The sequence below is a fragment of the Paraburkholderia phenazinium genome (assembly GCF_900100735.1).
Taxonomy (GTDB): Bacteria; Pseudomonadota; Gammaproteobacteria; order Burkholderiales; family Burkholderiaceae; genus Paraburkholderia; species Paraburkholderia phenazinia.
On sequence record NZ_FNCJ01000001.1, the window covers coordinates 402,945 to 633,630 of the forward strand.

Consider the following 230,686-nt stretch of genomic DNA (forward strand, 5'->3'; position numbering starts at 1 on the left):
GGCATGACGGTCGAGGACGACGCGATTGCGGCGCGCTTTCCCGCTGGCGTGCCGGTGCTGCGAGTGTTGAACAAGACCGATCTGACTGACATCGCGCCGGCTGTGCAGACGCTGGATGAGACCGCAGGTGTCGATTTGCGGGAAGTGCGTTTGTCCGCGAAGAAGGGCGACGGGATTGCGTTGTTGCGCGCAGAACTGCTAAGGATCGCGGGATGGCAAGCTGGTGCGGAAAGCGTCTACCTGGCGCGCGAGCGGCACCTGATTGCGTTGCGTGCGGCGCAGGAGCATCTGGCGACCGCAGCGGCACACGCGGACCAGAATGCTCAAGCGCTGGATCTGTTCGCCGAGGAGTTGCGACTGGCGCAGGAGCAGCTCAATTCGATCACCGGTGAGTTCACCTCGGATGATCTTCTGGGAGTGATTTTTAGCCGGTTCTGTATCGGCAAATAGGCAGTCGCCAAGCGATGCCCGACTTTCGCAAGCCGAAGCTCGGCGTTGGCAGCCACCCTGTCCAAGACCATTTCGTTGAAATCAGCAAAATGGTCGCCCTTGGGTCGGGAGCAAAGCGAGAGATCGCTGGGTGAATTTTGCTAGGTTATATATCAAAAGGTAAGCAGCCGCCGCCAATCCGTTACGAAAATCCAGAACACCCCGTATTTTACGGAATGGATTGGTCGTATGTCGCTATACTTCCAAGCTTGTCCAAACCTCATTGGTTGGTACACAGAGCCGTATTTTCGCAATTTCAAATGCTCTGTGTACCAACAATCCAGGCATGCCCAAACGAGTCCCGCCTCTCACCGAAACCCAGATCCGCGCCATGGAACCCCGCGCCACCCGCTACTGCGTCGCGGACGGCAACGGACTGATCCTGGAGGTCATGCCGACCGGCAACAAGGTGTGGCGGTTTCGCTATACGCTCGAAGGCAAGCGGCAACCGCTCACAACCATTGGGGACTACAAACGAATTTCGCTGCGAGTCGCGCGTGAGCGTGCGCGTAAATACGCCGAGATGGTCACGACGGGCGTATCGCCGGCGGCGACCGCACGACGCGATCGCGGCGCGGAAAAACGCGTCGACCTGTTGCGCGACGCGGCCGAGCTGTATATGACGGCGGCGATGACGAGCAAGTCCGACGAATACCAGCGCACGACGCGGCGCGCGCTCGACAAGGACGTGCTGCGGGCGATCGGCAACAAGCCGATCGGCGCGGTAACGTCCGACGATATCCTCGCCATTTGCGAACGGATCAAGTCACGCGGCTCGCCCAAGATGGCGCTGCATACACGCAATGTGGCCAAGCGGCTCTACGAATTCCTGATCGCGCGGCAACTCGCCAGCCACAATCCGGCGGCCGTCGTCCCGGCACGTTTCATCGCCACGCCGGACAGCCGCACCCGCGTGCTCACCGCAGAGGAGCTCGGCACCACGCTGCGCGCGATCGACGCCTCGCGTATCCGCCGGCCACTAAAGCTCGCTTTGCACCTCCTCGTCCTGACCATGGTCCGCAAGTCCGAACTGATCGAAGCGACCTGGACCGAATTCGACCTCAAGGCGGCCCTGTGGAAAATCCCCGCCGCACGCATGAAAAACGGCCGCGAGCATGAAGTGTATTTACCGCGCCAGGCGGTAGCGATGCTGCGCGAGTTACGCGAGACCAAAAGCAGCCGGACTTTCGTGTTTCCGACGGTCCGAGGCGAGGATCGTCCCATCGCAAAGAGCACGCTGAATCAGGCCGTCAAAGCGCTCGGACTCGAGGTGGAGCACTTTGTTTTGCACGACTTCAGACGGACGGCGCAGGCGCATTTACAGACGATGGGCCAACCGGCTGACGCCATCGAGATGGCTCTGGCTCGCATGCCCAAAGAGAGCGCAACGGAGATGGCAGATCTGAGCGCTGTGCAGCGGAGCGTGTTGCAGCACTGGGCGGATTTTGTCGAAGCGCAGATCGCACCCGTCGGCGTTGATTGAAGCCTGTTTTTGGTACACAGGTTTATATCGACGCCCGTGCAATTCCTAACAGACAATAAAGAGAAGTATTTTTGCAAGGTTACGTAGCACAGATGTATCTGCGGCGAACCCCTCCAACCCTCAGGCATTCCCATTTGGCTGGCTGACCCGCAGCGGTCGACCACAACGACCGCCCTAACCCACGCCAACCGTCCCCACACGCAAGCCGCGGGAAAAAGCGCCCAGGCAGAAGCGCTGGGCTAATCCACCGGACCGTCGAGTCCGTTGGAGGAGGTATCGATTCATACAAAACCGGCCCGCGCGTAAGCGGGCCGGCTCCGTCAATACAGGTCGCGCGCAGTCACTACGCGCTCAGCGTTCGATGCCCTGACGCGGGACGCTCTTCACATCCCGCTCGGACACGGCAGCACGCCTCAAGGATGGCTATACATCGCGTTCCAGTCGGCGGCCGACACCCGACCACGCCCCGACTCCGACTCGCCGCTCACCACGCCACCGTAACCGCTTGCCGCGCCGTTCTGCGCGGCAATGCGCGCTTCCGCAGCCTGCACGGCCACAGGGTAATGGGTGTCGTCGTCGCCCGTACGATAGCCGGCCTTTTCGAGCTGGACGAGTTCGGCACGGACCTGCGCACGGGTAACCGGCGCATTCGATTGGGCAAACGACAAGGCGGGAGCAGCCAACGCAGCGGCAACGACAACAGCTTGGATCAGCGATTTCATGATGACTTACCTCGAGAATCTGTTCTTGTCCTGCTACGAACACCCTTGTTCGTAATCAGTGACGACAGTCTAGGTAAGTAGGCACTTAAGATTAAGCACCTCGCCTGGAAGGGATTGTTATCAAATTAGGTGTAAACCCTAGTGAAACGATTCGCGGCACCCATGTTCATCGCGCGACCGTTAGCCATCCAGAACAATTCATCTCACGCCAGATTGCTTGGCGCAGACGACGCAATTAACAACCAATGCAGTCTGATTCCGACAAATCACAGAATGCTGCGGCGCTCGGGGCGCATCCTCATTGGCGATGGCTTAGAGTCAGTCCCGTGCGTGATCCCCCGCGCATGTAGTACCGTTTTCGGGCCGCCGATTTGGCGGCCTTTTTGTTTCCGTCCTTCGCGGCCTATGCCCAGCGTCGTTTCCGCCGAGGATTCCCGCGTGTTTTGCCACAAGCCACGTCACCGGCAAATTCAACCGTCGTACTTTGCCTGCCCTCTTTCTGGCCGCCTAAACTTCAAGCAAGGTTGCATGCTTGAGGGAGGCAGCCATGACCGAGTCAATGCTAGCGATTTCGATGGCCGCCATCCTGATCGTGTTCGGCACCGCCATACGGGCGACCCATATCAACCGGGATCGGCTGATCAAATGGTTCGAGAAGCACAACATCCGCTGATCGCGCTCAGTGCCTCGGACGGGTGAAATCGTACAGGCGATGCCCGTGCATGGCGCGAATCATCCGCTGTCGCAAATGCTCGCGCCGGTAGTGTCCGATCACGAAAAGCGCCGCAATCAGCAGCACCGAGAAGCCCATCGCGACACCCACTGTCATCTCGTCCATGGCGGCCCCTTGTCGGTTAGCCCGTGAGATTCATCTTAGATTGCCGCTGACGCTTTTAACAGGCGAATGTCCAATTACCAGGACATTGACGAAAACAGCGGTCCAGCCCCCTCGGAAGTCGACGCACCCGATCCTTGCGCACGCAAAAGAAAGCCCGCACGTGGCGGGCCAAGGAATACTGCGGACTTCTCACACGTGCTATCCGGGGACCGGCGTAGCGCAGACGCATCGTCGCCTGGTCCGGCGCACGCGAATGTGCGAAAGCAGACCAAGATTCCGCTGAAGTTTGGCGATTTTATGCTGGCCGGCAGGCGCGAACCGGTGTCAGTTAAAACCCTGCTTTCGCGCGGCAATCGCCTAAAATAAAACGGTAAACGGTGCGGCGCTCGCGAGCTCGACGGAGGGTCTCATGAATGAATCGGTAATGGCTTATTTGCTGGGTCCACTCGTCATGGTGGTGGTGGGAGCCGCGTTATGGGCCGTTTCACATTACCGTCGCGATGGCGATCACAGCGACCAGAGCGGGCATCGAGAACGCTGGCTCGATACGCATCACGTGGACTGGATGCGGCACCGGCACTGAGGCACGGCGCGCAGGCGGGCAGACCCAACTCGCGTTGGGCAAGCGGCCTGAGGTCTGAAAAGCCTACGATCTATCGGCTGGCGAGGATGCGCATGACATCGCGCGCAAAATCCTCGTCCGCAGTCTCCCAATCGGGTGAGCCGACTGCGTAATCGACCGGATTTCTCTTTCCCTGAGCCTTGCGGATGGCTGCGATGCTCAGCGCGAGTGCTCGCGCTTCGAGATACTGCGAATCCTCGGGCCCGAAAGGGATAAATCGTTCGTTGTTCATTGCCAGGATGACGGCCTGTTGTGCGCAAACTTTAGTGCCCAGGCGCGACGCGCGGGCCAAACCAATAGAGTAAACGTACTACGAGGCGTCTGCCGCATCCACTCGGCACCGCTCACGCCTCATGTACGTCACATCCCTTACCAGCCCGGCGGCGGAGGCGGGGCATATCCATACGGCCCCGCCGGGGCCGGTGCGCAGGCGACGTATGCCCCTCGGTACTGGTCATAGCAGTATCCCGGCGGCGGCCCGGCGTACACTGGCGCCGGTTGGTACACCGGTGCCTGATAAACGACCGGCGCCTGATACACGGGCGCATAAGCTGGCGCCTGCTGATACACGACAGCCGGCGCGGGGCTCAGCGCCGAGCTGACGACTGCCCCGAGCACCGCTCCGCCGATCAGCGCGCCAACCACGTCCGCCCCGTTGTGAGCCGAGGCTTGACCGGCGACGGCCAGGCCACCGACCATCAATACCGCTGCCGCTATCTTTCGCATTTTTATTCCGCCATGGGGCTATGTAAGCACATGCAGCGGATTGTGAGCGCGAAAGACAGATACAGATGATGCAAGTGGTAACTGGACGTTACCGGCGTAAGCCGCGGCAAGCACCGCCGCGTGGCCGGCCGGCGCCTGTGCCGCACCGCCCGCTTGCGGCCGGCAAGCACTCGCATCATGATCCTGCTTTGAAAAATCCGCTGTGTGCCGATGCAAAGACTGCATGGTCATGAGCGACCGCGGTGACGCCACCCGTCACACAACTACACGCAACTAGACGCAACTGCACGCACGACGAACCGCCCAACTCGAGGAGCGCCATGAAATACGACAAGAGCAACCCATTCGCGAGAATTTTGCGCGGTGAACTACCGTGCATCAAGGTCGCAGAAACGGATGACACGCTGGCCTTCATGGACCTGATGCCACAGGCGGACGGGCATGTGCTGGTGGTGCCGAAAGAAGCCGCCGCCGAAATTTTCGACCTCTCCGACGCAGCGACCGTGGCATGCATGCGCACGACGCAGCGAATCGCCCTCGCGTTGCGCGAGGCGCTGCAACCGGATGGCATGTTTATCGGGCAGTTCAACGGTGCGGCGGCGGGACAAACCGTGGCGCACGTGCATTTTCACGTCATCCCGCGCTGGGACGGCGTGCCGTTGCGCATGCATGGGCGAGAAATGGCTGAGCAAGCAACGCTCGAAGGATTCGCGCAGCGCATCCGTGCCCAGCTCGGCGACGCAGCGCGTTAAAGACGCGCAACGTGCCATCAGGCGCGTTCAATGGCGATGCAAAAGACTGCGCAAAGGATGATGCCAGTCGATATGCCGCGGGTGGTCTTTCTGAGCGCGCAGGCGATGCTCCTGCCATAGCTCATCGGAGAAGAGGAATGCGACGATCAGCAGCGGCACGACCAGAAACGCGCCCAGTATCAGGTGCTCCATCACAGCATCCTCCTATCGCCTAAACCTTGATTGCATTGTAGCCGCACTCCGCGTGCCCGGAGTGTGTCCGCGCGCTCACAAGAATCCGGGGCCGATGTGCGACAACGCGCCGCCCTGCCTCTGGAAATCCCTTGCCACGCCTTGTTGCGCGAGCACTGCAGCACGGCGACACGGAACCCCTGGCGCGAACTCCTGAGCCCGGCACCGGACTAACCCTAACTCGCTGGATATCGCTGCGGCGCAGACATGCCAGGCATGTCGCATCGCTGTGACGAGTCCGGCGCAATCTAAAACCAATAATTCTCGAGGGGAATCCTATGACAATTGAACGCGATACCAGGCTGACCCTAAGGCCGCTGGAGCGCCACGATCTGCGCTTCGTCCATGAAGTGAACAACAACGCGAAGATCATGCGTTACTGGTTCGAAGAACCGTATGAAACCTTCTCCGAGCTGTCACAACTCTACGACCAGCACGTGCACGATCAGCGCGAACGCCGTTTCGTCGCCATCGACAATGAGGGTGAGACCGTCGGCCTCGTTGAGCTGATCGAACTCGACTACATCCACCGGCGCGGCGAATTCCAGATCATCATTGCGCCGCAGAGACAGGGCCGCGGCTACGCGGGCGTCGCCACCCGGCTCGCGATCGATTACGCATTTTCAGTGCTGAACCTGCGCAAGATCTATTTGATCGTCGACAAGACGAACGCTGCCGCGATTCACGTCTACGAGAAATGCGGCTTCAGGCATGAAGCCGAACTGATCGAAGAGTTTTTCGGCAATGGCAAGTACCACAATGCTTTGCGCATGTGCCTGTTCCAGCAGGAGTTCTTTGCCGCGAACCCGCGCAAAGACTAAGACACGTCGCCCGCCGCAACGGGCAAGCGCGTCGCCGTCCAAACGCATGTTGAGTGCCAGCAGACCTGGCACTCTTTTTATTCTGCATTTAACCCCTTATCCGCATCTTTTTGAATTATATGTGGAATGACTTTGTGTGCGCCGCATCAAGTCTGAGAATCTTCGTATTAAGTCGCTTAATTAGGGGTGCTGGTTTACTCGTATGCACCGCGCAGAGCGTTGTCAGTTAAAGCAGCGCGCACTATCCGACTTTAAGGAATCCGTCACAACGTGGCCTGTTAGCGCCATTTACATCCTCCAAATACCTCGCGACATCGGGTGCGACAATTCGCCACTGTTGCGAGCGCACACAAGATGTGCTTGTCGCCGGCCTGGTTTCTTCTAAAGTGCAAGATGCGGGTGTGATTTAGAAGTTAAATACATAGCTAACCTGAGCAATTACCCGCACGGAGGCACATATGAAAGCACAAGTCGCTATTCTTTTCGCCGTTGCGGGATTGGTAGCCGCGTCCGCGGTACAAGCCCAGGACAGCGTGATCAAGCCGCAGCAAACAATCCAGTTCAAGCCGAATGCATATGGCTGCCTGTCGAAGGATAAGCTCGACGCCGCCGATCAGCATGCGCAGGCCGGCGAGCAGCAGCAGATGCAGGAATTCTTCTCCGGCTATCAGTGCATTTCGACTCCCGAGAATTCGAGTTTCCGCGTCGTGCGCGTAGTCGGACATGATGTCGAATTCGTCAATGCGGGCAATAGCGACACCGAAGGCCTCTGGGCTAACGATCGATTCATCAAGCAATAAGCGCGCTACGATCGGGTTTTAAGCCCGGCTTGTGCGAGTGTCACGCTAAGGCCGTCAATCAGGCCCGGAGATGAATCTTTTGCGGGTAAAGGGTTTACGTTGGTGATCGAAGCCAATGAAAGCGGCTGGGCAAACGCCCGGCCGTTTCCTTTTCCGGGCTCTGCTTGCCGAACAAACTAATGCGGACTGCTATGCATTAGCATCGAGCCTCCCGTTGGGAAACCCGGGTGCCATTCACTGAGACCTCAGCCTCGGCGTGACCGAACTGTCCGCCTCCAACCAACAGGCTTGCCGCAACCTGTTGGAAAAACCGACACGCCCATTCCGTCATCACGTCGGCATCCTGACACTGCTCATCACCGTCCAATGATGCAGAATTGAGACGTTCCGTCCATCACGCACGCATCGACCCAAGCCGCCAATCGCGCCGTCAATCGCGGGAAAGCTTGCGCACAGCGGCCGCACGCGTGTAAGGTGCGGCCTTCGACTTCGCGATGGCACGTTAAATGCTCCGGATTGGCTGTAGATAGCAGCCAGGGCAGGCGACCATCGTGCATAACCGACCTCGCCATCTCACGGCTGCAGCCCGGCCGGCGCCGTTTCGCTGTCATCTTCATCTGGCAACGTTGCACCGGCCCCCGCAGCCCTGTGGAGGAGCGAGCGATGTACAAACAACACGGTAAGCGGCAACGAGCCGCCGATGATTCCTTTTCTGTTCGGTCCGCTGGTGCGGGCCCTTGGTGTGGCATGGCTATCAAATCGACGATTTACAAGGCGGAACTGCAGATTGCGGACATGGATCGGCACTATTACGCCGATCATGCACTGACGATCGCGCGCCATCCGTCGGAAACCGACGAACGCATGATGGTGCGCGTCGCGGCGTTCGCGCTGTTCGCCCAGGAGCGGCTGGAGTTCTGCAAAGGCCTGTCGGACGCCGACGAGCCCGACCTGTGGCAGAAGGACCTGACCGGTGCGATCGAAACATGGATCGAGGTCGGCCAGCCCGACGAGCGCCGCATCGCCAAAGCGAGCGGCCGCTCCAACGAGGTCGTGGTGATCGCCTACGGCGGCCGGACCTCCGAGATCTGGTGGCAGGGGATTCGCAACAAGGTGGACCGGCTGCGTAACGTCACGGTCTGGACGCTCGGCGAAGACGTCGGCGCCGCGCTCGGCAAGCTGGCCGAGCGGACCATGCGGCTGCAGTGCACGGTGCAGGACGGCGCGGCCTGGCTCGGCAGCGCCAATTCGGATCCGGTGCCGATCGAATGGACCGTGCTGAAGGCGCCGGCTAACGCGTGACACGGCCTGAAACGGCCTGACAGGGCGGGGCGGCGCGTGGCCCGCGCCTGCGTCAGCCCCTCACGCCACCCGTCAAGTCCCTACAGCGACGTTACCCGCGCCGCTTCCGGCGGCCCCTTCAGTTCGACCATATTGCCCTCCGGGTCGAACAGATACAGCGACGGCCCGAACCCATCCGCGCCATAGCGCACGCCCAGCTCGCCGGTCCGCACACCACGCTCGTGCAAATGCGCCTTGAGCGCCTCGCCGTCGAAGCCTTCGACTCGCAGGCACAGGTGATCCATATTGCGCCCCTCGCCAGGCGTGCCGCTGTCCGGCCGGTCAATCTTTGCGCCCACCTTCAATAAATCGATCAGCGAGCGTCCGGCGCGCAACTGGACGAGGCCGATCTCACGCTGCTCTTTTTCGACGCTGCAGCCGAGCACGTCGCAATAGAAACGAGTAATACCGTCGAGATCCGCCACCCGGATGACCACATGGTCAATCTCGCGAATATGGATTTTCATGAAAAGCGCCCCTTGGCCAGTTGTCGGTGCGATGACTGGGAATCACTGAAAGTGTAAGGGAAAGGTGTGACCGCTGTGGGATTGGGAAGCGAGGAGGGCGGAGGACGAAGGATAGAGACGCGGCCATTAAGAGCTCGACCAGCGCATGACCCGCAAAGACGGCACACCAATGAGCAAAAACGACGGGCAAAAAAAAGCCCGCTCTATGGGAGCAGGCTGAATCCATATCAGGAGGAGACATGGAGGAGACAGGAACTACTATACACACGGGGTTGGTGCGACGCAATAACTTTTTAAGGGAAAACCCGATAAGGTGGCGTTTTGTCGCATCCTTGTGGGAACCGACCCCGAAACCCCCGTCGCCACAAGGGCCGGGCAATGACAGAGCAAGAACCGGAGCGTAGTGTGTGGGCTTGCAAACTACATTGGTGACCATCGAAACCGTCTTTTCGAGGACATCATGAACCGCATCGTGACACCTGCCTGGTCTACCGACGCCGAACGCTGGGCCGCCGTGACCCAACGCGACCGGCACGCCGACGGCGCCTTTTTCTATGGCGTCAAAACCACCGGCGTGTTCTGCCGGCCATCGTGCGCCTCGCGTCAGCCGCGCCGCGAAAACGTCGATTTCTTCGCTACGCCGGACGCGGCCCGCAGCGCCGGCTACCGCGATTGCAAGCGCTGCCAGCCGGGCGGCCTGCCACGCGAGCTCGAAATCGTCAGGCGCGCCTGTGCCGCGTTAGACGCCGACCCGCAGCAACGCCTCACGCTCGCCCAATTGAGCGACGCCGTGCATGTGAGCCCGTTCCACCTGCAACGGCTCTTCAAGCGCGTGGTGGGGGTGTCGCCGCGCCAATATCAGGCCGCCCAGCGCGGCGCGGCGCTACGCGACGCACTCCAGCGCGGCACCGACGTGACGCGCGCCACCGTCGACGCCGGTTTCGGTTCGCCGTCGCGCATGTACGAATCCGCGCCGACCGAACTGGGCATGGCGCCGTCGGCCTACCGTCGCAAAGGCGCGGGCCTGACGGTCTATTACGCCAGCGCGCCGACCTCGCTTGGCTTCGTGCTGGTGGCCGCGACCGCCAAGGGCATCTGCAAGATCGGCTTCGGCGACGATGCCACCGCACTCGCAAGCGAATTGCACGGCGAGTTCGCCAATGCCGAACTGGTTGAGGACGCTGGCCGGCTCGCGCCGTTCATCGCCCAGGTCGACGCGTACCTGCACGGCACGCGTCAGCGCTTCGACCTGCCGCTCGATATCGCCACGACCGCGTTCCGTCAACGCGTCTGGGACGCCCTGCGGCGCATTCCATACGGCGAGACGCGCACCTATTCGGAGATCGCCGAGGCAGTCGGCTCGCCGCGCGCGGTGAGGGCCGTGGGGAGCGCCTGCGCGTCGAACCCGGTCGCGCTGGCGATCCCGTGTCATCGCGTCGTGCAAAAGAGCGGGTCGCTCGCCGGCTACCGCTGGGGCCTGCCGCGCAAAGCCGCGCTGCTCGAGGTCGAAGCACAACCCGCCGTCGCAACCACTCCTGATCTGGATCACGCCGCGTGAGCACCGCCACCGACCTCGCCATCCTTGAGCTGCCGTTCAAAGCACCGTTCGACTGGCCGCGCATCCTGCGGTTTTTTGCTGGCCGCGCCACGCCCGGCGTCGAAGCGGTGGAGGGCGGCGCCTACCGCCGCGCCATCGACTGGGCCGGCGACAGCGGCACCCTGACGGTGCGGCCGCACGCTCGCAAGCGCTGCCTCGTCGCCACCGTCGAAGGCCCGGCTGGGCAGCACGCCGAGGCGCTAAGCGCGCCGATTGCGCAAATGTTCGATCTCCACGCCGACCCGAAAGCGATCGGCGCGCACTTCGCCTCCGACCCGTGGCTCGCGCCGCTCGTCGAAGCCGCGCCGGGCCTGCGTGTGCCGGGCGCATGGTCGGCCTTCGAACTGGTGGTGCGGGCCATCGTCGGGCAGCAGGTCAGCGTGAAGGCCGCGACCACCATCATCGGCCGGTTGGTGCAGCGCGCCGGCCAGCGAATCGAAGATTATCCGCACGAGGGCACCGCCTGGCGCTTCCCAACACCCGCTGCGCTGGCGGCGGCGGACATGGCGCAGATCGGCATGCCGGGCAAGCGCGTCGCCGCCCTGCAAGGCGTTGCCGCGGCGGTGGCTAGCGGCGCGGTACCGCTCGACGCCCATACCGCCCGCACTGGCCGTACCGCCGGGACGGTAGACACCGACGCCTTGCGCGCCGCGCTGCTGGCTTTGCCCGGCATCGGCCCGTGGACTGTCGAATACGTGGCGATGCGCGCCTGGCGCGACGCCGACGCATGGCCCGCGTGGGACCTGGTGCTGATGCAGTCGATCGCATCGCGCGATCCCTCGCTGCAGCGGCCCACCCAGCAGCGCGTACGCACCGACGCATGGCGTCCGTGGCGTGCCTACGCGGCGATGCATCTGTGGAATGAAGTGGCGGACCGCGCAGGCGGCGCGCGCGGCGGATAGCTCGCCAGCGCCCGGCGCGGCATCTCCCGGCATCTCTCAAAAAGGCCGTCCGGCCGCGCCCGAGCAGGCCTCAAGCAGGGCTTCTGGCGAGATGTTAAAGTGCCCGCTACTGAAAATTCCGCCGGATGTTGTCGACCGCCCATCGCCTGACGTGAGCGGCACATGGCGGCCGACAACGTCCGACTCGCATCAATGCCAAACACAACCACTTCTCGCACGACCGACCTGCTTTCGCACCGCCTGTCCGTGCTGGCCTCCGGTGCGCAGCGCCATGCGCTGCTGACCGGCCTGCGCGGCATCGAAAGGGAAAGCCTGCGCGTCACGCCCGACGGCCAGCTCGCGCTCACGCCGCATCCGCGCGCGCTCGGATCGGCGCTCACGCATCCGTCGCTGACCACTGACTACTCGGAAGCGCTGATCGAACTGATCACGCCGGCTGAGCACGACGCCGCGATCACGCTCGAGAAACTCGATGAGTTGCACCGTTTCGTTTACGCAAAGCTCGGCGACGAGATCCTGTGGAACAACTCGATGCCGGGCCTGCTGCCCGCCACCGACGACGGCATTCCGATCGCGCAGTACGGTTCGTCGAACATCGGCAAGCTGAAGTACGTGTATCGCGTCGGCCTCGCGCTGCGCTATGGCCGCACGATGCAAACCATCGCCGGCATCCACTACAACTATTCGCTCAACGAAGAAGTGTGGCGCGTGCTGCATGCGGACCAGCAATCCACGGCGAGCGCGGTGGATTTCCAGTCCGAGCGCTATCTTGCGTTGATCCGCAATTTCCGCCGCACCAACTGGCTGCTGATGTATCTGTTTGGCGCCTCGCCGGCGCTCGACCGGCGTTTTCTGCGCGATCGCAAGCACACGCTCGAAACCTTCGATGCGGACACGCTGTATCGTCCGTATGCGACCAGCCTGCGCATGAGCGATCTCGGCTATTCGAACACCACCGCACAAGCGGCGCTGCACGCTGACTACGACACGCTGCCGGGCTACCTCGACGCGCTGGCCAAGGCCGTGAGCCAGCCCTATCCGCCGTACGAGGCAATCGGCACGCAACGCGACGGCGAGTGGGTGCAGATCAACACCAACGTGCTGCAGATCGAAAACGAGTTCTATTCGACGATCCGCCCGAAGCGCGTCACCTATCCGGGCGAGCGTCCGCTGCACGCGCTTGCCTCGCGTGGCGTGCAGTACGTCGAAGTGCGCTGCATGGATATCGACCCGTTCGAGCCGACCGGCATTGCGCTCGAAACCACTCGCTTTCTCGACGCCTACCTGCTGGTCTGCGCGTTCGAAGACAGCGCGCCGCTGCCGCCCGCCGCCTACTGCGAAGCCAATCAAAACTTCGGTCGCGTGACGATGGAAGGGCGCAAGCCCGGCCTCGAGCTGACGCGCGACGGCAAGCCGGTTGCAATGCATGACTGGGCCGAGGAGCTGTTCGCGAAGATCGAGATTGCAGCGAAAACGCTGGACACGCTGCATGGCAATGATATGCACATGCGCGCACTCGCCGCACAACGCGCGAAGCTCGCCGATGTTTCGCTGACGCCGTCGGCACGCGTGCTGCAAACGATGCGCGACAAGCAGCAGAGTTTCCTCGCCTTCGGTCTCGAACAGAGCGAAGCCCATGCAGCATATTTCCGCGCGCGGCCGCTCGACGCCGCCACCGAGCAGACCTTCACGGAGCTCGCTGCGCAATCGCTCGACGAACAGGAGCGGCTCGAGCGCGAAGAGGTCGGGTCTTTCGACGCCTTCGTTGCAGCGTATCGCGCCTACACGCTGAACCGCTTTAGCGTCTGAGGAAGGGGCGGCATGAAACGCCGCCCGCTCAAGCGTGTCCAACCCTTACACTGAATGACCGTCCGCGTGCAGGCCGCGCGCATCCGGTCGTCTCAACACAGGGAGGAAGCAAGGCGATGAAGAAAGCTCTATTGGCAACATTGTGTGTTCTCGCCGCCGCGGGCTGTTCGACGCAAGGGCAGGTGAATCCCGACGTCATGCAGATCGCCACCACGCCGCTGACGTGTGCGAATGCGAACGAATGCAGTCTCTGGTGGCAACGCGCCCAAACGTGGGTCGCGAACCATTCCAGCTATAAGATCGAGGCCGCCAACGATTCGCTGATCCAGACCGCTGGGCCGGATGGCGGCAAACGCGCGCTGGCTTATCAGATCACCAAAGCGCCGAACAGCGACGGCACCACGACCATCGGCTTCGCCGCGCATTGCGACAGCTCGCTCGGCTGCAAACCGAATCCATGGGAAGCCGGCGCTGATTTCAAGCAATTCGTGCGCAGCGGGGCGGCAAGTAGCGTCCCGCCGCAAGGCAATGAAGGAACTGCACCGACGACTCCGTCTCTGGAGGCCGCGCCGGCGCAGTCGATAGGCGCGCCTAGCGGAGTGCCGGTCACACAATAGCGGGTCTTGCGTAGCACGCAACATGCGCCGCGAGGCGGCGCTGCGGCTGCGGCACAGGGCGCGTGCCGCCGCTCAATGGCCCAGCGACGGTCCCGCCCCCTTGCGCGGCTTGGTGATCCACACCAGCCCGGCCAGCACGATAAAGCTGACGCACGAAATCCGGAAGAAGTCGTTGGTCGCCATCATGTACGCCTGTTGCGTCACGATCTGGTTCAGTTGCGCCGTCAGGCTTTGGCCAGCGAAGCCGAGGCTCGCCAACGAGTCGCTATAAGCGGTCGTGTTCGGCGCATAGGTGCTGACGGATTCCGTCAACACCGCGTGATGGTAGATCGTGTCGTTTTCCCAGTAGGTCGTGCTGATCGCCGTGCCGATTGCGCCCGAGAGCGTCCGGAAGAAGTTCGACAGACCCGACGCGCTCGCGAGACGCTCGTCGGACACGCTGGACAGCGTGATCGTGGTCATCGGCACGAAGAAGCAGGCCACGCCGATCCCCTGCACGATACGCGGCCAGATCACGTGATTGAACGGCACATCGAGCGTGAAGGTCGAGTTCCAGAACGACACGAACGCAAACACGATAAACGCGAAGCTCGCCACCATCCGCAGATTGAGGCGGTGCATGTTGCGGCCGATCATCGGCGAGAGCACCAGCGCCAGCAAGCCGACCGGCGCCGTCGCCAGACCCGCAAGGCCGGCCGTGTAGCCCATCACCGTCTGCAGCCACAGCGGGAAGATCACTACCGAGCCGAAGAACGCCATAAAGCCGAACGAGATGATCAGCACACCGAGCGCGAAGTTGCGGTCCTTGAAGAGCGACAGATCCACAACTGGCTCCTTCTCGGTCATCTCCCAGACCAGCATGAAGGCGATCGAAATCACCGCGATGATCGCCAGCGCGACGATGAACTTCGAGTTGAACCAGTCGCGGTCCTTGCCGAGGTCGAGCATCATCTGCAGGCACGACACGCCGCTCACCAGCAGCGCGAGGCCGATCGCGTCGATCCGTTGCTTGGTGGTCTTGGTCTCACGGCCGCGCAGCAGCACAAACGCACACGCCGCCGAAAACAGGCCGATCGGCACGTTAATGTAGAAGATCCACGGCCACGTGTAGTTGTCGGTGATCCAGCCGCCCATCACGGGCCCGAAGATCGGCGCGACGATCACCGTCATCGCCCATAGGCCGAGCGCGAGGCCACGCTTCTCCGGTGGATACGAGCGCATCAGGATGGTCTGCGAGAGCGGCACCATCGGTCCTGACACCAGCCCCTGAATCAGCCGGAAGGCGATCAGCGACTCGAAGTTCTGCGCAAAGCCGCACATCGCCGAAGCGATCGTGAAGAGCAGCACTGACAGCGTGAAGAGGCGCACCTCACCAACCCGGCGTGCGAGCCAGCCGGTCAGCGGCACGGCAATCGCGGAGGCGACCGAATACGACGAGATCACCCAGGTGCCCTGGCTAGTGGCGACGCCGAGGCTGCCCGAGATGGTGGGCACGGCGACGTTGGCGATCGACGTATCGAGCACTTCCATGAACGTGCCGAGCGCGAGGCCAATGGTGAGCAACGCGAGCGTGCCGCCGGCTAGCGGGGCAGGTTCGGCGGCGGGTGCGGCAACTGCGGGAGCCGTAGCGGCCATGATTTAATCTCCGATCCCATGTAACGCTGCCAGCAAAAGCTTGCCCGTGCATGCATATTTCACCATCAAACCGCATGGCTTACATGTTCCGGCACCTTCTGCCCAGACAGATATTTCCTTAAACATCGACGCTGGAATGACGCGTCTCGGGGGTTACGCCTCGCCGTCTTGCGGCGCCGGGGACTGCTCTGCTGCCGCACTGCTCGCGCAAGCTGTTAACTCGCATGATTCGCCACTGCCCGAGCCGTTCGCAATCAGGCGGCCAAGCAGGTTCGTCAGGGTCGCGACGTCCTCAGCGGTAAAACCTTGCAACTGCTCGTTCAGCACCGCCGAGCCCACGCGCGGCAATTGCTGGGCGACTTCTCGTCCGTGCGGCGTCAATTCGAGCTTGACCATACGGCGGTCGGCATCGCTACGCGTGCGGACAATAAAGCCTTTCTTTTCAAGACGATCGAGCATGCGCGTCATCGAACCGCTGTCGTACGACATGGCGCGCGACAGTTCGTACGGCGTATGTGCCCGCTCGCACGACAGCATCAGGATCACGCCAATCTGCTGCGTGGTCAGCCCCAAGGGCTTGACCGCGCGATCCATCCGCTCGACCAGCACATTGCGCGCTTTCGACAGGTAATAGCCAAGACTCGATTCGAGATGAATCTCGTCGGCGTTGTAGGGACCGTCTGTCATCGAAATTCGCTTTGATACTTCAGTTGACGCCTGAGTTGCCACAACAGGAAGCAGACCGAATTTTAGCTGCCTAAGCAGACAAGTCAATCTCGGGCTCCGCAGCCTGAACTGTCACGCTGTCGAAAAAACAACAAGGCAGGCTGCCATGGAGCGAAGTATCTTGAAATTTAATTGCATAGTCAATATTATTACAGGCAACGAGTTACGCGCCGCTGGCGCCACCCGAGACCATGTTCTGACCGCTTTGCCGCGCACCCTACCGGGAGGTGCGTAGAGGACCCCCCGTCATGCTGTACCTGAAAAACACCCTCGGCGGCCTGAGCCGCTCACTTCACGATTCCGCCGTCCAGTCCTTCCAAGGGCCCAACCGCTGGTGGAAACTGGCGCTGTACGTCGTCATGTTCGTGATACCGGGGGGATCGCTCGGGGTGTTGTTGCTGGCATGGATCGAGCACCGTCGTAATGGCCGCAAGGCCAAGCGGGGTTCGGTGGCAAGCGCTGTACCAGTGGTGGCGCTGCTCGCTAACACCGGCGCGGGAAAGATCCTGGCGCCCGGGGCGGCAACCGCACCGGGTTTGCCCACGGCCTGCCATGCCCGCGCTGACGCGCCGGCCTGCCGCGCCGCGGCCGGCAAGCAGGCTCGCCAGGCTAGCGCCGATTTGCGCGCCTAAGTTACCCGCCCAACTTACCCACCTACGTAACGGCACGTAACCGTCGCCGCCGCGCCAGTTACACACCCGCGGCGCGCGGCGCATTACCCTTTCAGTTTTCCGCGCCGTCGGCGCCGCGTACGCTACCATTCCGGATCGTCGCGACCTCCGCCTCGCATTGCCACCTGGCCATCAGGGCGGCCGCCCGCCGATCTTCACAAGACCCGTGGATCTCTGAGCCTGGGATCTTGCGTCGGCCGAATCGACAGGAATTCATTGCATGCAGTTTGACCGAAGCTCGCGCGCGCGAACCCTTGCACCGCGCGCCCTGACCCTTGCCGTCGCCGCGACGCTCGCCACCGTGCTGGCCGGTTGCGCGGTCGGCCCCGACTACAAGCAGCCCGCCACCGAGGTGCCGGCCGCCTATAAGGAAGCCGCGCCGGGCTGGAAGGTCGCGCAACCCGCGGATCAGCACGACCGCGGCGCGTGGTGGACGATCTACGACGACCCGCAGTTGAACGCGCTCGAAGACAAGCTGAACACCTCGAACCAGACCATCGCGCAATATGCGGCTGCGTACCGCCAGGCCCGCGCACTGGTCGGCGAAGCGCGCGCGGCGTATTTCCCGGTGATCAGCGGCTCGGCCGGGCTGACCCGCTCGGGCAACGGCTCGTCGGCGAGCCTCGCGAGCACCTCGGGGGGCACGCGCTCCAGCGTCAACAACAGCTACAACCTGCAACTCGACGCCAGTTGGGAGCCGGACCTGTGGGGCAAGGTGAGCCGCACGGTCAGCGCGCAGGAAGCGAGCCAGCAGGGCGCGGCCGCGACGCTCGCCAACGCGCGGCTATCGGCGCAGGGCACGCTCGCCCAGACCTATTTCTCGTTGCGCTCGCTCGACGCGATGCAGAAGTTGCTCGACGACACCGTCGTGGCCTACGAAAAGTCGCTGAAGCTCACGCAGAATCAGTACGCGCAAGGTGTGGCGGCTCGCTCCGACGTGATCCAGGCGCAAGCGCAGTTGCAATCGGCCCAGGCCGCCGCGATCGACAACGGCATCGCGCGCGCCCAGGACGAGCATGCGATCGCCGTGCTGGTTGGCGAACCGGCCTCCACGTTCTCGATTCCGGCGGCGCCGCTGACCGCCACGCCGCCCGCCGTTCCCGCCCAGATGCCGTCTGCGCTGCTCGAACGCCGGCCCGATATCGCAGCGGCCGAGCGCGCCGCCAAGGCCGCCAACGAGCAGATCGGCGTCGCGATCGCGGCGTTCTTCCCGTCGTTGACGCTGTCGGCCACCGGTGGCTTCCAGAGCTCGGTGCTGTCGCAACTGCTTACCGCACCGGCGCGCTTCTGGACGCTCGGGCCGCAACTCGCCGGCACGATCTTCGACGGCGGACTGCGCGAAGCGCAGACCAATGCGGCCCGCGCCGCCTACGACGAGGACGTGGCGGTCTACCGGCAAACCGTGCTGGCCGCGTTTCAGGACGTGGAGGACAACCTCGCCTCGCAACGAATTCTCGAACAGGAAATCGTCGTGCAGCAGCAGGCTGTCGCTTCCGCGCAGCAGGCGCTCGATATCGTCACGAATCAGTACAAGTCGGGCACCGTGGCTTACTTGAGCGTGCTGACGGCGCAAACCACGGCGTTCACCGCCGAGCAAAAACTTGCGAGTCTGGCGGGGCAGCGGATGGTGTCGTCGGTGGGCCTCGTGAAGGCGCTCGGCGGTGGCTGGGATGTCTCGCAGATGGCGCGGGAGACGGGCAGCGTGGCGGCGCCGGCGGCAGCAAGCGCAGGGGCGGGAGCAGGGGCGGTTCGTGCGACGACCTCCACACCAGCCGCCTCTAGCGGAGCGGGTTCAGCGGCCTTACCAGGTGCAGAAAAGGCCGCGGCGATCGAGCCGTCGCACCCACAGGGCAACGACTGAGCGTTTCGTTAGGCACCCGAAGCTCGCGGGCAAACAGCAGGCTGGCCTGCACGATATCTACAGACCCGCAAACGACAAAAGGGGCATCGCCGCGCTGCGGCCATGCCCCTTTTTCATGCCTTTTGCCGAGCGTTTGCCGCCCGAATCGCCAACCTCAACCGTGACGCCAGCCTCGCCTGCGTCGCCCCTATCACCCTCAATGAGCGAAGGTGAGCGTCACCGTATCCGGGCCGCTCGGCCGCCCAAGTAGATTCAGCAGGCCGGCGAGGTTATCGCGCTGTTCCGGAGCCGCGCTCGCCGTGCCGTTGAACGACGTAGCCGCACCGCCCAGCACACCGTGGCCATTCAACGTCAAAGGGCCTTTTAGCGTCGAGAGATCGATCGTCGAACTGTCGCCTTCCGCCTGCACCACCACCCGGTACGAACCCAGCGGCTTGACAAGCGAAACGCGCGAACTTGCATCGGTGAGCGTAACCGTCAGTTGCCCGAAGGACTGCTTGCCGAAACTACGCCAGTCGCTCCACGCGAGCCGCACGTCGCCTTGCAGGTCCAGTGTGTTGAACGGCGCCCCGAGACCGCTGAGCAACGACGCCGGCACGGCAATGGTCCCCTGCGACACCGTGGAACCGCGCCCGGTCGCATCGACCGTGATCGGGTCGGGCATCGCCTCGCTTTGCAGCATCGTCATCCGCACGCGGCCGGTGAAAAGCGGCCAGAACGCGGTATGCCATTCGATCCGGCCCGGCAGCAACGTCGCGGCGCTGGTATCCGAACCGGCGGCCAGCATCAGCGTGGCCGAGCCGTGCCACAGCGAGCCAGCCGGGTCGACCAGATTGACGTGACCGCCACTCGCCTTCGTGAAAACCGGCGTGATCCACGCCGCGGGTAACAGCACCAGCAATACGGTACCGCTCGATAACACCGCGACCAGCAGCCACGGCAGGGCAGCGCGTAAGCGCCGCATCCAGAAATTCATGCGAGGAGATCCTGTAACTGCAGCGTCATTTCGTGGTCGACGGCTGCAGCGATGCTGTCAGGTCGACCTGTCCGTCGTCTTTGAGCGCGGTGATGTGCGCCTCGGCGACCTGTACCTTGAACTGGCGCCGCACGTCATCGACCCAGGCCGTCCAGACAGGAAATGAAGCGTTCTTCAACTGGACCTGAACCGCATTGCCGATCAGCTCTACCTGCAGCGGCGTAAGGCCGTGGTCGGTGAGCGAAGCGGTGAGGGCGTCCTTGAGCGCGCCGCCGGTCGGCGCCACGCCTTGAGCCGCACCCGACAGACGGCGCGCTTCCTCGGCCTGGGCGGTCATCTGCGCGAGCTGACGCTGCATCGCCGGCAAGGTGTCACGCAAATGCGCGCGCCCGTCCTGGGCCGGAGCCCACAGGATCGACCACGCAATCACCACGCCCAAGGCCGCGCCGCCCCATGTCAGCAGGTTCTTCTCGCGCTCGGTGCGCCCGTCCCAGAATCCGGCCCATGTTTGAGCAAGTTCAGTTTTCATTGTCCGCTCCTGATGGTCCACTTGCCGGTATTGCTGTCGATCGCGCCGGCAAGGCCGTTACCTGACAGCCGCTGTGTGAGGCCGGCGTCGACCTTGATTTCGGGCTTGAAGGTCACATCGAGACGGTGATCGTGATAATCGAGCGCCGCGATCCCGTTGACCGGCACCGGCCCGAGCGAACGCGCGAGTCCGGCTGCGAGCGCGAGGAAATCGTCCGGCGAGAGCTCACCGGCCGCCACGCGCAACTGCTGCATCTGGCGCGACATCTGGTCAGGCGCGTCGAGCACGACGGTGGTTTTCGGGAAGGTGTTGAGCAACAACTCGGTCATCTGCGTGTTGATCGCGTCGCGTTGGCGCGCAAGCATCATCCATTGGACATTGGCGCCGATGATCGCGACCACCAGCGCGCCCGCGGCGAGCAGCACCGGCAGGCGCAGACGGCGCAGGCTGGCGCGGTCGAGACGCCACGGTTGCGCAGCGAACTCGAACTGGCAGAGGTCGAAACGGCATTCGAGCGCACGGCGAGCGAGCTTTTCGAACGGCAGCGGCTGCGCGCCCGCAATCTGGGCAGCGAGCTTCGCTTGCGCAGTCGAACCCATGCCGGGTTCGTTGCCCGGTACTTCGGAGAGCAGATAAAGCGTGACCGGCGCGGCGCCGGAGAGCGCCTCGAGGGTCGAATTGACGGCCGTCGCGGGCACGGCAAGCCCTTCACCCTGAACGCCGCGCGCAATCGCCAGTTCCACACGCGTGGTACTGGACTCCGGCGCCATCTCGAGCAGCAGGGCAGGTGCAGTGGAGATCACCGTACCGAGCACGGCTGCAACGACTGGCGCCGGCGGCTCGATCGGCAAACCGGCTGCGAGTTTGGCGGCCACGGCGGGCTTCAGCACGGCGGACGGTGTGTCTGCCTCGGCTTGCGCGAGCGCAGCGGCAGCGACTGACGGCGGTGGTAAACAACGCGTGACCGGCACGGCGCGGATGCTGCGATGACCGGCGGCGGTGAAGGCTTCGCAGATGAAGCGGAACCAGCCGCGATCGACGATGGCGAGCAGATGCCGGCCGTTGCCGAGCGGCTGCGGATCGAGTGCGATATGACAGGTCTGCGGATCCTGGATCAGTTGATCCTCGACGACATTCGGCAAGGCCTGGCGCAGCCGCGGTCCCTTCAGAGGGGGCAGGGTAGCGGGCATCATCAGGAGGTCGCGCGCGGCGACCATCAGGACCGTCGACGACGCGCGCGGCAGCAACGCGAGCGCGGAACGACCGGCGCGTTGCGTGCGGCCCGACTTGTCGAGCAACAGGAACGGCAATTCCGGCAGTTGCCATTCCTGCGATGGCACCGCCGGGTCACGCGGCGGCAAAAGGACGATCAGCGTGCTCAAAGGCCACTCTCTCCGGGAAAAGCGTTATTCATAGTTGATCTTGTACGCGCACGATGCGGGTGGTGTGCGTCAGCGCATCGCGATAGACGAGGGTCGTGCGATCCACTTCCGCGCGTTCGTGATCGACACGGCCATGGATGAAAAAGTAACTGGTATTGACGTCGAAGATACTCGGATCGATCACCGCTGACTGAATACCGACTGCGGTCAAAGCCAACTGTACGTCGCCGACGTTACGAAAGAACACGGTCTGGCGACGCGCGACGAGCGCTTGAGCGGAGGACAGATTCATCTCCGGCACGATGGCGGCGATCACTTCGGCTGGCGCGGTGTTCATGTTGACTGCCGTGGTGGTGGGCAGATAGGTCACGAACGGACGCAGCCGGGCGATCATTTCGGGCGTGAAGCCCGGTACGTCTAGCAATGAATCGACGCTGGTCATTTGCAGCGGGGCGATGTCGGGGTTGCTGTCGCTGTCGTCGATACCCGGTTTGTCGGTGAACGTGTTGCCGCCGATTGCGCCGCCCATGACGGGGGCGGTGGTACTGCTCGTTGTCCCGGTTTGTGTCTGGAAACGCGTGGCGGATTGGGCAAGGCTATCGCGGATCTGGACGGCGGCGGTTTTTGCCAACTGGCTGTTGAGGCTTAGCAGCATGAGCAGGCGCTGGAAGGCCTGGACTTGCTCCACGTTGACTTGCAGTACGCCTGGGGCCGGGCTTGAGACCAGGTTTCGTAGGTTGAATTTGCTTTGGGCGTCTTCGATCGAGCCCGATAAGTACGTGGCTGCGCCTTCGGAGGCGCGGACTTCGCCTATTTGGCCCAGGAAGTCGGATAGGCGGGTTTTGGCTATGGGGACGCCCCATACGCCCCCCAGGTATGTTATCCCGGCTGAGGTGTCGCCTTCTGATCTTAAGATTAGTCTTGTCCAGTCCAGGGCGCCTCTGGAGATCCATTGAGCCTGAGATAGCAGCCGCTGGTTTTCTATCCTTCGGATTTGCACCTGCTGGCGCCATAAGATGCCCGATACCAGGATCGCTGATAGGGCTACCACTAGCAGTGCGCTAATTATGGCTACGCCGGATTCGGTTTTGGCTTTTGGGTTTGATTTGCCTACGGCGTTTGGCGGTGTGCCTACGGCGTTGGCCTTTCCTTGCTTTCTTAGCGGTCTATTAGCTTCGCCCCTGTGCGGGGCGGCACTTACTTTCTTTGCCGCCGCAAAGAAAGTAAGCAAAGAAAGCGGGCTCACACCGCTAGCGAGTAGTGAGCCATCTTTGCCCTTGATCCGGAAACGGCCCAAGACAAGACCTGCCCTCGCATTTCCCTCGTTCGTGACACAGCGCTCATCCATCCCGCCCACGCACTCCGTGCGCGTCGGTTCGGCATAACCACTGGTGGTTTGCGAGGCGCGTTGTTTGTGCGCAGAGACGTGGGACTGCTCAGGCACGGAATGCGCTGTTGCTTCCCCCGCCTCTGACACACGAACAAAACCCACTGTGGGTTGTGTGGGGTGTTGTGCCTGACGGCGGGGCGCGAAGCGCGACGCTGGAGCGGATGACTGCTGTGTCACTGAGGCGAGTGGTGCGAGGGATGATCTTGTCTTCGGACCACTACCGGTAACGAACAGGGGTGGACACCTAAAAGTTAGCGGTGTGAGCGGCTTTCTTTTGCCTACTTTTCTTTGCCGCTGCAAAGAAAAGTAGGTGCCGCCCCGCACAGGGGCAACGCTAATAAACCAAAAGCAAAACAAGGAAAGGCCAAAGCAAAAGGCAAACAGACCCCCACCCTGCGCAGCAAGAAAGAAAGCAAACCCCGGCGGTAGCCAATCAAACAACACCCATCACTCTCCGACGAGAAAAACCCTGGTAACAGGCTGCGCGAGCGAAGTAGCCCCAACAATGACCTCAAGCCCCGTAACAGACCGCGGCAGCGGAGCACTCCCCAACTGGGGAACCTTGAGATTGTTGTCACTCTCAGTAATCGCGTCCTGCACATCCTTCATCTGCGTCGTCCACCCCACCTTCGGCACAAACAGCCGCGCAGTGATCGACCCAACACCCCCCATCAAAGGCACCGCACTCCAGCCCTCTCCCTCGCCGCCCCGCAGGGCCCCCCGCAACTCCCCAACATTGCCAAGCGGTGGCGATGCATACCGGATCACCCGGCCGTCAGCCACCCGATACCGCACCACCTGCAACCGCGGCGCCGTCTCCGGCAAATCCAGCTCGCGCACAATCTGCAGCACGTTGCCACTCACCGACACCGCCGCTTGCCCCGACTCGTCATCCGTCGCGGCATGTCGCACATCGATCCGCATCTGGTCGAACAACTGCGCAAACACGCGCTCGTCTTCCATCGCGTTCGTAATCGTCTGCCGTCCGCGGATGATCTGATCCAGGCCGCGCCACGACAACACCGCAATCACCGCCAGAATCGCTATCGCAACCAGTAGCTCGATCAGCGTAAAGCCACGCGTCGGCCGACGGCCGCGGCGCTCAGAGCGAACGGTTCGTTTCATTCGCCACCACCGTCACCATCTGCGCAAGATTGCCGGCGCGGCCCGGTGTCGTCACCAACACCTCAACCCGACGGAACACCGGATTCGGCGTCGCCGTCACCCGTTCCGTACAAAGCAACTGCAAATTCCCCTGCGAACAGTCGAAGCTGCTCGACCCCACATCCGGCCAGCTATGCGATAGCTTCAACTGCGCCAGCATGTTGTCCGCACTCCAGCCCGCTAACAGCCGCTGATGCAATTCGACTTCGCTGCTCGCCAGATTGCCCACCGCCCGCAACGATGCCGCCAATGCCACCGCAATAATCGCCAGCGCCACCAGCACTTCGATCATCGTGAAGCCGCGCTGCGTCCTGCCGCTCAGCCGGGCGCGCGCCATACACTCGGTCGGGCCGCTCATCTCAACGTACCTCATAGCGGCCATTGCCCGTACCCACGATGGTCGCCTGTCCCGCGGCGGAAAACAGCGTGACCTGCACCGGTGCGTCGATGCTCTCCGTGCCGAACACCACCCGCGACGGATGCACGTCCGAACCCGGATAGTCGATCGTCACGCTCGTCACGCCACCTTCCCAGCGGCGTGCTCCAAGCAGGTCGTCACGCAGCGGTCGCCAGCCGTCATCGGTATGCATATCGAAACGAAAGCCGCCGTCGTACGGCTGCCACGCGATAGGGCGCGCGCGTACCTGCGCTTCATCGCCAGCCGACTCGAACAGCAACGCCAGGCGTTGGGCTTCTTCATTCAGATCCGTGCGTGGGTTGCGCGTCATTGCCATCGAAGCCAGCGATACCAGCAGCCCGGCAATCACCAGCACCACCATCATCTCCAGCAACGTAAAGCCCATCTGACGCGCCGCGCGCCGGCTGCCGTTGTGCGTGGCCACCATGGGTTCGCGATGCGCGTCGCATGCCGACGCGTGCGGCGTCCTCGCCGCACGCGCTGTGGCAACACGAGACTGGCAATCGGGCAGGGACATGGTGCGGGTGCCGAGCGAGAGGGCGCGCAGAAGGCTCAAGCGTTTATTCCCACGAGCCTATGTCGGCGTCGTTGCCTTCGCCGCCGGGTTTGCCGTCGGCTCCGTAGCTGAAGACGTCGATTTCACCGTGTACGCCCGGGTTCAGGTACTGATACGGATTGCCCCACGGATCATTCGGCAGGCGCTCGAGGTAGCCGCCGTCCTTCCAGTTGTTCGGCACCGGATCGGTGGTCGGTTTTTCGATCAGCGCGCGCAGCCCCTGGTCCTGGGTCGGATAGCGGCCGTTGTCGAGACGGTACAGCTTCATGGCCTGCATGATCGTGCCGATGTCCTGCTTCGCAGCAACGCGACGCGCCTCATCCGGACGGCTCATGATCTTCGGTACGATCAGCGCGGCCAGAATCCCGAGAATCGCAATCACCACCATGATTTCGATCAGCGTAAAGCCGCGTTGGCGGCGGTTGCGCAGACCCGCGATTTCGGTGCGGCGAGTGGTCCACATTTGCATAGCTTGCTACCTCTTTTCAGGAAGATTTTCGTGTCAGGCGAGTGTCGCGCAAAACGGCATCCGTGCGCGATTTAACACTCCCGTTCAGTCATTTTAATGTCATGCAGTTGAAGGGTTGCGAGAAAACGCCGGGCCGCCCCAAGTTTCCGCCCAGCAGGAAGTCCTCTTGGGGGATCGCGTCCCCTCGGGGAACCTGGCGCTTCGCGCCTGGTTGGGGGTACTTTCCCCCAACGCAAAATTCACATTAGTCCGTACAATGATGTGCATGAACGCCATCCAAATCCGCCTTCTTTCGCTCGCGCTCTTCGCCGTGTTCTGCGCGACGCTCACCTATTGGCTCGTCACGCTCACCGCCCTGCGCGGTGGTCCGTTGCCTGCCGCCGCCGTGCATGCGCCGATCTCGGTCGAACAGGCAGCCACGCTGTTCGGCGGGCAACTGCAGCGCAGCGCCAACCAGGACGTGCGCCTGTTCGGCATACTGTCGCTTCAGGAAGGTGGCGCTGCCATCATCAGCGCGGGCGGCGAACCGCCGCGGGCCGTCTCGCTCGGCAGCGCCATCATGCAGGGCGCCAAGCTCTACGAAGTGCGCCCCCGTTCGATCATCATCGACCGCAACGGCGTCCATTCCGAAGTGTTCCTGCCCACCCAGCCGGCCGGTCCCACCATCTACGTGCGCTGAGTTAAGCGGCCGCCATCGCGGCCGCAGCGGTTACGTTATGCAGTTGCGCTAACCAGTTGTCCGTCGCGCTTACCCTTTCCGGTAGCCATCTGCATTCGCAGCGCATCACCACCGTAGCCGCTACCGTCACAGCGCGCGCCAACCATCGCCGCGAGCTGCACCGCCTCACTGCACCAGGTTGTTCAGCTCGATGATCGGCATCATCACCGCCAGCACGATCACCAGCACCACGCCCCCCATCGCCAGAATCAGCAACGGTTCGAGCAGGCTCGTCAGGAACATCGTGCGCCGTTCCAGTTCGCCCGCTTCGCCTTCCGCCGCACGGTCGAGCATCGTCGTCACATCGCCGGTCGCTTCACCTGAGCGAATCAGGTGCACCAGCACGGGCGGAAACGTCTTCGTATTGCCCAGCGCACGCGACAGCGACGTGCCTTCGCGCACCCGCACGATCGCGTCGTCGATGTTGTCGCGCATCGCCCGGTTGCTGAGCGTTTCGCTCGCCGCCTGCAGTGCGCGCAGGATCGGCACGCCGGCCGCCGTCAGGATGCCCAGCGTGCTGGCAAAGCGCACCGTGTTATAGCCGCGCACCAGCTTGCCGAGCAGCGGGGCGGTCAGGAGCCACCGGTCGAAGGCGAGACGCGGGCCCGGCTGCTTCAATATCGATCGCACGATATACGCCACCAGCGCGACTGCGATCAGCACGGCCCACCACCATTTCCGCACGAAGCCGGAGAGCGCCATCATCATGATGGTGAGAAACGGCAACTGCTGCTTGGTGCTGGCGAACACGTTGACGACCTGCGGCACCACATAGCTCAGCAGGAACGTGACGATGCCGAAGGCAATGATCGTGACGATGGTCGGATACGTGAAGGCCAGCACGATCTTCTGCTTGAGCGCGTTGCGCTGCTCGATATAGTCGGCGAGGCGCGATAGCACCAGACCAAGCTTGCCGGTGTGTTCGCCGGCCGCCACCAGCGCGCGGTAAATCTCCGGAAAGTCTTTCGGATGCTGCTGCAGCGCATTGGCGAGCGAATGGCCGCCGAGCACTTCCGCGCGAATCGACGCCATCAGTTCGCGGATGTAGTCGCGCTCCGATTGTTCGGTCAGCACGGAGAGGGCTTCGTCGAGCGGCAAACCGGCGATCAGCAGACTCGCCAGCTGGCGCGTGAGAATGGCCTGCTCGCGTTGCGACAAACGCCGCCCAAGCGAGAGCCGCTGGTTGCGCTCGCCGCGCGTGCGGCTCGCGGCCGGCTCGACCAAGAGCGGTGTCAGCCCCTGGCCGCGCAGACTGGTACGGGCGCCACGCGCGCTGTCCGCGTCGAGCACGCCTTTTTGTGCCTTGCCCGTCGCATCGATCGCTTCGAAACGAAATGCCGGCATGGCGTTAGGCTCCGCCCGTCACGCGGATCACTTCCTCGAGCGAGGTCAGGCCCGAGGCGAGCCAGCGGTCCGCGTCTTCGCGCAGCGTGTGCATACCCTGGCTGCGACCTGCGGTGAGGATCTCCGAATCGGCCGCGTTACGGTGGATCAGCGTACGGATCGTGTCGTCGATCAGCAGCAGTTCATACACGCCGCGCCGTCCTGCGTAGCCGGATTGCCCACACTTGTCGCAACCCACCGGATGCCATTGCACGCGGCCGTCTTCGTCTGTGCGCTCTTCGCGACATACCGGACAGAGCCGGCGCACGAGGCGCTGCGCCAGCACGCCGAGCAGCGACGAAGCCAGCAGATACGGCTCCACGCCCATGTCGGTCAAGCGGGTCACGGCAGAAGCCGCGTCGTTGGTGTGTAGCGTCGCCAGCACCAGGTGACCGGTGAGCGAGGCCTGCACCGCGATCTGCGCGGTTTCCAGATCGCGGATTTCACCGATCATGATGATGTCCGGGTCCTGCCGCAAAATCGAACGCAGCGCCCGCGCGAAGGTCATGCCGATCCGCTCGTTGACCTGGGTCTGGCCGATGCCCGACAGATCGTATTCGATCGGATCTTCGACAGTCATGATATTGGCGGTCGCCGTCTCGAGCCGCGACATCGATGCGTACAGCGTCGTCGTCTTGCCCGAACCAGTCGGCCCGGTCACCAGCACGATGCCGTGCGGGCGGCCGATCAGCTTGTCGAACTTCACGAGCGTGTCCGCACCCATGCCAAGCGCTTCGAGATTCAGGCGCGAGGCATCCTTTTCCAACAGACGCAGCACCGCGCGTTCGCCGTGCCCGGTCGGCAGGGTCGACACCCGCACGTCGACCGGCCGGCCGCCCACGCGCAGCGTGATCCGGCCGTCCTGCGGCAAACGTTTCTCCGCGATATCGAGCTGCGCCATGATCTTGATCCGCGAGATCAGCGCGCCGTGCAGCGCCTTCTTCGGCCGCACGACGTCGCGCAGCGTGCCGTCGACGCGAAAGCGCACCACCGAGGCATTCTCGAACGGCTCGATATGAATATCCGAAGCCTGTTCGCGAGCCGCCTGGGTGAGCAGGGCGTTGATCATACGGATGATCGGCGCATCGTCTTCCGATTCCAGCAGGTCTTCGACCTCGGGAATCTCCTGCATCAGGCGCGACAGATCGACTTCGCCTTCCACCTCGCCGACCACTTGCGCTGCGCTGCCATCCTGGCGCGCATACGCCTGGTTGATCGCCAGCGAGAGCTCGTCCGCGGCCAGGCGCACGACCGTCAGCGCGCCGAAATTGCGCGCCACTTCGGCAAGTGCGGCATCGCTCGTGCGTTCGCTGATCCAGACTTCCAGGCCGTCGGCGTGCTGATGCGCGACGAGTATCTGGCCACTGCGCGCAAAGCCGTAGGGCACGAGCCGCGCGGCGACCGCCGACGGCGCGATGCGCTCGGCATGCTGCGCGACACCAGCGGACGGATTCGGCGCGGCACCGGCCCGCGCCGCTGCGGATGACGCAGAAGCTGACGGCGGCGTGGACGGCGTGCTCACGGCTGCGCTCCCGGCGACGCCGTGGAAGGTGCGACTGGCACAGGGTTAGCCTGCACAGCACCGTTTGCAGCCGGTGCGGAAGCCGCCGCAGGAGCAGGCCTCGGCGCCATTTGCTGACGACGCATGTCGTCGAGATTGAACAGGTTCATCTCGGGTGCTCCGCCCTGGCTCGGGCCGATCGGCATCGGCGGAACCACCGGATCGTCGTTGTCCTTGATCAGGTTATTGTCCGACTTGTAGGCACCCTGCACGCCCTGGATATAGTCATAGCGGTTCGACGTCACCGCCTGCGCGGTACTGCGATCGGCAATGATCACCGGGCGCAGAAACACCATCAGGTTGGTCTTGTTGCGGCTCTTCTGCTCCGAGCGGAACAACTGGCCGATCCACGGGATATCGCCCAGCAGCGGCACCTTGCTGTTGCTGACCTGGTAGTTGTCCTGCATCAGGCCGCCCAGCACGATGATCTCGCCGTTGTCAGCAAGCACCGTCGAGCTGATCGAACGCTTGGTGAACTCGGGGCCGGCCGGGAAGGCCGTCGCATTGGTCGTGCCGTTCACGATTGCCGAGTCTTCCGTGTAAAGCTGCAGCTTGAGAATGCCGCCGTCCGTGATCTGCGGTTTGATGTGCAGCGTCAGGCCGACATCGACGCGGTCGTAAGTATTGAATGCGCTACTCGCGGTGCTGCTTGTGAGGTTCGAATACGAACCCGTCTGGATCGGGACGTTCGTGCCGACGACGATCTTGGCTTCCTCGTTGTCGAGCGTAATCAGGTTAGGCGTCGACAGCACGTTCGCGTCACCGGTCTGCGACAGTGCCTGCAGCAACGCGCCGAGTCCCTGCACACCGAAAATATTGTGCACCCAGCCGACGTTGAGGCCCTGCTGGACAGGATTGGTGGCACTGCCGAGCGCCGCAGGGAGACCGCCGACGGCCGCCGCCGCCGTCAGGTTGATAATGCTGTTGCCCGCGCCGGTCGCGAGGTTGGTGCCGGCAAACAGCGCACCGTTCGCAACCTGCCACTGAATGCCGAGATTGGCGTTGGTGTTCGAGTTCAGCTCGACAATCAGCGCCTCGATATAGACCTGGGCGCGCCGCGCGTCGAGCTGGTCGATCACCGACCGCAGGTTGCGGTATACAGGTTCGGGCGCCGTGATGATCAATGAGTTGGTCGCCGTATCGGCCTGGATCATGCCGCCTGGCTGATTGTCTTCGTTCTTGTTCTTGTCGCTGCCGACCTGGTCTTCGGAGCCGGAACCGCTGCCCGAGCCCGATCCGCTGCCGCCGAGCGGCGACGAGCCCGAGCTGCCGAGTCCGCCCGAGGGCAGCGGCGGGGTACCCGAGGTGCCCGTCGAATTGCTGCCGAACGAGCCGCCGCTACCGCCGCCATTCTGGTTGAACGAATTCGCATTGTTCGAGCCGGCCGACGAGCCGGAATCGCCGCCTTTGCCGAGCATCCCGCGCAAGGTCTTGGCAAGCGTCGCCGCGTCCGCATTGCGCAGCGGCACGACGTGCATGTTGCCGGGCACGGCGCTCGGCGCGTCGAGCTGTTTCGCCAGTTCCTTCGCCGCCGCGAGCCGCGAGCCGTTCGAGGCGCGAATCAGCAGCGAGTTGGTACGCGGGTCAGCCGTGATCGAAACCTTGAGCGTCGCATCGGTCGCGCCGATTGCGCCCGGATCGAGCATCTTGGACAGTTGCGGGGCGATGTCGAGCGCGTTGGCATTCTTTAGCGGCACCACCTGGACCTGGGTGCCGGCAGCCGTATCGATACCCGCGATGATCTGCGCGATGCGCCGCACATTGTCGGCGTAATCGGTCACGACGATCGTGTTGTTGGACGGGTAGGCCGCCACGGTATTGTTCGGCGAGATCAGCGGACGCAGCACCGGCAGCACGTTATTGGCCGATTCGTTCCTGAGCTGGAACACCTGCGTAATGACCTGATCGCCTCGCGCCACCGGCGTATTGCCGATATAGGTCGGCACACCCTGCAGCTTCGCATCGGCCTCCGGCACCACCTTCAGCACGCCGTGATCCTGCACCAGCGCAAAGCCCTGCATCCGCAAGGCGGACTGCAAGGTCTTGAGCGCCTGGTCCTCGGGCACCGGGTTTTCGGAGACGAGATTTAACTGACCCTTGACGCGCGGGTCGACGATGATCGTTTTGCCGGTTGCGGCGCCAATCGCCTTAGCCACCTGATCGATGTCGGCGTTGACAAAGTTGAGTGTCACCTGTGCTTGTGCGATCTGCGCAGTGATCAACCCAGCCACCAGCAGCGCCGTTGCGACGCGACGCAATGCCATACGATTTCTTCTCATGGAGTGTGATGTCGATGCCGACCGCCGAAGCGATCGACTGTCATGCGCAACGAACATAGGTGCGGACCAGGAGCCCCCTCGGTCTGCTCACGCCCCTTCGGGCGCAGGCTCCCCCGACTACCTTCCAACCTATGTCCAAAAAAAATGAACAGTAACAGCTTTTCATGTCGGATTTGTCACAAAACAACGGCTCCGGTGCGATTACTCTAATCAGCTACGCACACTGTCAAAGTTTTGAAAGCTCTGGTAAGACCCGCTCATGCGCTTTGCCGTCTTCGTTTTTCGCGAGCTTATGTCGGGTAGCTAACTTGACGCTCGACTAACTGCCAGTATCATACGGGCCGATGACCCTGCTGAACGCTGCTTGCCTACACGGGTTTTCCCCGATGTCCGGCGCAGGCTCAGTGTTGGCGAGTTTGCAGGCGGTTGCGAGCGCATGCTACCGCATGAAGGATGCCTTACCCAATCTTACTTTTGTGAATTGTTTAGTCATCTTGACCGATGAAACTGGCCCTTCTCACTGTTGGCGCGGTACTCGGTACGCTGCTCGCAGCGGGGCCGGCACACGCCGATTGCTTCGATGAAGCGGCCCGCTATCAGAAGGTCAACCCATTGATCTTACGAGCGATTGCCTGGCAGGAATCGCACAACCGCCCCGAGGCGCTGCATAAGAACGCCAATGGCTCGACCGACTACGGTCTGATGCAGATCAACTCGATTCATCTGCCCACGCTCGCCCAGTACGGCATCTCCACCAACACCCTGATGGAGCCGTGCAAGAACGTCTATATTGCCGCCTGGCATCTGCGTCAGCAGATGAACAAGTACGGCAACACCTGGCAAGCGGTCGGCGCTTATCATTCGGAAACTCCAGCATTGCGCGACAAGTATGCGCAACAGATCGTGGCCATCCTGCAGAAGTGGAACCTGATGCGCGCCTCGCGCTGAGCGTGAGCGCTGCGGACCTGGGCGACCGGTGCGAGCAGACAGCGCAGGCGACCGGTGCGGGTTTGATGCACAATGCGGGTTCGTGCTGCCGCCGCTCATGCGTCTCGCTCATGCGTCTCGCTTAGGCGCCCGGCACGCCTCCTAATTCTCTCCGTTTCCGTACCGCAATGAACCAGCCGACCCTGCCCGTCACCGTGCTCTCCGGTTTTTTGGGCGCCGGCAAGACCACGCTCCTGAACCATATCCTCGCGAATCGCGCCGGCCTACGTGTCGCCGTGATCGTCAACGATCTGGCCGCGGTGAATATCGATGCGACCCTCGTGCGCGATGCCGCCGTGCTCTCGCATGTCGAGGAACAACTGGTCGAGATGACCAATGGCTGCATCTGCTGCACCTTGCGCGACGACCTGCTGACCGAGATCCGGCGCCTCGCCGGCGAGCAGCGCTTCGACGCCATCCTGATCGAGTCGACCGGTATCGCGGAGCCGATGCCGATCGCCGAAACCTTCACTTTCGTCGACGATGACGGCACTTCGCTCTCCGATGTCGCGCGGCTCGACACGATGGTGACGGTGGTGGATGCGTTCAACTTCCTGCGCGATTACGGTTGCGCCGACGCGCTCGCCGAACGCGGCATTGCGGCGAATGAAGAAGACGACCGCACACTGGTCGAATTGCTGATCGAGCAGATCGAGTTCTGCGACGTGCTCGTCGTGAACAAAGCGGATCTCGTCAGCGCAGACGACCTCACGCGCCTGCAACGGATTCTCGCGCGTATCAATCCGCGGGCGGTGCAGGTGGTGAGCCGCTTCGGCGTCGTGCCGCTCGACGAAGTACTGGATACGAAGCGCTTCGATTTCGACGAGGCATCGAGCGCGCCGGGCTGGCTTGCCTCGCTGCATCACGAACACGATCACAGCGGCGAAGCGGACGAGTTCGGCATCGGCAATTTCGTCTATCGCGCGCGTCGGCCGTTTCATCCGGAACGTCTGTGGGCGCTGCTGCACGAAGAGTGGCAGGGCGTGCTGCGCAGCAAGGGATTCTTCTGGCTGGCCACCCGCAACGACATCGCCGGTTCGCTCTCGCAAGCGGGCGGCGCGTGCCGTCATGGCCCGGCAGGGATGTGGTGGGCAGCGCAGGATCGCAGCGAGTGGCCCGACGGCGACGACGAGCTCGCCGCGGAAATCGCCGCCGACTGGTACGGCGATGCGAACGACTCGAGCATTGGCGATCGCCGTCAGGAACTGGTGCTGATCGGCGTCGGCATCGAGCCGGCCGTGTGGCGCGCGAAGTTCGATGCGTGCCTGTTGAACGACGAGGAATACGCGTTGGGCGCGCAAGGCTGGCAGCAATTCACTGACCCGTTCCCGGCATGGAACCTCGACTCGGAAGACGACCACGATCACGGCGACGGTGAAATCGTCCATCACCACCACGATCATGATCACGGTCACGACCATCACCACTGACCGCAGGCCGTGAGCCTTCACGGCTGAACGCGAGGTCCGCGCACGGCATACGCCATGCGCGGACGAAAAAAAACCCGCCTGTGGCGGGTGTCAACAACCAAGCAGTGATGTGCTTAGCGCTTGTTGACCGCGTCCTTGAACGCCTTGCCAGCCGTGAACTTGACGGTCTTGGCGGCCGGGATCTTGATGGTTTCGCCAGTCTTCGGGTTGCGGCCCGTGCGTGCTGCGCGCTTGCCCGAACCGAAGCTACCAAAACCGATCAACTGGACCGCGTCACCCTTCGACACAGCCTTCTTGATGACTTCGAGCAACGTGTCCAGCGTTTCGCCGGTTTGAGCCTTGCTGGCGCCCGTCTGACCTGCGACGGCGTCGATCAGTTCCTGTTTGTTCATTAAGGTTCCTTTCTGGTTTAGGTTGACACGAACAGCGCGAACGCGCCGATTATACGTGCGCGGGCCGCGCCGTCGAGCAGCTACGGCTCCGGAGCGCTCCGGACAAACCCGTTGGCAGGTTCCTGCATAACGGCCGTGCTGCCGCTTCCCTTCGCGGCGCTTGCTATGATAGCGCAGCGCAAACCCAATCAGGATAAGGGTTTCGAAGATTTACACGGTTGCCAGGCGGGTTAGCGCAGGAAATGACTATTTTTGTTATTCCTGGAATCCAAACGGCCGCCAAAGCGGGGCTTTACAGGGGTCTGGCGTTGGTTTTTGCCAACGTTCCACGCGTCTAGCGGCCCGCCATAGCCCGCTGCGCGATGGCCGGCGCGCTCTCGTCCGGCACCGCTCGACCTGCTCGCCTGAAGGTTTTTCGCCTCGCATGACCGACCCGCTGATCCCCGCCATCCTGGCATTTCGCGACAACGGCACACCGTTCTCGCCGCGTCACGACGACATCTATCACAGCGCCGTGGGCGGTCTTGCCCAGGCGCAATACGTCTTTCTGCAAGGCAACGGGCTGCCCGAACGGTGGCAGGGCAGGCGCCTTTTCACGGTGCTGGAAACGGGCTTCGGCATGGGCATCAACTTCCTGATGACCTGGGCCGCCTGGCGCGCCGACCCGGCCCGGTGCGAGCGGCTGCATTTTGTTTCGACAGAAAAGCACCCGTTTTCAAGGGCCGATCTGCTAAGCGCTTATGCCGCGACGGTTGCGGACGCATCGATTATCGAACTTGGCCAGACCTTGGGAGAGGCATGGCCGATGCTCGTGCCGGGCACACACCGCCTCGAGTTCGAAGGCGGGCGGGTGACGCTCACGCTGATTTTCGGCGACGCAACAGAAACGCTACCCAGCCTCTGGCTGCGTGCCGACGCGTTCTATCTGGACGGCTTTGCTCCGGCGAAAAATCCCGAATTGTGGACACCGGCGATTTTTAAAACGCTCGCCCGGCTCGCCGGCGACGCCGCGACCTTCTCGACTTACACAAGCGCCGGCGAAGTCAAACGCGCCCTCACGCAATCCGGCTTCGAATACCGCAAGGTCGAGGGCTTCGGCTGGAAGCGCGCCATGCTGGTGGGCCGCTTTGCGCCGCGTTGGCGCGTACGCCGCCACGAACCGCCGGCTCCGCTCGCGGTAAGCGAACGGCACGCGGTAGTGATCGGCGCGGGGCTAGCCGGCTGTGCCGTGATCGAGCGGCTCGCTGCGCGCGGTTGGCGCATCACGTCGCTGGAACGACATGACTCACTGGCGCGCGATGCTTCCGGTAACCCGGCCGGCGTGTTTCATCCGATGCTCTCGCGTGACGACAGCGTCGCCTCCCGCATCACGCGGGCCGGCTTTCTGTATGCACGACAGCGCTGGGAAATGCTCGCGCAAGCAGGCCACGGCCCCACGCGTGGTGCTGAAGGACTGCTCCAACTAGCGGCGAATGAAGAAGAAGCCAGCATGATGGCTGCGGCTTTAGCTACGTTCGCGTATCCGCCCGAGTATGTGACGCCGCTTGGCCGCGCCGAAGCAGAGAGGATTGCGAAGCTCTCGCTCGGCCAGCGAGGTTGGCTGTTTCCACACGGCGGCTGGATCGATCCGGCCTCGCTCTGCGCTGCGCAATGCGCAGTTGCCGGCGGGCAGCTCGAGCGGCGTTTCGGTGTCGAAGCGGCGCGGGTTGAACGCATCGGCGATCAATGGCGCGTGGTCGACGCGCACGGTCAAACACTGGCCCAGGCACCGGTGGTCATCTTCGCCAATGCTCACGACGCCGCGCGTCTCGCTGGCTTGCAGTACGCGCCGACCCGCAGCGTACGTGGTCAACTAACACTGCTCCCTGCCGGCAGGGTGCCGCCGCTCGCCATGCCGGTAATCGGCGACGGTTACGCCGTACCGCTCGCCGACGGCATGACGCTCACCGGCGCAACCTACGATATCGACGACCCCGAACGCACCGTGCAACCCGCCGGGAACCGCGAAAATCTGCAGCGCCTCGCGCAGATGTTGCCCACCCTGGGCAGCGTCCTCGAAGCCCAAGACCCGGCTTCATTGGCCGGCCGGGTCGCGTTTCGCTGCGTGACCAGCGACCGGCTGCCAATGATCGGCGCACTGGCCGACGAAGCCGCCGCGATCGACGACAGCGAACGCCTGCGAGGCGCCTGGCCGCTCGATCTGCCACGCTCGTCCGGTCTGTACGGCGCCTTCGCGTATGGCTCGCGTGGTCTGGTGTGGGCCAGCCTCGGCGCCGAGCTGATTGCCTCGCAAATCGAGGGCGAGCCGTGGCCGATCGAGCGCGACCTCGCCGAAGATCTCGATCCTGCCCGCTTTCTGCTGCGCGCCTTGCGCCAAGGCACGACCCGCTGAATTCGCCCATCAGCGAAAAGTTATCCACGGCCTGCTGTGGATAACCCGTCTGATTGCAGGTGCAACGCATGTGGACGGGATGTGGACGTAAACTGGGTAACTTCGACGCGCATCGAAAACGCAAAAAGTTACCCACTTATCCCCATCGCTGCCGCACAGACAGTGCAGCGGGTTGTGCGATCCGCAAGGCACTGATTCGGTTCGGTAAACTGGAGTTATCCACAGAAATGGACCGGACTTGTTAACTGCTACTACGTATACATACGAGTAAACCAATAAACAGAAAGGCCGTCGCGTCAGGACGCTTATCGAGGACGCACAACCCCAGATCGGCAGAAGGTTTCCAAGCGACGCAACACGACTGAGACCTCTGGTTCATCGAGCTTCGACCGGTCGCTTTTTCTTGTTCTTCGGCGAAACAGATTCATTTTTACCGCTTCGCGTACCTAAACGAGCGTTTTCAGTCGACCTGGAAAAGCTATGGCACAATCGCCGTTCTTTCCGCGTCCTGCCTTCTGTCAAACGGCGGACGCACCAATGGAACGGTGCCGGTCCATCAGACTCTGATTCAAGTCGACGGCGTTCTTTCACCTATGCCGGGATCCGCTGTTACAGCGAGTCATGCTGCGGCAGCACCCCCGAACTCACCGCTTGCAGGTTTGCAGGCCTGGCGCGTTCAGATTTCACCCGATCGTTTGACCGATCGTTGACAACTCGCAACGCTGGTCGGCGCCAAACGAACGACGCACTGAAGGCACCGCGCATCCGCGCGCTCGCTGGTGTTGTTGCCGGTTCGTGTTGTCAGCAATTTCATTGCATGGGACTGCAGTAAGCGCTAAAGCGCTAACTGCAGTCGACAAAGGAGAACCCACCAAGATGAAGTCGGCGTTTTCATTCTTTCCTGGCTGGCCGCTCTCACCTGATGCCATTTTTTGGGCAGGCCTTGCGCTGCTCGCTGCCGGTTTGTGCGGCGAACTTTGCTATCGCGCGTGGCGGCTGCCACGCATTTCCGGTTATGCGGTAATCGGTCTGGTCGCCGGCGCAGCCGGCTTTGGCGTGATCGATGCGGATTCGGCCAAAGCCGCCCGGCCGCTGCTCGATGTCGCGCTCGGCCTGTTGCTGTTCGAACTCGGCGGCCGGCTCGACTTGCGCTGGATCCGCCGCAACCCCTGGCTGATTCTGTCGAGCATCGCCGAATCGACATTGACGTTCGTGCTGGTGTTACCGGTCCTGCTGTTTCTGCATGTGCCGCTCATCGTCGCGCTGGTGCTCGCAGCTATCGCGATGGCCACTTCGCCGGCGATGGTGATCCAGTTGAAAACGGAGTTGCGCGCAGAAGGCCAGGTCACGCAGCGGCTCATGACCTTGACCGCACTCAACAGCATGTACGCGGTGGTGATCGAGAAACTCGTGTCGGGCTGGTTGCATCAGGAAGCCTACGGCAACGTATTCGCCACCATCCTGCAACCGCTGTATCTGCTGATCGGCTCGCTGGTTCTCGCGTTTGCGCTGGCGCGTACCTGCATCTTTTTCTATCGGCGCATGAACATGCAGGACGAGCATTCGTTCGTTGCGCTGTTCGGCCTTGTGCTGCTGGCGATTGCGATTGCGCATCTGTTCAAGCTCTCGACGATTCTCAGCCTGCTCGCCGCGGGCATCATCGTGAAGAACATGGAGGCGCGGCCGCAACTGTGGCCGCAGCACTTCGGCACAGCAGGCTGGTTGCTCACTGTGATTCTGTTCGTGCTTACGCTGACGTCATTCGAGTGGCGCGATATCGCCATCGGTGGAGTCGCTGCACTGGGACTGATCGTTGCGCGACTCGTCGGCAAACTGGTTGGCGTGCTCGCGTTCGCCAAGCCGAGCGGCCTCAACTGGAAGCAGGGCGTAGCACTCGGTCTTTCGCTCTCGCCAATGTCGGCGCTCGCGTATTTGCTGGTCGACGATACCTACAGTCTTTATCCGAATCTGGATCCGAGTCTGCGTGCGATCATGATGTGTTCAATCGTCGTGCTGCAGATCGTCGGGCCGTGGCTCGTCTATCGGTGCCTGGCGCTGGTAGGCGAACGGCGCGAGTGAACGGCTCGCCGTTGCTCACGCCATTCTGCGCGGCGCTTTTCCGCGCGACGCTTTTCTGCACGCATTTGCGACATTGAAAACGGTGGGGGCAGGCCGCGCCTGTCCCCCCGACTTGAATCAGGGGACGCCATGTCACTCGAACGCTTCATCGATTCGAAACCGTTCACCTTCGGTATCGAACTCGAGATGCAGATCGTCAATACCCATGACTATGATCTGACCAAAGCCGGCTCCGATCTGCTCCGGCTCATCAAGGATGAAAAGATTCCCGGCAACATCACGCCGGAGATCACCGAAAGCATGATCGAACTCTCCACCGGCATCTGCACGTCGCACGAGCAAGCGCTGGCCGATCTGCGCACGATCCGCGACACGCTGGTGAGCGCCGCCGATCACCTGAACGTCGGCTTGTGCGGTGGCGGCACGCACGCGTTTCAGCAATGGAGCGACCGGCAGATTGTCGACACGCCGCGCTTCCAGTACCTCTCCGAGTTGTACGGTTACCTCGCCAAGCAGTTCACGGTGTTCGGCCAGCACGTACACATCGGCTGTCCGGATTCGGACAGCGCGCTGTACCTGCTGCATTCGATGTCGCGCTTCATTCCGCACTTCATCGCGCTGTCGGCATCGTCGCCGTTCGTGCAAGGCGTCGATACCGGCTTTCATTCCGCGCGTCTGAATTCGGTGTTTGCGTTTCCTCTGTCGGGCCGGGCACCGTTCATGCTGACGTGGGACAGCTTCGAAGAATACTTTTCGAAGATGGTTCACACGGGTGTCGTGAACAGCATGAAAGATTTTTACTGGGACATTCGCCCGAAGCCAGGTTTCGGGACCATCGAAGTGCGTGTGATGGACACGCCGCTATCGGTCGACCGCGCCGCGGCGATTGCCTGCTACATCCAGACGCTCGCGCGGCATCTGTTGCTCGATAAACCGCTGACGCCGAAAGAGGACGATTACCTCGTCTACACCTTCAACCGTTTCGAAGCTTGCCGCTTCGGACTGGCCGGCACCTGCGTCGATCCGCAAAGCGCCGAGCGCAAGACGATTTCCGAAGACATTCTGCAGACGCTCGAACGGATCGCGCCACATGCCGAGGCGCTGGGTTCAGGCAAGGCACTGGCGGAAGTGGCGTCGATCGCACGTGGTCAGGTCAACGATGCAACCTGGCTGCGTACCGTGTTCGAACATGAAAAGTCGCTGCACGAGGCGGTTCGGCAGCAGTGCTTGCAATGGCGCGCGTGACGAGGTAAGGCTCAGTGAGGCAAGCGAAGGGGGCTCAAATGCCCTCCCGGAGCCCGGAGAACAGATTTTTTTGAGGAATTTTTTCGTGCTCCTGATTCCAGATAAGCCTTCCTTAGAAGTTTCCAAAGTTTACGTATACAAACGTAGTAGTAGTTAACAAGCATTGCAATCGGCTGTGGACAACTGAATAATTCCCTGCAAAGTCAAAGCGATGCGTGAATGATAACCATGCGGTTCCGAGGCGGATCCGGACCGTAGGCTGCGGACAACTTTGGCGGATGGAGAGGGTGCGAAAGGCTTGTCAAGAATTGGTGCACAGCCTGTCCCGGGCGTTTTCCCGTGGTTATCCACAGGTCGCGGTGAATAAGTTAGCTGTACGATTCGCCGCTCTCGCATAGAATGTCGTTTTCGCAGCTCCGACGCGTTGGCGATGCCGGCCGGAAGTTTGGACGGCACAAGGGTCGGAGATGGCAAAAAAGTGTTGTAGGGTGCGCCAGGTCTGGCGTGCCAGGCGGTACATTTTCGAGATAGTAGATTCGGTCCGTCCGTGATCCGGACGAGGCTGCCCCCACACAGGCTGCCGGCGTGTTTGGCGCCCGACGGCCAGCTACGCAGCGGCATGCTGTCAATAACCAACGAAAGATTATGAGCGAAGGCGTATACGGAGAGCAGGCAACCGGGCGAGTTACCCACAGCCTATTGCGACTGAGCACGGCCATGCGGAGCCAGGCATGGGAGTGGGCAGAAGGCGCAGGGCTGACGCCCACCCAAGGCGAGATTCTGGTGTTGCTGATGCAACGCAAGGGTCCGATGCGCCTGGGCGAAATCGCACGTGAAACGGCGCTGACCGCCGCGACCACGAGCGACGCGGTCAGCACCCTGGAAAGCAAGGGGCTGGTCGAAAAGCGCCGTGCGCTCGACGACGGCCGCGCCCTCGCGGTGCGTCTGACGGCCCGTGGCCGTACGGCTGCCAAGCGCGCCGCGCAATGGCCGGACTTCCTCGCCAAGGCAGTCGGTACGCTGCGCGAGGACGAGCAGGCGTTGTTCTATCGCACGCTGCTGAAGACGGTGCGCCAGCTCGAAGAGCAGGAAGACATTCCGCCGCATCGCATGTGTCTGACCTGCTCGCATTTCGAGCCGAGCAAGAATCCGAAGAAGACGCCGCATCATTGCGCGTTGCTCGACATCAAGATGTCGGACACCGACGTGCGTCTCGATTGCTCGGTTCACGAAACCGCTGACGTCGCGACCCAGAAGAAGAACTGGAAGATCTACGCGGTTTAAAGCGGGGTCTGCCACACTGCCAAGCCGGCCATGGCAGCCGCTCGATGCGGCTTGCCGGGCCGGTCTTGCGCCGTTTTTGCGGCGTGTCCTTTTGTCAAACTGAAGGTGGGCTGTGCAGATGGTTCACGAAGTTCTGGCGATTCGCCATGTCCACTTCGAAGATCTGGGCAGTCTCGAGCGGGTGCTGGGCGAGCGCAGCCGGCCCGTACGCTACCTGGATGTCGGCTTTGCCCGCATCGAGGCGCCCAATCCCGTGGCGCCTTCGCTGATGGTGGTGCTGGGCGGCCCAATCAGCGCCACCGACGACGCGCGCTACCCGACGCTCGTGCCCTTGCTTTCGATGATCGAGAAGCGCATCGCGGCCGGTTTGCCGACGCTCGGCATCTGCCTCGGCGCGCAGCTGATTGCCCGGGCGCTGGGCGCGCGGGTCTACCCGGCAGGACAAACCGAGCTCGGTTGGACTCCGCTCACGCTAAGCGACGCTGGTCGCCTGTCACCGCTTCGGCATCTGGACGGGGCGCAAACTTCCATGCTGCATTGGCACGGCGATACCTTCGACCTGCCGGCAGGCGCCACGCACCTGGCCTCCACCCCTGCGTGCGAAAACCAGGCCTTCACATGGGGTCAACACGTGCTGGCCCTGCAATGTCACCCGGAAATCCGCGCGGACCGCTTCGAACCCTGGCTGATCGGCAACGCTGGTGAGATCGCCGCCGAAGGCATCGACGTGCGCGAGCTGCGTGCTGACACCGCCCGTTTGGGCCCCGGTCTGGAAGAGGCGGCGCGGCGCATGTTCGGTGAGTGGCTCGATCAGGTCGAGAAGAAGGCCTGAACCGTACGCAGTGCCAGGCTCAGTAGCCCGCTCATTGTCCCGCTAGTTGTCTAGTTCATTGTCTTGTTCAGTTCAGGCGCCGCCAACGGGCGCACCTGAGTCGTCTAGCTGACCCGGGCGCCGCGCCGCGGCTGACTTGCACAGGCACCTGTCCTGCAGCGAATCGAGCCCGGTGCTATGCTCGTTCGCTCACCGGCTTTCCTTGGGCGTAATCCATGAGCGCGCTTTTTTCTCCGCTCACGCTGCGTAGCGTGACGCTTGCCAATCGCATTGTCGTGTCGCCGATGTGCCAGTATTCCGCCGAGCGCGGCGAAGCCACGGCATGGCACATGATCCATCTGGGCAGCATGGCGTTATCGGGCGCAGGCCTGCTGTGCATCGAAGCTACCGCCGTGGAACCCGATGGCCGCATCACGCCGGGCGATCTCGGCCTGTGGGACGACGTCACCGAAGCCGCACTCGTGCCGGTGCTGGCCGCCATCCGCAAGCATTCCTCCATACCAGTGGCAATGCAGCTCTCGCACGCCGGCCGCAAGGCCTCGAGCCATGCGCCGTGGGAGGGCGGTCAATTGATTCCGGTCGCCGAGGGCGGCTGGTTGCCGCATGCGCCGTCGGCCTTGCCGCACAAAGCCGGTGAAGAACCGCCACTGGCGCTCGATACCGCTGGGCTCAACCGGATCCGCGAAGCGTTCGCGGCGTCGGCGCGACGCGCGGCGCGTCTGGGTATCGATGCGCTCGAAGTACATGCAGCGCACGGCTACCTGCTGCATCAGTTTCTCTCACCGATCGCCAATCAGCGCTAGGACGAATACGGTGGCTCGCGTGAAAACCGCATGCGCTTTCCGCTGGAGATCTTCGAGATCGTGCGCGCGGCGTTTCCGGCCGACAAGCCGGTCGGCGTGCGCGTCTCCGCAACCGACTGGGTGGAAGGCGGCTGCACCCTCGACGATACGATCGCTTTCGCCGATGAGCTGAAAAAGCGCGGTTGCGACTGGATCGACGTGTCGTCCGGCGGTGTCTCGCCGTTGCAGAAGATCCCTCTCGAACCGGGCTACCAGGTCCCGTTCGCCCGCGCGGTGAAGCAGGCCACGGGTCTTACGACCATCGCGGTAGGTCTCATTACCGATCCGTTCCACGCCGAGCAACTGATCGAAGAAGGCGATGCCGACCTGATCGCATTGGCGCGGGGACTGCTCTACAACCCGCGCTGGCCGTGGCATGCCGCTGCGCAGTTGGGCGCGACCGTCGAAGCGCCGCCGCAGTACTGGCGCTCGCAACCGCGCGATCAAAAGGCGCTGTTCGGCGAGATTTCGTTCGGACAGCGTTAGGTTCATCACGGGCAGAACACGCTGATGCTTGTTTGACGGTTGAAGGAAGCCATATCAAGCGTGTACGATGCCGGATGTGACGCATGTGCGTTGCAACTCGACGCGGCGCCCGCAAGGCGCCGCGTTTGCTATTCGCGTCAGAAAAGCCGGCCTTCATCATGCAGCCGGTGCTGACGAGAACCGAGATGTTCACCCCCAGTTCTTCACAAGGATTCATTCAATGAGTTCACGCAGGATCGTCGTGCGCCGTTCGGGAGTGCATGGCAAAGGCGTGTTTGCGCTCGAACCGATTGCGGCCGGCGAGCGCCTGATCGAATACAAGGGCGAGCGGATCTCGTGGAAGGAAGCTTTGCGACGTCATCCACACAATCCGAAAGAGCCGAATCACACGTTTTACTTCGCGCTCGACGGCGGCGGCGTGATCGACGGCAAGGTGAAGGGCAATAGCGCCCGCTGGATCAATCATTCGTGCGCGCCGAATTGCGAAGCCGAGGAGATCGACGGGCATGTCTACGTGCACGCCTTGCGCGATATCGAGGCCGACGAAGAACTGTTCTACGACTATGGCCTCGTGATCGACGCTCGTCAGACCAAGAAGCTGCAGAAGGAATACGAATGCCGCTGCGGCGCGCGCAAGTGCCGCGGCACCATGCTGGCGCCGCCGGAAAAGGCCGAGAAGAAAGGCAAGAAAAAGAAGAAGTGACTCGGGGGGCTGCGCTCATGCAGCCCGGCCGCGAGTTCGAGTCATCCCGCTGTGGAACGACTCTCGCAGAACCGAACTACAGATCGATCGGCGCCGAGTGCGCCGATTTTTTTGGCACGCGCCGGCCGTCGGCGTCGCGCAGCGGATCGCTGGCGGTCAACGGGATCCGCACAATAAAGCGTGCGCCGCCCTCGGGCGCATCCTCGTAATGCACGCTGCCGTGATGCAGCACCATGATGTCGTGCACGATGGCGAGGCCAAGACCCGCGCCGCTATCGACGCCGCTTTCGCTTTGGCCGTCGCCGCGGAAAAAGCGCTTGAAGAGATCGGCTTGCTGGTTCAGCGGCACGCCCGGCCCGTTATCTTCAACGATGATCTCGGCCATCGCCACATTGTCGACGCGGCTCTGCGAGACGGTGACCGTGATGCGACCGCCGTCGAAACGCGAGGGCGGCACATACTTCAGCGCATTGTCGAGCAGGTTGGCGATCACCTCATGCAGCAAAACGGGGTTGCCGCGTGCGGTCAGCGGACGATCGTTGGCGGGATCGTCCAGCCGCTGGAAGCCCAGGTCGACGTGCACCGCAAGCGCGCGCGGCACCCATTCGGCGCCGGTTTCGAAAGCGAGCGCCGCCATATCGACGTTGACGAAGCGCGCAGCCTGCTCGCCTGGTTCGGCGCGTGCCAGCGACAGCAACTGGTTCGACAGCCGCACCGCGCGGTCGGCTGCGGCGCGCAGTTCGCGCACGGCAGCCAGCGTGTGCTGCGGATCACGAGCCACAGCTGCCTGTTCCGCGTGCAGCTTGACGGCGGTCAGCGGCGTGCGAAGTTGATGCGCGGCATCGGCGATGAACTTGCGCTGCGCGTCGAGGGCGGTTTTCAGGCGATCGAGCAGGGCGTTCAACGCGCCGGTGAGCGGGCGGATTTCCACCGGGACGTAGGTTTCGTCCACCGGTTCGAGCGAGGTGTGGGTCTGCCGGTTCAGCGAATCGGCCAGATCGGTCAGAGGATTGAGCTGCTGGTTCACCACCCGCCACACGATCACCCAGCCGGCGAGCAGCAGCAACAGTAGCGGCATCATGATGGCAATCAGAAACTCGGCAGCAATCTGGACGCGGTGCTGGACCGGCTGACCCACCTCGACGACGATTGGATTGCCCTGCGGCTGGTCGACGCGCACCTGCGCGACCCGCATCGTGACGCCTTCGTACTGCGCCTCGAACACATAGGCGTAGTGCATGATGCGTACGCTCTGACCTTGCAGCGGCAGTTTCGGGTCGCCGGCGATCTCGCTTTCGCCGTCGCTGATGCGGTAGACCAGATGTTCGACCGGATCGGAGAACATCGCCTGGGCGAGCGGACGCACGGTAATCGAGGCGTCCCGGCCGGCAATCTGGATCTGTTTGGAGATGGCGGTGGCGAGATCGGCCAGCGACCGGTCGACCACATGCTGCGTGTATTGCCACGCGAGCCAGTAGGCGATCAGGCCGCTCATCAGTGCGAGCAGGGAAAGGGGAGCGGCGAGGCGGCGCAGCAGCGTGCGACGCAGGCTAGTCGCGGCCGGGTGGGGCATGGTCGAACGCGATAAAAGGGGCAGGGCGGCAGAGGCGCCGCCGAAAGCCGCTGGGCACCGGCATACCGCGCATCCATGGGATGAATGCGCATAACCGGCCCAGCGCCGTCAGGTCATCGGGCCATTACTGTTTATTACAGTTACCATGGCCCGAGCCTTCATGGCCATTATGCGGCCTGACGGATTTCCTGCAACAGGTAGCCGAAGCCACGCACCGTGACGATTTCGACACGGCAGTTTTCGAGCTTTTTACGCACGCGGTGCACATAGACTTCGATCGCGGTATCGCCGAGATCGCCGCCGAAGTGCGTCAGGTGGTCCTGCAACTGGGCCTTGCTGACCACACGGCCATGGCGCAGCAGCAGCATTTCGAGCACCGCGAATTCGCGCGGCGACAGTTCGAGCGGCTTGTCGTCGTTGAAGATGCGGCGATCGACGCCCGACAGGCGCACGCCGCCGAGCGACACTTCCGGACGCGGCATGTCGCCATGCGGGCCGCTACGGCGCATCACGGCGCGGATGCGCGCTTCGAGTTCAGCCGGTTCGAACGGCTTCAGCATGTAGTCGTCGGCGCCGGAATTCAGGCCCTGGACACGGTCGTTCAATTCGTCGCGCGCGGTCAGCACGATTACCGGCGTGTGCCGGTTGCTCTGACGAAAACGCGAGAGCAGCGTCATGCCGTCGATGCCGGGCAGACCCAGATCGAGGATCACGAGCTCGTGCCGGTTTTGCGTCAGGGCCTGTTCGGCAAAAATGCCGTCGTGGACCATGTCGACCGTGAAGCCGGCTTGTTCGAGACTGCTTTGGATGCCGCGTGCGATGGGGCGGTCATCTTCGATCAGAAGGAGTCGCATGGGTTTCGCTCAAGTACAATGGGTTTAGGCGTTCGGGCACGCGGTTCGCCGGGGCGCCTGCTGCACAGGATGCCTGGCGCCGCCGCCGTGCCTGCGCGGCCATGGAGCGATCACGAAAGTCATGTCCGATATTACGATCCACGAACTGGAAGCCGCGATCAACTTCTGGCGCGCCCGCTCACCTTCGAGCGGCGACGAACTCGTTCTGTGCAAGGAGGCAAGCGCGCTCTCCAAGCCGTATGCGCTGATGATTGTACAGCGTCAGGCCGTGCTATCACCGGAAGGTTTGGACGGGACTGCCCAGGAAGCATGGAATTCTTACGTTCGCCTTAAGAATGGCCTGTAGAAGTGAAGGTTTGCGCGCCAAAACCCCTGCAAAGTCCTTTCATGCTACTGCAAACGCTGGGCTTCGTGCCTCTCATGGTTAGCCCTGCTGTGACCCTTTGGCGACCTGATCGATAAAACGCGCCAGCAAGATATCGCGCTCCGTCAGACCGCTTGCCTCGTGGGTCGAGAGCGTGATTTCCACCTTGTTGTAGACGTTGAACCATTCCGGGTGATGGTCCATTTCCTGGGCCTTGATTGCCACCCGCGTCATGAAGCCGAACGCCTCGTTAAAATCGGTAAACTTAAAATGCCGCTGGATTGCGTCCCGGCCCGCCACGGCCACCCAACCGTGCAGTTGGGCCAATTGTGTGGAACGCTCTTCGGAAGTGAGTTTGTGAATCATGAGGGTGCCTCGCTTGGTCTGGTGACGCGCTAAAGCGCGTCCGGTTGGCCGGCCGCGCGCCCGCGTCGACGCGGTGCGCACGGCGCAGCCATCTGGCTATTTTTTCACGGATCGGCACGCGCCGCTTTCAGACATCCCCGTCGAACTGCCAGCCTTCCTGGTTGCCGCGATTGAGCACGCGATCGGAGTCCAGCACGGCGCCTGCCGGGTACGGCGGCGCATCGACGAGTTTGGCCAGCAAGGGATTGAGATCGGTACTCGCCAGCTCGAACAGTTGCGTGAAATCGTCGAGCACGAAGTAGGTCTTCTGGAACGTGTCGATCCGGTAGCGCGTTTGCATCACGCGTGCGAGGTCAAAGCCGAGCCGGTTCGGCGCGGCACTCTCCAGGCTGTAGAGCGTCTCGCTCTTGCTCGAGACGATTCCCGCGCCGTAGATCTGCACGCCGCCTGGGCTCGCCGCATCGCGGATCAGGCCGAATTCCACCGTGTACCAATAGAGCCGCGCGAGCAGCGGCAGGGCGCCCAGGTTGTCTGATGCTAACGCCGCGCGGCCATAGGCTTGCATGTAGTCGGCGAACACCGGATTGATCAGCAGCGGCACATGGCCGAACAGGTCGTGGAAACAGTCCGGCTCCTGCAAGTAGTCGAGCTGATCGGGGCGGCGCATCCACCATGTCACCGGAAAGCGACGGTTCGCCAGATGCTCGAAGAACACCTGCTCCGGCACGAGCCCGGGCACCGCGACGATTTCCCAGCCGGTGGCGGGCGTAAGCTGGGCATTGATTGCGGCAAACGACGGTACGCGCTCAGCCGACAGGTTCAGACGCTCGACGCCCTCCAGAAACGCGTCGCAAACCCGGCCCTTCAGCAAGGCGGTCTGGCGCGTGTAGAGCTGCTTCCACACCGCGTGGTCGACGGCGCCGTAGCGATGCAAGGGCTGGTCGATGGTGAAGTCGGCGCGGGTCTCGAGGCCGGCGTCGAATTGCTCCTGCAGTTTGGCGGTGTTGGTACTGGACATGATGCGGCTCTCTTAAGGCGCTGTTTCAATGTGACCAGTGTAGAGCGGGTTCACTGCGGGAAGGGCGCAAAGAGAGCGTAAATATCGCGATGTATGCAATAATTGTGCATCAAATACTAGATTGATGCGGAGATTCATCATGCTTGAACTTGATCACTTCGATCTCGCGCTGCTGGAGGTCTTGCAGCGCTTCGGCCGGGCGACTCATCAGCAACTCGGCGAGCAGGTGCCGCTGTCGCCGTCGCAGATCGGCCGGCGCTTGCAGCGCCTGGAACAGACGGGCGTGGTGGACGGCTATCGTGTCGTGCTGCGGCCGGAGAAGCTAGGCCTTGGCGTGACGGCGTTTACGAGTCTCAAGCTCAAGCATCACGGCGATTCGATCGTCGAGCAGTTCCAGCAACAGATCGACGTGTTGCCCGAAGTGCTGGAGTGCCACGCGGTGGTGGGCGACGCGGATTATCTCCTGCGCATCGTCGCGCCGGATCTGAACGCGCTGTCGTCATTTGTGATGAAGAAGCTGATGCGGGTGCCCGGTGTGGATAGCGTGCGCTCGAATATCGTGCTGACCACATTCAAGCGCAATGGACCGCTGCCGTTGGGGCATCTGGCGCCGGGAGCGGCTGCTAGCTGAGGCGGCGGGACCGCTGCGCTGGGCGATCCCGCTCTACTGCATTGATGCTGTGCTGTGGCGCCGAACCGGCGCCTATGAACGTGCTTACGCCGCCTGGCGCGGTTCGCTGTCGGGACTAAGCAGATCCACATAAGCGACCGCCACCAGATCCGATTCCGGCACGCCTAGCTTGGCGAACATCTCACGCGCTTCGGCGTGCCCGCCTTCCTCGTCGTCGTCCTGGGCGAGGAGCACTTCCAGTTCGACAAAGTCGCCCAGACCGTCTACCCGGTCGAGGTGAATCCGCGTGCGTCCGGTCGTGAACACGTGGCGTTCCTTCGTGACGATGCCGCGCGTGGTCAGGGCGGTGGCGAGCAGCGAGTGCATGGCTTCCGGATTGGTCACCGGGCTGCGCGTGTAGTACGAGGCCTTCGGGCCGTCACGATCGTCGCGCTGATAGAAGATCAGTTCGGCCGGTGTGCCGTCGTCGAACTGACGCAGTTTCAGCCGTCCGCGCGGCACGTCGTAGAAGAAGTCCTGCTGGCGGAAAATCAGCGGAGCCTCGGGCGAAAGTTCGGCGGCGCGTTCGCGGAGTTGATCGAAGTGCTGGGCGCGGGCTTTGATTTCGATGTTGCGTGCCATGTCAGGCTCCTGTGGAAGGATGGATTGTCGACGGCTTCAGGTGGGGCAGGGGCGAAGCGCGCCGGGAAGGACAAACTCGAACGAAACTTCAAGCAAAGGCGGGCGCAGACCACACGCGCAAACCCCGAATCTAGCAAAAAGCGCGTGACGATGGTGTTACGGCGTCTGCGATCCTCTGCCGCAGGGGAAGAGGCTGTCATGAGTGCGGCTCATATCGCCCATTGCTGCTCGATCAGTTTGAGCGCGGCGGCGATCGCCGGATCATCCTGGCGGGCGGCCAGCGTGACGAAGCTCAACTGGGTCGGCACCGTGACACCTTCGACGATCGTCAGCGCGTGAGCATGTGCCTCGGCTATGGCAATGGCATCGCGCGCGAGGGTGAGGCCGACGCCCGATTTGACCAGATCGAGCATCGACGGCTCCTGATCGACCTCGGCGACCTTGACCGGTTTGACCCCGGCATCGGCGAAACGCCGCGACAGCAGCCGGTGATGCGCGGAGGCGGGCGGCGTCCAGATCCACGGCAGTGCGGCAAGCGAACGCCAGTCGCGCGCGCCTTTCACCCGATCTTTCCAGCCGGCGGGCGCGAGCACGCGGTACTGAAAATGCGTGAGCGTGACCGCATGAAACGCAGCACCATCACGCGCATCGTCTTCCGACGGCTGGCCGATGTAATAACCGACATCGAGCTCGCCGGCGCGGATCTGCTCCAGCACCCAGCCGGACATGCCATGCCGCAGGGCCGTTTCGATATGCGGCCAGGTTTCTACGAGCTGCTTGAGAAAGCCACCCAGGCGCAGGAATTCAGGATCGAGGATGGTGCCGATGCGCAGCCGCCCGCGCACCTCGTGACGCAGCGAAGCGGCGGCGCGCTGCACGTCGCCGGCGGCGCCGAGCGCGCGTTCCGCATGCGGCAGCAAGGCCTGGCCATCGCGCGTCAGGGACAGCCCGTGCGAGGTGCGCGTGAATAGCGTGAGCCCGAGCGTTTCCTGCAGATGCTTGATCTGCAGGCTGACGGCCGGTTGGGTGAGATGCAGTTGCACCGCGGCCCGGGTGAGGTTGCCCTCATGGGCGACGGTGACGAACGCACGCAGCAGGGTTAGGTCCATCCCCTGATATTAGCGCGCCTTATAGCGCAATTGAGCATTACTCATTGGATTTAGAAGGGGGTTGGCGATTACGCTGCGAACATCGCGAGGCACGGCAGCAGGATAGTAGGTGACTGACGCGAGCTAATTCATCGGACGAGGCAGACAAACATGAGCGAGACACATCGGAGCGAGACGCGCGCCCGCGCGCTGACCCATTTCATCAACGGCCAGGCGATTGACGGTACCAGCGACCGTTACGGCGACGTGTTCAATCCGGCGCTCGGCTCGGTGAGCGCACGCGTACCGCTGGCTAGCGTGGCGGAGGTCGGCGCGGCGGTGGCGGCTGCCAAGGCGGCGTTTCCGGCATGGAGCGAAACGGCGCCGATCAAGCGCGCCCGGGTGCTGTTCAAGTTCAAGGAATTGCTGGACCGCCACCACGACGAGCTGGCCGAGTTGATCACGCGCGAACACGGCAAGGTGTTTTCGGACGCAAAAGGCGAGGTGATGCGCGGCATCGAGGTGGTCGAGTTTGCCTGCGGCATCCCGAACCTCCTGAAGACGGACTTCACGGACCAGATTGGCGGCGGCATCGACAACTGGAACCTGCGTCAGCCGCTGGGCGTGGTGGCGGGGATTACGCCGTTCAACTTCCCGATGATGGTGCCGTGCTGGATGTTTCCGGTAGCGATCGCATGCGGCAACACGTTTGTGCTGAAGCCGTCGGAGCGCGATCCGTCGGCGTCGATTCGTCTGGCCGAACTACTGAAGGAAGCGGGTTTGCCGGATGGCGTGTTTAACGTCGTGCACGGCGACAAGGTGGCGGTTGATGCACTGCTGGCGCATCCGGAGGTGAGTGCGTTGTCGTTTGTCGGCTCGACGCCGATTGCGGAGTACATCTATACGGAAGGCACGAAGCGCGGCAAGCGGGTGCAGGCGCTAGGCGGGGCGAAGAACCATCTGGTGGTGATGCCGGATGCGGACCTGGACCAGGCGGTAGATGCGCTGATTGGCGCGGCGTATGGCTCGGCCGGCGAGCGTTGCATGGCGATTTCAGTTGCTGTCGCGGTGGGGCATATTGCCGATGAGCTGGTTGAACGGCTCACGCCGCGGGTGAAGACGCTGAAGATTCGCAACGGGATGGAGTCGGACGCGGAGATGGGGCCACTCGTTACTGGCGCGCATCGCGCGAAGGTTGAGGGGTATATCGAAGCCGGTATCGCTGAGGGTGCAAAGCTGGTCGTTGATGGCCGTGGGCATCAGGTGGATGGGCATGAGCAAGGGTTTTTCCTTGGCGGCACGCTGTTCGACGATGTGCAGACTGGGATGAAGGTTTATCGGGAAGAGATTTTCGGGCCGGTGCTCTGTGTGGTTCGGGTTCCTGACTTTGCATCAGCGGTTGAGCTCATTAATGCTAATGAGTTTGCTAATGGGGTGGCGTGTTTCACTTCCGACGGCGGTGTGGCCAGAGCGTTTTCTCGGCAGATTCAGATTGGGATGGTCGGCATTAATGTTCCTATTCCTGTGCCTATGGCCTGGCATTCTTTTGGTGGGTGGAAGAGGTCGTTGTTTGGGGATCATCATGCCTACGGCGAAGAAGGGGTGAGGTTTTACACTCGGTATAAGAGCATCATGCAGCGGTGGCCCGATAGTATTGCTAAGGGGGCTGAGTTTACGATGCCTGTGGCTAAGTAGGTTTTTTGGGTTTGCCTGCGGCGTTTGGTTGGTGTTCCTACCGCGTTGGCCTTTCCTTGCATTCTTATCGGTCTATTAGCTTCGCCCCTGTGCGGGGCGGCACTTACTTTCTTTGCCGCCGCAAAGAAAGTAAGCAAAGAAAGCGGGCTCACACCGCTAGCTTGTAGGTGTCCATCACTTGTGTGAACGCGGAGTGGTCCGAAGACGAGTTCGTCCCTCGCGCCGCCCACGTTAGTGACACGGGGCTCATTCATCCCGCCAGCGCACTGCATGCGCGGCGGATGGGTCTGCGAATGGTGGGGTGCCAGATCTATCTGGTTTGCCAGCGCGACGAAGTGTTGGGATGCCAAGTCTAGCTGGTGGCGATAGCGGGACTAAGTTTGGATAACTAAACAGGAAAGTTACAAAGCGAGCGGATCGACGAGGAGTTATGCCGATCGGCGGGGCGCGTAGCGCGATGCTGGAGCGGATGAGTGCTTTGTCACTAACGGGGGTGGTGCGAGAGGAGGTCTTGTCTTGGGCCGTTCCCGTTAGCAGACCGAGATGGCTCACTAAGAGCTAGCGGAGTGAAGCCCGCTTTCTTTGCTTACTTTCTTTGCGGCGGCAAAGAAAGTAAGTGCCGCCCCGCACAGGGGCGAAGCTAATAGACCGATAAGAAAGCAAGGAAAGGCCAACACCGCAGGAACACCGACTAGCGCCGCGCAGGCAAAAGGAATCACCTTCCGCTTGAACACACGGCGGAAGCCGACCAAAGCCGAATGCCACGAACGGTGGCTCGACAAGGAGACAAAGGGTGAGTACTCACAGCAACACAGGCCCGCGCAGCGCGAGCACGAGAACGCTTGAAGGCGAGTTCGACTACATCATAGTGGGCGCCGGCACAGCCGGCTGTGTCCTGGCAAACCGCCTGAGCGAAGACCCAGAAATCTCAGTACTTCTACTAGAAGCCGGCGGCAAAGACGACTACCACTGGATCCACATCCCGGTAGGATACCTCTACTGCATAGGCAACCCCCGCACCGACTGGCTCTACAAAACCCGGGAAGAACCCGGCCTGAACGGCCGCTCCCTCTCATATCCCCGCGGCAGAGTCCTCGGCGGCAGCTCCTCAATCAACGGCATGATCTACATGCGCGGCCAGCGCGAAGACTACGACGAATGGGCTCGCGTCACCAATGACCCAGCATGGTCCTGGTCCAACGTCCTCCCCATCTTCAAACGCAGCGAGGACTACTACGGCGGAGCCAACGAATCCCACGGCGCCGGCGGCCCGTGGCGCGTCGAAAAGCAGCGCCTCAAATGGAAAATCCTCGAAACCTTCTCGCAAGCCGCTCAACAAACTGGCATCCCCGCCACCGATGACTTCAATCGCGGTGACAACGCCGGTGTCGGCTACTTCGATGTCAACCAGAAACGCGGCATCCGTTGGAACGCGTCCAAGGCCTTTCTGCGCCCCGCGCTCAAACGCCCCAATCTGACCATCATCACCGGCGCCCTCACGCAGCGCGTCGTGTTCGATGGGCGCCGCTGCACCGGTGTCGAATATCGCGGCAATGACACCGATTATTTCGCCAAGGCCCGCTGTGAAGTCATCCTCAGCGCCGGCGCGGTCAACTCGCCGCAATTGCTCGAACTCTCCGGGATCGGCAACGGCGTGCGGCTGCAAAACCTCGGTATCGATGTCGTTCAGGATCTGCCCGGCGTCGGTGAGAATCTCCAGGATCATCTGCAGTTGCGCATGGCGTACAAGGTCGATGGCGTGCGCACCCTCAATACCGCTTCCGCACACTGGTGGGGCAAGCTCATGATCGGTCTGCAGTACGCGCTGTTTCAAAGCGGACCGATGTCGATGTCGCCGTCCCAGCTCGGTGCGTTTGCGAAATCGGATCCCGATGACCGCGCGCTCACGCGGCCCGATCTCGAGTATCACGTGCAGCCTCTCTCGCTCGATCGCTTCGGCGAGCCGCTGCATCGCTTCAACGCGTTCACCGCGTCGGTGTGCCAGCTACGTCCCACCTCGCGCGGCAGTATTCATATCACCTCGCCCGAGGCCGATTCGCCGCCGCTGATCGCGCCTGACTATCTGTCCACCGATTACGACCGGCATGTCGCCGCCAATGCGTTGCGTCTCACCCGGCGCATTGCTGCTGCGCCTGCACTGGCCCCGTATCGGCCGCAGGAAATTCTCCCGGGTATCGAGTTTCAAACCGAGGAAGAGCTTCAGCAGGCTGCCAGTAAGGTGGGTACGACCATCTTTCATCCGGTCGGCACCTGCCGCATGGGTACCGCGGACGATCCCGCGGCCGTCGTCGACCAGCGCCTGCGTGTAATCGGAGTCGAGGGTTTGCGTGTAGTCGATGCTTCGGTCATGCCCACGATCACCTCCGGCAACACCAACTCGCCGACGCTCATGATCGCCGAGCGCGCGAGCGACATGATTCGCGAGGATCGTCGCGCGCGCCTTGTTGCGCAGGCGTCGCCGAGCCCTTCGGCGGCGTCGATGTCCATTGCGTGACAGGCAAGCCCGGAGCGCGCCGCGGCTTGCCGGCGCGCTCCACATACTAAGTGCAAATCCCAATGAATGCGCTGCATCATTGGCGCGACAATGGCGCCATGCTGCGTGGGTCACCATGGATTACCGTCCGCATTGGTGCAGCACGCCAACGATCGACACGGGGGTGTCGTCGCCATCACACGTCGCGCAGCCTCTGGCGCGGAAGATCGTAGTGCTTCGCCTCACCTCGCATGGAAGGGAACATGATTCTCGGCGATACGATTCTCGAAACGCGCGGGCTAACGAGGGAGTTCAAGGGCTTTGTCGCCGTCAATGGCGTCAACCTGCGCGTACGCCGTGGCTCGATTCATGCGTTGATCGGCCCGAACGGCGCCGGTAAAACCACTTGCTTCAATCTGTTGACCAAATTTCTTGTGCCCACCTCCGGGCAGATCGTCTACAACGGTGTCGACATTACGCGCGAACGGCCGGCAGAAATCGCCCGGCGCGGCATCATTCGCTCGTTTCAGATTTCTGCCGTATTTCCACATTTGACGGCATTGCAGAACGTGCGCATCGGTTTGCAGCGCGCCTTGGGCACCGCATTTCACTTCTGGAAGAGCGAGCGCTCGCTGCATCAACTCGATGACCGCGCCATGGATCTGCTGACTCAGGTCGGTTTGACCGATTTCGCCGACGTGCCAACGGTCGAGTTGTCGTATGGCCGCAAGCGTGCCCTCGAAATCGCCACCACGCTCGCGATGGAACCGGAACTGATGCTGCTCGACGAGCCGACCCAGGGCATGGGACACGAAGACGTCGATCGCGTTACCGCGCTGATCAAGAAGGTCTCGAGCGGCCGCACCATCCTGATGGTCGAACACAACATGAACGTGATTGCCGGCATCTCCGATACGATCACCGTTCTGCAGCGCGGCGAGGTGCTCGCCGAGGGCACCTACGCGGAAGTATCGAAGAGTCCGCTCGTGATGCAAGCCTATATGGGCAGTGCCGATGTCACGCTCGCCGGAGCGCACGCATGAATACGATTGCGGAGCGGGAGAACGTCGAAGTGAGCGAGGTCGCGAACGCAGAGCCCGCACTGGAGATCGCGGGTCTGCAGGCTTGGTACGGCGAATCCCACATATTGCATGGAGTCGACCTGACCGTGAACCGCGGTGAGGTCGTTACGCTGCTGGGCCGCAATGGCGCCGGGCGCACGACTACGCTGCGCGCGATCATGGGGCTCACCGGCCGGCGTACCGGTTCGATTCGTGTCGGTGGGCGCGAGACGATCGACATGCCGACCCATCGCATCGCGCATTGCGGCATTGGCTATTGCCCGGAAGAGCGCGGCATCTTTTCGAGCCTCTCATGTGAAGAGAACCTGTTGCTGCCGCCGCCGGTCGGCGACACCGCGCACATGATGTCGCTCGATGAAATCTACGCGATGTTCCCGAACCTGCAGGAACGCCGCATGAGCCAGGGCACGCGGCTCTCGGGAGGGGAGCAGCAGATGCTGGCGGTGGCCCGCATCCTGCGCACCGGCGCGAACCTGTTGTTGCTCGACGAAATCTCCGAGGGCCTCGCACCTGTCATCGTGCAGGCGCTCGCGCGCATGATCGTGACGCTCAAGGCGCGCGGCTACACGGTCGTGATGGTCGAACAGAATTTCCGCTTTGCCGCGCCGCTCGCCGACCGCTTCTACGTGATGGAGCATGGCGGCATCGTCGAGCACTTCGGCGCCAGCGAACTCGAAAGCAAGATGCCGGCGCTGCACGACCTGCTGGGCGTCTAGGCTATAGCGATAGCCGCCTGATTGCCTCTGATAACCACAAGCAAGGAAACAAGGAGACAGCAATGAAAATGAAAACCCTCGCGCGACTTTCGGCATTCTGCTTTGCAGCCGCGGCCAGCGCCGCGCTGACGATGGGTAGCGCGCGAGCCGCCGACGACGCAGTCAAGATCGGCTTCATCACGGATATGTCGGGCCTGTACGCCGATATCGACGGGCAGGGCGGCCTCGAAGCGATCCGCATGGCGGTGGCCGACTTCGGCGGCAAGGTCAACGGCAAGCCGATCCAGGTCGTGTACGCAGACCATCAGAACAAGGCCGATATCGCCGCCTCGCGGGCACGCGAGTGGTTCGACCGCGACGGCGTCGACATGCTGATCGGCGGCACCAACTCGGCCACGGGTCTGTCGATGAATCAGGTGGCGGGCGAAAAGCACAAGGTCTTTATCAGTATCGGCGCGGGCGCTGATACGCTGACCAATGAACAATGCACGCCGTACACGGTGCACTACGCGTACGACACGACTGCGCTCGCCAAGGGCACCGGTTCGGCGGTGACCAAGCAGGGCGGCAAGACGTGGTTCTTCCTGACGGCTGACTACGCGTTCGGCAAGGCGCTTGAGAAGGCTACGTCGGACGTGGTGAAGGCCAATGGCGGCCAGGTGCTCGGCGAAGTGCGGCATCCGTTGTCGGCGTCGGACTTCTCGTCGTTCCTGCTGCAGGCGCAGGCGTCGAAGGCACAGGTGTTGGGCCTCGCCAACGCCGGTGGCGACACCATCAACTCGATCAAGGCGGCCAAGGAATTCGGCATCACGAAGACCATGAAGCTCGCGGCGCTGCTGATCTTTATCGACGATATCCACAGCCTCGGTCTCGAGACGACGCAAGGCCTCGTGCTGACCGACTCCTGGTACTGGAACAAGGACGCCACCGCACGCAAGTGGTCTGAGCGCTACTTCGACAAGATGAAGAAGATGCCGTCGAGCCTGCAGGCCGCCGACTACTCGGCCACCATGACCTATCTGAAGGCGGTGCAGACGGTCGGCTCGACCGACCCGGACAAGATCATGGCGCAACTGAAGAAGACGAAGATCGACGACTTCTATGCCAAGGGCTACATCCGTGAGGACGGCAGCATGATTCACGACATGTATCTGATGCAGGTGAAGACGCCGGCCGAATCGAAAGAACCGTGGGACTACTACAAGATCACTGCGACCATTCCGGGCGAGCAGGCGTTCACGACCAAGGCGGAAACGCGCTGCGCGTTGTGGAAATGAAGCGTGGCTAATAAAGCGGTCTGCCCGCCGGCCCAGGGCGGCGTGGCAGGCGCAAGCGTTCTTCACGGCGTGGCAGGCGCAAGCGTTCTTCATACTGCGCGCGGACTGTGTTTGGGGAGCCGCGCGTGGCCGCATCGCGCGCGTCTCGATCTCACCTTGACGATGGTTTAAGGGTTAAGGGCTAAGGGGTTCAATGGAAATCTTTGGCATTCCGCTCTCGGCGATGCTGAGCCAATTGCTGCTCGGGCTCGTGAACGGCTCGTTCTACGCAATCCTCAGCCTCGGCCTCGCGATCATCTTCGGCCTGCTCAACGTGATCAACTTCGCGCACGGCGCGTTGTTCATGCTTGGCGCGATGCTCACGTGGATGGGGCTGTCGTATTTCAACCTGCCGTACTGGGTGATGATCGTGCTCGCGCCGCTGCTGGTCGGCGCGTTCGGCATTCTGATCGAACGCTCGATGCTGCGCTGGCTGTACAAGCTCGACCACCTGTACGGCCTCTTGCTGACCTTCGGGCTTACGCTGGTGGTGGAGGGCGTATTCCGTTCGATCTACGGCTCGTCCGGCCAACCCTACGATGTGCCCGAGGCGCTCTCCGGCGCAACCAATCTCGGCTTCATGTTCCTGCCGAATTACCGGGCATGGGTGGTGGCGGCTTCGCTGGTGGTCTGCTTCGCCACGTGGTTTGTGATCGAGAAGACGCGCCTCGGCGCCTATCTGCGCGCGGGCACCGAGAACCCGAAACTGGTGGAGGCGTTCGGCGTCAACGTGCCCTTGATGATCACGCTGACTTACGGCTTCGGCGTGGCGCTTGCGGCGTTTGCCGGCGTGCTTGCCGCCCCGGTGATCCAGGTGTCGCCGCTGATGGGGCAGCCGATGATCATCACCGTGTTCGCGGTGGTGGTGATCGGCGGGATGGGCTCGATCATGGGCTCGATTCTCACCGGCTTGCTGCTCGGCGTGATCGAAGGGTTCACGCGGGTGTTCTACCCCGAAGCGTCGGCGACTGTCGTCTTCGTCATAATGGCGCTGGTGTTGCTGGTGCGCCCGGCGGGTCTTTTCGGCAAGGAAAAGTGATGCAAAGAAAAGCGCTCTACGGCCTGCTGCTGCTCGTGCTGATTGCAGTGCCGTTCATTGGCATCTATCCGTTGTTCGTGATGAAGGTGCTGTGCTTCGCGCTGTTTGCCGCGGCCTTCAACCTGTTGATCGGCTACACGGGCTTGTTGTCGTTCGGGCACGCCATGTTTCTGGGCATGGCCGGCTATACCACCGGCTATGCGATCCAGACGCTCGGCTATTCGCCGGAACTGGGCGTGCTCGCCGGCACGGCGGCGGCGACCTTGCTCGGGCTGATTGTTGGCATCTTCGCCATCCGGCGTCAGGGCATTTACTTCGCCATGGTGACGCTCGCGCTCGCGCAGATGGTCTACTTCGTGTTTCTGCAGGCGCCGTTCACGCAGGGCGAAGACGGCCTGCAGGGCGTGCCGCGCGGCAAGCTGTTCGGCTTGCTGAACCTGTCGTCGGATGTGGTGCTTTACTACGTCGTGCTGGTGGTGATGGTGCTGATGTTCCTGCTGATCGTGCGTATCGTGCACTCGCCGTTCGGCCAGGTGCTGGTGGCCATCAAGGAGAACGAGCCGCGGGCGGTCTCGCTCGGCTACGATACCGACCGCTTCAAGCTGCTCGCCTTCGTGTTGTCGGCAGGCATCGCCGGGCTGGCGGGTTCGCTGAAGGTGCTGGTGCTCGGCTTCGAAACCTTGAGCGACGCGTACTGGACCATGTCGGGCCTCGTGATCCTGATGACGCTGGTGGGTGGCATGGGCACCTTGTTCGGGCCGCTGCTGGGTGCGGCGCTGATTGTGGCGCTCGAAGACCGGTTGGGTGACATCGGCGGCGCGCTGGCATCGGTGACCGGGGTGCAATGGTTCAATTCGCTGGGCGAATCGGCCACCATCGTGACGGGCCTGATCTTTATCGCTTGTGTGCTGGCGTTCCGGCGCGGGATAGTCGGCGAGATCGTGGCGCGGGTCCGGCCGCTGCGGGCATGAGCTTTAACAGGTCAAAGTGCTTCGGTGTCCGATATAAAGGCGAATAAATAGGGCCGCGCGATTGGCGAGCCCAGGCTGCCTCTAGATGCTTCACATCTGCCCCAATACAGTGCTGCGATGCACCACTAGGGTAAATGCTAGTTGTCCGGAAGGGAGCGGTTGTTTAATCTTCACGCAGTTCTGATGAACACCGAATTTGCAGGTGGAGAACGAGGAGACAATGAGGCACTAAGTGCCCAGACGAAAGCGCTGTTGGATATTGATCCAACAGCGCTTTTTATTTGTCTTTTCATAAAGCCGGCAATTCTGTTTTTCGTATTTTCCTCTGCTTCGTTCTGCGCATTTTCCGCCGGTTTTCCCACGCATTTTTCCTGATCACTCGGCCCTTATTTTTTAGCGCCGCCGACCCCGCTGTTTACCCCTCTGAGGCTTGCAAAACGCTTGCCGCAGGCCTCTTGCGTCCGCTACACTCGCCATTCACCGACCGTTGAGTCGGGGTTTATTTAGGCAGATTCACCTTCAAACGAATCACGGGGCAGCATGAGAAGCAGGATGAATTCGGCATGGTGGGCAATGAATGCGGCATTGATTGCAGCCGACATGCCGGCTTCACATGACATCTGCAAGATGAGCGCGAACGACTCAACGGGTTTGGAGCAGCGGGCGCGCGTCATGGCGCACGGGCTCGACGGTACGTTTGATCTCGTCGGCTGCTGCTGAGCGAAGGCGAATTAGCGAATCTGAACCAGACACAAGGCGCGTGCAGTTGACGCGCCTTTTTTGTTGCACGCGCGAGATGGCGGGTCCGTGGCGTGCGACGGCTGCAGGGAAAACCATGCTAGGCACATCAGAACCCGACCAATAGATTCAGACACTCGGCCCACGAGCCGGATAACAGATAGGCGCATCAAGCGTTTGGAGACAGGCAATGAAAAAGACAAAGCAGTGGGCACGCACGGCCATCGCGCTGGCGTTGGTATGCGGTACGAGCGCGGCGCTGGCGCAGGTAAAGATCGGGGTGACGCTCTCGACAACGGGACCGGCAGCGTCGCTTGGGATTCCCGAGAAGAACACCATTGCATTGCTGCCGCAGGAGATTGGCGGCAAGAGCGTGCAATACATCGTGCTCGACGACGCATCCGACACGAGCAAGGCCGTACAGAACACGCATAAGCTGATCGACGAGGATCACGTCGACGCGATTATCGGTTCGACGGTCACGCCGAATTCGCTGGCGATGCTCGACGTGGTCTCGCAAGGCAAGACGCCGATGATCTCTTTGGCGGCTTCGGCGGCGATCATCGCGCCGATGGATGCGAAGCGCGAATGGGCCTTTAAGACGCCGCAGAACGACAGCCTGATGGCCGATGCGATCGCCGGCTATATGGAGAAGCACGGCGTCAAGACGGTCGGCTTCATCGGCTTCTCGGATGCGTATGGCGAGAGCTGGTACACCGTGTTCAGCGCCGCCGCGGCCGCACATCACCTGAAGCTCGTCGCCAATGAGCGCTACAACCGCACCGATGCATCCGTCACCGGCCAGGTGCTGAAGACGATGTCCGCGAATCCCGATGCTGTATTGATCGCCGGTTCCGGCACGCCGGCGGCGCTGCCTGCCAGGACGCTGAAAGAGCGCGGCTACAAGGGCAAGATCTATCAGACCCACGGCGTCGCCAACAACGATTTCCTGCGCGTGTGCGGAAAGGACTGCGAAGGCGAGCTGCTGCCGGCCGGCCCGATTCTGGTGGCTGACCAGTTGCCGGATTCGAATCCGGTGAAGCAGTCGTCCGAGGCGTACAAGAACGCCTATGAGAAGGCGTATGGCGTGGGCTCGGTGGCGACCTTCGGCGGTCATGCATGGGATGCCGGCCAGATGTTGCAGCGGGCGATTCCGGAGGCGTTGAAGAAGGGGCAGCCGGGCACCGAGGCGTTCCGTGTGGCATTGCGTGACGCGCTTGCCAACGTCAAGGAACTGCCGCTCTCGCACGGCATCATGAACACCACGGCGACCGATCACAACGGCCTCGACAACCGCGCACGCGTGATCGTCGAGGTCGTCGACGGCAAGTGGAAGCTGCAAGCCGAGTAACGCGTTTCATCGCGCGAGGCACGCGTCTCTTGCGTCCCTCGCGCACAGCGTGCGGTGGATGACGCCGCACGGCCATTCTGTTCGATGACAATGACCTGAACCGCCGCACCGCACCGTGCTCATAAACGGTGCGGTGCGGCGCACGGGTCGTGCCGCTGTGCCGCAGTCGAACTGCGCTGCTTTCCGGCGGGCTGTCTGTCTTGCCGTCATCTCCCGCCATGACGGTTTCCCATGCAACTTATTGCGGTCGATTTCGACGTTTCAGGACGAGGAAGTATGGATCTATCTATTGCGGCGATCCTCGCGCAGGACGGCATCACCACTGGGGCGATTTACGCGTTGCTCGCGCTCGCCCTGGTGCTGGTGTTTTCCGTGACGCGGGTCATCTTCATTCCGCAGGGCGAGTTCGTCTCGTACGGCGCGCTGACGCTCGCGGCACTACAGTCGCAGAAGTTTCCGGCCACGTGCTGGTTGCTGATGGCGATGGGGGCAGCGTGCTTCGTGGTCGAGACCGCGGGGCTCGTGCGGCATCCGGAGCGGCGCACTCAAGCGGCCCGCACGCTGGTGATGCTCGCAGCGAAATACCTGCTGTTTCCGGCCGCTGTCTATGCGGTGACGCATGGCCTGTTCGCGCAACCCTTGCCGATGCTCGCGCAGATTGCATTGACGCTGCTGATCGTGATTCCGATGGGGCCGTTCGTGTACCGCCTGGCCTTCGAGCCGATCGCCGAGGGCACGACGCTGCTGCTACTGATCGTGGCGGTGGCGGTGCACTTTGCGATGGTCGGCCTCGGTCTCGTGATGTTCGGAGCGGAAGGCTCGCGCACCAACGCATTCTCGGACGCCACCTTCAACCTGGGCAGTCTGTCGATCTCCGGGCAGAGCGTATGGGTGGTCGGCACGGCGGTGGTGTTGATCGTGGCGCTGTATCTTTACTTCGACCGGTCGATCTCGGGTAAGGCGTTGCGCGCGACTTCGGTCAACCGCGTCGGCGCACGGCTGGTCGGCATCGGCACGACTCAGGCCGGCAGGCTCGCGTTCACGCTCGCAGCAGGGCTCGGAGCGCTGTGCGGCATCCTTGTCGCACCCTTGACCACCATCTACTACGACTCCGGCTTCCTGATCGGTCTGAAGGGCTTTGTGGGGGCCATCATCGGCGGGCTGGTCAGCTATCCGCTCGCGGCTGCCGGCTCGGTGCTGGTGGGCCTGCTGGAGTCGTATTCGTCGTTCTGGGCGAGTGCCTATAAGGAAGTCATTGTGTTCACGCTGATCATCCCGGTGCTGCTGTGGCGCAGTCTTGCCAGCCCGCACGCGGAAGAGGACGAGGAGTGACACGATGAAACGCATCATGCAAAACAAGTTCTTCTGGTTGTTCCTCGTGGTGATGTTCGCGCTGCCGGTGCTGCCGCAGCCGCTTCATGTGCCCGAGTACTGGGTGACGCTGCTCAATTACATCGGCCTGTATGCGATCGTGGCGATTGGTCTGGTGCTGCTGACGGGCATCGGCGGCATGACGAGCTTTGGGCAGGCGGCGTTTGTCGGCGTCGGCGCCTATACGACCGCGTTTCTGACGACGCAGTACGGCGTTTCGCCCTGGCTCGCGCTGATCGTCGGCGTGGTGCTGACCGCGCTGATCGCGCTGATGCTCGGCGCAGTGACGATGCGGCTCTCAGGACATTTCTTGCCGCTCGGCACGATTGCGTGGGGGCTCGCGCTGTTCTACCTGTTCGGCAATCTGGACATTCTCGGCAAGTACGACGGCATCAACGGCATTCCTGTGCTCAACGTGTTCGGCATCAACCTGGAATCGGGACGCCATATCTACTACCTGATCTGGGTGGTGGTGCTCGGCGCGGTGGTGTCCGTTCAGAACCTGCTTAATAGCCGGCCCGGTCGGGCGATTCGCGCGCTGCGCGGCGGCGGCGCGATGGCAGAAGCGATGGGCGTCAACACGGCATGGATGCGCGTGGTGATCTTTATCTACGCCGCCGTGCTGGCGTCTATCTCCGGTTTCCTCTACGCGCATCTGCAGCGCGCAGTGAATCCGACGCCGTTCGGTCTGAACCACGGCATCGAGTTTCTGTTCATGGCGGTGGTGGGTGGCGTCTCGCACGTCTGGGGCGCGGTGCTCGGTGCGGCGATCCTGACCATCCTGCAGGACTACCTGCAGACGTTGCTGCCCAAGCTGCTGGGGGAGAGCGGTAACTTCGAAGTGATTGTGTTCGGCGTGCTGATGGTGTTGCTGCTGCAGTACGCGCGGCAGGGTGTGTGGCCGTTCGTGGCGCGCCTCTTTCCACGTGGACCGCAGGCTCATGTGCCGGACCAGGCTGAGCCGTTGCCGCAGCGCAGCAAGCCGGCGGCCGGTGAAACGCTTTTGACCGTGGATAAGGCGCGCAAGCAGTTTGGCGGTCTGGTGGCGGTGAACGACGTCAGCTTCGAGGTGAAGGCGGGGCAGATCATCGGCCTGATTGGACCGAACGGGGCGGGCAAGTCGACCACCTTCAACCTCGTGACCGGCGTGCTGCGGGCAACCAGCGGCGAGATCACGTTCCGCGGCGAACGGATCGACGCGCTGACCTCGCGTCAGATCGTCAAGCGTGGCATTGGCCGCACGTTCCAGCACGTCAAGCTGCTGCCCGGCATGAGCGTGCTGGAGAACGTGGCGATCGGCGCGCATCTGCGCGGTCATGCCGGTGTCTGGCGCAGTGTCGCCAAGCTGAACGGTGCGGAAGAAGGGCGTCTGATGGCGGAAGCGGCCCGGCAGATCCGCCGCGTGGGACTTGAGGCCCATATGTACGACGAGGCGGGGAGTCTGGCTCTGGGGCAGCAGCGGATTCTGGAAATCGCCCGTGCCCTGTGCTGCGACCCGACGCTGCTGTTGCTCGACGAACCGGCGGCCGGTCTGCGCTATCAGGAAAAGCAGCAGCTCGCCGGCTTGCTGCGCAAGCTCAAGGAAGAGGGGATGAGCGTGCTGCTGGTCGAACACGACATGGATTTCGTGATGAATCTGACGGACCGGCTGGTGGTGATGGAGTTTGGGACGCGGATCGCGGAAGGCTTGCCGGAGGAGGTGCAGAAAGATCCGGCGGTCCTCGAAGCATACCTGGGTGGGGTGGACTGATGAGAACGATGATGAATTCCGCCGTGCCGATCCTGGACGTAGAGGGCTTATCGGTCCGCTACGGTAAGGTCGAAGCGCTGCATGGCGCCAGTATCAAGGTTAGGCCGGGGCAGATTGTCTCGGTGATTGGTCCGAACGGAGCGGGGAAGTCGACGCTGCTGAACGCGGTCATGGGCGCGTTGCCGGTGACCGGTCATGCAAAGGGTGCGATCGTCTATCACAGCGAGGATGTCAGCGCGGTACCCGTCGAAAAGCGGGTGGCGCGTGGCATGTGCCTGGTCCCGGAGAAGCGTGAGCTGTTCGCGACGATGAGTGTCGAAGACAACCTGGTGCTGGGGGCGTATCGGCGCAAGCGGGCGGGTGAGCGCAATTATCTCGACCAGCTTGAACCGGTCTTTACGCTGTTTCCGCGCTTGAAGGAGCGTCGCAAGCAGGCAGCCGGGACGTTGTCCGGTGGCGAGCGTCAGATGCTGGCAGTGGGCAGGGCGCTGATGGGCAAACCAGAGTTACTGATGCTCGACGAACCGAGCCTCGGGCTCGCGCCGCTGATCGTGAAGGAGATTTTTCACATCATTAGCGCGCTGCGTCAGACCGGGGTGGCGACGCTACTGATCGAGCAGAACGCGCGCGCGGCCCTGCAGATTTCCGACTACGGGTACGTTTTGGAGACTGGCGAGCTGGCGCTCGAGGGGCCGGCGGCCGATCTGGCGCAGAATCCTCGCGTGATCGAAACCTATCTCGGTTTAACGAAGAAGGTGGCGTAAAGCCTTCTGCTTCAACGGTTTGCAGGGAATCGAGCGGTGTGTTTCACGTGAAACACACCGCTTTTTTTGTGCCTTGGCCATTCGGACGAAATTCGGGCCAAAAGCGAACCCGCTATAATTCGCCCATACATTTTCCTTAGAAGGTTCACGCGGTGTCCCGGCGTGAGATCCGCGATGCTTTTTCCCACAGAATTTGACGTAATCGTCGTTGGCGGCGGCCATGCCGGCACCGAAGCCGCCTTGGCTTCCGCTCGCATGGGCAACAAGACGCTCCTGCTGACGCACAACATCGAAACCCTCGGCCAGATGAGCTGCAATCCGTCGATTGGCGGCATTGGCAAGGGCCATCTGGTGAAGGAAGTCGATGCGCTCGGCGGTGCGATGGCCGCAGCCACCGACGAGGGCGGTATCCAGTTCCGCATCTTGAATTCGTCTAAAGGTCCTGCCGTGCGGGCAACCCGCGCGCAGGCAGACCGACTGCTGTATAAGCAGGCCATCCGCCATCGCCTCGAGAATCAGCCGAACCTCTGGTTATTCCAGCAGGCAGTGGATGACCTGATGGTAGAGGGCGACCGGGTAGTGGGAGCGGTGACGCAGGTCGGGATTCGCTTCCGCTCACGCGCTGTCGTGCTGACGGCTGGAACCTTCCTCGACGGCAAGATTCACGTGGGTCTCAACAACTACACTGGTGGCCGTGCGGGCGATCCAGCTGCGGTGTCGTTGTCGGCGCGTCTCAAGGAGCTGAAACTGCCGCAAGGCCGGCTGAAGACGGGGACGCCGCCGCGTATCGACGGCCGCACGATCGATTTCTCGAAGCTCGAAGAGCAGCCGGGCGATCTGGATCCGGTTCCAGTGTTCTCGTTTCTGGGCCGCGTCGAGCAGCATCCGCGTCAGGTGCCGTGCTGGGTCACGCATACCAACGAGCGTACCCACGACATCATCCGCGGCGGGCTGGACCGGTCGCCGATGTACACGGGCGTCATCGAAGGGGTAGGGCCGCGCTATTGTCCGTCGATTGAGGACAAGATCCACCGGTTCGCGTCGAAGGAATCGCACCAGATCTTCCTCGAACCGGAAGGCCTGACGACCAACGAGTTCTACCCCAACGGGATCTCCACCAGCCTGCCGTTCGATGTGCAACTGGAACTGGTTCGCTCGATGGTCGGCCTCGAGCACGCGCACATTCTGCGTCCGGGCTACGCGATCGAGTACGACTATTTCGATCCGCGCGGCCTGAAGGCATCGCTGGAAACCAAGGTGATCAACGGGCTGTTCTTCGCCGGCCAGATCAATGGCACGACCGGCTATGAAGAGGCCGCGGCGCAAGGTCTGCTGGCTGGGATCAATGCGGGTCTGCATGTGCAGGGCAGGGATGCATGGTGCCCGCGCCGCGATCAGGCTTACCTCGGCGTGCTGGTCGACGATCTGGTGACGCAAGGCGTATCGGAGCCGTACCGGATGTTCACGAGCCGTGCCGAGTATCGCTTGAGCCTGCGTGAAGACAATGCGGATATGCGTCTGACGGAGATTGGCCGCGAACTCGGCGTGGTGGATGACGCCCGCTGGGATGCGTTCAGCCGCAAGCGCGACGCTGTTTCACGTGAAACAGAGCGCCTGCGTACGACGTGGGTGAATCCGAAGTCGTTGTCCGCGGAAGAGGCGACCGCCTTGCTCGGCAAGCCAATCGACCATGAATACAGCCTCGCCGATCTGCTGCGCCGTCCGGGTGTGACGTATGACGGCGTATGCGGTTTGCGCGAAGGCGCCTGTGCACCGGCCGAAATCTTGGCTGACGACGAGGTTCTGCTGGCGCAGATCAAGGAACAGATCGAGATCGGCATCAAGTATCAAGGCTATATCGAGCGTCAGGCTGGGGAAATCGAGCGCAACGAGTCGCACGAGAACACCCGTTTGCCGGAAGGGCTGGACTACGCCGAAGTGCGCGGTCTTTCTTTCGAGGCACGCCAGAAGCTGACTCAATTCCGCCCGGAAACCATCGGCCAGGCATCGCGCATTTCCGGCATCACGCCGGCTGCGATCTCGCTGTTGATGGTTCACCTGAAGCGTGGTCTCGGCCGTCGCTCGACCAAACCCGCCGGTACCGCCGATAGCGGCACCGACTCCACGCCGGTGACGCAATGACGGCTCGGCAGAAGGGGTTCGGCGGCGCGGACAGCAGGGAAGCGCTGGGGGCGTTGCTCACCGAGGGTGTCCAGGAACTGGGCCTCGATCTGAGCGATGCCCAGCAAGGCAAGCTGCTCGACTATGTTGCTTTGCTCGCCAAGTGGAATGCCGTGTACAACCTCACGGCCATCCGCGATCCGCGGCAAATGCTGATTCAGCACATTCTGGATTCGCTTTCCATCGTGCCGCATCTCAGCGGTCTCGGTCCGTCGTCTGCGCTCGACGTCGGTTCCGGCGGTGGGCTGCCGGGCATCGTGATGGCGATCGTCTTGCCTGACTGGACGGTGACGCTCAACGACATCGTTCACAAAAAGACAGCATTCCAGGCACAAGCTAAGGCGGAACTCGGCCTGACCAACCTCTCGGTGGTGACCGGCCGCGTCGAAACGCTGAAGCCTGGCGTAGAAGTGCCGGCAAAGTTTGATGTAATCGTCTCGCGCGCATTCGCAGAGCTCGCGGATTTCGTTACACTGGCCCGTCATCTGGTTGCCGAGCAGGGCGCGATCTGGGCCATGAAGGGTGTGCGCCCCGACGGCGAGATCGAACGGCTGCCGCAAGGCTCCCACGCGAAACAGATCATCCGGCTCAAGGTGCCGGCGCTCGACGCCGAACGCCATCTCGTCGAGGTGGTGCTGGACGGTGATAGCTCAGCCGCGAGTTGAGCCACGGCGAACCGAACACAAAAGCATTCCAATTCATCCAGGCAGCAAAAAGGGACACACCAACGATGGCAAAAATCTTCTGCGTTGCGAACCAGAAGGGCGGCGTCGGCAAGACGACGACAACGGTCAATCTCGCCGCGAGCCTCGCATCGCAGGGACAACGTGTCCTGCTCATCGACCTGGACCCGCAGGGTAATGCCACGATGGGCAGCGGTATCGACAAGGCTGCCTGTGCGAATACCGTCTACGAAGTGCTGGTGGATGGCGTGGCCGTGGCCGACGCCCGCGTGCGGCCCGAAGCGGTCTCGTACGATGTACTGCCGGCCAACCGCGAGCTGGCGGGTGCCGAAGTCGAACTGGTCAATGTACCGAATCGCGAACGTCAGTTGAAAGACGCGCTGGCGCTGGTGCTAGGCGAATACGACTTTGTGCTGATCGACTGCCCGCCGGCCTTGTCGCTGCTCACCCTCAACGGTCTGTGCGCCGCGCATGGCGTGGTGATCCCGATGCAGTGCGAGTACTTCGCACTGGAAGGGCTGTCGGACCTGGTCAATACGATCAAGCAGGTGCACGCAAACCTCAACCGCGATCTGAAGGTGATCGGCCTCTTGCGCGTGATGTTCGATCCGCGCATCACGCTGCAACAACAGGTCTCGGATCAATTGAAAGAGCACTTTGGCGACAAGGTGTTCGACGTCGTCATTCCGCGCAACGTCCGTCTTGCCGAGGCGCCGAGCTACGGGCTGCCGGGCGTGGTGTTCGACCGGGCCTCGCGCGGCGCGCAGGCCTATGTGCAATTCGGCGCGGAAATGATTGAACGGGTACGCGCGATCTGACGCGCGAGCATGGATAAATGGGACCGCCCGGCGTTTTCCTGAAAGGAAGCACGATGAATGCAGCAGTAGCAAGAAAGAAGGGATTGGGCCGCGGGCTGGAGGCTTTGCTCGGCGGTAGCGCGGACATCACCGAGGCGGTGAAGATCGACAGCGCGCCGCACGTGCTGCCGCTCGGCAAGCTGCAGGCCGGCAAGTACCAGCCGCGTACGCGCATGGACGAAGGCGCGCTGCAGGAACTGGCCGCGAGCATTCGCGCGCAAGGCTTGATGCAACCGATCCTCGTGCGCCCGGTCTCGGCGGACAAGTACGAAATCATCGCCGGCGAACGGCGTTTCCGCGCGGCGCGTCTGGCTGGCCTCGACGAAGTGCCGGTGCTGGTGCGGGATGTGCCCGATCAGGCCGCAGCCGCGATGGCGCTGATCGAGAACATTCAGCGCGAAGACCTGAATCCGCTGGAAGAGGCGCAGGGCATCCAGCGCCTGCTCGACGAATTCGGCTTTACGCATGAGCAGGCGGCCGAGTCGGTAGGGCGCTCGCGCAGTGCGGTGTCGAACCTGCTGCGTCTGTTGAATCTGGCCAGCCCCGTGCAGACGATGCTGCTGGCCGGCGATCTCGACATGGGCCATGCCCGCGCCCTGCTGGCGGTGGACGCCGCCACGCAGATCACGCTCGCCAACCAGGTGGTCAACAAGCGCATGTCGGTGCGTGAAACCGAAAAGCTGGTGACCACGACCACCAAGGCGGTGCCGGCGGTCAAGGCGAAGGCGAACAACGACGGCGGCCGCGATACGCGCCGCCTCGAAGAAGAGTTGTCGGATCTGCTGGCCGCAACGGTCAAGATCAAGCTCGGCCGCCGCGGACGCGGCCAGGTGCTGGTGGACTTCGGCGACCTCGACGCGCTCGAGGGCATCCTCGTCCGCCTGCGCGGCAGCGCCACCGCCTGAGCGGTAGAGCGTTGTGACGTTTGCCGCGCGCGAGTCCGAAACCGCCAGAAGTAGCCCGCTGCGAAAGCTGATCGCCCTTGCGACGAAAGAGCCGGTGCTGTCGGTTCTCGTCGTCGCACTGATCGCGCTGCAGTGCCTGCACCCGCGCCCGTGGCGCTCGTTGCCGGGGCTCGTGGACTGGCAAACCGTCCTGACACTAGCAGGACTCCTGATCTTAACCAAGGCCATCGAATTATCAGGATTCCTGATGTGGATGGCGCACCGTGTCATCCACTCCATCCACTCGGAACGGGGCCTCGCCTTTTTACTGATCGGGCTGGCGGCAGCGCTCTCTACATTGCTAACCAATGACGTCGCATTGTTCGTTGTGGTCCCGCTCACCTTGTCGTTGCATGAACTCACGCCGCTGCCGCTCAAGCGCCTTGTGATCTTCATCGCGTTGTCGGTGAATGCGGGCTCGGTCCTGACGCCGCTCGGCAATCCGCAAAACCTTTTTCTCTGGCAAACCAGCGGCGTCTCATTTGGCGGCTTCGTCTGGGGCCTGGCTCAATTGTGCGCCGCCTTGATGGCGATGCTTTACCTGCTGGCGGCGTTCAGCTTCCGCGCAACGCCGCTTGATCTCTCGAAAGACGCCGTCCCCCACGATGTCGACCGGCGGCTAGTCGGCGTCGCCACATTGCTGTTTGTCGCCTTCGTGCTGCTGGCCGACTCGCACCATGCCGGCATCGGACTCGTGGGCGTCATGGGCGGCTTCCTGCTGTGGCGCCGCGAGATCGTGCTGAAGATCGACTGGCTGCTGCTGCTGATCTTCGTGTTCATGTTCGTCGTGTTGCGCAGCGTCGCGGCGCTGCCGTGGGTGCATGAGGTGGTCGGCCAATTGGGCCTTTCTACGTCGCTGCGCGCTTTTGCCGCAGGGGCCGTTCTGTCGCAAGGGATCAGCAATGTCCCGGCAGCGATCATGCTCGCCGAGTTCACCAAGGACTGGCGTGCCCTGGCATTCGGTGTCAGCGTGGGCGGCTTCGGTATCGCGATTGGATCGCTCGCCAATCTGATCGCCGTGCGTTTGTCGAAGCAGCGCGGCATGTGGTTGCCGTTTCACCTTTACGCCGTGCCGTTCTGGCTGGTCGCAGCAGCAGTGGGCGGCTGGCTGTTGTTGCATATTTGACACGGACGCGAGAGCGTCCTTCGTGCTAGTCATCCCTCGTCAATCAGGCCGATTCATCGCGCATTTTTCGCCATCGCCCAGCAGCCTTACATTTGACGTCCTCTGACCTTCGAAACGGGTTTTCCCGCATCATGGCGCGCCTTTTCACACGGGTTATTGAACGGCCTAAAGTCTTGAATTGCCTGCAACTATCGCTTACAATCGCCCGGATTTAATTGCACGGCAACCCCGTAAGCGTCTCGTAAGCTGATGGGCGGCACCAGACTTTCGGAACACTGCGATGGCGGTCAAAACGTCGAATCAAGCGCCGCAAAATGGGCGCGACGAACACCGCGCAGAACGCAAGTTTTCCGCTGTGTCGGGTCAGCCCCTTACACATGACGATGCGTGGGACGCTGAGCAGCAAGATAACAATATCGTTCCGCTCACGCGGGCTGAAGCAGAAAAGCTGTTCGGTCCGAATGTGAGTCGTCCATCGCGTGTCACGCCTTTCAAGGTCGTGATAGCGCAAATGGTTTTGTCCCTGGGTGTTACGCTGGTGTGGTGGCTGTTCTACAAGCCGCCGGGCGCTGCTGCGCTGTCCGCGTTCCTGGGGGGAGCGATCTGCTGGGTGCCGGGTGCGATGTTCGCGGCACGCCTAAGAACACTGAGCGGCGCCGAAACAGTGATGAGCTGGGTACTCGGCGAAGCGCTCAAGATGGGGACAACGATCGCGATGTTTGTAGCCATCGCTTTCTGGTATCACGACGTACGCTGGGTTCCGCTGCTCGTGACCTACCTCATTGCATTGAAGACGTACTGGATCGCGCTCGCCTGGCGGTGAGCGGTGAAGTAACGCAAAAAATACAGGCTGGCGCGCGGCGCCGGCAAAACGGCGCGCGGGTAAGACATGACCTGCGCCGGCGTGTTCCCGCAATACACTATTGCGCGGGAGCAGCCCCGAACGATTTTCGACAATTTGGGTGGCATTAACGATATGGCAGCTAGCGAAGGAACGCGCGCGATGGATCCGTCCGAGTACATCGCGCACCACTTGCAGAACTTCTCCACCGCGCACCAGACGTCGATTTTCGATATCCACGTCTGGAATCTCGACACCCTGTTCTGGTCGATCGTTTGCGGCCTGCTCACCATCTTCATCCTGAATCTCGCTGCCCGTAAGGCGACTTCCGGCGTGCCTGGCCGTTTCCAGTGCGCGATCGAAATGCTGGTCGAGATGGTCGAAGACCAATCGAAGTCCATGATTCACGGCAGCCGCACGTTCATTGCGCCGCTCGCGCTGTTCGTGTTCGTCTGGGTTGCCCTGATGAACTCGCTCGACTTTATCCCTGTCGACCTGCCGGGCCGTGTGATCGGCTGGCTGGGTCTCTCGCAAGTCATCCCGCACCACCGCATCGTTCCGACGGCCGACCTGAACGGCACGATCGGCATTGCACTCGGCGTGTTCGTGCTGATGATTTACTACAACTTCAAGATCAAGGGCGCTGGCGGCTTCATTCATGAACTGCTGTCCGCTCCGTTCGGCGCGCATCCCCTGCTGTGGATCCCGAACCTGGCACTGAACATCATCGAGTTCGTCGCAAAGACGGTTTCCCTCGGCATGCGGCTGTTCGGCAACATGTACGCGGGCGAACTGTTGTTCCTGCTGATTGCCCTCCTGGGCAGCATCTGGAGCTTCGGCGCGGACACGACGGTGCTTGGCTTCATCGGCCACGTGATCGCCGGCAGCGTGTGGGCCATCTTCCACATTCTGATCGTGCTGCTGCAGGCGTTCATTTTCATGATGCTGACGCTGGTGTACCTCGGCCAGGCACACGACAAGCACTAACCTGCGCTGTCGAACAACGAATCGCTTTAGCTTTTTGGTTTTTTAAATCCTAGTTTTCAAAAGACTTTTCACAAAGGAGTGATCATGCAAGCTTTCATCGCCAACATCCAGGGTCTGACCGCCATCGGTATCGGCATCATCATCGGCCTGGGTGCTATCGGCGCCTGTATCGGTATCGGCCTGATGGGCGGCAAGTACATTGAAGCATGCGCTCGTCAGCCGGAACTGATGAACCCGCTGCAAACCAAGATGTTCCTGCTGGCTGGTCTGATCGATGCGGCGTTCCTGATTGGCGTTGGTGTGGCAATGCTGTTTGCGTTCGCGAACCCGCTGCTGTCGAAGCTGGCAGGCTGAGGTTCCTCGGAAGTTTGCGCCTGAGCTATAACTGGTAAAGGCGCAGGGCGGAACGGGCACTTGGGCGCTGATCGAATACAGAATCGATGAGCGCCTTGCCGTTTCACTTTCCGAACTAGCAACGTTTAAGGAAACACCGTGAATCTCAACGCAACCCTGTTTGCGCAAATGGTCGTGTTCCTGATCCTCGCGTGGTTCACGATGAAGTTCGTGTGGCCGCCGTTGGTCAACGCCCTCGACGAGCGCGCGAAGAAGATCGCCGAAGGTCTGTCTGCCGCTGAAAAGGGCAAGGCGGAACTGGAAGCCGCGCACAAGCGCGTCGACCAGGAACTGGCACAGGCACGCAACGATGGTCAGCAACGCATTGCTGACGCCGAAAAGCGCGCAGTGACCCTCGCTGACGAAATCAAGGCCCAGGCCCAAGCTGAAGCCGCCCGTATTCTCGCGCAAGCGAAGGCCGATGCAGACCAGCAAGTCGTCAAGGCGCGTGAAGCGCTGCGCGGCGAAGTCGCTGCACTCGCCGTCAAGGGCGCTGAACAGATCCTGAAGCGCGAAGTCGACCAGGCAGCTCACGCTGACCTGCTGAATCAACTGAAAGCCGAGCTCTGATCATGGCCGAACTTGCAACCATCGCCCGTCCGTACGCAGAAGCGCTGTTTGGCGTGGCCGAAGCTGGTGACATCGCCGCCTGGTCCACGCTCGTGCAGGAGCTGGCACAGGTTGCGCGTCTGCCCGAAGTGCTGTCGATCGCCACGAGCCCGAAAGTAAGCCGCGCCCAGGTCAGCGAACTGCTGCTGGCCGCGGTCAAGTCGCCGCTCAAGGACAACGCCCAAGCGAAGAATCTGGTGCAAATGCTGGTGGACAACCACCGCCTGCCCTTGCTGCCGGAAATCGCCACGCAGTTCGAAGCGTTGAAGAACGCGCGCGAAGGCGCGGCTGATGCGCTGATCGTCAGCGCATTCCCGCTCGAAGGCGCGCAGTTGAACGATCTCGTCGCCAGTCTCGAACACAAGTTCAAACGCAAGCTGAAGCCGGTGGTCGAGGTCGACTCGTCGCTGATCGGCGGCGTGCGTGTGACGGTCGGCGATGAAGTGCTCGATACCTCGGTCCGCGCGCGGCTTGCCAGCATGCAGACGGCTCTGACGGCCTGAAGCGCGTGAAGCGCTGAAGCGGCTGGCACGCAACAGAATTGACTATCAGGAGCGAATAATGCAACTCAATCCCTCTGAGATCAGCGAGCTGATCAAGAGCCGGATCCAGGGCCTTGAAGCGAGCGCAGACGTTCGCAACCAGGGCACCGTGATCTCCGTGACCGACGGTATCGTGCGTATCCACGGCCTGTCGGAAGTGATGCAGGGCGAAATGCTCGAATTCCCGGGCAACACCTACGGTCTCGCGCTGAACCTCGAGCGCGACTCGGTCGGCGCCGTGATTCTGGGTGAATACGAACACATTTCGGAAGGCGACATCGTCAAGACGACGGGCCGCATTCTCGAAGTGCCGGTGGGTCCGGAACTGCTCGGCCGCGTGGTCGACGCACTCGGCAACCCGATCGATGGCAAGGGCCCGATCAACGCGAAGCACACCGACGCCATCGAAAAGATTGCACCGGGCGTGATCTGGCGTAAGTCGGTGTCGGAGCCGGTCCAGACCGGCCTGAAGTCGATCGACGCAATGGTGCCGGTTGGCCGTGGCCAGCGCGAGCTGATCATTGGCGACCGCCAGTGCGGCAAGACGGCTGTGGCTGTCGACACGATCATCAACCAGAAGGGCAAGAACCTGTTCTGTATCTACGTCGCGATCGGCCAGAAGGCTTCGTCGATCATGAACGTGGTGCGCAAGCTCGAAGAAACCGGCGCGCTGGAATACACCATCGTCGTGGCCGCTTCGGCTTCGGAATCGGCTGCGATGCAATACCTCGCACCGTACGCCGGCTGCTCGATGGGCGAATACTTCCGCGATCGCGGCCAGGACGCGCTGATCGTTTATGACGACTTGACCAAGCAAGCCTGGGCATACCGTCAGATCTCGCTGCTGCTGCGCCGCCCGCCGGGCCGTGAAGCTTACCCGGGTGACGTGTTCTATCTGCACTCGCGTCTCCTGGAACGTGCGGCTCGCGTCTCGGAAGAGTACGTCGAGAAGTTCACGAACGGCGAAGTGAAGGGCAAGAGCGGTTCGCTGACGGCACTGCCGGTCATTGAAACGCAAGCAGGCGACGTGACCGCATTCGTTCCGACGAACGTGATCTCGATTACCGACGGCCAGATCTTCCTGGAAACCGACCTCTTCAACGCAGGTATCCGCCCGGCAATTAACGCCGGCGTGTCGGTGTCGCGCGTTGGTGGTGCGGCTCAGACGAAGGTCGTGAAGAAGCTGTCGGGCGGTATCCGTACCGACCTGGCTCAGTACCGTGAACTGGCTGCGTTCGCGCAGTTCGCTTCGGACCTCGACGAAGCCACCCGCAAGCAGCTGGAGCGCGGCCGCCGTGTGACGGAACTGCTGAAGCAGCCGCAGTATCAGCCGCTGCAAGTGTGGGAACTGGCCGTTGCGCTGTTCGCTGCGAACAACGGTTACCTCGACGATCTGGAAGTCGCACAAGTGCTGCCGTTCGAAAAGGGCCTGCGTGATTACCTGAAGTCGAAGCACGCTGACCTGATCAAGCGCATTGAAGACACCAAGGAACTCTCGAAGGACGACGAAGGCACGCTGCACGCTGCCCTCAAAGACTTCAAGAAGTCCGGCGCTTATTGATCCGCGAGTGACCCGCAAGGCATAAACGGACCATGAAGCGGCGCGGGCCGCATGTGAATGCCCCCGCGCCGCTTCGAACGCTTTGCATGGGACCCGGGTGGTGCCAAAGCGCTAACTCGGGCCGACGCTTTGCATGGGACCCGAGTAACCGCTAAAGCGGTAACTCGGGCCGACAAAGGAGTAAGCAATGGCTGGAATGAAGGAAATTCGCGGCAAGATCAAGAGCGTGCAAAACACGCGCAAGATCACGAAAGCGATGGAGATGGTGGCCGCATCGAAGATGCGCCGCGCTCAGGAGCGCATGCGCGCTGCTCGCCCGTATGCCGACAAGGTCCGCGACATCGCTGCGCACATGAGCCGTGCGAACCCCGAGTATCGTCACCCGTTCATGGTGTCGAACGAAGGTGCGAAGACGGCTGGCATCATCCTCGTCACGACCGACAAGGGTCTGTGCGGCGGTATGAACACGAACGTGCTGCGCGCCGCGCTGCAGAAGTTCAAGGAACTGGAAGGCCAGGGCAAGTCGATCGAAGCAACGGCGATCGGCACCAAGGGTCTCGGCTTCCTGAACCGCCTGCGTGCGAAGGTTGTGTCGAACGTCGTGCATCTGGGCGACACGCCGCACCTCGAGAAGTTGATCGGCGCGGTGAAGGTGCAGCTCGACATGTACTCGGAAGGCAAGATTTCCGCGGTGTACCTGGCGTACACGCGCTTCGTCAACACGATGAAGCAGGAAGCGGTGATCGAGCAACTGCTGCCGCTGTCGGCAGACCAGTTCGAGCGCACGGAAGAGGACGGCACGGTACCGAGCACGTCGTGGGATTACATCTACGAGCCGGACGCACAGGCAGTGGTGGACGAGTTGCTCGTGCGTTATGTGGAAGCGCTGGTGTATCAAGCCGTCGCGGAAAACATGGCGTCGGAGCAGTCGGCACGGATGGTCGCGATGAAGGCCGCTTCGGACAACGCGAAGACGGTCATCAACGAACTGCAGCTCGTGTACAACAAGAGCCGTCAGGCCGCGATCACGAAAGAACTGTCGGAAATCGTCGGTGGCGCCGCTGCGGTCTGACCGTAACGGTCAGGCGCGCGCTCAAATGCGGCGAGCCCCATCGAAACTGCGCCTTTGCGCGAGTGAAGAATTGAGTATCTAAAGGAAAAGCGATGAGTACTACTGCTTTGGTAGAAGGCAAGATCGTACAGTGCATCGGCGCGGTGATCGACGTGGAATTCCCGCGTGAGCACATGCCGAAGATTTACGACGCGCTCATTCTCGACGGTTCGGAACTGACCCTCGAAGTCCAGCAGCAGCTGGGCGACGGCGTTGTCCGTACCATCTGTCTGGGTGCATCCGACGGCCTGCGCCGCGGCACGACGGTGAAGAACACCGGCAAGCCGATCAGCGTGCCGGTCGGCAAGCCGACCCTCGGCCGGATCATGGACGTGCTGGGCCGTCCGATCGACGAAGCGGGTCCGATCAACTCGGACGTCACGCGCGGCATTCACCAGAAGGCTCCGGCGTTCGACGAACTGTCGCCGTCGACCGAACTGCTCGAAACGGGTATCAAGGTTATCGACCTGATCTGCCCGTTCGCCAAGGGCGGCAAGGTGGGTCTGTTCGGTGGCGCCGGTGTGGGCAAGACCGTGAACATGATGGAACTGATCAACAACATCGCTAAGGAACACGGTGGTTATTCCGTGTTCGCCGGTGTTGGCGAGCGTACCCGCGAAGGGAACGACTTCTATCATGAAATGAAGGACTCGAACGTTCTCGACAAGGTCGCGCTGGTGTACGGCCAGATGAACGAGCCGCCGGGCAACCGTCTGCGTGTCGCGCTGACCGGTCTGACGATGGCTGAGCATTTCCGTGACGAAGGTCTGGACGTGCTGTTCTTCGTCGACAACATCTACCGTTTCACGCTGGCCGGTACCGAAGTGTCGGCACTGCTCGGCCGTATGCCGTCGGCAGTGGGCTATCAGCCGACGCTGGCTGAAGAAATGGGTAAGCTGCAAGAGCGTATTACGTCGACCAAGACTGGCTCGATCACGTCGGTGCAGGCCGTGTACGTCCCTGCGGATGACTTGACCGACCCGTCGCCGGCTACGACCTTCGGCCACCTGGACGCAACCGTCGTGCTGTCGCGTGACATCGCTTCGCTGGGTATCTACCCGGCAGTCGACCCGCTCGATTCGACCTCGCGTCAGATCGACCCGAACGTGATTGGCGAAGAGCACTACTCGATCACGCGCGGCGTGCAGCAAACGCTGCAGCGCTACAAGGAACTGCGCGACATTATCGCGATTCTGGGCATGGACGAACTGGCGCCGGAAGACAAGCTCGCCGTCGCGCGCGCTCGTAAGATCCAGCGTTTCCTGTCGCAGCCGTTCCACGTCGCTGAAGTGTTCACGGGCTCGCCGGGCAAGTACGTGCCGCTGAAGGAAACGATCCGCGGCTTCAAGATGATCGTCGGCGGTGAGTGCGATCATCTGCCGGAGCAGGCGTTCTACATGGTCGGCACGATCGACGAAGCCTTCGAAAAGGCCAAGAAGATCCAGTAACGGTTTGAGTGTAGGCAACGAGGCGCGGTTTTCGCGGTAACGTCAGAATCGCGCCGAACGCATCACGCTCAACCTGGAAGGAGTCGATATGGCAACCATTAAAGTAGACGTCGTCAGCGCGGAAGAGCAGATCTTCTCGGGTCAGGCGAAATTTGTGGCGCTGCCGGGCGAAGCGGGCGAACTCGGCATTCTGCCGGGCCACACGCCGCTCATCACGCGGATTCGTCCGGGTGCGGTGCGCATCGAAGCTGAAAACGGCGAAGAAGAGTTTGTGTTCGTCGCCGGCGGCATTCTCGAAGTCCAGCCAGGTGCAGTGACGGTTCTGGCCGACACGGCAATCCGCGGCAAGGACCTCGACGAAGCCAAGGCCGAAGACGCGCGCAAGCGTGCCGAAGAAGCGCTGCAGAACACGGGTTCGAACCTCGAATACGCAACCGCTCAGGCGGAACTCGCGTATGCGACGGCTCAGCTCGCTGCGATCCAGCGTCTGCGCAAGTTGCGCGGTCAGCACTAAGCGAGTCGCAAGCATTAGGGAAAAAGCAGCCTGACCGGCTGCTTTTTTTTCGGCCACAATTGACGTTTACGGAAAGGGAAGCCAGCCCATGCTCGTGACCTGTGGCTTTTGGCCCGTGCCGCGATATGACGAAGGTCCCTGCGGGTAACACTTGATGCCGCACGCTCGTACCCGAGCGCACAATCGGCTTCAAATTTACGCCCCAGGAACTGGCTGGCCCCCCCGTATTGATGACCTCAACGGGTGCCTGGCGCGAAGCGGCAGGCCTCGCGATGCTTAACAGAGAGCGACAATCCGCTCAGGGAGACAACACCATGGCAACGCACGCGTCGGGTGAAGGCGCACTGATTGAACCGAAGAACGGGCTGTCCTACGTACGCGGTTCGACCGATATTCCGTTGAGCGATGCGCCGGTCGGACAGTTTCTACTCGATACCGCGCGCCGCTTCGCCAACCGGCCCGCCGTGGTGTTCCGCGAGCAGGGCATCCGCTGGACCTGGGAGGTCTTCGCGCAAGAGGTCGACGTGCTGGCGGCGGGGCTGCTCGCGCTCGGCATCGTCAAGGGCGACCGGGTCGGCATCTGGTCTCCGAACCGGGTCGAGTGGCTGCTTACGCAGTTCGCCACGGCGCGGATCGGCGCCGTGCTGGTCAACATCAATCCCGCCTACCGGTTGGCCGAACTCGAGTACGCGTTAAACAAGGTCGGCTGCAAGGCGATCATCGCCGCCGAGCGCTTCAAGTCGTCGATGTATCTGCAGATGCTGGAGGAGCTGGCGCCCGAGCTGGCGACGCACACGCCCGGCGATCTGCATGCCGCTCGCCTGCCGGATCTGCGCATCGTGATCCGCATGACCGATCGCGGCGTGTCGGGCATGTTGAGCTTCTCAGACGTCATCGAGCAGGGACGCGCCACCCTCGATACCGCGAAGTTGAATGCGATCGCCGCCACGCTGTCGGCCGACGATCCGATCAACATCCAGTTCACCAGCGGCACGACCGGCAATCCGAAGGGCGCGACGCTCACGCACCGCAACGTCGTCAATAACGCCCGCTACATCGCGATGGCGATGCGTTTGTCCGAGCAGGACGGCCTTTGCATTCCGGTGCCGCTGTATCACTGCTTTGGCATGGTGCTGGCGGTGTTGGCCTGCGTCTCGGTCGGCGCCAACATGGTGTTCCCCGGCGAAGCCTTCGATCCGGCTGCGACGCTTGCCGCCGTCGCCGAGGAAAAATGCACGGCGTTGCACGGCGTACCGACCATGTTCATCGCCGAACTGGATCATCCGGACTTCGCGCGCTTCGACTTGTCGCGTCTGCGAACCGGCATCATGGCCGGCTCGCCGTGCCCGATCGAGACCATGAAAAAGGTCGTGTCCCAGATGCACCTTGCCGAAATCACGATCGCTTACGGCATGACGGAAACGAGTCCGGTCTCATTCCAGAGTTCGACCACCGACCCGCTCGACAAGCGCACCTCGACGGTGGGCCGCATCCAGCCGCATCTCGAAGTGAAGGTCGTCGACGCGCTCGGCAATATCGTGCCGGTCGGGGAGACGGGCGAGTTGTGCACCAAGGGTTACTCGGTGATGCGAGGCTATTGGGGCGACGAGGCCAAGACGCGCGAAAGCATCGTTGACGGCTGGATGCACACCGGCGATCTCGCCACGATCGATGCGGATGGCTATTGCAACATTGTCGGCCGCCTCAAGGACATGCTGATTCGCGGTGGCGAGAACATCTACCCGCGTGAGATCGAGGAGTTTCTGTTCCGCCATCCGAAGATCCAGAGCGTGCAGGTGTTCGGCGTGCCGGACGCGAAGTACGGGGAAGAGGTGTGCGCGTGGATCGTGCTGCGCGCCGGCGAGCAGGCGAGCGCCGAAGAGATTCAGGACTTCTGCCGTGGCCAGATTGCGCACTACAAGGTGCCGAAATACATCCGTTTCGTCGATGAACTGCCGATGACGGTGACCGGCAAGGTGCAGAAGTTCGTGATGCGCGAGCGGATGATCCAGGAGCTGCAGGTCAAGGAAGACAAGACGGCCTAAGGATACGGCACAGAAGCGAACCGGCGCGAACCAGAGGTGACGTCACGCAATCAATCCGTGACGCCGCCGCTGGATCTCGCCAGATAAGCGAGGGGATAACCACCGTTTGCGAAGCCCGGCTGGAGTAGCCAGGCGAGGCTCATCTGAGCAGCGCGCAAACGTTTGGCCAGAGAAAAAAAAAGCGGGCCTGGAGCCCGCTAAAAACCACACGCTACGGGGTTAGCGCGAGGAGACCATTGGAGGAACCGACTGGGCAAACGCACATGCGTCGACCACGGCCCCAGCAGGGATGCCCCTTTCCAGGGCTTCGGCGTGACGCCGACCGGCAAGTGCATCGTATCCGCTCACACCACGCACCCAGCCACATCCGTGTTGAAACCGTTGAAGGGCATTGTGGGCGAATAACTCTGCCAACGCGGTAACAAAGTGTTTCAGGTTGTAACGCCCGCCAGATAAGGCTCTGCGGGACTTTTTGCCATTGAAAGGCGTTTAAAATGTAATTAATACCGATGTTTCGAACGATTGTTCCATGGGGTCGGTCAATGCTAGTCGCGGTGCATCATGCACCGCTTCTGGTTCAGTTTTCACTGCATGAATACACGGTTGGCGCCGCGTTATGCCCGCTGGATAGGTGCCTGCGGGAGGCCAATCGAGGCCGCTAAACTGAGCGGCTGCAAGAAGAACACGCCCGTCACGCTGCAGCGCACTCTCGGGCACCAGCGGGTCAGCGCCGTGCCCGACCTCAGAAATCAGCCACGGCGACCGGGCTATTCGCTACCGGCTTACATGCAGAGGTACGGTTACAGGATTGTGGCGGTGAGCCGGAACCCTAAGCCGTCACTTCAACCATTTATCCGAAATAGCCTGGTATTCCCCCGTAGCGCGGGCGAGATGGAGCCACTGATCCACGTACTGCTGGAACACCACATCGCCGCGCGGCAGCAGCCAAGCTTTCTCACCGTACTGGAATGGCTTGTCCGGGTGGACCGAGCACAGCCCAGGATTGAGCTTTTGCTGCAGCAAAGTCTCGGACGCATCGGTCACCATCACATCGGCCTTGCCGGCCAGGATCTGCTTGAAGATGGTGACGTTGTCCGGATAGACGGTCAGGTTGGCGTGCGGGAAATACTGCCTGGCGAAGCGCTCGTTCGTGCCGCCCGGGTTGACGATGACACGGGTGGACGGCTGGTCGATCTCGGCGACGGTTTGATACTTGTTCACGTCGTCGCAGCGCACGATCGGCGTTTTGCCGTCGACCATGTACGGCTGCGTGAAGAAGGCGCGTTTTTGCCGCTCGAGGGTAGGCGAGACGCCGCCGACGCCGATATCGCACTTCGCGACGAAGTCGTTCATCAGGTTGGGCCACGAGGTCTTCACGTACTCGGCCTTCACGCCCAGCGACTTGGCGAGCGACTCGGTCATGTCGATGTCGATGCCTTCGAATTGCCCGTCGCCTTTGTAGAACGAGTACGGCTTGTAGTCGCCGGTCGTGCAGGCGCGCAACGTGCCGCGCGCCAGAATCTCGTCAAGCCGCGCCGGCGCGGGCGTGGCGCCGCCGCCAGCCATAGCGCCGGGCGCGTTGGAGGGCGTCACGGAAGCGCTTTGCGCGCTCGCTATATTTACACCGCCAGCAGCACCCAGCAGCGCTACGATCAGGACCCCTGCTGCATTCTTCATCGTGTCTCCTCGTACAGCGTGATTGTTCGATAAGGCAGCCGATCATAGCCCGGCAATTCCCAACTGAACATCGGCCGGATAGCCAAGGCGCGTCACAGCAGCAGGCCGTTATTGCCCACATCAACGAAGATGCAGGATCGCGCGGGCTGGGTCCGGTAAAATGCCCCTTTGCCTTCAGTCGCACGCAACGTGGCCCATAACCTTCTCAACGACACTTTCCTGCGCGCACTGCTGCGCCAGCCGACCGACTACACGCCGATCTGGCTGATGCGTCAGGCGGGCCGCTACTTGCCGGAATACAACGCCACGCGTAGCCGCGCCGGCAGTTTCCTCGGTCTTGCGAAGAGCCCGGCGTATGCGACCGAAGTCACGCTGCAGCCGCTCGATCGCTATCCGCTGGACGCGGCCATCCTGTTCTCCGACATTCTCACGGTGCCCGACGCAATGGGCCTCGGGCTGGAGTTCGTGGCCGGCGAAGGGCCGAAGTTTGCCCGCCCGGTGCGTACCGAAGCCGACGTCGCGCGCCTTGCCGTGCCGGATATCGACGCCACGCTGCGCTATGTGACCGACGCAGTGCGCGAAATCCGCAAGGCGCTGACGGACGCACAGGGCCGCCAGCGCGTGCCGCTGATCGGCTTCTCCGGCAGCCCGTGGACGCTTGCGTGCTACATGGTGGAAGGCGGCGGTTCGGATGACTTCCGCACCGTGAAGTCGATGCTGTACGCTCGGCCGGATCTGATGCAGCGCATCCTCGAGGTGAACGCGCAGTCGGTGGCGGCGTACCTGAACGCACAGATCGAAGCGGGCGCCCAGGCCGTCATGATCTTCGACACCTGGGGCGGTGCACTCGCGGACGGCATCTACCAGCGCTTCTCGCTCCACTACATCGAGCAGGTGGTCCGCCAGCTCAAGCGCGATCACGACGGCGAAAAAGTCCCGGTCATCACCTTCACGAAGGGCGGCGGCCTCTGGCTCGACGAGATCGCGGCAACCGGCGTCGACGCGGTCGGCCTCGACTGGACCGTGAATCTTGCCCGCGCGCGCGAGCGCGTCGGCGGCCGGGTGGCGCTGCAGGGCAATATCGATCCTTCGGTGCTATTTGCCCCGCCTTCGGCGATTCGCATGGAAGCGCGTGCGGTGCTCGACAGCTTCGGCAATCATCCGGGCCACGTCTTCAACCTCGGCCACGGCATCTCGCAGTTCACGCCGCCGGAAAACGTCGCCGAACTGGTCGACGAGGTGCACCGCCACAGCCGCGCCATTCGCGCTGCTGGAGCAGGCAACACGGCGCCGGATGCGTGACAGTTTTGTTGCACTGCGGCGATCCGGGCTCTCTGGCTAAGGGAAAAATAGTGTTAACTGGACCGCCGGATGGCGCTTCCGCGGTTGTCAAGACTTGACTTATACACATTCATCACGCTGCGGCGCGGTAGAGGCTTTCATCTCAGGATAGCGCTTGCAAGTTGCATGCGCATTTGATCAAGTCCTTGACTGGCAAGGGTTTCGTGGGCTCCCGAGGGAATGTGCGAAAACCCACACAATGCAGCAACGGCGCGGTTTTCCAGCCTCCCGTACGGAGTTGTTAACAAAGTTATCCACAGGTTGTACGGACCAAGCGCAATTGTTCAGTCGAATCCAAAACTTAGCGCCGGAAGTGAAGTTTTACTTTAACTTCGCCGCGTCCACTGCCTCTTCATGGCGCGCCGTGCCGGTCAGCGCGGCCTGCCGGCCGGCTCCGTTCGCCTCTTTCGAACCAACGTGAGCTCCGTCTTCGTCCGCGTCGCGCTCGATCATCCGCTGCCGACCCTGTTCGACTATCGCTGCGACGCTGCCGAGCCGCCAAGGCCCGGCACGCTCGTCGCGGTGCCGTTCGGCAGGCGCCAGGTGGTGGGGCTCGTGTGCGAAGTGACCGCTCACAGTGACGTACCGGCAAACAAGCTGCGGGCTGTTGATAGCATCTGCGAGGCGTGTCCGCCTTTATCGGCCGAGTGGCTGGCGCTCGCCGCCTTTGCGGCCGACTACTACCAGCGCGGACTCGGCGAAGTTGCGTTGCCCGCTTTGCCGCAAGCGCTGCGCGACGCCTCGCGCTGGGGCCGCCTGCTCGCGCCGCAGGAGCGCTACCGCCTGTTGCCGGCTGGGCACGCCGCACTGCCGGACGCGTTGCCGGCCCGCGCGAGCGCCTTGCGGCGACTCGCCGAGGCCCTGAAAGAGGCCGAAGCACTGCTGGTGGCCGACGCCCGCGTGATCCATCCGAAGGCCGCGGCGACACTCGATGCCTGGCAAGCCGAAGGCTGGGTTGCACTGGAGGTGACCGAAGCGGCTGCTGCGGTTGCGCCACCAGTGAGCCAGGCGTCGCAACCAGCGGCGCCGCCCGTGCTGCCGACGCTTACCGGCGAGCAGGAAGCCGCGGTCGAGGCGATCCGCGATGCCCAGGGCTTCGCGCCGTTTCTGCTGCATGGCGTGACCGGCAGCGGCAAGACCGAGGTGTACTTGCGCGCGCTCGCCGCCATCCTCGAGGCGCGACCGGACGCGCAGGCGCTCGTCCTCGTTCCCGAAATTAATCTCACGCCGCAATTCGAAGCCGCTTTCCGGGCCCGTTTCGCGGCGCTCGACGGCACCTCGATCGTCACTCTGCACAGCGGTCTCGCGGAGGGTGAACGGGCGCGCAACTGGTTTGCGGCACACAGCGGCCGTGCGCGCATTGTGCTCGGCACGCGCCTCGCGATCCTTGCGTCGCTGCCGGAACTGGCGATCATCGTCGTCGACGAGGAGCACGATCCCGCCTACAAGCAGCAGGAAGGCTTGCGCTACTCGGCACGCGATCTGGCCATCTGGCGCGCCAAGCAACTGGGACTGCCGGTGGTGCTCGGCTCCGCTACGCCGTCGCTGGAAAGCTGGTGGCAGGCCGACCAGGGGCGCTACACGCGGCTCACGCTGTCGCGCCGCGCGGTTGCCGAAGCCGTGCTGCCCACCGTCAAGCTGATCGACCTCGAAGAAGAACGGCGGCGCGGCCGGGCGTCGGTGGAAGGGCTGTCCGGGCCGCTCATCGCCGCGTTGAAAACGCGCCTCGAAAAGGGCGAACAAAGCCTCGTATTTCTCAACCGCCGGGGCTACGCACCGCAACTCGCCTGCGACGCCTGCGGCTGGGTGGCCGGCTGTCCGCGCTGTAGCGCCTACGTCGTGCTGCATAAGCCGGAGCGCGCGCTGCGCTGCCACCATTGCGGGTGGGAAGCGAGGATTCCGCGTTCGTGCCCGGATTGCGGCAACGTCGATATCGCGCCGCTCGGGCGCGGCACGCAGCGCGTCGAGGAAACGCTGGCGAGTGCAGTGCCGGGGGCGCGCGTGCTGCGCATCGACGCTGACAGCACGCGCCGCAAAGGCAGCGCGCAGGCGCTGTTCTCGGACGTGCATGCCGGGGATGTGGATATTCTCGTGGGCACGCAGATGATCGCCAAGGGTCACGATTTTCAGCGCGTCTCGCTGGTGGGCGTGCTCAATGCGGACACGGCGCTGTTTTCGCACGACTTCCGGGCGAGCGAGCGGCTGTTCGCCCAATTGATGCAGGTCAGTGGCCGCGCCGGCCGCGCCGGCTTGCCCGGCGAGGTGCTGGTGCAGACGCGCTATCCGCGCCACGCGCTGTATCACGCGCTGGCGCGGCACGACTATGTCGGCTTTGCCAATTCCACGCTGACCGAGCGCCGCGACGCGCATCTGCCGCCATTCGTCTATCAGGCCTTGTTGCGAGCCGAAGGGCGCACGCTCGAAGCCGCGCTGGTCTTTCTGCAGCAGGCCGCCGCGGCGCTGGCGGAGATGCCGTCGGCCGAGCGCGTGACGGTCTATGACGCGGTGCCGCTGACCATCGTCAAGGTGATGCATGTGCATCGCGCCCAACTGCTGATCGAGAGCGCGTCGCGTGCCGCCTTGCAGGCGACGCTGCGCGCCTGGCAACCCGTGTTGCGGACGCTGAAGGGTGTGCTGCGCTGGAATCTCGAAGTCGACCCGCTGGATATCTGAGGCGGGCCGGCGCTCTGCTAGTACGGCGGCGGACTGGCGGGATCACTCGCCCGGGCGCACGAACACCCACGACACCCAAGACGCCCAGCCCCCGCCGTTCGCTCAAATCCCTTTCAGTCATATTCATAGAGCGAAAGGTCGTTTCATTTCTGAAAGCCGCTCGACTATATTTCGCGGAATCGGCGCAGTTTCAACAACAATCCCAACTTCTCCCGCGCCGACGCACCTCACCTTTCGGGGCTTTGCGATGAGCGATACCAATCACAGCCTGCCGGCGGGCGCAGCACCGGCGAAACCCGATCCCAACCGTGACACTACCGCCAAACGCGGCGGTGGCGGCTTGTTCGCCACTGAAGACTGGTGGGCCGTCTGGATCGGCCTGCTGGTGATCGTCGTCGCATGGGCTTTGTTCGCCTCAGGCAGCAGCATCAAATGGCTCGCAGTCGCGCCGGCAAAATGGTCGGACCCGGGCGCGGCCGCTCAGGACCTGCTCAAGCACGTGCCGAATTACGCGGCGCTCTTCGTCGTATTTGCCGTGCTGTTCGGCGTGAGCCTCGCCGCCTTGAAGCAGCGGCTCGCGCATTTCCTGCCCGCGTTCCTGATCCTGTTCGTCGCCTCCGTGCTGATTTTCACGCTGGGTGCATGGGTCAACGCGTCGAAGTACAACCTCGAACCGCCGCTGGTTGCACTCGCACTCGGTCTGGTGATCTCGAATCTGTTCCGCTTGCCCGAGTGGTTCGCGGCTGGCTTGCGCGTCGAGTTTTATATCAAGGTGGGGATCGTGCTGCTCGGCGCGACGCTGCCGTTCACCTTGCTCGTCTGGGCCGGTCCGGTGGCCGTCGGCCAGGCGAGCATCGTCTCGCTGGTGACGTTCTTCGTGATCTTCTTCGTCGGCAAGGCGTTCGGTCTCGATCGCCGCTTTGCCGCGGTGCTGGGCGTGGGCGGCGCGGTGTGCGGCGTCTCGGCGGCGATTGCGATTGCGGGCGCCGTGCGTGCCAAACGCGAGCAGGCTTCGGTGGCGATCACGCTGGTGATCCTGTGGGCCATCGTGATGATCTTCGTGCTGCCGTTCGTGTCGCGCTCGCTAGGACTATCGACGGCGGTTGCCGGCGCCTGGATCGGCACTTCCGAGTTCGCGGACGCGGCCGGCATCGCTGCCGCGCAAGCCTATGGAGATTTTGCCAGGCATGCCGGCGGCGCGATTGCCGGCGCGCCGGAAGCCTCGTTGCAGGCGTTCACCTTGATGAAGGTGGTGGGCCGCGACATCTGGATCGGCATCTGGGCGTTCGTGCTGGCGCTGGTTGCAACGACGCGCTGGGAGAGCGAGGACAGCGGCGTCAAAGCCAAGGCGAATCCGGGCGAGATCTGGGCTCGCTTTCCGAAATTCGTGATCGGCTTCGTGATCGCATCGGCGCTCGTGACGTGGATCGCGAGCCACTATTCGCTGGCCGATTACCGCAAGGTCGTGACACCGGAGTTCGTCGCGCCGATCACTGCGCTGCGCACCTGGGCGTTCATTTTCTGTTTTCTCAGCATTGGCCTGACGACGCGGTTGCGCCTGCTGAGCGCCACCGGCGTAAAGCCGTTCCTCGCGTTCACGGCCGGCGTCGTCGTCAATATCGCCATCGGCTACGCGCTGTCCGCGCACGTGTTCGCATCGTATTGGAATAGCTTGGGGCAGGGGTCGTGACGGCTATTGCGGAACGTGCCGAGGCCGCCACGCAGGCGCTGCGCGCGTGCCGGCCGAGTTGCGCCGGTTGCCGGTATCGCGCTGACGATCGAGAAACGCTGGAGCAGAGCATCCCGGGCCTCACTGTGTTCAGTTCAGGGTTTGGGGCAAGCGTGGCGGAGAGCCGGCTCTGTCGTCTGCACGACCAGTTCGTCTCGCCGCAGGACTCCTGCGGCCAGTTCACGCCGCCCGCCTGAGAGCGCTGCCTGAGGATGCTTATTCCCGGACGGCGCCGCGGGTGTCGCCGGACGAGTCGCGCGCGGCGACTGTTTCCCGCGACACCGAGCAGGTCGCTCCGCGAATGAAGAACACCGCGCACGTGGCGCACATCGTCCAGATTCCTGCCACTACCAGCCACTTTTCCATTTCGACTACCCCTCACAAGCCCCGTAACGTGCGCTTTTGCGCATCCATGATCTGTATAACGGCGCGGTTCTCGTTTCGATAAGGGTTGTCAAAAAAGAAATTGCTAAGGGAAAGTCCTGGTCCCCAGTGGCGCCGGTCCGGCGCGCCGCCACCAGCGCGAAACCCCGGTGGCACAAGACTTTGTCAATGGTGCAACCATGCTATTTGGATGGTTGCACCTTTTTATTGGGAGGCGTAGGATTCGGCCAACTTTTGGTCTTTGGCCGGCGCGGGTTGGCTGGCATATGAAGAAGGAAACATGGCTAGCACCACCCTTGGCGTCAAGGTCGACGACCTCCTGCGTTCCCGGCTGAAAGATGCCGCTACCCGTCTCGAACGCACTCCGCACTGGCTGATCAAGCAGGCGATCTTCGCGTACCTCGAACGAATCGAGCACGGCCAGTTTCCCGCCGAGCTGTCCGGCGTGCATGGCTCGGCCGATCTGGCCGACGGCGCGAGCGTCGAATCCGAAGAGGACGGCGCCTCGCATCCGTTCCTCGACTTCGCACAGAATGTGCAACCGCAATCGGTGCTGCGTGCCGCGATCACGGCGGCCTACCGCCGTCCCGAGCCGGAATGCCTGCCGTTCCTGCTGGGCCAGGCGCGCTTGCCGGCCAACCTCGCCAATGACGTAGAGGCGATGGCGAGCAAGCTCGTCGAAACGCTGCGCGGCAAGAGCCGTGGCGGCGGCGTCGAAGGCCTGATCCACGAGTTTTCGCTGTCGAGCCAGGAAGGCGTGGCGCTGATGTGCCTCGCCGAAGCGCTGCTGCGGATTCCCGATCGCGCGACCCGCGACGCCTTGATCCGCGACAAGATCAGCAAGGGCGACTGGAAATCGCACGTCGGCCAGGCGCCGTCGCTGTTCGTCAATGCCGCCACGTGGGGCTTGATGATCACCGGCAAGCTGGTGACGACCAATAGCGAAACGGGTCTGTCGTCGGCGCTTACGCGTCTGATCGGCAAGGGCGGCGAGCCGCTGATCCGCAAGGGCGTCGACATGGCGATGCGCCTGATGGGCGAACAGTTCGTCACCGGCGAGAACATCTCCGAGGCGCTGGCCAACAGCCGCAAGTTCGAAGCGCGCGGTTTCCGCTACTCGTACGACATGCTCGGCGAAGCGGCCACCACCGAAGCCGACGCGCAGCGCTACTACGCCTCCTACGAGCAGGCGATCCACGCCATCGGCAAGGCGGCCGGCGGCCGCGGCATCTACGAAGGCCCGGGCATCTCGATCAAGCTGTCGGCTCTGCACGCACGCTATTCGCGCTCGCAGTACGAACGCACGATGAACGAGCTGCTGCCGCGTGTGCGCTCGCTCGCGATCCTCGCGCGCCGCTACGACATCGGCCTGAACATCGACGCTGAAGAAGCCGACCGCCTCGAAATCTCGCTCGACCTGCTCGAAGCGCTGTGCTTCGATCCGGAGCTGGCGGGCTGGAACGGCATCGGTTTCGTGGTGCAGGCGTATCAGAAGCGCTGCCCGTTCGTGATCGACTACATCGTCGATCTGGCGCGCCGCAGCCGTCACCGCATCATGGTGCGCCTCGTGAAGGGCGCGTACTGGGATAGCGAAATCAAGCGTGCGCAAGTGGACGGCCTCGAAGGCTATCCGGTCTACACGCGCAAGATCTACACCGACGTGTCGTACCTCGCCTGCGCGAAGAAGCTGCTCGGCGCGCCGGACGCGGTCTATCCGCAGTTCGCTACGCACAACGCGCATACGCTCTCGGCGATCTATCACCTCGCGGGCCAGAACTACTATCCCGGCCAGTACGAGTTCCAGTGCCTGCACGGCATGGGCGAGCCGCTCTATGAAGAAGTCACGGGCCGCGACAAGCTGAACCGCCCGTGCCGCGTGTATGCACCGGTCGGCACGCATGAAACGCTGCTGGCGTATCTGGTGCGGCGTCTGCTGGAAAACGGCGCGAATACGTCGTTCGTGAACCGGATCGCCGACGAAAGCGTCGCGATCAAGGATCTGGTGGCCGACCCGGTCGACGAAGCGTCGAAGATCGTGCCGCTTGGCGCGCCGCACGCGAAGATTCCGCTGCCGCGCAATCTGTACGGCGCCGAGCGTCTCAATTCGATGGGCCTCGATCTCTCGAACGAACACCGCCTGGCGTCGCTGTCGTCGGCACTGCTGGCGAGTGCGCATCATCCGTGGCGTGCGGCCCCGATGCTCGAAGACAACGAAATCGCCGTGGGCACGTCGCGCGACGTGCGCAATCCGGCCGATCATCGCGACCTCGTCGGCACGGTTGTCGAAGCCACGGCGGAGCACGTGAGCGCTGCGCTCGCGCATGCCGTGGCTGCTGCGCCGATCTGGCAAGCGACGCCGGTGGAAGCACGCGCCGATTGCCTCGCCCGTGCTGCCGACCTGCTCGAAGCGCAGATGCATACGCTGATGGGTCTGGTGGTGCGCGAAGCGGGCAAGTCGCTGCCGAACGCGGTGGCGGAAATCCGCGAAGCGATCGACTTCCTGCGTTACTACTCCGCGCAGATCCGCACCGAGTTTTCGAACGACACGCACCGCCCGCTCGGTCCGGTCGTCTGTATCAGCCCGTGGAACTTCCCGCTGGCGATTTTCATGGGTCAGGTTGCGGCTGCTCTCGCTGCCGGCAACACGGTGCTGGCGAAGCCGGCCGAACAAACCCCGCTGATCGCGGCGCAAGCAGTGCGCATCCTGCGCGAAGCCGGCGTGCCGGCCGGCGCGGTGCAACTGCTGCCCGGCGACGGCGAAACCGTCGGCGCGGCGCTGGTGGCCGACGCTCGTACGCGGGCAGTGATGTTCACCGGTTCGACCGAAGTCGCACGCCTGATCAACAAGACGCTGTCGAGCCGTCTCGATGCCGATGGCAAGCCGATTCCGCTGATCGCCGAAACCGGCGGCCAGAACGCGATGATCGTCGATTCGTCGGCGCTCGCCGAACAGGTGGTGGCGGACGTGCTGAACTCGGCGTTCGACTCGGCCGGTCAACGTTGTTCCGCGCTGCGCGTTCTTTGTTTGCAGGACGACGTCGCGGATCGCACGCTGGAAATGCTGAGCGGCGCGATGCGCGAGCTGGCGGTGGGCAACCCGGATCGCCTGTCGATCGACGTCGGTCCGGTGATCGATGTGGAAGCAAAACGCGGTATCGACGCGCATATTGCCTCGATGCGCGAAAAGGGCCGCAAGGTCGTGCAACTGTCGATGCCGGAAGGCTGCACGCCCGGCACCTTCGTACCGCCGACGCTGATCGAACTCGACAGCATCGACGAACTGAAGCGCGAAGTGTTCGGCCCGGTGCTGCATGTGGTTCGCTACCGCCGCAGTGCGCTCGACAAGCTGCTCGAGCAGATCCGTGCGACCGGCTACGGCCTGACGCTCGGCATCCATACGCGTATCGATGAAACGATCGCGCATGTGATCAGCCGCGCGCATGTGGGCAACATCTATGTGAACCGCAACGTGGTGGGCGCGGTGGTCGGCGTGCAACCGTTCGGCGGCGAAGGCCTGTCGGGCACGGGTCCGAAGGCAGGCGGCGCGCTGTATCTGCAGCGGTTGCTCGCGACGCGTCCGGCTGGGCTGCCGAAAACGCTGGCACAGGCGCTCGTCGCCGATGCCCCGCAGACGGCTGAAAACAGCGACAATCCGTCCTCGGCGCTGACCGCGTTGCGTGACTGGCTGATCAGCGAGCGTCAGGCGTCACTGGCGGCGCGTTGCGACGGCTACCTGTCGCAAGGCCTCGCGGGCGCGACGGCTGTGCTGCCCGGACCGACCGGCGAGCGCAACACTTACACGCTCGGCGCGCGCGGCACGGTGCTGTGCGTGGCGTCGACGGCGAGCGGCGCACGCGTGCAGTTCGCGGCGGCGCTGGCCACCGGCAATCGCGCGTTGTTCGAAGGCGCAGCCGGCGAGCAACTGGTGTCGGCGCTGCCCGCCGCGCTCAAGCAGTATGCGAGCGTGAAGAAGAGCGCTGACGCTGCGTTTGACGCGGTGCTGTTCGAAGGCGATAGCGACGAACTGTTGGGGCTGGTGAAGGAAGTCGCCAAACGCACTGGCCCGATCGTTTCGGTGCAGGGCGTCGCAGCGCGCGCGCTGGAGAGCGGCGAAGAGGACTACGCGCTCGAACGTCTGTTGACGGAGCGTTCGGTCAGCGTGAACACCGCAGCGGCAGGCGGTAATGCGAATTTGATGACGATCGGTTGAGCGAACCTTTAACGGTCGATTCAATAAAACGGAAGCGGTACGGCGACCCCGAAACCGCTCCATTCACACCTGGTACCAAGGAGAAGCTATGCAACACAAGATGAAACAGCTGGCAGGCGCGGCTCTCGTCGCAGCGATGTCACTGGCGGGGACGGCACACGCACAGCAGGTCGAAGACGTGAAGGTTGGCTTTGCCGGTCCGATGACGGGCGCACAGGCCCACTACGGCAAGGACTTCCAGAACGGCATCACGCTGGCTGTGGAAGAAATCAACGCCACCAAGCCGGTGATCGGCGGCAAGCCGGTGCGCTTCGTGTTGGACGCGGCCGACGACCAGGCTGACCCGCGCACCGGTACGACCGTCGCGCAGAAGCTGGTGGACGACGGCATCAAGGGCATGCTCGGCCACTTCAACTCGGGCACGACGATCCCGGCTTCGCGCATTTACGCGAACGCAGGCATCCCCGAAATCGCCATGGCGACGGCGCCTGAGTACACGCAACAAGGCTTCAAGACCACGTTCCGGATGATGACGTCCGACACGCAGCAAGGTTCGGTGGCCGGCACGTTCGCGGTGAAGAGCCTCGGCATGAAGAAGATCGCGATTGTTGATGACCGCACGGCTTATGGCCAAGGTCTGGCTGATCAGTTCGAGAAGGCAGCGAAGGCATCGGGCGCGACGATCGTTGATCGTGAGTTCACCAATGATAAGGCTGTTGACTTCAAGTCGATTCTGACCAAGCTGAAGTCGGTGAATCCGGATCTGATCTATTACGGTGGTGCGGATTCGCAAGCTGCTCCGATGGTTAAGCAGATGAAGACGCTGGGTATCAAGGCTCCGCTGATGGGTGGGGAGATGGTGCATACGCCGACGTTCCTGTCGTTGGCTGGTGATGCGGCTAATGGTACGGTTGCTTCGTTGGCTGGCTTGCCGCTTGATCAGATGCCTGGTGGCGCTGATTACGTTTCCAAGTATAAGAAGCGTTTCAATGAGGATGTGCAGACGTACTCGCCGTATGCCTATGACGGCGCTATGGCTATGTTCGATGCTATGAAGAAGGCTAATTCCACCGATCCGGCTAAGTACTTGCCGTTCCTGGCTAAGACGGATATGGCTGCTGTGACGACTACTCATCTTGAGTATGACACCAAGGGTGATCTCAAGAATGGTGGTATCACGCTGTATAAGGTTGTCGATGGGAAGTGGACGACTTTGCAAAGCGTGGGTGGGAAGTAAGGTTTTTTTTGCCTGACGGCGTTTGAGGTTGAGGCTGGTTAGTCGCTCCTTTAGCGTTGGCTGTCTGGCTTAGTGTTATTGCCCTGCGGGCCTCCTGGCTCGTGGGGCTTTTCTTTTTTTGTTTTGGCCTTTCCTTGAGTTGTTAGTGGTCTATTGGCGTTGCCTCTGTGCGGGGCGGCACTCACTTTCTTTGCCGCCGCAAAGAAAGTAAGCAAAGAAAGCGGGCTCACACCGCTAGTGCTTAGGTGTCCACATCTCTGGTGAAAGCGGAGTGGTCCGAAGACAAGACCTGCCCTCGCACCACCCACCTCAGTGACACAGCACTCATCCGCTCCAGCGTCGCGCTGCGCGCCCCGCCGTTGGGCATAACCTCTGGCCCGCCTCCCGCCCCGTCTCTCGTGCCTCGGGTTAGCCGTTTGGCTGACTCGTCGTTCGATAAAAACTCCTCAACAATTGTGATGTTGTACGAACGATAGCGATTGACAGTTCGTGCGCGGTGTGTCGTACAATTTGGAGGTGCTTTGGGCTGTATCAGTGAGCGGAGCCATGAACAAGAAACTGTCTGAAGAAGGCGAGAAAAGTAAGGCGATCTGCCAGAGCTGCAAGCAGATCGTGAGTACGACCTTTGCCCGCCGCGATGTGCCCTTTAGCGACGGCATTGGCGAGGTGAAAGACATCCTGGTTTCGGTTTGCGACCTGTGCGATCGGGTAGTCGCAATTCCGGCGCAGTCTACGCCGGCTATTCGGGAAGCGCGCCTGAAGGAAGTGAAGTCCATCGAAGCGCAACTGCCCGCCGCTTTTCCCGATATGCTTGACCTCGCAGCGCACACGATCGATAGCGCGAGTTCCACTGTCAGGCGGACGTGATCGAAGCGCGCAAACCCGCGCTGCTGACGGAACTCAGTTCCTTCGCTGTGATTTCCGCCTAGTGTGGCGGATCGTTCAGAGAGCGTTGGACGGTCCCGGCGAACAAGACCGTACCATCGCCCGCCATTTCTATTCGCCCCGCAACTTACGTCCCTGCTCCCGAATCTGCTCCAAGGTCGCGCCAGGTGTGCTCGCTTCCTGTGGCATGCGAATCTCGATTACCGCTGCGCGTTTTGCCGCCAGCGAACGCTCGAGCGCCGGCAGGAAATCCTCTGTGCGTTCCACCGTCTCACCATGCGCACCGAACGACCGCGCGAACGCTGCGAAGTCCGGATTGGTGAGACCCGTGCCATGCACGCGGTTCGGATAGTGCCGCTCCTGGTGCATGCGGATCGTGCCGAAGTGACTGTTGTTCACCACAATGAACAGCACATGCAGGTCGTATTGCATCGCCGTCGCCAGTTCCTGGGCGGACATCATGAAACAACCATCACCGGCCAGCGCCACCACCGCGCGCTCCGGATAGAGCGACTTCGCCGCAATCGCCGCCGGCACGCCGTAGCCCATCGCACCACTGGTCGGTGCGAGTTGCGAGCGGAAATGCCGGTACGAGAAATGTCGATGCAGCCACGTGGCGTAGTTACCCGCGCCGTTAGTCAAGATGGCATCCTCGGGCAAGCGCGCACGTAGTTGCTGGATCACTTCGCCCATCTGCACGTCGCCGGGAATTGCGCGCGGCTTGCGCCAATCGAGATATGCGCGATGAGCTTCTTCCGCGCTGCCGATCCACGTCGGTGTCCCGGCGGGCTTTAGCGTCGCCAACAGCGCCGCGAGTTCAGGCATCCCAGACACGATCGGCAGGTCCGCTGCATACACCCGGCCCAATTCCTCCGCGCCTTGATGCACATGAACCAGCGTCTGCTTGGTCTTCGGAATATCGAGCAGCGTGTAGCCGCCGGTCGTCGCTTCGCCTAAACGCGGCCCGAATGCGAGCAGCAGGTCCGCGTCGTTGATGCGCTTAGCCAGCGTTGGGTTGATGCCAAGGCCAACATCGCCAGCATAGTTCGGGTGTTCGTTATCGAGCGTGTCCTGAAAGCGGAACGCGAGGCCAATCGGCAACTGCCAGTTCTCGACGAAGCGCTGCAGATCAGCACACGCAGCAGGCGTCCAGCCGCTGCCGCCGGCTATCACCATGGGGCGCTGCGCGCCTTCGAGCAAGGTCCGAAGCTGATCGATCTGCGCCGCCGATGGCGACGCCGCCACGCGGTGATACGCGGGCGCGCCGGGCACCACCGCACATGCATCGCTCAGCACATCTTCCGGCAATGACAGCACAACCGGACCCGGTCGACCGGACGTGGCCGTATGGAACGCATGACTCAGATATTCGGGAATGCGCCGCGGGTCATCAATCTGTGCGACCCACTTCGCCATCTGGCCGAACATGCGTCGATAGTCGATTTCCTGGAAGGCTTCGCGGTCGAGGTGCTCGCGTGCGCATTGGCCGATCAGCAGAATCATCGGCGTCGAATCCTGGAACGCGGTGTGCACGCCGATCGAGGCATGCGTCGCTCCCGGTCCGCGCGTGACGAGCGCCACGCCAGGGCGGCCGGTCAGCTTGCCGATCGCTTCGGCCATGTTGGCCGCCGCGGCTTCGTGCCGGCAGACGATGGTCTGGATGCGTTCGGTCTCGTCGTGCAGCGAGTCCAGCACAGCAAGGAAACTCTCGCCGGGTACGCAGAAAACACGTTCGACACCGTGCGTCAGCAGGGCATCGACTACAAGGCGCGCACCAGTGGTGGTGGCGGAAGCGGGAACGTTCGAAAGCGGCATTGCGATGAAGCCTCCAGTCGGGTCGTCGGTCGGCTTGTCAGCCAGCAGAGGGCCGACAAGCTTCGACAGCTTACGCCGACTCGAAGGCCGGTGTCACTGGAAAGGCAATGCCGCAGCGCGGCAACGGCGCATCGCCGCAAGGGCGTATTCGCCTCGACTCAAATCGAGGATGAAAACCGCATGCCGCGCGGTTTAACCGCGCAGCCACGACACAACATCAACATTCGACGATATTCACCGCCAACCCGCCGCGCGAGGTTTCCTTGTACTTGGTCTTCATATCCGCGCCGGTTTCGCGCATGGTCTTGATGACGGAATCGAGCGACACATAGTGGCTACCGTCACCGCGCAGCGCCATCCGCGCAGCGTTGACCGCTTTCACCGATGCCATCGCGTTGCGCTCGATACACGGAATTTGCACCATGCCACCGACCGGATCGCAGGTCAGGCCAAGGTTATGTTCCATGCCGATTTCAGCGGCATTCTCGACCTGTTCCGGCGTGCCGCCCATCACCGCAGCGAGCGCGCCCGCCGCCATCGAGCAGGCCACGCCCACTTCACCCTGGCAGCCCACTTCCGCGCCCGAAATCGACGCGTTCAGCTTGTACAGAATGCCAATCGCCGCAGCAGTCATCAGAAAATCGATCACGCCCTGCTGGTTCGAACCCGGCATAAAGCGCGTGTAGTAATGCAGGACCGCCGGAATGATGCCGGCCGCGCCGTTGGTCGGCGCCGTGACTACCCGCCCACCGGCCGCGTTCTCTTCGTTGACGGCGATCGCGTACAGATTGATCCAGTCCACCATCGACAGCGGATCGCGCAACGCCAGCTCCGGATTGCCGGACAGCGATCGATACAACTGCGGTGCGCGCCGCTTCACCTGGAAGGGCCCTGGCAGGTTGCCGTCCGCATCCGGATTGCCAATGCCGCACCCGCGCGCCACACACGACTGCATCACGTCCCAGATCTTCAGCAGACCCGTGCGCGTCTCCTCTTCGGTGTGCCAGACGCGCTCGTTTTCCCACATCAGCTGCGCGATGCTCTTGCCGGTCGCCTTGCACAGCGCGAGCAGCTCGTTACCGCTGCGAAACGGGTGCGGTAACTGATCGACGGCGCTCAGCACCTTGGTATTCGGCGCGCCCGCCGTGACCACAAAGCCGCCGCCAACCGACAGGTACGTCGACTCGCGCAGCGTCTCACCTTGCGCATCGAACGCGCGCAGCTTCAGCCCGTTCGGATGCTCAGCAAGCGCCTGGCGATAAAACGAAATGTGATCCTTCTGCACGAACGGCACCGGATGCGTGCCGAGCAGCGCCAGGCTGCGCGAGGTGCGCACCGTTTCCAGACGCTGCGCGATCGTGTCCGGATCGACGGTATCCGGTGCGTCGCCCATCAGGCCGAGCATCACGCCGCGGTCGGTGCCGTGGCCCTTGCCGGTCGCGCCGAGCGAGCCGTACAGATCCACTTTCACAGAGGCCGTGGCGGCAAGCAATCCGTCGCGTTCGAGCCCCTGGACGAACATCAGCGCCGCGCGCATCGGCCCGACCGTATGCGAACTGGACGGCCCAATGCCGATTTTGAAAAGGTCGAACACACTGACTGCCATTACTGCTCCTGCAAATAAAAGTATCGGTTTAACGTGCCGGCAGCGGCAGGCACACGGCCAGCCACGCCGGCGGTGTCGGCGCTAGCCGCAGCGCGATCGGCGCATAGCGGCCGTCGAGCCGCGCCGCCAGGTGAAACAGTTCCGTCGCGTTCTTCGGATCCCACTCACCCGAATAGCCAGGCAAGCCGGCTTCGCGACGTTTTGCATCGAACGGTACGTCCGAATGCACAAATTCCTCATGCGTCTTCGTACCCAATGCGTACGGCGTCAGCCAGTCCAGTGCGGCAGCGAGCGTCGCGCCGTTGGTGGCCTTCTCCGGCATCCAGTTGCGGTTGTGGCGGCGTGCCGCCAGAGCCGCGGTCACCAGCGGCTGCAGATCGTAGGTCACGTAATGCAGCGCATCGCGTTCCTTGAAATCGATCGTCGAACCGTCCGGCTCGATGTTGTCGCCAATGTGCTCGACAAACAGCCGCTGCGCCGCGTTGATCATCTTGCGGTTGTCGAGCGTGAAGGCGGCCATCGCAATCAGTTTGACCCGGTGGCTCTGCCAGTTGTTGCGAAACGTGCCGGTCAGAGGGCGCGGTTGTGCGTCGATCTGCGCGATGTAACCGTTTCCAAGTTTCGTCAGAAACGCCATCGACGCGTTACGCGTTTTAACCGGCAACGCGCTCGCGGTCATGTCGTAGGCGAGGATCAGGCCTTCGAAACGGGTTTCGTCGATCGGGTTGAAGCTCGGCTCGTAGGTGGTCACCCATGCGTACAGCAGACGGTCGACCAGCTTCAGGTAGCGGTCGTCGCTGGTGGCGCGCCAGGCGAGTGCGGCGTCGCGCAGCAGATCGAGGTCTTTCTCCGCTTCGACGCTTTGATCGTAAATGCCTTCGTGCGGTAACGTGCCTTCGGTATGCAACTTCGCCACGGCGTGCGCGGGGTCGTTCAGATGCGCTTCCACATTGGCGACCAGTGCCTTGACGCCGGGGTCGGCATTCGTGCGTTCGCTGGTTTGCAGCGCTGGCGCTGCACAAAAATTCATCGCTGCGCGGGCGTGCCGCACCGGCAGCATGACGGCGCTGCACACCAGCAGCAGCGTCGCGAGCGGCGTGCCCGCGGCTTGCCAGGTCGGCATGCGCCTTGAATAGCTCCGGCTTTCCATCATTAGCACCTTTCGCACCATGCGAAACTCCTTCGTTGGGCTGATTCGGTGTGTGATGTTAGCCGTTCCCGGGCGCGAACGACAGGACCGCGCGCCGCCGTAAGGCGGTGCGCGGTTCAGGACAGCCGCTGCCGTGGCGTTACGCGTAATCCGCGATCGGCACGCAGGAGCAGAACAGATTGCGGTCGCCATACACGTTGTCTGCACGGCCGACAGGCGGCCAATACTTCTTCGCAATCAGCGACGGCAGCGGGTAGGCAGCGGTTTCACGCGCATACGCATGCTTCCAGTCGTCCGCAATCACCACGGCCGCAGTGTGCGGGGCGTGCTTGAGCGGATTGTCTTCGCGGTCCGAGCGGCCTTCCTCGACGGCGCGGATTTCCTCGCGGATCGCAATCATCGCTTCGATGAAGCGGTCGAGTTCTTCCTTCGATTCCGATTCGGTCGGCTCGACCATCAGCGTGCCCGGCACCGGGAAGCTCATGGTCGGTGCGTGGAAGCCGTAGTCGGCGAGGCGCTTGGCGACGTCGTCGACGGTGATGCCGCTGGTTTCCTTGATCGGACGCAGATCGAGAATGCACTCGTGCGCCACCAGTCCGCCCGGGCCCGAGTACAGCACCGGGTAGTGCGGCGCCAGCTTGTTGGCGACGTAGTTGGCGTTGAGGATCGCGGTTTCGGTGGCAGCGGTGAGGTTCTTCGCGCCCATCATCGCGATGTACATCCACGAGATCGGCAGGATCGAAGCGGAGCCGTAAGGTGCGGCGGAAACTGCGCCGATGCCGTCGGCCGTGCGCTCGTAGCCCGACGAAACCTGGTTCGGCAGGAATTTCGCGAGGTGCGCGCCGACTGCGACCGGACCGACGCCCGGGCCGCCACCGCCGTGCGGAATACAGAAGGTCTTGTGCAGGTTCAGGTGCGAGACGTCGCCGCCGAACTGACCCGGCGCGGTGAGGCCGACCATCGCGTTCATGTTCGCGCCGTCCACATACACCTGGCCGCCGTGCGCATGCACGATCTCGCAGATTTCGCGCACGTTCGCTTCGAACACGCCGTGCGTCGACGGGTACGTGATCATGATTGCGGCCAGCTTGTCCGCGTGTTGCGCAGCCTTCGCCTTCAGATCTTCGATATCGACGTTGCCTTGCGCATCACAGGCGACGACCACGACCTGCATGCCGGCCATCTGTGCAGATGCCGGGTTCGTGCCGTGCGCCGAAGCGGGGATCAGGCAGACGTTGCGATGACCTTCGCCGCGCGACGCGTGGTAAGCGTGGATGATCAACAGGCCTGCGTATTCGCCTTGCGAGCCGGCGTTCGGTTGCAGCGAGACGGCTGCGTAGCCGGTTGCCGCGACCAGCATCTGCTCGAGTTGATCGATCATTTCGCGGTAGCCGACGGTTTGCTCAGCCGGTGCGAACGGGTGAATCTGACCGAACTCGGGCCACGTGACCGGCAGCATTTCCGAGGTCGCGTTCAGCTTCATCGTGCAGGAGCCGAGCGGGATCATCGAGCGGTCGAGCGCCAGATCCTTATCCGAAAGGCTGCGCAGGTAGCGCAGCATTTCCGTTTCCGAATGGTGACGGTTGAACACGTGGTGCGTGAGGTACGCGCTGGTGCGTTCGAGCGTGGCCGGCACGGTGCTTTCCGCGGGCAATTCGGCGTCGAGTGCATCGATTTGCGGCACGTCTTCGACGAACGCCGCTTGCGCGAACGCTGCCAGCAGATCGGCCAGATCGCTGCGCTTGGTGGTTTCGTCGATCGAGATGCCGACGCGCGTGTCGCTCACGCGGCGCAGGTTGATGCGCTTCGCAGTGGCGGCGTCATGCAGCGCCTGGGTACGAGCGCCGGTTTCGAACGTCAGCGTGTCGAAGAAGGTTTCGTTGACGAGCGTATAGCCGAGCTTTTTCGCACCGGCTGCGAGCAGCGCGGCAATGCGGTTCACGCGCTGGGCGATCGTCTTCAGACCGTTCGGGCCGTGATAGACCGCGTACATGCTGGCCATGATAGCGAGCAGCGCTTGCGCGGTACACACGTTCGAAGTCGCCTTTTCGCGGCGGATGTGCTGTTCGCGGGTTTGCAGCGCGAGACGCAGGGCGGGCTTGCCTTGAGCGTCAACCGTGACGCCGACCAGACGGCCCGGCATTTGCCGCTTGAATTCGTCGCGCACGGCGAGGTAGGCAGCGTGCGGGCCGCCGAAGCCGACTGGCACGCCGAAACGCTGCGTGTTACCGACGGCCACGTCCGCGCCCCATTCGCCCGGGGGCGTGAGCATGGTCAGCGCAAGCAGATCGGCCGCGACGACCACATGGCCGCCTGCAGCGTGGATCGCTTCAGCCAGTGCGCGGTAGTCGCGCACATCGCCGTTCACGCCAGGGTATTGCAGCAGCACGCCGAAGGCATTCGAATTTACAGCGTCCGCAGCCGGACCAACCTTCACTTCGATACCGACCGGAGTTGCACGCGTCTTCACCACTTCGATGGTTTGCGGCAGCACGTCGTCGGCGACGTAGAAGATATTCGACTTCGGCTTGCCCACGCGTTGCAGCAGCGTCATCGCTTCGGCGGCGGCGGTGGCTTCGTCGAGCAGCGATGCGTTGGAGATGGCGAGGCCCGTCAGGTCGATGATCATCTGCTGGAAGTTCAACAGCGCTTCGAGACGGCCTTGCGAGATTTCCGGCTGATACGGCGTGTAAGCCGTGTACCACGCCGGGTTTTCGAGTACGTTGCGCAGGATCACCGTCGGGGTGTGCGCGTTGTAGTAGCCCTGCCCGATATACGAGCGGAACACCTGGTTCTTGTCCGCCAGTTCACGCAGCGCGGCGAGCGCTTCGGCTTCGCTCTTCGGTTGCGCGAAGGGGCCGAGCGGCAGCGTTTCGCTGCGGCGGATCGTCTTCGGAATCACGGCGTCGATCAGCGCGGCGCGCGAGGCGAAGCCGAGGGCTTCGAGCATCGCTTGCTGGTCGGCCGAATCCGGGCCGATGTGCCGTTCGGCGAAGGCATCATGCACTTCGAGCGCGGCGAGCGAGAGAGGAGTGCGGTTCATCAGACGATCCGGGTGTTCGAGCTTCATGGGGTGTTCCTGGCGGTGCGGCCGTCCGCGTTGATGGGACGCCGCACCTGACGGTTAAATATTTAGGCGCCGATGGACTTGCTGTACGCGTCGGCGTCGATCAGGCGGTCAAGCGACGCGCCCGCTGCCGGCTTGATCTTGAACAGCCAGCTGTCATACGGCGTCGTGTTGACGGCGTCCGGCGTGTCGGCCACGGCCGTGTTCGCTTCGATGATTTCGCCCGAAACCGGTGCGTAGATATCGGAAGCGGCTTTCACGGATTCGATGACCGCGACGGTGTCACCGGCGCTGACGGTCTTGCCCAGTTCCTGGACTTCGAAGAAGACGATGTCGCCGAGCGCTTCTTGCGCGTGGTCGGTGATGCCGACCGTCAGCGTGCCGTCTGCTTCGGTGCGGACCCATTCGTGCGATTCGGTGTATTTCAGATCGGCCGGGATGCTCATCGGATGCTCCTATGCGGTGTTCGGTATTGATTTAAAAGAGGGGGCGCGTACGCGACGGAACCGCTTAAGCAGCAAGCACCTTGCCGTTGCGCACGAACGGCAGTTTTACCACGCTTGCGGGAAGGGCTTTGTCGCGGATTTGCACGTGGACGATATCGCCGGGTTTGACGTCTTTCGGCACACGTGCGAAGGCGATGGATTCCTGCATGGTGGGCGAGAACGTGCCGCTGGTGATTTCGCCGTCGCCGTAGGGCGTGACGACCTTCTGATGGGCGCGCAGCACGCCGCCCGCCTTGCCGTTTTCCTTTTGCAGGATCAGGCCGACGAACGCGGAGCGGCAACCGTCCGCTTCGAGCTTCGCCTTGCCGACGAAGTCGCGCGGCGAGTTCAGATCCACCGTCCAGGCGAGGCCGGCGTCCAGCGGCGAGACATTGTCGTCCATGTCCTGGCCGTACAGGTTCATGCCGGCTTCGAGGCGCAGCGTGTCGCGCGCACCGAGACCGGCCGGGCGCACGCCCTGACGCACCAAGGCGTCCCAGAACTCGCAGACGAAAGTGGATGGCAGCACGATTTCGAAACCGTCTTCGCCGGTGTAGCCGGTGCGGGCAATCATCAATTCGCCGAACGGCGTGTTCTCTACGATCGCGGCGTTAAACGGCTTGAGGAGTTCGGTCGAGGTGCGGCTGGACGGCGCGACTTGCCAGACTTTTTCGCGGGCGTTCGGACCCTGCACGGCGACGATCGACAGATCGCGGCGCGGCGTGATGGTCAGGCCGTAGTTGCCTTCCGCGTTGAGCTTGGTGAACCAGGCGACGTCTTTCTCGGCGGTGCCGGCGTTGACGACGAGGCGGAAGTGCGTTTCGGTGAAGTAATAGACGATCAGATCGTCGATCACGCCGCCATTCGCGTTCAGCAGGCAGGAATAGAGCGCGCGGCCCGCCGTTTGCAGCTTGCCGACATTGTTGGCAAGCGCGTGTTCGAAGAAGGCGCGCACGCGCTCGCCAGTGAAATCGACCACGCACATGTGCGACACGTCGAACATGCCGGCGTCGGTGCGCACGGCGTGGTGTTCGTCGATCTGCGAGCCGTAATTGACGGGCATGTCCCAGCCGCCGAAATCGACCATGCGGGCTTTCAGCTCGCGATGGGTGGCATTGAGCGGGGTGTGTTTGAGTTCGGTCATCAGGGCCTCAGGCAATCTCGACGGATAACAAAAAGGCCATGCGGCTTGATCCCTCGCGGCAAGAATGCCTGCGAGCGATGCCATGCATGACCCCTCTGTCCTCGATACCTGAGAGATTGCGCTGCCGTGCGGGTTTGCAAGTCTTTGCAAGCCGTCACGGTGAAACGCGCGCCCCTTCGGTGGGCAGCCTGCCTGGTTCGATGATGTTCGATACCGGTGGCTACTGCCGCTCTCCAGAGTGCGAAAAACCGGTGCCTGATGAAAGCCCGGACGATGCCGGAATCAGACGGGTTCTTCGACGCGGTCGGTCCTTTTGCCTGAGAGTTTGCGGGTGTGCCCCTTCGGCGGCGCGGCCTGCGAAAAACATGGCGGCCAGCGCTCTCTCCCGACGCGTGCGGCGAATGTACGCGAGGGCTGGGGGCTTGTCAAATTGGGATGGGGAGGGGCGGCGGGGCGGTGCGCTGCGGGCGACGCCGCGCCAAAAAAAAGCGCGGGGAATGACCCCCGCGCTTTTGCGCTGACAGCAGATTGCTGAGAGGCTTACTCGCCGATTGCGTGAGCTGCGCCGTCGAGTTCCTGGTTCAGCACGCGCTGCTCGTCGCCGGACAGGCCGCCGCCATGCTGCGCTGCCATGTCGTGGGCCTCCTGACGGATCACGTCGAGGCGGTGATGCAGTGCGCCGCCTTGCGGGGGCGGGTAGTAGCCTTGATTGACGTGGTTGTCGATGCGGTGGCTCAGGTTGTCGATACGGCCATTAACCTGATTCAGGCGCTGAATCGCGACTTCGTGCGGGTTAGGTCCCGGCGGCGGCGCGGGCTGCGAAACCACACAAGCGGCCAGCGAAGAAACCAGCGCCAAACCAGCCAGCGCACGGATGAAACGTTGCATACCCACTCTCCTGTGTCGGCCGGACTTAGCGCTTTAGCGCTTAGTCCGGCCCCATGCAATGAAATTGCGGTCGGCCGGACTTAGCGCTTTAGCTGTCGACCAGAGTTGCGCTTTAGCGCGCTACTCTGGTCCCATGCAAAGCACTTAGTCCGGCCCCATGCAATGAAATTGCGGTTGTCGTCTGTTGTGATCGACGCTCAGGTCGATGCCGAGTAGCAACGGCTAGCCGCTGCCACACGATGACCTGAAATCGGCAATATATTGTAACGGAGCGTACCTTTCGGAACTGTTAGCAGCGGTTGCCGCCCTGTAAGGCGTGATTTGTGCTGACTTGGGCGGCAATCTCAGCGAATTCGTTCGAATGGCAGACGACGGCCTTCCGCCTCGCTGCGCGCCGCCAGTTCGATGATCGTCATGACGTCGACGGCGTCCTGCGGGCTGACCGGGAAACGCTCGCCGTCGAGGATGGTGGCCGCCAGCGCGCGATAGAACCCGACGTAGTCGCCGTCCTGGGTCGGCAGGGCGCGTTCGACCTCCTGACCGGCGGCATCGAGCACCCGCAGCAGCCCCGCTGCATTGCCGCCCGCAAAACCCGCGTCGCCGGGGCGCAGACCGGCTTTCAACTGATCTTCCTGGGTGTCCAGTTCACGCTTGACGTAGCTGCCGCGCGTACCGTCGATGGCGAAGCGCGGCGGCGCCAGCGCGGTGAGGGCGCTCGCGTGCAGCACCACTTCGAGATCCGTATAGCCGAGTTGCAGATGAACATAGTCGGGCGCACCGCCGCCGTCGCGATGGGTCTTGACGGTGGCCGACACGGTTTCCGGCGTGCCGAACAGCGCGAGCGCCTGGTCGATCAGATGCGGTCCGAGATCGAACAGCAGGCCGCCGCCGCGCGATGCTTCCTCGCGCCAGCGCGGCCGCACATCCGGGCGGAAGCGGTCGAAGTGCGACTCGTAGTGGGTGATGCGGCCCAGCTCGTCGCTCGCCAGCAGGTCGCGAACGGTGAGGAAATCGCCGTCCCAGCGGCGGTTGTGAAACGGCGCGAAGGTGAGGCTGCGCGCCAGCGCCAGATTGGCGAGCGTGAGCGCTTCCATGGCCGTCAGCGTGACCGGCTTGTCGACCACCACGTGCTTGCCGGCTTCGAGCGTGCGCTTGGCGAATTCGAAGTGGGTGTCGTTCGGCGTGGCGATCACCACACATTGGATATCTTCGAGCGCGAGCAGCGCGTCGAGGTCGGGCACGACGGCGGCGCGGGGATAGTCGGCGCGGGCCTGCTCGGCCTTGCTGGTCGCGATCGCGGCGACGGTGGCCCGGCCGCAGTGTTCGATGACCGGCGCGTGGAAGGTGGCGCCGGCGAAACCGTAACCCATCAATCCTGTTTTGAGCGGTGCAGACATGTGAGTTTCCTGCGAGAAGGCGCGCCGCTTTGCCACCGCGGCGGCGGCGCGCGGTCTGTAATTGTGGCACGCCTCGCCCGGGAGGGCCTGGGTGGTCCGCGGGCGGGTGTGTGTCACGGTCTTCGTCAGGTCTTCGTGTTAACATCGCTGCTCTCGCGCGAGACGGATTGGCCCGCAGGCCCATCGCAGCACCGCACCGCGCCCTCAACCGTTACACCCCCGCCCACACACGATGTCTGCAGGCCTGAATCCCGCTCAAAACGAAGCGGTGCGCTACCTTGATGGTCCTTGTCTTGTGCTCGCCGGCGCAGGCAGCGGCAAGACGCGCGTGATTACTCAGAAGATTGCGCACCTGATCGAAGTCAAAGGCTTCGAGCCGCGCCATATCGCGGCCGTCACCTTCACGAACAAGGCCGCGGCCGAAATGCGCGAGCGCGTCGGCAAGCTGCTCGAAGGCAAGACGTTGACGACGCCCGGCAAGGAAGGTCGCAAGGTGCCCGTCAATCAGTTGACGGTGTGTACGTTTCACTCGCTCGGCGTGCAGATTCTGCGCCAGGAGGCGGAGCACGTCGGCCTGAAGCCGCAGTTTTCGATCATGGATTCGGACGACTGCTTCGGCATGATTCAGGAGCAGGTCGGTTCCACGGACAAGGGCTTCATCCGCAAGATCCAGTCGATTATTTCGCTGTGGAAAAACGGCATGATCATGCCGGAAGAGGCCATGGCGATTGCGGCGAACGAGGACGAACATCAGGCGGCGATTGTCTACCGCAATTACGTGGCGACGCTGCACGCTTATCAGGCAGTGGATTTCGACGATCTAATCCGTGTGCCGGCCGAACTCTTTGCCAGGAACGAGCAGGTGCGCGAGCGCTGGCAGAACAAGCTGCGATATCTGCTGATCGACGAGTACCAGGACACGAATGCGTGCCAGTACGAACTCGTGAAGCTGCTGGCCGGGCCGCGCGCCGCATTCACGGCGGTGGGCGACGATGACCAGGCCATCTACGGCTGGCGCGGCGCGACGCTCGAGAACCTGGGTCAGCTCAGCAAGGACTTCCCGAAGCTGCATCTGATCAAGCTGGAGCAGAACTACCGGTCGACGGTGCGCATCCTGACCGCCGCCAACAACGTGATTGCCAACAACCCGAAGCTGTTCGAGAAGAAGCTGTGGTCCGAACACGGCATGGGCGACACGATTACCGTGACGGGCTGCAACGACGAAGAGCACGAAGCCGAATCCGTGGTGTTCCGGTTATCCGCGCATAAGTTCGAGCGGCGCGCGCAGTTTCGCGACTACGCGATCCTGTATCGCGGCAATTTCCAGGCGCGTATTTTCGAACAGGTGCTGCGGCGCGAGCGGATTCCGTACGTGCTGTCGGGCGGGCAGTCGTTCTTCGACAAGGCGGAGATCAAGGATATCTGCGCGTATCTGCGCCTGATCGCCAATGCCAACGACGATCCTGCGTTTATCCGCGCCATCACCACGCCGCGGCGCGGGGTGGGCAATACGACGCTCGAAGCGCTGGGTTCGTTCGCGGGCCAGGCGAAGGTGTCGCTGTTCGAGGCGGTGTATATGGGCGGGATCGAGGCGCGGCTGTCGGCGCGCCAGGTCGAGCCGCTGCGCACCTTCTGCGATTTCATGCAGCGCCTCACCGACCGCGCGGAAAAAGATCCGGCCACCGAGGTGCTCAACGACCTGATGGACGCGATCCACTACGAAGCCTACCTGTACGACGCATTCGACGAGCGCCAGGCGCAGTCGAAATGGCAGAACGTGCTGGAGTTTGTCGAGTGGTTGAAGCGTAAGGGCACCAAGCCCGAGCCTGCGGCGGGCAGCGAAGCTACCGGCTACGACAACGCCGACGGTCTCGCGGATACCGGCAAGAATCTGCTGGGCTTGATTCAGACGGTGGCGCTGATGTCGATGCTCGAAGGCAAGGAGGAAGATCCGGATGCTGTGCGGCTTTCCACCGTGCATGCGTCGAAGGGGCTCGAGTATCCGCACGTGTTTCTGGTGGGCGTCGAGGAAGGCATCATGCCGCACCGCGGCGGCTCGGACGACGCACCGATCGACGACACGCGCATCGAGGAAGAACGCCGCCTGATGTACGTGGCGATTACGCGGGCGCAGCGCAGCTTGCATCTGAACTGGTGCAAGAAGAGGAAGCGCGCGCGGGAGACGGTGGTGTGCGAGCCGTCGCGGTTTATTCCTGAAATGGGTCTGGATGAGGCGCCGCCACCGACCGCGGAAGAAGCGCCGATGTCGCCGAAGGACCGGCTGGCGAGTTTGAAGGCTTTGTTGCAGAAGCCTTAAGCAGGTTGGCAGCGGGGTGCATTGGGCAAGACCCCGCTCGCGGCAGGTTCATCGGCTCGCGAGGGCGTGCGCCGCGCTAGAGTGGCGCGGCCCGCTCAACGGAGATTCGCCCGCATGAACACGTTGCCGCTCGCGCGCTATCGCAGTGCGCTCGAAACCTATATCGACGCGAAGGACAACACGCGAGCCGAGCGCATCGGCGAAGTGTTCGCGGCTGATGCGGTTCTCACCTTTTCCCTCGCAACCTCGAATATCGCGTTTCCCGCCCGCACGGTTGGTGCGGCGGCGATTGCAAAGACGCTCGTCAGCGATTTCGGGGCGCAGTATGCGCAGTGCCGTACTTACTATGTGTGTGACGCGCTGGCGGTCGTGGACCACCAGATTGATGCGTTGCCGTGGCTTGTGGTGATGCGCGAGCCAGCGACGCAGGCGTTGCGCGTCGGGCATGGGGTGTACCGGTGGACTTTCGGCTCGGCAGACGCGGGGCTTGTGACCGCGTTTCATATCCACATTGCGCGGATGGATGTGGTGCCGGATCCTGACGGTGCTTTGCTGGCGGCGTTGCAGGATGGTTTGAGTTATCCGTGGCTTGCGCCCGCCGAGTTGCGTGAGCATTTCGAGGCGCTCGCCGGATCCATTCCGGCGCTCGCCTTTGCGCGGGCCTTCGCTGCGCCCGCCCGAGTTATTTCGCCGCGCTGACCATGTAGTCAACAGCCGCTTTCACGTCGGCATCGGACGCGGTCGACCCGCCTTTAGGCGGCATCGCGCCCTTGCCGTGCAGGGCGTAGTTGTAAATCGTATCTATCGGATCCTTGAGACGCGGCGCCCACGCGGCCTTGTCGCCGAACTTCGGCGCATTCAGTACGCCGGCGGCGTGACACGCCTGGCAGACCTGCGTGTAGAGCGCCTTGCCGGCTTGCGAGGCGTCGGCGCTCTGGGTGGCGTCGCCGCCGGGCGCAGTTGCCGGTGCGCTGGCGATCGACGCCAGCGCTGCCGCTGCCTGGGACGCTGCGGCGGTGCCCGCATCTGCCGTGGCGCCGGAGGCGGGTGCGGCCGCTGCGGCAGTGCCTGATGCAGCCTGGGTCGCGCTTGGCACCGGCGGTTCGGCAAAGCTGGCGCCCGAATTGTTCGCCATATAGACGACGGCGCGGGCAATTTCGTAGTCGCTATAGTCGTCCGGGCTGGTGCCGCCGCGCGCAGGCATCGCACCCTTGCCGGTCAAGGCGGTGTGCCAAAGCGTGTCGAAGCCTTGCGCGATGCGCGGCGCCCAGTCGGCGGAGTTGGTGAATTTAGGTGCGCCTGCAGCGCCGGTGGCGTGACAGGCCGAGCAGACCGCCTTGTAGACTTCCTCGCCGGTCTTGTAGACGCGCGGCGCGTTGGCGTCGCGAATGTCGACCTGGGCGAGCGGCGCAATGCGGGCGCTGACCTCGGCTTCGGAGAGACTGTCGGTGCCGGCGCCGATGCGGGTCCAGTTGTTGGCGTAGACCGCTAGCAGGACGATAACGATGATCGGGACAGCAAAACTGGCGATGATCGCGGCAATGAGCTGTCCAGGAGTTTTGATCGGGGCTTCGTGATTATTTGGTGCTTCGCTCATGCTTGTCTCGTCTCCCGTGGGTATTGTGAGCGGTACAGCGTGACGGCAACGACCATTTCTTTATTAGCCACGGACGATTATAGACGGAAGGTTTCGGCGGCGGCGAGCGGTGGCTGGGGGTCTTCAGCGGGCGTTTACCCGTATCGGCGGCGGCGGGAGGTGGCCGGCCGCGGGCGCTGGCGGGGCCTATCCAGGGCGGTCGGTGGACGGGGTGCCGGAAACCGGGTATCCTCTCGGTCTCGCTTTAGCGCTGCTTTCGTGGCGCTTTCGTGTTGAAGCGCCCGTAGCTCAATGGATAGAGTACTGCCCTCCGAAGGCAGGGGTTGCTGGTTCGATCCCAGCCGGGCGCGCCAATCTGATACGTCACTGGGCACCTCGCCAGAGTCGCTATTCCAATGTGTGACGGCTGACGCGAGCTGCGCACGATTGCCTAGGATGCGGCATTTTGCGCCATCAACGCGAATGTCTGTTACGAGTGCCCGAAGAAGCTGCCTCGCTAGAGGTCTTTGAGGGTCACACAGTTCGCGCTTGGCTGCGGCGACGAATTTCTCAATATGCGCTCGGCCAACCTTTTTAAATGGCAGGTGCTGCCGCGCCTTCAGAGCTTCCAACTCTGAGTCAACTGTTTCCCGTTCTCGCTGCTTCGCTCGGATGTATTCCTGCAACGTGACGTCAAGGTCAAGGGTTCTCTTGTCCAGTTGTCCGTAGATACTCCCTAGTGAGGCGCGCAATGCAGCGGAGCGTGTCTGCAGTATCTGTATGCGTTTAGGGTCCGGTTTTTTAGCTTTTTTCCATATATCTTCCAGTTCTCCCAAAATAGAACTTACCCGGGTCGGACATAACACACGTTCGACCACAGCCTCCAGCACCTGCTTCTCCAATGCCTCTTTGGGAAAGTTTGGGCAGCAGCATTCGGTCGGGCTGACCTTCTGTCGGGACGCGCATCGGTAGTATTTGTACCTGCCCGATTTTCCGGTGACGAGCATCAGTCCCTTTTTGCAGTAACCGCATACCAGCAGGCCGGTTAGCAACGTGGGCACCTGCGCTGCTCTGTTTTCAGTATTCGGTGGGCGCCGCTTTGTGAGCATGCCATGGACGGCCTTAAACTCCTGCTCTTTTAGAATTGGGGGGACCTTGGTTTCTACCCAATTTTCTCGCGGATGCGGTTGGTTAGTTTGCGAGTTGCGCCGAAAGGTGATTAGTGTGCCCGTACAAACGGGATTCTCGATGACCTTTTCGACGTGACCTATTGTCCATTTGACTCCTCGATGGAGAATTCCTCTCGCATTCAAATATTCTGCAATTCGCTTCATCCCCATCACCATCCCTGCATCGCCAAACCGCGCTAGCCTAAAAATGAGCCGTACCGTTTCAGCTTCGTCATCATCGACGGCGAGAAGTTTCTTTACTCCACTGCGCGCGGGGATATCTGTCGCTACCGTCTTGTAACCATAAGGAGGTCTCGCGCCGTTGTAATACCCAGCCACAGCGTTTGCCTTCATGCATTGAGCAACCTTCTCCCCAAGTGCCATACTATGCGCTTCGTCGAACAGTCCGGTAAAGTTGCGCTCAATAAACGCTGTGGTTTTCCCTTCCGAGCGCGGTTGGCCGAAAATCATCAGTTTCACGCCGTTTTTCTCTAGCTGTCGTTCAAGAATCTCTCGGTCGGCATTGCGTCGATAGAATCGATTCTGCATATGGACGAGGATGACATCGAATGGCTTTTCGGGTGACAGCGCGGCGCTAATCATGCGGTCGAAGACAGGGCGTCTCTTTTCAAGTGAATATGCAGATGCGCCAGGCTCTCGGAAGACCTCAACAATGGCGTGCCCATTTTCGCGGACCCACTTTACCATCGCAGCTTCCTGGTCTTCCATCGAAATGCCTTGTTCGACTTGGCGCTCAGTTGATACACGGGAATAGAGTGCGATTTTCATATCCCTCTCCAAAGTACAATGGTGAGGCGCCGCTGCAGATTCATCCGCTGCGCACGGCGCGGCACCTTTGGTTTAGCCTCTGTGCTGCAAGCAATGTGGCCAGTCGCGTCGGTCAGTTAGTGGTTTTTATAGTTCCTCGCATTGCAAGCAATTTTTGCGCAGTCTCGAACTCCGCCTGTTCCAAAATTGGCGCTACATCTGTGGTCACCCATTTTTCTTCTGGGAGAGCACGGTGAGTGCGCGGGTCAGTGCGGAAGGTGATGCGCTTTCCGATGCAAACAGGGTTCTCCAGCACCTGCTCCACTAGGCGAATCGTCCACTTCATTCCCCGATGCTTTATGCCGCTGGCATTCAAGGCTTCGGCGATTCGTTTCGTCTCGCTGACTATCCCGCCATTTCTAGGTCGCGCGAGTCGAAAAATTTGGCGGACAACCTCAGCCTCTTTTTCGTCCACTGCGAGGATTTTCTTGACTCCGCTGCGTGCAGGAATACAGTCGATTCGAACGACGCCTTGATTTCTTGGTGCAAGAAGTCGAGATGGCCGGTGATTTTGGCAAGGTCGAACACCTCCCGATTGATGATGGAGGCGTCGTTATCTACAACGGCGTGCACACAGGCTTCTTGTTGTGCAAAACGCGGGTCAATTGCTGGAGCCAGTTGCGCAAGCTCTGGAGGTAGTCCAATCCGCCCCTCGCGAATCAACACGCGCGTCACCAATTGAGACAAGCCGACGACCGACACTGTCTCGCTCACCGAGTGTTGTATCTTTCCCTTGGCGCGAGTCGATCACCCTAGCACCTCAGAAATCAGGTAGTCACGCAGTGACTCGTCCGCACGCAATGGAAGAATCGCATCGAGATAACGAAGGCCGATTCGCTCGATAAAGTCCAGCCGTAGAGCGTCATGCACAATGCCGAGCCCTTTGAGGAACGTTGCCGAGAACGTCTCGAAGGTTTCATACTGGGTAGTTTGAAAGGCTAGGGCGTTTGACTCCAACACGATGCTTGAGCGGCCTCCGATGTCACCGAAGGTGTAGCGAGGTTGGGCCGTCAACGCTGGTGCAGCAAGGGATGGTGAACCTCGCCGGTTCTCCTACCGACCGCCCCTTACCGCGCTCCTGCCAGACCTTCAGCCTGCTCCCGAATTCTCCCCAGCATGCGCCGCCGGATAAGCCTACTGACCGGCCGAATGACATACCAATAGGGAGCAAATCTCCGCCGCACGTCGTCAGTCGGACGTTGCACCCGCGTCTTGGTACTCAACATCATCGCCGCCGACGGCATGGCTTCAACCGCGAAGTCCGTGACCAACCGGCAAACATCCATCCTGTCATTCGTCTTAACGCCTCGGTAGACCGAATCTCGAGCAAGCCATAATCCGGTTCCCAAAAACGCCCCAGCCAGCCCAAACACAACACTGCGGTCCCCGTTCCGACCAAGAAACAAGAAATCGTCGAAATCAAACGGCCGCGGCAGCGATCGGCTTATCAGTCGCGACGGCAACTCCCGTAGCCTGATCGCAAACCGGACTATCGGATCATCCTGCGCTCGCTGCCAAGTGACGCAATCCAGAATGACGCCAGCCGAAGCCCGCATGGACAAGGCGTGCTGCTCCCGAAAATCGAAACTGGGCAGAAATTCGTCGATTAGCTTCATTGGTAATTGACGGGCCTCTCAACACCGGCGATGTCCGCAGAGTTGCGGCGAACTATGCGACGGATCCCCCGCCACGTTGGCGCCGTGCGGCATCCGACCCCATCATTACCCACCCCGCCCCCCCATGGCAAACACGCTCACCCCAATTGAGCGCCTTTAACATCGAACCCCAATCCCACATTGCCCTAAACTCTTAAGAGACCGGCGCGCGCTACACCGTGCGCCGGCGCGGCATTCATCCGGCTACCCCCGGACGACCTGCCTATCAGCGTGAGACACAATCAAGCGTGGAGACAACCCAATGAGCTTGCCTGAGCCGTTGCGTCTGCATGTGCCGGAGCCAACTGGGCGCCCTGGCTGCAGAACCGACTTTTCCTACCTGCATCTTTCCCCCGCCGGGTCGGTGCGCAAACCGCCCATCGACGTTAGCGCCATCGAAACCAGCGACCTCGCGCACAGCCTCGTACGCGTCCTCGACGACGAAGGCCGCGCGGTTGGCCCCTGGGCCCCGGACCTCACTGACGAGCAACTGCTGGCCGGCATGCGTGCCATGCTCAAAACGCGCATCTTCGATGCCCGCATGCTGATCGCCCAGCGTCAGAAAAAGATCTCCTTCTACATGCAAAGCCTCGGTGAAGAGGCAATCGGCGCGGCCCAGGCCATGGCCTTGCGGCGCGACGACATGTGCTTTCCGACCTACCGCCAGCAAAGCATCCTGATGGCGCGCGAAGTGCCGCTGGTCGGCATGATGTGCCAGTTGATGTCGAACGAAGCCGACCCGCTCAAGGGCCGCCAGTTACCGGTGATGTATTCCGACCGCGAAGCCGGCTTCTTCTCGATCTCGGGCAACCTCGCCACACAGTTCATCCAGGCGGTCGGCTGGGCGATGGCCTCGGCCATCAAGGGCGACACGAAAATCGCCTCGGCGTGGATCGGCGACGGCGCCACCGCCGAGTCCGATTTCCATACGGCACTGACTTTCGCGCACGTCTACCGCGCTCCGGTCATCCTGAACGTGGTCAACAACCAGTGGGCTATCTCGACGTTCCAGGCCATCGCCGGTGGCGAAGGCGCGACCTTTGCCGGTCGCGGCGTCGGCTGCGGCATTGCCTCGCTGCGCGTCGACGGTAACGACTACCTCGCCGTGTACGCAGCCTCGTGCTGGGCCGCCCAGCGCGCACGCCGCAATCTGGGCCCGACGCTGATCGAATGGGTCACCTACCGCGCAGGCGCTCACTCCACCTCCGACGATCCCACGAAATACCGCCCCGGCGACGACTGGAGCGATTTCCCGCTGGGCGACCCGATCGCGCGCTTCAGGAAGCACCTCAACGCGAAGGGCATCTGGTCGGATCAGTCGCATGACGAACTGGTGGCTTCGCTCGAAGCCGAGGTCATCGCGGCGCAGAAGGAAGCGGAACAATTCGGCACGCTTAACGACGAGCGTTTTTCGAGTCCCGCCACCATGTTCGAGGATGTCTACAAGGACATGCCGGAACACCTGCGCCGTCAGCGCCAAGAACTAGGAGTGTGATCATGGCGGAATTCGACACGATCAAAGAGACGAGCTCGGCAACCAAGCCGATGACGATGATCCAGGCGCTGCGCTCAGCGATGGATGTGATGCTCGGGCGCGACGACAACGTCGTGGTGTTCGGTCAGGACGTGGGCTACTTCGGCGGCGTGTTTCGCTGCACCGAAGGCCTGCAGGCGAAGTACGGCACCTCGCGCGTGTTCGACGCGCCGATCTCCGAAGGCGGCATTGTCGGCGCGGCGGTCGGTATGGGCGCGTACGGCCTGCGGCCGGTGTGCGAGATCCAGTTCGCGGACTACTTCTATCCGGCATCGGACCAGATCGTCTCCGAGGGGGCGCGCTTGCGCTATCGCTCGGCCGGCCAGTTCATTGCGCCGATGACCATCCGCATGCCTTGCGGCGGTGGCATCTACGGCGGCCAGACGCATAGCCAAAGCCCCGAGGCGATGTTCACCCAGGTCTGCGGCTTGCGCACGGTCATGCCGTCGAATCCGTACGACGCCAAAGGGCTCCTGATCGCCTCCATCGAGAACGACGATCCGGTGATCTTCCTCGAACCCAAGCGGCTCTATAACGGGCCATTCGACGGCCATCACGAGCGGCCGGTCACCTCGTGGGCGAAGCATGCGTCGAACGCGGTGCCGGAGGGTTACTACACGGTGCCGCTCGATACGGCTGCGGTCGTGCGTCCCGGCAATGCGGTGACGGTGCTGACCTATGGAACCACGGTCCACGTGTCGCTCGCAGCGGCGGAAGAAACCGGCATCGACGCGGAAGTGATCGACTTGCGCACCCTGTGGCCGCTCGATCTCGACACCATCGTCAAGTCGGTGCGCAAGACCCGCCGTTGCGTGGTTGTCCACGAGGCGACGCGCACCTGCGGTTACGGCGCGGAGCTGATCTCGCTGGTGCAGGAGCACTGTTTTTATCACCTGGAAGCGCCAATTGAGCGGGTCACCGGCTGGGATACGCCGTATCCGCATGCGCAGGAATGGGCCTATTTCCCCGGCCCGCGCCGGGTTGGGGAAGCACTACGTCGCGTGATGGAGGCCTGAAATGGGTGTGCATGTAATCAAGATGCCGGACATCGGTGAAGGCATTGCAGAAGTGGAACTCGGGGCCTGGCACGTGGAAGTGGGCCAGATCGTCAAGGAAGACGGGCCGCTCGCCGACGTGATGACGGACAAGGCTGCGGTCGAAATTCCGTCGCCGGTCGCGGGGAAGGTGATTTCGCTGGGCGGCAAGGTTGGCGAAGTGCTGGCGGTCGGCAGCGAGTTGATCCGTCTGGAAGTGGAGGGCGAAGGTAATCTGAAGCCGGGCGCTGCCGCGCAAGGGGCGCAAGGAGCGAAGGGCACGAACGGAGCTAACGGTGCGCATGGTGCCAGCGGCTCGAATGGGGCACACGGCGCTAACGTTACGCACGGCACGCAAGCCGCTGCGGCGGCGAATGTCGCGGCAGCCGTGCACGGGCACGAAGCCAACGCCTTGTCCGCGTCTTCAGCAGCGGGCACTGCAGCCACAGCGTCGGCGTCAGCCATTCACGCAGCATCTACGCCCGCAGCCGGTGCGGCGTCGTCCCGTCCGCACGACTCAAGTACCGCGTCGGCTTCGACGTCACTCGCTACGTCTTCCGCATCCCGCGCGCTAGCCGCAACGCAGCCCGCGCCGATACGCCAGCCCGACGAGCGCCCGCTCGCCTCGCCGGCGGTCCGCCAGCGCGCCTGGGACATGGGCATTGAACTGCGCTTCGTGCACGGCACCGGCGAGGCCGGGCGCATCCTGCATTCGGACCTCGACGCCTACGCACAGACGCGCGGCACGGTGCCCTCACCGTTGCAGGCACGCTCAGGCTATGCCGAGCGTCTCGACGAAACCCCGGTGCCGGTAATCGGCATGCGTCGCGCCATCGCCCGCAAGATGCAGGAGGCCAAGCGGCGCATTCCGCATTTCAGCTATGTGGAAGAGATCGACGTCACCGAACTCGAAGACCTGCGCGCGCAACTGAACAAGCGCTGGGGCGAGACACGTGGCCGCCTCACCATGCTGCCGCTGCTGATTCGCGCGATGGTAGTCGCGCTGCGCGATTTCCCGCAGATCAACGCGCGCTTCGACGATGAGGCCGGCGTGGTCACGCGTTACGGCGCGGTGCACATCGGTGTCGCCACGCAGACCGACGCGGGCCTGACCGTGCCGGTGCTGCGTCACGCCGAAGCACGCGACGTCTGGTCGATGGCGGCCGAAATCGTGCGTCTCGCCGAAGCAGTGCGCAGCGGCAAAGCGACCCGCGACGAACTGTCGGGTTCGACCATCACCGTGTCCAGCCTGGGCGCGCTCGGCGGGATCGTCTCGACACCGGTCATCAATCATCCCGAAGTCGGCATCGTCGGCGTCAATCGCATGGTGGAGCGTCCGATGATCCGCAATGGCGCCGTGGTCGCCCGCAAGATGATGAACCTGTCGTCGTCGTTCGATCATCGGGTCGTCGACGGCATGGACGCCGCCGAGTTTATCCAGTCGGTTCGAGCGCTGCTGGAGCAGCCCGCCCTGCTGTTTGTGGAGTAAGCATGAGTCAGATTGAAAACACAACCCTGCTGGTCATCGGCGGCGGGCCGGGTGGCTACGTCGCGGCAATTCGCGCCGGACAGCTCGGCATTCCGACCGTGCTGGTCGAGCGCGAGCAACTCGGCGGCACCTGCCTGAACATTGGCTGCATTCCGTCGAAGGCCCTGATTCACGCAGCCGAGGAATTCGACAAGACCTTGCAGTATGCGGAAACCTCGCCGCTCGGCATTCGGGTCCGCGCACCGGAGATCGACATCGAGCGCACGGTGGCGTGGAAAGACGGCATCGTGCAGAAACTGACGCGCGGCGTCGGGGCGCTCCTCAAGAAGCATGGCGTCAAGGTCGTGCAGGGCGATGCACACGTGATCGACGGCAAGACGGTGGACGTCACGTCGAACGCTAATGGTGAGCGTGTGCGGATCCACTGCGAGCACCTGCTGCTCGCGGCCGGCTCCGAACCCACCGCGCTGCCGTCGATGCCGTTCGGCGGCAAGGTGGTGTCGTCGACCGAAGCCTTGTCGCCGAAGACGCTGCCCAAGCGCCTCGTGGTGGTCGGCGCGGGCTACATCGGCCTCGAGCTGGGCACGGTGTACCGCAAGCTCGGCGTCGACGTAACCGTGGTCGAGGCACTGGACCGCATTCTGCCCGCCTACGATGCCGAACTGGTCAAGCCGGTGGCCGATGCTCTCACGCGCAAAGGCGTCGGGGTTCTGCTGGGGCACAAGGTGTTGGGTCTCAGCGCCGACGGCCATGCGGTGCGCGTCCAGGACCGCGAGGGTGTCGAAAAGACCTTGCCGGCCGATCAGGTGCTGGTGGCCGTGGGCCGCCGTCCTCGCACCCAGGGCTGGGGCCTCGAAAGCCTGCAACTCGATCGCAACGGTGCCGCGCTGCGCATCGACGATCAGTGCCGCACTTCGATGCGTGACGTGTGGGCGATCGGCGATCTGGCGGGCGAGCCGATGCTCGCCCATCTTGCGATGGCGCAAGGCGAGATGGTGGCGGAGCTGATTGCCGGCAAAGCGCGCCGCTTCGTGCCGGCGGCGATTCCAGCGGTGTGTTTCACCGATCCGGAAATCGTCACCGCCGGGATGTCGCCGGCCGACGCGCAAGCCGCCGGGCTCGACTGTCTAAGCGCATCGTTCCCGTTCGCCGCGAACGGCCGCGCGATGACGCTCGAAGCCACCGACGGTTTCGTGCGCGTCGTGGCTCGTCGCGACAACCATCTGATCGTCGGCTGGCAGGCGGTGGGACGCGGGGTGTCGGAGCTGGCTGCGGCGTTCTCGCAGTCCATGGAGATGGGCGCGCGTCTGGAGGACATCGGCGGGACGATCCACGCGCATCCGACGCTGGGCGAAGCGGTTCAGGAAGCCGCGTTGCGTGCGCTGGGGCACGCGCTGCACATCTAGGCGGACGTGTAATCGATCGCGAGGTTAGCAAGGCGCCGGCATAAGGCCGGCGCGTTGCCCCGAGCGTTGCTTACGCAGCCACGCGACCGGACAGCAGCGCGCGGCCGCCTCACTTCATTTCGCGGCCGCGGCTCCCGCATCCTCGCCCTTGAACACGGTCCGCCAATCGTCCTTCATATCGACGATTAGCCACCCCTTCACATTCGCCTCTTCCAGGCCCTTATCCAGCTTGCCGGTTCGCGCCGCCCGGTCATACGCATACTCGCGTTGAGCATCCGTGTGATGCACGAGCGCCGCAAAACGCGGCCCGTCGCCTGAAGTGGTCCACTCGAGCATCGGCAGATCGGCGTCGGAGTTGCCAAACGCCATCAACGGCCGCCGTCCGACCAGGGCCTGAATGGTCTGCGGCTTTCTCGCGCCGTCGTTGAGTGTCTCGACTTGCGCGAGCCGCGTCAGCGTCGCCGTGCCATTCGTCATGCCGTACTGATAGCGAACGGTGCTGCCGATCACCTCATCGGGCGGCACGCCATACATGCTCTGCGAGATCGCGCGAATGAAGTCGGTGTTGTCCGCCGAGACGATATACGTCTTGAAGCCATTGGCGTGCAGGAAGGCGATCAACTCCACCATCGGCTGATACGCAAGACCGCTATAAGGACGGTTGAAGCGCGGATCGCTGGCACTATCGAACCAGTCATGCACGATCGACGCAAAACTGTCGGTCGTCATACCGGCATGGGTGGCCGCCAGCAGTTTCATCGAACCGCCATCGCCGCTGCCTGCCACGTTCTTCAGATTGCCGCGCAGGATCGACCGGTACGGCTCCTGGCGCTTCCATTCCGGATGCCGTGCCGCGAGCGTCTTCACCCGTTGCAGCGTAAAGACGAGTTGTACCGGGGCCGGTTGCTCGGGCCACAGCGTTCCGTCCAGATCGAAGACCGCGATCCGGTCCGCACGGGACACGAAGTCTTTCGACTCCGGCGTCGTGACGCGGGTCACGAAGTCGACAATCGAGCGTTCCGCGGGCGTGTCGTTCCACGCCGCGAGTGTGGCGTTCCCAGAAGTTGCACGGGCCGGCCGGGCGGCCTGGGTCGTGCCCGTATGCGGTGTGGTGGTGCAGGCGCAGAGAACGACGACGGTCAGGCCGATCCAGCGTCTGCGCATCAAGCCAATCATGAAAGCCTCTTTAGTATGTGATTTCGTGCGGCGCTTCATGCCCCGCCAGTCTATTTCGCGCCTACTAGATATCACATCCGGCGCGTTTGTTTAATGGTTTGCCACGTATTTCGCATGAGCGCATGCGGATCTGTGCCGAGCGAGCGGGGCACGGACGCCGGGCCGCGGTCAATATCCCGGCACGAGTCGGGCAATGGCAGCGGAGGGAAAAGGACCAGGGCGGACCGATGGCGGAGCTTCCGGCGGACTAACCAGTTCTTAAATGCTGTGTGATTCCGCATACGCCAGGAGAAATTGTTTCCCTATTTGAATCAATTCCATAAAACTGACGCCGCCATTCCAGAAACAGATTTTATTCTGACGGATCCGTATGCAATAAACATCGGAAACAGTGAAATATCTATCGTGTTACAAATTTATCTCTGTGTTGTTTGAGAACGTTTGCTAGTATTTTCCGACGACGACAGTGATCCGCTGCAACATCTACTTCCCGCGGGTGCGCAGCGCCATGCGGCTTCCTGTCTCGTCCCGCAATCTGTGAGTAATAGCAGGTCACCTGAATTCGCGCCAGCATTAAACGATTATTGACATTATTCGCTGATTTTTTATTTGCTTTCGGCAAAGGGGCTCGCTCGCTAGTCAATTCCGTTTGTCAATAGCACTAAAGTCAGGACATTAAATGACCATCAAGCGACGCCTTGGCGCGAGTGCGGTATTGTGTGCGGCGGCTTTCTCATCAGCGGCCTACGCGCAGACCTCGGCAGACGATGCCAACAAGAGCAATAACCCGTTGAATCTGGCGCCCTCGTTCAACTTCCAAGACTACTACACCCCGAGTCTGTTCGGCGTGAGTGGCCACACGAATGCGCTGCTGTTGCGGCCAACCATTCCTGTGGGGCCGTTTGGCCCGATCGGTGTGCCGCAGATTTTTCGCGCCACCGTCCCCATCAACACGAATCCGGACCCAACGGGCGGCTACAACACCGGCCTCGGCGACATCAATCTGTTCGACATCTTTCTGCTGTCGCAGTCGGACGTGCAGATTGGCGTCGGCCCATTGATCACCGCGCCTACCGCCACCGACCCAAGCCTCGGCACCGGCAAATGGCAGGCCGGTCTGGCGGCCGTGGCCGTCAGCGCAACGAAAGCGCATCTGCTCGGCGCGCTGGTTCAGTGGCAGCACTCGTTTGCCGGACAAAGCGGCCGGCCGACCACCCAGTCGCTCACGGCCCAGCCGTTCGGCATCTTCAACCTGCCCGGCGGCTGGTACATCCGCTCCACCGGTATCTGGTCCTTCGACCTGCAGCACGGCACCTATTACATCCCGCTCGGCCTGGGCGCGGGCAAGGCGTGGAAGAGCGGGTCGACGATCTACAACGCGTACATCGAACCGCAGTATTCGGTCGCCCACTCCGGTCCGGGCGTGCCGCAAGTGACGATTTTTGCCGGGCTGAACCTGACGTTCGGCAAGTAGCCAACTTTATCTGAGAGGCCAATCTATGAATGTTCCCAAGCTCCTGCGCATTGGCGCGATATCCCTGGGGCTGACGCTCGCCATGCTGCCGCAACAGTACGCCAGCGCCCAGGCGAGCGCCGCTACGGCGACGGTAACCGCAACGCCCGAGGAAGCTCGCGGCATCGCCAAGGACGCGTTCATCTACGCATACCCGATGCTGTTCAACTACAAGACGCTGTACGAGCAAGTGCTCGATACGGACTCCAGGTCTTACGTGGGCGGCTTTGGCAAATTCCGCAACTACTCTCAACCGTACGGTCCCGAGAACAAGGACATCGTCACGCCCAACAACGACACGCCTTACTCGTGGGCGTGGCTCGATCTGCGCCGTGAACCGTGGGTGCTGACGGTGCCGGCCGTGCCGGACGACCGCTATTACGTGTTCCAGTGGATCGACCTGTTCACCTACAACTTCGCCTACGTCGGTTCGCGGACCACCGGCAACGGAGCGGGCCACTATCTGTTTGCCGGGCCTAACTGGCATGGCGATACGCCGAAGGGTATCGACAAGGTGTTCCGCTCGGAGACCGACATCATTCTCACCTTGGGGCGCACCGCGCTGAGCGGCCCGTCCGACGTGAAGAACGTTCAGGCGATCCAGCAGCATTACAACCTCACGCCGCTGTCCGCGTTCGAACACAGCAGCGCGCCGCCTCCCGCGCCCAAGCTCACCTTCCCGAAGTGGGACGAAGCGCAGGCGACTTCGATCGATTTCATCGCCTACCTGAACTTCATGCTGCAGTTCGCGCAGCCTACGCCGCCGTCTGAAGTCGAATTGATGCAGCGCTTCGCGAAGATCGGTATTGCACCCGGCCAGGCCTTCGATCCGGCCACGCTGCCACCTGCAACGCGCGAGGCGCTCGAACAAGGCGTAGCGGACGGCAAGGCGGCGCTCGCCGACGCCGAGAAGCACACGACCGGTTCATTCAAGCTGTTCGGCAGCCGCCAGGATCTGAACGGCGACTACATGACCCGGGCGGTGGCGGCTGCGATGGGCATTTACGGCAACACCAAGGAAGAAGCGGTGTACGTCGGCACGCGCGTCAATGCGGACCATGAGCAGCTCGTGGGCTCCCAACCGTACGTGATCCACTTCGACAAGAAAGACCTGCCGCCCGCGAAGTTCTTCTGGTCGATGACGATGTACGACCTGCCGGCCCGCCATCTGGTCGCCAATCCGATCAATCGCTATTCGATCGGCGACCGCACCAAGGGCATCCAGTACGGCGCCGACGGCTCGCTCGACATCTACGTCCAGCAGAACTCACCCGGCGCCGACAAGGAATCGAACTGGCTGCCCGCACCGGCAGGCCCCTACACCGTGATCGCGCGCATCTACGGTCCCGACTCGTCGGTCTTCGACGGCACGTGGAAATTCCCGGTGCCGCAAAAGCGATGAACACACACACATGGACGACACGGAGCCCGAGATGAACAAGAAAACCGCAACATGGGTCACGGCTGCCGTACTGGCCTCGCTGGCCAGCCCGATTCTCGCGAGGGCGGCTACCGCCCAGGCCGGGGCTGCTACGGCCGTCTCGGTGCCGGGCCCGGTGCAAGGCTACGCGATCTCAGACGCGTATGCGCGGCTGGTGGCGCGCCAGACCTACTTCTGGGCATGGCCGATGGTGAACGTCTACAACCGCCTGCTGGCGATGAAGCAGGTGCCGCAGCCCGGTCTGAATGGCGGAATTGTGCCGGTGGCGCCGCCCAATCACCTGGCGATGCTGCACGACTATATCGAGCCGCAGGAGCGCTTCGTGGCGTGTCCGAACCAGGACGTGGTCTACGGTTCGGCGATCGTCGACCTGAACGAGACACCGGTGGTGGTGCAGGTGCCGGATTTTGGCCAGCGCTTCTGGGTGTATCAGGCGGTCGATTTGCGTACCGACGGCTTTGCCAGCCTCGGCAAGCTATACGGCACGAAGCCCGGCTTCTACCTGTTCGTGGGACCTGACTGGCACGGCCAGGTGCCCAAGGGCATCCGCCAGGTGTTCCGCTCGAGCACCGCGGTGGGCAGTTTCATTCCGCGCGTGTTCATGGACGACACCCCGGAGGACCGGGTTGCCGTCCAGGCGGTCATCAGCAAGATTGGCCTCTACCCGCTGAGCGACTATGACGGCAAGGTGAAGGTGACCGACTGGTCCGCGCTGCCGAAATTCGGCTCAGGCGAGGCGAGCGCCGAAGAAATCAAATGGGTGGACCCGGAGAAGTTCTGGGACGAACTGCCCACGGTGCTCGACCAGACCCCGCCGCAACCCGGCGAGGAGGCGCTGTACGCACAAGCGAGAGCGCTGCTGGCCGTCGCGCGAAGGGATCCGGCCATCAAGTCCGCCATCGTGGACGAAGCAACGCAGACGGACGCCAGGATGGTCGCGCCGCTGTTCAACTTCAACACGTTCGGCAAGCCGCTGCCGGCGCACTGGAACACTATCAGCAACGGCGCGCAATTCGGCACCGACTACTTCACGCGTACGGCGGTGGCGAAGTCGAACATCTTCGTCAACAAGCCCAACGAGACGAAGTACTTCTATGCCGACGCCGATTCCGCAGGCGCGCGGCTCAACGGCGGCCAGCGCTACACCGTCACGTTCCCCAAGGGGCAACTGCCGCCGGTCAAGGGCTTCTGGTCGCTGACGCTGTACAACGCGCATCACTTCTTCTCGCCGAACGATCAGAAACGGTATTCGCTGGGCACGAAGAACAAAAACCTGAAATACAACGACGACGGCTCACTGACGCTCTACGTGCAGAGTTCGACGCCAGGTGCCGGCAAGGAAGACAACTGGCTGCCGGCGCCGGCCAACGAAGACTTCTCCCTGTACGTGCGGGCCTATTGGCCGGAACAGGCCGCGCTCGACGGCACGTGGACGCCGCCGGCTGTTGTGCATGAAACGCAGTAGCCGGCTTGCATGGGCATGACATCAGGAAAGCTTAGTAAATGTTGAAGGTATCGGTAACCTTGCTGGCCATGGCAGGCCCGGCGTCAATGTGTGAGGATCGCTATGAGTAAGCGTCGCCCCTTGTTCCCAAGCCATCGTGTTGTCGCGCGGCTGTCTGCCGGCGCCTTCGTCACCGTCGCCGGCATCGCGCTTTCGCCGCAGGCCCAGGCGACGGAAAGCGGCATCGGCCGCCCGATCACCGGCATGCAGATCGCGCCGTATGCCGGCATCGTGCCGCCCACCGACGACTGGATCGTGTCGATCACCTCGATTTACTACGAGGGCTCGCTCGGCGCGAGCAAGACGATTCCGATCGCCGGTAAAATCACGGCCGGTCTTGACTATCACATCTCGTACAACATCGTGAATGCGATCAAGACCTGGGGCATCACCGCCGGCGGCTGGAACTTTGCGTCGTCGTTTGGTGTGCCGCTTCAGTACACCGGGGTTTCTTCGTTTCATGGCATCTTGCCTGACGACCATGCCACGCAGTTTGCCGATATCTTCTTTACGCCGGTGGTGGCGGGTTACCACCTGACCAAGACCGATCACGTCGCATTGAGCTTGCAGATCTACGCGCCGACCGGCGCGTATAACACCGACCGGCTCGCCAACGCCGGGCAGAACACGTGGACCTTCACGCCGACGGTCGCCTACACCAAGCTGCTGCCGAAGGAAAATATCGAGCTGTCGCTGAATTACGGCGTGGAGTTCTACACCACCAACAACCAGACGCAATATCACAACGCACCGGTCAGCGTGCTCGATCTGCTGGCCCTCAAGCGCTTCGGTGGCGGCTGGGGTGTGGGCGTGGTGGGCGGCTATATCCAGCAGCTCGGCCATGACACCGGCGGTCTCGCAGACATTGTGGGCGGCGCGCAAGGGCACTCGGTGGGCATCGGGCCGATGGTCACGTGGAACGGCAAGATCAGCAAGACGCCGGTGGGCGCGACGCTGCGCTGGGTCAACGAATTCAACGTGAGCAACCGGCCGAAGGGCAATGCGGTCGAGTTGTCGCTTAACGCGACGTTCCAGTAACGGAGGCACTGCGCGTTGGGACGCCATCTGAGGGCAGCGCGAGCGCATAGCGGAGTGCGGCCGCCCGCCGGTTCGCGGTTCGGGCGCAGGCCGTGTGCGTCGGTGGTGGCGGCCTTTGTGCTGCTAGCCGCCTTGAGTGCGTTGAACGGCCCAGCCTCCCGTGCTGCGTCGAGATTCACCGACCCTCAAGACGGCGCTTTCGACCTGAGCGATCTGCTGCTCGATCACAGTGGCGTATTGCCGGTGCCGACGCTGATTACCGAGCCGGCCGTCGGCTATGGCCTTGGCCTGGGGCTGCTGTACTTCTCGATGCCGAAAAAGCGCGCCGCCGACGATGCTTCCGGGGCGACTGCCACCGGTGCCGCCGACAGCGCTACGCCGACGCCACCCAACATCACCGGGGTTGGCGGCTTCGCCACCGGCACCCATAGCTGGGGTGCGGGCCTGGTGCACTTCCACACGTGGGACGACGACCGTATCCGCTATCTCGGCGTGGTCGGCAAGGTGGGGCTGCATCTGAACTACTACGGCCTCCTCAATCAACCACGGGCGTATCAACTGGACGGCCTTGCGGTGGTTCAGCAAGTGCTGTTCCGCATCGGCAACAGCCGCTGGTACGTCGGCCCGCGCTACACGTACTTCGATGCGCAGACCCGCTTTGCTTTCGCGACGCCGCTGCCGAGTGGCATTGGCGATTTTCAGCGGGACCAGCGGGTCGCCAAGGGCGGGGTGGTGGTCGACTACGATTCGCGCGACAACATCTTTTACCCCACGCGCGGCATCTACGCGGAATTCGAGGGCGATCTCGCGCGGGGCGGACTGGGCAGCTCCACCAACTTCCAGGAGCAGACTGCACGCGGCTATCAGTGGATCCCGTTATCCTCGACGTGGGTACTCGGGCTGCGCGCCGACACCGGTTTTTCGCAGGGGAACATTCCGTTCTTTGCGCAGCCTTATGTATCGCTGCGCGGTGTCTCGGACGCTAAATTCCAGGACAGCAACCAGCTCACCGGAGAAATCGAACTACGCTGGAATGTGACGCCGCGCTGGTCAGTGCTCGGCTTCGGCGGCGTAGGGAAGGCTTACGGGCATCTGCACTCGTTTTCCGACGCACCGACCGCCTTCGGCTACGGCACCGGCTTTCGCTATCTGATCGCGCGCAAGCTCGGCGTAACGATGGGCATCGATGTGGCGCACGGGCCGGGGCAGAACGCCTTTTATGTGCAGGTGGGCAGCGCCTGGCGTTGATCTACCCAGGTTTCTCTACTACGCCACCTGCCTCATGTGTCTCGACTGGATGCGATTCCCGCAGCAACGAACCAGCAACGGGACCGCACCGCAACGTCACACGTGAAAATAACCCGTGCAGGAATCGAACGGCAGACGCTTCAGTTCGATCTTGTTCAGATTCACCACTTCGCGCAACGCGCTCGTCTCGCCGGGGAAATTCCGGTATGCGACTTCATCGAGCACCACGATTGCGCCCTTCGGCATATACGGGAGGAAGGTTTCCAGCGCAACCTTGGTTGATGCGTAGAGATCCGTATCGAGGATCAGCATGGCGACCACCAGATCGGGGCGTGTCTTGACGAACTCCGGAACCGTCTTGACGATATCGCCCTTGACGAGTTCACAACGCGGAATGCGATTGACCGGTCGCACCAGATCGTTGGCTTCGATCATGGTTTCGATCAGCGACATGTCGGTGTCCGAAAACATCGTCGTATTGATGTCGTCAGGATCGTGCTGCGCATCGATGCCGGTAAACCCTTCGAAGGTGTCGAAGCCGATGATGGAGCGATTGATCGCATACGGTTCGAGAATCGTCGACAGATGCATATAAAGCATCAGCGAGTTCGCCTTATAGACCCCGCATTCGACAATCGCACCGGGTACGTCCAGCACCTTCTTGAAGAGTTCCATGCGCGACAGCGCAGTGGTCACCGTAATCCGGTCAGCGAACACGAACGGCGCACTTGCGACGTAGCTTGCGTCGACCCGGTTTAATACCTCGGCACGCTTGGCACCGAACGCCTTCTCGGCCTCGGTTTGTCTGCGCTTGGTCATACTGTTAGTCCTTCGAAAGGTTTGAAACTGTCCGCGTGGAAATAGTCTTTAAAACCGGCCTCCGCGTCCGCGCATCCGTTGTCGACGTTGATCGCGCCGCGACCGGCCTTCATATCGCCAATGTGCATGAGCCGGAAATCGACGCTAAAGCGTGTGCAATCCGTCAGATTCGGGACGGTTCCGTGCAAGTGCACGCCGGAGAAGATGAGCATCTCCCCAGCATTGGGCGCGACGCGCAATTCGGCGCTGGTGCTCACTTCTTCGAGTGGTACAGGATGCGGCCGGGTTTCTTCCTTGACATTGCTCGAGGCACGCCAGCGTTCGTTGCCGATCCAGTCGGTCAATTGCCAGTCGGCTGAGGAGTTCTTGACGGGGACCGTGAAGTACGACGGGTTAATCATCATCGTCTGGTCGGGCGTGATGCCATACACCGGCATCCAGGTGTTGAGCTGGCACTGAACCGCTCCATACCACGTATCACGATGCGGCTTGTACGCATAGCTAATACCAGCATGCAGGTACTCGTAGTGTGGCACGACACGCAGGCGCGGGACGTCGAACAGGTAATCGGCCGGATCCTCGCCAAGCTCGACGACGAACCCTCGGATAATTTCCTTCACTTCACCACTGTTGGTGAAATAGCCCTTCAGCCGCGTCACGTTGGAGACGAACTCCTCGACGGGCATAAGCCGGTGAATCGAACGATGGTCCACTACCCCTTCAAAAACATGGGAAATGCTATGTACCGCGAACTCACGCATCCGCTGTGCCGCTTGCAGCCCGGTTTCAAGGAAAATCGCACCGTTATAGATGGCTTCTTTCAGACTGGCGCTGCTTCGAGATTGATTGACGTATAGATCCATGGTTCGTCCCACACACTGGTTTCGCTGCGCTTGTCGCCGCCTCAATGCCGCCGTCACGCGAACTGCGCCGCTCGCGTAAATGCCGGGCCTGGTTCTCCGGCCACCGCCACACAACCTTCGGCAGTACAGCGAGGTCGGCCTACCTGCATTGTTTCGCAGTATGTCTGAGGTCGACCCGCCTCAAGCCGGCAAATTGAAGTGAGATTCGGGTCCAATTTGACCAATAAGGCGACTGGTGGAGTGTTAGGCTAATCAGGCGCTTAACAAGGATGGTGGGAATGGCCAGGCCAGATATCGTGTTGTGGGGCGGAACCGGGCAAGCCAAGGTGCTGCGTGAATTGATCGGTGACGATTTTGCTCTGCAGGCCGTGTTCGACAACAGCCCGACCGTGGCGCCGCCGTTTGCGGATATTCCGTTGATCCGCGGCTGGAACGGCTTTCTCGAATGGCATGCGGCGCGTGAGCCGCGTCCCTGCCATTTCCTTGTGGCGATCGGCGGCGATCGCGGCAAGGTTCGCGTGGAGATTCAAGCGCAGCTCGAGCGTGCCGGGCTGCTTGCCGCGGTTGCGGTGCATCGGACTGCCTTCGTTGCTCGCAACGCCCGCCTCGGTCCTGGCAGCCAGATCCTCGCCCAGGCCGCCGTATGCGTCGAAGCCGAGGTTGGCACCGCATGCATCGTCAATACTAGCGCCAGTGTCGATCACGAGTGCTGGCTCGGCCACGGCGTGCACGTGGCCCCGGGCGCCCATCTCGCCGGCGAGGTGCAGGTGGGCGATTTCAGCATGATCGGGGCGGGCGCGACGGTCTTGCCGCGCATCAGGATCGGCCGTCACTGTGTCGTCGGCGCAGGCGCGGTGGTGACGCGCGACCTGCCCGATGGCGCGGTGGCCTATGGCAATCCGGCCCGCATCGTTCGCTACGCGAGCGAGCCGCCTGCTACACCGGCCTGAAGCCGGAGAGCTGAAAGCTCAGGCGGGGCAGAACTGCCGCACGATCGCGGCCACTCGCTCGATCTCCGCCGGCCCCATGTCGTGATAGCTGGGCAGGTTCACGGCGCGCCGGAAAATGCCGTGCGCAACCGGTGTTTCCACCGGCCGCTGCAGGCCTTCCAGGTCAAGCTCGCTGAGCGGCCAGAAGAACACCCGGCCGTCGATCTGGTCTGCCTTGAACGCGGCCAGCAAGGCGTCGCGATCGAACTTCACGTGCTCGTGGAAGACGACAGTCGGCATCCAGTAGCCGTTCACCGTGCCGGGATGCTCGACGTTCAGGCTCAGGTGTGCGGCGAGCGGCTCGAGCGCCTCGGCGTACATTCGGAAGATGGCGCGCTTTTGCGCAATCAGCTCCTCGATGCGCTCCAGTTGCGCGCAGCCGATGGCCGCCTGCAGATTCGACATCTTGTACTTGAAGCCGATCGCCGATGGCCAGAACTGGCGCGTCTCGCCTTTGGCACGGCCGTGGTTGCTGAGCGTCAGCACCCGCTCATAGAGCGAGCGGTCGTGGGTGACGAACATGCCGCCTTCACCGGTCGTCAGCGTCTTGGTGCCGTGAAACGAGAAGGTGCCGAACGCACCTAGCGCGCCGGCGCGCTTGCCGGCATAGGACGAGCCGATTGCTTCCGCAGCGTCTTCGATCACGGCAACGCCGTGCCGGCGGCCGATCTCGAGCAGGGCGTCCATCTCGCAGACGCTGCCGTACAGGTGCGTCGCAATGATGGCCTTGGTGCGCGGCGTGATGGCGGCCTCGACCTTGACGGGGTCCAGACACCAGGTGTCGGCGAGGATGTCGACCAGTACCGGCGTGGCGCCGACATGCACGATCGGCGCGGCGGTGGCGATCCAGTTGATGTCGGCGAGGATGACTTCATCGCCGGCGCCGATGCCGAGCGCGGCGAGCCCCATATGCATCGCGCCCGTGCAGCTCGAGGTCGAAATCGCATACGGCAGACCCATGAAGGCGGCAAAGTTCTTTTCGAAGCGCTCGATGTATTCGTAGCATCGTTCGCCCCAGCCGTTGGCGGCTGCGTCCGTCGCATAACGGACTTCGAGCTCGCCGATCGAGGGTTTGGTGTAGTGGATACGGGACACGCGGCTTCTCCAGTGTGGTGTGTATTTTTAACACTGCCGTGCCCCGCTTCATGGGCCAAACTGGACCCAAATCTGCCGTCAATTTGGCGGCTTGCCGCGCGCCGGTCTCGGCCATACTCGATCACGATGCAGATTGGCAAAGTGCGGCCCGCGAATCCATGGCCGCGCCGGCCAATCTGAATAGATGGATCACCGAGACACTTGGCCGAACCGGCGGGCAGCGATGAGCGCGAATATTTTCCAGATTTCCAACGAAGTATCGACCGGCCAACCGCTCGACGACGGTTTTATCGCCCTGACCCCTGCCGCGAGCGTGAAGCCCGGCTGGAGTGGCTACGGCGCGATCCGCGAGTTTTTCCTGACCCGCTCGGTCAACCAGGATGAACTGTACGGCTTCCTGAGCTCCGACTTTCAGGCGCGGACTGCACTCACGGCGGCCGAGGTTCAGGCGTTCATCGCCGACAATCCGGGCCACGAGGTGTACACGTTTTCACCGTCCATCGAAGACGGCGCGTGCTATCTGAACGTGTTCGAGCAGGCCAACCAGCTCTATCCTGGCTTTATCGAAGCGGCCGAACTGTTTCTGCGTACGATCGGTCTCGACGCCGGACTGCGCACCTTGCCGATGGATTTCCGCTCGACCGTCTACGGCAATTACGTTGTCGCCAAGCCCTCGTTCTGGGAGACGTGGTTCGCGCTGACGGAAAAGCTGTTCGACCTGTTCGAAGGCCACAACCCGGCGTTTCGCCAGCAACTCGCCGCGACCGTGGCGTGCAATCCGCCGAGCGGTTTGCGGGTGCTGCTGATCGAGCGGATCGCCTCGCTGATTCTCGCGCTGTGCCCGGAGATCACGGTCTGCGCGTATTCCGCCAGCGCGACGCCGCTGCCGGAGACGCAGGCGCATACGCCGGAGCGCGAAGCGCAGTTGGCGTTGCTGAACGAACTCAAGGTGGGATACGGCGAGTCGAACGACAGCGAGTCGCTGCACAACTTTTATACACTGCGCGGAGCGGTGCTGCAGACGCGCCACGGGCAGCGTCTCGAACGCGCCAAGGACGGCTTTCTCTCGACGCAACTGCCTGCCTCGCGCGACATGCTGTATGTCTGTATGACGCATGTGCCGTTGCCGTACGATTACCCGTCGTTTGTCTCGCCGCTTTACCTCGGCGATGCGCAAGGCCCGGGCAAGGCCAATCTACGCGACATCGCGCCGGAATGGTTGCCGTACCACCCGCGACTGGGGGCGGTCGCCGGCAGCTTTGCGCTCAAGAACTACATCGTCCAGAATCAACTGCAAATCAAGCAGATCGGCATTTGCCAGTACCGCAAATTTATCTCGACCCGGCGCGTGACCGAAACGATCGCCCCCAACTATCCGGTGATGGACATGGTGACCCCCGAGGCGCTGGAGCGCGCCGACCTGGCCCAGGTCATGGCGCCGGCCGGGCGCGATTTCCTGTTCGGCCAGTTGTGCCGGCTGCAAGGCGGCTACTTCAATCAGTACCGGGATTCGCATGTCGCCGAAGACTTTCTGCTTTTCACGGCGGTGACGATCGAACTGGGCGTGCTTGGGCGCCATGAGGTGATGCCGTTCTTCAACGAAGAAATCTTTGTGCCCGGTGGCATCGAGTGCGGCGTATTCCCAACTGATTTCTGGGTGAGCGCGATCTCTTCGATCGAAGCGGTTGTGCGTACCTGCTTCGAGCGTTACTCCGTCAAGCGCGAGGGCTATCAGGCGCGAGCCTGGGCCTTCTGTGCGGAGCGCCTCGGCAGCTACCTGCTGTTGCGCCACCTGGTGAGCAAGTATGCCGGCATCAACTGGCAGCAACAGTTCGTCGGTCAACTGAATCTCTACACGGAAGACACGCAGGCCGCGTACGTCGGCAGCAAATGATGCGCGGCGTTCAGCGGCTCGCGCAGACCGCGCAGCCTGAACTCAAGTCAAGATCATGAAGCAGAATCACTTGCACGCCTTGCCGATCGCGGGCGCCTTCGTAGCCGAAAGCACCCCGCGTGGCGATGCCCGCGGCAGCTTCATGCGCCTCTTTTGCGCCGACGACTTTGCCGAGGCGCACGGCGCACGGCAGATCGTGCAGATCAACTGGTCGCATACGGTCTTGCCCGGCACGGTGCGGGGCCTGCATTTTCAGCAAGGCGAGGCTGCGGACGCCAAATGGGTGCGTTGCCTCGAAGGCCGCGTATGGGATGTGATCGTGGACCTGCGGCCGGATTCGGCCACCTTCATGCAGTGGCAGGCGGTGGAGCTGGCGGCGGAGAACGGCAAGGCGGTGTTCATTCCGGAAGGCTGCGCGCATGGCTTCCAGTGCCTCGAGCCCGACAGCCGTTTGCTGTATCTGCACACTGCCTTCTACAACCCGGCCGCCGAGCGCGGCGTCGCTTTCAACGATCCGCAACTGGCGATCGCGTGGCCGCGCGAGGTGACCTTGTTGTCCGAGAGAGATCAAGCATTGCCGAGCGTGCAGACGTGGCTAGATGGAACGGCAGGCTAGCCTGCCGTCCCGTCACAGATACCGCACCGTCGGCATCGCCACCACAAAGCGCACATCCGCACCGAGCGCTGGCCGCTGTTGCGCCACCACTTCGTCCGAGATATTCCACGGCAGGATCAACACGACATCGGGGCGAGCCGCGGCCAGTTGAGCCGGCGAGATGATCGGAATATGGCTGCCCGGCATGAACTTGCCTTGCTTGGACGGCGCGGCGTCGCAAACATACGGCAGCAGATCCGGCTTGACGCCCGCGTAGTTCAGCAGTGTGTTGCCCTTCGCCGCGGCGCCATAGGCGCCGACCTTCACACCCTTGTCCTTGCAGTCCAGCAGGAAGCGCAGCAAGCCATTCTTCGCCGCATCGGCACGCTGCTGGAAATCGCGGTAGGTGTCGAGCGTGGTGATGCCGTCTGCCTGTTCGAGCGCACGGATGCGCTCCACTGAAGCGTCGTCGCTGCGCGCGTCGTCGGCATGGCAGCCGTACACGCGCAGGCTGCCGCCGTGCGTCTTCAACTCTTCGACGCGCCACACACGCAGTCCTGCCGCACGGAAGATATGTTCGACTGCCTGCAGCGAGAAATAGGAAAAATGCTCGTGATAGACCGTATCGAACTGCACCTCGTCGAGCAGCTTGACCAGATGCGGAAACTCCAGCGTGATCGTGCCGCCGGGTTTGAGCGCCGTTTTCAGGCCTTGGGTGAAGTCGTTCACATCCGGCACATGCGCGAAGACGTTATTGCCGATGATCAGGTCCGCTTGCGAGCCGTTTGCCGCAAGCGAGCGTGCCAGCGTTTCACCGAAGAATTCGCGCCGCACCGGAATGCCGAGCGCCTCGGCGCATGCCGCGGTGCTGGCGGTCGGTTCGATGCCAAGACACGGAACCTCCGCAGCGACGAAATTGCGCAACAGATAGCCGTCGTTGGAGGCCACCTCGATTACGAACGACTCGCGTCCCAGCGACAACTCATCGATGATCGACGACGCATAGTGCCGCGCATGCGCGAGCCAGCTTTCCGAGGTGGACGAGAAGTACGCATAGTCCGCGTCGAACAACGCCTCGCGCGCCGCGTAGTCCTCGGTCTGCACCAGCCAGCAGGCGTCGCAGACGAACAGTTTGAGCGGGTAATAGCGTTCCGGCTGCACCAGATCGCCTTGCGTCAGATACGCATTCGAAGGCGGCGCAAAGCCGAGATCCAGAAACGGAAACGTCAGCGGGTGATTACAGTGTCGGCAGTTCAAGACTTCATTCCTCGCAATCATTCGACAGCCGACGCCGCCGCGTGAGCGGCCGTCCTGCCGAGTCGGGCTTCGTAGCGGCCGATCTGTTCGAGCGTGATCTCACGCACGTTGTGGCCGGCCCGGCGCGCCTGATGCCACTCGGCGATCCAGCGCAGTGCTTCTTCCAGTTCCAGAGCCGAGTCCCAGTCGAGTTCGCCGCGGGCCTTGGCCGCATCGAGCAGCAGCAGACCGGCTTCGTGCGGCGCGCCGGCTTCGGCTTGCACGACGTACGCAGCGTGCTCGCCAAGCGCGCTGGTCAGCGCAGCGGCGATCGCGTCGACGGGACGCATGTCGTCCGGACGCGGTCCGAAATTCCACGCGCCCGAATACTGTTGCGGTTGCGCGTAAAGACGCTCGGCGAGCGTCAGATAACCGGCGAGCGGTTCGAGCACATGCTGCCACGGGCGCACCGCGTGCGGCCGGCGCACGATGGCGGGCACACCCTGGTCGAAGGCGCGCAGCAGGTCGGGCACCAGACGGTCGACCGCCCAGTCGCCGCCGCCGATCACGTTACCGGCGCGTGCGGTGGCGATACCAGTGGAGTGGACGCCATTGGGTCTTGATGTGGCGCCCGGCGCAAAGAACGACTGGCGATAGGCCTGCGTCACCAGCTCAGAACAGGCCTTGCTGTTGCTATATGGATCGCGGCCGCCAAGCACGTCGCTTTCGCGGTAGGCGCGTTCGGTCTCCAGATTCTCGTAGCACTTGTCGGTCGTCACGTTGACGACGGCGCGCACGCTGCCGATCCGGCGTGCGGCATCGAGCACGTGCACCGTGCCCATCACGTTGGTGGCGTAGGTCTCCACCGGTTCGGCATACGAGTGCCGCACCAGCGACTGCGCGGCGAGGTGAAACACCACTTCGGGCTGCGCTCGCTCCATAGCGGCGCGCACGGCGCCGGCATCGCGCACGTCGCCCAGAATGTGCTCGAGACCGTCTGCGACCCGGGCTTCTTCGAACAGCGATGGCTGGGTCGGCGCCTCAAGCGCGTAACCGGTCACCTGAGCGCCGAGGCGCTGCAACCACAGCGCCAGCCAGCTTCCCTTGAAACCGGTGTGGCCGGTAAGGAACACCCGGCGGCCCTGCCAGAAACTCGTTTGCGTCATCGCCGGATTCACCAGGTCTTCCAGGGCGCGTTGCCGCTTGCCCAGATGGCGTCCAGTTGCAGCTTGTCGCGCAGCGTATCCATCGGTTGCCAGAAACCGTCGTGGCGGAAGGTTTGCAGTTCGCCCGCTGCGGCGAGCTTTTCCATCGGTGAGGCTTCCCACGGCGTCGCGTCGTCGGGGATGAAATCGAGTACGCGCGGCGATGCCACGAAGTAGCCGCCGTTGATCCACGAATTGCTGTCCTGCGGCTTCTCGGTGAAACCGATCACCGCGTTCTGGTCGTCGGCAAACTGCAGGACACCGTAACGTCCGGGCGGCTGCACGCCGGTCACGGTCGCGAGGCGCCCGTGGCGCTTGTGAAAGCGCACCAGTTCCGTGATGTTGACGTTGCCCACGCCGTCGCCGTAGGTGAAGCAGAACGCTTCCTCGTCGCGCAGCAGGTGGCCGGCGCGCCTCAGGCGCCCGCCCGTCATCGAGGACTCGCCGGTGTCGATCAGCGTGACGCGCCAGGGTTCGGCGTAGCGCTGATGCACTTCCATCGAATTGTTCGCGAGGTCGAACGTGACATCGGACGAATGCAGGAAGTAGTTGGCGAAGTATTCCTTGATGACGTAGCCCTTGTACCCGCAGCAGATAATGAAGTCCGTCATCCCGTGGGACGCATAGATCTTCATGATGTGCCACAGGATAGGCCGGTCGCCGACGGTCACCATCGGCTTGGGCCGCGACTGGGTCTCTTCGGATAAACGCGAGCCAAGCCCGCCAGCAAGAATGACGACTTTCATTTCGATTTTGCTTCGTGCAGATGAAACTGCGGTGAGCGAAGCCCGGGTAGGCGCCCGGGCGCCGACGTACCTGATACCTGACTGCTTGACTGTTTGACGGCTTAACGAACGCGCTTCAGGTAGCCTTCCGGCGCGACCGAAATCAACAGCTTGTGATCGATCGAGCGGTCGATCTCGAACTCTGGATGCTTCGCGACGTACTCGTGCACCGCCGTCTTCGGGCTATTGCCGATATCCCACGGACGATCCGGGAAGGTGCCCGGCGGCATGTCTTCGATGACGGTGTCGAACGCCACGCAGTAGCTGCCGGGCGTGGTCAGCGGCGCATAGGCTTCGAGTTCGGCGAGCACGTGGTCGTGCGTGTGATTCGAGTCGAGGCACACCAGTACGGTCTGCTTGCCTTCGGCGTGGTGGCGCACCTGTTCGACGATCGCGGGGTCGATCGAGGAGCCCTGGATCATGTCGATACGGTTAGCCATCGGATGGGCTTCGATCGCCGCGCGGTTGTGCGCGCGAATGTCGATGTCCACGCCTACCACGCGGCGCTTCGGCTTGGCCGGGTCGAGCAGTTGCTTGCTTTCCAGCGCGTCGCAGTAGTCGAGCAGCGCCAGCATCGAGGCGCTCAGGATCAGCGAGCCGCCGTGCGCAATGCCGGTTTCGATAATCAGGTCGGGACGCACGTTCCAGATCAGTTCCTGCATCGCCACCATATCCTGGGGATACTGAATGATCGGACGGCCGAGCCACGCGAAGTTATACGAGTAGCGGTGTTCCGCGCTGGTGCACAGGAACGAGAGGCCTGCGTCGAGCAGACCCTGCTCGCGTCCGTTGGCGGCGATGCGCTCACGCACTTCCTGCTGAAAGTCACTCATGATGGATATGAACTGGGTTGAACTTGAACGTGGAGTCGGTCGGTGCAGCAGACCTTCTAATAGGTGATATCAGGCAGTGTACGGACGGCTGGCGGGGACATTCGGGGGAACAGAGCCCAAAATCCGCCCCAATTCGCGGTCGATTGCGGGGATGGCGGGCGCAACGCCCGCAGGCCTTTTATTCGCCGTACTTCTGCAGATAACGCTGATAACCCTCGCGCCAACTCGGCGAGCTGAAGGCGCCGCCGCTTTCGTGCACCACCGCAAGCGGCCAGGTGCCCATGCTCAGCCCGTTCAGTTCGGCCTGACGGCAAAAATCCAGGTCGTAGAAATGGAACATGAACTGCTCGTCGAAGCGCGTGCCGCTCTCGATGAGCTTCGCGCTGTCGGCGAACAGCATCAGGCCGTCGAGCAGCTTGCAGGGCTGGCCGGCCGGGCCGAACGAGGAGACGATGTCGCATGGAAAGCCCTTGCCGTGGCCGACCGTGCCGCTCAGGTACTGGGGCTCGTCCCATTTGCCTTCCGGCGTGACAAAGGCCCACGACGGCTGGCGCGGCACACGGCGCGTGTTGCCGGCGAGCCCCACCACATCGAAGCGCTCGAGCGCTTCGTAGATGCGTTCGGTCCAGAAGAAGTCCTGTAGCCAGACGTCGTCATGAATGAACACCAGAATCGCCGGGTGCTGCTCGGCGTAGCGGATCGCCTCGTTGTAGATGGCCGGCAGGCCGCGGCTGTTGTTGTCGAACAGGTGCAGTTGCGCGTGCTTGCAATGGTTGTAGAGCTTCAGCGAGCGTCCGAGCGCGCTCTCGTTGGAGAACTGCTCGGGGGTGCGCCGCGTGCCGCAGACGAATCGGATGGGTTTCATGGCGTGACGGGGTGTTCGATCGGCTCGGATGTCAACCGCGGACCAGACTTAGATTGAGCGGTGCAGGAGCGGGAGCAGGGGCAGGGGCAGGAGCCGCTGCGACGTCAGCCACCGACACCTCGAACGACTCCGCCGGCAGACCCTCGCACCAGCGCCGCCACATGGTGCGCAGCGCGCTCGCCACGCTCACGGCGATCACCTCCGGGCGGAACACCGGCGACTGCTGGCAACGCTCGCGCATGCCGGCGCGCAGCGCGGCCAGCGCCGTCAGATCGCTGGAGAGCTCGACCCCCTTGCGGACGAAGTCGTCCTTGTCCTGCGCCACGAACGCTTGCAGACCGACGTGCGACATCGCTGTCAGGCCACTGCGCCCCGGCACCGTCTGACCCGGCAGCGTCAGGGTGGGCACACCCATCCACAGCGAATGCAGGGCGGTGGTGAGGCCGGAGAACGGGAAGCTGTCGAGACAGAAGTCCACCCGGTGATGCTGCTGCAGATAAACCGGCACGCTCGAGCGCGGCATGAAGTCGAGCCGCTCGCGAGCGATGCCTTCCTCGCTGAACCAATCGGCCAGCTTGCCGACACCGCCGTCGCGCGGCATTGCGCCGATCACCATGCGGGAGTTCGGCACTTCGCGCAGCAGACGCGACCACAGGGCGATCACGTCGCGGCGCAGCTTGTCCATCCGGTTGAAACTGCCGAAGGTGATATAGCCGTTGTGCAGCGCCGGCAGGCCGTTGACCGGCGGGCATAGCTTGTCGGCGAGGAACGGCGCGACCGCCGGCAGATAGGCGATCTTTTCGGTGAACTGGTTGCGGAACTGCTCGGACGGCACCCAGAACGGGTCGGCAAGGAAGTAGTCGACGGAGTCGAGTCCGGTCGTGCCGGGATAGCCGATCCACGTGGCCTGCACCGGCGCCGGTTTGCGGGCGAGCGTGAGCAGGCGGTTGTACGCGGTGTGGCCGGCCAGATCGATCAGGATGTCGATGCCGTCGGTGCTGATCATCTCGGCGATCGTCGCGTCGGGCAGACCTACGACATTGGTCCAGTGACCGAACAGCTCGCGCAGGCGCTGGCTCATCGAATCGTCGAGGTAGGTGTTCGAATACGCGTGCAACGACAGATTCGGGTCGAGCGACAGGTGCATCAGCACCGGTTCGAGGAAGCTCGCCACCGCGTGGCGGCAGAAGTCCCCGGAAATGAAGCCGATCCGCAGTTTGCGCTCCGGGTCGCGGCGGTTGATGTGCTGCGGCCACTGCGGCTTGAGCGGCGCTTCGAAGCGTTCGGCAAAACGGCGATGCTCGGCGAACAGTTCGGCCGGTGCGATGTCCTCGTTGTGCGTCATGCAGAACACGAGGTTGTTGTACGCCATCTCGAAGTTGGGATCGAGTTCGAGGGCATGCCGGAACATCGCGTTGGCTTCGTCGAGCCGCCCCTGCTGCATCAGCGTGACGCCGAGCGTGCAGGGGGTGAAGGAGGACTTGGGGTCGAGCTCGATCGAACGGCGTGCGCACTGTTCGGCCTCGTCGAGCCGGCCGGTCGCCTGCAGGACGATGCCGAGAATCCGCAAGCCTTCCGGGCGGTCGGGGCTCAGTTCGAGCAGGCGCCGGCAGGCGATTTCGGCGGGCTCGTGGCGTCCCTTGGACTCGAGGATGCTGGCCGCGATCTGCAGGATATCGAGGTCGTCCGGCCAGATGCTGTGGGCCTTCGGCAGATGCTCGAAGGCTTCGTCGTAGCGTGCGAGCCGGTGCAGCGCGACGACCAGCACCTTCCAGCCGAAACCGTGCTCGGGATAGCGTTGCGCCATCTCGCGGGCGCCGGCGACCGCTTCCTCGACACGACCGGTGTTGAACAGGCCGCCGAGTTCGTTGATTTCATTCTGGGTCGGCATCGCCGGGCCGGCGCCGCGCGGCGGTGTTTTGGCGGCCGGCGCGCTGGACTTGCCCGAATTGCTGGACTTGCCGGACTTGGCCGATTTACCCGGCTTGCCTGGGGTGTCGGCGCTGGTCTGCTCGGCCGGCTTGTCCTGCTGAGCCGGGGCGGTTGCAGGCAGCGCCGCAGGCACGGCTGCGGGCGTGGCGGCAGGGGCTGCCGCTGGAGCCACAGAGACTGCCGCTGCCGCCGAAGCCGCGGAGGCCACCGCCGCGGCGTTCGCCGCAGCCAGTTCGGTGCGCGACAGCTTGTTGGTCGGCTGGGTGGAGACCACCGTCATGATGCCGATCAGCTTGTCGATGGCGGGGCCGGCGAGGCCGCGCTGCTGGGCCATTTCGAGGGCGATCCACGCCGCTTTCAGCTGGTTGGCCTGCAGCAGCCCATCGATGTAGTTGGCCCAGTACTGCAACTGGTTGGGATCGCCGCCGATCGCGCGCTCGAGGTACGGAATCGCCGCCTCGGGCTGCAGCAGCCGGATACCGATCACGCCCAGCTTATGGTTGGCGGCGGGATGATCCGGATACAGCTCGAGCACCGCCTGAAAGCGCTTGCCGGCCTCCTGGTACTCGCCGCGGCCGTCCAGTTCGAGCCCAGCCTGCATGGCGCGGGCTGCGCCCAGATGGCGGCCCAGTTCGGCATCGTGGGGCGCCAGCGCGACGGCCTTTTCGAGCGGCGCCAGCGCACCGGCCAGGTCGCCACGGCGCAGATAGGCGTGGGCGAGGGTCTTCCACGCGTAGCCGTTGTCGGGGAAGGTCGCGAGCATCTGCCGCGCGAGCGCTTCGGCGCCGTCGTGCAGGCCCTTGTCCGAGAGCGTTTCGAGGGTGGCGACGAATTCCTTCGCGAGATTCGCCATCTGGTCGGGCGTCGGCGCTTCTTCCACCACTGGCGCGGTGTCGCCCGCCACCAGCGGCGGCAGGCTGAGACCCTGCAGCCCGGCTTGCGCGCGCACGCGCTGCGCTTCGTCCGGCTGTCCGCTCATGACGAGCGCCTCGGCGTACACCGACCAGTATTGCGCCCGCTCCGGCGCCGCCGTCACGGCGGTCTTGAGAAACGGCAGGCCGGCGGCCGGTTGCTTCATCTGCAGCGAGAGAATCCCGAGATTGTGATTGGCGTCGGGGTGATCCGGATCGGCCAGCAGGATGTTGCGGTAGAGCTGCTCCGCTTCCGGAAAACGCTGTGCCTGGTGATGGCTGACAGCCTGTTGCAGGTCGGCGTCGGTAGTCATGAATTCCCTTGAGTGCTTGGACGAAGAGCGATGACGCGCGAACCGGGCCGCGCGCCTGCTGGGCGCGCCGGGCCGAAACGGGGACGCACTGTGCTTCGAATAGTCTAGCGAGTCGTGCGGTGGGCGATTCGGCGAGTAAAGGCCGGATTCCCGTGCTGTTCGCCCGTCGGGAGGGGGAGGGCGTCCGGCGTGGATAAAAACGCGGACAAAAAAACGCCCGCAAAAGCGGGCGGAGTCGAACGAGCACGCCTCTACTTCGGCGCGTTATTTTTGTGTAAACCGGTGTGCGGCTTGCCTGCGGCGGCAAGCCGGGTACGTTTAGAGCAGCGCGACGCGGTGGTATTGACCGGCCGCCCGGGTGCGGTCCATCGCGGCGCGATATTCCGTTTCCAGTTCGGCCTGCGAGCGCTGCGCTTGCTCGACGGTCGCGCTGTCGACGGACTGAATGTAGCGAATCATCTCGAGCGCGACGGGTTCCTGCTCCGCCGCAATCGACATCAGCAGCGGCGAGCGCTCATCGACGAGCTCCGCAGCGCGCTGCCAGTCGGCGAGGCCGGCAGCGTGTTCGATGGCCTTCGTCAGCTCGTACACCTGCTTGACGAGTTGAGTCTGATTGATTGCGTCGCGTTCTTCAGTCATGTTCCGCGTTTCCATCAAGATGAATTCTTAGCCAGAGCACCTGCGCTATCGGCGCCGCCGAACAGTTGCGTCAGATACTGCGAGTTGCTGTTGGTGGTCGCCATCAGCGTATTCAGCGCCGTGAACTCCGCGCTGTACTGCGAGGTCAGTTGCTGTGTGTAGGTGGTCAGCGCGTTCGACTGGGTCGTCACGCTTTGCAGGTCCGTCGTCAACTGATCGGTGCGGATATCGATGATACCGCCGGTCTGCGTGAACGCGCTGATGCTGGTGTTCAGTTGCGCTGCAACGCCGTTGGTCGAATTGAACAGGGCGGCGACCTGGGTCGGGTTGCTTTGCACCGCGCTGGTCAGGGTGGTCGTATTGACCGACAACTGGCCATTCGATTCCAGCGAGATACCGAGCGAGGAGAGGGTTGCGGTCACGCCGTCGTTGCTGACGCTGCCGCTCACGATGTTGCCGAGCGTGCTCTGGATCGTGTTGAGCATCGAGTCGCCGAGTAGCGGCCCGCCTTGCGAACCGGCTGCGGCGCTCGAATTGAACGACGACAGGTTGCCCATCGTGCTGACGACGGCGTTGTAATCGGACACGAAGGTCTCGATGTCGCTGACCTGGGTCGAGGTATCCGGCGCGATCGTCAGCGATTGCGTGGTGCCCACGGCGGCTGCCGACAGATTCATCGTTACGCCGGTCAGCACGGTGGTGACCGTGTTGCTCGCGCTGCTTGCGCTGGTGCCGTTCAGCGTGAACTGGGCGTTCTGGGCCGCCGTGCTCTGGCTCCATGCGATGCTGCCCGCCGACGTGATGGTCGACGCGCCGCTCGTGGTGGTGCCCTGCGCCGAGGTCACGCCGAGGCTCGACAGCCCCTGGTCGTTGGCGAGGTTGCTGACGTTGACGGTAATCGTGTTGGCCGCGCCCGTGGTGGTCGAGCTGAGCACCAGATGCTGTCCATCCGAGCCGTTGACCACGGTAGCCGAAAGGCCCGGGTTGCTGCTCGAGCTGTTGATGGCCGCAGCGATATCGCTCAGCGTGTCGTTCGTCGACGTGACAGCGAGCTGCATCGACTTGCTGCCCACCGAGATCGTCAGGTTGCCGGTGCCGAGGCCGTTAGCTTGTGTCGAGGTGAACGCGCCCGAGGAAATGCTCTGCGCTTGTGCGATTTGCGTCACATCGACGGAGTACGAACCCGCCACGGCGCCAGTTGCGGCGCTGGCGGTGAGGCCGCTGCCGCCTGCGGTCGCGGTAAAGGTGGACTGCAGCGTGCCGTTGAAAAGCGGCGCGAGTCCGACCTGCAGCGACGACAGCGAAGCCGAGAGCGAGCCGATCGCGGAAATCTGGGTATTGTCGTTGGTCGCTTCAGTGGTCAACGCGGCAGTTTGACCAGCGACCTTGGAGTTGACGAGCGCCGTCACGATGGACTGGACGTCCAGCGTCGAGTTGCCTGTCGAGCCGCTGATCAGCGACTGTCCTGCCTCTTGCAACGCTGACTGCGCTGCGGCTTCGGCGGCGGCTGCGGCTGCCGACGAGGAGAGGGAAGACGTGGTACCGGAAATCGTTGACATGAAAAACTCCACACGGGGTCGCGACCGGGCGACAGGTGTCTTCGTTAGGGGCTGCTGTGCAATGCACTACGGGAGGACGAGCCTCCCGGTAATTCTTTAGTGCGCGGATGAGCTGTTCGCGCTGCCTGTGGGCTCATCCGCGCTTAGGGCCGAACTCTAACTTATTGCAGCAGCTTCAGAACTTGCTGCGGTTGCGAGTTAGCTTGAGCCAGCACCGAGATACCAGCTTGTTGCAGCACTTGCGCCTTGCTCAGGTTAGCGGTTTCTTGTGCGAAGTCCGCGTCCGTGATTTGCGATTGTGCGCTCGACAGGTCGGTCGACTCAGCTTGCTGCGACGTTGCGATGCTCGTCAGACGGTTTTGTGCGGCGCCCAGCGTTGCCTGGATGTTGCTGATCGTTGCGAGTGCGTTGTCGATCGTTTCCATCGCCAGGTTTGCACCAGCCGTCGTGCTCACGTTCACGTTCGCCACCGAAGTCGGAACGTTGTTCGTGTTGACGCTCGACAGAACCGAAGTCGAAGGCTGAGCTGCGGTCGTTGCACCGATCGTCGTCTGTGCGCCGTTGAACGCGGAGATACCAGCCGACGAGCTCGTGAACAGGTTGGTTGCAGCCGTCGTCGACAGCTGGTTACCGTTCTGGTCGACGTATTCGAAGCCGCCCGTGCCGTTCGATTCAACCGTGATCGAGGTGATCGCGTTCGGCGTACCTGCCGTAGCGGCCGAGCCGTTGGTCGAATTCAGGTTCAGGCCCGACAGCACGCCGAGAACCGTACCTGCCGATGCTGCCGAACCGCCACCCGTGCTGAACTGCGCGTTGATCGAGGTCAGTTCGTTCGATTCCAGCAGGCCGTTGCCTGCGCCCGATGCCAGCGAGATCGTCGAGATGCCGCTTGCGGAACCGGCAACCGAGAACAGGGCGCTGGTAGCCGTCGTCGACAGAGCCTGGTTGTTCTGGTCGGTGAAGATGAAGCCGCCCGTACCGTTCGACAGGATGTTGATCTGGGTGATCGCGCCTGCGCCGCCCGACGAGTTCGCCGAACCGTTCGCGTTCAGGTCGAGACCCGTGATCGAACCGAGCGTGTTGCCTGCTTGCACCGGGCCGCTGCCCAACGAAGCTGCCGACACGCCTTGGCTCAGGTTCAGGCTGATCGTCTGACCGACGTTCGAGCCAACTTGAACCGTAACCAGGCCAGCCGAACCGTTCAGCAGGTTGATACCGTTGTACGTGGTTTGCGATGCCAGGCGGTTCACTTCAGCGACTTGCTGAGCAACTTCCTGTTGCAGTGCTGCCTGGTTGCTTGCGGACAGCGAACCGCCCGCGGCTTCGTTCGCCAGCGAACGGATGGTTTGCAGCGATTGCGTGATTTGCGACAGACCCGTGCTGGCCGTCTGCACCATCGACACGCCGTCGTTTGCGTTCGACACGCCTTGGTTCAGGCCGTTGATGGCCGTTTGCAGCGTGGTCGAAATTGCCAGGCCTGCTGCGTCGTCAGCCGCGCTGTTGATGCGCTTGCCCGAGGACAGACGGGTAATAGCTTGCGAGAGTGCGTTGCCGGAACTGTTCAGGTTTTCCTGAGCGGTCAGCGACGAGATATTACTGTTGATGCTGAGCATGAAAATCTCCCAAGAGGCTGTTGCCCTAAAGTTACTGCCACGTTGACATGGGCGGAGCACTCGTTCTTTGCTGGCCGCCTCTGAGCAGGATGTCGGCGCAGGAAAAAAAAACTTGAGGGACTTTGTGCAATTCGGACCCAATTGTTTTACTGCGAATTACCGGGTTGGCTGCCCGAAAGGCGCCTTAAGCCGCCTGTTGGCCGAGTGCCGGGGTAGAACGCAGAGCTTGAAAAGTCGGCGTATTCTTTTTGTCTCCGAACTCGAATTCCTTGGAGAAATCATGCAAAGACGCAGGATTGGCAATTCGGAATTGCAGGTTGCGCCGCTCATGTTCGGCGGCAATGTGTTTGGCTGGACCGCCGACGAGGCGACGTCGTTCTCGATCCTCGACGCGTTCGTCGATGCCGGTCTCAACTTCATCGATACCGCGGATGTCTACTCCGCCTGGGTGCCGGGCAACCAGGGCGGCGAGTCGGAAACCATTCTCGGCAAGTGGTTGCGGGCGAGCGGCAAGCGCGGGCAGATCGTGCTGGCGACCAAGGTGGCCAAGCATCCGCAGCGCAAGGGGCTGTCGGCCGGCAATATCCAGGCGGCAGTGGAAGATTCGCTGCGCCGTTTGCAAACCGATTACATCGACGTGTATTTCTCGCATGAAGACGCGCTCGACACGCCGCTCGCCGAAACGCTCGGCGCCTATCAGCGCCTGATCGAGGTGGGCAAGGTGCGGGTGATCGGCGCCTCGAACTACAGCGGCGCGCGCATCCGTGAGGCGCTGGCGGTGTCGCGCCAGCACGGCTTGCCCGAGTACCAGATCGTTCAGCCCGAATACAATCTTTACGACCGCGAAGCCTATGAAACCGATCTCGAACCGGTGCTGCAGGCCGAGCATCTGAGCGCGGTGGTGTATTACAGCCTTGCAAGCGGCTTTCTATCAGGCAAGTACCGTTCGGCGGCGGATCTGGCGAAGAGCGCACGCGGCAGCCGGGTCGAAAAGTACCTGAACGAGCGCGGCACGCGGATTCTCAAGGCGCTCGACACGGTCGCCGACCAGCACGGCAGCACGCCCGCCACCGTGGCGCTGGCGTGGCTGATCGCCCGCCCGAGCGTCACCGCACCGATTGCCAGCGCGACCTCGGTGGCGCAACTGGAGAGCCTCGCCGCGTCGGTCCACCTGATGCTGACCGGTGCCGACATGCGTCTGCTGGGTGACGCAAGTGCCTGGCGGAATGGCTAAAATGGTGGTAGGCACGGTTATTTCCTGATATCATCGGGAGTGAATTGAGATCTTTGCCTCGTTCGTCCACTTTCGGGTGGGCGAAACGGCAACAGACGCGGCGCTTGCAATGTGCGTCTGGCCGCGTTCAGCGGTGAACTCCCCACCTCTCTTTTCCGGCCTCCGTGGCCGCTTTGCCTCTCGTTTCGTTCATGGTTTCGTTTGCCTGTTATTGGCCATGTTGCGGAACGACCGGAGGGCCGGCGCGTGAGTGGCGTATAGACCTACCCCACCGCGCAATTACCCGTATCCAGCGATTTAGTTAGGAATTACATGACGACGATTCTTCTGAAGGAAAACGAGCCGTTCGAAGTGGCGATCCGCCGCTTTCGTCGCGCAATCGAAAAGAACGGCCTGATCGCAGAACTGCGTGAACGCCAATCGTACGAAAAGCCGACGACGGCTCGCAAGCGTAAGAAGGCTGCTGCTGTGAAGCGCCTGCACAAGCGCCTGCGCAGCCAGCAACTGCCGAAAAAGCTGCACTAAGCACGCTTTTCAAGCACAGCCGAACGGCGGTGTGAGCTTCGCAAGAAGCCACACCGCCGTTTTGCATTCTGTGGGGAAAATTGGGGCGCTTTCAGGGAGCACCTTCAGGCAACACGGCGAGGCAACACGGTCAGGCAACGCCGCCAGCGGCGGTGAAGGGGCTCGATCAGGCTGCGTTCTTGACCTGCGCCGTGGACAACCCAAACTGGCGGGCGATCGACGCCAGACGTTCCTGCCATTCCCACGTGCCGAACACGTCATGCACGTTTTGCAGGCAGCTAAGCAGCTCGACAGTGGCCGGATCGTAGATATTGATGCGGGCGCGCAGCAGGGCTTTCTTCAGCGCGGCGATTCCGACATCCATGTAGGCGGGCACTTCGGCCGGCGTCTTGCCGATGTAACGCACCGGAACGCCTTCCATCGCCGTCATATAGTCGCGCGGCTTGATGAAGCTGCCGACCGGGCAGCCGCCGCAGTAACCCCGATAGGCGCCGCCGCCGCGTGGCAGGAGGGCGGCACGCCCCTGGCTGTCGAGATGGCTGACGGCCCGATCGAATATCTCCTGATGGGTCAGGAAGTTTTGATTTTTCATGGTGCTTCTCCCCTGCGCCGTGCGTGCAGTGGTCCTTTCATGGTTATTCGAGTGCATCGGCTGTCCCTTCAATCGTTATAACGACTGAAGGCGGTAAAAACGTAGCAGTGCCTTTGCGCAGCGCGCAATTTTGACATGTTAAAGCGGCGCCTGCAGCCGGCTTGCCTCCGGCAAAGCCAAGCTGGATAAGGCCTCCGCCTGACGATGCAGGCTCGCTCGGGATTTTCCCGCAGACGCCGAATTTCAGCTCCGAAGTGTGGCAAAAACTACACGCGGCCGGCCGGCGTTTTGCCGCCTGGTTTCGCGACCCGCTTCGTCGCCTGGTCAGCCGCCGCTCGCTCAGCGGCTCGCTCAACCACCGCTCAACCCGCCGCTCAACCAACCGCTCAACCAACCTTCCGGTTGCGGCCCTTTTTCCCGAGCGAGGCGCAGCGCGCACGGCAGTCGCAGTCGGTCTGGTGGTCGTTCACCATCCCCACCGCCTGCATGAACGCGTAGCAGATCGTGCTTCCGACGAACTTGCAGCCGTAGCCCTTGAGCCCTTTGCTGAGCGCGTCCGAGATATCGGTTGAGGCGGGTGCGTGCTGATAGGAGGTCCAGTCGTTCTGGATGGGTGTCTGGTCCACGAACGACCAGACGAAGTTGGCCAGCGACCCGTGGTCCTTCTGAATCTGCTGCACGGCGCGCGCGTTGGTGATGGCCGCTTCAATCTTGCCGCGATGGCGCACGATGGACTCGTCGAGTACGAGCGTATCCACGTGCTTCGGCGTGAAGCGGGCAACCTTGTCGATCTCGAAGCCGGCGAAGGCCCGGCGGTAGCCGGCGCGCTTGTTCAGGATGGTCGACCACGACAGCCCCGCCTGCGCGCCCTCCAGCACGAGCAATTCGAAGAGGTGCTGGTCGTCGCGCGAGGGCACGCCCCACTCGGTGTCGTGATAGTGTGCGAGCGCTTCGCTCGATACCCAGCTGCATCTCTGTGTCACGTTCCGGCTCCTGCGTGGTCATGTGTGAAGAAGGCCCGGTTCGTCCGGGCTTTGCCAGCATATCGGAACGCTCGTCGGCCGCAACTAGGCCGTTCGGCCAGTTGCCGGATCGAAACGGACCTGCCACGCTATGCGGCAACTCTCTACTTACTGTTCCCCGATGAATACAGACCTCTTTCTGATCGGCATCGACGGCGGCGGCACCGGCACCCGCGTCGTGCTCGGCGACGCGCACGGCCGCGAACTGGCGCAGGCGGCGAGCGGTCCGTCCGGACTTGGCCTTGGCGTCGAGCGGGCGTGGCAGGCCATTCAGGCCGGTTGCAGCGAAGCCTTCAGGCTGGCCGGCATGGTCAACGCTGTGCCGCCATGGGAGCGTTGCGTGCTCGGTTGCGGACTGGCCGGGGTCAACAACCGCGACTGGCTCGCCGCGTTTCGGGAGCAGGCACCCCGGCTGGCGGGGCTCGCCGTGGAGAGCGACGCCTACACGACGCTGCTCGGTGCGCACGGCGGCGCTCACGGGGTGATCGTGGCGCTAGGCACCGGCAGCATCGCGGCGGCCGCGGACGGCGAGGGGGAATGCCGGATCGCCGGCGGTTTTGGCTTTCCGTCTGGCGACGAGGCCAGCGGCGCCTGGTTCGGCCTGCGGGCGATCGTGCACGCACAGCAGGCGCTCGATGGCCGCGCTCCGCTCGACGCGTTGGCCAAGGCCTTGCTCGAGCGGGTAGGTGCACAGGACCGCGACAGCCTGGTCGTGTGGCTGTGCTCGGCCAATCAGACTGCTTACGCGAGCCTCGCGCCGATCGTCCTCGCGCACGCCAGCCATCCGTTCGCCGCGCACCTGCTCGCCAAAGCCGGTGGGGAAGTCGGCAAGTTAATCGAGGCCCTCGATCCGTCGACGCAGTTGCCGGTCGCCCTGTGCGGCGGTCTCGGCGGGCCGCTGCGCGACTATGTTCCGCAACGGTTTCAGGCGCGACTGCGCGCGCCGCTGGCCGATTCCGCGCACGGCGCGTTGCAACTGGCGCAGCAGGAGGCGGCGCGGCTCGGCTTGATATCGGCTTGAAAGCCCCGAAGCGGAAACCCCTGGCGACGTTAAAATACGGCCTTTGACGCTGCCGGGCTGCCCACACCATGTACAAAGTCATCGCCACCGATCTCGACGGCACCTTGCTCAACGGCGACCATCAGGTCGATCCGTTCACCGTCGCCACGGTGCGCCGGCTCGAAGCAGAAGGGCTGCGATTCATCATCGCGACCGGCCGGCACTACCGCGACGTGGCGGGCATTCGCGATCTGCTGGGCGTGCGCGCCTACCTGATCACCTCGAACGGCGCACGCGTGCATGCGCCTGACGACACCATGATCTACGCCGACGATTTGCCGCCCGCGGCCGTGCATCGCCTCGTGCGGCCGGAAATCACCGGCGCGCATGGCCGGGTGATCGTCAACCTGTTTGCCGATCAGGAATGGCTGATCGACCGGCATGCGCCGGAACTTCTGCGCCTGCATCAGGATTCGGGCTTTTGCTACGAGGTGACGGACTTGCGGCAGCACGACGGCGCCGGCATTGCGAAGGCCTTATATATCGGCGAACCCGCCGATCTGGCGCCGGTCGCGGCGAACCTGCAACGCGAGTTCGGCGATGCGCTATACGTCACCTACTCGCTGCCGGACTGCCTGGAGGTGATGACCTCGAACGTCTCGAAGGGCCGCGCGCTGAAGTTCGTGCTGGACCGGCTGGGTGTCGAGACTGCCCGTTGCGTCGCCTTCGGCGACAACATGAACGATATCGACCTGCTCGAAACCGCCGGCCATCCGTTCATGATGAACAACGCCAATCCTGATCTGATCAAGCGTTTGCCGCACGTGCCGCGCATCGGCAACAACTTTGAAGCGGGCGTCGCGCATCATCTGCGCAAGCTGTTCGCACTGGACGACGAACTCGCGTCCTGACGCGCCAGTAATAGCCTGAGCCGCCGTCTACTGAACCGCTGCCTACTGTGCCGCGCCGGAAGCCGCGGCCGGCGGCAGCGCCGCGCATGGGCAATCCGCCGAACGGCCGTTCAGGCCTTCCTCGCTGTGCTCGAACGTCGCGCGTGGCGTGCCGCCCCGCCAGTCGAGCTTGACGATATAAATGCTGTCGAAGTCGTCGCTATGCCACTTCGGTACGTCGCCGGCGTGGCCGCCGTGGGTGCTGACGATCTGCCGCACCAGTTCTTCGATCTGCTTGTGCTCCCATGCCACTACCACCAGCTTGTTGCGATACGCCGGATCGAGTAACGCGCTGCCGAGCTTGTCGATCTGTGCATAGCCGTATGGCGTTTGCACCGGCATCTGGAACTGGATGGCGGTCGGTTCGATGGTCGCCAGCGGGCGCACATAGTAATAAGGCTTGCCGCCGTCGTTCTTCTGCTGGCCGGGATCGGGCGCGAAGATCGCATCGGGCTTGCCGAATTTGGCAGAGATGACTGCCGGCAGCGCCAGCGAGCGGTTGAGCCCCTGACAATCGAGTTGGCCGAAGCCCTGGGCCGGCTTCTCGCCGTGACGGACGAACACCAGGGTCTCGACCTGGCTGTCGGCCGCTTGCGCCGGGGCGGACAGCATGGCGCCGCCGCACGATGCGGCGAGCCAGAGCACGACGCCGTGCAGGTATCGGCGGGAACGGATCATCGGGAGCCTCTTTGCGAGCCGTGTGAAAGTCTGACGATTCTAGCAGTGGCCTGGCGCTTGACCGCGAATCGGCTGCACTGAATGCCAGGTCAAACGCAGAACCGCATACAAAGCCAGACGTGAAGCAAACCAGACGTGAAGCCAAACGCAAAGCGGGCGCCGCAGCGCCCGCTTTGCAGGGTGGGTCTCGCAGACCGTCAGTCGGCCAGCGCAGCGCGCGAGTCGAGCGGTTCGCGGCTTGCCGCGATAGCGGGATAGACCAGACCGGCGATCACCGCGCCGAGGATCGGGGCGACCCAGAACAGCCAGAGCTGGTCGACCGCCGCACCGCCGACGAACAGCGCCGGACCGGTGGAGCGCGCCGGGTTGACCGAGGTGTTCGTGACGGGAATCGAGATCAGATGGATCAGCGTCAGGCACAGGCCGATGGCGATTGGCGCGAAGCCGGCCGGCGCACGCTTGTCGGTCGAGCCGAGAATCACGAACAGGAAGAACGCCGTCATGACGACTTCGCAGATGAACGCGGCCATCAGCGAGTAGTGGCCGGGCGAACGGTCGCCGTAACCGTTGCTGGCGAAGCCGCTCGACACCAGGTCGAAGCCCGGCTTGCCGCTTGCGATCAGCGACAGCACGAAGGCGCCGAGCACCGCGCCGATCACCTGGGCGACGATGTACGGCACAAGGTCGCGCGCCGGGAAGCGGCCTGCGACGGTGAGCCCGACGCTCACAGCCGGATTCAGGTGGCAGCCCGAGATGTGGCCGATCGCATAGGCCATGGTCAGCACCGTAAGACCGAAAGCGAACGCAACGCCCACGAAACCGATGCCCAGCCCATGCACCGGGCCAGCGAAGTTAGCGGCGAGGACGGCGCTGCCGCAGCCCCCGAGGACGAGCCAGAAGGTGCCGAACAGCTCGGCAGCAAGGCGCTTTGACAACTGCATGATGTGGAATCCTAAAAAGTTTGACTTGCTGGAGGCGGTGCAAGGGAAATTGAAGCACCCACCTTCGAGCGCAAAATTCTAAGGAAATATCGGCAAGTCAGGTGTCAAGAATTGTCAATCGTATGATGTGCGCATTGGATTATTTCGCGATAAAGCACGAACTCATTTAACAATTCACCAATCGATAATAAATTTATCAGACGATATCGTGAATTGTGGGTATTACTGTCCATTGCGAAATTCGCTAATTGCAGCTAGTCTCCGAGACAATGTGTTCTACAAAAAGGGAGAACTGAAATGTCGCAATATGCTGAACTTAAGGCACAGATCGCCAAATTGCAGGCTCAAGCGGACGAAGCGCGGCGCACTGAACTCGACAATGTGATCGAGGAGATCCGCGGCAAGATCGCCGAGTACGGCTTGACTGCCCAGGATCTGGGCTTCGCGGTGGCCGCCCGGCGCGGACGCCCGCCCAAGAAGGCGCCGTTGCCGCCGAAGTATCAGGATCCGAAGTCGGGTAATACCTGGAGTGGCCGCGGCAAGCCGCCCAAATGGATCGCCGGCAAGAACCGCGAGCGCTTTCTGATCGAACAGGTTTAGTCGCGGCGGGCGCTTTTCGCCATGAAAGCTTCCTGAAGGTCGGCGCCATTCGGGAGGCTTAATCCTGGCAATATGTATCGAATTTGTGGCGGAATTGGCCGGTAAAAAAGCCACCTTTGAAAGGTGGCTTTTTAGCGGGTGGCCGGTTTATCTGCGCGGTTGCGCTCGCGCAAACGATTCACATGGCGTTTTTAGACGCAATTAGGCGGATGCGGCATGGGACATTTAGCCCATGGCCACGCGACGCAACAGCGGGCGGGCCTCTGCGGGGCGGCCTTCCGCGGGGCGGCCTTCCGCTTCGATCAGCGCGGTATACCCATCCAGATAATTCTGCGCCATGGTCTTCGCGCTAAAGCGGCGTTCGAACTGGGCGCGGATTTCCGTGCGCGACAGCTCGTCCAGTCGCTGCAGCGCTGCTACCGCGCCCTGCACGTCCTCGACCACGAAACCCGTCACGCCGTGATCGATCACCTCGGGTACCGAGCCGCGGTTGAAGGCAATCACCGGCGTGCCGCAGGCCATCGATTCGATCATCACGAGCCCGAACGGCTCCGACCAGTCGATCGGGAACAGCAGCGCCTTCGCCCCCGAGAGGAACTCCGGCTTCTGCGCTTCGTTGATCTCGCCGACGAATTCGACGTGCGCCTGCGATAGCAGCGGCTCGATCTCCGTCTTGAAGTATTCCTGGTCGACCTTGTCCACCTTGGCGGCGATCTTCAGCGGCAGACCGCTTTGCGCAGCGATCCTGATGGCTGTATCGACGCGCTTCTCCGGACAGATACGGCCGAGGAACGCCAGATATTCGGGCTTCTTGTGCGGCTGCGGCGTGAGCAACTGCCCGGGCAGGCCGTGGTAAATCGTGTTGAGCCAGTTGGCCTGCTTGAGCGGCAGGCGCTGCGAGTCGGAGATCGACACCACCGGCGCTTGCGAGAACGTGTCGAAGATCGGTTGCAGTTCGGGCAGATCCAGACGCCCGTGCAGCGTGGTGACGAACGGCGTGTCGAGCGTGGAGAACAGCGGGAAGGGCAGGTAGTCGAGGTGGAAGTGCAGCACGTCGAATTCGTGAGCGACGCTGCGCACCTTTTCCAGCAGCAGGACGTGCGGCGCCATCGCGTCGCGTACCGTCGGGTCGAGACGCAGCGCGCGCGGCCAGGAGGCCTCGAGTTTGGCCGAGGTCACGGAGTCGCCGCTGGCGAACAACGTCACGTCGTGGCCGAGCTCGACCAGCGCCTCCGTCAGGTAGGACACCACCCGTTCGGTGCCGCCGTAGAACTTCGGCGGTACGGCTTCGTATAAAGGCGCAATTTGTGCGATTCGCATGCGTACTCTCCCATGCAACATAGTTGCTGTTCATTACGGCTTCGCACAACGGCGCTCGGGTCGAGCGAGGGCGAAGGCCTTGCGGACGATAGGGCGCGGTAGGCCGCCGCCCGGCGGTAACCCGAGCTGTACCGGGTTATCCCTTAACGCCATTATCGGGATCGCACGGTGCAATTCGAGTTATTTTTCAAACACTTAATGTTGTTACAGCGCGATACACGCCGTGTAACAGGTCGCAGCGGCCGCCGGACAGCTGACAGGTCACCCCTCAGCAAGCGCCGTGCCGCGTCAGACGGGGGGGCGGCCGCTAAGCGATTCAATGCAGTGCGCATAGCCAGGGTTTGTTGCAGTAGCGTGAAAAACATCTATAATTCGGCCGCACCGGTGAAAGGTGCGTAAAATAGATTGCGATCACGCACCGATCGATCCCCAAAAAGCATCACCCAATCTTTCATCTCCCTTTCGACCTGTGTTTTGTAGGAAAAATTCCTACAGAATATATGGAGCATTCCGTCATCAAGACGGGGTGTCTGTCCGATTTCCGTTCGCTTCCCCTTTCGACACAATGCTGGCAAGACCATAAACGGGCCGTTCGTGCGGATGTAGTGCGCGCGTTCGAGCAAACGTTTCCGTAACGGCCTGACCAGCCAGATCGACTCGGGGGAATCATGAGCACCACTAGTGAAATGCTCAACGAGATAAGAGAAGTGAACCTTTCTTATCTCTTACTCGCTCAGCGTCTGCTGCGTGAAGATAAGCCCATGGGCATGTTCCGCATGGGCATTTCGGATCAGCTGGCCGACGTGATTGCGAATCTGTCCTTGGCGCAGACCGTCAAGCTGGCTGCGTCCAGCCAGGTTCTATGCCGCTTTCGCTTCGACGACCACGCTGTCCTCTCGGCACTTGCCGACAAGGGCAAGACCAGCGCCATTGCTCAGGCGCATTCCGCGATCCTGATGGCTAGCCAGCCCGTCGAGCAGGTCGGTTGATGCCGGCACTCCACGGCAGCAAAACCGACCCGCAACACCAGGACGCGAGAAGCCGAGCGGATGGCCACTAAAAGTGTAGTAACCGAAGTCAGGGAAATTACCCTGGCGATCGAGCTGATCGAACTCGGCGCGCGTTTGCAGTTGCTCGAGGCCGAAACCAGCCTGTCACGCGACCGGCTCATCAAGCTGTACAAGGAATTGAAAGGGGTGTCGCCGCCCAAGGGCATGCTGCCGTTCTCCACGGACTGGTTCATGACCTGGCAGCCGAACTTTCATTCGTCGCTGTTCTATAACATCTACCGCTTCATGGCGGATCACGGCGGTTGCGAGACGATCCAGTCGATCGTGAAGAGCTACCGGCTGTACCTGGAACACGTCCAGTTGCACGACGACGAACCGGTGCTGAGCCTCACCCGGGCGTGGACGCTGGTGCGCTTTTTCGACTCCGGCATGCTGCAGATGACCTCGTGCTGCCGCTGCGGTGGACATTTTGTCGCACATGCGCATGATCCACAGCATGGATTCGTCTGTGGATTGTGTCAGCCGCCGTCCCGCGCCGGTAAGACAAAGAAAGTTGCCGAAGCCAGGATACGGGCGAGCCAGCTCGCCGAACTGGAGCTTTGAGCCGCGGCGCGGGCAACCCCGCCCCGCTTGCATCGCAGCCCGGGCACCCGCCCGGGCCCAGCGCACCCCGCCTGTGGTTTACACCGCCTCTCCATCTCGCTTTTCCACCAAAGTTTTCCGTTCGGTTGCCGTAAACCAGTTTAACGACGGTCTCCGTCGCTTCCTTGTGAGGGCTCGGCTGTGCTGATTTTCGTGGGAACACTCGTGACGCTGTTGTCTGTCTTCGGCGGTTATGCGCTGGAAGGCGGACATTTGGGCGCGCTGATGCAGCCAGTCGAACTGCTGATGATCGGGGGCGCAGGGGTAGGCGCATTCGTCCTCGGCAACGGGATGAAAACGATCAAGGCGACGCTGGGCGTGCTTCCGACCCTTTTCAAGGGATCCAAATACAACAAGGACGTGTACATGGAGCTGATGGCGCTCCTCTACGTCCTGCTGGCGAAAGCGCGCAAGGAAGGCACGCTGACGCTCGAAGCCGATATCGACGATCCGTCGAAGAGCCCGATCTTCACGCAGTACCCGAAGATCCTCGCCGACAAGCACATCATCGAGTTCCTGACCGACTACCTGCGTCTGATGGTGGGCGGCAACATGAACGCGTTCGAAATCGAAAGCCTGATGGACGAGGAAATCGAAACCCATCACGCCGAAGGCGAAGCGCCGGCGCATGCGCTGGCCAAGGTCGGCGACGCGATGCCGGCATTCGGGATCGTCGCGGCGGTGATGGGCGTGGTGCACACCATGGCGTCGGCCGACAAGCCGCCTGCCGTGCTCGGCGAGATGATTGCCCAGGCGCTGGTCGGCACCTTCCTCGGCATTCTGCTTTCGTACGGTCTGATCGGGCCGCTCTCGAGCGTCGCGGAACAGCGCGTCGCCGAGTCGACCAAGATGTTCCAGTGCATCAAGGTGACGATCCTCGCGAGCCTGAATGGCTATGCGCCGGCGATCGCCGTTGAATTCGGCCGCAAGGTGCTCTTCTCGACTGAACGCCCGTCGTTCAGCGAGCTGGAAGAGCACGTGCGCCGCGTGAAAGCCAAGTAACCGCGCGGGCCAGGGACTGATGCAATGAGCAAGGATAAAGACCGCGCAATCGTCGTCAAGCGCGCCGCACCGAAGAAGGCAGGCCATCACGGCGGCGCCTGGAAGCTCGCGTACGCGGACTTCATGACCGCGATGATGGCGTTCTTCCTGCTGATGTGGCTGCTCAGTTCGGCGACCACGGTGCAGTTGCGCGGCATTGCGGACTACTTCAACCAGCCGCTCAAGATCACGCTGTGGGGCGGCGACCGGAGTGCCGAAGATTCGAGCATTTTGAAGGGTGGCGGCCGCGATATTTCGACCGACACGCAGGGTATTACGCGCCAGAGCGATGGCTCGATGAACCGCGCCGAGCACACCACGGCGCACAACGACGACGATTCGGTGAACCAGACGAAGGGCCAGCTCGAGCGCCAGGAGCAGGTGCGCTTGCACGATCTGCAGGTCAAGCTGATGGCCGCGATCGAAGCCAACCCGGTGTTGCGCCAGTTCAAGCAGCAGATTCGTATCGATTCGACCTTGACGGGTCTGCGCATCGAGATCGTGGACTCGCAGAAGCGGCCGATGTTCGACACCGCCAGCGACGAGGTTCAGTCATACATGCGCGACATCCTGCGCGCAATCGGCAACACGCTGAACGACGTGCCGAACCGCATCATCGTGCAAGGGCACACCGACGCCGTGCAGTACGCCGGTGGCGAGAAGGGTTACAGCAACTGGGAATTGTCGGCGGACCGCGCGAACGCCTCGCGTCGGGAGCTGATTGCGGGGGGGATGGACGAAGCGAAGGTGATGCGCGTGATCGGCATGGCGTCGACGCAAAACCTGAACAAGGCCGATCCGCTCGATCCGGAAAACCGCCGTATCAGCATCCTCGTGCTGAACAAGAAGTCGGAAGAGGCGATGATGCACGACGATTCGACCACGACCACCTTGTCCGACGATGCGGCCGGTTCGGGGCAAGCGCCCCTGCTGCAACAAATTGCGCAACCGGCGACGGTTGCACCACAGGCGCCCGGCGTGGCGCCGCATTGAAGGACACGATGGCTTGAGCCGTGCTGCCGCTGATCCGGTGCACGGGCCCAGGCGATCCATAGTGAGCGCAGCGAGGTTTTAATGATCAGGCACATTCTGGCAATCGACGACTCGGCAGCGATGCGGCAGATTCTGGCTGCCACGCTGACGACGGCCGGCTATCAGGTGACGCTCGCGGCGGACGGCAACGAGGGCTTGGAGAATGCGCTCGCCATGTCGTTCGACCTCGTGTTGACCGACCAGCACATGCCGGGCAAGACCGGCCTCGATCTGATCGCCGCGTTGCGCGGCAATCCAGCCTACCAGGTCACGCCAATCCTCGTCCTCACGACGGAATCCGGCGAGCCTTTCAAGGCGGCGGCGCGGGCGGCGGGGGCGACTGGCTGGATCGAAAAGCCGCTCGACCCCGACATGCTGACCGAACTGGTCGCGGCACTAGCCGAGTCCGGCAACGGCTGAGCTCACTAAACCGTTAAACCAACGCCTTTACACAAGCGGCACGGCTGCCAAAGCCTAGACAGGAACTCTCGCGGTGACCCAGGCATGACACTCGACATCACTCAGTTCTATCAGACGTTCTTCGACGAAGCGGACGAACTGCTCGCGCAGATGGAGCAGTTGCTGCTCAATCTGGACATCGGCCATCCCGATCCGGAAGACCTCGCGGCGATTTTCCGCGCGGCTCACTCGATCAAGGGCGGCGCGGCGACGTTCGGCTTCACCGCACTGACGGAAACGACCCACATTCTCGAATCGCTGCTCGATCGCGCGCGCAATAACGAACTCGTGCTGCGCAAGGACATGATCGACACGTTCCTCGAGACCAAGGACGTGCTGTCCGGCCAGCTCGCGGACTACCGCGCGAGCGCCGAGCCGGATGCGGCGGTAGCCCGCGCGATCCAGGCCAAGCTCGAACAGCTTTACGCGGAAAGCCGCATGGGCGACGCGCACGCGGCGGCTGCTGCTGCCGCGCCCGCACCGGCGGCAGCGCCGGCACCTGCGCTGGCGGCGGCTGCCGTGGGCGGCGAAGGCCATCCGCCCGAGCATGTAGTCGAACAGGCGGTTCAGGCAGCAGGCGAACTGGCAGGCAACGACCCGGCACAGACCGGCGCGGCAAGTACAAGTGGGGCAGCAGACGCAGACGGCGGCCCCCATCTGAAAATCACGCTACGGGGTGTAGGTGAGAAGGACCAGGAACTGCTGACCGAAGAGCTCGGCAACCTGGGGCATATCGTCGGGCAGGTCAAGGCGGGCGGCGATCTGACGCTGTGGCTGCAGACCGATGTCACGTCCGACGACATTATCGCCGTGTGCTGCTTCGTGATCGACGACAGTCAGATCTCGATCGGCCGCGGCACCGCGCCGGTGGATGAATCGCAGCAAGGCGAACCTGGAGCGCCTGCCGCTGCGCAACCTGCACCGGCGCCTGCGCCCGCACCGGCCCCCGCGCCAGTTGCGGCGCCGCAGGCAAGCACCGCCGCACCGACGCATGAGCTGTTCCATGCACCGGCGCAGCCTGCAGCAGCGGCACCGGCTCCTGCACCGGCGCCGGTGGCCAAGCCCGCAGCGGCGCCGGCGGCCGCCGCACCGGCCGCCGCAGAAACCGACCGCAAGGCGCGTCCGGCAGCCGCCGCCGCGGCCGAAGGCAGTTCGATCCGGGTGGGCGTCGAGAAGGTCGATCAACTGATCAACCTGGTCGGCGAACTGGTGATCACTCAGGCGATGCTCGCCGAGACCACCAGCACCTTCGATCCGGCGCTGCACGACCGCCTCTTCAACGGCATGGCGCAACTGGAGCGCAATGCCCGCGATCTGCAGGAAGCGGTGATGTCGATCCGCATGATGCCAATGGATTACGTCTTCAGCCGCTTCCCGCGTCTGGTGCGCGATCTGGCGGCGAAGCTGGGCAAGGAGGTCGAACTCGTCACCTTCGGTCAGGCGACCGAACTCGACAAGAGCCTCATCGAGCGGATCATCGACCCGTTGACCCACCTCGTGCGCAACAGTCTCGATCACGGTATCGAAACGGTGGAAGCACGGCGTGCGGCGGGCAAGGATTCGACCGGTCAACTGGTGCTGTCGGCCGCACACCATGGCGGCAACATCGTCATCGAAGTGAGCGACGACGGCGCGGGCCTGCGCCGCGACAAGATTCTCGCGAAAGCGGCGAAGCAGGGCATGCAGGTCAGCGAAAGCATGACCGACGACGAAGTCTGGAACCTGATCTTCCTGCCGGGCTTCTCGACCGCGGAGCAGGTGACCGACGTGTCGGGCCGCGGCGTCGGCATGGATGTGGTGAAGCGCAACATCCAGTCGATGGGCGGTCACGTCGAAATCAGCTCGCAGGCCGGCAAGGGCAGCACCACGCGGATCGTCTTGCCGCTTACGCTGGCGATTCTCGACGGCATGTCGGTGAAGGTCGGCAGCGAGATTTTCATTCTGCCGCTGAACTTCGTCATGGAGTCGCTGCAGCCGCAAGCCGAGGACATCTATACGGTGGCCAACGGCGAGCGGGTGGTGCGGGTGCGCGGCGAATACCTGCCGCTCGTCGCCCTGCATGAAGTGTTCTCGGTGGCGGACGCGAAGTCGGAGCCGACTCAAGGCATCGTCACGATCATGCAGACCGAAGGACGGCGCTTTGCCATGCTGATCGACGAACTGGTCGGCCAGCAGCAGGTGGTCGTGAAGAATCTGGAAACGAATTACCGCAAGGTGCACGGCATTTCCGCCGCGACCATTCTCGGCGACGGTAGTGTCGCGCTGATCGTGGACGTGGCGGCGCTGAACCGCGAGACGCGCAACGCGCATGGCGCAATGAGCCTCGCATAAGCCTCGGGCAACCTCGGCAACTTTTTACTTAACCTATTTCATCCCAACCGTTTGGGGGCTAACGTGGCAGAAGTCCAATCCAACAATTCGAGCGTCGCAAACGCGAGCGGTACGAATGGCCGCCGCGACGCGCTGCAGGCAGACGCCGGCGGTCAGGAATTTCTCGTCTTCACGCTCGGCGCGGAAGAGTACGGCATCGACATTCTCAAGGTGCAGGAAATTCGCGGCTACGACAGCGTGACGCGCATCGCCAACGCACCTGATTTCATCAAGGGAGTGATCAATCTGCGCGGCATCATCGTGCCGATCGTCGACATGCGCATCAAGTTTCATCTGGGCCGCGTCGAGTACGACCACCAGACCGTCGTGATCATCCTGAACGTCGCGCATCGCGTGGTCGGGATGGTGGTGGACGGCGTGTCGGACGTGCTGACGCTGCAGATGGATCAGATCATGCCGGCGCCGGAATTCGGCGCGACGCTCACGACCGAGTACCTCACGGGTCTCGGCACGGTCGACGGCCGCATGCTGATTCTGATGGACATCGAAAAGCTGATGACCAGCCGTGAAATGGCATTGATCGAGTCGCTCGGCGGCTAAGTGCCGCCAGCGTGCATATGACTGGACAACAGGGAGCATCAAGATGCTAAGCAGGTGGTCGATTCGTACGTCGTTGACCGTGGTCGGGATCGTTCTGGTGGCGCTGACGATCGTGGTCGGCGCGCTCGGCCTAACCGCGCTGAACCGCGCCAGCCAGTCGCTCGACGGTATTGCGCGGGGCGACCTGGTGGCGATTCATGCACTCGACGATGCGTCGGCGTATCTATTGCGCTCGCGTCTCGCGGTCGACCGGTACAACACGCTGACCGCCGCCGGCAACGCCGACGAAGCGAAGACGGTGCTGGACCGGGCCCAGGAGCTGCTCGCCAAGGGTAACGAGAGCTGGCAGGCGTTTGTGGATGCGCCCAAGACCGGCATCGACCAGGCGCTGCTCGACGACCTGCTGGCGCGTCGGGCAACGGTGATGCACGACGGCGTGGAGCCGGAGTTCGCCGCGCTGCGCGCCGGCGACCAGGCGGGCTTTCACGCGATTGCGGATACCAAGATCAGCCCGCTCTTCATCGCCTACGACAACTCTGCCTCGACGGTCGTGAAGGCCTTGCAGCAACGTGCTGCCGATCAGCAGACCGCAGCCCAGTCGAACGTCACGCTGATGACGACCCTGATCATCGCAGTCGGGCTGTTCGCGCTGGTGCTGGTGGTGCTGATCCGCGTCGCACTGCGTGGCCTGATCGTGCAGCCGCTGCATGACGCGACGATCTGCTTCGAGCGGATCGCCGCGGGCGACCTGACGCAACAGGTGGACGTGTTCAGCACCAACGAGATCGGACGGCTGTTCCGCGGCATCAAGCAGATGCAGGAGAGCCTCGCGACGATGGTCAAGGCGGTGCACACGAGCACCGAATCGATCGACACCGGCGCGCGCGAAATCGCCATGGGCAACACCGATCTGTCGCAGCGCACCGAGCAGCAGGCCGCATCGCTGCAGCAGACCGCCTCGAGCATGGAGCAACTGACCGGCACCGTGCGGCAGAACGCCGAGAACGCCCGCCAGGCGAGCCAGCTCGCGGTCAACGCCTCGGATATCGCCACTCGCGGCGGCGACGTGGTGGGCCAGGTGGTGGATACGATGCAGGGCATCGCCACCAGCTCGAACAAGGTGGTAGACATCATCGGCGTGATCGAAGGCATCGCCTTCCAGACCAACATCCTCGCGCTCAACGCGGCGGTCGAAGCGGCCCGTGCGGGCGAGCAGGGCCGTGGCTTCGCAGTGGTGGCCGGCGAAGTGCGCAGCCTCGCGCAGCGCAGCGCCAGCGCCGCCAAGGAAATCAAGGAGCTGATCGGCGACTCGGTCGACAAGGTGCAAAGCGGCTCGGCGCTCGTGGGCCGGGCGGGCTCGACGATGGAAGAGATCGTCCAGGCCGTGCGCCGCGTGACCGACATCATGGGTGAGATCAGCGCCGCGTCGGAAGAGCAGTCCACCGGCATCGAGCAGGTCAACCGCGCCGTGGTGCAGATGGACGAAGTCACGCAGCAGAATGCAGCGCTCGTCGAAGAGGCGGCCGCGGCTGCGGCGTCGCTCGAAGAGCAGACGCGCCAGTTGCAAACGGTGGTCGGCGGCTGGCGGGTGGATGGCGGCCAGCGCGCTGCTGCTGCCACGCGCGGCAGCGCACCGGCGGCACGCAGCAAGACCGTGCCGCGTGCGCAGTCCGCCGCGCCCGCACCGAAAGCCATAACGGCCCCGGCTCCGGCGCCTGCTCAGGCTGCCGCAGCACCGGCAAGCAAACAGGATGCGCCGCGCACCGCTCAACCGGCGCGCACCGAACCCGCGCTCAGGCCGAAGTCTTCGGCAGGTGCGGCCGAACCCGCAGCACGGCCGGCCGCAACGAGTGCTGCCTCGGCAGGCTCGGATGCGGACTGGGAAACGTTTTAAGGAATGGCATTCGGCTATGCAGGCTTTCGGCTCCTCGCCGCAGTACCGGCGATTCATTGAAGCACGCTCACAAGGTGTGATTCGGGCCGTGGGCCGGTTGGAAACATTCGCGGGCGGGCGCGATCCCGCGGTGCAAGTCCCTACGCGGGACGCTTCGTATCGCAGGCAGGAAACATCATGATGGCAACGCGCGCACAGCATCGTTCCGACAAGGCAGAGCCGGCGAAAGCCGGCGACCAGGGACGTGATTTCGAATTCACCTCGGCGGACTTCGCTCGCATTCGCGAACTGATCCACCGCGGCGCCGGCATTTCACTGTCGGACCACAAGCGCGACATGGCGTACAGCCGGCTCGCGCGGCGTTTGCGTGCGCGGGGTCTCGACAGCTTCAGGGAATACCTCGACCTGCTCGAGTCGGAGAACGATCCGGCCGAGTGGGAGGCGTTCACCAATGCGCTGACCACCAACCTGACCGCGTTTTTTCGCGAGGCGCATCACTTTCCGATCCTCGCGGACTTCGTCGCCAAGCGGCAGTCGCCGGTCTCGGTATGGTGCTCGGCAGCGTCGACGGGCGAAGAACCGTATTCGATCGCGATGACGTTGATCGAAGCGCTCGGCGACAGCGCCGCGCGCCAGGCCACCGTGCTCGCCACCGATATCGACACCCAGGTGCTCGCCAAGGGCGAGGCCGGCATGTATCAGTTCGATCAGGTCAAGCATCTCTCGCCCGAGCGCCTCAAGCGCTTCTTCCTGAAGGGCACCGGCGCTCACGCCGGAATGGTGAAGGTGCGTCCGGAAGTGCGTGCGATGATCCGCTTCCAGCAACTAAACCTGACGGACCGCGATTACGGTTTGCGCTCGCAGTTCGACGCGATCTTCTGCCGCAACGTGATGATCTACTTCGACAAGCCGACCCAGGCGCAGGTGCTGTCGCGCTTCGATCCGCTGATGAAGCCGGGCGGCCTGCTGTTCGCCGGCCACTCGGAGAACTTCACTTACGTCACGCAGTCGTTCCGCCTGCGCGGCCAGACCGTCTATGAGCTGACCCGCGACGCTGGCGCCGTCGCTGCACGCGCCCCGCAACGCAGTGCGGCTACGTCCGCCCACTCGTCGACTAGTGGGGTGAGCGTATGAGCAGCGGCTTGCCCATCGCCACCAATCTCTACTACGACAACCACTTCCAGCGCCCCGGCGTGAAGCTGTTGCCGAACGAGTTCTATACGACCCACGACGACATGGTGCTCGTCACCGTGCTTGGCTCGTGCGTGGCGGCGTGCATTCAGGACCGTACCGCAGGCATCGGCGGCATGAACCACTTCATGCTGCCCGACGACGGCGCCGATGTCGGCCACGCCGCCTCGGACTCGATGCGTTACGGCGCCTATGCGATGGAAGTGCTGATCAATGAGCTCATCAAGGCCGGTGGCCGGCGCGAACGCTTCGAAGCCAAGGTGTTCGGCGGCGCGGCGGTGCTGGCGGGCATGACGACGATGAACATCGGCGATCGCAATTCCGAGTTCGTGCGCCGCTATCTGGCGCTCGAAAAAATACGTATCGTCGCCGAGGACCTGCAAGGCGGCCATCCACGCAAGGTGGCCTTCATGCCGCGTACCGGCCAGGTGATGGTGAAAAAGCTGCGCCTGCAGCAGGAAGCGGGGGTGGCCGAACGCGAGCAGGCGCTCGCCCGGCAGACCTCCGAGCAGCGTGCCGAGCGGCTCGCGCGGGCCCGCGAGCGGGTCGAGTTGTTCGCCACGCCGGCGAGCCACGCCGCCGTGCCGGCGCGGCCACGGGTCGAACTGTTTGGCGCAGCCTCGACCGCCGGCACGGGAGCAGGAACGAGCACCGCGGCCACGAGGCCGCGCATCGAGCTATTTGGCGCAACCCCGCGCCCGATTAATTCAAACAACGCCAGAACTGCCGAGGAGGCGTGAGAGCTGTGCAAAAGATCAAGGTATTGTGCGTCGACGACTCGGCGCTGATCCGCAGCCTGATGACGGAAATCATCAATGGCCAGCCGGACATGACCGTCGTAGCAACCGCGCCCGACCCGCTGGTCGCGCGTGAACTCATCAAGCAGCACAATCCGGACGTGCTGACGCTCGACGTCGAAATGCCGCGCATGGACGGTCTCGACTTCCTCGAGAAGCTGATGCGCCTGCGGCCGATGCCGGTCGTGATGGTGTCGTCGCTGACCGAGCGCGGCAACGAAATCACGCTGCGCGCGCTGGAACTGGGCGCGGTGGATTTCGTCACCAAGCCGAAGGTCGGGATTCGCGACGGCATGCTCGACTACTCGGAGAAACTCGCCGACAAGGTGCGCGCCGCTGCCCGTGCGCGCGTGCGCCAGGCGGCCCCGGTGCAGCACGCCGGCACGCCTGCCGCCGCGGGCGCGCCAGCGAGCGCACCGGCGCCGAACTTCAACAATCCGCTGCTCAGTACGGAAAAGCTGATCATCGTCGGCGCCTCGACGGGCGGCACCGAAGCGATCCGCGAAGTGCTGGTGCCGCTGCCGCCCGACGCACCTGCGGTGCTGATCGCGCAACACATGCCGCCGGGCTTTACGAAATCTTTTGCGCAACGCCTTAATGGCTTGTGCAGAATTACCGTTAAAGAGGCAGAGCACGGCGAACGTGTGTTGCCGGGACATGCCTATATTGCCCCGGGCCACGCTCACCTGTTGCTAGCACGTAGCGGCGCGAACTATATTGCACACCTGTCCGACGACCCGCCGGTCAACCGGCATCGTCCGTCTGTCGACGTGTTGTTCCGTTCCGCCGCGCAGCACGCCGGCAAGAACGCGGTAGGCGTGATCCTCACGGGGATGGGCCGCGATGGTGCGGCCGGACTGCTGGAGATGAAAAAAGCAGGCGCGTATACGCTTGCGCAGGACGAAGCGAGCTGTATCGTGTTCGGCATGCCGCGCGAGGCCATCGCGCTGGGCGCTGCCGACGAGATTGCCTCGTTGCCCGAGATGAGCCGGCGCGTCATGGTGCGCCTCTCGTCGATGGGCGATCGCGTACAGCGGGTATGATGCGCGGTGCCTGAGCGCAAGCGTCATGCATCGGACCAGAGTAACGCGTTAAAGCGCGAACTCTGGTCGACACACTTGCGGCACCATCTGGGATAAGGGAAAGGGAATTGAAATGGATAAGGGAATGAAGATTCTGGTTGTGGATGACTTTCCGACGATGCGCCGGATTGTGCGCAATTTGCTGAAAGAGCTGGGCTACTCGAATGTCGACGAGGCGGAAGATGGCGCAGCAGGTCTGGCGCGTCTGCGCAGCGGCGCGTACGACTTCGTGATTTCCGACTGGAACATGCCGAACCTCGACGGCCTGGCGATGCTCAAGGAAATCCGCGCCGACGCGAGCCTCACGCACCTGCCGGTGCTGATGGTGACGGCGGAGTCGAAGAAGGAAAACATCATCGCGGCGGCTCAGGCCGGCGCGAGCGGTTACGTGGTCAAACCGTTCACGGCGGCGACCCTCGACGAGAAGCTCAACAAGATTCTCGAGAAGATGGCGAAAGCCGGGAGCTGACGTGAACCAGCCGACCAACGCGGCAGCCGTCGACGCACACGACGGCGGCGGGGATATTGCAAGCGACCGCATCCTCGCTCGCATCGGGCAACTGACCCGCACCTTGCGCGACTCGATGCGCGAACTCGGGATCGACAAGCACGTCGAGCGGGCGGCGGAAGCCGTACCCGACGCGCGCGATCGTCTCAAGTACATCGCCAACATGACCGAGCAGGCCGCCGAAAAGGTGCTGAGCGCGATCGAAGTGGCGAAGCCGATGCAGGAGCAGTTGCAACAGGACGCAGCCGTGCTGGATGCGCGCTGGGAACAATGGTATGCAGCGCCGATCGAGCGCGAGGAAGTGCGCGCGTTGATGAATGATACGCGCACCTTCCTGCGCGGCGTGCCCGAAGTGACCACGGCAACCAACTCCCAGTTGCTCGAGATTATGCTGGCGCAAGATTTTCAGGATCTGACCGGTCAGGTGATCAAGAAGATCACCGAGGTCGTGTACCTGATCGAGCAGCAACTGCTCGGCGTGCTGATCGAGAACATCGCGCTCGAGCGGCGCGAGCAGTTCGCGGCGACCGCTGCGGCGCTGGCGGCCGAGCCGTCGTCGACCGGCAGCCCGGAAGGCTTGCTGAACGGGCCGCAGATCAACCCGGAAGGCAAGGCCGACGTGATGCAGGATCAATCGCAGGTCGACGATCTGCTGGCGAGCCTCGGCTTCTAAGCTGGCGCGCATAGCGGCCAACGCCTCCTCGAAGAATCCTTCCTGCGAGGCAGTGCTGCCGTGCCGTATGATCTTGGTAAATGCGTGCCGCCCATGCGATGCTTGGGCCGTTGCGCAATCGACCGGGAGGAGCCTCGCCATGCCGTGCCGTGTACGCCGTGCTGTCCTCATGACAGCGCTTGGATTGTCCTGTGTTGTGCCCGCCGTTCAGTCCGCCCATGCGGCGCTGGGCGGCAGTCCGATGACGCCGCCTGCCGGCGCCTCAGTCATTACCCAAACCGTTTCATCTGCCGCCGTTATGCACGCCGCTTCAGGCGCTGCGTCCGCGGCCAGCGCCCCGTCCTCGTACACCGTACGGGAGACGACGCTCGGCAACGGCACCGTCGTACGCGAGTATCTGGCGGCGGACGGCACCGTGTTCGGCCTCGCCTGGCGCGGGCCGCAAATGCCCAATCTGAACGATCTGCTCGGCACCTATTTCCCGCAGTACCTCGCCGGCGTCGAAGCCGTGCGGGCGGCGCGCGGCGGACATGGCCCCGTGGCGGTCGAACAGGGCAGCCTCGTGGTCCACTCCGGTGGCCATATGGGCGCATTCGCGGGTCAGGCGTGGCTGCCGCAGGCGTTGCCTGCCGGCGTCAGCGGTACCGACATCCAGTGACAGAGACGGGCGGGAGACGAGCCATGCAAGGTGCAGTAAAGCTCAAGGGATGGTTGCAGGTGGCGGCCACGGTCGCGCTGGTGTCGCTCGTGGCGGCATGCGGCGGTGGGGGCGGCGGCAGTAACAACAGCAGTAGTAACTCGAGTTCTTCGAACTCGACCGGCGGCTTGCCGGCGAGCCCGTCGGCGCAACCGATCGCACCGACCGCCGCGAACACGGCGACGGTGACAGTGGCCCAGGGCGTGGCGAGCGTCATCAACATCCCGACCGTGTCGGTGACGGTTTGCGTGCCGGGCACGAGCAATTGCCAGACCATTCCCAATGTGCAGGTGGATACCGGCTCGTACGGGCTGCGCCTGGTCTACAGTGTGCTGAATTCGTCGCTGCAGAGCGGGCTGCCCACGGCAACCGCGCCGAATGGGAACAAGCTGGTGGAGTGTACCAATTTTGCCGATGGCTACTCGTGGGGCTCGGTGCGTACGGCCACGGTACAGATTGCTGGCGAGACCGCTTCGAGCACCCCGATCCAGGTGCTGGGCGACATGCCGGCCGGCAGCGTGCCGACCGGCTGCGCCAGCGGCGCCGAAGAGAACACCACCAGCGCGCTCGGCGCCAACGGCATTATCGGCATCGGCGTGGCGCCGGTCGATTGTGGCGCCACTTGCGCGAACGCCTCCACGGCCGCGCAGTACAGCAATTACTACGCGTGTAACGGCTCAAGCTGCACCACTACCCAGGTCGCCATTGCCAATCAGGTGACGAACCCGGTCTCGCGCTTCGCCGTCGACAACAACGGCGTGATCGTGCAGATGCCGCCCATTTCGAGTAGCGGAGCCGGGTCGGCCACCGGCACCCTTGTGTTCGGGATCGGCACGCAGTCGAACAACACGCTCGCGGCGGCGCAGACGTTCACGACCGATGCGTTCGGCGACCTGAACAACAGTACGTTCAATGGCACGAAGCTGCAGGCGTTCTTCGATTCCGGTTCGAACGCGTACTTCTTCGCCGACAGCACGTTGCCGCTGTGCGGCAGTGCGTACAGCGGGTTCTACTGCCCGACCTCGGGGCAGACGCGCTCGGTCAACGTGGTGGGGCTGAACGGCGCGTCCGCCACGGCCAATGTCGGCATCCTGAGCGCGGCGACCCTGTTCAGCAACGGCAACAACTACGCGTTCAACGACCTGGCCGGGCAGACCGGCGTGGCCAACAGCTTCGATATCGGTTTGCCGTTCTTCTACGGCCGCTATATGTACTTTGGCATCGACCAGACGGTGATCGGCGGCACTCAAACGCCGTACGTCGGCTATTGAGCGAGAGCCGTGACTTGGCCGGGACCCGGGCTTAAGGCTCGGGCCAAGGTCCTTGGCTGAAGCGTCGCTCCTGTCCCAGGCACAAACGCCAAGCCAAAGCCTGGCGGCAAGCCCAGCACCAGGGCCGAACCACCCGTTCCGCGCAGCGCTGCGCCGGAATGGGTGGACGGACTCCCAACCGGTACTCGCGCCCCGGTAACCTTGGTCCGCGGGGCAACTCGCGTCCCCGAGATATCCCACTCACCTCGGGCGCGTCTGATCTCCCCATCTCCCGAAATACCGCCGTTTCCCCGCCCTTATCCCCCGATCGTGGCTTGAGTTCTGCGGGAATAATCGCTCTCACTAGAAATAGGCATGGTGCCGTTACCGTCTGGAGAGCTGCGTGGCAGGGGATAGCGACCTCGAAAAAACCGAATCAGCCACTCCCAGGCGCCTCGAAAAGGCGCGGGAAGAGGGGCAGATCGTACGTTCGCGGGAGCTGGTCTCGTTTGCGCTGCTGTCGGCCGGCTTCTACGGCGTGTGGGCCTTTTCCGGGATGATCGGCGATCACCTGGAGTCGATCTTGCGCGGCGCCTTTACGTTCAATCATGAGAGCGTCTTCGAGACCCGGCGCATGCTGATCGGCGCCGGTGCCGCCAGCCTCGAAGCGCTGCATGTGCTGCTGCCGATCCTTGCCATGACCGGCCTCGCCGCCTTGCTGTCGCCGCTCGCACTGGGCGGCTGGCATGTATCGTCCAAATCGCTCGAGCCCAATTTCAGCCGGCTCGATCCGATCGCCGGACTCGGCAAGATTTTTTCGATCAACGGGCCGATCCAGCTCGGCATGTCGCTCGCGAAGACCCTCGTGGTGGGCCTGATTGGCGGAATGTCGATCTGGAACCGCCACGACGAGATCGTCGCGCTCGCTACCCAGCCGCTCACCGTGGCGTTTGCCAACGCGGGGCACCTGATTGCGGTCTGCTGTGGCATGACCGTGGCGGGCATGTTCCTTGTGGCGGCGCTCGACGTCCCGTATCAGATCTGGAATTACCACAAGAAGCTCCGGATGACGAAGGAAGAAGTGAAGCAGGAACACAAGGAAAGCGAGGGCGACCCCAAGATGAAGGGGCGCATCCGTCAGCAGCAGCGCGCGATTGCGCGGCGCCGGATGATGAGCAACGTGCCGAAAGCCGACGTGGTCGTGACCAACCCGACGCACTTCGCGGTGGCGCTGCGCTACAGCGACGGCGAGATGCGCGCGCCGAAGGTGGTCGCCAAGGGCGTGAACCTGGTGGCCGCGCGGATTCGCGAGCTGGCGGTAGAGAACAACGTGCCCCTGCTCGAAGCGCCGCCGCTCGCGCGGGCGCTGTATCACAACGTCGAGCTCGACCGCGAAATTCCCGGCCCGCTGTACGGTGCGGTTGCGGAAGTGCTGGCGTGGGTCTATCAACTGCGCCGCTTCAAGACCGAAGGCGGCGTGGCGCCGGTTGCACCGAAAGACTTCGACGTGCCGGCCGACCTCGACAAGGGGCCGGTATCCGACGAAGAGGCGAGCGAAGAAGCCGCCGAAGCCCTTAACGATGACAAGGCACCTGGAGCCTCCGCATGAACGCACGCGCCGGTTTCCTGGCCCGACGGCCGGATGCACTGAGCAGCACCAACCTGCGCGCACTCGCAGGTCCGGTGCTGATCGTGATGATCCTCGGCATGATGATTCTGCCGTTGCCGCCGTTTCTGCTGGATCTGTTGTTCACCTTCAATATCGCGCTGTCCGTGATGGTGCTGCTCGTCAGCATGTACACGATGAAGCCGCTCGACTTCGCGGCCTTCCCGAGCGTGCTGCTGTTCTCGACGCTGCTGCGCCTGTCGCTGAACGTGGCATCCACCCGGGTGGTGCTGCTCGAAGGCCACACCGGCCCGGATGCGGCCGGGCAGGTGATCGAATCGTTCGGTCACTTCCTCGTGGGCGGCAACTTCGCGGTCGGGATCGTGGTGTTCATCATCCTGATGGTGATCAACTTCATGGTGATCACCAAGGGTGCGGGCCGGATCGCCGAAGTGTCCGCGCGCTTCACGCTCGATGCGATGCCCGGCAAGCAGATGGCGATCGACGCCGACCTGAACGCCGGCATCATCAACGAAGACCAGGCGCGCAAGCGCCGTCTGGAAGTCGGCCAGGAAGCCGAGTTCTACGGCTCGATGGACGGCGCGAGCAAGTTCGTGCGCGGCGATGCGATTGCCGGCCTGCTGATCATGGTGATCAACATCATCGGCGGCCTGATTGTCGGCGTGGTCCAGCATGACATGGATTTTGCCGCGGCCGGCAAGGTCTACACGCTGCTCACCATCGGTGACGGCCTCGTCGCGCAGATCCCGTCGCTGGTGATCTCGACGGCCGCCGGTGTGATCGTCTCGCGCGTGGCGACCAACGAGGACATCGGCACCCAGTTGACCGGGCAGTTGTTCACCAACCCGCGCGTGCTGGTCATCACGGGCTGCATTCTGGTGCTGATGGGCCTGATTCCCGGCATGCCGCACTTCGCCTTCCTGCTGCTGGGCGGTGGCCTGATCCAGCTTGGCCGGATGATGAAGAAGCGCGCCGCCGACATGAAGAACACCGCGGCGCTCGTCGATGTCGCACCGGCCGCGCTCACGCCGACCGAGAACACCGAGGCAAGCTGGGAAGACGTGACGATGATCGACACGCTCGGCCTCGAAGTCGGTTACCGGCTGATCCCGCTCGTCGACAAGAACTCGGACGGCGAACTGCTCAAGCGGATCAAGAGCATCCGCAAGAAGTTCGCGCAGGAAATCGGCTTCCTGCCGCCGGTGATCCATATCCGCGACAACCTGGAGCTGCGGCCCAACGGCTACCGGATTGCCCTGAAGGGCGTCGAAGTGGGCGTCGGCGAGGCTTATCCGGGCCAGTGGCTGGCTATCAACCCGGGTCAGGTGAGCGCGGCGCTGCCGGGCACGCCGACTCAGGATCCGGCCTTCGGTTTGCCGGCGATCTGGATCGATACCAACCTGCGCGAGCAGGCGCAGGTGTACGGCTACACAGTGGTCGATTCGAGCACGGTGGTGGCGACCCACCTGAACCACCTGGTGGTCACGCACGCCTCCGAACTGCTCGGCCGCCGCGAGATCCAGGCGCTGATCGAACGGATGCAGAAGGACACGCCGTCGCTGGTCGACGATCTGATTCCGAAGTCGCTCTCGCTCACCACGCTGCAGAAGGTGTTGCAGAACCTGCTGGAAGAAGGCGTGCCGATCCGCGACATGCGCACCATTCTGGAAGCGCTCGCCGAACACACGCCGAAGGTCAGCGACCCGCACGAACTGACCGCCGCCGTGCGCCTCGCACTGGGCCGCGCGATCACCCAGCAGTGGTTCCCCGGCAACGGCGACATGCAGGTGATGGGCCTCGATTCGAACCTCGAACGTGTGCTGTCGCAGGCGCTCTCGACCGGTCCGAACCCAGGCCTCGAACCGGGCCTCGCCCATACGCTGTTGACCGAGACGCAGAAGGCGATGACGCGTCAACAGAACCTTGGGCTCGCGCCCGTGCTGCTGGTGCAGCACTCGTTGCGGCCGATGCTCGCGCGCTTCCTGCGCCGCAGCCTGCCGCAGTTGAAGGTGCTGTCGTATGCGGAAGTGCCCGACACCCGCAACGTGAAGGTGGTGAATCAGATCGGCGGGCAGGGGTAAGCGGTTCGTCCGCTGCTGCCGCGCGGCGGCTCTTATTGGTGAACCGGCGCTCAGTGCCTGGCCTGCCGCTTGAGCTGTTTTGATTCCGAAAAATCGCCCCTGTCAGTCAACGACTTACAGGGGCTTTCTCATTTCGGCCCGTTCCGGGCGAAAGCCGCGGAGAATCACCTGGTTTCCGGACAAATCGGGTCTCGGGAGCGCTCGAATCAAGTCGTTTCCGGCAGACTCCGGCATACTGCCCGCCCTCGCTCGTACCCTGCATCTCCTCGCGCCTCCCCCCGCCTCCATCACGCGAATTGCCTACCTTTCCCGGCCTTTATCAACCGATCGTCCGTGGACATCTTTCGCAATAATCGATCTCAATGGGAAGCGGTATGTTGCCGGTCCGTAAACCTCATCGGGGGTCCAGCTTGAACATTCGTAAATTTGTCGGTGCTACCAGTCGCGATGCGCTGCGTCTCGTTCGCGAGGCACTGGGCCCGGACGCGGTCGTGCTGTCGAACCGCACGATAGAGGACGGCACGGTGGAAATCGTTGCACTTGCGGATAGCGATCTGGCCAAGATCACCCCGAAGTCGCGCGACGGCGCGAGCAGCGCGGCGCCCGCGCTGGGCCAGTCGGCACCGGCGCCCCGCAGCATGCCGCCGATGCAGGCGAACCCCTACGCGAGCGGCATGCCGGACGTGTTTTCGTCGGTGTTCGGCGCGAGCCCGGAAGCCGGTACCGAGAGCATGTCGTCGAGCAACTCGCCTGCGCATGCTGCAGCGGCGCCCGCCGCAGCACCCGCTCTACCGCCCGCCACGCCAGGCGCCGCTGAACTGCCGGCCGGCGCCGCGTCGAAGGCAACCTCTGCGCACGCTGCACCGCTGCTGCCGGAAACCGGCCACACGCTGCAAAGCCAACCTGCGCCGCAAGCCGTGTCCGCACAAACCCCGGCTCAAAGCGCAGCACAACCCGCCGCGCCGATGCCGCAAGTGCCGCGTTCGAGCGACGACATCCGCGCCGACGTGCTCAAGGCCGCTGGTGTGCCGCCCACGCCGTTCGCACCGATCGCCCCGGTGGCGCCGCGCACCATGGCAGAGTCGAACCCCTGGTTGATCGACCACGCCCGCAGCATCGCCGGCAAGCAGCAGGGCGCCTACAGCGCCCGCCCGTCGTCGATGACGCCGGCCGCCGCGATGGCCAAGGGCCTTGGCGCCCCAGTGGAAATTCAGGTCGGCGCCCGCCAGCCGGCGGTTCACCCCGACACCCCGGACTGGGCTCGCGAAGCGGCCCAACTGGCAGCGCGCCGCGCCGCCCAGAAGCTCAGCTCGACGGAAGAGGCCCGCGCCGCCGCCAGCAACACCACGGCCAGCGTCACCGAAGCCATCAAGGCGCGCATGGAGCAGGTTGTCAACGAAACGGTGATGAGCGAGCTCTCCTCGATGCGCGGCATGATGGAGGAACACTTCGCAGGCCTGCTGTGGGCCGACCGCCAGCGCCGCAGCCCGGCGCGCGCCTCGCTCACCAAGCACCTGTTCGCGGCGGGCTTCTCCGCGCAACTGGTGCAGATGATGGTCGACAACCTGCCGGCCGAAATCGACAACATGGAAGGCGGGATGGACTGGGTGCGCAACGTACTCGAGTCGAACCTGCCGGTGATGGAAAACGAAGACGCGCTGATGGAGCGCGGTGGTGTGTTCGCGCTGATGGGCCCGACGGGCGTCGGCAAGACGACCACCACGGCGAAGCTCGCCGCGCGCTGTGTGATGCGCTTCGGCGCCAGCAAGGTGGCGCTCCTCACCACCGATAGCTACCGGATCGGCGGCCACGAGCAACTGCGTATTTTCGGCAAGATCCTCGGCGTCTCGGTGCATGCGGTGAAGGATGGCGCCGATCTGCAACTGGCGCTCGCCGAGCTGCGCAACAAGCACATCGTGCTGATCGACACGATCGGCATGAGCCAGCGCGACCGCCTCGTGTCCGACCAGATCGCCATGCTGTGCCGCGCCGGACAGCCGGTGCAGCGCCTGCTGCTGCTGAACGCCACCAGCCACGGCGATACGCTCAACGAAGTTGTGCAGGCCTACCAGCGCGCGCCGGATCAACAGCCGCTCGCCGGCTGCATCCTGACCAAGCTCGACGAGGCCACCAACCTGGGCGGTGTGCTCGACACGGTGATCCGCTACAAGCTGCCGGTGCACTACGTGTCGACCGGTCAGAAGGTGCCCGAGAACCTGTACGTCGCGACCCGGAAATTCCTGATCAAGAGCGCCTTCTGCATTCCGCGCGACAGTTCGCCGTTCGTGCCGCACGACGACGACATTCCGGCTTTGCTTTCGGCGCTCTCGGCGCGCTCGACGTCCGAACTGCACGAGGTCCGCTTTGGATAAATTCGTCTCGGATCAGGCCGAAGGACTGCGCCGCCTGCTGGCGCGCAGCGGTTCGCGAGTGCTGGCTGTGACGGGCGGCTCGCTGAGCGTCGGCTGCACCACGACCGTCGTCAATCTGGCGGCGGCGCTCGCTGAACAGGGCAAGGACGTGCTCGTGATCGACGAGTGCCTTGGCGATTACTCCGTGAGCGCGATGCTCGGCGGCGTGCGCGGCGCGGGCAATTTTGCCGCCGTGATGCGCGGCGAGATGCCGCTTGAAGCCGCCGTCGCACACCATGCACTGGGTTTTTCGGTGCTGGCCGCCTCGCGCAGCAATCGCGAAGGCTACAGCGCGGCACAACTGGGCACGGTGCTGGACGGACCGGCTGACGTCGTCTTGATCGACGCGCAGCTCGACGAACTCGGCCAGCTCTCGGCGCTGGCCATGCAGGCGCACGACCTGATGATCGTCACGCGCGTCGCCGCGCAGGCGATCACCGATGCGTATGCCTGCATGAAGCGCCTGCACTACGCACACGGCCTCGGGCAGTTCCGGGTGCTGGTGAATCACGTGCAGAGCGTGACGGACGCGCATACCGCGTTCGAAAACCTGGCGGGGGTGGCAGGACGCTATCTGACCGTGTCGCTGGAAGATGCGGGCTGTATCGCCGCCGATCCGCGCATGGCGAGGGCGCTGGAACTGTCGCGCTGCGTGGTCGACGCGTTTCCGTCGACACCCGCCGCGCGCGATTACCGGCATCTTGCCGCCGAATTGCAGTATTGGCCGATGCGGCCAGCGATGTCGTCACGGCACCACTGGGTGGCGCCGACGACGACAGTAACAGCGGCGCAACACGCCGACCAACCGTCTGCGCAGCACGCCTGAAGGCGCGGTGCGGACAAGGGGAGCACGATGTATAACGCTCAGGGAAAGATTTCCCAAGCCGAGGTTCTGACGAAGTACGCGCCGCTGGTGCGGCGGCTCGGCTTGCAGCTTGTGGCCAAGATGCCGGCGAGCGTCGATCTGGACGACCTGATTCAGGCCGGCATGATCGGGCTGCTGGACGCGGCGAGCCGCTACAAGGAAGACCAGGGCGCGCAGTTCGAAACCTATGCGAGCCAGCGGATTCGCGGCGCCATGCTCGACGAGCTGCGCAGCAACGACTGGTTGCCGCGCAGCCTGCGCCGCACCTCGCGCGAGGTGGAGACGGCCGTGCATCAGGTCGAACAGACGCTGGGCCGCTCGGCGAGCGAGACCGAGATTGCCGGCCACCTGAAGATGCCGCTCGACGAGTATCAGTCGATGCTGCAGGACCTGCACGGCAGCCAGCTGATCTACTACGAAGACTTCGATCGCTCCGCCGACGACGAGCCGTTCCTCGACCGCTATTGCGTCGACCATTCGGACCCGCTCTCGGCGCTGCTCGACGAAAGCCTGCGCGCGGCGCTGGTCGACGCGATCGAACGTCTGCCGGATCGCGAGAAGCTGCTGATGTCGCTGTACTACGAGCGCGGCATGAACCTGCGCGAAATCGGCGCGGTGATGGAAGTCAGCGAATCGCGGGTCTGCCAGCTGCATAGCCAGGCGGTTGCGCGGCTGCGTACGCGCCTGCGCGAGATGGCGTGGGCCAAGGCGGAAGCCGAATGAATGACACCGGTGGGCGGCCGACGATCTAGCATCGTTGGCGTGCATCGACCCAACGCGACTTCCGCCGTCCTTGTGACGGCGTTTTTTTGCAGTGGAGCTAGCGGGGATAGAGCGCAGAGGAGGGGGTAAAGCAGAGTGGGAGCGGGGGCGCAGATCTCGCAGACGCCCCGCTTAAGGCTTGCTTACAGCGCGCCGAATCCCGGCACGCGCCCGTCGGGCCCATACAGCGAAGGCTTAGGCGGACGAACCTGCAGCACGTCGAGCGCGCCCTGGTTGTATTCCATGCGGGTCTGGATCAGCACGCCGTTGAGCTTGTTCGAGCGGTGCGCCCGTTCCACGGATTGCTGCAGCAGCGACCATTGCGCCGCCAGCTTCGGATCGCGTCCGGCGGCCAGTTTGATGCCGCTCGGGCCAGCCGGCAGGCCCATTTCGGCGAGCTGCGTGTCGCGGATCTTCTCCAGCGAGGCCAGCTTGCCGACCAGTTCGGTTTTCTTCTCGACGATCGGCCGCAGCATCTCGGCCGGATCCACCTGGGTCAGCGCCTTCTGTTCGAAGACCAGCACCGAGGCGAATTCCTCGATCGTCGCGTATTCGTCGATAACGGTTGCCAGCAGCGCGTCTTTCATCACAACTCGCTCTCACAGCGCCCGCGCATGGCGCGCGGGTCGGGTTTCAAGGTGTCGCCTGACGGCGTCCAGCCTTAATTGCCGGTCGCCGGGGCTCTCGTTTGCAGCAGACTGCGTGTCGTTTCCAGCACGCCGTCGGCAATCTTGCCCGGGTCGATGGTCAGCGTGCCATTCTTGATGGCCGCCTTGATCGATTCGACGTGAGCGGTGTCGATATCCGCCGAACCCGATGCCGCCAGGTTGCGCAGATCGGACGACAAGCCCGACAGGCTCACGTTCGCGTCGCCACCCGAGCTGGTGGCGGCTTGCGCGGTGGTTGCCGCGCCTTGGGCGGTGGTAGCCGCCGGAGCCAAACTGTCCTGCTGGGCGCGCGAGGCGCTGCCCGTCAGGCTGTCCGGCTTGGTGTTGGTGGTGGAATCGATTTTCACGATTGGCTTCCTGTGCGATTTGATTCTTATAACGGCATTCAAGAATCCAAACTTTAGCGCAATCGGTGTATCCGTTTGTAACGGCTCCGCCGGTCAGCTTTCCGCACGAACCCAGCCACCACCCCCGCTTTCAGGTCCGGATCACATCTGGATCTGGACCGTCCCGCTATCCTTTACGACTCCCGTGACGATCTGGCCGGCCGTGGTTCTCACCCTGACCGGCTGGCCGGGCGTCGCGCTGCTGAGCGCGCTGCCTTCCGACGAAATCGCAAAGCCGTCGCCCTGCGCCACCACCCGCACCGTCTGTCCCGCCGTCACCTGGGCGGCGTTCTTCAACATGTCCTGACGCAGCGGCAGACCGGCGCCGACCCGCATCAGCGTGACCGAGCCGATCGCCTGCGAGGGATCCGTGATGATCGACATGGGCAGCAGCGTCAGATCGCCGTCACGGCTGACCAGATCGGCTGCCGAGACCACTTCGCCGGGCAGCATGGCGCGTGCCGCGACATAGTAAGTGGCGCGGATCGAGACCTTTGCCTGCAGCCACACCGTCCACGGATGGCCGCTTGCGCAGCGCACGCCGACCGTCGTGCGGCCCCACATGCGTGCGCCGTTCGGCATGAACGGCTGCAGCGTGGCGCAGGCCGCGAGGCCGCGCGGGAAGGCCGGCGCCACCGTCAGCTCGACATGGCCCGGCAGGCCGACGGCCTGCTGTTTGAGGAAATCCACCGCAACGGCGCGGATCGTCTCGCCGTCCTGCTGGCCTGCCGGCACCGGTTGGGCGGCTTGGGCGAGTTGCGCGGCCTGGGTTGTTTGAGCCGCTTGAGCCGTTTGCGCTGCCGCCGCGCCGCGGGCCGTCTGCGGCGCCGGATTGACCACGACGACCTGCGCAGCATTGCGCGCAGCAGGAGCGCGGCTCGGCGCACTGGCGCCCAGTTCGGGCGGCTCGCCGCGCGAAGCGAGACTGTCGATTTCGATGTTGCTGGCAGACGCGGCGCTGGGCGCCATGGCAGGCGCGGCATTCACGGGCCGCACCGCGCCGGCATAGGCCGCACGCGGCGGCGTCGACGTCACGATCACCGGCATGACCTGGCTTGCCGCCAGCGCCGGATTCAGATTCACGCGACTCAGGCCGGCGGTGTTCGCCGCAGCGCCCTGCGGCGCAGTAACCGTCGTCGGAGCGTTAGGTGCGGAAGCCTCGCCGGTGCCCGGAATCACGATCGCGCCGCTGGCGTTCGCCAGCGCGGTAAAGCGGTCCGTGACGGGCGCAGTCGCGGGAGCGGAAGGCGCCATCTGCGGCGCCAATGCGCGGCTGCTGGTCGCCATCTGTGTCATGCGCGCGAGATCCGCGGGATTCTGTTCGCCGGGACCGGGAATCACGATCGGACCGTCGGCGCTCTGGGCGAGCGCCGCGGGCGCGCTCCACGCACCGGCCACCGCGCACAGCAGCCAGGCGGCAGTGCGGCGCGCAACGATGCGGCGCAGCGGCTGCGGCACATCGAAAGTGGATCGGGCCATCGCGAATCTCCAGCATGAGGCAAGGGTACGGATTGCATTCTAGTGACGCGGCTCGACCCGCAAGCGTTGAATAGAGGCGACCTTCCCCGGTTATTCCGACGATTGCCGCTTGCATCGCCCGCCTAAGATGCATCACATGCAAAAAGCCCTTTTGGGTGGCCGCAGGTGGAGTGCTCGCTGCAGCGCGCGCCAGATGCGGGAACGTTATCCGGAGATTTCCATGCTCGACAAACTCGATGCCGAATTTTCTTTTGGCCGTCAGGCGCTCGATGTCCGCTCGTACCGGCAGGAGCTGCTGTCTTCGAACATCGCGAACGCCGACACGCCGAACTACAAGGCGCGTGACGTCGATTTTTCGTCGACCCTCGCGGGCGCATTGAGGAAGTCTGGCGGAAGCACCACCGGCACGGGCGCATCGAACAACTCGACGCTGGCAATGAGCCAGCCCGCCGGCGTGACGAGCGGCATGACGATGGCTTCGACCCAGTCGGGCCACATGGCCGGCAAGGCGAGCCTGATCGCCACGGGCGGCCCGAGCGACGACTACGGCCAACTGCAGTACCGCATTCCGACCCAACCGGCACTCGACGGCAACACAGTGGACCTCGACACGGAGCGCGTGCAGTTCGCCGATAACTCGCTGCATTTCGAATCGACCATGACGGAAGTGTCGAACCAGATCAAAACGATGCTGTCGGCGATCACGTCGGGCTCCTGATCGAGCCATGACGCGGCGACCCGCACACGCTGGATGTAACCGCTAAAAACCACGCCTACGGGAATCAACCACGCCGGAACCTGCCGGCAGGAGAGGTCGGAGAAGCCATGCCATCCCTGATGAATATTTTCACCGTCGCCGGTTCGGCCATGTCGGCTCAATCGCAGCGGCTCAACGTGACGGCGTCGAACCTGGCGAACGCCGACAGTACGACAGGCCCCGACGGCAAGCCGTATAAGGCCAAGCAGGTCGTGTTCGCGGTCAACCCGATCGGTGGCGCACGGTCCGCGTCCGGCCAGCAGGTGGGCGGCGTGCAGGTGACCGGCGTGGTGGACGACCCGTCGCCGATGAAGACCACCTACGACCCGGGCAACCCCGCGGCCGACGCGAACGGCTACGTCACGATGCCGAACGTCGACCCGGTGGAAGAAATGGTCAACATGATCTCGGCGTCGCGCGCGTACCAGGCGAACGTCGAAACCCTGAACACGGCAAAGCAGTTGATGCTGAAAACTCTCACGATCGGAACCTGAGGAGCACTTCCTTGACCAGCTCAACCACAATCGGCAACAACGGGACGACGGTCTCGCAGACGCTGCTCGATACGATGAACGGCACGAACTCGGCGACCAGCGCGTCGAGCAGCACTGCCAGCAGTTCGGCCAATTCGGGTTCGTCGCTGCAGAACACCTTTCTGCAACTGCTCGTCACGCAGTTGCAGAACCAGGACCCGACCAACCCGATGGACAGCTCGCAGATGACTTCGCAGCTCGCCCAGATCAACACGGTGACGGGCATCAGCCAGCTGAACACCTCGCTGACCTCGCTGGCGACCCAGCTCAACGCAGGCCAGACCTCGCAGGCCGCCATGCTGATCGGCTCGAGCGTGCTCGCTCCGGGCAGCTCGATCACGGTCGCAAGCGGCAAGACCAACGAGTTCGGCGTGCAGATCGCGGCCGCGGCGTCGGACATGAAGATCAACGTCGTCAACTCGGCCGGCAAGATCGTCAACACGATCGACCTGGGCGCGCAACCGGCCGGCACGGTGCCGGTTTCGTGGACACCGGTCGATTCGACGGGCGCCGCGCTGCCGGCAGGCACGTACACGATCTCGGCGACCGGCACCATCAACGGCGCAGCCGGCACCGGCACCACGCTGACCCCGGGTACGGTCGAGAGCGTCGTGCAGGGTACGGGCGGCGCACCGAGCCTCGTGCTGTCCAACGGTAATACGGTTGCCCTGACTTCGGTCGCGGCAGTCCTCTAAGCAAACAGTTCAACCGAATTTAGACATTTTCCGGATCGGAGACCGTCATGGGTTATCAGCAAGGTTTGAGCGGCCTGTCGGCTGCATCGAGCGATCTCGACGTGATTGGCAACAACATCGCCAATGCGGACACGATCGGCTTCAAGAGCGGCACCGCGGTGTTCGCCGATATGTACGCGAACTCGGTCGCGACGGCCGTCAACAACCAGATTGGTATCGGCACGCAGCTCGCGGCCGTGCAGCAGCAGTTCTCGCAGGGCACCATCAACACGACGGGAACGGCACTGGACGTCGCCATCAACGGCAACGGTTTCTACCAGATGTCGAACAACGGTACGCTGACTTATTCGCGTAACGGCGTGTTCCAGTTGAATAGCACCGGTCAGATCGTGAACTCGCAGGGCCTGCAGTTGATGGGCTATGCGGCGAACTCCAGCGGCATCATCAACAGCGCGCAGACCGTGCCGCTGACCGTGCCGACCACTAACATCGCGCCGACGGCGACCACCGCGATTACCGCGCAGCTCAACCTGAACGCACAGGATGCGCTGATGCTGGGCACGCCGAACGTCAACATGACCAACGCCGGCGCGCTGACGAGCGGTGGTGCAACGATCACTACCGCATCGGCCGGCACGAACAACGATACGTATGTGATCAACTTCTCGAGCCCGACGCAGTACACCGTGAACGACCAGACCGCAGGCACGACTACGGCCGTGCAAACCTATACGGCGGGAACGGCGATCACGCTTGGCAACGGTCAGTCCGTCACGCTGTCGGGCACGGCAGCCGCCGGTAATTCCGTGACTGTGACGCCGAACCCGACCACGTTTAGCGCAAGCAACTCCGCGACCTATAACTACTCGACCTCGGTGCAGGCATACGACTCGCTCGGCGGCTCGCAAACGGTCAATATGTATTTCGCCAAGACCGCCTCGGGCACGTGGAATGTCTATGCGGGCGTAGCAGGCGGCACGATCTCGCAGATCGCCCAGGCGACCTTCTCGTCGAACGGCACGCTCTCGAACATCCAACAGGCCACCGTGGGCGCAGGCGGCGTGGTGACGCTGAGCGCCGCGGCCACGCCGGGCACCGTCAACCTGACGATCCCGAACACCGACGGCTCGGGCACGCCGCAGACGATGACGCTGAACCTGACCGGCACGACCCAGTACGGCAGCACCGACGGCACCAACAACCTGTCGCAGAACGGTTTCGCGGCCGGCCAGTTGACGAACTTCTCGGTGGGCACCAACGGCGTGCTGACCGGCAACTACTCGAACGGCCAGACGGCTGCGCTCGGCCAGATCGTGCTCGCCAACTTCAACAACCCGAACGGCCTCGTCGATCTCGGCAACAACGAGTATCAGCAGACCGCGCAGTCCGGCGTCGCGCAGATCTCGGTGCCGGGCAGCACCAACCACGGCACGCTGCAAGGCGGCGCGGTGGAAGATTCGAACGTGAACCTGACCAACGAACTGGTCAATCTGATCACCGCGCAACGCAACTATCAGGCGAACGCGCAGACGATCAAGACGCAGCAGACCGTCGACCAGACGTTGATCAACCTGTAAGCATCAGTGTCACAGGAGCCGAACGCATGACCGACCGTCTGATTTATACCGCGATGTCGGGCGCCACCCAGGCGCTCGAGCAACAAGCCATTGTCGCGAACAATCTCGCGAACACCTCGACCACTGGGTTTCGCGCCCAGCTCGAGACGTTTCGCGCGGTACCGATGTCGTTCGGCGACGGCAGCACGGTCAACGACCAGACCACGCGTACTTTCGTGCTGTCGTCGACACCGGGCGCGGACGAAACGCCCGGACCGATTCAGCAGACCGGCAATCCGCTCGACGTCGCGGTGCAGGGCGACGGCTGGTTGTCGGTGCAGACCGCCGACGGCGGCGAGGCCTACACGCGCGCCGGCAATCTGCATATCGACCAGAACGGCCAGTTGGTGAACGCCACCAACCTGCCGGTGCTCGGCACGGGCGGCCCGATCTCGGTGCCGCCGGGCGCGCAGATCACGATCGGCAAGGACGGCACGATCTCCGCGCTGGCGCCGGGCGACCCCGCTTCGGCGATCGCCGTGGTCGACCAGTTGAAGCTGGTGAAGCCGGCGGCCGGGTCGCTCAAGCGCGGCGACGACGGCATGTTTCGCACCGCCGACGGCAATCCGGCCGACGCCGATCCGAGCGTGACGCTCGCGCCTCAGTCGCTCGAAGGCAGCAACGTGAATCCGGTGAACGCGATGGTCTCGATGATCACCAATGCGCGGCAGTTCCAGATGCAGACCAAGATGATCGAAAGCGCCGATCAGAACGACCAGACCGCCAACCAGTTGCTCAGTTTCAGCTAACGGGCGCGACGCCTAGCGTGCACCCAGGAGAACACACACCGTGAACCGCTCACTCTATATCGCTGCGACCGGCATGAACGCGCAGCAGTCCCAGATGGACGTCATCTCGAACAACCTCGCGAACGTCAGCACCAACGGCTTCAAAGGTTCGCGCGCCGTGTTCGAAGACCTGCTGTACCAGACGGTGCGGCAGCCTGGCGCCGACTCGACGCAGCAGACCCAGGTACCCTCGGGCATCCAGCTCGGCACCGGCGTGCAACAGGTCGCCACCGAGCGCCTCTACACCCAGGGCAATCTGCAGCAAACCGGCAACTCGAAAGACGTCGCCATCAACGGCAACGGCTTTTTCCAGGTGCAGATGCCCGACGGCACCACCAGCTACACCCGCGACGGCTCGTTCCAGACCAACGCGCAGGGTCAACTGGTGACTTCGAGCGGCTACCCGATCATCCCGTCGATCACGGTGCCGCAGAACGCCACGTCGCTCACGATCGGCAGCGACGGCGCGGTGTCGATCACCCAGGCCAACAGCTCGAACACCACGCAGATCGGCTCGCTGCAGCTCGCGACCTTCATTAACCCGGCGGGCCTCGACGCGCAGGGTGAAAACCTGTTTTCGGAAACCAGCTCGTCGGGCACGCCGAACGTCGCGGCCCCGGGCTCGAACGGTTCCGGTTCGCTGCAACAGGGCTACGTCGAAACCTCGAACGTGAACGTCGTGCAGGAACTGGTCAACATGATCCAGACCCAGCGCGCGTACGAAATCAACAGCAAGGCCGTTACCACGTCCGATCAGATGTTGCAGACCCTGTCGCAGATGCAGGTTTGAACGTTCGGAACTTCAGGCGGTAGGTACATACGATGTCGCAATTCAATCTCCATCCGGCCAGGGGCGACGCGCGCAGCGCGTTCGTCGCCACCGCCAGCGCGCTGGTTCTGGCGCTGGGCGGCTGCGCGCAGTTGCCGAAGGATCCGATCGTGCAGCAGCCGATGACGGCGGTGCCGCCGGTGCCGCCGCACGCGCAGACGCCGGGTTCGATTTTCAACCCGGGTTATGCGGGCCGGCCGCTGTTCGAAGACCAGCGGCCGCGCAATATTGGCGACATCCTGACTATCGTCATTCAGGAAAACATCAACGCGACCAAGTCGTCGGGTGCGAATACCAACCGCGCCTCCACGACCCAGTTCTCCACCACGACCGCCGGTTTTCTCGGCGGCCTGTTCGGCAAGGCCAACCTCAACTCCCAGGGCGCCAACACGTTCCAGGGCACCGGCGGGGCGAATGCGTCGAACACCTTCAACGGCGTGATCACCGTCACGGTGACCAATGTGCTGCCCAACGGCAACCTCGTGGTGAGCGGCGAAAAGCAGATGCTCATTAACCAGGGCAACGAGTTCGTGCGTTTCTCGGGTGTGGTCAACCCGAACACGATTTCCGGCCTGAACGCCGTGTATTCGACCCAGGTGGCCGACGCCAAGATCGAGTACTCGGCCAAGGGCTATATAGACGAGGCGGAGACTATGGGTTGGCTACAGCGCTTCTTCCTTAACGTGGCACCGTGGTGATCATGAGCTTCGTATCTTTCCGCCGTCTGCGTCGTTGCGGCCTCGTTTGTCTGGTGTTCGCGCTGGCCTGCGGAGCACTGCCGCCCGCCACACCTGCCGCCCACGCCGAACGGCTGAAGGATCTCGTGGCGATTCAGGGCGTGCGGGACAACCCGCTGATCGGCTATGGCCTCGTGGTCGGTCTCGACGGCACCGGCGACCAGACCACCCAGACGCCGTTCACGACGCAGACGCTCGCGAACATGCTGGCCAACCTCGGCATCTCGATCAACAACCAGTCGGCCGGCTCGTCGAACAGCAGCACCTCGGCGCTTACCAGCATCCAGTTGAAGAACGTCGCCGCCGTGATGGTGACGGCCGTGCTGCCGCCGTTCGCCCGGCCCGGCGAGGCGATCGACGTGACGGTCTCGTCGCTCGGTAACGCCAAGAGCCTGCGCGGCGGCACACTGCTGCTCACGCCGATGAAGGGCGCAGACGGCGCCGTGTATGCGCTCGCCCAGGGCAACCTGGCGGTGGGCGGCGCCGGCGCCAGCGCCAACGGCAGCCGTGTGCAGGTGAACCAGCTCGCGGCAGGGCGTATCGCCGCCGGCGCGATCGTCGAACGCGCAGTTCAGACCAGCATCACGCAGGACGGCACGATGCAGCTCGAGCTGAACGACATGGACTACGACACGACGCAGCGTATCGTCTCCGCCGTCAACAACGTGTTCGGCCAGGGCACCGCCACGCCGCTCGACGGCCGCACGATCCAGTTGCGCGCGCCGGCCGATCCGGCCCAGCAGGTGTCGTTCATGGCGCAGCTCGAAGATATCGACGTGAAGCCCGCGCAGGCGGCTGCCAAGGTGGTGCTGAATGCCCGCACCGGCTCGATCGTCATGAACCAGATGGTGACGCTGCAAAATTGCGCGGTCGCGCACGGCAACCTCTCGGTGGTGGTCAACACCACGCCGGTGGTCAGCCAGCCGGGCGCTTTCTCGGGCGGCCAGACCGTGGTCGCACAGCAGTCCCAGATCCAGTTGAAGCAGGACAACGGTGCGATGAAGTACGTCAGTGCCGGTGCGAATCTGGCCGACGTCGTCAAGGCGCTCAATGCGCTCGGCGCGACACCCGCCGATCTGATGTCGATCCTGCAGGCGATGAAGGCGGCAGGGGCTCTGCGCGCCGAACTTGAAATCATCTAAGGAGTCGCGATGACTACCGATCTCACTTCTGGCCCGAATGATCTGACGCAGCGCTTTGCGCTCGACGTGCAGGGGTTCGACAGCCTGCGTGCCAAGGTTGCCGCGTCGCCCCAGCAGGGCGTCAAGATGGCCGCCAAGCAGTTCGACGCCTCGTTTATCACGATGATGTTGAAAAGCATGCGCGATGCGACGCCCCAGGACGGTCCGCTCGATTCGCGCGACGGCGCGCAGTTCACCTCGATGATGGACGAGCAGATGGCGCAGCAGATGTCGTCCAAAGGGATCGGCGTGGCCGATGCGATGCTCAAGCAGTTGATGAACAACGCCGGCATGCAGGGCGGCGACGCGGGCGCCGGCAACACCGCGGCGCTCAACGCGCTGGCCAAGGCCTACGGCAACGCCCAGGCAAACGGCTCGCTTGCCAATGGCGTGGGCTACTCGCGCAACAGCGCCTTGACGCCGCCGCTGCGCGGCGACGGCACGACCAACGTCGATGCGTTCGTCGACAAGCTGGCTGCTTCCGCGCAGGCCGCGAGCGAAACCACCGGCGTGCCGGCGCGTTTCATCATCGGCCAGGCCGCGCTCGAATCGGGCTGGGGCAAGCGCGAGATCATGAAGTCGAACGGCGAGACCAGCCACAACGTGTTCGGCATCAAGGCGACCAAGGACTGGACCGGCAAGACCGTCACGACCATGACCACCGAGTATCACAACGGCAAGCCGCAGCGCGTGGTGGAGAAATTCCGCGCCTACGACTCGTACGACGAAGCGATGGCCGATTATGCGCAACTGCTGAAGAACAACCCACGTTACGCCCAGGTGCTGAACGGTTCGCACGACGCCGCGGGGTTTGCGATGGGCATGCAGCGCGCGGGTTACGCGACCGATCCGCACTACGCCAGGAAGCTGATGTCGATCATGGACCGGATGAGCTGAGCGGGCCGCGCCCTGCGCGCCCAGGCGCCCGGTTTAACGTTTGCGGGAAATATTTCGACCAATTACCCTAAACTTTAGGTTCAGACTGCCGCTATTCAGTCAGACCTTAATACCGGGGTAACGTTTCCCGGTCAAACGCGCGTGTCACGGGCCCCGGCACTGGACCTCGGGCACGGGCCCGTAAGAACATGCATACCGGCAAGCCCATGGATACCACTGAGACGAACGGCCAGACGGAAGGCTCTTCTGAAACCGGCAACGATTTCGGTCGCCGCAATCCGCTCGAGATCGGTGTCCAGTTGCGCAATCTCGTCAACCGCGGCGACTTCTTGACCGCGCAGTACAAGGGAGGCCAACTAGTCACCCGGATTCTCGACGTCGACGTGCGCGAGCGCACCTTCACCTTCGATTGGGGCGCTCTCGCCGAACAGAACCGCGGCCTGATCGCGGCTCCCCGCTGCACTTTCCACGCCCAGCCCGACGGCGTGCGCGTCGAATTCGCTACCAGCGCGCCGCGCGAGACCACCTTCGAAGGCCGGCCGGCGTTCAAAGCCGACTTCCCCGAAGTCCTGTTTTACGTGCAGCGCCGCGAGTTTTTCCGCGTCGACGCGCCGGTGCTCGATCCGTATACCTGCACGGGCCGCTTGCCCGACGGCGAGCGCTTCCGCTTCGAAGTGCACGACCTGTCGCTCGGCGGAGTCGGCATGCGCACGACTGACACGCGCGTCGCCGAACTGCCGATGGGTTGCACGCTGGAAGATTGCGAGCTGAGCCTCGGCGCGCCGGGCAAGCTTTCCCTGGATCTGCAACTGGTGTCGTTCCGCGCCATCGACCTGCCGAACGGCACGCTGCGTTATCAGCTCGGCCTGCGCTTCGTGCGGCTGCCGGGCAGCGCGGAAAACACCTTGCAGCGCCTGATTACGCAACTTGAAATGAAGCGGCGCTCGCTGGTGCGAACCTGAGTTGACGTGCGGCGCCGCCTCGTTGCGGCGCACGCATAAAAACCGGTTGCCCCCTCAATTTTGTCGCCAGTGCGCCGATATACATAGAGTCTTGGCAACTCGGTGGGCGCGTTGCCAGCCCTTCAGGATGACGCATGTCCAGCAACCTTATCAATATCGGTCTCAGTGGACTTAACGCAGCCCAGTGGGGGCTGACGACGACCAGCGAGAACATCAGCAATTCGACGACGCCTGGCTACGATGTCGAAAGCCCGGTGTTTTCGGAAAGCTCCGGTCAATACACCGGCTCCGGCTATCTGCCGCAGGGCGTGTCCACGACCACGGTGCAGCGCGCGTACAGTCAATACCTCACGACCCAGCTGAACAACGCGCAGTCGACGAGCGGTTCGCTCACCACCAACTACACGATGCTCGCGCAGTTGAACAACCTCGTCGGTAGCCCAACGTCGGGGATTTCGACCGCGATCACCAACTTTTTCACCGGCTTGCAGACCGTCGCGGGTAGCCCGGGGAGTCTCGCCACGCGGCAAACCGCCATCAGCGACGGGCAGACGCTCGCCGCCCAGTTGAACTCGGTGGGCTCGCAATACGCGCAGTTGGGCCAGAGCGTGAACACGCAACTGTCCTCGACCGTGGCGCAGATCAATACGTACACCACCCAGATCGCCAAGCTGAACCAGCAGATCAACGCCGCCAGCTCGCAAGGCCAGCCGCCGAACCAGTTGCTCGACCAGCGCGACCAGGCGATCTCGAACCTGTCGTCGCTCGTCGGCGTACAGGTGGTGGCCAGCTCAACCGGCGACAGTGTGTTCCTGCCGAGCGGCCAGTCGCTCGTGGTCGGCACCACCAGCTTCAACCTCGGCACCGCGCCTTCGCAGTCGAATCCGAGCGAACTGTCGGTGACCTATCTGGGCGCGGCCGGCACCAAGCCGAGCGCCGCTACGACCCAGTATCTGTCCGACAGCACCATGCAGAATGCGGGCGGCACGCTCGGCGGCCTGATCACGTTCCGCACCCAGTCGCTCGATCCGGCGCAGGCGCAACTCGGCGCGATCGCCACCAGCTTCGCCGCGCAGGTCAACAACCAGAACGCGCTGGGCCTGACGCTCTCCGGCAGCACTGGCGGCGCGCTGTTCTCGGTCGCGGGGCCGACGGCCACCGCCAACACGAACAACACCGGCAACGCTTCGTTGAGCGTGTCGTTCGTCAATGCGACGCAGCCGACGACCAGCAACTACACGCTCGCGTACAACGGCAGCGCCTATACGCTGACCGATAACCAGAGCGGCGCGGTAGTCGGCACGGCAACCAGTCTCGCGAACCCGATCGACGGCCTGAACTTCTCGATGACCGGCACGATGAACGCCGGCGATTCGTTCAACGTGTCGCCGACGAGCGGCGCGCTCAGCAGCTTCTCCCTGACGACCACCAACGGTTCGGCGATCGCCGCGGCTTCGCCTGTGCTGGTCACGGCAGGCGGCAGCAATAGCGGTACCGCGACGATTACCCAGGGCGCGGTCTCGGCCGGCTATTCGCTGCCGGCGACGACCACCACGCTGACGTACAGCTCAGCCTCCGGCGGCCTGACCGGCTTTCCGGTCGGCTCGGTGGTGACGGTCAACGGCACCAGCACGACGATTGCGGCGACCACCACGGTCGTGCCGTATTCGCCTACGGCTGGCGCCACCATGACGATCAACACGACGCCGGCCACCGCCGGCTCGATGAACGGCATTAGCCTGACGCTTTCCGGCACCCCGGCGAACAACGACACCTTCACGATTGCAGCGAACAGCGGCGCACAGAGCGACGGCCGCAACGCGACGCTGATGTCGAACCTCGTCAGTGCGCAGACGCTCAACGGCGGCACCACCACGCTCACGACCGCGTACGCGAACTACGTGAACACGGTGGGTAACACGACCAATTCGGTCAATGCTTCGAACACGACGCAGACCGCCCTGGTGACGCAGATCACCTCGGCGCAGCAGTCGGTTTCAGGTGTGAACATCAACGAAGAGGCAGCAAACCTGTTGCAGTACCAGCAACTGTACCAGGCGAACAGCAAGGTCATTCAGACCGCTGACACGCTGTTCCAGACCATTCTCGGCATATTCTCGTGAGGCGTTGAGCGATGCGCATCTCTACTTCGCAGTATCTCAGCATGAATGTCCAGACCATGGACAATCAGCAAAGCGAACTGACCCAGTTGTACGGCGAGATCTCGAGCGGCGTGAGTCTTTCCACGCCTGCCGACAATCCGTTGGGCGCGGCCCAGGCGGTGCAGTTGAGCATGCAGGGCGCGGCTCTCTCGCAGTACTCGAGCAATCAGAGCTCGGCGCTGACTGCGCTGCAGTCGGAAGACTCGACGCTGCAGAGCGTGACTTCGACGCTGCAAAGCGTGAACTCGCAGTTGCTGAGCGCCGGCAATCCCACGCTCAACGACACCAACCGCAGTGCGATCGCGGCGACGCTGCAGCAGTTGAACACCAGCCTGATGACGCTCGCCAACACCAAGTCGCCCTCGGGCAACTATCTGTTCGGCGGCTTCCAGTCGGCCTCGCAACCGTTCACGCAGAATTCGGCTGGCACGGTCGTCTACAACGGCGACAACGGTGTGTCGACCACGCAGATCGCGGACACGAGCTCGGTCGCGACCAACGACAGCGGCCAGTCGGTATTCATGAGCGTGACGCCGCAGACGGCCAGTCCGGTCGCCTATGCAGCGGCAGGCAATACCGGTACGGGGGTCATCGGGCCGGTCAGCACGACCAACGCGGCGGCTTCCGCGACTGCCGACACCTATGGGATTACCTTCAGTATGGCGGGCACGCCGGCTGTCTTGAGCTATACGGTGTCGGATGTCACTAACCCGGCGACACCCGCGCCGACCCCGCAGCCGTACACCGCCGGCTCGGCGATTACGCTCGGCACGAGCGGCGAGAGCGTGTCGATTACCGGCACGCCGGCCGCTGGCGATGCGTTCACCGTCACGCCCGCGGCTCAGGTTCCCGCGTCGCAAGGCGGCACCAACATCTTCGCGACGATCCAGAACATGATCACCGCATTGCAGACCCCGGCCGACACGCCGGCGGCTGCCGCGGCGCTCACCAATTCGCTGAATGTGGGCCTCACGCAGGTGCAGAACACGCTGTCGAACGTCACGACGGTGCTCGCTAGCGTGGGCGGCCGCGAGAACCAGATTCAGGCGATGCAGACGGTCAACCAGAACCAGACCTTGCAGAACACCAGCTCGCTGGCCGATCTGACCGACACCAACATGGCGTCGACCATCAGCAAGTACACGCAGACGCAGTACTCGCTGCAGGCTTCGCAGCAGGCGTTCGTGCAGGTTCAGCAGATGTCGCTGTTCCAGTACTTGAACCAGTAAGGCAGTAGCAGTAAGCGAAGGGGTCTGTTGGGCAAGACGGGAGGCGCTACGGCGGCCTCCCGTTTTTGTTGGTGGGCAACGCAGGCATGACAGGGATGAGCCGTGGCGCAGCCGCGCCGGCGCGCTTAACGCAATCCCGCTGCGACCCGCCCCATCTGGTCGATCCCGCTATCGAACAGCCGCGAGAAGAACGGGATCATGTTCGGCACCATCAGCTGCAACAGCAGCATGCCGACCAGCATGGTGAGCGGAAAGCCGATCTGGAACACGCCGATCTGCGGCGCGGCGCGGTTGAGAATGCCGAGCGCGAGGTTGGCGATAAGCAGGGCGGCGACCACCGGCAGCGCCAGCAGCAGCCCCATCGAAAAGATGGTGCTGCCCCAGCCCGCCAGCGCGCGCCAGCCGGCGGCGCCGAGCAGGTTGCCCGAGATCGGCAGGGTCTGGAAGGTGGCGATCAGTGCGCTAATGATCTGCAGATGGCCGTCGAGCACCAGGAACACCAGCATCCCGAACACGTTCATGTAGCTCGAGAGCACCGCGCTCGAGCCGCTCGCCTGCTGATCGAAGAAGGTCGCAAAACCCAGCCCCATGCCGAGGCCGACGAATTCGCCGGTTGCCTGAATCGCCGTGAAGACGAGCTGCATCGTCAGGCCGAGCGCGGCGCCGATCAGAAACTGGTTGACGATGATCCACACGCCCATCGCCGAAAACACGGTGACCTGCGGCAGGGGGCCGAGCGTCGGCGCGACGATGACCGTGATGAAGCAGGCGAGGCCAATCTTCACCCGCGTCGAGACGGACGCGTTGCCGAATACCGGGGCGGTGGCCACCAGCGCCAGGATCCGCACGAGCGGCCACAGAAACGCGGCCATCCACGTGTTCAGTTGCGCATAGGTGACGGTAAACATGGCGGGAGCCTAATGCCTGGTTCGGCTCAGTTGGTGAGCGTCGGGATGTTCATCAGCATCTGGCGCAGATAGTCGAGCATGGTCGACAACATCCACGGGCCGGCAATCACCAGCGTGACAGCGATCGCCAGCAGCTTGGGGATGAACGAGAGGGTCGTTTCGTTGATCTGCGTGGCGGCCTGAAACAGACTCACCGTTAGACCGACGACGAGCGCCACCAGTAACAACGGTGCGGCCAGCAGCACGGCGACGTACATCGCCTGGTGCGCCAGCGCCATGACTGATTCGGGTGTCATGATGAGTAGGCCGGATACGTTGAAGGTTAAACGAACTAGACGACGGGACTAGACGAAGCTCTGCGCGAGCGAGCCGATCAGCAACTGCCAGCCGTCCACCAGCACGAACAGCATCAGCTTGAACGGCAGCGAGATCGTCGCGGGTGAGACCATCATCATCCCCATCGACATCAGCACGCTCGCCACCACCATGTCGATGATGAGGAACGGAATAAAGATAGTAAAGCCAATCTGGAAGCCGGTTTTCAGCTCGCTCGTGACGAACGCCGGCACCAGCATCGGCAACGGCACGTCTTCGGGGCCCTGCATCGGCGCGGCGTGCGAAATCCGGGCGAACAGCGCCAGATCGGTTTCGCGGGTTTGCCGCAGCATGAAGGTCTTGAACGGCGCGAGCCCGCGGTTGACCGCCTGATCCATCGGCATCGTGCCGTCGGAGAACGGCTTGTAGCCGTCGTTATAGGCCTTGTCGAGCACCGGCGACATGATGAACAGCGTGAGAAACAGCGCGAGACCCACCAGCACCTGGTTGGGCGGCGTGGTCGTCGTGCCGAGCGCCTGGCGCAGCAGCGACAGCACGATGATGATGCGCGTGAAGCTCGTCATCATCAGCACCATGGCCGGCAGGAACGACAGCGTCGTGAGCAGCAGCATTGTCTGCACGCTCAGCGAATAGGTGGTGCCGCCGTTCGGTCCCGGGCTGGTGTTGAAAGCGGGCAAGCCGGCCGCCTGGGCGAACGACAGCGACGGCAGCGCCATCAGCAGGGCCGGCAGCGCGAGCGGGGCGAGGCGCCGCAGCATGGTGGAAAGCGTCATAAGGAAACGGCGCCGGCTGGGGGCAGTCGCACGGCGTGAGGCCGCGTGCCCGGGGCGCGCTGGTCGATGACTGAACTGCATTTACTGATCCCTGCCGTCTGGCCGGTTGAAACGTTTGCCCACTTCGCCTTTCAGGGCGTCGCGAAAGCGTTGTCCGAAGGTGCCTTGCAGAGCGCTGCCCGGGTTGGCGGCACTGTCTGAGCCACTCGCGCCGAATGCTCCAGCGCCGCTGGCCGAGCCGGCCGGCATGGTGTGCAGCAGGCGCACATTGCCGGGCGCCGCGCCGAGCACGAGCCAGGTATCGCCGATCTCGACGACCGCGACCCGCTCCTTGCCGCCGAGCGAGGTGCCGCCTATGGTCTTCACGAGGCTGCCGCGGTTGCCCGGTTGCAGGCCGAAGCGGCGCGCGAGCCAGGCACAGGCGAACACCAGGCCGATCACGACGAACAGGCCGAAGATGGTTTGCAGCACCGAGCCGAAGCCGAGCGACGGCACGGCAGAACCGGCGCCGACCGTGGAGGCGACCTGGGCGGGATGGTTGACCGCATTCATGTCGGCTGCGCTGGCGCTCGTGGCAACGAGGGCGAGCGGTGCGGCCAGCAGGAAAGCGAGGGCGGTGGCTACGGCGTTGCATCCGCTGGTACCGGCGAGTGTCGCGGCACGCTTGCGGTTGTCCGACGGCCGGTGCGCAGCGCTGCGCCCACGAGGGCGCGCACTGCGCCCGGCAAGGCGTTTCATCGATTCAGCTTCCGGATGCGCTCGGACGGCGTGATGATGTCGGTCAGGCGGATGCCGAACTTGTCGTTGACCACCACGACTTCACCCTGCGCGATCAGACAGCCGTTGACCAGCACGTCCATCGGCTCGCCGGCGAGGCCGTCGAGTTCCACCACTGAGCCCTGCGCGAGTTGCAGCAGGTTGCGGATAGCGATCTTGGTGCGGCCGAGCTCGACCGTCATCTGGACCGGAATGTCCAGAATCATGTCGATGTCGTTGCGGGTGGTGTTGGGCTCCACCTTCGAGAGCGGCTGGAACACCCCGGCGGTCGTGGCGCTGACCGCACTGTTGTCGTTCTGTTCGGCGAGCGCGCTGGCCCAGTCGTCGAGCGAGGCCTCTTCGGAATCCGCACCGGGGAGTTGCGTCTCACCCGGCAGTTCCTTCTCCGGCGTTGCATTCAGCTCAGTCATATCCACCTTCCTTCATCGTGTCCGCTGCGCTGATCATTTTCTGGACCCGCAACGCATATTGACCATTGAAAATACCGTAGCCGCATTCCATCACCGGGACACCGTCGACCTTGGCGGTGATGTGTTCGGGGATGTTGATGGGCAGAACATCGCCTTTGCGCATGTTCAGGATCTGTTCGAACGTGATCGGGACCTGTGCGAGATCGGCAGTCAGTTCGACTTCCGCGGCCTGCACCTGCTTCGAGAGCACGCGCACCCAGCGGCGGTCGACGTCCACGGCTTCGCCCTGGATGGGCGAGGAGAGGATGTCGCGGATCGGTTCGATCATCGAATACGGCATGCAGATGTGCAGCGTGCCGCCGGTGGAGCCGAACTCGATCGAGAACTGCGTGACGATGACGATTTCGTTCGGTGTCGCGACGTTGGCGAACTGCGTGTGCATTTCCGAGCGCACGAACTCGAACTGCAGCGGCCGCACGCTTTTCCACGACGTCGTGTAGTGCTCGAACACGAGGTTCAGCAGCTTGCCGATGATGCGCTGTTCGGTGGCCGTGAAGTCGCGCCCTTCGACGCGGGTATGGAAACGCCCGTCGCCGCCGAACAGGTTATCGACGACGAAGAACACCAGATTCGGGTCGAAGACGAACAGCGAGGTACCGCGCAACGGCTTGACGTGGACCAGATTCAGGTTGGTCGGGATCGGCAGGTTGCGGGTGAATTCGCTGTATTTCTGCACCTTCACCGGGCCGACGGAAATTTCCGCGGTACGCCGCATGAAGTTGAAGATGCCGACGCGCAGAAGCCGCGCGAAGCGATCGTTGATGATTTCGAGGCCGGGCATCCGGCCGCGGACGATGCGTTCCTGCGTGGCGATGTTGTACGGCCGGACACCGGCGCGGTCAGACTGCTCCGCTTCCGAGTCGGACTCGCCGGTTACGCCCTTGAGGAGGGCATCGACCTCCTCCTGGGACATGAACTCTTCGTGGCCCATTCCTATTCCTCGTGCGTCCCTTGGCGGTTAATGATGGCAGCAGCGTAAAGCGGCGTCACTGCACGACGAATTCGGTGAACAGCACGTCTTCGACGGTGATGGGCGCAGCGCCCTTGTCGTTCGGCTGTTCGATCAGCGTTTTCAGTTCGGTGGCGAGCGCGCGCTTGCCGTCGAGGGGCGCGAGATCTTCCGGGTGTTTGTTCGACAGTGCGAGCAGGACGCGGCTGCGGACTTCCGGCATATGGTCGGTGAGCTCTTGCTGGACCTTGGGGTCGTTGAGCTTGAGGGTGAGACCGATACGCAGATAGTGTTGCTGGCCGTCATCGGACTGCAGGTTGACGGTCATGGGTTCGAGCGGGAAGAACACCGGCACGGCGAGCGGCGAAGCGGCGGTGGCAGAGGCCGCTTGCGCCGCGGCGGGGGCGGGCTCATGCCGGGACATGAAGAACCAGGTGCCGGCGCCGGCTGCGCCTGCGGCGATGAGGGCGATCAGCACGATGAGGAGAATACGCTTCATCGGGCCGGGAGCGGCCGGCTGAACGGTGCCTTGCTGGTTTGCGGTCGTCGATGCCATGGGTGCTTGCTTGCCTCAGTGCTGGTAGGGTGAATTGTTGTTGAATTGCGCGTCGCGCGATGGGTCGAAAAGAAGGGGGTTTGGGGGGTATCTCTAGGGTTTGTTCGTTTGTCTGGCTGACGGCTTTGGTTGTTATGCCTACGGCGTTTGAGTTGGTGTTCCTACGGTGTTGGCCTTTCCTTGCTTTGTTATCGGTCTATTAGCTTCGCCCCTGTGCGGGGCGGCACTTACTTTCTTTGCCGCCGCAAAGAAAGTAAGCAAAGAAAGCGGGCTTCAAACCGCCAGCTCGTAGTGAGCCATCTCGGTCTGCCACCGGGAACGGCCCAAGACGAGACCCGCTCTCGCACACTTCACCTCAGTGACACAGCGCTCATCCGTTCCAGCGTCGCGCTACGCGCCCCGCCGACGGGCATAACTCCCCTCTCAAGACGTCTTTCTGGCACCACCATCCAACGGCTTCGTTCGCATGGTCTATCAACGGCTTGGTTGCATGGTTCTATGCGAACCGGCTCGCAGGTTGAATCTAGTGTGCATGCATACCACGGGTGAACCCGACCGGTGACGCACGAAGTGCGGAGGCGGGATGAATGACTGCTGTGTCACTACCGTGAGTGGTGCGAGGGCGGGTCTCGTCTTGGGCCGTTCCCGGTGGCAGACCGAGATGGCTCACTACGAGCTGGCGGTTTGAAGCCCGCTTTCTTTGCTTACTTTCTTTGCGGCGGCAAAGAAAGTAAGTGCCGCCCCGCACAGGGGCGAAGCTAATAGACCGATAACAAAGCAAGGAAAGGCCAACACCGCAGGCAAACAGCCAAAAGCAAACCCGACCAGACCACTAAGAATGCAAGGAAAGGCCAACACCGCAAGAACACAGCCAAAGCGCCGCGTAGGCAAACCCAAAAAACCAAACATCAAGCAAACGTATCCACTAACCCAACAGAGCGCCGAACGGCAACATTAGCGACAGCGGCATCATCTTCAGAATCCCCGCCGGAGGCAACCCCAGACCCATTAGAACGTCCGTTGCCGGAGCCCCCAGACTGCCCCTGCTGCCCGGCCTGCCTGGCAAACCCATCACTAACACTGGCACTGCCAAGCCCAATCCCATTCTGCTCCATCGCCTCCCGCAACTTCGGCAAGGCCGCCTCAACGGCCTCCCGCACCTGCGGGTGCTGCGAAACAAACAACGCATGTGCATGGTTATCGGCAACCTGCAACACCACCTGAAGTGGCCCCAGGTCCTTCGGGTTCAGCGTCAACTCCGCACTCTGCTGATGGGCGTTCGACAGAAACACCACCTTCTGCCCCAAAGCATCTTCCCAATCCGATGTCCCCACCGTCGGCGCCAGCGTGCTAGCCGCCGCCGCTGCGGCCGCCGGGTTCGTGCCCTGGGCCGCAGCCGTCGTCGCACTAGAAGCGCTCGCTGCCGCCGCTTGGCTCGCCGCCATCGCCGCATTCGCCGCGTCCGCCGTGCTCTTCAGCGCCGACAGGCTGTCCTGTGTATCCGTCGTGGCCGACGCCGCCAGCGCGTCAGCCGCATTCTTCGCCGTGTCCGCCGTGCTTGCCGTCGTCGTCGCCGTCTGCTCCAGCTTCTCGCCCAGCTTGCCCTTCGCGTCGCCCAGCATCGAACCGTTCGTCATCGTCTTGCTGCTAGTCGATGCGTGCAGCGCCAAGCCGCTTCCGCCATTCAGGCCGCCTGTGCCGCTCGTGCCTGTCGTCGCGCCATTCGCATTGCCTACGTTCGCGGCCTGTGCCGGTACCGCGCCCTGTGCGCCGTTCAACGCGGCCAGCGCCGCCTGCAGTGCGTCGCTGATCGATTTCGGGTCGGAGTCGCCCACGTGTTTGCCGTGGTGCGTACCGTCCGTCGCCGTGCCCGTCGCGCCAGCCAGGCCCGTCGTCGCGTCCGTCAGCGTCGTGCTGGCGTCGTCCGTCGTGGTGGTGTTGGCGCCGTTGGCGTTCGCATTGGCCTGCGCCTGAAGTTGCGCCTGGGCCTGCAACTGAGCGGCCACCGCGGCGGCTGCCGTTGAGGTCGTCGTGTTGCTGGAGTTGTTGGCGCTTTGCTGGGTCGAGCCGTTGCTGCTATTGCCCGTGCCCTGCTGGGTGTTGCCCGATGACGAGGCCGAGGTCGTGCCGCTGTTGCTGGTCCCGTTGGCGGCGCTGTTGCTCTGGCCGGCGGTCGTGCTGTTGCTGCTGCTGTTCGAGCTCTGGCTGCTCGACTGCGCAGCCGCTTGCGCGCTCGCCGAAGCCGCTGCCGCCGACGGGGAGGGCGATGCTGCGGGTGTCGGCGCCGGTGCGCTCGGCGCCGGGTTGCTGGCGCTTTGCGACGCGTTGTTCTGCGAGCCGATGCTCTGTTGCAAGGTCTGCGCGAACGGCACGGCGCTGGAGGCGTCCGGCGTGCTGTTCGTCGGCGAACTGCCCGAGGAGCTGAACAGCGAGCTGATTAACGATAGTGGCGACATGGCTGATCCTGTCTATCCAATGAGTCCGGTCAAGGTCCGGTCGAGCACGCGTGTTTCAGCGACCGGAGGCTGAAACCGCCGCGTGCGTCAAACGCCCTCGGCGCGCATCCTGAGAATTCGTGCGGCGTGTTCGTCGGCGTCGCGCTGTTCGCGCCGCGCAAGCTGCTGCGCCTCCGCCGCGTCGCCGCGTGCTTGCAATACTTCGTACGAGCCTAACTTCTGTTTGTGACGCTGCCATTCCGGCTTCGCCGTTTCGACCCGTGCATTGGCCGCCTGCAGCAATTTGCGCTGCTGTTCGATGGCGGCGTCGAGCGTGTCGATGAAGGCCTGGAAATTACGCATGTTGCCGGCCGCCATGCCGCTCTGTGCGGTGGCGTTAAAGCGTGCGTGGTATTCGTCGCGGTAGCGCACCAGCGCGTCGAGCTGGGCCTGCACTTCGCTCGCCTCGCGCTGCGCGCGGCCGAGTCGTTGCGCCGCGGCGTCCACGTCGTCCTGTGCAAGGCCGATAAGCGTCTTGATCGGGAAGTGTTTCGCCATCCTCAGCCTCCTTGTGTAAACAGCGCATCGAGTCTCTCGATACTCGCGTCGAATCCCGCGCACTCGCGGAAGCCTTGCTGCAAAAACGCCTCGATGCGTGGATACAGCGCGATCGCGCGGTCGAGCAACTGGTCGCGCCCGCTGGAATAGGCGCCCACATTGATCAGGTCGCGGTTACGCTGGTAACGCGACAGCATCTGCTTGAACAGACGGGTCTTCTCGAGATGCGGCTCGTCGATCAACGCGGTCATCGCGCGGCTGATCGAGGCCTCGATATCGATGGCCGGATAGTGGCCGGCCTCGGCGAGCGAGCGCGACAGCACGATATGGCCGTCGAGAATCGCGCGTGCCGAATCGGCGATCGGGTCCTGCTGGTCGTCGCCTTCGGTCAGCACCGTGTAGAACGCGGTGATCGATCCGCCGCCTGCCGGTCCGTTGCCGGTCCGTTCGACCAGCGCCGGCAGCTTGGCAAACACCGACGGCGGATAGCCCTTGGTGGCCGGCGGTTCGCCGACGGCCAGCGCAATTTCGCGCTGCGCCATCGCATAGCGGGTCAGCGAGTCCATCAGCAGCAGCACGTGCTTGCCCTGATCGCGGAAATATTCGGCGAGCGAGGTCGAGTAGGCGGCCGCCTGCATCCGCAAGAGCGGCGAGACGTCGGCGGGCGCGGCGACCACCACCGAGCGCGCGAGGCCGTCCTCGCCGAGAATCTGTTCGATGAATTCCTTCACTTCACGGCCGCGCTCGCCGATCAGGCCGATCACGATCACTTCGGCGCTGGTGTAGCGCGCCATCGTGCCGAGCAGCACTGATTTACCCACGCCGGAGCCTGCGAACAGTCCCATGCGCTGGCCGCGGCCAACGGTGAGCAGCGCATTGATCGCGCGTACGCCGACGTCGAGCACCTTGTGAATCGGCTCGCGGTTCAGCGGGTTGATGGTCGGGGCGGAGAGCGGTGCGTCGGCTTTGGCGCCGAGCGGCCCGAGTCCGTCCAGCGGCCGGCCGGAGGCGTCGAGTACCCGGCCGAGCAGTTCCCAACCCACCGGCAGGCGCTTGGCGCCCGCCATCGGATCGGCGATCGGCGCGCTTTCGAGCGGATAGACGCGTGCCCCCGGCAACAGGCCGATCACTTCGGTGGTCGGCATCAGGAACAGCTTGTCGCCGGCAAAGCCCACCACTTCGGCTTCCGCCATCGGCAGCGAGCTGCCCTGCGGCAGTTCGATCATCACTTCGGCGCCCACCGACAGGCGCAGCCCGACGGCTTCCAGCACGAGGCCCGCCGCCCGGGTGAGCCGGCCGCAGGCGCGCATCGGCCGGGCGATCGCGTTGCGGGCGCGCAGGTCGTCCAGATGTTCGCGCCAGGCGTTCACATGCGGGTTGTTGGCGAGCGCCGGGTTCGGTGCGGGACGCGTCGCGGCCGCGGCGGCCGGCAGGGCGTCGCGGCTGGCGGCGGCAAACGCGGAGGTCGAATGACCATGGCGGGGATCGTGCGGGGCAGCCGTCCGTGAGGCGGCTGTCCGTGCGGCAGCTTTCGGACGCGACGCGTTCTGCGTCTCCTGCGGCTCGAGCGGCGCCTGGGCGCCGAACGACGCCAGCGCCAGCTCCTGTTCGAGCGGCGTCAGATCGCTGGCGCGGATCTCCGCGATGGTCGGCTTCACCATGTGCTTGCCTTGCCGAGGGCGGCAGCAACCCGCTCCCAGCGTGTGTCGATACCGGCATCCACTTCGCCGGTGCTGGCGTGGGCGCGGCAACCGCCGCGCTCGACCGCCGGGTCGGTGCGCACGGACCAGCCGCGCGCCTGCAATTCTTCCATCAGATACGCCTCGACCACCGGCAGGTCGGCCGGGCTCACCACGAGGTGCGGTGCGCCGGTCAGCGCCGGTTCGGCCGCCAGCACTTCGCGGGCGGCGGCGATCAGCGCGGCGGGGTCGTGCTGCACATGCTGGCGCACCACCTGCTGCGCGATGTCCAGCGCGAGCGCGACCAGGGTTTCCGAAATTTCATGTTGCGCGCCGTCCAGCGCAGCCTTGAAGGTCTCGGCCAGCGCGGCGAGCCGGGCGGCTTCTTCGCGCGCTTCGGCCTGGCCCTGGGCGAAACCCTGCGCGTGACCCTGATCGTAGCCGGCCTGGTAGCCGAGCGCCTGGCCGGCCACGTGACCGGAGGCGACGCCCTGGGCATGCGCCGCGTCGCGCAGGTGCTGCAACTCGGCTTCGAAGGCGCCGCTGTCGTCGACCGGCTCGGGCGGCGCCGGCGGCGCCGGGTCGAACGAGGCCATCTCCCAGCGCTGGTAGGCCGAGAGGCTCGCCTTGCGCGTGGAATCCTGATCAGACATATGCATCTTCCGCCTTGCCGCCTATCGCGATCTGGCCGCTTTCTGCCAGGTTGCGCACGATCTGCAAAATGCGGCGTTGCTGCGTTTCCACTTCGGAGACGCGTACCGGGCCGCGTGCGTCCAGGTCTTCGGCGAGCAGTTCGGCCGCACGCTGCGACATGTTCGACAGGAACTTCTGACGCAACGCGGGCTGCGCGCCCTTGAGCGAGATGATCAGCGCTTCCGACTCGACTTCCTTCAGCAGCAACTGGATCGCGCGGTCTTCCAGGTCCAGCAGGTTCTCGAACACGAACATCTGGTCGACGATCTTCTGCGCCAGTTCCGCGTCGTACTGGCGGACGTTTTCGAGCACGCCTTCTTCGTGGTTGCTCGACATGAAGTTGAGAATTTCCGCCGCCGTGCGGATGCCGCCCATCGGGCTGCGCTTCAGGTTGTCGCTGCCGGACAGGAGGCCCGTCAGCACGTCGTCCAGTTCGCGCAGCGCTGCCGGCTGGATGCCGTCGAGCGTGGCGATCCGCAGCAGCACGTCGTTACGCAGACGTTCGGTGAAGCAGGCGACGATTTCGGAGGCCTGATCGCGGTCCAGGTGAACCAGGATGGTCGCGATGATCTGCGGGTGCTCGTTCTTGATCAGCTCGGCCACCGCCGCCGAATCCATCCACTTCAGGCCTTCGATACCGCTCGTATCGCTGCCTTGCAGGATCCGGTCGATGATCGCGCCGGCCTTGTCGTCGCCGAGCGCCTTGGTCAGCACCGAGCGGATGTAGTCGCTCGAATCCAGCGACAGCGCGGTGTGCTGCTCGGCCTCGCGGACGAACTCGTGCAGCACCTCGTCGACCTGTTCGCGGGTGACGTTCTTCAGCGCCGCCATCGCGACACCGATCTTCTGGACCTCGCGCGGTCCGAGAAACTTGAATACCTGCGCCGCTTCTTCCTCACCGATCGACATCAGCAGGAGCGCGCTTTTCACTACGCCTTCAGCGCTCATCGGACACCCAGTTCTTAACGACAGTTGCGACAATCTTCGGATCCTGGCGCGCGATGTTGCGTGCGTATTCCAGGTTCCGCTCGAATTTGTGTTTATCGCTCTCGAGCGACATCAGTTCGGACTCGCCGTCATCGTCGCTAGCCGAGCTGCCGCTGCGCTCCGAAACCGGCAGCCCGTCGAGCAGCATCGGCTCGTCCGGCGACGGCAGGGCGGCGGCGGTGGCCGGCACGGGCGGCGGGAAGGCGCGGCGCAGGGCCGGCTTGACCATCACGAAGTACAGGAACAGAGCGACGGCGCCGATGCCCAGATAGGTCGCCAGCTGCTTGGCCAGCGCAATCATCTCCGGCGTGCGCCACCACGGCAGGTCCGCGTTCGGGTCGAGTTCGGCGGTGAAGGCGCTGTTGACCACGTTCACCGAGTCGCCGCGCTCGGCGTTGTAGCCCATCGCGTCCTTGACCAGCTGGTTGACCTGGGCGAGCTTGTCGGCTGTGAGCGGCTGCATGGTCGCGTGACCCTTGGCATCCACTACACGCAGGTAATTCACCACCACCGCCACCGACAGCCGCTTGATGTTGCCCATCGACTGCTGGACATGACGCACGGTCTTGTCGAGTTCGTAGTTGGTGGTCGCATCCTTGCGGTCGCTGATCGGCGTCGTGCTCGTGCTGCTCGCGCCGCTGGGCGCGTTGATCGGCGCGGAGGCGGGCTGCGGCGGCTGGTTCGAGAGTGCGCCCGGCACGCCCGAGGCGCCGCCTTGCGACTGTTCCGTGTCGGAGCTGGTCTGCTGGCTGCGAATCGCCGCCTGCTGCGGATTGCCGTTTGGACCGTAGTTTTCCGAGGTCTGTTCGATCTGCGAGAAATCGACGTCGGCGCTCACCTGCGAGTGCGCGTTGCCGGCGCCGAACAAGGGCGCCAGGATCGCGTCGATGCGTTGCTGCGTATTGCGTTCGACCTGTTGCACGTATTTGAGCTGCGAGGCGTCGAGACCGGCGCCGGAGGGCGGCTGGGTCAGCAGGTTGCCGTCCTGGTCGACGATCGTCACGCCGCGCGGCGGCATGTCGGGCACGGCCGAGGCCACCATATGGGTGATCGCCACCACCTGGCCTTCGTCGAGCATGCGGCCCGGGTAGAGGTTCACCAGTACCGAGGCGGACGGCGCTTCATGATCGCGCACGAATACCGAAGGCTTAGGGATGGCCAGATGCACGCGCGCCGATTTGACCGTCGAGAGCGATTCGATGGTGCGTTCGAGCTCGCCTTCCAGCGCGCGCTGGTAGTTCACCTGCTCGGCGAACTGGCTGATGCCGAACTTCTCGTTGTCCATCAGTTCGAAGCCGACCGAGCCGCTCTTGGGCAGACCCTGCGAGGCGAGGCGCAGGCGCATTTCGTGCACCTGCTCGGACGGCACGAGGATCGCGCCGCCGCCGTCGGAGAACTTATAGGGGATATTGGCCTGCTGCAGGGCGGTAATGATGGCGCCGCCGTCCTGGTCGGACAGGTTGCTGTACAGCACCTTGTAGTCCGGCGCGCGCGACCAGAGCCACAGGCCGACCACCACGGCGACCAGCACGGCCACTGCGAAGATCAGCGGGGCGCGCGGGTTGCCGCGCATCTGCGTCAAGCCGGACAGGCGCTGGGTAAAGTTGCCGCCGAGGCCGCCACCGCCCAGGTCGGCGCTGCCGCCGGCCTGGCCGGCGCCTGGCGTGGCGACGCCTGGCGCTTGTGCGCCGGCGAGGCCCATGCGGGCGTCGGGGTTAATCAACGAGTTGGCTGACGAATCCATGCGTCGGGTATCTCCGGGATGCCTGGGGTCCTGCCGCCTGCCGCCACACCGGGGTCGGCGGGCGCACGGACAGAGACTTTCACGATTGGAATTATGCGCAGGCACGGGCAACCCGATTGCTCGAATAGAGCAGGGTTTCCCCCCTACTTTCGCGGCTTTCGAAATGGACCCGCTGATATTCTCTCGGTCAGATCGGCAGGCTTGGCCAAGCTTGGCCGCGCCGCTCTACCTTCCATCTGGAGAGAACATGACAATGCCCGTGAACGCGCTCTCGTCGGCGCTGCAGCAGATGCAGGCGATGGCCGCGCAGGCCGCCGGCGGTACCGAATCGGTGGCGGATCAGTCCGGTGCGGCTAGCTCGAGCGGTTTTGCATCGGCGCTCAAGGCTTCGCTCGACAAGATCAGCGGCGACCAGAAAGCCGCCGTCGGCGAGGCGCAGGCGTTCGAAGTCGGTGCGCCCAACGTGTCGCTGAACGACGTGATGATCGATGGGCAGAAGGCCAACCTGGGCTTCCAGTTTGGCCTGCAGGTGCGCAACAAGCTGGTGTCCGCCTACAACGACATCATGCAGATGTCGGTTTGACGATGTAGCAACTGGCGGGTGTACCGGCGGGTCTGCAGGTGTCAGGGTTGCCGGTAATCGGTCCACGAGCGGGGGCTCGCGGCCGGGATCTGTTGCGCGGCTTTGCTGCGCGTCGAGCTGCTACATTTTGCGGCAATTCGCCTTAAACCTCCTTACAGCGGCCTAAAGCTTTTCGCTTGCCTATCCGATAACCAGGTACAGGCAGAAATCCGGGCGCGACAACGTGCCGCGGAGACACGTCTCATACTTTCCGATTCCGCAGCAAAGGAGGAGCGCCGATGTTTTCCCCAGGACACGCTGGAGCCAACGCATACGCACGTGTCGGCGTCGAGACAGGGGTGATGGGTGCCAATCCGCATCGTCTGATCGTCATGCTGTATCAAGGCGCTCGCCAGGCCATCGCCCAGGCACGCATGCATATGCAGCAAGGCGGTGTGACGTCGGTGGCGGCGCGCGGGGAGGCGATCAGCAAGGCGATCCGGATTATTGAAAGCGGGCTGCAAGCGTCGCTCAACGTCGAAGCGGGCGGTGAGATCGGCGAGCGTCTGAACGCGCTGTATAGCTACATGTCGCGCCGTTTGTTCGAAGCCAACGTAAAGCAGAGCGAGGCCATGCTGGTCGAAATCGACCGCCTGCTGGCCACGCTCGAAGAAGCCTGGATCGGGATAGCCCCGGAGATCGCGCGGATGGCGGCACAGCCGTCCGCGGAAAGTATGAGATGACTTCGAACGCAGAATATTTTGCCCGCTACGAGGCAATCGCAGCGATTTCCGCACGCATGCTGACGGCAGCGCGTCGCGCCCTGTGGAACGATCTGGTGCCCTTGCAGGAAGAATACCGGCACCTGGTCGACGCATTGCAGGACGCGGAAACCGGGGTGAGGCTCGACGAAGTGGAGCGGGCGCGCAAATACGACCTGATTCGCCAGATTCTGGCGGACGATGCGGCCATCCGGGATCTCGCGAACCCTCGTATGGCGAACCTGTCGGCGCTGTTTGCGGGTCGGCCGGCTCGGGTGCTCAAGGAATTGTACGGAGCCCGCTGAGCTTTTTTGATTGCGATAAATTGACTGCGTTAGCCGCGCGCAGTCAGTAGCAAAATCCCCCAAAGGAACCGGCATGAACGGAATCGACACGGCCATCGCTTCGCTGCTTGCGAGCCGGGTCGACAGTCTGCTCAATATTGCACCTGGCGCCACGGGCGCCTCGCAAACCGGCGCCTCCGCGCTGAGCACCGACGCCCCGGTTACGCCGGGCGTGCCCGAGGTGCCGGCGCCGCCACCTGCCTCCGCGCAGACCATCCTGTCGGCCGTGGCGCAGACACTCAACGCGATTGTCCTGTCCGGCGGCGACGCGACTCCGGCCGTGCTCGGCCAGTTGCCGATCTGGCCCGCCGCACCGGCGCTCGACGTCGAGATGGCCGAACTTCCCCTGTTTGAATCGCTCGATGCCCAGACGGCGGGTGGCGCCGGCTCTGCCGCGCCGGGCAATGCCAACGCGGCGAATACTGCCGGCACGGCGAATGGCGCGAATGCGGCGAATGGCACGAGCAGCACGAGCGGCGCTGCGGCCAACGGCACTGCCGCGACTACCGCCACCAGCGTGGCGGCCTCGCCGGTACCGGTACCGGTAGCGGCGCTTGCGGCAGCGCTCGAACAGACCGTGGCTGGCAGCGGCCTCTTCTACGAGGCGCATCTCGCGCAGTGGCTCGCCGGCCAGCTCACGCCCGCCGATCTCGCCAACGAACCGCAAAACCGTCTTCTCGATGGCGCCGCGCAGTTGCCGCTCGACTGGGCCGATGACGCCGACGGCGGCGGCCAGCCCGGCTCGGCCGCCGCGCAACAGGGCCGTCCGGGCGCGACGCAAGCCGGCAATGGCGGTCCCGAGGGCAACGCCGCCACACGCTCGGCGACCTCGATCCAGTCGCCCCAGGCGGCGCGTTTCGCCGCCGGCGAAGTGCTGGCGAATTCGCTTTCCGAACTGTCTTCCACGCCCGAGCGGGCGGCGCTGCATGCCGCCACTGCCCAACTGGGAGACACGCCGACCCAGACCACCCAATCGATGGCCGCAGCGGTCAATGCGGCGACGGTGCCGCTGGTGCGCCAGCAACTCGACATGCTCGCTACCGGCCAGTTTCGCTGGAGCGGCGAAGCGTGGCCGGGCGCCAAGCTCGACTGGACCATCGAGCAGGAGGGCGACGAGTGGGAGCGCGGCGGAGGCGGCGCCGCTACGGAGGAGGACTATCCGTGGCGCACCCGGCTCACGCTGTCGTTACCGCTGCTCGGCACGGTGGATGCGGAGCTCGTCCTCAACGGCAACAGGCTATCGGCACGGGTGCTGGCCAGTCCGCTCGGCGCGGCGCGGCTCGCCGAGCAAAGCGAGAGTTTTCGGCAGCGTCTGGCGGCAGCCGGGATCGAACTGAACGGCCTGTCGATTCGCGAGATCGGCGGCGCGGCGCCGGGAGCGACGCCGAATGCCGCCGCTGCTGCGGCTGCCCAGGCGGCCGCGGCTTCGGCCTACGCCCGGACGGCGCCGGCCGGCGAACCTGCGGGCGCGCCGCGCCGTGGCGCCAAGTCAGAGCGGCCCCAGCGGCCGGCGCGTCCCGAACGCTCCGAGTGGCCGCAGCGTCAGTCCCGTGCGGCTCGCCCCGAGCGCGCCCAATGGCCGACCACGACGCCCGATACCGATTTCGACTGGGACATGTGATGAGCCGCAGGAATCGCAAAAGCGCGGCCGCGCTCGTCTACGACGCCCAAAGCAGCGAATTCGCGCCGCGCGTGGTCGCGAAGGGCTATGGGCTCGTCGCGGAGATGATCATTCAGCGCGCCAAGGAGGCCGGCCTCTATGTGCACGAGGCGCCCGAGATGGTGTCGCTGCTAATGCAGGTGGACCTCGATTCGCGCATCCCGCCACAGCTCTATCAGGCGGTGGCGGAACTGCTGGCCTGGCTGCACCGGCTGGAAAGCGGCGCGGCGGACGAGCCGCCGTCGACGGCCATCGAGCCGGTCGGCGCGAAGCGCGTCTAGGGCGCATCCCGCACTATGCGGCCCGCTTGCCCTGCAGCCGCAACATCAGCCGCGACTACACACACAACTACAGCCGCAGCTACAGACGCAACATCAACTTGAGCAGTGCATTGACGCGCTTGCCGTACGGCGGCGAAATCAGCCCACGGGCATTCCAGCGCGCCTGGGTGAGCACCGGCTTCATCTTCGAGAAGGTCACGAAACCCTCATAGCCGTGATAGGCGCCCATTCCGCTCGCGCCGACTCCGCCAAACGGCAGGCTTTCGCAGGCTAGATGCATCAACGTTTCGTTGACCGCCATGCCGCCGGCGATGGTTTCCTGCTCGACCCGTTCGATGGTCCTTGCATCCTCGTCGTAGAGATACAGTGCGAGCGGCCGCGGCCGGGCGTTGATCCAGGCGATCGCTTCATCGAGCGTGTCGTACGGCACGATCGGCAGCAGCGGCCCGAAAATCTCCTCCTGCATCAGCGCGCTCTGGTCGGACGCCTGGGTCACGGCGATTAGCGGAAAGCGCCGGGTGGCAGGGTCGGCGCCGCCGTCGGCGAGCGGATGGAGCTGTGCGCCCGCAGCTTGCGCCTCGTCGGCGAGGCGCTGCAGCCGGTCGAAATGACGCCCGGAGATGATCGAGGTGTAGTCGCGATTGCGCGTGAAATCCGGGTACATCGCCGCCATCCGTGCCCGCGCCCGTTCGATGAAGGCTTGTTCCTTGCCGCGCGGCACCAGCACATAGTCCGGCGCGACGCAGGTCTGACCGGCGTTCAGCGTCTTGCCGGCAATCAGGTTGTCGACTGCGTTGTCGAAGCGCGCATGCGGGCCGATGATGGCGGGCGACTTGCCGCCCAGTTCGAGCGTGACCGGCGTCAGATGCTCGGCGGCGGCGCGCATCACCTCGTGGCCTACCTTGGTCGAGCCGGTGAACAGCAGGTGATCGAAGGGCTGCGCGCTGAAGGCGGCGGCGAGCGCGGCATCGCCGTTCACGACCGTGACCTGGTCGCGAGCGAAGGTTTGCCCGATCAGTTGTTCGAACAGCGCCGAGGTGCGCGGCGTCAGCTCCGACATCTTGATGACGGCGCGGTTGCCAGCGGTGAGGGCGCTCACCAGCGGACCGGCGGCGAGCAGCACTGGGTAGTTCCACGGCACGATGATGCCGACCACGCCGAGCGGCTGCGGAATCACCTTGGCGCGCGCCGGCAATAGCCACTTGTTGGTGCTGCGCCGCTGAGTTTTCATCCAGCGCTTGCCGTGCTTGAGCGCGGCGTCGATTTCCTCTTTCACCACGAGGAATTCCGCCAGCAGGATCTCCTCTTTCGAGCGGTTGCCGAAGTCCGCGTTCATCGCCTCGGCGAGCGCGTCGCGGTTGTCGAGCAGCATCTTGCGCAATGCCTTCAGATGCGCTGCGCGTGTTTCCCACGACGGGTACGGCGCACGCAGATAGCTGAGCCGCTGCTCGCGCAGCAGCGCTTCGAGCGCGGCAATCTCAGGCAGGTCGTTCTTCATGTGTACTCCCCCTTGCTGGATGGGTCGGTGCGCGGTGGGCCGCGCTTATGGGTGTAGTGATTGGAGAACCGGCGAGCGTGCCGCTCGTCGAGCAGCAGGTTGAGGCGCTCAGGAGGCGGCTCATCAGGTCGCACATCGAGCCGTTCATCAGGCTGGGAAAGCCCGCTCGATAATCGCCGCATGATCGAAGCTGGCCGGCAAGGTGCCGTACACCCGGCCGCTTTCGCCGCAGCCGTCGGCCAGACGTGTGGCGATGAAGGCGTCGGCGACGGCAGCCGGAGCGTGGCGCACGAGCAGCGTGGCCTGGGCGATCAGGACGATTTGCTGGGCGATCCGCCGCGCCGAGGCTTCACGCGTGTGCGGCGCCTCGTTGAGCGTGGCGGCAAGGCGCTGCAATGCCGTGGCAAGCGCGGGATGCGCCTGCGCCTGGGTCTGCCACGCGGCGAACAGCGCCTGCGCGGCATCGGCTTCGCGCTCCACGGCGCGCAACACGTCGAGGCACATCACATTGCCTGAACCTTCCCAGATCGAATTGACCGGCGCCTCGCGATAGAAGCGCGCCATCGGCCCCTCTTCGACATAACCGTTGCCGCCCCACACTTCCATCGCCTCGCCGGTGAATTCAAGCGTGCGCTTGCAGACCCAGTACTTGGCCGCGGGGGTGACGATGCGCCGCCACGCGCGTTCTTCGGGGGCGCTGGCGGCATCCTCGAAGGCGCGCGCGAGACGCATGAAGAGGACCGTAGCCGCTTCGGATTCCAGAGCGAGATCGGCGAGCACGTTTTGCATGAGCGGTTGCTCGGCCAGATGCCGGCCGAACGCGCTGCGATGCCGCGCGTGGTGAATTGCCTGCACCAGCGCCGCACGCATCAGCGCCGCACTGCCTATCACGCAGTCGAGCCGCGTGTAGTTCGCCATTTCGATGATGGTCGGCACGCCACGGCCTTCATCGCCGATCAGGATGCCGTACGCGTCGAGGAATTCCACCTCGCTGCTCGCGTTCGAGCGATTCCCGAGCTTGTCTTTCAGGCGCTGGATCTGCACCGCGTTCTTGCTGCCGTCCGGGGCAAAGCGCGGCACGAAGAAACACGACAGGCCTGCCTGATCGTCGGTGCGGGCGAGCACCAGGTGGGCGTCGCATTGCGGCGCCGAAAAGAACCACTTGTGGCCGACCAGCCGGTATTCAGTGCCGCGTCCACCAGCGCCCGTGGCGTAGGCGTGAGTCTGATTGCTGCGCACATCCGAGCCGCCCTGTTTCTCGGTCATGCCCATGCCGATCATCGCCGAGCCTTTCTGCGCCAGCGGCAGGTCGCGCGGATCGTGTTCGCGGGCATAGAGCTTGTCGCGCAACGTGTCGAAGAGCGCCGGTTCGCGCTGCAGCACCGGAATGCTGGCGAAGGTCATGGTGAGCGGGCACAGCGAACCAGACTCGATCTGTGCATGCAGGAAGTAGCCGGCGCAGCGCGCTGCCATGGCGCCGCGTTGCGGATCGGAAAACGGCAGGGCGTGCAGACCTTCGCGCCGCAGCAGCGCCAGCAGGCTGTGCCACGCCGGGTGAAATTCCAGCGCGTCGATACGCTCGCCGCGCGGATTATGCGTGAACAGTTCAGGAGTGTGGCGGTTCGCCAGTTCGGCCAGCGCGAGCGTGTCCGGCGTGGTCAGCGCGGCGCCGTGGCGCAGCAGCGCGTCGCGATGCCAACCGGCGCCGTCGCGTTCGAGTGCGGCGACGAGGGCGGTATCGCAGGCAAACAGGTTGTAATCCGCGAGAGGCGGAACCTGATTCGTGACGTCGTGCGTTTTGCCGGGGCCGTGCCGTTCCATCTGCTGTCTCCGTCTTTGCCGGATGCGCGCCGGGGTCCGGTCAGGATCCGCTCGGAGCGCTGTTTTATCGGTGCATGCTGTGGCGCTTGTCATCGCGCTCGGGCGCGTTGCGCTGCGTTTGAATGCCGTGTTTGTAAGCCGCGCGGGCCTCGCCATGCCGGCGTGCAGGGGGGCTCAAGCGGTCTCGGGCGCTACCGGTTCCACCTCGGCAGCCATCTTTCATCATAGGGTCGCGCTGCGCTTTTCGTTTAGAGGGATCGCTCTGGCACGATCCCGCCGCGCGTTGGCAACGCATCCCTACAATGCGCAGGAACACACGTAGACAAGTGTGCACGAGACAGCAACCAGAGACAGTAACCACTTTGCGTGGGATCGGCCGCAACAAGCTGCATGGGACCGGAGTAAGCGCTAAAGCGCTAACTCCGGTCCCATGCAGCCACTGTGGCCCGCATCAGGAGGAGCGCATGCAATACGACTACATCATCGTAGGTGCGGGGTCCGGCGGCTGTTCGCTGGCGGGCCGGCTGGCGGACACCTGTCCCGATGCGACGATCGCGCTGATCGAAGCCGGGCCGCACACCGACCGCAATCTGTTCGTCAACATGCCGGTCGGCGTCGCAGCCGTCGTGCCCAACAAGCTCAAGACCAACTACGGCTACGAGACCACGCCGCAACCGGCGCTCGCCGGGCGCCGCGGTTATCAACCGCGCGGGCGCGGCTTTGGCGGGTCGAGCGCGATCAACGCCATGATCTACACGCGCGGCCATCCGCTCGATTACGACGAATGGGCGCAACTCGGCTGCGACGGCTGGGGGTGGGCCGATGTTTTGCCGTACTTTCGCCGCGCGGAGGGTAATCAACGCGGCGCCGATGCGTGGCATGGCGCGGATGGACCGCTTACGGTCAGCGATCTGCGCTATCGCAATCCGTTCTCGCAGCGTTTCGTGCAGGCCGCTCTCGAAGCGGGCCACCGGGCCAATCCCGACTTCAACGGCGTCGAGCAGGAAGGAATCGGTTTCTACCAGGTTACCCAGCGCGACGGACGGCGCTGCAGCGTGGCGCGAGCGTATATCTACGACCGCGAGCGGCCCAATCTGCACACGCTCGCCGATGCGACGGTGCTGCGCGTGATCTTCGATGGCAAGCGGGCGAGCGGTGTCGAGATCGTGCGTGGCGGGTGCACCGAAACGCTCGAAGCGCGTGCGGAGGTGGTGCTCGCGGCGGGCGCGTTCAATACGCCGCAGTTGCTGATGTGCTCGGGGATCGGGCCGGCTGCGCAACTGCAAGCGTTCGGAATACCGGTGATTCACGACGCGCCGCAGGTCGGCCAGAACCTGATCGACCATATCGACTTCACCATCAACAAGCGGGTGAGGTCGATCGAGCCGACTGGCTTTTCGCTGCGCGGGATCGCGCGGATGCTGCCGCAGTTCGTGACCTTCATGCGGCACGGCACGGGCATGCTGTCGAGCAACGTCGCCGAGGCGGGCGGCTTCCTCAAGAGCAGGCCCACGCTGGAGCGCCCCGATCTGCAATTGCATTTTTGCGCCGCGCTGGTCGACGATCACAACCGCCATATGCATTGGGGGCACGGCTATTCGCTGCACGTCTGCGTGCTGCGTCCGCATAGCCGCGGCACGGTGACGCTCGCAAGCGCCGATGCGCGCGAGGCGCCGGTGATCGATCCGCGCTTCCTGAGCGATTCGCGCGATCTGGACCTGCTGGTGGAGGGCGGGCTGATTGCAAGGCGGATTCTCGACTCACCGTCGCTCGCGGTATGCGGCGGCAAGGAGTTGTACACGCATTCAGGCCAGAATCATGCTGAGTTGCGCGAGACCATCGCCGCACACGCCGATACGATTTATCACCCGGTCGCGACCTGCAGGATGGGTAGCGATGCCGCGTCCGTGGTCGATCCGCAGTTACGGGTGCGCGGCGTGACGGGGCTGCGAATCGTCGATGCGTCCGTGATGCCGACCTTGATCGGCGGCAACACGAATGCGCCGACGGTGATGATCGGTGAGCGGGCCGCCGAGTTCATTGCGACGGCGCAGCGCGCCGGAGCCGCGGCGCAGGTTGGGGTGGCCGCCGGCGCGGTGGCTTGAGGTGGCGGCTTGAAGTGGCGCGAGGTGAGGCGAATCCGGCGGCCTTGCCTGCACAGGTTATTTCGATATAACGCCGGATTTCTTTAAAAATAACGCAGGCCGTACTCATTAAAGACCGCTTGCGTCTCGCCAAATAGTTTTTCGCGAATATGCCGCAGCAATTCAATCAGATTAATCCGTGTGATTCTGGCAGATTACTCTTACATCTCCATTGGCAATCTGTCGTTGGGGGAACCCATGCTGCAAGCCGGACGGTGGCCGCGTTTTCAAAAATAAAATGGCCACCTAAAAATATCCGAGGATTATTCTGAATTTCTGTCAATAATCTTGCCGACGCATTTTTGAGATTTTCACGCCCCTATACTCTCGCGGCGAAAAGAGCGTGTCAGGTGACGCGTTCAGAATTTCAAGGAAGCGAGTCGATGAGTATTAACGTGATTCAACTGATTCAGTCCGCCTTGTCGGACACCGTGGTGCGGCAACTGTCCGGGCGTTTCGGGCTGCCGGCTGATGCTACGGAGAAAGTCATTGCCGCTGCGGCGCCGTCGCTGGTCGCCGCGCTGATGCAAAAGGGCGCGACGCTGGATGGCGCACGCTCGCTCTTCACCGCGATCATGGCGCCGGAAGTCAACGCGCACATCGGCGAACAACTGCCGCAGTTGCTCGCTACCACCGCTGGCCTGAGCCAGCTCGAAGGGGCTGGCCGGCACTTGCTGGAGCGCGTGACGGATCGTCGGATCGACGCCCTGAGCGACACGGTATCGGCCCAAACCGGCGTGCCGGCGCAGTCGACCCATGCCCTGACAGGCATCGTCGGTGCGACCGTGTTCGGCGTCCTGAAGCGCCATTTCCTTAACGCGCAAGGCAGCGTCGGGCAACTGCCGACGCTGCTCGGCCATCAATTGCCGGCTATCGCGCCGTATCTGAACGACGGTTTGCTGTCGGCGCTCGGTTTGGGCGGCGTGGCGACCTTTATGGGCACGGTCCTGTCGCAACTGAAGGCGGTCTCCGCACATATCGAGCATCCGGTGGCGCCCGCTACGCCGGTCGCCGCGTCGGCGCCTGCCGCTCAGGCTACACCGCGCGTGCCGGTCGACGCCGTTCTGCGCGACGAGCCGCGCTCGCATAAGTGGCTCTGGTGGCTGCTCGCCGCCATCGCTGCGGTGCTCGCGTTCCTGTTCCTGCGCGGCTGCCAGCATGAGCAGAGTGCAGACGTGGCGGCTCCGGCTGCGGTCGCAGCCTCCGCACCGAGCGTCGCAGCAAACGCTGCCGAGGCTTCGGCCGCGGCTGCTTCGACTGCGGCTTCGGAAACTGCCGAAGCTTCGGCGGTCGCTGCGAGCGCCACTGAGGCCCAACAGCCTGCCGCCGCACCGGCGCCCACCAAAGACAGCCAGTTGAGCTTCACGGTCGATCCGGCCGGCAAGCCGACGCTGACGGCAACCGTCGGCAGTGAAGCAGAGAAAGCCAGCTTGCTCGACGCGCTGACGAAGAAATTCGGCGCCGGCCACTTCACCGCGAACATCGCCGTCGACCCGGACACCAAACCGGCCGACTGGCTCTCGCATCTCGACGCGCTGCTGCCGTTGATGGCTCTGCCGGGCGCGGAAGTAAAGCTGGACGGCGCGCATATCGAACTGAGCGGCGCGGCCGCCAATGCCAGGCTCGGCTGGCTCGAACGCCTGAAGTCGCTGTTTGGCGCGTCGTATCAGATCGGTTCGTTCAACGTGGATCAAGCCGTGGCCGACGCCACGCAGACGTTCCGCAGCGCCATCAAGGGCCTGCTCGCGCCGGATAGCTCCTGCGCGGTGGCCGATGTGGTCAAGGTGCTGAACCTGCAGGTGATCAACTTCACGAGCGCGAGCGCTCGTGTGCCGGCATCGGCCATCGAAGATCTGCGCCAGTCGGCCCAGGTGCTGATGGCGTGCTCGCACAACGGTCGTGCCGCCAAGCTCGAAGTAGCCGGCTACTCGGACAACGTGGGCGGCGACGCGGCGAACCTGTCGCTGTCGAAGAAGCGCGCCGAGTCGGTGCGGGCCTTCCTCATCAAGACCGGCGTGCCGGCTGACTCGCTGACGGCGCAAGGCTACGGCGACGCGCGCCCGGTGGCGAGCAACGACACCGCAAGCGGCCGTTTTGCGAACCGCCGCATCGAGTTCGTCGACGCCCAGCAACAGCAGTAAATCGCAGTGGCGGCCTGAATGCGCCCCTCAGCACTCCCCTAAGCGGTCCCCGGCCCGGCATCCTGCGGCGCAAGCCCGGTGATGCCGATGTCGGGCCAGTGCATCAGGTCGTCGCCGGCCTGGGAGGGCAGGGTCTCACGCGCCACTTCGAGCCATGCGCGCGCGGCGTGTGAGAGGTAGCCGTTGCGCCGCCAGCCGATCGCCATTTCCCACGGAATCTCGGGTTCGACCACTGGCCGGCAGGTGAATTGCGTGGCGTCGAGCCGCCGGCAATAGGGCGCCGGCAACAGCGCGATGCCCACGCCCGCCAGCACCAGTGCCGCCATGAAATCCCAGTGCCCGCTGCGCCCGACAATGGTCGGCGCGAAGCCGGCTGCCCGGCAGGCGTTCAGCACGACGTCGTTGAGGGCGAGGCTTTCGCCATAGAACACGAATGGCTCGCCCGCCAGATCCGCCAGCGGCACCTGCTGCAGGCTATCCCAGCGCGAGTCGCGGCGCGCCACCAGCCAGAGCAACTGGTGCGTCATCGGCAGTACGTCGATGTTTTCGGGGTCGACCGGCTGCAGCACGCCGCCCAGTTCGAGTTCGCCGCTGATCAGCGCGGCCTCGATGGCCCGCGAGCCTTGCTCGAACAGCTTCAGTTCGATCTTCGGATAGCGTTGCCGGAAGGCGGCGATGGCCGGCGTGAAGAGCGAGCCGCCCATCGGCGGAATGCCGATGGTCAGCTCGCCCCGGCCGAGCGTGTCGAGGTCGTTGAGTTCGGCCTGCAATTGCGCGTGTGCGGCGAGCACATCCTGACCGCGCTGGTAGACGATGCGCCCGGCGTCGGTCAGCACCATCTGGCGGCCGTCGCGCAGCAAGAGGGGCGAGCCGATCTCGTCTTCCAGCGACTTCACCATCTTGCTGATGGTCGGCTGGGTCACGAACATCTGCTCGGCAGCCACAGTGAAGCTTTGCTGGCGCACGACTTCAACGAAATAGCGGAGGGCACGAAGTTCCACGGTCTCAGCTCCACAATTCCAATCTGGAATGGTTTATACGATAGTAAGTCATTATATTTATGTTGCGCCGCAACGGTAGGTGTTTTCAGGACGGGTCGCCCGATGCGCGCGCTATGATGGCCGGCATCCTTTGCCCGTACTTTTGCGCCGTCCTCGCTACGGTTATCTGCGCCGCTTTTCTACGCCGCTTTTCAACGCTTATGCTGCCCATTTCCATCATCATTCCCTGCTACAACGCAGCGGCAACGCTCGCCCGTACGCTGGAAAGCTGCATCATCCAGCCGGAGGCGGCGCAGATTATCGTCGTGGACGACGGCTCGACGGATGCTTCGATCGAGGTGGTGCGCCACTACGGTGAGCGTGATCCGCGCGTCGGGCTGCTGCAGATGCCGGTGAACGGCGGCGCGGCGCGGGCCCGCAACTGGGCTGCGATGCATGCCACGCAGCCGCTCCTGGCCTTTATCGACGCCGACGACGAGTACATCCCCGGCGCGCTCGCCGCGGCAAGTGGCTATCTGGAGCAGAATCCGAGCGAAGCCTCGATCCGGCTCGATGTCGAATACGCCGGGTTTCCGGCCGAGATCGTCGGGCATCCGCTCTTCGAGGGCCACGCGGCGACGCTCAGCAATACGGTGCCCAGCAGTCTGGTGATTCGCCGGCCGGTCTACGCCGCGTTCGGCGGTTTTCCGATGGACCCGTTTTTCCGCCGCAACGGCGGCGAAGACGGCGCGTTTTCCTGGGCGTTGCGTGAGTTGTTCGGCAACCAGCGTCTGACCGACGCCAAGCGGGTGCGCATGCACTACCATCCGCGCATTCATGCCGAGCGCTACTTTCGCATCTGCTTTGGCATGCAAGCGCCGGTGCAGGCGGATGTCGCGGAGGCCTTCCGGCTCTCCGAGCAGTTCGTCGCGACGGCCCAAGCCAACATTGCACAACTGCGCTCGCTGAGCGCGGCCACCGGCACCGCTTCGTAGTTCGCCTCGATGGCGCGGTGCGCTCGCGCCGCACTCATCTGGGCGGTGCGACACGGTTTTCCCCTCGTCACCGAACCGACATCCCCGAAGCCATCTCGATTTGCTACAATCGCCCTTCGTCTTCGAGGAGCGTTGCGACGGGTACCGCGAATCTGCATTCGCCGGCCGCCCGCCAGGCTCGGAGGCTTTCAATCGGAGGGCTTGAATGCGCGCTGCGCTTTCTAATCCACCGCATCGAACCGCGCTCACGTCAAATTTCTAGTCAATTTCTTAGAAAGGAGGGCGTGATGAACGCCGCAGTTATCGATTCCCAAGCTTCCCAAGACTACCTCGTTGCCGACCTGTCGCTGGCCGACTGGGGCCGCAAGGAACTGAACATCGCCGAGACCGAAATGCCCGGTCTCATGCAAACGCGCGAAGAGTACAAGACTCAGCAGCCGCTGAAGGGCGCGCGCATTGCCGGTTCGCTGCACATGACGATCCAGACCGGCGTGCTGATCGAAACGCTGACCGCGCTCGGCGCCGACGTCCGTTGGGCATCGTGCAACATCTTCTCGACGCAAGATCACGCCGCTGCCGCGATCGCCAAGGCCGGCACGCCGGTGTTCGCGTTCAAGGGCGAATCGCTCGACGAGTACTGGGAATTCTCGCACCGCATTTTCGAATGGCCGAACGGCGAATTCGCCAACATGATCCTCGACGACGGCGGCGACGCCACGTTGCTGCTGATCCTCGGTTCGAAGGCCGAGAAGGACCGCTCGGTCATCTCGAAGCCGACCAACGACGAAGAAGTCGCACTGTACAAGTCGATCGCCTCGCACCTCGATGCAGACCCGACGTGGTACTCCACGCGCCTCGCGCACATCCAGGGCGTGACCGAAGAAACCACGACTGGCGTGCACCGTCTGTACCAGATGGAAAAGGAAGGCCGTCTGCCGTTCCCGGCCATCAACGTCAACGACTCGGTCACCAAGTCGAAGTTCGACAACCTGTATGGCTGCCGTGAGTCGCTGGTCGACGGCATCAAGCGCGCTACCGACGTCATGATCGCCGGCAAGATCGCCGTGGTCGCAGGTTACGGCGACGTGGGCAAGGGCTGCGCGCAATCGCTGCGCGGTCTGGGCGCGACCGTGTGGGTCACGGAAATCGATCCGATCTGCGCACTGCAGGCGGCGATGGAAGGCTACCGCGTCGTGACGATGGAATACGCCGCCGACAAGGCCGACATCTTCGTGACGGCCACCGGCAACTTCCATGTGATCGGCCACGACCACATGAAGGCGATGCGCAACAACGCAATCGTCTGCAATATCGGTCACTTCGATTCGGAAATCGACATTGCGTCGACCCGTCAGTACCAGTGGGAAAACATCAAGCCGCAAGTCGACCACATCATTTTCCCGGACGGCAAACGCGTCATCCTGCTGGCTGAAGGCCGCCTCGTGAACCTCGGTTGCGCCACCGGCCACCCGTCGTTCGTGATGTCGAACTCGTTCACCAACCAGACGCTCGCACAGATCGAACTGTTCACCCAGGGCAAGAAGTACGAGAACAAGGTGTACGTGCTGCCGAAGCACCTCGACGAGAAGGTTGCGCGTCTGCATCTGGCGCGTATCGGTGCGAACCTGACCGTGCTGTCGGACGAGCAGGCTGGCTACATCGGCGTCGACAAGAACGGTCCGTTCAAGCCGAACCACTACCGTTACTAAGCCGTCACCCGGCCGGCGCCAGGCCGGCTGACAGGCTCGCTGGCAAAAGACAAGGCGGCGCGGCATGCCGCGCCGCCTTTGTTCCAATGCCGGCCTGTTCCGCTCAACTCCGGACTCTCAGCCCAAAAGGAGCTTTACATGACCGTGCTGCTGACCTGGGTGATCAATGCGCTCGCGCTCCTGATCATCACGTACCTCGTGCCCTCGATCCATATCCGCAGCTTCGGCACCGCACTGATCGTTGCCGTCGTGCTCGGCCTGATCAACGCCGTGCTGCGCCCGATATTGATCCTGCTCACGCTGCCCGTGACGATTCTCACGCTCGGACTCTTCATTCTGGTCGTCAACGCACTGTGCTTCTGGCTATGCGCGTCGCTGCTGAAGGGCTTCGAAGTGTCGGGTTTCTGGTCCGCGTTCTTCGGCTCGATCCTGTACAGCATCGTTTCATGGCTGCTGTCCGCGCTTATCTTCGGCAACCGCAGTCTGGGCTGAAGTAAGCTTCATTTCTAGAACGGCGATTGAGTCATGAATCCGCTCGAAATTTCATTCGAATTCTTCCCGCCCAAGACGGAAGACGGCATCGAGAAACTGCGCGCCACGCGTGCGCAGCTCGCGCCGCTCAAGCCGAAGTTCGTCTCCGTCACCTTCGGCGCAGGCGGCTCGACGCAGCGGGGCACGCTCGATACCGTCGTCGATATGGCGAAGGAAGGACTGGCGGCAGCGCCGCATCTGTCCTGTATCGGCTCGTCGAAAGAGAGCCTGCGCGCAATCCTCAACGAGTACCGCTCGCATGGCATCCGTCATATCGTCGCGCTGCGCGGCGACCTGCCGTCCGGCATGGGCGAGGTGGGCGAGCTGCGTTATGCGTCGGAACTGGTGAGCTTCATTCGCGCTGAGTTCGGCGACTGGTTCTGGATCGAGGTGGCCGGCTACCCGGAGTACCACCCGCAGGCGCGCTCGCCGCGCCAGGATCTGGAGAACTTTGCCCGCAAGGTGAAGGCCGGCGCCAATTCGGCGATCACGCAGTACTTCTTTAACGCGGACGCCTATTTCCGCTTTGTCGACGACGCCCGCAAGCTCGGCGTCGATGTGCCGATCGTGCCCGGCATCATGCCGATCACGAACTTTTCGCAGTTGATGCGCTTCTCCGAGATGTGCGGTGCCGAAGTGCCGCGCTGGGTGGCGCGCCGGCTGGAAAGCTTCGGCGACGACCGCGAAGCGATTCGCGCCTTCGGGCTGGATGTGGTCACGGACCTGTGCCAGCGTCTGATCGACGCGCAGGTGCCGGGGCTGCATTTCTATACGCTCAACAACGCGGCGGCAACCAAAGCCATCTGCGACCGGTTGGGCGCTTAAAGCCGCTTAAAGCCGCTTAAAGCGTCAGGCGTCAGTTTCACCCCGCGCGGCCGGCTGGCTGCGCGGCTCAATGTCTGCCAGATTTCTAGCCCCAGATCCGCTGGGCGTTCCGCCCAACTCGCCACCCCTCCGCCGAATCCATTGCCGCTGCGCTCCCGCCTGATTTGGTGCGCTGCGGCAGACGCGCGCTCCGAATGGCCACGCTCGCGGGGTACAACCCTGGATTGAAGCTGATTATTGGGCTGTCTATGATCCAAGGGCAGCCGATCCGGTTGCTGCCCGGAGAACGTCATGACAGTGTCATCCATGCTGTTCGCAGTTCGCCAGTATTGCCTGCCCGCTTTGACAACCCTGGCCGTCGCTACGGCATGCTTTACACCCGTCACCGCGCCCGCCGCCGCGCTGCCCGATAAAACCCTCGTGTTCTGCTCCGAGGGCAGCCCAGCCGGCTTCGATACCGCGCAGTACACCACCAGCGTCGAGTTCACCGCCGGCTCCTATACGGTCTACAACCGGCTGGTCGAGTTCGCGCACGGCAGCACGGACATCGAACCGGGCCTGGCCGAGAGCTGGGATGTCTCGCCGGACGGCCTGCAATACACGTTTCACCTGCGCCATGGCGTGAAGTTCCAGACCACCTCGTTCTTCAAGCCGACCCGCGAATTCAACGCGGACGACGTCGTTTTCACCTACGAGCGGATGCTCGATCCGGACCAGCCGTTTCATAAGGCGTACCCAGTGCCGTTTCCCTACTTCAGCGATCTGGGGCTAGCGAAAAATATCGCCAGGATCGAAGCGGTTGACCCCTATACGGTGCGCTTCACGCTCAAGCAGGTCGACGCGCCGTTCCTGCAGCAGATTGCCATGCCGTTTGCCTCGATCCTGTCCGCCGAGTACACGGATCAACTGCTGAAGGCCGGCAAGGCTTCCGACATCAATCTGTTTCCGGTCGGCACCGGGCCGTTCATCTTCCGCAGCTATACCAAAGACGACACGATCCGTTTCGACGGCAATCCGGACTACTGGAAGCCAGGTGTCGTGAAAGTGAGCAAGCTGATCTTCGCCATCACCGTCGACCCGGCCGTGCGCTTGCAGAAGCTCAAGCGCGGCGAATGCCAGGTGATGAGCTATCCGCGTCCTGCGGATATCCCAGCGGTCAAGGCCGACCCGTCGCTGGCAATGCCGAGCGAGGTGGGCTTCAACCTGGGCATTCTCGGCTACAACACGACCAAGAAGCCGCTCGACAACGTGCTGGTGCGCCGAGCGCTGGATATGTCGATCAACAAGAAGGCGATCATCGAATCGGTGTACCAGGGCGCCGGGCAGATTGCGACCAATCCGATGCCGCCTACCCAGTGGGGCTACAACAAGAGTCTGAAAGACGCGCCGTATGACGTCGACAAGGCCAAGGCCCTGCTGAAGGAGGCCGGTTACCCTGACGGTTTCGATCTGACGCTGTGGGCCATGCCCGTGCAGCGGCCCTACAACCCGAACGCCCGGCTGATGGCGGAAATGCTGCAGTCCGACTGGGCGAAGATCGGCGTCAAGGTGAATATTGTCACCTACGAGTGGGGCGAGTACATCCGCCGGGCTCATGCCGGTGAACATCAGGCCATCCTGATCGGCTGGACCGGCGACTACGGCGACCCGGATAACTGGCTGGGCGTCCTGCTGGGCTGCGCGGCGGTGAACGGCAGCAACTTCTCGAAATGGTGCTACAAGCCCTTCGACGACCTGATCACGGGCGCCCGCAGCACCACGGACCTCGCTCAGCGCACCAAGGACTACATGGAGGCGCAGGTGATCTTCAAGGACCAGGTTCCATTCACGCCGATTGCCCACTCCACGGTCTATCAACCGATCTCAAAAGACGTGACCGGCTTCAAGATCGATCCGTTCGGCCCGACCCAGTTCCTCGGCGTCGGCCTGAAATAGGCAGATATGGGCGCTTTTGCTCGCGCTTGGCGCGCACAATGCGTTGTGAGGCCCCGTCAACCCGGGTTGCGGAGCCTCAACTTATGCATAACAAGTGTTTCCGATCGTGAACAGCAGGAATTTCCTCCGCTTGTTGCTGCAAGCCATGCTCAAGTAAGATCGCGCTACGCTGGTGCAAGCCGGCATCGAACCTGGAGGAAACATGAAGCAAAACAATCTGTTGCGCGCCGCGCGGATCACGACGCTCGTCGCAGCCGCAGCGGCATCGGCGGTGGGCGCGAGTGTCGCGCGTGCCGAGATTCCGAATAAAACCCTGGTCTACTGCTCAGAAGGCAGCCCCGCGGGTTTTGACCCAGCCCAATACACCACGGGCACCGATTTCACGGCCAACACCTTCACGGTCTATAACCGCCTCGTCGAATTCGAGCGCGGCGGCACCAAGGTCGAGCCGGGTCTCGCCGAAAGCTGGGATGTCTCGCCGGACGGCAAGACCTATACGTTCCACCTGCGCCACGGCGTCAAGTTCCAGACCACGGCGTACTTCAAGCCGAGCCGCGAATTCAACGCGGACGACGTCGTTTTCACGTTCACCCGCATGCTCGACCCGAGCATGCCGTTCAACAAGGCTTACCCGGCACAGTTCCCGTACTTCACGGACATGGGCCTCGACAAGCTGATCACGAAGGTCGAAAAGGTCGATCCGTACACCGTGCGCTTTACGCTGAAGGAAACCAACGCACCGTTCATCCAGAACATGGCGATGGAATTTGCCTCGATCCAGTCGGCTGAGTATGCGGATTCGCTGCTCAAGGCCGGCAAGGCTCCCGACCTCAACCAGAAGCCGGTCGGCACGGGCCCGTTCATTTTCCGCAGCTACACGAAGGACGCAACGATCCGTTTCGACGGCAATCCTGACTACTGGAAGCAGGGCGACGTGAAGATCTCGAAGCTGATCTTCGCGATCACGCCGGATGCCGGCGTGCGCGTGCAGAAACTGAAGCGCGACGAGTGCCAGGTGATGAGCTATCCGCGTCCGGCCGATGTCGCGCCGCTGAAGACGGAAGCCAATATCGCGATGCCGTCGCAGCCAGGCTTCAACCTCGGTTACCTGTCGTACAACGTGCAGCACAAGCCGCTCGACCAGCTCGCAGTGCGTCAGGCTCTCGACATGGCGATCAACAAGAAGGCGATCATCGATTCGGTCTACCAGGGCGCAGGCCAGTCGGCCACCAATCCGATGCCGCCGACCCAATGGTCGTATGACAAGAACCTGCCGAGCCAGTCGTACGATCCGGCCAAGGCCAAGGCGCTGCTCGCCAAGGCCGGTCTCTCGAACGGTTTCGACATCACGCTGTGGGCGATGCCGGTGCAGCGTCCGTATAACCCGAACGCCCGCCTGATGTCGGAAATGATCCAGGCCGACTGGGCCAAGATCGGCGTGCGCGCGAAGATCGTTACGTACGAATGGGGTGAGTACATCAAGCGCGCTCACGCGGGTGAGGACGACACGATGCTGATTGGCTGGACCGGCGACAACGGCGATCCGGACAACTGGCTCGGCACGCTGCTCGGCTGCGAAGCGATGAACGGCAACAACTTCGGCAAGTGGTGCTACAAGCCGTTCGACGACCTGATCCAGAAGGGCCGCACGACCGCCGATCAGGGTGAGCGCACGAAGATTTACATGCAGGCGCAGCAGATTTTCGCGCAGCAACTGCCGTTCTCGCCGATCGCGCACTCGACGGTGTACCAGCCGGTCAGCAAGAAGGTGATCGATATGCGTATCGAGCCGCTCGGTTACCTGCGCTTCGACGGTGTGGGCGTGCAATAAGCCTGGCCGTAAGGCGAGCCTGACGGTGAGCCGCAAGGCGCACCGGGAGGCTCGCAGTAAGTAAAACTGACGCAGTCCGCTTTTCGCACGGTTAGAAAACTGGTCGAAATGGTCCGGCGACCGGGGTCACAAGCCCTCGTCGCCGGTTGTGTTTTTCCGTTCATCAAGACCATAGGGACGAACCATGTTCCGCTTCGTTTTGCGCCGCATTGGTATGGTGATTCCGACCTTCATCGGCATCACGATCCTTGCGTTTGCGCTCATTCACCTGATACCCGGCGATCCCATCGAAGTGATGATGGGTGAGCGTGGTGTCGACCCGGCCATGCACGCGGCCGCCATGCACCGCCTGGGGCTCGACGAGCCGCTGCCGCTGCAATACTTCCACTATCTCGGACGTGCGGTGCACGGCGATCTGGGAATGTCGATCATCACCAACACCAGCGTGATGGACGAGTTCCTCGCGCGCTTTCCCGCCACCGTCGAGCTGTCGATCTGCGCGATGCTGTTCGCCCTGATCGTCGGGCTGCCGGCCGGCGTGTTCGCGGCTTTAAGGCGCGGCACGGTGGTCGATCACGGCGTGATGGGTACGGCGCTGACCGGCTATTCGATGCCGATCTTCTGGTGGGGCTTGATCCTCATCATGCTGTTCTCGGTGAAACTCGGCTGGACGCCAGTGTCGGGCCGCATCGCGGTCGAATACGACATTCCGCACGTCACCGGGTTCATGTTGATCGACTCGCTGATGTCGACCGATGAAGGCGCGTTCAAGTCGGCCTTGAGCCATCTGATCCTGCCGGCCATCGTGCTCGGCACGATTCCGCTGGCGGTCGTGGCCCGCATGACGCGCTCGTCGATGCTCGAAGTGCTGCGCGAAGACTATATCCGCACGGCGCGCGCCAAGGGCTTGCCGCCCGGGCGCGTGATCGTCGTGCATGCGCTGCGTAATGCGCTGATTCCGGTGGTGACCGTGATTGGCCTGCAGGTGGGCACCTTGCTCGCCGGCGCCGTGCTGACCGAGACGCTGTTCTCCTGGCCGGGTATCGGCAAGTGGCTGATCGACGCGATCAGCCGGCGCGACTATCCGGTCGTGCAGGGCGGTATCCTGTTGATTGCCACACTCGTGATCGTCGTGAATCTGATCGTCGATCTGTTGTACGGCGTGTTGAATCCGCGCATTCGCCATACGAGGTAAAACCGTGGCTGACATTCAAAACACAGTCCCCCAGGCAGTGACCCCGCCAAGCGGCCGGGCACTCGCCGCCCGTGAGTTCTGGGCCAACTTCTCCCGCAATCGCGGTGCAGTGACCGCCGGTGTGATCGTGCTGGTGCTGATCTTCATCGCGATCTTCGCGCCGTGGATCGCGCCGCACAGCCCGATCGAGCAATACCGCGACTACGTGAAGATCCCGCCCGCCTGGCTCGACGGCGGCAACTGGAAGTTCATCCTCGGCACCGACGAAGCGGGCCGCGACATGCTGTCCCGCCTGATGTACGGCGCGCGCCTGTCGTTCTGGATCGGCTTCGTCTCGGTCGTGCTGGCGCTGATTCCGGGCGTTGTGCTCGGGCTGATTGCCGCTTTCTTCGAGAAGTGGGCCGATACGCCGATCATGCGCATCATGGACGTGCTGCTCGCGCTGCCCTCGCTGCTGCTCGCAGTGGCGGTGGTGGCGATCATCGGTCCGGGGCTCTTCAACACGATGTTTGCTATCGCAATCGTGGCGTTGCCGGGTTATGTCCGTCTGACGCGGGCCTCGGCGCTTGGCGAGTTGCAGAAGGAATACGTGACGGCCTCGCGCGTGGCAGGCGCCGGCACCTTGCGCCTGATGTTCTCGCAAGTGCTGCCGAACTGCACCGCACCGCTGATCGTGCAGGCCACGCTCGGTTTTTCCTCGGCGATTCTCGATGCCGCCGCGCTCGGCTTTCTCGGCCTCGGCGTGCAACCGCCGGCGGCGGAGTGGGGCGCGATGCTCGCGTCGGCACGCGACTACATCGATAACGCCTGGTGGATCGTCACCTTGCCTGGCCTCGCCATCGTGATCTCGGTGCTGGCGATCAACCTGCTCGGCGACGGGCTGCGCGACGCGCTCGACCCCAAACTGAAGCGGATGGCATGACATGAGCAACTTACTCACCATCCGCAATCTGGCGGTTAACTTCAACGGCCTGCCGGCTGTCGACCGCATTAACCTGGACGTGGCGCCGGGCGAAGTCGTCGGCGTCGTGGGTGAATCGGGCTCGGGCAAGAGCGTGACGATGATGGCCCTGATGGGCCTGATCGACGCACCGGGCAAGGTCAGCGCCGACGAGGTCACCTTCGACGGCAAGGACCTGCTGAAAGCCTCGCCGAAGGAACGCCGCAAGATCATCGGCAAAGACATCGCGATGGTGTTCCAGGACGCCCTCACGAGTCTGAATCCGAGCTACACCGTCGGCTATCAGATCAAGGAAGTGTTGAAGCTGCACGAAGGGCTGCGCGGCGCCGAGCTGCACAAACGTGCGCTCGAACTGCTCGACCAGGTCGGCATTCCCGATGCGAAGAATCGGATCATGTCGTTTCCGCACCAGATGTCGGGCGGCATGAACCAGCGCGTGATGATCGCGATGGCGGTGGCCTGCAATCCGAAGCTGCTGATTGCCGACGAGCCGACCACCGCTCTCGACGTGACGATCCAGGCGCAGATCATGGAACTGCTGGTGAAACTGCAGAAAGAGCGCGGCATGGCGCTCGTGCTGATTTCGCACGATCTGGCCGTGGTCTCCGAAGTGGCGCAGCGCGTGGCGGTGATGTATGCGGGCGAGGTGATCGAGACCAACAAGGTGCCCGATATCTTCGCTGCGCCGCATCACCCCTACACGGAAGCGCTGCTGGCGGCGATTCCCGAGCACAATGTCGGCGCGGTGCGGCTGGCGGCGTTGCCGGGCATGGTGCCGGGCCGCGACGACCGGCCCAAGGGTTGTCTGTTCGCGCCGCGCTGCAAATACGTGGTGGATGATTGCACCAAGGCGCGCCCAGAGCTTGCCCCGCTCGCGGGCCATATCGAGGCGACCAGGGTACGCTGTATCAAACCGCTGAATCTTACCGGCGATGCCAACGTCCACACTCAGGGAGGCGCACGATGAATGCAGTACCCGAAACGCGCCGCCAGGCGAGTCAGACGGGCGACCACGTGCTGGTCGCCGACCAGTTGGCGCGGCACTACTCGGTGCGACGCGGCATGTTCGGCCATGGCACCGTCAAGGCGTTGAACGGCGTGTCGTTTTCGCTCGATCGCGGCAAGACGCTCGCGGTAGTCGGCGAATCCGGCTGCGGCAAATCGACGCTCGCGCGTCAGTTGACCATGATCGAAGCGCCGACGGCCGGCCGTCTGATGATCGACGGCGAAGACGTGGCCGGTGCCGATCACACGCGCATCGCCGCGCTGCGGCGGCGCGTGCAGATGGTGTTCCAGAACCCGTTTGCGTCGTTGAATCCGCGCAAGACCGTCGAGCAGACGCTCGGCGAGCCGCTCGCCATCAACACCCAGTTGAGCCCGACCGAACGCGCCGAGCGGATCGCGCAGATGATGCGCACCGTCGGCCTGCGGCCGGAGCACGCCAAACGCTATCCGCATATGTTCTCGGGCGGTCAGCGGCAGCGCGTGGCGATTGCGCGGGCGATGATTCTCGATCCGCAGATCGTCGTGGCCGACGAACCGGTCTCCGCACTCGATGTGTCGATCCAGGCGCAGATTCTCAATCTGTTCATGGATCTGCAGGAGCAGTTCAAGACCAGCTACGTGTTCATCTCGCACAACCTCTCGGTGGTGGAGCACATTGCCGACGACGTGATGGTGATGTACTTCGGCGGCGTGGTCGAACTCGGCGACAAGAAGCGGATTTTCTCGAATCCGCGCCATCCCTACACGCGGGCGCTGATGTCGGCGACGCCGTCTATCTTCGAAGCGGATCGCAGCATCAAGATCAAGCTGCAAGGCGAGATGCCCTCGCCGCTCAATCCGCCCTCGGGCTGCACGTTTCATCAGCGCTGCCCGTATGCGATCGAGCGCTGCCGC

The 230,686-nt window shown here is 63.2% G+C and carries 207 protein-coding genes, 1 tRNA gene, 2 pseudogenes and 3 riboswitches (2 of these 213 only partly in view); of the genes and pseudogenes, 130 read left to right on the top strand and 80 right to left on the bottom strand.

The annotated features are described in order from the left end of the window. Together mnmE and BLQ92_RS01845 are read left to right on the top strand one after the other, a co-directional pair. Positions 1–450: the 3' end of a tRNA uridine-5-carboxymethylaminomethyl(34) synthesis GTPase MnmE gene (mnmE, locus tag BLQ92_RS01840; RefSeq protein ID WP_090681024.1), read on the top strand. The gene continues 951 nt to the left of window position 1, outside the view; only the last 450 of its 1,401 coding nucleotides appear in the window; the start codon falls outside the window, past its left edge; its stop codon occupies positions 448–450. A gap of 325 nt (positions 451–775) precedes the next feature. Then, the gene (locus BLQ92_RS01845) at positions 776–1,972 is read left to right on the top strand and encodes a tyrosine-type recombinase/integrase (protein WP_090681028.1); all 1,197 of its coding nucleotides are present in this window, start codon (positions 776–778) and stop codon (positions 1,970–1,972) included. A gap of 413 nt (positions 1,973–2,385) precedes the next feature. Here BLQ92_RS01845 and BLQ92_RS01850 read toward each other — a convergent pair whose 3' ends face one another. Further along, complete coding sequence (locus tag BLQ92_RS01850) at positions 2,386–2,694, bottom strand: DUF4148 domain-containing protein (RefSeq protein WP_090681032.1); 309 nt, start codon at positions 2,692–2,694, stop codon at positions 2,386–2,388. Positions 2,695–3,241: 547 nt separating this feature from the next. Here BLQ92_RS01850 and BLQ92_RS41040 point away from each other — a divergent pair. Continuing rightward, positions 3,242–3,367 carry a hypothetical protein gene (locus tag BLQ92_RS41040; protein WP_279607874.1) on the top strand — a complete coding sequence of 42 codons (126 nt, stop codon included), beginning with the start codon at positions 3,242–3,244 and terminating at the stop codon, positions 3,365–3,367. A gap of 6 nt (positions 3,368–3,373) precedes the next feature. Here the strand turns inward: BLQ92_RS41040 and BLQ92_RS39805 are convergent, their stop codons facing one another. Beyond that, the gene (locus BLQ92_RS39805) at positions 3,374–3,532 is read right to left on the bottom strand and encodes a hypothetical protein (protein WP_175771959.1); all 159 of its coding nucleotides are present in this window, start codon (positions 3,530–3,532) and stop codon (positions 3,374–3,376) included. Positions 3,533–3,941: 409 nt separating this feature from the next. Between BLQ92_RS39805 and BLQ92_RS39810 the strand changes: the two genes are divergently transcribed. After that, on the top strand, positions 3,942–4,115 hold the full coding sequence (locus BLQ92_RS39810) for a hypothetical protein (RefSeq protein ID WP_175771958.1): 174 nt from the start codon (positions 3,942–3,944) through the stop codon (positions 4,113–4,115). 70 nt (positions 4,116–4,185) lie between these two features. On the opposite strand, the gene BLQ92_RS01855 is transcribed toward BLQ92_RS39810, so the two are convergent. Next, entirely contained in the window at positions 4,186–4,386 is a 201-nt protein-coding gene (locus BLQ92_RS01855; RefSeq protein WP_090681035.1) for a hypothetical protein, read from the bottom strand. Positions 4,387–4,523: 137 nt separating this feature from the next. After that, positions 4,524–4,880 (bottom strand): ecotin precursor, encoded by a 357-nt coding sequence (locus BLQ92_RS01860; protein WP_090681038.1) that lies wholly within the window; start codon positions 4,878–4,880, stop codon positions 4,524–4,526. Positions 4,881–5,200: 320 nt separating this feature from the next. Between BLQ92_RS01860 and BLQ92_RS01865 the strand changes: the two genes are divergently transcribed. Next, on the top strand, positions 5,201–5,632 hold the full coding sequence (locus tag BLQ92_RS01865) for an HIT family protein (protein WP_090681040.1): 432 nt from the start codon (positions 5,201–5,203) through the stop codon (positions 5,630–5,632). A 27-nt stretch (positions 5,633–5,659) separates the two neighbouring features. On the opposite strand, the gene BLQ92_RS39815 is transcribed toward BLQ92_RS01865, so the two are convergent. Continuing rightward, positions 5,660–5,824, bottom strand: coding sequence for a hypothetical protein (locus BLQ92_RS39815; protein WP_175771947.1), 165 nt, complete (start codon positions 5,822–5,824; stop codon positions 5,660–5,662). 317 nt (positions 5,825–6,141) lie between these two features. Here BLQ92_RS39815 and speG point away from each other — a divergent pair, with 317 nt between their 5' ends. From speG to BLQ92_RS01880, 3 genes are all read left to right on the top strand, one after another. Further along, positions 6,142–6,684 carry a spermidine N1-acetyltransferase gene (speG, locus tag BLQ92_RS01870; protein WP_090681043.1) on the top strand — a complete coding sequence of 181 codons (543 nt, stop codon included), beginning with the start codon at positions 6,142–6,144 and terminating at the stop codon, positions 6,682–6,684. 458 nt (positions 6,685–7,142) lie between these two features. Then, complete coding sequence (gene sap1 / locus BLQ92_RS01875) at positions 7,143–7,484, top strand: surface attachment protein Sap1 (RefSeq protein WP_090681046.1); 342 nt, start codon at positions 7,143–7,145, stop codon at positions 7,482–7,484. Positions 7,485–8,231: 747 nt separating this feature from the next. Further along, positions 8,232–8,786: a YaeQ family protein gene (locus BLQ92_RS01880; protein WP_090681048.1), complete on the top strand. Its 555-nt coding sequence runs from the start codon at positions 8,232–8,234 to the stop codon at positions 8,784–8,786. Between the two features lie 80 nt (positions 8,787–8,866). Here BLQ92_RS01880 and BLQ92_RS01885 read toward each other — a convergent pair whose 3' ends face one another. Next, positions 8,867–9,292, bottom strand: coding sequence for a VOC family protein (locus BLQ92_RS01885; RefSeq protein WP_090681051.1), 426 nt, complete (start codon positions 9,290–9,292; stop codon positions 8,867–8,869). 460 nt (positions 9,293–9,752) lie between these two features. On the opposite strand from BLQ92_RS01885, the gene ada reads away from it, so the two are divergent. The 4 genes from ada to BLQ92_RS01905 all read left to right on the top strand — a co-directional run bounded on the left by ada (position 9,753) and on the right by BLQ92_RS01905 (position 14,217). Next, positions 9,753–10,850, top strand: coding sequence for a bifunctional DNA-binding transcriptional regulator/O6-methylguanine-DNA methyltransferase Ada (ada, locus tag BLQ92_RS01890; RefSeq protein WP_090681054.1), 1,098 nt, complete (start codon positions 9,753–9,755; stop codon positions 10,848–10,850). Then, positions 10,847–11,791 (top strand): DNA-3-methyladenine glycosylase family protein, encoded by a 945-nt coding sequence (locus BLQ92_RS01895; RefSeq protein ID WP_090681056.1) that lies wholly within the window; start codon positions 10,847–10,849, stop codon positions 11,789–11,791. The genes ada and BLQ92_RS01895 overlap by 4 nt, the downstream gene beginning before the upstream one ends. A 192-nt stretch (positions 11,792–11,983) precedes the next feature. After that, entirely contained in the window at positions 11,984–13,600 is a 1,617-nt protein-coding gene (gene gshA / locus BLQ92_RS01900; RefSeq protein WP_090681863.1) for a glutamate--cysteine ligase, read from the top strand. A 116-nt stretch (positions 13,601–13,716) separates the two neighbouring features. After that, positions 13,717–14,217, top strand: coding sequence for a hypothetical protein (locus tag BLQ92_RS01905; protein ID WP_090681059.1), 501 nt, complete (start codon positions 13,717–13,719; stop codon positions 14,215–14,217). A 72-nt stretch (positions 14,218–14,289) separates the two neighbouring features. Here BLQ92_RS01905 and BLQ92_RS01910 read toward each other — a convergent pair whose 3' ends face one another. Further along, positions 14,290–15,852, bottom strand: a complete 1,563-nt coding sequence (locus tag BLQ92_RS01910; protein ID WP_090681061.1) for a DHA2 family efflux MFS transporter permease subunit — start codon at positions 15,850–15,852, stop codon at positions 14,290–14,292. A 153-nt stretch (positions 15,853–16,005) separates the two neighbouring features. Next, entirely contained in the window at positions 16,006–16,539 is a 534-nt protein-coding gene (locus BLQ92_RS01915; protein WP_090681064.1) for a MarR family winged helix-turn-helix transcriptional regulator, read from the bottom strand. A 287-nt stretch (positions 16,540–16,826) separates the two neighbouring features. Here BLQ92_RS01915 and BLQ92_RS01920 point away from each other — a divergent pair, with 287 nt between their 5' ends. Continuing rightward, positions 16,827–17,210 (top strand): hypothetical protein, encoded by a 384-nt coding sequence (locus BLQ92_RS01920; RefSeq protein WP_090681066.1) that lies wholly within the window; start codon positions 16,827–16,829, stop codon positions 17,208–17,210. A gap of 259 nt (positions 17,211–17,469) precedes the next feature. After that, on the top strand, positions 17,470–19,110 hold the full coding sequence (locus BLQ92_RS01925; RefSeq protein WP_090681069.1) for an efflux transporter outer membrane subunit: 1,641 nt from the start codon (positions 17,470–17,472) through the stop codon (positions 19,108–19,110). A 196-nt stretch (positions 19,111–19,306) separates the two neighbouring features. Here the strand turns inward: BLQ92_RS01925 and BLQ92_RS01930 are convergent, their stop codons facing one another. The 8 genes from BLQ92_RS01930 to gspG all read right to left on the bottom strand — a co-directional run bounded on the left by BLQ92_RS01930 (position 19,307) and on the right by gspG (position 25,994). Beyond that, positions 19,307–20,086 carry a type II secretion system protein N gene (locus BLQ92_RS01930; protein ID WP_090681072.1) on the bottom strand — a complete coding sequence of 260 codons (780 nt, stop codon included), beginning with the start codon at positions 20,084–20,086 and terminating at the stop codon, positions 19,307–19,309. Between the two features lie 25 nt (positions 20,087–20,111). Continuing rightward, complete coding sequence (gene gspM / locus BLQ92_RS01935) at positions 20,112–20,615, bottom strand: type II secretion system protein GspM (protein ID WP_090681077.1); 504 nt, start codon at positions 20,613–20,615, stop codon at positions 20,112–20,114. Next, positions 20,612–21,997: a type II secretion system protein GspL gene (gene gspL / locus BLQ92_RS01940; protein WP_090681080.1), complete on the bottom strand. Its 1,386-nt coding sequence runs from the start codon at positions 21,995–21,997 to the stop codon at positions 20,612–20,614. The genes gspM and gspL overlap by 4 nt, the downstream gene beginning before the upstream one ends. 28 nt (positions 21,998–22,025) lie before the next feature. Next, positions 22,026–23,066 carry a type II secretion system minor pseudopilin GspK gene (gene gspK / locus BLQ92_RS01945; RefSeq protein WP_244106053.1) on the bottom strand — a complete coding sequence of 347 codons (1,041 nt, stop codon included), beginning with the start codon at positions 23,064–23,066 and terminating at the stop codon, positions 22,026–22,028. 768 nt (positions 23,067–23,834) lie between these two features. Further along, on the bottom strand, positions 23,835–24,512 hold the full coding sequence (locus tag BLQ92_RS01950) for a PulJ/GspJ family protein (protein WP_090681083.1): 678 nt from the start codon (positions 24,510–24,512) through the stop codon (positions 23,835–23,837). Continuing rightward, positions 24,490–24,909 carry a type II secretion system minor pseudopilin GspI gene (gene gspI / locus BLQ92_RS01955; protein WP_244106016.1) on the bottom strand — a complete coding sequence of 140 codons (420 nt, stop codon included), beginning with the start codon at positions 24,907–24,909 and terminating at the stop codon, positions 24,490–24,492. Before gspI ends, BLQ92_RS01950 begins: the two co-directional genes overlap by 23 nt. 1 nt (position 24,910) lies before the next feature. Beyond that, positions 24,911–25,486 carry a GspH/FimT family pseudopilin gene (locus BLQ92_RS01960; protein WP_090681868.1) on the bottom strand — a complete coding sequence of 192 codons (576 nt, stop codon included), beginning with the start codon at positions 25,484–25,486 and terminating at the stop codon, positions 24,911–24,913. Between the two features lie 43 nt (positions 25,487–25,529). Further along, on the bottom strand, positions 25,530–25,994 hold the full coding sequence (gspG, locus tag BLQ92_RS01965; protein ID WP_090681086.1) for a type II secretion system major pseudopilin GspG: 465 nt from the start codon (positions 25,992–25,994) through the stop codon (positions 25,530–25,532). A 256-nt stretch (positions 25,995–26,250) separates the two neighbouring features. Here gspG and BLQ92_RS01970 point away from each other — a divergent pair, with 256 nt between their 5' ends. Further along, the gene (locus BLQ92_RS01970) at positions 26,251–26,673 is read left to right on the top strand and encodes a type II secretion system protein N (protein WP_244106051.1); all 423 of its coding nucleotides are present in this window, start codon (positions 26,251–26,253) and stop codon (positions 26,671–26,673) included. 165 nt (positions 26,674–26,838) lie between these two features. Here BLQ92_RS01970 and gspF read toward each other — a convergent pair whose 3' ends face one another. The 3 genes from gspF to gspD are packed head-to-tail and all read right to left on the bottom strand — an operon-like array spanning position 26,839 to position 31,920. Beyond that, complete coding sequence (gene gspF, locus BLQ92_RS01975) at positions 26,839–28,056, bottom strand: type II secretion system inner membrane protein GspF (RefSeq protein ID WP_090681091.1); 1,218 nt, start codon at positions 28,054–28,056, stop codon at positions 26,839–26,841. Between the two features lie 4 nt (positions 28,057–28,060). Continuing rightward, positions 28,061–29,617 (bottom strand): type II secretion system ATPase GspE, encoded by a 1,557-nt coding sequence (gene gspE / locus BLQ92_RS01980; protein ID WP_090681095.1) that lies wholly within the window; start codon positions 29,615–29,617, stop codon positions 28,061–28,063. Beyond that, complete coding sequence (gspD, locus tag BLQ92_RS01985; RefSeq protein WP_090681098.1) at positions 29,614–31,920, bottom strand: type II secretion system secretin GspD; 2,307 nt, start codon at positions 31,918–31,920, stop codon at positions 29,614–29,616. The genes gspE and gspD overlap by 4 nt, the downstream gene beginning before the upstream one ends. Before the next feature lie 516 nt (positions 31,921–32,436). On the opposite strand from gspD, the gene BLQ92_RS01990 reads away from it, so the two are divergent. Together BLQ92_RS01990 and BLQ92_RS01995 are read left to right on the top strand one after the other, a co-directional pair. Then, positions 32,437–32,883: a lytic transglycosylase domain-containing protein gene (locus BLQ92_RS01990; RefSeq protein WP_090681100.1), complete on the top strand. Its 447-nt coding sequence runs from the start codon at positions 32,437–32,439 to the stop codon at positions 32,881–32,883. Positions 32,884–33,050: 167 nt separating this feature from the next. After that, positions 33,051–34,352 (top strand): GTP-binding protein, encoded by a 1,302-nt coding sequence (locus BLQ92_RS01995; RefSeq protein ID WP_090681102.1) that lies wholly within the window; start codon positions 33,051–33,053, stop codon positions 34,350–34,352. A 113-nt stretch (positions 34,353–34,465) separates the two neighbouring features. Here the strand turns inward: BLQ92_RS01995 and BLQ92_RS02000 are convergent, their stop codons facing one another. After that, positions 34,466–34,744 carry an HU family DNA-binding protein gene (locus BLQ92_RS02000; RefSeq protein WP_074262967.1) on the bottom strand — a complete coding sequence of 93 codons (279 nt, stop codon included), beginning with the start codon at positions 34,742–34,744 and terminating at the stop codon, positions 34,466–34,468. Between the two features lie 424 nt (positions 34,745–35,168). Here BLQ92_RS02000 and mnmC point away from each other — a divergent pair, with 424 nt between their 5' ends. From mnmC to BLQ92_RS02035, 7 genes and pseudogenes are all read left to right on the top strand, one after another. Then, positions 35,169–37,136, top strand: a complete 1,968-nt coding sequence (mnmC, locus tag BLQ92_RS02005; protein WP_090681104.1) for a bifunctional tRNA (5-methylaminomethyl-2-thiouridine)(34)-methyltransferase MnmC2/FAD-dependent 5-carboxymethylaminomethyl-2-thiouridine(34) oxidoreductase MnmC1 — start codon at positions 35,169–35,171, stop codon at positions 37,134–37,136. A gap of 876 nt (positions 37,137–38,012) precedes the next feature. Next, the gene (locus tag BLQ92_RS02010) at positions 38,013–39,215 is read left to right on the top strand and encodes a cation:proton antiporter (protein WP_090681105.1); all 1,203 of its coding nucleotides are present in this window, start codon (positions 38,013–38,015) and stop codon (positions 39,213–39,215) included. A gap of 129 nt (positions 39,216–39,344) precedes the next feature. After that, a complete protein-coding gene (locus tag BLQ92_RS02015; RefSeq protein ID WP_090681108.1) occupies positions 39,345–40,460 on the top strand; it encodes a YbdK family carboxylate-amine ligase in 1,116 nt (371 codons plus the stop codon). A 645-nt stretch (positions 40,461–41,105) separates the two neighbouring features. Beyond that, positions 41,106–41,744, top strand: coding sequence for a MarR family winged helix-turn-helix transcriptional regulator (locus BLQ92_RS02020; RefSeq protein ID WP_090681110.1), 639 nt, complete (start codon positions 41,106–41,108; stop codon positions 41,742–41,744). A 118-nt stretch (positions 41,745–41,862) separates the two neighbouring features. Continuing rightward, positions 41,863–42,576, top strand: a complete 714-nt coding sequence (locus BLQ92_RS02025; RefSeq protein WP_090681113.1) for a glutamine amidotransferase — start codon at positions 41,863–41,865, stop codon at positions 42,574–42,576. 215 nt (positions 42,577–42,791) lie between these two features. Continuing rightward, positions 42,792–43,904 (top strand): annotated as a pseudogene (locus BLQ92_RS02030) (NADH:flavin oxidoreductase/NADH oxidase). Between the two features lie 220 nt (positions 43,905–44,124). Next, positions 44,125–44,607: an SET domain-containing protein gene (locus tag BLQ92_RS02035; protein ID WP_090681114.1), complete on the top strand. Its 483-nt coding sequence runs from the start codon at positions 44,125–44,127 to the stop codon at positions 44,605–44,607. A gap of 76 nt (positions 44,608–44,683) precedes the next feature. Here BLQ92_RS02035 and BLQ92_RS02040 read toward each other — a convergent pair whose 3' ends face one another. After that, positions 44,684–46,180, bottom strand: coding sequence for a sensor histidine kinase (locus BLQ92_RS02040; RefSeq protein ID WP_090681117.1), 1,497 nt, complete (start codon positions 46,178–46,180; stop codon positions 44,684–44,686). 167 nt (positions 46,181–46,347) lie between these two features. Then, a complete protein-coding gene (locus tag BLQ92_RS02045) occupies positions 46,348–47,034 on the bottom strand; it encodes a response regulator transcription factor (RefSeq protein ID WP_074262960.1) in 687 nt (228 codons plus the stop codon). Between the two features lie 121 nt (positions 47,035–47,155). Here BLQ92_RS02045 and BLQ92_RS02050 point away from each other — a divergent pair, with 121 nt between their 5' ends. Beyond that, on the top strand, positions 47,156–47,380 hold the full coding sequence (locus BLQ92_RS02050; RefSeq protein ID WP_090681120.1) for a DUF3717 domain-containing protein: 225 nt from the start codon (positions 47,156–47,158) through the stop codon (positions 47,378–47,380). 78 nt (positions 47,381–47,458) lie between these two features. On the opposite strand, the gene BLQ92_RS02055 is transcribed toward BLQ92_RS02050, so the two are convergent. Together BLQ92_RS02055 and phhA are read right to left on the bottom strand one after the other, a co-directional pair. Then, positions 47,459–47,845 (bottom strand): 4a-hydroxytetrahydrobiopterin dehydratase, encoded by a 387-nt coding sequence (locus BLQ92_RS02055; RefSeq protein ID WP_090681123.1) that lies wholly within the window; start codon positions 47,843–47,845, stop codon positions 47,459–47,461. A gap of 46 nt (positions 47,846–47,891) precedes the next feature. Further along, positions 47,892–48,782: a phenylalanine 4-monooxygenase gene (phhA, locus tag BLQ92_RS02060; RefSeq protein ID WP_090681125.1), complete on the bottom strand. Its 891-nt coding sequence runs from the start codon at positions 48,780–48,782 to the stop codon at positions 47,892–47,894. Between the two features lie 139 nt (positions 48,783–48,921). Between phhA and BLQ92_RS02065 the strand changes: the two genes are divergently transcribed. Next, on the top strand, positions 48,922–49,413 hold the full coding sequence (locus BLQ92_RS02065) for an Lrp/AsnC family transcriptional regulator (protein ID WP_090681128.1): 492 nt from the start codon (positions 48,922–48,924) through the stop codon (positions 49,411–49,413). Between the two features lie 84 nt (positions 49,414–49,497). On the opposite strand, the gene BLQ92_RS02070 is transcribed toward BLQ92_RS02065, so the two are convergent. Both BLQ92_RS02070 and BLQ92_RS02075 read right to left on the bottom strand, forming a co-directional pair. Beyond that, positions 49,498–50,034, bottom strand: coding sequence for a class IV adenylate cyclase (locus BLQ92_RS02070; protein WP_090681130.1), 537 nt, complete (start codon positions 50,032–50,034; stop codon positions 49,498–49,500). Between the two features lie 209 nt (positions 50,035–50,243). After that, positions 50,244–51,143 (bottom strand): LysR family transcriptional regulator, encoded by a 900-nt coding sequence (locus tag BLQ92_RS02075; RefSeq protein ID WP_090681133.1) that lies wholly within the window; start codon positions 51,141–51,143, stop codon positions 50,244–50,246. Positions 51,144–51,293: 150 nt separating this feature from the next. Here BLQ92_RS02075 and BLQ92_RS02080 point away from each other — a divergent pair, with 150 nt between their 5' ends. The 8 genes from BLQ92_RS02080 (at position 51,294) to BLQ92_RS39170 (ending at position 60,810) form a co-directional block, all read left to right on the top strand. Beyond that, entirely contained in the window at positions 51,294–52,817 is a 1,524-nt protein-coding gene (locus BLQ92_RS02080) for a CoA-acylating methylmalonate-semialdehyde dehydrogenase (protein WP_090681135.1), read from the top strand. A gap of 793 nt (positions 52,818–53,610) precedes the next feature. Then, a complete protein-coding gene (locus tag BLQ92_RS02090) occupies positions 53,611–55,332 on the top strand; it encodes a GMC family oxidoreductase (protein WP_090681139.1) in 1,722 nt (573 codons plus the stop codon). Between the two features lie 242 nt (positions 55,333–55,574). Beyond that, a complete protein-coding gene (locus BLQ92_RS02095; RefSeq protein WP_090681142.1) occupies positions 55,575–56,354 on the top strand; it encodes an ABC transporter ATP-binding protein in 780 nt (259 codons plus the stop codon). Next, the gene (locus BLQ92_RS02100) at positions 56,351–57,109 is read left to right on the top strand and encodes an ABC transporter ATP-binding protein (RefSeq protein WP_090681144.1); all 759 of its coding nucleotides are present in this window, start codon (positions 56,351–56,353) and stop codon (positions 57,107–57,109) included. Before BLQ92_RS02095 ends, BLQ92_RS02100 begins: the two co-directional genes overlap by 4 nt. A 62-nt stretch (positions 57,110–57,171) precedes the next feature. Then, positions 57,172–58,386 (top strand): ABC transporter substrate-binding protein, encoded by a 1,215-nt coding sequence (locus BLQ92_RS02105; protein ID WP_090681147.1) that lies wholly within the window; start codon positions 57,172–57,174, stop codon positions 58,384–58,386. Positions 58,387–58,579: 193 nt separating this feature from the next. Further along, a complete protein-coding gene (locus BLQ92_RS02110) occupies positions 58,580–59,464 on the top strand; it encodes a branched-chain amino acid ABC transporter permease (RefSeq protein ID WP_090681149.1) in 885 nt (294 codons plus the stop codon). Further along, positions 59,464–60,435, top strand: coding sequence for a branched-chain amino acid ABC transporter permease (locus BLQ92_RS02115; RefSeq protein WP_090681152.1), 972 nt, complete (start codon positions 59,464–59,466; stop codon positions 60,433–60,435). Before BLQ92_RS02110 ends, BLQ92_RS02115 begins: the two co-directional genes overlap by 1 nt. Before the next feature lie 183 nt (positions 60,436–60,618). Continuing rightward, a complete protein-coding gene (locus tag BLQ92_RS39170) occupies positions 60,619–60,810 on the top strand; it encodes a hypothetical protein (protein WP_143016497.1) in 192 nt (63 codons plus the stop codon). 128 nt (positions 60,811–60,938) lie between these two features. Here BLQ92_RS39170 and BLQ92_RS39820 read toward each other — a convergent pair whose 3' ends face one another. Next, the gene (locus tag BLQ92_RS39820) at positions 60,939–61,109 is read right to left on the bottom strand and encodes a hypothetical protein (RefSeq protein WP_175771955.1); all 171 of its coding nucleotides are present in this window, start codon (positions 61,107–61,109) and stop codon (positions 60,939–60,941) included. A 254-nt stretch (positions 61,110–61,363) separates the two neighbouring features. Between BLQ92_RS39820 and BLQ92_RS02120 the strand changes: the two genes are divergently transcribed. The 19 genes from BLQ92_RS02120 (at position 61,364) to BLQ92_RS02210 (ending at position 82,251) form a co-directional block, all read left to right on the top strand. After that, positions 61,364–62,524, top strand: a complete 1,161-nt coding sequence (locus BLQ92_RS02120) for an ABC transporter substrate-binding protein (protein WP_090681155.1) — start codon at positions 61,364–61,366, stop codon at positions 62,522–62,524. A 276-nt stretch (positions 62,525–62,800) separates the two neighbouring features. Further along, positions 62,801–63,856, top strand: coding sequence for a branched-chain amino acid ABC transporter permease (locus tag BLQ92_RS02125; protein ID WP_090681157.1), 1,056 nt, complete (start codon positions 62,801–62,803; stop codon positions 63,854–63,856). Between the two features lie 4 nt (positions 63,857–63,860). Further along, positions 63,861–65,645 (top strand): branched-chain amino acid ABC transporter ATP-binding protein/permease, encoded by a 1,785-nt coding sequence (locus BLQ92_RS02130; protein ID WP_090681160.1) that lies wholly within the window; start codon positions 63,861–63,863, stop codon positions 65,643–65,645. Positions 65,646–65,656: 11 nt separating this feature from the next. Continuing rightward, positions 65,657–66,409 (top strand): ABC transporter ATP-binding protein, encoded by a 753-nt coding sequence (locus tag BLQ92_RS02135; protein ID WP_175772087.1) that lies wholly within the window; start codon positions 65,657–65,659, stop codon positions 66,407–66,409. Positions 66,410–66,583: 174 nt separating this feature from the next. After that, positions 66,584–68,551 carry a tRNA uridine-5-carboxymethylaminomethyl(34) synthesis enzyme MnmG gene (gene mnmG, locus BLQ92_RS02140; RefSeq protein WP_090681166.1) on the top strand — a complete coding sequence of 656 codons (1,968 nt, stop codon included), beginning with the start codon at positions 66,584–66,586 and terminating at the stop codon, positions 68,549–68,551. Further along, positions 68,548–69,255 carry a 16S rRNA (guanine(527)-N(7))-methyltransferase RsmG gene (rsmG, locus tag BLQ92_RS02145; RefSeq protein WP_090681168.1) on the top strand — a complete coding sequence of 236 codons (708 nt, stop codon included), beginning with the start codon at positions 68,548–68,550 and terminating at the stop codon, positions 69,253–69,255. Before mnmG ends, rsmG begins: the two co-directional genes overlap by 4 nt. A 65-nt stretch (positions 69,256–69,320) precedes the next feature. Then, complete coding sequence (locus BLQ92_RS02150; protein WP_090681171.1) at positions 69,321–70,091, top strand: ParA family protein; 771 nt, start codon at positions 69,321–69,323, stop codon at positions 70,089–70,091. Between the two features lie 53 nt (positions 70,092–70,144). Beyond that, positions 70,145–71,035, top strand: coding sequence for a ParB/RepB/Spo0J family partition protein (locus BLQ92_RS02155; RefSeq protein ID WP_090681174.1), 891 nt, complete (start codon positions 70,145–70,147; stop codon positions 71,033–71,035). A 13-nt stretch (positions 71,036–71,048) separates the two neighbouring features. Next, on the top strand, positions 71,049–72,200 hold the full coding sequence (locus BLQ92_RS02160; protein WP_425312405.1) for an SLC13 family permease: 1,152 nt from the start codon (positions 71,049–71,051) through the stop codon (positions 72,198–72,200). Between the two features lie 280 nt (positions 72,201–72,480). Further along, the gene (locus tag BLQ92_RS02165) at positions 72,481–73,023 is read left to right on the top strand and encodes an ATP synthase subunit I (protein ID WP_090681177.1); all 543 of its coding nucleotides are present in this window, start codon (positions 72,481–72,483) and stop codon (positions 73,021–73,023) included. 153 nt (positions 73,024–73,176) lie between these two features. Next, a complete protein-coding gene (gene atpB / locus BLQ92_RS02170; protein ID WP_090681872.1) occupies positions 73,177–74,028 on the top strand; it encodes a F0F1 ATP synthase subunit A in 852 nt (283 codons plus the stop codon). A gap of 84 nt (positions 74,029–74,112) precedes the next feature. Next, positions 74,113–74,382 (top strand): F0F1 ATP synthase subunit C, encoded by a 270-nt coding sequence (atpE, locus tag BLQ92_RS02175; RefSeq protein ID WP_007180033.1) that lies wholly within the window; start codon positions 74,113–74,115, stop codon positions 74,380–74,382. A gap of 138 nt (positions 74,383–74,520) precedes the next feature. Further along, positions 74,521–74,991, top strand: a complete 471-nt coding sequence (locus tag BLQ92_RS02180) for a F0F1 ATP synthase subunit B (protein ID WP_090681180.1) — start codon at positions 74,521–74,523, stop codon at positions 74,989–74,991. A 2-nt stretch (positions 74,992–74,993) separates the two neighbouring features. Beyond that, on the top strand, positions 74,994–75,533 hold the full coding sequence (locus BLQ92_RS02185) for a F0F1 ATP synthase subunit delta (RefSeq protein WP_090681182.1): 540 nt from the start codon (positions 74,994–74,996) through the stop codon (positions 75,531–75,533). A gap of 58 nt (positions 75,534–75,591) precedes the next feature. After that, positions 75,592–77,133, top strand: coding sequence for a F0F1 ATP synthase subunit alpha (atpA, locus tag BLQ92_RS02190; protein ID WP_090681185.1), 1,542 nt, complete (start codon positions 75,592–75,594; stop codon positions 77,131–77,133). Positions 77,134–77,320: 187 nt separating this feature from the next. Next, positions 77,321–78,205, top strand: a complete 885-nt coding sequence (gene atpG, locus BLQ92_RS02195) for a F0F1 ATP synthase subunit gamma (RefSeq protein WP_090681188.1) — start codon at positions 77,321–77,323, stop codon at positions 78,203–78,205. A gap of 92 nt (positions 78,206–78,297) precedes the next feature. Further along, positions 78,298–79,692: a F0F1 ATP synthase subunit beta gene (gene atpD / locus BLQ92_RS02200; RefSeq protein ID WP_090681191.1), complete on the top strand. Its 1,395-nt coding sequence runs from the start codon at positions 78,298–78,300 to the stop codon at positions 79,690–79,692. Between the two features lie 88 nt (positions 79,693–79,780). After that, complete coding sequence (locus BLQ92_RS02205) at positions 79,781–80,206, top strand: F0F1 ATP synthase subunit epsilon (RefSeq protein WP_011490288.1); 426 nt, start codon at positions 79,781–79,783, stop codon at positions 80,204–80,206. Between the two features lie 314 nt (positions 80,207–80,520). Then, a complete protein-coding gene (locus BLQ92_RS02210) occupies positions 80,521–82,251 on the top strand; it encodes an AMP-binding protein (RefSeq protein ID WP_090681193.1) in 1,731 nt (576 codons plus the stop codon). Between the two features lie 837 nt (positions 82,252–83,088). On the opposite strand, the gene BLQ92_RS02220 is transcribed toward BLQ92_RS02210, so the two are convergent. Then, the gene (locus BLQ92_RS02220; protein ID WP_090681196.1) at positions 83,089–83,928 is read right to left on the bottom strand and encodes a transporter substrate-binding domain-containing protein; all 840 of its coding nucleotides are present in this window, start codon (positions 83,926–83,928) and stop codon (positions 83,089–83,091) included. Between the two features lie 189 nt (positions 83,929–84,117). Here BLQ92_RS02220 and hemE point away from each other — a divergent pair, with 189 nt between their 5' ends. The 7 genes from hemE to BLQ92_RS02255 all read left to right on the top strand — a co-directional run bounded on the left by hemE (position 84,118) and on the right by BLQ92_RS02255 (position 96,369). After that, positions 84,118–85,230 carry a uroporphyrinogen decarboxylase gene (gene hemE, locus BLQ92_RS02225; protein ID WP_090681874.1) on the top strand — a complete coding sequence of 371 codons (1,113 nt, stop codon included), beginning with the start codon at positions 84,118–84,120 and terminating at the stop codon, positions 85,228–85,230. 456 nt (positions 85,231–85,686) lie between these two features. Next, complete coding sequence (locus BLQ92_RS02230; RefSeq protein ID WP_244106014.1) at positions 85,687–87,942, top strand: primosomal protein N'; 2,256 nt, start codon at positions 85,687–85,689, stop codon at positions 87,940–87,942. 247 nt (positions 87,943–88,189) lie between these two features. After that, positions 88,190–89,632: a YeiH family protein gene (locus BLQ92_RS02235; protein ID WP_090681201.1), complete on the top strand. Its 1,443-nt coding sequence runs from the start codon at positions 88,190–88,192 to the stop codon at positions 89,630–89,632. After that, positions 89,629–89,868: a hypothetical protein gene (locus BLQ92_RS02240; RefSeq protein ID WP_244106013.1), complete on the top strand. Its 240-nt coding sequence runs from the start codon at positions 89,629–89,631 to the stop codon at positions 89,866–89,868. Before BLQ92_RS02235 ends, BLQ92_RS02240 begins: the two co-directional genes overlap by 4 nt. Positions 89,869–90,335: 467 nt before the next feature. Then, on the top strand, positions 90,336–94,265 hold the full coding sequence (putA, locus tag BLQ92_RS02245; protein WP_090681204.1) for a trifunctional transcriptional regulator/proline dehydrogenase/L-glutamate gamma-semialdehyde dehydrogenase: 3,930 nt from the start codon (positions 90,336–90,338) through the stop codon (positions 94,263–94,265). Between the two features lie 88 nt (positions 94,266–94,353). Further along, positions 94,354–95,502, top strand: a complete 1,149-nt coding sequence (locus BLQ92_RS02250; protein WP_090681207.1) for a branched-chain amino acid ABC transporter substrate-binding protein — start codon at positions 94,354–94,356, stop codon at positions 95,500–95,502. Between the two features lie 546 nt (positions 95,503–96,048). After that, positions 96,049–96,369 carry a hypothetical protein gene (locus tag BLQ92_RS02255; protein WP_090681209.1) on the top strand — a complete coding sequence of 107 codons (321 nt, stop codon included), beginning with the start codon at positions 96,049–96,051 and terminating at the stop codon, positions 96,367–96,369. Between the two features lie 129 nt (positions 96,370–96,498). On the opposite strand, the gene BLQ92_RS02260 is transcribed toward BLQ92_RS02255, so the two are convergent. The 8 genes from BLQ92_RS02260 to BLQ92_RS02295 all read right to left on the bottom strand — a co-directional run bounded on the left by BLQ92_RS02260 (position 96,499) and on the right by BLQ92_RS02295 (position 107,939). Then, on the bottom strand, positions 96,499–98,202 hold the full coding sequence (locus BLQ92_RS02260; protein ID WP_090681212.1) for a thiamine pyrophosphate-binding protein: 1,704 nt from the start codon (positions 98,200–98,202) through the stop codon (positions 96,499–96,501). A gap of 217 nt (positions 98,203–98,419) precedes the next feature. Next, positions 98,420–99,808, bottom strand: a complete 1,389-nt coding sequence (locus BLQ92_RS02265; RefSeq protein WP_090681215.1) for an L-serine ammonia-lyase — start codon at positions 99,806–99,808, stop codon at positions 98,420–98,422. A 28-nt stretch (positions 99,809–99,836) separates the two neighbouring features. Continuing rightward, positions 99,837–100,979 (bottom strand): alginate lyase family protein, encoded by a 1,143-nt coding sequence (locus BLQ92_RS02270; protein WP_090681218.1) that lies wholly within the window; start codon positions 100,977–100,979, stop codon positions 99,837–99,839. Between the two features lie 118 nt (positions 100,980–101,097). Continuing rightward, positions 101,098–104,028, bottom strand: a complete 2,931-nt coding sequence (gcvP, locus tag BLQ92_RS02275) for an aminomethyl-transferring glycine dehydrogenase (protein ID WP_090681221.1) — start codon at positions 104,026–104,028, stop codon at positions 101,098–101,100. Positions 104,029–104,090: 62 nt separating this feature from the next. Further along, the gene (gene gcvH, locus BLQ92_RS02280) at positions 104,091–104,471 is read right to left on the bottom strand and encodes a glycine cleavage system protein GcvH (protein WP_090681223.1); all 381 of its coding nucleotides are present in this window, start codon (positions 104,469–104,471) and stop codon (positions 104,091–104,093) included. A 64-nt stretch (positions 104,472–104,535) separates the two neighbouring features. Further along, positions 104,536–105,654, bottom strand: a complete 1,119-nt coding sequence (gene gcvT, locus BLQ92_RS02285) for a glycine cleavage system aminomethyltransferase GcvT (RefSeq protein ID WP_090681226.1) — start codon at positions 105,652–105,654, stop codon at positions 104,536–104,538. Positions 105,655–105,739: 85 nt separating this feature from the next. After that, positions 105,740–105,901: riboswitch (glycine riboswitch) on the bottom strand. 48 nt (positions 105,902–105,949) lie between these two features. After that, positions 105,950–106,052, bottom strand: a riboswitch (glycine riboswitch). A gap of 142 nt (positions 106,053–106,194) precedes the next feature. Next, the gene (locus tag BLQ92_RS02290) at positions 106,195–106,542 is read right to left on the bottom strand and encodes a hypothetical protein (protein ID WP_090681228.1); all 348 of its coding nucleotides are present in this window, start codon (positions 106,540–106,542) and stop codon (positions 106,195–106,197) included. A gap of 344 nt (positions 106,543–106,886) precedes the next feature. Continuing rightward, positions 106,887–107,939 carry an oxidoreductase gene (locus tag BLQ92_RS02295; protein WP_090681231.1) on the bottom strand — a complete coding sequence of 351 codons (1,053 nt, stop codon included), beginning with the start codon at positions 107,937–107,939 and terminating at the stop codon, positions 106,887–106,889. Between the two features lie 232 nt (positions 107,940–108,171). Between BLQ92_RS02295 and BLQ92_RS02300 the strand changes: the two genes are divergently transcribed. Both BLQ92_RS02300 and BLQ92_RS02305 read left to right on the top strand, forming a co-directional pair. Beyond that, the gene (locus BLQ92_RS02300; protein ID WP_090681234.1) at positions 108,172–110,256 is read left to right on the top strand and encodes a UvrD-helicase domain-containing protein; all 2,085 of its coding nucleotides are present in this window, start codon (positions 108,172–108,174) and stop codon (positions 110,254–110,256) included. Positions 110,257–110,370: 114 nt separating this feature from the next. Next, positions 110,371–110,955 carry a hypothetical protein gene (locus BLQ92_RS02305; RefSeq protein ID WP_090681236.1) on the top strand — a complete coding sequence of 195 codons (585 nt, stop codon included), beginning with the start codon at positions 110,371–110,373 and terminating at the stop codon, positions 110,953–110,955. Here BLQ92_RS02305 and BLQ92_RS02310 read toward each other — a convergent pair. After that, positions 110,939–111,853 carry a c-type cytochrome gene (locus BLQ92_RS02310; RefSeq protein WP_090681239.1) on the bottom strand — a complete coding sequence of 305 codons (915 nt, stop codon included), beginning with the start codon at positions 111,851–111,853 and terminating at the stop codon, positions 110,939–110,941. The two genes, BLQ92_RS02305 and BLQ92_RS02310, sit on opposite strands and share 17 nt — an antisense overlap. 277 nt (positions 111,854–112,130) lie before the next feature. Here BLQ92_RS02310 and BLQ92_RS02315 point away from each other — a divergent pair. Beyond that, positions 112,131–112,206 (top strand) — tRNA-Arg (locus BLQ92_RS02315). A gap of 513 nt (positions 112,207–112,719) precedes the next feature. Here BLQ92_RS02315 and BLQ92_RS41325 read toward each other — a convergent pair. The 5 genes and pseudogenes from BLQ92_RS41325 to BLQ92_RS02340 all read right to left on the bottom strand — a co-directional run. Next, a pseudogene (locus BLQ92_RS41325) lies at positions 112,720–113,790 on the bottom strand (recombinase family protein); the annotation flags it as partial. A 112-nt stretch (positions 113,791–113,902) separates the two neighbouring features. Further along, positions 113,903–114,244, bottom strand: a complete 342-nt coding sequence (locus BLQ92_RS02330; protein ID WP_175771954.1) for a recombinase family protein — start codon at positions 114,242–114,244, stop codon at positions 113,903–113,905. Continuing rightward, positions 114,175–114,543, bottom strand: a complete 369-nt coding sequence (locus BLQ92_RS39180; protein ID WP_143016499.1) for a hypothetical protein — start codon at positions 114,541–114,543, stop codon at positions 114,175–114,177. Before BLQ92_RS39180 ends, BLQ92_RS02330 begins: the two co-directional genes overlap by 70 nt. Before the next feature lie 33 nt (positions 114,544–114,576). Continuing rightward, the gene (locus BLQ92_RS02335; RefSeq protein WP_090681244.1) at positions 114,577–114,843 is read right to left on the bottom strand and encodes a TIGR04255 family protein; all 267 of its coding nucleotides are present in this window, start codon (positions 114,841–114,843) and stop codon (positions 114,577–114,579) included. Between the two features lie 53 nt (positions 114,844–114,896). Then, entirely contained in the window at positions 114,897–115,445 is a 549-nt protein-coding gene (locus tag BLQ92_RS02340) for a hypothetical protein (protein WP_090681247.1), read from the bottom strand. Positions 115,446–115,746: 301 nt separating this feature from the next. Between BLQ92_RS02340 and BLQ92_RS02345 the strand changes: the two genes are divergently transcribed. Genes BLQ92_RS02345 through lpdA form a run of 4 tightly spaced genes read left to right on the top strand, consistent with a single transcriptional unit; the run spans position 115,747 to position 120,947 of the window. Continuing rightward, positions 115,747–116,979, top strand: a complete 1,233-nt coding sequence (locus tag BLQ92_RS02345) for a 3-methyl-2-oxobutanoate dehydrogenase (2-methylpropanoyl-transferring) subunit alpha (protein WP_090681250.1) — start codon at positions 115,747–115,749, stop codon at positions 116,977–116,979. Positions 116,980–116,981: 2 nt separating this feature from the next. Then, positions 116,982–118,034 (top strand): alpha-ketoacid dehydrogenase subunit beta, encoded by a 1,053-nt coding sequence (locus BLQ92_RS02350; protein ID WP_090681253.1) that lies wholly within the window; start codon positions 116,982–116,984, stop codon positions 118,032–118,034. A 1-nt stretch (position 118,035) separates the two neighbouring features. Next, positions 118,036–119,541 carry a dihydrolipoamide acetyltransferase family protein gene (locus tag BLQ92_RS02355; protein ID WP_090681255.1) on the top strand — a complete coding sequence of 502 codons (1,506 nt, stop codon included), beginning with the start codon at positions 118,036–118,038 and terminating at the stop codon, positions 119,539–119,541. Positions 119,542–119,543: 2 nt separating this feature from the next. After that, positions 119,544–120,947, top strand: coding sequence for a dihydrolipoyl dehydrogenase (lpdA, locus tag BLQ92_RS02360; RefSeq protein WP_090681258.1), 1,404 nt, complete (start codon positions 119,544–119,546; stop codon positions 120,945–120,947). A gap of 114 nt (positions 120,948–121,061) precedes the next feature. On the opposite strand, the gene BLQ92_RS02365 is transcribed toward lpdA, so the two are convergent. Continuing rightward, a complete protein-coding gene (locus BLQ92_RS02365) occupies positions 121,062–122,123 on the bottom strand; it encodes an HAD family hydrolase (RefSeq protein WP_090681261.1) in 1,062 nt (353 codons plus the stop codon). A 679-nt stretch (positions 122,124–122,802) separates the two neighbouring features. Between BLQ92_RS02365 and BLQ92_RS02370 the strand changes: the two genes are divergently transcribed. The 5 genes from BLQ92_RS02370 to BLQ92_RS02390 all read left to right on the top strand — a co-directional run bounded on the left by BLQ92_RS02370 (position 122,803) and on the right by BLQ92_RS02390 (position 128,867). Then, complete coding sequence (locus BLQ92_RS02370; RefSeq protein WP_175771953.1) at positions 122,803–123,597, top strand: hypothetical protein; 795 nt, start codon at positions 122,803–122,805, stop codon at positions 123,595–123,597. Between the two features lie 25 nt (positions 123,598–123,622). Further along, positions 123,623–125,038, top strand: a complete 1,416-nt coding sequence (locus tag BLQ92_RS02375; RefSeq protein WP_090681264.1) for a DUF1254 domain-containing protein — start codon at positions 123,623–123,625, stop codon at positions 125,036–125,038. Positions 125,039–125,069: 31 nt separating this feature from the next. Continuing rightward, entirely contained in the window at positions 125,070–126,542 is a 1,473-nt protein-coding gene (locus BLQ92_RS02380; protein ID WP_090681880.1) for a DUF1254 domain-containing protein, read from the top strand. A gap of 102 nt (positions 126,543–126,644) precedes the next feature. After that, positions 126,645–127,619, top strand: a complete 975-nt coding sequence (locus BLQ92_RS02385) for a SphA family protein (RefSeq protein WP_090681267.1) — start codon at positions 126,645–126,647, stop codon at positions 127,617–127,619. A 117-nt stretch (positions 127,620–127,736) separates the two neighbouring features. Continuing rightward, positions 127,737–128,867 (top strand): BamA/TamA family outer membrane protein, encoded by a 1,131-nt coding sequence (locus BLQ92_RS02390; protein WP_244106012.1) that lies wholly within the window; start codon positions 127,737–127,739, stop codon positions 128,865–128,867. A gap of 96 nt (positions 128,868–128,963) precedes the next feature. Here BLQ92_RS02390 and BLQ92_RS02395 read toward each other — a convergent pair whose 3' ends face one another. Further along, positions 128,964–129,686: a TylF/MycF/NovP-related O-methyltransferase gene (locus tag BLQ92_RS02395; protein ID WP_090681271.1), complete on the bottom strand. Its 723-nt coding sequence runs from the start codon at positions 129,684–129,686 to the stop codon at positions 128,964–128,966. Next, positions 129,683–130,549: a hypothetical protein gene (locus tag BLQ92_RS02400; protein WP_090681274.1), complete on the bottom strand. Its 867-nt coding sequence runs from the start codon at positions 130,547–130,549 to the stop codon at positions 129,683–129,685. Before BLQ92_RS02400 ends, BLQ92_RS02395 begins: the two co-directional genes overlap by 4 nt. A 278-nt stretch (positions 130,550–130,827) precedes the next feature. Here BLQ92_RS02400 and BLQ92_RS02405 point away from each other — a divergent pair, with 278 nt between their 5' ends. Further along, positions 130,828–131,499, top strand: coding sequence for an acetyltransferase (locus tag BLQ92_RS02405; RefSeq protein WP_090681277.1), 672 nt, complete (start codon positions 130,828–130,830; stop codon positions 131,497–131,499). Between the two features lie 18 nt (positions 131,500–131,517). Here BLQ92_RS02405 and BLQ92_RS02410 read toward each other — a convergent pair whose 3' ends face one another. Continuing rightward, positions 131,518–132,633 (bottom strand): DegT/DnrJ/EryC1/StrS family aminotransferase, encoded by a 1,116-nt coding sequence (locus BLQ92_RS02410; RefSeq protein ID WP_090681280.1) that lies wholly within the window; start codon positions 132,631–132,633, stop codon positions 131,518–131,520. A 223-nt stretch (positions 132,634–132,856) separates the two neighbouring features. Between BLQ92_RS02410 and BLQ92_RS02415 the strand changes: the two genes are divergently transcribed. Beyond that, positions 132,857–134,527 (top strand): hypothetical protein, encoded by a 1,671-nt coding sequence (locus BLQ92_RS02415; RefSeq protein WP_090681283.1) that lies wholly within the window; start codon positions 132,857–132,859, stop codon positions 134,525–134,527. A gap of 55 nt (positions 134,528–134,582) precedes the next feature. Beyond that, the gene (locus BLQ92_RS02420; protein WP_090681285.1) at positions 134,583–135,143 is read left to right on the top strand and encodes a dTDP-4-dehydrorhamnose 3,5-epimerase family protein; all 561 of its coding nucleotides are present in this window, start codon (positions 134,583–134,585) and stop codon (positions 135,141–135,143) included. 12 nt (positions 135,144–135,155) lie between these two features. Here BLQ92_RS02420 and BLQ92_RS02425 read toward each other — a convergent pair whose 3' ends face one another. From BLQ92_RS02425 to BLQ92_RS02465, 9 genes are all read right to left on the bottom strand, one after another. Continuing rightward, positions 135,156–136,379 (bottom strand): class I SAM-dependent methyltransferase, encoded by a 1,224-nt coding sequence (locus BLQ92_RS02425; RefSeq protein WP_090681882.1) that lies wholly within the window; start codon positions 136,377–136,379, stop codon positions 135,156–135,158. Positions 136,380–136,396: 17 nt separating this feature from the next. Continuing rightward, entirely contained in the window at positions 136,397–137,524 is a 1,128-nt protein-coding gene (rfbG, locus tag BLQ92_RS02430; protein WP_090681884.1) for a CDP-glucose 4,6-dehydratase, read from the bottom strand. An 8-nt stretch (positions 137,525–137,532) separates the two neighbouring features. Then, positions 137,533–138,309 (bottom strand): glucose-1-phosphate cytidylyltransferase, encoded by a 777-nt coding sequence (rfbF, locus tag BLQ92_RS02435; RefSeq protein ID WP_090681288.1) that lies wholly within the window; start codon positions 138,307–138,309, stop codon positions 137,533–137,535. Between the two features lie 101 nt (positions 138,310–138,410). Then, complete coding sequence (locus tag BLQ92_RS02440; protein ID WP_090681291.1) at positions 138,411–139,181, bottom strand: cephalosporin hydroxylase family protein; 771 nt, start codon at positions 139,179–139,181, stop codon at positions 138,411–138,413. Between the two features lie 178 nt (positions 139,182–139,359). Continuing rightward, entirely contained in the window at positions 139,360–140,046 is a 687-nt protein-coding gene (locus BLQ92_RS02445; RefSeq protein ID WP_090681293.1) for a glycosyltransferase family protein, read from the bottom strand. A gap of 31 nt (positions 140,047–140,077) precedes the next feature. Then, positions 140,078–143,203, bottom strand: coding sequence for a tetratricopeptide repeat protein (locus BLQ92_RS02450; protein ID WP_090681295.1), 3,126 nt, complete (start codon positions 143,201–143,203; stop codon positions 140,078–140,080). Positions 143,204–143,521: 318 nt separating this feature from the next. Further along, a complete protein-coding gene (locus BLQ92_RS02455; protein WP_090681298.1) occupies positions 143,522–143,842 on the bottom strand; it encodes a flagellar protein FliT in 321 nt (106 codons plus the stop codon). A gap of 14 nt (positions 143,843–143,856) precedes the next feature. Continuing rightward, positions 143,857–145,401, bottom strand: coding sequence for a flagellar filament capping protein FliD (gene fliD / locus BLQ92_RS02460; RefSeq protein WP_090681302.1), 1,545 nt, complete (start codon positions 145,399–145,401; stop codon positions 143,857–143,859). Positions 145,402–145,562: 161 nt separating this feature from the next. Continuing rightward, complete coding sequence (locus BLQ92_RS02465) at positions 145,563–147,014, bottom strand: flagellin N-terminal helical domain-containing protein (protein ID WP_090681305.1); 1,452 nt, start codon at positions 147,012–147,014, stop codon at positions 145,563–145,565. Positions 147,015–147,294: 280 nt separating this feature from the next. On the opposite strand from BLQ92_RS02465, the gene BLQ92_RS02470 reads away from it, so the two are divergent. Together BLQ92_RS02470 and rpsU are read left to right on the top strand one after the other, a co-directional pair. Continuing rightward, positions 147,295–148,248: an aldo/keto reductase gene (locus BLQ92_RS02470; RefSeq protein ID WP_090681307.1), complete on the top strand. Its 954-nt coding sequence runs from the start codon at positions 147,295–147,297 to the stop codon at positions 148,246–148,248. A 312-nt stretch (positions 148,249–148,560) separates the two neighbouring features. After that, positions 148,561–148,773, top strand: a complete 213-nt coding sequence (gene rpsU, locus BLQ92_RS02475) for a 30S ribosomal protein S21 (protein ID WP_074262890.1) — start codon at positions 148,561–148,563, stop codon at positions 148,771–148,773. 166 nt (positions 148,774–148,939) lie between these two features. Here rpsU and BLQ92_RS02480 read toward each other — a convergent pair whose 3' ends face one another. Together BLQ92_RS02480 and BLQ92_RS02485 are read right to left on the bottom strand one after the other, a co-directional pair. Beyond that, entirely contained in the window at positions 148,940–149,365 is a 426-nt protein-coding gene (locus BLQ92_RS02480) for a hypothetical protein (RefSeq protein ID WP_090681310.1), read from the bottom strand. A 386-nt stretch (positions 149,366–149,751) separates the two neighbouring features. After that, the gene (locus BLQ92_RS02485) at positions 149,752–150,348 is read right to left on the bottom strand and encodes a DNA-3-methyladenine glycosylase I (protein WP_090681313.1); all 597 of its coding nucleotides are present in this window, start codon (positions 150,346–150,348) and stop codon (positions 149,752–149,754) included. Positions 150,349–150,508: 160 nt separating this feature from the next. Between BLQ92_RS02485 and BLQ92_RS02490 the strand changes: the two genes are divergently transcribed. Both BLQ92_RS02490 and BLQ92_RS02495 read left to right on the top strand, forming a co-directional pair. Then, positions 150,509–151,408, top strand: a complete 900-nt coding sequence (locus BLQ92_RS02490) for a glucosamine kinase nucleotide-binding domain-containing protein (RefSeq protein ID WP_090681315.1) — start codon at positions 150,509–150,511, stop codon at positions 151,406–151,408. Between the two features lie 68 nt (positions 151,409–151,476). After that, positions 151,477–152,298 carry a Cof-type HAD-IIB family hydrolase gene (locus tag BLQ92_RS02495; protein WP_090681317.1) on the top strand — a complete coding sequence of 274 codons (822 nt, stop codon included), beginning with the start codon at positions 151,477–151,479 and terminating at the stop codon, positions 152,296–152,298. A gap of 42 nt (positions 152,299–152,340) precedes the next feature. Here BLQ92_RS02495 and BLQ92_RS02500 read toward each other — a convergent pair whose 3' ends face one another. Together BLQ92_RS02500 and aqpZ are read right to left on the bottom strand one after the other, a co-directional pair. After that, positions 152,341–153,015: a histidine phosphatase family protein gene (locus tag BLQ92_RS02500; protein WP_090681320.1), complete on the bottom strand. Its 675-nt coding sequence runs from the start codon at positions 153,013–153,015 to the stop codon at positions 152,341–152,343. 197 nt (positions 153,016–153,212) lie between these two features. Continuing rightward, positions 153,213–153,956, bottom strand: coding sequence for an aquaporin Z (gene aqpZ, locus BLQ92_RS02505; protein WP_090681322.1), 744 nt, complete (start codon positions 153,954–153,956; stop codon positions 153,213–153,215). A gap of 297 nt (positions 153,957–154,253) precedes the next feature. On the opposite strand from aqpZ, the gene BLQ92_RS02510 reads away from it, so the two are divergent. Further along, complete coding sequence (locus BLQ92_RS02510) at positions 154,254–154,556, top strand: H-NS histone family protein (RefSeq protein WP_090681325.1); 303 nt, start codon at positions 154,254–154,256, stop codon at positions 154,554–154,556. 225 nt (positions 154,557–154,781) lie between these two features. Here the strand turns inward: BLQ92_RS02510 and BLQ92_RS02515 are convergent, their stop codons facing one another. Next, positions 154,782–155,876 (bottom strand): glycosyltransferase family 4 protein, encoded by a 1,095-nt coding sequence (locus tag BLQ92_RS02515; RefSeq protein ID WP_090681328.1) that lies wholly within the window; start codon positions 155,874–155,876, stop codon positions 154,782–154,784. Positions 155,877–156,544: 668 nt separating this feature from the next. Here BLQ92_RS02515 and flhD point away from each other — a divergent pair. The 20 genes from flhD to BLQ92_RS02615 all read left to right on the top strand — a co-directional run bounded on the left by flhD (position 156,545) and on the right by BLQ92_RS02615 (position 178,790). Continuing rightward, entirely contained in the window at positions 156,545–156,865 is a 321-nt protein-coding gene (flhD, locus tag BLQ92_RS02520) for a flagellar transcriptional regulator FlhD (RefSeq protein WP_090681330.1), read from the top strand. 60 nt (positions 156,866–156,925) lie between these two features. Beyond that, a complete protein-coding gene (gene flhC, locus BLQ92_RS02525; RefSeq protein ID WP_090681332.1) occupies positions 156,926–157,489 on the top strand; it encodes a flagellar transcriptional regulator FlhC in 564 nt (187 codons plus the stop codon). 180 nt (positions 157,490–157,669) lie between these two features. Next, positions 157,670–158,530, top strand: coding sequence for a flagellar motor stator protein MotA (gene motA / locus BLQ92_RS02530; protein WP_090681334.1), 861 nt, complete (start codon positions 157,670–157,672; stop codon positions 158,528–158,530). 24 nt (positions 158,531–158,554) lie between these two features. Continuing rightward, entirely contained in the window at positions 158,555–159,562 is a 1,008-nt protein-coding gene (motB, locus tag BLQ92_RS02535; protein ID WP_090681336.1) for a flagellar motor protein MotB, read from the top strand. Between the two features lie 81 nt (positions 159,563–159,643). Beyond that, a complete protein-coding gene (locus tag BLQ92_RS02540) occupies positions 159,644–160,021 on the top strand; it encodes a response regulator (protein ID WP_090681339.1) in 378 nt (125 codons plus the stop codon). Positions 160,022–160,105: 84 nt separating this feature from the next. Then, on the top strand, positions 160,106–162,391 hold the full coding sequence (gene cheA / locus BLQ92_RS02545; protein ID WP_090681341.1) for a chemotaxis protein CheA: 2,286 nt from the start codon (positions 160,106–160,108) through the stop codon (positions 162,389–162,391). A gap of 63 nt (positions 162,392–162,454) precedes the next feature. Further along, the gene (gene cheW / locus BLQ92_RS02550) at positions 162,455–162,991 is read left to right on the top strand and encodes a chemotaxis protein CheW (RefSeq protein WP_090681344.1); all 537 of its coding nucleotides are present in this window, start codon (positions 162,455–162,457) and stop codon (positions 162,989–162,991) included. Between the two features lie 43 nt (positions 162,992–163,034). After that, complete coding sequence (locus BLQ92_RS02555) at positions 163,035–164,885, top strand: methyl-accepting chemotaxis protein (RefSeq protein WP_090681347.1); 1,851 nt, start codon at positions 163,035–163,037, stop codon at positions 164,883–164,885. A 177-nt stretch (positions 164,886–165,062) separates the two neighbouring features. After that, a complete protein-coding gene (locus tag BLQ92_RS02560; protein ID WP_090681350.1) occupies positions 165,063–166,019 on the top strand; it encodes a CheR family methyltransferase in 957 nt (318 codons plus the stop codon). Beyond that, positions 166,016–166,816 carry a chemoreceptor glutamine deamidase CheD gene (gene cheD / locus BLQ92_RS02565; RefSeq protein WP_090681352.1) on the top strand — a complete coding sequence of 267 codons (801 nt, stop codon included), beginning with the start codon at positions 166,016–166,018 and terminating at the stop codon, positions 166,814–166,816. Before BLQ92_RS02560 ends, cheD begins: the two co-directional genes overlap by 4 nt. Before the next feature lie 5 nt (positions 166,817–166,821). Continuing rightward, positions 166,822–167,916 carry a protein-glutamate methylesterase/protein-glutamine glutaminase gene (locus BLQ92_RS02570; protein WP_175771952.1) on the top strand — a complete coding sequence of 365 codons (1,095 nt, stop codon included), beginning with the start codon at positions 166,822–166,824 and terminating at the stop codon, positions 167,914–167,916. Positions 167,917–168,028: 112 nt separating this feature from the next. After that, positions 168,029–168,424 (top strand): chemotaxis response regulator CheY, encoded by a 396-nt coding sequence (cheY, locus tag BLQ92_RS02575; protein ID WP_090681358.1) that lies wholly within the window; start codon positions 168,029–168,031, stop codon positions 168,422–168,424. 1 nt (position 168,425) lies between these two features. Then, positions 168,426–169,136, top strand: a complete 711-nt coding sequence (gene cheZ, locus BLQ92_RS02580; RefSeq protein ID WP_090681360.1) for a protein phosphatase CheZ — start codon at positions 168,426–168,428, stop codon at positions 169,134–169,136. A 139-nt stretch (positions 169,137–169,275) separates the two neighbouring features. Further along, positions 169,276–169,794, top strand: a complete 519-nt coding sequence (locus BLQ92_RS02585; protein ID WP_090681363.1) for a DUF2844 domain-containing protein — start codon at positions 169,276–169,278, stop codon at positions 169,792–169,794. A 23-nt stretch (positions 169,795–169,817) separates the two neighbouring features. After that, a complete protein-coding gene (locus tag BLQ92_RS02590; RefSeq protein WP_090681366.1) occupies positions 169,818–171,104 on the top strand; it encodes a DUF3443 domain-containing protein in 1,287 nt (428 codons plus the stop codon). A 382-nt stretch (positions 171,105–171,486) separates the two neighbouring features. After that, positions 171,487–172,692, top strand: a complete 1,206-nt coding sequence (gene flhB, locus BLQ92_RS02595) for a flagellar biosynthesis protein FlhB (protein WP_090681368.1) — start codon at positions 171,487–171,489, stop codon at positions 172,690–172,692. After that, positions 172,689–174,791: a flagellar biosynthesis protein FlhA gene (flhA, locus tag BLQ92_RS02600; RefSeq protein WP_090681371.1), complete on the top strand. Its 2,103-nt coding sequence runs from the start codon at positions 172,689–172,691 to the stop codon at positions 174,789–174,791. Before flhB ends, flhA begins: the two co-directional genes overlap by 4 nt. A gap of 410 nt (positions 174,792–175,201) precedes the next feature. Next, a complete protein-coding gene (flhF, locus tag BLQ92_RS02605) occupies positions 175,202–177,163 on the top strand; it encodes a flagellar biosynthesis GTPase FlhF (protein ID WP_090681885.1) in 1,962 nt (653 codons plus the stop codon). Beyond that, the gene (locus BLQ92_RS02610; RefSeq protein WP_090681374.1) at positions 177,156–178,028 is read left to right on the top strand and encodes a MinD/ParA family ATP-binding protein; all 873 of its coding nucleotides are present in this window, start codon (positions 177,156–177,158) and stop codon (positions 178,026–178,028) included. The genes flhF and BLQ92_RS02610 overlap by 8 nt, the downstream gene beginning before the upstream one ends. Before the next feature lie 27 nt (positions 178,029–178,055). Then, the gene (locus tag BLQ92_RS02615) at positions 178,056–178,790 is read left to right on the top strand and encodes an RNA polymerase sigma factor FliA (protein ID WP_074301307.1); all 735 of its coding nucleotides are present in this window, start codon (positions 178,056–178,058) and stop codon (positions 178,788–178,790) included. Positions 178,791–178,972: 182 nt separating this feature from the next. On the opposite strand, the gene BLQ92_RS02620 is transcribed toward BLQ92_RS02615, so the two are convergent. From BLQ92_RS02620 to flgA, 3 genes are all read right to left on the bottom strand, one after another. After that, positions 178,973–179,416: a flagella synthesis protein FlgN gene (locus BLQ92_RS02620; RefSeq protein ID WP_090681378.1), complete on the bottom strand. Its 444-nt coding sequence runs from the start codon at positions 179,414–179,416 to the stop codon at positions 178,973–178,975. A 74-nt stretch (positions 179,417–179,490) separates the two neighbouring features. After that, on the bottom strand, positions 179,491–179,844 hold the full coding sequence (gene flgM / locus BLQ92_RS02625) for a flagellar biosynthesis anti-sigma factor FlgM (protein ID WP_090681381.1): 354 nt from the start codon (positions 179,842–179,844) through the stop codon (positions 179,491–179,493). Positions 179,845–179,985: 141 nt separating this feature from the next. After that, positions 179,986–181,362 carry a flagellar basal body P-ring formation chaperone FlgA gene (gene flgA / locus BLQ92_RS02630; RefSeq protein ID WP_090681384.1) on the bottom strand — a complete coding sequence of 459 codons (1,377 nt, stop codon included), beginning with the start codon at positions 181,360–181,362 and terminating at the stop codon, positions 179,986–179,988. A 220-nt stretch (positions 181,363–181,582) separates the two neighbouring features. Between flgA and flgB the strand changes: the two genes are divergently transcribed. The 12 genes from flgB (at position 181,583) to flgL (ending at position 193,748) form a co-directional block, all read left to right on the top strand. Further along, positions 181,583–182,080, top strand: a complete 498-nt coding sequence (gene flgB / locus BLQ92_RS02635) for a flagellar basal body rod protein FlgB (RefSeq protein WP_090681887.1) — start codon at positions 181,583–181,585, stop codon at positions 182,078–182,080. A 107-nt stretch (positions 182,081–182,187) separates the two neighbouring features. Next, on the top strand, positions 182,188–182,613 hold the full coding sequence (flgC, locus tag BLQ92_RS02640) for a flagellar basal body rod protein FlgC (RefSeq protein WP_090681388.1): 426 nt from the start codon (positions 182,188–182,190) through the stop codon (positions 182,611–182,613). Positions 182,614–182,624: 11 nt separating this feature from the next. Beyond that, a complete protein-coding gene (locus BLQ92_RS02645) occupies positions 182,625–183,347 on the top strand; it encodes a flagellar hook assembly protein FlgD (protein ID WP_090681391.1) in 723 nt (240 codons plus the stop codon). Positions 183,348–183,394: 47 nt separating this feature from the next. Beyond that, positions 183,395–184,924, top strand: a complete 1,530-nt coding sequence (locus tag BLQ92_RS02650) for a flagellar hook protein FlgE (RefSeq protein WP_090681394.1) — start codon at positions 183,395–183,397, stop codon at positions 184,922–184,924. Between the two features lie 26 nt (positions 184,925–184,950). Beyond that, positions 184,951–185,712, top strand: a complete 762-nt coding sequence (flgF, locus tag BLQ92_RS02655; protein ID WP_090681396.1) for a flagellar basal-body rod protein FlgF — start codon at positions 184,951–184,953, stop codon at positions 185,710–185,712. 40 nt (positions 185,713–185,752) lie between these two features. Beyond that, positions 185,753–186,541, top strand: coding sequence for a flagellar basal-body rod protein FlgG (gene flgG, locus BLQ92_RS02660; RefSeq protein ID WP_090681399.1), 789 nt, complete (start codon positions 185,753–185,755; stop codon positions 186,539–186,541). A 32-nt stretch (positions 186,542–186,573) separates the two neighbouring features. Further along, positions 186,574–187,278: a flagellar basal body L-ring protein FlgH gene (gene flgH / locus BLQ92_RS02665; RefSeq protein WP_090681401.1), complete on the top strand. Its 705-nt coding sequence runs from the start codon at positions 186,574–186,576 to the stop codon at positions 187,276–187,278. Positions 187,279–187,280: 2 nt separating this feature from the next. Then, positions 187,281–188,459, top strand: a complete 1,179-nt coding sequence (locus tag BLQ92_RS02670) for a flagellar basal body P-ring protein FlgI (RefSeq protein ID WP_090681404.1) — start codon at positions 187,281–187,283, stop codon at positions 188,457–188,459. Between the two features lie 9 nt (positions 188,460–188,468). After that, positions 188,469–189,395, top strand: a complete 927-nt coding sequence (flgJ, locus tag BLQ92_RS02675) for a flagellar assembly peptidoglycan hydrolase FlgJ (protein WP_090681407.1) — start codon at positions 188,469–188,471, stop codon at positions 189,393–189,395. A gap of 206 nt (positions 189,396–189,601) precedes the next feature. Further along, a complete protein-coding gene (locus tag BLQ92_RS02680; RefSeq protein ID WP_175771950.1) occupies positions 189,602–190,357 on the top strand; it encodes a flagellar brake protein in 756 nt (251 codons plus the stop codon). 134 nt (positions 190,358–190,491) lie between these two features. After that, entirely contained in the window at positions 190,492–192,480 is a 1,989-nt protein-coding gene (flgK, locus tag BLQ92_RS02685; protein ID WP_090681412.1) for a flagellar hook-associated protein FlgK, read from the top strand. 11 nt (positions 192,481–192,491) lie between these two features. Further along, the gene (flgL, locus tag BLQ92_RS02690) at positions 192,492–193,748 is read left to right on the top strand and encodes a flagellar hook-associated protein FlgL (RefSeq protein ID WP_090681414.1); all 1,257 of its coding nucleotides are present in this window, start codon (positions 192,492–192,494) and stop codon (positions 193,746–193,748) included. A gap of 125 nt (positions 193,749–193,873) precedes the next feature. Here flgL and fliR read toward each other — a convergent pair whose 3' ends face one another. From fliR to BLQ92_RS02730, 9 genes are all read right to left on the bottom strand, one after another. Continuing rightward, complete coding sequence (gene fliR, locus BLQ92_RS02695; RefSeq protein ID WP_090681417.1) at positions 193,874–194,656, bottom strand: flagellar biosynthetic protein FliR; 783 nt, start codon at positions 194,654–194,656, stop codon at positions 193,874–193,876. A gap of 26 nt (positions 194,657–194,682) precedes the next feature. Next, positions 194,683–194,952, bottom strand: a complete 270-nt coding sequence (gene fliQ / locus BLQ92_RS02700) for a flagellar biosynthesis protein FliQ (protein WP_090681420.1) — start codon at positions 194,950–194,952, stop codon at positions 194,683–194,685. 48 nt (positions 194,953–195,000) lie between these two features. Then, positions 195,001–195,846, bottom strand: coding sequence for a flagellar type III secretion system pore protein FliP (gene fliP / locus BLQ92_RS02705; protein WP_090681421.1), 846 nt, complete (start codon positions 195,844–195,846; stop codon positions 195,001–195,003). Further along, entirely contained in the window at positions 195,847–196,503 is a 657-nt protein-coding gene (fliO, locus tag BLQ92_RS02710; protein ID WP_090681424.1) for a flagellar biosynthetic protein FliO, read from the bottom strand. Continuing rightward, complete coding sequence (fliN, locus tag BLQ92_RS02715) at positions 196,500–196,952, bottom strand: flagellar motor switch protein FliN (protein ID WP_090681427.1); 453 nt, start codon at positions 196,950–196,952, stop codon at positions 196,500–196,502. The genes fliO and fliN overlap by 4 nt, the downstream gene beginning before the upstream one ends. Next, positions 196,945–197,943, bottom strand: coding sequence for a flagellar motor switch protein FliM (gene fliM / locus BLQ92_RS02720; protein WP_090681430.1), 999 nt, complete (start codon positions 197,941–197,943; stop codon positions 196,945–196,947). The genes fliN and fliM overlap by 8 nt, the downstream gene beginning before the upstream one ends. Positions 197,944–197,998: 55 nt before the next feature. Further along, positions 197,999–198,517: a flagellar basal body-associated protein FliL gene (fliL, locus tag BLQ92_RS02725; RefSeq protein WP_090681432.1), complete on the bottom strand. Its 519-nt coding sequence runs from the start codon at positions 198,515–198,517 to the stop codon at positions 197,999–198,001. Between the two features lie 669 nt (positions 198,518–199,186). Beyond that, positions 199,187–199,429, bottom strand: a complete 243-nt coding sequence (locus BLQ92_RS40380; protein ID WP_143016500.1) for a hypothetical protein — start codon at positions 199,427–199,429, stop codon at positions 199,187–199,189. Further along, on the bottom strand, positions 199,426–200,523 hold the full coding sequence (locus BLQ92_RS02730; RefSeq protein ID WP_342342377.1) for a flagellar hook-length control protein FliK: 1,098 nt from the start codon (positions 200,521–200,523) through the stop codon (positions 199,426–199,428). The genes BLQ92_RS40380 and BLQ92_RS02730 overlap by 4 nt, the downstream gene beginning before the upstream one ends. A 25-nt stretch (positions 200,524–200,548) precedes the next feature. Between BLQ92_RS02730 and BLQ92_RS41225 the strand changes: the two genes are divergently transcribed. Beyond that, positions 200,549–201,046, top strand: coding sequence for a hypothetical protein (locus tag BLQ92_RS41225; RefSeq protein WP_342342378.1), 498 nt, complete (start codon positions 200,549–200,551; stop codon positions 201,044–201,046). A gap of 14 nt (positions 201,047–201,060) precedes the next feature. On the opposite strand, the gene fliJ is transcribed toward BLQ92_RS41225, so the two are convergent. The 5 genes from fliJ to fliF are packed head-to-tail and all read right to left on the bottom strand — an operon-like array spanning position 201,061 to position 206,613. Further along, positions 201,061–201,510 carry a flagellar export protein FliJ gene (gene fliJ, locus BLQ92_RS02735; protein ID WP_090681436.1) on the bottom strand — a complete coding sequence of 150 codons (450 nt, stop codon included), beginning with the start codon at positions 201,508–201,510 and terminating at the stop codon, positions 201,061–201,063. Positions 201,511–201,512: 2 nt separating this feature from the next. Beyond that, positions 201,513–203,171 (bottom strand): flagellar protein export ATPase FliI, encoded by a 1,659-nt coding sequence (gene fliI / locus BLQ92_RS02740; RefSeq protein WP_090681439.1) that lies wholly within the window; start codon positions 203,169–203,171, stop codon positions 201,513–201,515. Next, positions 203,165–203,848, bottom strand: a complete 684-nt coding sequence (fliH, locus tag BLQ92_RS02745) for a flagellar assembly protein FliH (protein ID WP_175771949.1) — start codon at positions 203,846–203,848, stop codon at positions 203,165–203,167. The genes fliI and fliH overlap by 7 nt, the downstream gene beginning before the upstream one ends. After that, positions 203,835–204,830 carry a flagellar motor switch protein FliG gene (fliG, locus tag BLQ92_RS02750; protein ID WP_090681444.1) on the bottom strand — a complete coding sequence of 332 codons (996 nt, stop codon included), beginning with the start codon at positions 204,828–204,830 and terminating at the stop codon, positions 203,835–203,837. Before fliG ends, fliH begins: the two co-directional genes overlap by 14 nt. Then, positions 204,820–206,613: a flagellar basal-body MS-ring/collar protein FliF gene (fliF, locus tag BLQ92_RS02755; protein ID WP_090681447.1), complete on the bottom strand. Its 1,794-nt coding sequence runs from the start codon at positions 206,611–206,613 to the stop codon at positions 204,820–204,822. Before fliF ends, fliG begins: the two co-directional genes overlap by 11 nt. Positions 206,614–206,860: 247 nt before the next feature. Between fliF and fliE the strand changes: the two genes are divergently transcribed. From fliE to BLQ92_RS02780, 5 genes are all read left to right on the top strand, one after another. Continuing rightward, entirely contained in the window at positions 206,861–207,196 is a 336-nt protein-coding gene (gene fliE, locus BLQ92_RS02760) for a flagellar hook-basal body complex protein FliE (protein WP_090681450.1), read from the top strand. 278 nt (positions 207,197–207,474) lie between these two features. Then, on the top strand, positions 207,475–207,918 hold the full coding sequence (gene fliS, locus BLQ92_RS02765) for a flagellar export chaperone FliS (protein ID WP_090681451.1): 444 nt from the start codon (positions 207,475–207,477) through the stop codon (positions 207,916–207,918). Beyond that, positions 207,915–208,241: a flagellar protein FliT gene (locus BLQ92_RS02770; RefSeq protein WP_090681453.1), complete on the top strand. Its 327-nt coding sequence runs from the start codon at positions 207,915–207,917 to the stop codon at positions 208,239–208,241. Before fliS ends, BLQ92_RS02770 begins: the two co-directional genes overlap by 4 nt. A 73-nt stretch (positions 208,242–208,314) precedes the next feature. Then, positions 208,315–209,901, top strand: coding sequence for a flagellar hook-length control protein FliK (fliK, locus tag BLQ92_RS02775; RefSeq protein ID WP_090681457.1), 1,587 nt, complete (start codon positions 208,315–208,317; stop codon positions 209,899–209,901). Beyond that, complete coding sequence (locus tag BLQ92_RS02780) at positions 209,901–210,221, top strand: EscU/YscU/HrcU family type III secretion system export apparatus switch protein (protein ID WP_090681460.1); 321 nt, start codon at positions 209,901–209,903, stop codon at positions 210,219–210,221. Before fliK ends, BLQ92_RS02780 begins: the two co-directional genes overlap by 1 nt. Before the next feature lie 79 nt (positions 210,222–210,300). On the opposite strand, the gene BLQ92_RS02785 is transcribed toward BLQ92_RS02780, so the two are convergent. Both BLQ92_RS02785 and BLQ92_RS02790 read right to left on the bottom strand, forming a co-directional pair. Next, positions 210,301–211,719: a coniferyl aldehyde dehydrogenase gene (locus BLQ92_RS02785; RefSeq protein ID WP_090681462.1), complete on the bottom strand. Its 1,419-nt coding sequence runs from the start codon at positions 211,717–211,719 to the stop codon at positions 210,301–210,303. A gap of 147 nt (positions 211,720–211,866) precedes the next feature. After that, positions 211,867–213,540, bottom strand: a complete 1,674-nt coding sequence (locus BLQ92_RS02790; protein ID WP_090681465.1) for an isovaleryl-CoA dehydrogenase — start codon at positions 213,538–213,540, stop codon at positions 211,867–211,869. Positions 213,541–214,004: 464 nt separating this feature from the next. Here BLQ92_RS02790 and BLQ92_RS02795 point away from each other — a divergent pair, with 464 nt between their 5' ends. Then, a complete protein-coding gene (locus BLQ92_RS02795) occupies positions 214,005–215,645 on the top strand; it encodes a GMC family oxidoreductase (protein ID WP_090681468.1) in 1,641 nt (546 codons plus the stop codon). A 422-nt stretch (positions 215,646–216,067) separates the two neighbouring features. Further along, positions 216,068–217,825, top strand: coding sequence for an OmpA family protein (locus tag BLQ92_RS02800; RefSeq protein ID WP_090681470.1), 1,758 nt, complete (start codon positions 216,068–216,070; stop codon positions 217,823–217,825). Positions 217,826–217,863: 38 nt separating this feature from the next. On the opposite strand, the gene BLQ92_RS02805 is transcribed toward BLQ92_RS02800, so the two are convergent. Then, the gene (locus tag BLQ92_RS02805; RefSeq protein ID WP_090681474.1) at positions 217,864–218,826 is read right to left on the bottom strand and encodes a LysR family transcriptional regulator; all 963 of its coding nucleotides are present in this window, start codon (positions 218,824–218,826) and stop codon (positions 217,864–217,866) included. 200 nt (positions 218,827–219,026) lie between these two features. On the opposite strand from BLQ92_RS02805, the gene BLQ92_RS02810 reads away from it, so the two are divergent. From BLQ92_RS02810 to BLQ92_RS02855, 10 genes are all read left to right on the top strand, one after another. Continuing rightward, on the top strand, positions 219,027–219,800 hold the full coding sequence (locus tag BLQ92_RS02810; protein ID WP_090681476.1) for a glycosyltransferase family 2 protein: 774 nt from the start codon (positions 219,027–219,029) through the stop codon (positions 219,798–219,800). 118 nt (positions 219,801–219,918) lie between these two features. After that, positions 219,919–220,054: riboswitch (S-adenosyl-L-homocysteine riboswitch) on the top strand. Between the two features lie 33 nt (positions 220,055–220,087). Continuing rightward, positions 220,088–221,509, top strand: coding sequence for an adenosylhomocysteinase (ahcY, locus tag BLQ92_RS02815; RefSeq protein WP_090681479.1), 1,422 nt, complete (start codon positions 220,088–220,090; stop codon positions 221,507–221,509). A gap of 138 nt (positions 221,510–221,647) precedes the next feature. Beyond that, positions 221,648–222,001, top strand: a complete 354-nt coding sequence (locus BLQ92_RS02820; protein ID WP_090681481.1) for a phage holin family protein — start codon at positions 221,648–221,650, stop codon at positions 221,999–222,001. A gap of 33 nt (positions 222,002–222,034) precedes the next feature. Next, positions 222,035–222,865 carry a methylenetetrahydrofolate reductase [NAD(P)H] gene (gene metF, locus BLQ92_RS02825; RefSeq protein WP_090681484.1) on the top strand — a complete coding sequence of 277 codons (831 nt, stop codon included), beginning with the start codon at positions 222,035–222,037 and terminating at the stop codon, positions 222,863–222,865. 291 nt (positions 222,866–223,156) lie between these two features. Then, entirely contained in the window at positions 223,157–224,800 is a 1,644-nt protein-coding gene (locus BLQ92_RS02830) for an ABC transporter substrate-binding protein (RefSeq protein WP_090681487.1), read from the top strand. A gap of 202 nt (positions 224,801–225,002) precedes the next feature. After that, complete coding sequence (locus tag BLQ92_RS02835; protein WP_090681490.1) at positions 225,003–226,631, top strand: ABC transporter substrate-binding protein; 1,629 nt, start codon at positions 225,003–225,005, stop codon at positions 226,629–226,631. Positions 226,632–226,815: 184 nt separating this feature from the next. Beyond that, complete coding sequence (locus tag BLQ92_RS02840; protein WP_090681493.1) at positions 226,816–227,826, top strand: ABC transporter permease subunit; 1,011 nt, start codon at positions 226,816–226,818, stop codon at positions 227,824–227,826. 4 nt (positions 227,827–227,830) lie between these two features. Beyond that, positions 227,831–228,748, top strand: a complete 918-nt coding sequence (locus tag BLQ92_RS02845) for an ABC transporter permease subunit (RefSeq protein ID WP_090681495.1) — start codon at positions 227,831–227,833, stop codon at positions 228,746–228,748. A 1-nt stretch (position 228,749) separates the two neighbouring features. Next, positions 228,750–229,754: an ABC transporter ATP-binding protein gene (locus BLQ92_RS02850; RefSeq protein ID WP_090681498.1), complete on the top strand. Its 1,005-nt coding sequence runs from the start codon at positions 228,750–228,752 to the stop codon at positions 229,752–229,754. Then, a protein-coding gene (locus BLQ92_RS02855; RefSeq protein ID WP_090681501.1) for a peptide ABC transporter ATP-binding protein crosses the window boundary here: on the top strand, positions 229,751–230,686 show its 5' portion. Its footprint extends 84 nt past the window's final position; the window shows 936 of its 1,020 coding nt (coding positions 1–936); it begins with the start codon at positions 229,751–229,753; its stop codon lies off the right edge, out of view. The genes BLQ92_RS02850 and BLQ92_RS02855 overlap by 4 nt, the downstream gene beginning before the upstream one ends.

Bases quoted from the DNA above. Each gene is read 5' to 3' on its own strand.
- BLQ92_RS01845 (WP_090681028.1), top strand. From the start codon at position 776: ATGCCCAAACGAGTCCCGCCTCTCACCGAAACCCAGATCCGCGCCATG.
- BLQ92_RS01850 (WP_090681032.1), bottom strand. From the start codon at position 2,694: ATGAAATCGCTGATCCAAGCTGTTGTCGTTGCCGCTGCGTTGGCTGCT.
- BLQ92_RS41040 (WP_279607874.1), top strand. From the start codon at position 3,242: ATGACCGAGTCAATGCTAGCGATTTCGATGGCCGCCATCCTGATCGTG.
- BLQ92_RS39805 (WP_175771959.1), bottom strand. From the start codon at position 3,532: ATGGACGAGATGACAGTGGGTGTCGCGATGGGCTTCTCGGTGCTGCTG.
- BLQ92_RS39810 (WP_175771958.1), top strand. From the start codon at position 3,942: ATGAATGAATCGGTAATGGCTTATTTGCTGGGTCCACTCGTCATGGTG.
- BLQ92_RS01855 (WP_090681035.1), bottom strand. From the start codon at position 4,386: ATGAACAACGAACGATTTATCCCTTTCGGGCCCGAGGATTCGCAGTAT.
- BLQ92_RS01860 (WP_090681038.1), bottom strand. From the start codon at position 4,880: ATGCGAAAGATAGCGGCAGCGGTATTGATGGTCGGTGGCCTGGCCGTC.
- BLQ92_RS01865 (WP_090681040.1), top strand. From the start codon at position 5,201: ATGAAATACGACAAGAGCAACCCATTCGCGAGAATTTTGCGCGGTGAA.
- BLQ92_RS39815 (WP_175771947.1), bottom strand. From the start codon at position 5,824: ATGGAGCACCTGATACTGGGCGCGTTTCTGGTCGTGCCGCTGCTGATC.
- speG (WP_090681043.1), top strand. From the start codon at position 6,142: ATGACAATTGAACGCGATACCAGGCTGACCCTAAGGCCGCTGGAGCGC.
- sap1 (WP_090681046.1), top strand. From the start codon at position 7,143: ATGAAAGCACAAGTCGCTATTCTTTTCGCCGTTGCGGGATTGGTAGCC.
- BLQ92_RS01880 (WP_090681048.1), top strand. From the start codon at position 8,232: ATGGCTATCAAATCGACGATTTACAAGGCGGAACTGCAGATTGCGGAC.
- BLQ92_RS01885 (WP_090681051.1), bottom strand. From the start codon at position 9,292: ATGAAAATCCATATTCGCGAGATTGACCATGTGGTCATCCGGGTGGCG.
- ada (WP_090681054.1), top strand. From the start codon at position 9,753: ATGAACCGCATCGTGACACCTGCCTGGTCTACCGACGCCGAACGCTGG.
- gshA (WP_090681863.1), top strand. From the start codon at position 11,984: ATGCCAAACACAACCACTTCTCGCACGACCGACCTGCTTTCGCACCGC.
- BLQ92_RS01905 (WP_090681059.1), top strand. From the start codon at position 13,717: ATGAAGAAAGCTCTATTGGCAACATTGTGTGTTCTCGCCGCCGCGGGC.
- BLQ92_RS01910 (WP_090681061.1), bottom strand. From the start codon at position 15,852: ATGGCCGCTACGGCTCCCGCAGTTGCCGCACCCGCCGCCGAACCTGCC.
- BLQ92_RS01915 (WP_090681064.1), bottom strand. From the start codon at position 16,539: ATGACAGACGGTCCCTACAACGCCGACGAGATTCATCTCGAATCGAGT.
- BLQ92_RS01920 (WP_090681066.1), top strand. From the start codon at position 16,827: ATGCTGTACCTGAAAAACACCCTCGGCGGCCTGAGCCGCTCACTTCAC.
- BLQ92_RS01925 (WP_090681069.1), top strand. From the start codon at position 17,470: ATGCAGTTTGACCGAAGCTCGCGCGCGCGAACCCTTGCACCGCGCGCC.
- BLQ92_RS01930 (WP_090681072.1), bottom strand. From the start codon at position 20,086: ATGAATTTCTGGATGCGGCGCTTACGCGCTGCCCTGCCGTGGCTGCTG.
- gspM (WP_090681077.1), bottom strand. From the start codon at position 20,615: ATGAAAACTGAACTTGCTCAAACATGGGCCGGATTCTGGGACGGGCGC.
- BLQ92_RS01950 (WP_090681083.1), bottom strand. From the start codon at position 24,512: ATGAAACGAACCGTTCGCTCTGAGCGCCGCGGCCGTCGGCCGACGCGT.
- gspI (WP_244106016.1), bottom strand. From the start codon at position 24,909: ATGAGCGGCCCGACCGAGTGTATGGCGCGCGCCCGGCTGAGCGGCAGG.
- BLQ92_RS01960 (WP_090681868.1), bottom strand. From the start codon at position 25,486: ATGTCCCTGCCCGATTGCCAGTCTCGTGTTGCCACAGCGCGTGCGGCG.
- gspG (WP_090681086.1), bottom strand. From the start codon at position 25,994: ATGCAAATGTGGACCACTCGCCGCACCGAAATCGCGGGTCTGCGCAAC.
- BLQ92_RS01970 (WP_244106051.1), top strand. From the start codon at position 26,251: ATGATGTGCATGAACGCCATCCAAATCCGCCTTCTTTCGCTCGCGCTC.
- gspF (WP_090681091.1), bottom strand. From the start codon at position 28,056: ATGCCGGCATTTCGTTTCGAAGCGATCGATGCGACGGGCAAGGCACAA.
- gspD (WP_090681098.1), bottom strand. From the start codon at position 31,920: ATGGCATTGCGTCGCGTCGCAACGGCGCTGCTGGTGGCTGGGTTGATC.
- BLQ92_RS01990 (WP_090681100.1), top strand. From the start codon at position 32,437: ATGAAACTGGCCCTTCTCACTGTTGGCGCGGTACTCGGTACGCTGCTC.
- BLQ92_RS01995 (WP_090681102.1), top strand. From the start codon at position 33,051: ATGAACCAGCCGACCCTGCCCGTCACCGTGCTCTCCGGTTTTTTGGGC.
- BLQ92_RS02000 (WP_074262967.1), bottom strand. From the start codon at position 34,744: ATGAACAAACAGGAACTGATCGACGCCGTCGCAGGTCAGACGGGCGCC.
- mnmC (WP_090681104.1), top strand. From the start codon at position 35,169: ATGACCGACCCGCTGATCCCCGCCATCCTGGCATTTCGCGACAACGGC.
- BLQ92_RS02010 (WP_090681105.1), top strand. From the start codon at position 38,013: ATGAAGTCGGCGTTTTCATTCTTTCCTGGCTGGCCGCTCTCACCTGAT.
- BLQ92_RS02015 (WP_090681108.1), top strand. From the start codon at position 39,345: ATGTCACTCGAACGCTTCATCGATTCGAAACCGTTCACCTTCGGTATC.
- BLQ92_RS02020 (WP_090681110.1), top strand. From the start codon at position 41,106: ATGAGCGAAGGCGTATACGGAGAGCAGGCAACCGGGCGAGTTACCCAC.
- BLQ92_RS02025 (WP_090681113.1), top strand. From the start codon at position 41,863: ATGGTTCACGAAGTTCTGGCGATTCGCCATGTCCACTTCGAAGATCTG.
- BLQ92_RS02035 (WP_090681114.1), top strand. From the start codon at position 44,125: ATGAGTTCACGCAGGATCGTCGTGCGCCGTTCGGGAGTGCATGGCAAA.
- BLQ92_RS02040 (WP_090681117.1), bottom strand. From the start codon at position 46,180: ATGCCCCACCCGGCCGCGACTAGCCTGCGTCGCACGCTGCTGCGCCGC.
- BLQ92_RS02045 (WP_074262960.1), bottom strand. From the start codon at position 47,034: ATGCGACTCCTTCTGATCGAAGATGACCGCCCCATCGCACGCGGCATC.
- BLQ92_RS02050 (WP_090681120.1), top strand. From the start codon at position 47,156: ATGTCCGATATTACGATCCACGAACTGGAAGCCGCGATCAACTTCTGG.
- phhA (WP_090681125.1), bottom strand. From the start codon at position 48,782: ATGTCCAGTACCAACACCGCCAAACTGCAGGAGCAATTCGACGCCGGC.
- BLQ92_RS02065 (WP_090681128.1), top strand. From the start codon at position 48,922: ATGCTTGAACTTGATCACTTCGATCTCGCGCTGCTGGAGGTCTTGCAG.
- BLQ92_RS02070 (WP_090681130.1), bottom strand. From the start codon at position 50,034: ATGGCACGCAACATCGAAATCAAAGCCCGCGCCCAGCACTTCGATCAA.
- BLQ92_RS02075 (WP_090681133.1), bottom strand. From the start codon at position 51,143: ATGGACCTAACCCTGCTGCGTGCGTTCGTCACCGTCGCCCATGAGGGC.
- BLQ92_RS02080 (WP_090681135.1), top strand. From the start codon at position 51,294: ATGAGCGAGACACATCGGAGCGAGACGCGCGCCCGCGCGCTGACCCAT.
- BLQ92_RS02095 (WP_090681142.1), top strand. From the start codon at position 55,575: ATGATTCTCGGCGATACGATTCTCGAAACGCGCGGGCTAACGAGGGAG.
- BLQ92_RS02100 (WP_090681144.1), top strand. From the start codon at position 56,351: ATGAATACGATTGCGGAGCGGGAGAACGTCGAAGTGAGCGAGGTCGCG.
- BLQ92_RS02105 (WP_090681147.1), top strand. From the start codon at position 57,172: ATGAAAATGAAAACCCTCGCGCGACTTTCGGCATTCTGCTTTGCAGCC.
- BLQ92_RS02110 (WP_090681149.1), top strand. From the start codon at position 58,580: ATGGAAATCTTTGGCATTCCGCTCTCGGCGATGCTGAGCCAATTGCTG.
- BLQ92_RS02115 (WP_090681152.1), top strand. From the start codon at position 59,464: ATGCAAAGAAAAGCGCTCTACGGCCTGCTGCTGCTCGTGCTGATTGCA.
- BLQ92_RS39170 (WP_143016497.1), top strand. From the start codon at position 60,619: ATGAACACCGAATTTGCAGGTGGAGAACGAGGAGACAATGAGGCACTA.
- BLQ92_RS39820 (WP_175771955.1), bottom strand. From the start codon at position 61,109: ATGACGCGCGCCCGCTGCTCCAAACCCGTTGAGTCGTTCGCGCTCATC.
- BLQ92_RS02120 (WP_090681155.1), top strand. From the start codon at position 61,364: ATGAAAAAGACAAAGCAGTGGGCACGCACGGCCATCGCGCTGGCGTTG.
- BLQ92_RS02125 (WP_090681157.1), top strand. From the start codon at position 62,801: ATGGATCTATCTATTGCGGCGATCCTCGCGCAGGACGGCATCACCACT.
- BLQ92_RS02130 (WP_090681160.1), top strand. From the start codon at position 63,861: ATGAAACGCATCATGCAAAACAAGTTCTTCTGGTTGTTCCTCGTGGTG.
- BLQ92_RS02135 (WP_175772087.1), top strand. From the start codon at position 65,657: ATGAATTCCGCCGTGCCGATCCTGGACGTAGAGGGCTTATCGGTCCGC.
- mnmG (WP_090681166.1), top strand. From the start codon at position 66,584: ATGCTTTTTCCCACAGAATTTGACGTAATCGTCGTTGGCGGCGGCCAT.
- rsmG (WP_090681168.1), top strand. From the start codon at position 68,548: ATGACGGCTCGGCAGAAGGGGTTCGGCGGCGCGGACAGCAGGGAAGCG.
- BLQ92_RS02150 (WP_090681171.1), top strand. From the start codon at position 69,321: ATGGCAAAAATCTTCTGCGTTGCGAACCAGAAGGGCGGCGTCGGCAAG.
- BLQ92_RS02155 (WP_090681174.1), top strand. From the start codon at position 70,145: ATGAATGCAGCAGTAGCAAGAAAGAAGGGATTGGGCCGCGGGCTGGAG.
- BLQ92_RS02165 (WP_090681177.1), top strand. From the start codon at position 72,481: ATGGCGGTCAAAACGTCGAATCAAGCGCCGCAAAATGGGCGCGACGAA.
- atpB (WP_090681872.1), top strand. From the start codon at position 73,177: ATGGCAGCTAGCGAAGGAACGCGCGCGATGGATCCGTCCGAGTACATC.
- atpE (WP_007180033.1), top strand. From the start codon at position 74,113: ATGCAAGCTTTCATCGCCAACATCCAGGGTCTGACCGCCATCGGTATC.
- BLQ92_RS02185 (WP_090681182.1), top strand. From the start codon at position 74,994: ATGGCCGAACTTGCAACCATCGCCCGTCCGTACGCAGAAGCGCTGTTT.
- atpA (WP_090681185.1), top strand. From the start codon at position 75,592: ATGCAACTCAATCCCTCTGAGATCAGCGAGCTGATCAAGAGCCGGATC.
- atpG (WP_090681188.1), top strand. From the start codon at position 77,321: ATGGCTGGAATGAAGGAAATTCGCGGCAAGATCAAGAGCGTGCAAAAC.
- atpD (WP_090681191.1), top strand. From the start codon at position 78,298: ATGAGTACTACTGCTTTGGTAGAAGGCAAGATCGTACAGTGCATCGGC.
- BLQ92_RS02205 (WP_011490288.1), top strand. From the start codon at position 79,781: ATGGCAACCATTAAAGTAGACGTCGTCAGCGCGGAAGAGCAGATCTTC.
- BLQ92_RS02210 (WP_090681193.1), top strand. From the start codon at position 80,521: ATGGCAACGCACGCGTCGGGTGAAGGCGCACTGATTGAACCGAAGAAC.
- BLQ92_RS02220 (WP_090681196.1), bottom strand. From the start codon at position 83,928: ATGAAGAATGCAGCAGGGGTCCTGATCGTAGCGCTGCTGGGTGCTGCT.
- BLQ92_RS02235 (WP_090681201.1), top strand. From the start codon at position 88,190: ATGAGCGATACCAATCACAGCCTGCCGGCGGGCGCAGCACCGGCGAAA.
- putA (WP_090681204.1), top strand. From the start codon at position 90,336: ATGGCTAGCACCACCCTTGGCGTCAAGGTCGACGACCTCCTGCGTTCC.
- BLQ92_RS02250 (WP_090681207.1), top strand. From the start codon at position 94,354: ATGCAACACAAGATGAAACAGCTGGCAGGCGCGGCTCTCGTCGCAGCG.
- BLQ92_RS02255 (WP_090681209.1), top strand. From the start codon at position 96,049: ATGAACAAGAAACTGTCTGAAGAAGGCGAGAAAAGTAAGGCGATCTGC.
- BLQ92_RS02260 (WP_090681212.1), bottom strand. From the start codon at position 98,202: ATGCCGCTTTCGAACGTTCCCGCTTCCGCCACCACCACTGGTGCGCGC.
- BLQ92_RS02265 (WP_090681215.1), bottom strand. From the start codon at position 99,808: ATGGCAGTCAGTGTGTTCGACCTTTTCAAAATCGGCATTGGGCCGTCC.
- BLQ92_RS02270 (WP_090681218.1), bottom strand. From the start codon at position 100,979: ATGGTGCGAAAGGTGCTAATGATGGAAAGCCGGAGCTATTCAAGGCGC.
- gcvP (WP_090681221.1), bottom strand. From the start codon at position 104,028: ATGAAGCTCGAACACCCGGATCGTCTGATGAACCGCACTCCTCTCTCG.
- gcvH (WP_090681223.1), bottom strand. From the start codon at position 104,471: ATGAGCATCCCGGCCGATCTGAAATACACCGAATCGCACGAATGGGTC.
- gcvT (WP_090681226.1), bottom strand. From the start codon at position 105,654: ATGACCGAACTCAAACACACCCCGCTCAATGCCACCCATCGCGAGCTG.
- BLQ92_RS02290 (WP_090681228.1), bottom strand. From the start codon at position 106,542: ATGCAACGTTTCATCCGTGCGCTGGCTGGTTTGGCGCTGGTTTCTTCG.
- BLQ92_RS02295 (WP_090681231.1), bottom strand. From the start codon at position 107,939: ATGTCTGCACCGCTCAAAACAGGATTGATGGGTTACGGTTTCGCCGGC.
- BLQ92_RS02300 (WP_090681234.1), top strand. From the start codon at position 108,172: ATGTCTGCAGGCCTGAATCCCGCTCAAAACGAAGCGGTGCGCTACCTT.
- BLQ92_RS02305 (WP_090681236.1), top strand. From the start codon at position 110,371: ATGAACACGTTGCCGCTCGCGCGCTATCGCAGTGCGCTCGAAACCTAT.
- BLQ92_RS02310 (WP_090681239.1), bottom strand. From the start codon at position 111,853: ATGAGCGAAGCACCAAATAATCACGAAGCCCCGATCAAAACTCCTGGA.
- BLQ92_RS02340 (WP_090681247.1), bottom strand. From the start codon at position 115,445: ATGAAGCTAATCGACGAATTTCTGCCCAGTTTCGATTTTCGGGAGCAG.
- BLQ92_RS02345 (WP_090681250.1), top strand. From the start codon at position 115,747: ATGAGCTTGCCTGAGCCGTTGCGTCTGCATGTGCCGGAGCCAACTGGG.
- BLQ92_RS02350 (WP_090681253.1), top strand. From the start codon at position 116,982: ATGGCGGAATTCGACACGATCAAAGAGACGAGCTCGGCAACCAAGCCG.
- BLQ92_RS02355 (WP_090681255.1), top strand. From the start codon at position 118,036: ATGGGTGTGCATGTAATCAAGATGCCGGACATCGGTGAAGGCATTGCA.
- lpdA (WP_090681258.1), top strand. From the start codon at position 119,544: ATGAGTCAGATTGAAAACACAACCCTGCTGGTCATCGGCGGCGGGCCG.
- BLQ92_RS02365 (WP_090681261.1), bottom strand. From the start codon at position 122,123: ATGATTGGCTTGATGCGCAGACGCTGGATCGGCCTGACCGTCGTCGTT.
- BLQ92_RS02370 (WP_175771953.1), top strand. From the start codon at position 122,803: ATGACCATCAAGCGACGCCTTGGCGCGAGTGCGGTATTGTGTGCGGCG.
- BLQ92_RS02375 (WP_090681264.1), top strand. From the start codon at position 123,623: ATGAATGTTCCCAAGCTCCTGCGCATTGGCGCGATATCCCTGGGGCTG.
- BLQ92_RS02380 (WP_090681880.1), top strand. From the start codon at position 125,070: ATGAACAAGAAAACCGCAACATGGGTCACGGCTGCCGTACTGGCCTCG.
- BLQ92_RS02385 (WP_090681267.1), top strand. From the start codon at position 126,645: ATGAGTAAGCGTCGCCCCTTGTTCCCAAGCCATCGTGTTGTCGCGCGG.
- BLQ92_RS02395 (WP_090681271.1), bottom strand. From the start codon at position 129,686: ATGACCAAGCGCAGACAAACCGAGGCCGAGAAGGCGTTCGGTGCCAAG.
- BLQ92_RS02400 (WP_090681274.1), bottom strand. From the start codon at position 130,549: ATGGATCTATACGTCAATCAATCTCGAAGCAGCGCCAGTCTGAAAGAA.
- BLQ92_RS02405 (WP_090681277.1), top strand. From the start codon at position 130,828: ATGGCCAGGCCAGATATCGTGTTGTGGGGCGGAACCGGGCAAGCCAAG.
- BLQ92_RS02415 (WP_090681283.1), top strand. From the start codon at position 132,857: ATGAGCGCGAATATTTTCCAGATTTCCAACGAAGTATCGACCGGCCAA.
- BLQ92_RS02420 (WP_090681285.1), top strand. From the start codon at position 134,583: ATGAAGCAGAATCACTTGCACGCCTTGCCGATCGCGGGCGCCTTCGTA.
- rfbG (WP_090681884.1), bottom strand. From the start codon at position 137,524: ATGACGCAAACGAGTTTCTGGCAGGGCCGCCGGGTGTTCCTTACCGGC.
- rfbF (WP_090681288.1), bottom strand. From the start codon at position 138,309: ATGAAAGTCGTCATTCTTGCTGGCGGGCTTGGCTCGCGTTTATCCGAA.
- BLQ92_RS02440 (WP_090681291.1), bottom strand. From the start codon at position 139,181: ATGAGTGACTTTCAGCAGGAAGTGCGTGAGCGCATCGCCGCCAACGGA.
- BLQ92_RS02445 (WP_090681293.1), bottom strand. From the start codon at position 140,046: ATGAAACCCATCCGATTCGTCTGCGGCACGCGGCGCACCCCCGAGCAG.
- BLQ92_RS02450 (WP_090681295.1), bottom strand. From the start codon at position 143,203: ATGACTACCGACGCCGACCTGCAACAGGCTGTCAGCCATCACCAGGCA.
- BLQ92_RS02455 (WP_090681298.1), bottom strand. From the start codon at position 143,842: ATGACTGAAGAACGCGACGCAATCAATCAGACTCAACTCGTCAAGCAG.
- fliD (WP_090681302.1), bottom strand. From the start codon at position 145,401: ATGTCAACGATTTCCGGTACCACGTCTTCCCTCTCCTCGTCGGCAGCC.
- BLQ92_RS02465 (WP_090681305.1), bottom strand. From the start codon at position 147,014: ATGCTCAGCATCAACAGTAATATCTCGTCGCTGACCGCTCAGGAAAAC.
- BLQ92_RS02470 (WP_090681307.1), top strand. From the start codon at position 147,295: ATGCAAAGACGCAGGATTGGCAATTCGGAATTGCAGGTTGCGCCGCTC.
- rpsU (WP_074262890.1), top strand. From the start codon at position 148,561: ATGACGACGATTCTTCTGAAGGAAAACGAGCCGTTCGAAGTGGCGATC.
- BLQ92_RS02480 (WP_090681310.1), bottom strand. From the start codon at position 149,365: ATGAAAAATCAAAACTTCCTGACCCATCAGGAGATATTCGATCGGGCC.
- BLQ92_RS02490 (WP_090681315.1), top strand. From the start codon at position 150,509: ATGAATACAGACCTCTTTCTGATCGGCATCGACGGCGGCGGCACCGGC.
- BLQ92_RS02495 (WP_090681317.1), top strand. From the start codon at position 151,477: ATGTACAAAGTCATCGCCACCGATCTCGACGGCACCTTGCTCAACGGC.
- BLQ92_RS02500 (WP_090681320.1), bottom strand. From the start codon at position 153,015: ATGATCCGTTCCCGCCGATACCTGCACGGCGTCGTGCTCTGGCTCGCC.
- aqpZ (WP_090681322.1), bottom strand. From the start codon at position 153,956: ATGCAGTTGTCAAAGCGCCTTGCTGCCGAGCTGTTCGGCACCTTCTGG.
- BLQ92_RS02510 (WP_090681325.1), top strand. From the start codon at position 154,254: ATGTCGCAATATGCTGAACTTAAGGCACAGATCGCCAAATTGCAGGCT.
- BLQ92_RS02515 (WP_090681328.1), bottom strand. From the start codon at position 155,876: ATGCGAATCGCACAAATTGCGCCTTTATACGAAGCCGTACCGCCGAAG.
- flhD (WP_090681330.1), top strand. From the start codon at position 156,545: ATGAGCACCACTAGTGAAATGCTCAACGAGATAAGAGAAGTGAACCTT.
- flhC (WP_090681332.1), top strand. From the start codon at position 156,926: ATGGCCACTAAAAGTGTAGTAACCGAAGTCAGGGAAATTACCCTGGCG.
- motB (WP_090681336.1), top strand. From the start codon at position 158,555: ATGAGCAAGGATAAAGACCGCGCAATCGTCGTCAAGCGCGCCGCACCG.
- BLQ92_RS02540 (WP_090681339.1), top strand. From the start codon at position 159,644: ATGATCAGGCACATTCTGGCAATCGACGACTCGGCAGCGATGCGGCAG.
- cheA (WP_090681341.1), top strand. From the start codon at position 160,106: ATGACACTCGACATCACTCAGTTCTATCAGACGTTCTTCGACGAAGCG.
- BLQ92_RS02555 (WP_090681347.1), top strand. From the start codon at position 163,035: ATGCTAAGCAGGTGGTCGATTCGTACGTCGTTGACCGTGGTCGGGATC.
- BLQ92_RS02560 (WP_090681350.1), top strand. From the start codon at position 165,063: ATGATGGCAACGCGCGCACAGCATCGTTCCGACAAGGCAGAGCCGGCG.
- cheD (WP_090681352.1), top strand. From the start codon at position 166,016: ATGAGCAGCGGCTTGCCCATCGCCACCAATCTCTACTACGACAACCAC.
- cheY (WP_090681358.1), top strand. From the start codon at position 168,029: ATGGATAAGGGAATGAAGATTCTGGTTGTGGATGACTTTCCGACGATG.
- BLQ92_RS02585 (WP_090681363.1), top strand. From the start codon at position 169,276: ATGCCGTGCCGTGTACGCCGTGCTGTCCTCATGACAGCGCTTGGATTG.
- BLQ92_RS02590 (WP_090681366.1), top strand. From the start codon at position 169,818: ATGCAAGGTGCAGTAAAGCTCAAGGGATGGTTGCAGGTGGCGGCCACG.
- flhA (WP_090681371.1), top strand. From the start codon at position 172,689: ATGAACGCACGCGCCGGTTTCCTGGCCCGACGGCCGGATGCACTGAGC.
- BLQ92_RS02615 (WP_074301307.1), top strand. From the start codon at position 178,056: ATGTATAACGCTCAGGGAAAGATTTCCCAAGCCGAGGTTCTGACGAAG.
- BLQ92_RS02620 (WP_090681378.1), bottom strand. From the start codon at position 179,416: ATGAAAGACGCGCTGCTGGCAACCGTTATCGACGAATACGCGACGATC.
- flgA (WP_090681384.1), bottom strand. From the start codon at position 181,362: ATGGCCCGATCCACTTTCGATGTGCCGCAGCCGCTGCGCCGCATCGTT.
- flgB (WP_090681887.1), top strand. From the start codon at position 181,583: ATGCTCGACAAACTCGATGCCGAATTTTCTTTTGGCCGTCAGGCGCTC.
- flgC (WP_090681388.1), top strand. From the start codon at position 182,188: ATGCCATCCCTGATGAATATTTTCACCGTCGCCGGTTCGGCCATGTCG.
- BLQ92_RS02650 (WP_090681394.1), top strand. From the start codon at position 183,395: ATGGGTTATCAGCAAGGTTTGAGCGGCCTGTCGGCTGCATCGAGCGAT.
- flgF (WP_090681396.1), top strand. From the start codon at position 184,951: ATGACCGACCGTCTGATTTATACCGCGATGTCGGGCGCCACCCAGGCG.
- flgH (WP_090681401.1), top strand. From the start codon at position 186,574: ATGTCGCAATTCAATCTCCATCCGGCCAGGGGCGACGCGCGCAGCGCG.
- BLQ92_RS02670 (WP_090681404.1), top strand. From the start codon at position 187,281: ATGAGCTTCGTATCTTTCCGCCGTCTGCGTCGTTGCGGCCTCGTTTGT.
- flgJ (WP_090681407.1), top strand. From the start codon at position 188,469: ATGACTACCGATCTCACTTCTGGCCCGAATGATCTGACGCAGCGCTTT.
- BLQ92_RS02680 (WP_175771950.1), top strand. From the start codon at position 189,602: ATGGATACCACTGAGACGAACGGCCAGACGGAAGGCTCTTCTGAAACC.
- flgK (WP_090681412.1), top strand. From the start codon at position 190,492: ATGTCCAGCAACCTTATCAATATCGGTCTCAGTGGACTTAACGCAGCC.
- flgL (WP_090681414.1), top strand. From the start codon at position 192,492: ATGCGCATCTCTACTTCGCAGTATCTCAGCATGAATGTCCAGACCATG.
- fliR (WP_090681417.1), bottom strand. From the start codon at position 194,656: ATGTTTACCGTCACCTATGCGCAACTGAACACGTGGATGGCCGCGTTT.
- fliQ (WP_090681420.1), bottom strand. From the start codon at position 194,952: ATGACACCCGAATCAGTCATGGCGCTGGCGCACCAGGCGATGTACGTC.
- fliP (WP_090681421.1), bottom strand. From the start codon at position 195,846: ATGCAGTTCAGTCATCGACCAGCGCGCCCCGGGCACGCGGCCTCACGC.
- fliO (WP_090681424.1), bottom strand. From the start codon at position 196,503: ATGAAACGCCTTGCCGGGCGCAGTGCGCGCCCTCGTGGGCGCAGCGCT.
- fliN (WP_090681427.1), bottom strand. From the start codon at position 196,952: ATGACTGAGCTGAATGCAACGCCGGAGAAGGAACTGCCGGGTGAGACG.
- fliM (WP_090681430.1), bottom strand. From the start codon at position 197,943: ATGGGCCACGAAGAGTTCATGTCCCAGGAGGAGGTCGATGCCCTCCTC.
- fliL (WP_090681432.1), bottom strand. From the start codon at position 198,517: ATGGCATCGACGACCGCAAACCAGCAAGGCACCGTTCAGCCGGCCGCT.
- fliJ (WP_090681436.1), bottom strand. From the start codon at position 201,510: ATGGCGAAACACTTCCCGATCAAGACGCTTATCGGCCTTGCACAGGAC.
- fliI (WP_090681439.1), bottom strand. From the start codon at position 203,171: ATGGTGAAGCCGACCATCGCGGAGATCCGCGCCAGCGATCTGACGCCG.
- fliH (WP_175771949.1), bottom strand. From the start codon at position 203,848: ATGCATATGTCTGATCAGGATTCCACGCGCAAGGCGAGCCTCTCGGCC.
- fliG (WP_090681444.1), bottom strand. From the start codon at position 204,830: ATGAGCGCTGAAGGCGTAGTGAAAAGCGCGCTCCTGCTGATGTCGATC.
- fliF (WP_090681447.1), bottom strand. From the start codon at position 206,613: ATGGATTCGTCAGCCAACTCGTTGATTAACCCCGACGCCCGCATGGGC.
- fliE (WP_090681450.1), top strand. From the start codon at position 206,861: ATGACAATGCCCGTGAACGCGCTCTCGTCGGCGCTGCAGCAGATGCAG.
- fliS (WP_090681451.1), top strand. From the start codon at position 207,475: ATGTTTTCCCCAGGACACGCTGGAGCCAACGCATACGCACGTGTCGGC.
- BLQ92_RS02770 (WP_090681453.1), top strand. From the start codon at position 207,915: ATGACTTCGAACGCAGAATATTTTGCCCGCTACGAGGCAATCGCAGCG.
- fliK (WP_090681457.1), top strand. From the start codon at position 208,315: ATGAACGGAATCGACACGGCCATCGCTTCGCTGCTTGCGAGCCGGGTC.
- BLQ92_RS02780 (WP_090681460.1), top strand. From the start codon at position 209,901: ATGAGCCGCAGGAATCGCAAAAGCGCGGCCGCGCTCGTCTACGACGCC.
- BLQ92_RS02785 (WP_090681462.1), bottom strand. From the start codon at position 211,719: ATGAAGAACGACCTGCCTGAGATTGCCGCGCTCGAAGCGCTGCTGCGC.
- BLQ92_RS02790 (WP_090681465.1), bottom strand. From the start codon at position 213,540: ATGGAACGGCACGGCCCCGGCAAAACGCACGACGTCACGAATCAGGTT.
- BLQ92_RS02795 (WP_090681468.1), top strand. From the start codon at position 214,005: ATGCAATACGACTACATCATCGTAGGTGCGGGGTCCGGCGGCTGTTCG.
- BLQ92_RS02800 (WP_090681470.1), top strand. From the start codon at position 216,068: ATGAGTATTAACGTGATTCAACTGATTCAGTCCGCCTTGTCGGACACC.
- BLQ92_RS02810 (WP_090681476.1), top strand. From the start codon at position 219,027: ATGCTGCCCATTTCCATCATCATTCCCTGCTACAACGCAGCGGCAACG.
- ahcY (WP_090681479.1), top strand. From the start codon at position 220,088: ATGAACGCCGCAGTTATCGATTCCCAAGCTTCCCAAGACTACCTCGTT.
- BLQ92_RS02820 (WP_090681481.1), top strand. From the start codon at position 221,648: ATGACCGTGCTGCTGACCTGGGTGATCAATGCGCTCGCGCTCCTGATC.
- metF (WP_090681484.1), top strand. From the start codon at position 222,035: ATGAATCCGCTCGAAATTTCATTCGAATTCTTCCCGCCCAAGACGGAA.
- BLQ92_RS02830 (WP_090681487.1), top strand. From the start codon at position 223,157: ATGACAGTGTCATCCATGCTGTTCGCAGTTCGCCAGTATTGCCTGCCC.
- BLQ92_RS02835 (WP_090681490.1), top strand. From the start codon at position 225,003: ATGAAGCAAAACAATCTGTTGCGCGCCGCGCGGATCACGACGCTCGTC.
- BLQ92_RS02840 (WP_090681493.1), top strand. From the start codon at position 226,816: ATGTTCCGCTTCGTTTTGCGCCGCATTGGTATGGTGATTCCGACCTTC.
- BLQ92_RS02850 (WP_090681498.1), top strand. From the start codon at position 228,750: ATGAGCAACTTACTCACCATCCGCAATCTGGCGGTTAACTTCAACGGC.